The organism is Paenibacillus sp. Y859, assembly GCF_056786405.1.
Genome location: NZ_JBXCIZ010000002.1, coordinates 403,700 through 634,385, shown reverse-complemented (window position 1 = coordinate 634,385; position 230,686 = coordinate 403,700). Strand labels below are relative to the sequence as shown.

The window sequence follows — 230,686 nt, the reverse complement described above, 5'->3', positions numbered from 1 at the left end:
CGACAAGTGGAATTGCGAAATACAATAACTCCGTGTACATATAAAGTGGTAATCCAACACATATTAGGGCAATCACGGCGTATATAACACCCCATTTAATAAATCGTCCACGATTCGATTTTTTCTTCATCGCTTGTAGTAATGGATATGATGCCAAGTATAAAAATAACCAAGCTAAAAAGAGTAGCAGGTGTAACCACTGAGGTCTACCTGCCATCATTCCCATTATAAAAGGAACACTCACCATAGCCCATCCACCATGTTCATGGGGAATTACGATATTTCTCTTCACTACATGATCACTCCATCCTACCTAATTTATTACATCAGATTATACCCTTCATTCATCCTTCCTTCTACCCGTTAGCAGTAGCAACATGAAGGAGAAGAACACCATTGAGCCCGCCCAAGCGAAGGCCATCGTGTTATTCCCACTGTCTACCGCCACATAAATAGCTGTCGGTATAGTCTGAGTCTTACCTGGAATATTGCCGGCTATCATTAATGTAGCTCCGAATTCACCCAATCCACGTGCGAAGCTAAGGATATAAGCTGTGAGAACAGATGGAACCGCTAATGGTAAACAAATATGCCAAAAAAGCTGCCATTCATTAGCCCCTGCCGAACGACCTGCTTCTTTCAAATCTTTGTCTACTGAGGAAAATCCCAGTCTCATCGTTTGATATACAAGCGGAAACGAAACTACAATAGAGGCTATTACAGCTGCCCACCATGAAAAAATAATCGGTGCCGAAAAGATCCACTCCATAATGCGACCGATGATACTTCTTCTCCCCAATGACACTAATAGAAAAAAACCCACTACCGTTGGCGGAAGCACCAGTGGTAGCATAAATGCTGTCTCCAGCAATACTTTTCCTTTAAATGTTGCCCTTGACATCCACCATGCGATCGCTACCCCACTAATCGTTGCTACTATACTTGACAATAACGCTACTTGCATAGACAACCTTATGGGATCCCAATACTGTTGCCAATTCATCACGGCTGTGTCGTTTGCGATGCAGATATTGTAAATCCATACTTTGTAAATACATTCAAGGCTTCCTCAGACTGGAGATAAGACAATAGATTTTCTGCTTCCTTCTGATGCTTCGTCTCTTTTACGATTCCGAAAGGATATTCCGCAGTTGTATACGTTGAAGGATCTACTATATATGCCATTTTCACATTGGAAGTTAATAGTGCATCTGTTTTGTACACGAAACCAATATCTGCATTTCCTGTCTCTACATATTGAAGTACCTGGCGCACATCTTTCGCTTGAACTAACTTCGGCTGTAGCGCTTCCCATACATTATCATGGGCCAAAGCTTCTTTGGCATAGTTCCCAGCAGGAACACTTTCTGGAATTCCAAGCGCAATCTTGCTAATTCCATCTACAGATAGATCTTCCGATTTCTCAATCGTTAATTTACTATCTGTAGGAACGATTACAACGAGTTCATTCATTAGAACATTCATTTGCTGAGCCTCTTCGATGAATTGCTCCTGGACTAGCTCATTCATCACCTTCGTTGATGCGGATAGGAATAAATCTGTTGGAGCTCCTTGCTCAATCTGTTGCTTCAGAGCACCCGATGCACCAAAGTTAAAGTGAAGCTTAATATTCTCATTCTCCAACTCATAAGCTGTTTGTATTTCATTCAAGGCATCCGTCAAACTGGCTGCAGCTGAGATCGTTAATTCTACCTTTTCAGGTGCTACTGTTGCCGTATTACAACCAAACAATGATATTAACATGACAGCTAGCAACATAAATAACATCATATGGTTAATCATTTTTTTCATTATTATAGCCTCCTTATCCGCCAATTTGTGACATTCTTCGAATAGTCGGAGTCTGAGTCGTCTGTTCGTCTAGTAAATGCTTAGACATTTCATGAGTTTCTGGCTTGGTGCCAAGAGCTTCCATAAACAATTGACGAATGGCTTCATCATCGCCAATCACTCGGCGAACTTGGAATTGCTCAGACCATGCCAGACAAGGTTTAATATATCCATCCGCTGTAAGACGGAGTCGATTACATGTTTGGCAGAAATGATTACTAATCGGATGAATGAGACCGAAGCTTCCCTTAGCCCCATGCAGTCTATAATTATCCGAAGGTCCATTACCTTGAAGCGATGATACAGGATCGAATGTCCAATGATTGTCCGTGCACACGTCAAATACTTGTTGTAAAGGCTGGTATAAACTTTTCCACTGTGAATCATGGTGACCAATGGGCATATATTCGATAAAGCGCACGCTAATATCTCGTTCCAATGTCAGCGCAAGAAAGTCCGCGATTTCATCATCGTTGATTCCTTTCATCAGCACGACATTCAATTTAATCGGTGAAAGTCCTACTCTCAAACATTCATCAATGCTCGCTAGTACTTTATTAATATCGCCACCACGTGTAATCGACTTGAAACGATCCGCTTGCAAAGAATCCAGACTGATATTCACACGGGATAATCCTGCTTCCTTCAAGCGCTCTGCTCTTGGAGCTAGAAATATCCCATTCGTAGTTAGTGCGATATCCTCAATACCTGGTATTTGGGCAAGCATTCCTATAAGGACGTCTAATTCTTTACGAACAAGCGGCTCTCCACCTGTCAAACGTAATTTGCGTACTCCCATTCCTGCTAGCACTCTGACTACTTCGGTAATTTCTTCATAAGTTAAGAGATGTCCTGCTGGCTCAAATTCCATTCCTTCTTCTGGCATACAATAGATACAACGTAAATTACAACGGTCTGTGACCGATATGCGCAAGTAATCATGTTTCCGTCCGAATGGATCGATTAATGATGAAACCTCCATATGCTTATTCCCCTTTCGAAAGCGTGACAATGACGTCGCATTATGATCATTCATTCCCTGCTTCTATTTGCGGCTGTCCATCTGGATATGCATTGTGTCCTAATTGATCTCCAATCCACTCTGAGCCATCTTCCCACTGTTCTTTCTTCCAGATTGGCACGATCTGTTTGATACGTTCGATGATATATTCATTCGCTTCATAAGCTGTCTTCCGATGTGGAGAGGATACAGCAATAACAACGGCAATATCGGAAATATCCAAATGCCCTACCCGATGAGTAACAGCTGTTTCGCTATCTGGCCATCGTTCGCGCACTTCCTGTCCAATCCGCTCTAATTGAGCGATGGCCATCGAAGGATAGGCTTCATATTCTAGATAAAGCGTTCGTTTACCGTAAGTAATCTCGCGAACCGTACCTAAGAACAGCGTAATGGCTCCCGCTTCCCGTCGCTTGACTTTACTTGTTACTTCTTCCGGAATGATAGGCTGATCGGTAATGACATACCTTGACTCGTTCATCTTACTTTCACCCCTCTCCATGCTAAATGGCATGACGGGCATAGTCGCCACTCTTTCCACCGCTTTTACGCTCTAGATACGTGGGACCGAGAACCATATCTTTATCCACGGCTTTGCACATATCGTAAATCGTTAATCCGACGACTTGGGCAGCCGTGAGCGCCTCCATCTCTACTCCTGTAACACCGGTTGTTTTAACAATTACGCGAAAAGACAAAGTCTCCACATCCACCTCAGCGAAAGTGATGTCAATCCCTGTTAAAGGTAACGGATGACACATCGGAATGATGTCCGCTGTTTTTTTGGCAGCCATAATACCCGCTACTTGCGCCACGGATAGAACATCACCCTTGCCGATCGAACCTTCTCTAATTTTGTTTAACGTCTCCGGACGCATTTGAATTTGGCTTTTGGCGATAGCTATTCTTCGAGTCTCTGTTTTGTCACTGACATCCACCATATGCGCTCGACCCTGATCATTGAAATGGGTGAAATCCGAATCGCTCATCATCGTTATCCTCCACTTACTGGTGGTATAAAAGCTACAATATCATCTGGCTGAATGAGATAATCTCTATCGACGAATTGTTCATTGACCGCAATCATAGACTGACCTATCGATACGTTCGGATAACGTTGTTGAAATTCCACCAGCATGTCTGTCACAGTAATAGGTCCAAGCTCTAACGACAGGCTCGAAGCCCCGCATTCTTCTCTCAAATGAGCAAATAATAACACTTTCATTTCTCCACCTCCATTGCGCTATGAACCAATGTAACGATAGTATAATTCCTTAGCCAACTCTGGATCCGCCGTCCCATGAATCAATGCTCTGCCATCCTTAAATATAACGAGACGATAGCTCTCTTCATGGATCTGAACTAAATACGGATTATGGGTCACCTGATCACTTCGCTTCTGTGCAGCAATAATCAATTGATCCATATTTAATGGTGATACACGGGAAGGGCGAATCCATACCGTTGATCTACCACATAATACTTCTGTTCTCGGCGAATCATCCTCTTGCATATAAGGGTACGTTGGAGAATTGCCACAAGTTAAACATTCTTCTCGCCTTAGACCTGTACTAACCTTGATGGATTGGAACAGATTGGACCATAAATCGAACACCTGATATTGATTGGACATACTCTCTTGATTTCCCGTCAGCCATTTCAAAGCTTCAGCAGATTGCATGGATACGACCATTTGTACTGCAGGTGCAATGATTCCATTCACTTCACAATTCGCCGCTGAGTGAGGCATCCTAGATAATAAACAGTGCAGGCACGGAGTTGGCTGATCAGGTAGGAAACAACACATTACACCATAACTTCCCGAACAAGCACCGTATATCCATGGAATGTTATATTTGTAGGCAACGTCGTTGATCATATAACGAATGGAAAAGTGATCCGTCGCATCTATCATCAAGTCCACCTTAGACGACTCAACGAAACGAGCCAAATCAGCTGCCGTACAATCCAACACATGCGCCTCAATGTTGATGGTAGAATTAATATCTTGAAGTCGCCGAGCTGCCGCCACTGCTTTGGGCAATTGTTCCTCGGCATCCTGCTCGCTATATAGTGACTGTCTCTGTAGATTGCTCCACTCCACATAGTCGCGATCGATAATCGTAATCTTGCCAACGCCTGAACGAGCTAATATTTCTGCGTTACCGGAACCAAGCGCCCCAGCTCCCACAATCAGAACATGTTTATTCTCAAGTTCGATTTGCCCAGAAGAACCAATCGATGGGAAGCTTTGTTGTCTCATATATCTTTCACTGCGCATACCGGTATCCTCCTCATTCAATCTCTCAACATAGCCAAATACTGCTCTGGCGTATCGACATCCTGGGTGAAATCAAGTGGGATACCATGAGCACACCAATCGGATTCTTTAAGTTCCAGCCATTTAATCAATTCCAACAGCGCTGAGAGCCGATACTGCTTCGTTTCGATCAGATGGATGATGGGACATAGCACTGCTTCAGATCGATAGACCCCATGAAGCATTTGATGCTTACCGCCTATGACAGGTATTGCAGCAGCATAATGACTCTGCTGCAATCGATTGACCATCAGTTGCGCTGCATGAGTAGATAGATTAGGGTAATCGCATCCCATCACCCAAGCAAATTCTGTCTGTATTTTCAAACAAGCCGTATGGATCCCTGTCAATGGTCCTTGGCTAGCATAAACATCGGAAAGATACACAATTTCTCCTAGTGAAAGTTTTGTATATACAGCAGGTTCAGGTGTTACGATGATTATTTCTTGGCAAATGGTTCGCATCATTCGTACTTGCCGTTCAATAAGCCGTTCTCCCATAATGGGTAACAACGCCTTATTGTATCCGTTCATTCGCGAATTACGGCCACCCGCCAATATGACGCCAGTCACCATGGGAACACCACCCTTTATTTCCGCTTGCGGTACAGCACATAACTTCGTCTTAAATATTGGATAGGCATACTCAGCATGTGGACAAGTCTAGTAAACGGAAATACTGCGAAGAGAGCTAGACCCAGCATCACATGTATTTTGAAAATAAGCGGAACATCACTCATCAACGTACCATCTGGCGAAAAAGTCAGAACACCACGTATCCACGGTGATATCGTCTCGCGATAATCAAAATCGGTATTGCCTGTTGCATTAAATATCGTTGCAGCCATCCCAACTACAACGATAATCGTTAACAAAATGATAGATAACATATCGCCGAAGCTACTTGTCTTACGTACACGTGGATTAGATAAGCGACGATATAGAAGAATTAGACATCCCGCCAAAGTTAGAACACCTGCAAGACCGCCAGCATAAATTGCCATCGAATGATAGAAATGATCACTGATTCCAATCGCTTCAAGCCAAGCTTTCGGGATGAGAAGCCCACCTATATGCCCGAATAATACAAGCATAATACCGACATGAAATAGAATACTTCCATAGCGCAGCATCTTCTTTTCTAATATTTCACTTGATTTGGCTGTCCAGCCGAATTGGTCGGTCTGGTAGCGATAATACAGTCCAAGGAAGAAAATGATAACAATCATATACGGATAAATAACCCATAGAAACTGGCTGCCCGTCGACATTACGATTGCCCCCGATCTACGCGATTCACCTCTTGATTGCCAAAAGGTGAACCTCCGCCATATCCTGCAGCAGCCCACATCGGACCCGGACCACAACCACCCGATCCCGCATCATTCCCGCTATAAGCGATAGAAGCATCGAAATGGAAAGTACCTTCCTTCACGGACGATTGATCGATCAACATCAATATACCTGCAAGCACATGGCGATATGGACTTTCCGCTGCAGTAAGCGCATCCTGAACCGTTTCTAGCGCTTTACGGAAGGAGATCAGTAAGGAAATACCTTTATCCTCTTCTGCTACGGCTACATACTCCAGCACGAGTGGCAAATAATCAGGGAGTTCTTCACTAGTTAAGAGCATGTCTTCTTCCTCATAAATTTGTTTCAGTTTAAGCAAAGCAGGCCCCCGCTCACGTTCCTCACCGAGCTGACCGTAAGTTAAATATAGATTAGCTTTTTTACTGAAATCGAATGTTCTCACATAATTCTGAGTGATCGTCTCCGAGTCCATACCGACGAACTCGGCAATACAATCACTAGCCAAACTCTTGAGCATCTCTACGCTATTGGCATCATCTTCCTGAAGCAGGTGACACCAATCAACGAACATCTCATCTGCTGACTCCTGCCACTCAATATCTGGATATTGCAACAGAAACGACATCATCATCCAACTCGAACGGAGCGTCATATCCTTCATTTAAGATCATCCTCCGCACGGGCCTGGTCCGCCCGCCATATTTGTAAATCCGCATGCTCCTTGCTCGGTATACAGGTCAGCAATTTCTTCACGATGCGCTGATGGAATAACAAACCGATCTTCATACTTCGCAATGGCTAGTAAACGATACATCTCTTCTACTTCCTTCGCTGTCAAGCCGAAACTTTCCAGTAGTTCAAGATTAGGTTCTTTCTTCAGATTGCGTGAACGCATATGAGTTCGCATGATGGCCATCTTCTTAAGCACAGTCTTGATAATCTCTGTATCACCTGCTGTTAATAGATTCGCTAAATATTGAACAGGAATACGCATATCATCAATCGCTGGGAAAATATCATCCTCTGTCGCTACCGCACCTTTCCCTTCAACCAAATTCGTAATTGGACTAAGCGGTGGAACGTACCACACCATTGGCATCGTTCGGTATTCCGGGTGAAGCGGAAGGGCAATTTTCCATTCTACTGCCATTTTATAAATAGGAGAGCGCTGAGCAGCATCAACCCAATCTTCCGGTATGCCCGCTTCACGCGCTGCTGCGATCACTTCAGGATCAAATGGGTCTAAGAAAATATCAAGTTGCGCTTCGTATAACTTCTGTTCATCCTCTACCGAAGCAGCCTCCTCAACACGATCTGCGTCATAGAACATCACGCCTAGATAACGAATCCGACCAACACATGTTTCAGAACAAACCGTTGGTAGACCTTGCTCTATCCGTGGGAAACAGAGTGTGCACTTCTCAGCCTTATTCGTTTCCCAGTTGAAATACACTTTTTTATAAGGGCAACTCGTTACGCAGAATCTCCATGAACGGCAAGCATCTTGATCCACCAAGACGATACCATCTTCCTCACGTTTATACATCGCACCTGAAGGACAGCTTGAGACGCAAGATGGATTGATGCAATGTTCACAGATTCGTGGGAGATACATCATGAACACCTGTTCGAACTCCATACGAACCGATTCTTCAAGTCCAGCCATATTAGGATCACGCAAGCCTGTTTCGTGAACCCCTGCCAGATCATCCTCCCAGTTCGGCCCCCACTTTATTTCCATATGCTCCCCCGTAATTTGCGATTTCGGGCGTGCTACAGGTTGGTGCTTACGCTCTTTCGTTTGATTTAATTTCTCATATTCATAATCCCAAGGTTCGTAATAATCATCTATCGTAGGTTGATCTGGGTTATGGAAAATATTAATCAACCGTTTGGCACGGCTTCCAGATTTAAGTTCCAGTTTGCCCTTCTTAAGCTCCCAGCCGCCTTTATATTTGTCTTGATTCTCCCATTCTTTCGGGTATCCGATTCCAGGCTTCGTCTCGACGTTATTGAACCACATATATTCGGCACCCTTACGGTTAGTCCAAGTATTCTTACATGTAACGGAACATGTATGGCATCCGATACATTTATCTAAGTTCATGACCATACCAATCTGCGCTTTAATCCTCAAGCCAATTCACCTCCGTAAGTTTACGTATCACAACATTCAAGTCACGTTGGTTACCAGTAGGACCATAATAATTGAAGCCGTAGCTTAGCTGTGCATATCCACCGATCATATGTGTCGGCTTCACGTGAATCCTTGTAGGGCTGTTATGTGTTCCCCCCCGTGTCGATGTTACATCCGTTGCGGGAACGTTGATTGTCCGATCCTGAGCATGATACATGAAGCACATTCCTCGTGGCATCCGGTGCGTCACAACTGCACGAGCAACAACCGCACCATTCTGGTTAAAGCATTCAATCCAATCATTATCCTTAATATCCGTATCCGCTGCGTCATCCTTATTCATCCAAATCGTAGGACCTCCGCGGAACAATGTGAGCATTGGAAGGGAGTCATAATACATACTATGGATCGACCATTTACTGTGCGGAGTCATGAAATTCAATACGATCTCTTTGCCTTTCACACTCGGTCTCTCCTTAGCGGTATGGAATGGTGCATGTTTCAGTGTTGGCTTGAAGATCGCCATATTCTCACCGAATTCCGTTAACATCTCATGATCGACGAAGAAATGTTGCCGTCCTGTCAACGTGCGATATGGAATCATTCGCTCCACATTCGTTGTAAATGGTGAGTATCTCCGACCATGCTGTTCCGTTCCGCTAAATGCAGGGGAAGTTATGACAGTCTTTGGCTGTGCTGTAATCTGGGCAAAAGTAAAGCGCTCGTCCTCACGATCCTCAGCTAAGTCCTTCAGCTTCAGTGCCGTCTTCTTCTCCAGCGATTCCCACGCCTTAACAGCCATCTTCCCATTGCTTGTTGAAGATAACGTCATAATCGCCTCTGCCATATGGAGGTCAGTTACTAACTTCGGACAACCTTCGCTCACACCCGGCTCATCGACTACACCGTTGAGTTTCTTTAACAGCTCATATTCATCATCCGCTGACCAATTCATTCCTTTAATTCCATAAGGTTTGTCCTTCACTTGTCGTCCAAGCGAGATCATCTTCTTATACACTTGTGCATAATCCCGCTCCACGATAACAAACTTCGGCATCGTTTTACCTGGAATGGCTTCGATTTCTTGCCTACTCCAATCGCGTATTTTACCGTATGGTTGCGCCAACTCGTCAGGCGTATCATGCAACAAAGGTACAGAGACGATATCCTGTTGCGGTCCATCAAATTGACCTTCTGCCATTTCAGAGAAACTTTTGGCAATCGTCTTGAACGTTTCCCAATCCGATCGTGATTCCCACAATGGTGGCACTGCTGGGTTGAATGGATGTATAAATGGATGCATATCTGTTGATGACAGATCACTCTTCTCATACCATGTCGCTGCGGGAAGTACGATATCTGAATAGACAGCCGTACCTGACATCCGGAAATCAATATTAACCATCAGATCAAGTTTGCCTTCTGCCGCTTCATCTCTCCACGTAATTTCTTCAGGACGAATGGTATTCGTATCATCATTAAGTAGACCATTGTGCGCACCAAGTAAGTACTTCAAGAAGTATTCATGACCTTTACCTGAACTTGAGATCAGGTTCGCACGCCATACGAACATCACTTTCGGATGATTCACTTCCGCGTCTGGATCTTCCATGGCAAACTTCATTTTTCGATCCTTTAATTGCTGCGCCACATACTGTGATATTTCTTCTGGTGTTGTTGCACCAGTGGCATTGGCTTGACTCACAAGATCAAGTGGGTTCTCATCGAACTGCGGATAAGATGGTAACCAGCCAAGTCTGGATGCGAGCACATTATAATCGGCATAATGCGAATAGCGTGCTTTATCCACAAGCGCTGAGGTATGTCCTTCTACCGGATTCGATTCGAACCGCCATTGATTCGTTGCAAAGTAAAAGAAGGATGTCCCGTTCATTTGACGAGCAGGCATCGTCCAATCTCTTGCAAAGGCAACGGTAGCCCAACCTTCTGCTGGACGTAGCTTCTCCTGTCCAACATAGTGAGCCCAGCCTCCGCCATTAACACCTTGGCATCCTGTCATTAATACCAAGTTCAGAATGCTGCGATAGATCGTATCGGAGTTATACCAGTGGTTGATTCCTGCACCGACGATAATCATCGAACGACCTTGACTTTCAATGGCATTGGTTGCAAATTCACGAGCAATTTGAATGATAGACTCCCGATCAACGCCTGTAATGGCCTCCTGCCATGCTGGCGTATAGGCTGTATCTGCATCATCGTAACTGCCTTCACCAGATGCATTCACACCATATTGCGCTAACATTAGATCAAAGACGGATGTCACTCTAATCGTAGAACCATCCGCACCTGTAACCGTCTTGAACGGAATGCTACGAGTTATAATCGTTTTGCCATCGTCATCAAAGTAAGGCAGGCTAATATCTACATTTCCATTCGCTGTCTGACCTAGGCCAAGCTGAGGACTGATATCTTCACCCGTGATCGTATCGATTGGATTCAGGTTCCATTTCCCATCCTCACCCCAGCGAGATCCAATCGATCCATTTGGAATATGAAGTTCACCTGTATTCTCATCGATAAGTACCGTTTTCCATTCCGCATTATTCGTCTCGATACCTAAATCCTTCGCCGTTAAGAAGCGATCTGCTGTACAGATGCCCTCTTGCTCTTGCAATATAATGAGAAATGGGAAATCTGTATATTTTTTCGAGTAATTCTCGAAATACTCCGTACGTTGTAACACATAGAACTCTTTCAAAATAACATGACCCATCGCCATTGCCAGTGCTCCATCAGTACCTTGCTTCGCTTGAAGCCACTTGTCGGCAAATTTGACGAATTCCGCATAATCCGGACTGATCGATACGACCTTCGTTCCACGATAGCGTGCTTCAGTCATGAAATGAGCATCTGGTGTTCTCGTCATCGGAAGGTTAGAACCCCATACAAGCAAATAGCTTGAATTGTACCAATCGCTGCTCTCAGGTACGTCTGTCTGGTCACCCCAGATTTGTGGTGAAGCTGGCGGTAGATCCGCGTACCAATCGTAGAAGCTAAGCAATGGTGAACCGATCAAAGACAGAAAACGGGAACCAGCTGCATAGCTAATCATCGACATCGCTGGAATGGGCGAGAATCCAAAGATTCGGTCTGGACCATATTGTTTGATCGTATACAGTAAAGACGCAGAAATAATCTCAGTGACCTCTTCCCAAGATGCGCGAACCATCCCACCCTTTCCTCGGGCGGATTTATAGATAAGTTTCTTATCTTCATCCTCAACAATAGAAGCCCAAGCCTTAACAGGATCACTCGAAAACTGACGAGCTTCTCGCCACATATGAAGTAATTTGCCACGAATATAAGGATATTTCACCCGAAGTGGACTATACAGATACCAAGAGAAGCTTGCTCCACGAGGACAGCCACGTGGTTCAAATTCTGGCATGTCAGGACCGGTTGTCGGATAATCCGTCTGTTGTGATTCCCAAGTAACAATGCCGTTCTTGACGAATATTTTCCAGCTACATGATCCTGTGCAATTGACACCATGTGTAGAACGAACGACTTTATCATGCGACCACCGATTACGGTACATGTCTTCCCAAGAACGATCAGCCGTTGATACTTCGCTCCATCCTTCAGCATTCTTTTCTCGCTTGCGGAAAAATGTAAGCTTTTGCAGTAGTGGGTTGTGCTTCTTCATTCATTCATCTCCTTACGCCTTATTCTACTTATCATTGTAGACTTTACAGTTGGCATAAAAGAGAGGGGAAAACCCTCATTCTTTCAAGGGATTTCCCTAGTTTTGATAAAATCCTGACATCAATCTACATTTTTAATGGTTTAATGTTGGAGGGGAGTAAAGATATGGCGAGCGAGCACACGCTGTTCAGGACAGCCTCCTCGTCATGAATGGAGATGATTGGAGTATTGCGGAATTTCTTTGGATTCAACCAACTGACCCACAGACGTACGTCAGTTGTCTCTTGAAGCAGAGCCTCCATTTGCTCCGACTCTCGTATGAGTGCGATTTTGGGGTATGGTGCATTTTTAAATCCTTCTGCAATCAGAATATCAACCCGACCGTTCAACAATTCAGCAATTTCCGGTAACGTCGTCGGCTCCTGGCGCATCCAGCGGGTAGCGGTATTTGAAGTGAGGACTGTTTCCACAGCCCCATGTGTTAGGTGCTTACTACTATCCGTTCCAAGTTCATCTAGTTGGAATCGGTGGGCATCATGCTTCGCCGAACCGACCCTTAACCCAGAAGACGCAAGTGCTGCGATCAGCTTACATGCAAGTGTTGTCTTGCCACTATTTTTGAAGCCTACAATTTGTAGCACTGGTAAGGGTAATGATGGGGATGTATCATCCAAACTTAAATTCACTGACATTAGGTTCTCTCCTCTACAACGGAATGACTTCGATAAGCGTACCCGCCTCGTAGCCCTTAGGTGAACCAGGGAGACAGATAAGACAATTGGCATCGCGTAGAGATACCGTTACGCTTGACATGTCACGGCCTACTGGTGTTGCTTCCAACATTCCTTGCTTACTGGAAATGACACCACGAACGAATCGCGTAGAACGATCAGATTTCAAATAATCGACGGTTAACGTAGCAGTCATACGCTTCTCAGCAATAAGTTCAGCTCCCATCATGCCGCGGATAGCGGGACGAAGAAACAGCCGGCTGCCAACGTAGCATGCTGCTGGATTTCCAGACAGTGCAAAGAGCGGCTTACCATGCCATAGCCCATATGTTGTAGGGCTACCCGGTCGCATCAACACTTTGTTAAACTTCAAATCTCCGTCCCAAGCTTGCATCACGTCATACATAATGTCATGATCCCCAACTGATACTCCGCCCGTCGTTACGACGACATCGTATGCTTTAAGGGCAGCAGTCACCGTCGTTCTAGCTAATTCAGCATCGTCCGGAATACGATCCAACACGATGGGAATCCCACCATAATCCATTACCATTGCCGCAACCATATACCCGTTACTGTTGCGAATTCGACCTGGTTCAAGCGGGTCCCGAATATCTAATAACTCAGCTCCCGTCGTTACAATGGCTACTCGCGGCTGCCGATATACTTCAACAGAAGCAACACCGAACATAGCAAGTAGAGCCATTTCTCCCGGTCCAATACGAACACCCGGTCGAAGAACAGTCTCCCCTTCGCCAATTTCAATTCCTATGGGAGAGACATTGTCACCTGAAGTAACTGTTCCCTTCACACTACATGACTCTTCATCCGGCAAGTCTATGCTACCTTCCTCGGTCATCTCGTACTTAATAACAGCATCTGCTCCATCTGGAACAGCCGCACCCGTCATAATCCGCGCACATTCCCCCGTTCGCAATCTCAATTCCGAGGTTGTCCCTGCTGGAATATTATCCACCACTTTTAATGTTACTGGCGTTTGAATTGTGGCATGAGATGTATCAGCACTCAGAACCGCATAACCATCCATACCCGCACGACGAAAATGCGGGACAGGCTGAGGTGCAACAACTTCTACTGCCAAGTATCTTCCGACACTTTGCAGAATCGTCAGTACCTCTGTATCCATTAAACGAACGGAGTCTAGCACGATATCAGTCGCTGCTTGTACACTAATCCCTTTTCGCATAAAGGTCTGCTGATGCTTTCTACCACTCATAAGATGATCCTCCTCGTGCCCGAACCTTTGTTGTTACTCAGTCCCTCCTGTTTAAATCTTTCAGAGGTTGGCTCAACTTCGCTGAAGACTCCCACGTAGTAACTAGCTTCTCCAACGTCATTGTGCACCGTATTGATGCTAATATGTTGCAAGAAAAGCTCGCCACTTTTCTTCTTGTTCCAGATTTCCCCGCTCCAAGCATGATTCTCCTTCAGTTGCTTCCACATCGTTTCATAGAAAGTCTGATCATGACGACCTGATTTGAGAAAACCTGACTTTTGTCCGATGGCCATCTCTGCTGTATAGCCAGTAACTGCTGTATACGCAGGATTAATATTAATAATCGTTCCTTTTTTATTCGTAACAAGAATAGCCTGTGAGGTGCATTGAATAATCTGTTCCGCTAGTTTCACTTGATCCTGCCAGTACAGATAGAGTACAAGTAACAAGCTGGATAGGGCGACCATAGACAGAGCCATGAAACCAATAGCATAATGACCCGTTATTGCGAGTAATAGTGACAGCATTAGCGGCGGGAAGAATCCTCCGAGACCCCCAAGAGCAGAGATCAGTCCATTAGCGATACCTGCTTGCTTCGAGAAGTATAGCGGAACCAATTTAAATAGCGTACCATTCCCCGTTCCCGCACAGAATCCAATGAGTAAACATCCCACCGAATACAACATAATGGATGGCGAGAATGCGAGCAGGATGCCCCCGATCGTCAATCCACTAAATACATACGCCAATATTTTAAATGGATTAAGCTTATCTCCAAGCCAGCCGCCAATTGGGCGCATTATTGTAGCGAGTAGCACAAAGCCCGCCGTACGTAGTCCAGCATCTATTTTGCTAATTCCAAAGTGTTGGACAAGGTGATTCGGTAGAAATACAGTGAAAGCTACAAAAGAACCAAATGTTATAAAGTAAAAGAAGCACAAAAGCCACAATTTCTCATTTCGATAAATCCCTTTAATCTGCTCCATCAATGGCGTTGTCAATTTACTTTCTTTCCGATCTCCCACGAATAAATTAGCAAGAGCGAATACGATGAGTAGGATCAGATAGAACTGTACCGTCGCCCGCCAACCAAACTGTGTTGCCAAAATAGGTGCGAAAAATGTGCTCAGCGCTGAGCCGATATTTCCAAGTCCGTAAATCCCATTGACGAATCCATGTTTCTCCCTTGGGTAATATTTAGGTAAAGAGGTAACGCCTACAGAGAATGTTGCGCCTGCAATCCCAAGAAATAATCCACCCACGATGAGATCGGCAAAGCTCGTAGCTTTACTGATGTAAAACACCGGAACCAATAGGACGACGAAGCTAATCAGAAACATCAACCGAGCTCCATATTTGTTCGTCCAATAACCAAATGGTATCCGTAAAATGGAACCGAGTACGATCGGTACCGCTGTTACTAACGATAATTGACCTGGTGTTAGCAGTATGCCTTCCTTAATAAAAACAATTAGTGATGATAAGATGCCCCAAACAGCAAAGCCTAGCACAAGACTTAACGTTTGTAGTGGCAGTATTGCTTTGGATGGTTTCATAACCATGCCTCCCCATTAGACGAATCGAACTACTATCCATTATCATGCGAGCATGTTACGAAACAAAGTGGGGAATTCCCTCATTTATGTGTAGGAAATTCCCCATTTGCAATCTTTTTAGTTATGCCAATTCATTTCATCAAGTAAAAAACGAGTAGGAATGGTAAATCGAACGGATTGCTTTTCCTTCTCAATCACGATTTCCAGATCACATTTAAGTGATTTAAGCTGTGGCATGACAGGTAAGAAGAGTTCTTGTGATGCGGGATGAAATAAATAACCCTCAAATTCAATCAATGTCTGTCCGAACTCGTCTTGACCGATAACCAACTTGGCAGGTACGGTTGAAATATCACACTCTTGTATCAAAAATGCTAGAATCTCTAAAATTTCTTCTTGTCGTTGAGAGCTTAATCTTGTTATTCGCTGATCTAACAGTTCACAAGTCATCCCTGCTGCCTGTGCTTGACGAAGTAGCTTGCGAAAAGGTCTAACTGCCCCCTTTGTTGTAGACTCCAAGTCACGATCTAACGTATACATTCCATTCATCTCCCCAGAATCTACACAATCTATCGGTTCTTCATCATACAATAGGGCAAGAACGCTAGCACATGTCTGTACACTCACAATATCTTCCTCCGCAAATTCCCGCCTGCTACGCTGACCAACGAGGAGCACCCCATAGGCTTGCCGATCTATATGTATGGTAGATTTTATTGTAACACCCACGCCTGAGGATAGAGATTCTACGAGAAATATCGGGTATTCTAACACTTCATCCTGCATCCCTTCAGGAAATTCAGTGACAACATGCGGGGTCATCCCTTGCAACACCTTGCCCGCCATTCCCCTGCCCATTCGAACCGCAATCTTTTTGTATCGCTCTGAGTAAGCCCCTAGCGCGAACCGCCAATAAATATCTCGATATTGACCATCCGTCAACGCTACAGCCACGAAATCCAGCTGCATCTTCTTCTTAAGTCTCTCCAACTCCCTTTGAATCCTCCGTTGCAGCGTTGTGCTGTTAATCAATATCCAACAACCCCCTTCTATACGCCAATTTGATCAACTCACGGCGGTTGTCTAACTGCAGTTTTTCCATAATATTGGCTTTATGGTTTTCAACCGTCTTCACACTAATTAAAAGCAATTCCGCAACTTCTTTATTCGTATAGCCTTTTGCAACAAGACTAAGAATTTCCTTCTCACGTTCTGTAAGTGATTCGAAAAGATCCTTCGGATCTCGTGTCTGGCCTTGCAAATATCCTTGAACGACCTTCTTAGTCGCTGATGGGTGCAAATATACAAGTCCCTGGTGAACTTGAGCGATGGCAATGACGAGCTCAGATAAAGGCGCCGATTTCAATATATAACCTGAAGCACCTGCTTTGAGCGCTCGAAATAGGTACTGTTCATCATCATGCATCGTTAGAATAATAACCTTTACCTCAGGCATCGATTGCAAAAGTTCCCTCGTCGTATACAACCCGTCGCGACCGTTCGGAAAACTCAGATCCATCAATACAATATCTGGTTTAAGTTCAAGCGCCTGCTTGATGCAGGATACACTATCCGCCGCTTCACCAATGACTGTAATATTTGTCTGTGCATCAAGCACAGCACGTAGCCCGCTTCGTACGACAGCATGATCGTCTACAATAATAACTTTCACTTTCAATATAAACCCTCCCCAAATTGCTAACTAACAAGGTCTTTAATTGATATTTGTACTTGAATGGTAGTTCCTTCTCCAAGCGTAGATTGAATATCAAATGAGCCTCCCAGAATTTCGACCCGCTCTTCCATACTATATAATCCAACACCTTGTCGTAGCTCAGAGGTGATAACAAAACCGAGTCCGTAATCCCTTACTTTTAACTCCGCAGATGCAGGTTCAAGCTTTAATTGAACATCGATTACATCGGTTTGTGAATATTTAGCGGCATTCGTAAGTGCTTCTTGAACGATGCGATAAAAAGCTGTCTCTATTGCAGCAGGCATTCGCCCACCATCCTCTTCCACTTTGAAATGAACCTGAATACCAAATTTCTGTCCATACATGCGAAAATATTTGCGTAGTGCTGCGATCAACCCGATGTCATCCAGCGCAGACGGTCGCAATTCAGCGGATAAATCACGAATATCCTCGATGGTATTGCGAATGGCATCCTGTAATGTATTCATTTTATCATCAGACATCTCAACATCCATATTCTGTTTCAACACCTCGGATTGAATCAGAATGCTATAGAGTGATTGTCCGATTCCATCGTGTAACTCGCGTGATATAAGCTTTCGTTCATTCTCTTGCGCGAGAAGAATAGAGTGCGTAATCATCTTAGCAATTTGATGCTGCTCTTGCTGACGCTGCTCTTCAACTTCTTGTATACGCAGTATGCTTAAGGGACCATGCATCGAGTCAATGTAATGCGACACACTTACATTGACAGCTCTAGCCCCTCCCTGTGGAGTGACTACCTGTAACATGATCGGCTTGTGAGTGGAATCGAAGACAAAACAATCTTGATAGGAACACAGCTTATTCAAGCCTGGATAATTCGAACACATATTGCAGAAGCTGATCGACATTTCTCCTTCATCCAATTTCAACATTTGTCTTGCAGCAGGATTAATTCGCTTTATATTCATCGAGCTATCCAGCACAAGAACACCATCCGAAATATGCTCAAATACATTGGCAAGTTGCTCCTGCTCTGATCTAAGCTTCCGCCCTTGTGAGTAAATGATGAAGAAGAATACAGTCGTAACAGCTAGTACGAACAAAAATATCATAATAGAGTGTTGCCAATTAGTATCCATATTCCCTAGCATAACTCGAATTGAAAATACTATAACGAGAGTGGTGACAATCGTTAATAATCCATTCCTCACCATAAACCCGGCCAATCCTAGTGATTTCCAGAATGATGACATCTTTAATTCCCCTTCCATACATAAGTAGATCCATTCCGCACAATCGATTCATTAAGGTGACACCTAAGTTGCCATCTATGCCTGATCACTCACCAGCAGTTTTAATTTCTAGTCTACCACTAGGTCACAATGATTGTGAATTTCTTTTTATAATCGTAGTTCAAAATATGTAGAGTTAGTATAGTTTCTACGCCTAGCCCATAAGGGAATTAACTTATTTTAGAAACTAATAGACACTTGATCCGTATATATTCATTAGATTTCGATAACACTTAGTCAAAACTAATCACCTAGAAAGAAGATTAACATCGGAGAGGAGCTGTAATGATGGAATTCTATCGAAGCAGCGTTGAGGAGAGTTTACAAGAAGTAAATAGTGAGGAAACAGGACTTTCTTCTGCGGAAGTTGCAAAACGAATCGAAATGGACGGTTACAATGAGTTAAAAGGTAAGGAAAGGGTTCCCATTTGGAAGTTATTTGTCGAAAACTTTAAAGATCCTATGGTTATTGTCCTAGTGATTGCAGCAGTGGTGCAAATCATTCTGGGTCAGTTCATGGAGTCGCTAATTATATTCACTGTACTCATATTAAATGCTTTGATTAGTGTGATTCAGACTCGTAAAGCCGAGAGTTCACTTGATGCATTAAAGAAGATGTCAGCTCCAGAAGCAAAGGTCATACGTAAAGGGGCAATGAGCTCCATTCCTGCCAGGGAAGTTGTACGAGGAGATATTGTCCTATTAGAAGCTGGTGACTATGTACCTGCTGATGGTCGCTTGATTGAGTCTGGTAGTCTGAGGGTTAATGAGGGAATGTTGACCGGAGAGTCAGAGGCTGTGGAAAAGCATACTCAGACTATCAAGGCTGACTCCCCCCTCGGAGATCGCAAGAATATGGTGTTCAGCGGTTCATTAGTCGTGTATGGACGTGGAAGCCTAGTAGTTACCGGCACAGCTCTAAATAGTGAAATAGGTAAAATTGCCACATTGATAGAAAGTGCTGAAGCGAAGCAAACTCCACTTCAGCGCAAGCTCGAGAGCTTTAGTAAAAAACTTGGTGTCGCTATATTACTTCTATGTGCCCTTATCTTCTTGGTACAATCTGGACGCGTATTTTTCTCAAATGATACCCAAAATATTACAACCGCTATTCTTGATGCTCTAATGTTTTCTGTAGCTGTAGCCGTAGCCGCAATTCCAGAGGCTCTCTCTTCAATCGTAACCATTGTACTTTCCGTAGGTACAAACAAAATGGCAAAACATAATGCCATTATTCGCAGATTGCCTGCGGTGGAAACATTAGGTTCAACTAGTGTCATTTGTACAGATAAAACAGGTACATTAACTCAGAACAAAATGACAGTTATAGACTATTTCCTTCCTCAAGGAACCAAGGCTAGTTTTCCGGATGATCCTGACAACTGGTCCATGGGAGAACGTCGGTTACTACATATTGCCGTTCTATGTAATGATTCAAATATTAATGAAGAAGGAAAGGAATTAGGTGATCCGACAGAAGTAGCTCTAATTTCATTTAGTAATAGTAAGAACAAAGACTATAAAGAAATTCGAGATAACTTCCCTCGTGAAGCTGAAATTCCATTTGATTCAGATCGTAAACTAATGTCAACCTTACACACTTTTGCCGGAAACAGGGTCATACTTGTAAAAGGCGGACCCGACGTTCTCTTCAGCCGTTGTACTAAAGTATTAATGGGTGAAGAAGAGATTCCTTTTACAGATGAAATTCTTGAACAATTAAATCAAGCAAACGAAAACTTTTCCAAAAAGGCGCTTCGTGTACTAGCTTATGGTTATAAGTCAATAGACAATACCAATTTAGATATTGGACCTGAAGATGAACAGGATCTGGTCTTTGTCGGACTAACCGCGATGATAGATCCCCCAAGAGAAGCCGTTTATGCTTCTATTGAAGAATCAAATAAAGCGGGAATCCGGACGATTATGATCACGGGTGACCATAAGACAACAGCACAAGCCATCGGAATTGATATTGGATTAATGAAGAAGGATGATATTGCTTTAACAGGCCAAGAGTTGGATGCACTATCTGACGAGGAACTGGATCAGCAATTAGAAAAGATCAGTGTCTATGCTCGCGTCTCCCCTACTAATAAGATTAGAATTGTACGTGCATGGCAAAGAAAGGGTAAGATCACAGCGATGACAGGAGACGGTGTGAATGATGCCCCCGCACTGAAACAAGCAGATATAGGAGTCGCCATGGGTAGTGGAACCGATGTAGCGAAAGACTCCGCTGCCATGATTCTTACGGATGATAATTTTGTATCCATTGTAAAAGCAGTCGGTGTAGGTAGAACCGTTTTTGATAATATTAAAAAGGCTATTTCTTATTTATTTGCTGGTAATCTAGGTGCTATCATTGCGATCCTATTCGCCTTATTTTTTAATTGGATTAATCCTTTCACCGCAATACAGCTCTTATTCATTAACTTAGTTAATGATTCCATCCCCGCCATCGCTCTCGGAATGGAAAAAGCAGAACCTGGTGTCATGTCACGTCAGCCACGAGATATTAAAGAAGGTATTTTTGCAGGCGGTACGTTGAGAGCTGTCATCACACGAGGTTTGCTAATTGGTATAGCGGTTATTATTTCGCAATACATCGGGTTACAGCATTCACCTGAAATGAGTGTCGCAATGGCATTTACGACGTTGATTCTAGCACGTACACTCCAAACTTTTGCAGCTCGTTCTAATACACAAAATGCATTCCAAGCTGGATTTTTCAGTAATAAATATGTTATTGGTGCAGTATTGATCTGCTTCTGTTTCTATGGCATTACGGTTCTTCCAGGAGTCCGTGGAGTCTTCTCCATACCAGATACATTTGGAATGCAACAATGGTTAATTGCTGCTGGTCTATCGATGGCAGCCGTTATTGCAATGGAAGTTATAAAATGGATACAGAATTTGGGAACTAGCAAGAAATAGGAGGAATGACTTAGGACGCTCAGACTTGTCAAAGAACATGAGCTTAAACAAGCAGCAATGTTAGCGGAGGATGTATTCTGTAAAGATGGCGATCGTTATATGGAATCATCCTTCCCAACACTTTTTCGACCTGGTGTTACTCATTCTTATGGTGCTTTCAATGCCGAGTTATGTTCGCTCTTATTCGATCCTGACTCCACCATCAATCAGCCCGGAGACGCTAAACTAGCCACTCTGCCACTTCCCTACATGTACGGGGTTTACTATATTTAGCTTTTATCTATACAAAGGAAGAAGGCTATCGACCTATGGTCGGTAGCCTTCTGTTATTTAGTATTTCATAATTAACTGCAAAATTTTTAGTTCAAAATATCTAAATCCGTTACTGCCCCTTTGGATGAAGAGGATACTAATGCAGCATACTTCGCCAATACCCCTGATGTATACTTAGATTCAGGCTTAACCCAGTTCTGTTTCCTTGTTTCTAATTGTTCTGGTGTTACATTGAATTTTATTTCTTGTGTTACGCTATCAATAGTGATGATATCATCGTTCTCTAAGAAAGCGATTGGCCCACCGACTTGTGCTTCTGGAGCCACATGCCCAACTACAAATCCATGCGAACCACCGGAGAACCGTCCATCTGTAATGAGCGCTACATCTCCACCCAGTCCTTTACCTACAAGCATAGCTGTAAGAGAGAGCATTTCTGGCATCCCAGGTCCACCCTTCGGGCCCGCATAACGGATAATCACGACATCGCCCTTTTTAATCTCATCATTTACAATAGCTTCTGTCGCTTCATCTTCACTATTGTATACTCGAGCTGGCCCCTCGAAACGAAGATTCTTTAATCCTGACATTTTGGCTACGGCACCATCAGGAGCAAGATTCCCTTTTAGAACGACTAACGGTCCACTTGATTTCAGTGGATTGTCAAAAGAACGAATGACTTGTTGATCTTTTTGCAAAGATGGTAAGGTAGCCAAGTTCTCAGCTATTGTTTTTCCAGTAACCGTCATACAGTCACCATGCAACAATCCCTGTTCCAACAATAATTTCATCACCGCAGGAACGCCACCAACATTGTTAAGATCCTGCATGACGTATTTCCCACTCGGCTTTAGATCGGCCAGATGAGGAACTTTGATCCGAATTCTATCGAAATCTTCCAATGCAAGGTCAACTCCAGCAGAATGGGCAATAGCTAGTAGATGAAGAAATGCGTTCGTTGATCCACCTAGTGCCATAACTACCGTAATGGCATTCTCAAATGCTTCCTTCGTCATAATATCTCTTGGTTTAATATCTTTCTCCAAAAGATTGATTACAGCCTCTCCTGCATTTCTACATTCCACGGATTTACCAGATGAGATAGCAGCCGTAGATGATGAACTCGGCAAAGTCATCCCTAATGCTTCTGCCGCTGAGGCCATCGTATTTGCTGTATACATTCCGCCACATGCGCCCGCACCAGGACATACACTGCATTCGACTTTGTGTAATTGCTCTTCGTTTATTGTACCTTCGTGGTAAGCTCCAACCGCTTCAAAAGCAGTAACAATATCAACATCATTGCCATCTAACTTTCCGGGTTGAATCGTTCCCCCATAAACATAGACAGAAGGTATATTCATTCTACCCATCGCCATCAAACAAGCTGGTGTATTCTTATCACAGCCTCCAATTGCGACCAATCCGTCGAAACGTTCTGCATTGGTAACCACTTCGATGGAGTCAGCAATAACCTCCCGGCTTGGCAAAGAAAATAACATCCCTTCATGACCCATAGCGATACCGTCAGATACGGTAACTGTATTGAATATTAAAGGAGCTCCACCGTGTTCTTTAATACCCTCTTTCGCATCCCGAGATAACACGTCAATATGGACGTTACAAGGCGTAACTTCACTCCATGTACTTGCTACACCGACCATCGGCTTTTTGAAATCTTCATCTGTAAATCCAACCGCTCGAAGCATCGCCCGGTTCGGAGTCCGATTAACACCTTCACTTATATCTTTACTACGTGTCCGTAGATCTTTGTATTCCTTCATCGTTCACTCAGCTCCTTCATATCATTAAATTAATTTATATAGTTCATTCATAGGTCTCAACAAGTTTTGTTTCATAATTGCAGAAGCTGTCGTAGAGTCACGTTGTTCCATGGCTTCGATAATTGCAGTATGTTCCTGAACAGATGAATAGGTAGAAGTCTCATGTTGCTTCAGAAAAACATACTTAAATCGACGAATATGAGTTTGTATCGTCGTACTAAATGAAGATATATACAGGTTATCTGATAATTCTACAATGAGATTATGGAACTGTTCATCCATCTCCATTGCTTGATAAGGTTGTTTATTCTCAATGGACTCTGCAAACTTTGCATTTAACATCTTTAACTGCTCAATTTGCTCAGGAAGGATCAAAGACGTCGTTATTTCTGTTGCCAATGCATGTAACGTTGCAAATACAGGATACAACTTTAGAATATCGTCTTTATCTATATCCTTCACTATTGTAGCCTTGCCAGGGTGAACCTCAACTAACCCTTGAACTTCTAGTAAAAGCAAAGCCTCCCTAATCGGAGTTCTACTAACCCCTAGCGCTTCTGCTAATTCAGCATCAATTAATTGTTCTTTAGGCTGAAGCGTTCCATCAATGATCCATCTTTGAATTTGTGCGTATGCTCGTTCTTTGGCAGACATTCTACTTGGTGATGAGAAATCGCTCGGTATAGGCATGTAATCCCCCTCTCATATATGCAATATATCGCATATATATATTAAAATCAAGTGGGATAAAAAAAGACCACTTTTTTCAAAGTGGTCTTTGCTCAAGACAGAGCAGAATTATTTGGATAGGAGTGGAGAGAAACCATACTGTAAGTTCATTGTAATGTATCCGTTTTCATTTGTCAATAACTTCTTCAAAAGTTAATGTAAACACTTACGTTTGAACGGCAACGACGCCTTTATAAAGGATGGCGCTGCCGTTTCTGCTGAAATATAAGGAATAGAGTTTCAAGCGAAACTCTATTCCTTATATTTTTGATGAATCACATAAATACAATGTACCCTAGCTCTTGCAGTAAATTTCTTGCCCGTTCCATATCCTCTTCCTGGCGGAATGAAAGGCGCATCACACCGGGAACATCTTCTCTGCTCTCGATAATTTGTATGTTGCTTAGATTAATTTGTTTGGAACCTAGCTCCGTAGCAATATTCCCGATGATTCCAGGATGATCTGGTACATTCAAATATAAATCAAGCAATGATGTAATCATTCCTTTTCTTCCTTCTGGAAGTTCGTTGCGGAAGGCATTGGCTTTCTGGAATGCTTCCTCAATCGCTTGTCCATTACTATCCGTAAGCATGTCAATAAAGCTTGATATCCCTTCATTCCAATCTTTAAGTAGACGAAGCATTACTTCATTGTTGTTCAGAAGAATATCACGCCAAATGACAGGATCACTAGATGCAATACGAGTGATGTCTCTAAATCCCCCGGCGGCTAATCTTCGATATAGTATATTAGATTCATTATAGTCACTTATTTGGTTGACCAAGGCTACAGCGATAATATGTGGCAAATGACTGATGGCGCCCACTATTTCATCATGCAACTTGGGATCAACCTTTACAATATGGGCTCTAGTATAGGACAACAACTGTTCTAACGTCTCCACAGCATGCTCTGGTATGTTCGATGATGGACACAGTACATAATAGGCATTCTCAAATAGAAGGATCGATGCAGCCTCTACACCAGATTGTTCCGATCCAGCCATTGGATGCCCACCAATGAAATATACATCTTTAAATCGCAATGCTTCGGCTGCTGCAGATATACTAGCTTTGGTGCTACCCACATCCGTAATAATACAACCTTTCTTCAAAGGCAATTGACTTAATTGAGTCAAATATTGTTCCAATTTACCGACAGGTACACATAGAAATATAAAGTCAGCATCACTAGCCGCTTCTTCTATCGATAACGTCGCTGAGTCCACAACACCTTTGCTCATATACTTATCGATTGATTCTGGGCGGTGGGCATGACCCACGACTGTGATATCAGGTTTATTTTTAAAACATAAAGCCAGTGAACCCCCGATTAATCCTACTCCAAAGATCGCTACTTTTGTCTTGTTCATAATTCCTCACTTCTATTCATCATAGATTATCATAGATTCATTTAATATTATGTTATACCGAAGTTAAAGCTAGTACCTGCTCTAGTGATTGAATAAACATTGTATTCTGTTCTGGCGTACCTACAGACACTCGGATATAGGTTGGATATTTCTGATGTCCGGCACGAATAATAATGCCTTTGCGTAGCAAAGATTGAAATACGTCACCGGATGGTCTACGAACATCTACCATAATGAAATTCCCATGAGCAGGTAAATGGGACAGACCTAGACGGTCAAATTCCCCCTGTAAATAAACCAGTCCTTCAGCATTCAACTGTTTACATTTACCTACAAACTCTTGATCTTGTAACGCTGCAATTGCAGCAGCTTGAGCAACACGTGACGTATTAAAAGGTTCCCTAACTTGATTGATTAATTTGATCACGTTAGCATTACCCACACCATACCCTATACGAAGGGAGGCTAGACCATATATTTTGGAGAATGTACGTAGAACGACTATGTTTGGATATTGATCTAATAAAGTTATACCATCTGGGTAAGAAGAGTCCGTTACAAATTCACAGTATGCTTCATCCAACACAACCATCACATGGGATGGAATCGCGTCTAAGAATGTTGTTAATGCACTTCCTGATACGATCGTTCCTGTCGGATTGTTAGGATTACAGATCCAGAGTATCTTTGTACGCTCATTCACAGCTGCAAGCATAGCGTCAAGATCATGGATTCCGTCTTTCAATGGCACTTCGATACATACAGCACCTTCAATGTCAGCGTTACTCTTGTACACTGAGAAGGTCTGATCTGCCATAATCGTCTCGTCACCTGGCACAAAGAATGCCCGTGTAATCAACGCAATAACCTCATCAGATCCACAACCAAATATAATCTGATCATTATTCACGCCCAAATGTCGGCCAAGTGTCGTCGTTAAATTAACCGCACCACCGTCTGGATACACACTGATATTCTCAAGTTCAGATAGAATAGCATCCTTAACTAGAGGTGATGAGCCATAAGGATTCTCATTAGAAGCTAATTTAATCACTTCATCCAAACCTAGTTCACGTTTCACTTCTTCAATAGGCTTACCCGGTTGATATACAGGTAGATTAACAATATGGGATTTAGGCTTCATAATATCCCCCTCACTCTCTCTAATTTATCCTTTTAATTGTGCCACAAAATCATGTATTTGCAAAAGTCCTTGTTGTCTTGTATTTACATCATTTAATAATGGAATCACGGATTCAATTTCACGAACGATCGCACTACCAACAACTACACCATCACAGATTTGAGAGAAATGAGCCACTTGCTCCTGTGTAGATATCCCGAAACCTACGGCAACAGGAATATCTGTATACTTTCTGACGGTTTGAATAAATTCCTCTACCCCTTGATGAAAGGTTGAACGTTCCCCTGTCACTCCTAAAGAGGATACACAGTATACAAATCCACTCGCATTCCCTACAATTCTCTCAATTCTTTCATGCGATGTCGGTGCTACCAACGGAATAAAACTGACTCCCGCTTCATTCGCACGACGTCGCATATCTTCGGATTCTTCTATAGGAAGATCTGGAATGATCAACCCACTGATTTCATGAGTCTTTACTTCTTCGAAGAAACGGTCCAACCCCATCTGTAACGCTGGATTGTAATATGTGAATAAAACAAACGGCATCTTGACGCCTGCCTTACGCGCTTTCACAGCTGTCTCCATACAAGTACGAATCGTCACACCATGCTTCAATGCACGCCCTGATGCCCGTTGGATGACGGGTCCATCCGCCAATGGATCCGAATAAGGCACACCTAACTCAATAATATTAGCGCCTGCTGCTTCCAGTTGAATAATAATTTCTACCGTCGTCTCCACATCAGGATCGCCTACGGTCAAGAATGGCATGAGCGCAGTTTGATTCTGGCTTTTCAATGCTGCAAATGTCTGTTCCATTAATTTCATGACTGAACCTCCCCTGTATAAGCCATGATGGATTCGACGTCTTTGTCTCCTCGTCCCGATAAACAAATAACTACGATGTCGTCCTTCGTTAGCGTTGGTGCAAGTTTGATCACTTGAGCAACAGCATGTGAAGATTCAAGGGCAGGAATGATTCCTTCGGTGCGGCATAGAAGTTGTAGCGCATCGAGCGCCTCTTGATCTGTGATCGGTACATATTGTACTCGTTCAATATCTTTCAAGTAAGAGTGTTCCGGTCCTACTCCTGGATAATCAAGTCCCGCTGAGATGGAATGAGCTTCCTGTATTTGTCCATGTTCATCTTGTAATAAATAACTCATAGAACCTTGGAACACACCATGTGTTCCGTGCGTCATCGTCGCAGCGTGGAAATCGGTATCCACACCTTTCCCAGCAGCTTCGACTCCAACCATAGCAACGGACTCATCTTCAATAAATGGATAGAACATTCCAATAGCATTACTTCCACCACCAACAGCGGCAACAAGTACATTCGGTAGACGTCCTTCACTTTCAAGAATTTGACGTCTCGTCTCATCCCCAATCACTCTTTGGAAATTCCGTACCATCATAGGGTATGGATGAGGTCCCACTGCAGAACCTAGAATATAGAATGTATCTTCTACATTGCTAACCCAATATCGAAGCGCTTCGTTACACGCATCCTTGAGTGTGCGTGTTCCCGAAATCACTGGAATTACTTCCGCACCTAGCAGTTTCATCCGAAACACATTCAACGCTTGACGCTTCGTATCTTCTTCTCCCATGAATACTTTACATTCCATGCCAAGTAGTGCAGCCACTGTAGCAGCAGCTACACCATGTTGCCCAGCGCCGGTCTCAGCAATGACCTTCTTCTTGCCCATACGTTTAGCAAGAATACCTTGAGCGATGGCATTATTTATTTTGTGAGCACCTGTATGATTTAAGTCCTCGCGCTTCAAGTAAATTTTAGCTTCACCTAAATGTTGACTCAGTCTTTCCGCATAATAGAGCGGAGTCTCACGACCTGAGTACTGTTTCAACAAATAATCAATTTCCTCCTGGAAACTAGCATCTGCTGTATTTTGTTTATAGGCTTCTTCCAATTCTAGAAGTGCGTTCATCAATGTTTCGGGCACAAAGCGCCCCCCAAATTTACCGAAACGACCGTTCTCATCTGGCATTTGCGTCATATTTGTTTCACCCTTTCAACAAAAGCTTTCATTTTTTCTATATCTTTCAAGCCATTACTTTCTACGCCGCTCGAAACATCAACCCCATAAGGACGATATTTCGTAACCAATTCACCCACATTAGAAGGCTGCAGACCCCCTGCTACAAAAAGGGGAATTCCCTGTTCCTCACTCCACGATTGATATTGTGGAATTTGCTCCCAAGAAAAGGTCTGCCCTGAACCTCCACCATAGATAGGGTCGAATGTGTCCAGTAATAACGCATCAATAGCACTAACATATTCCTGTGAAATAACCTGTTGTACGAAAGAGTCCGAAGTATTCTCCATTCCTTTGCCTTGCACTTGTATCACTTTAAACACCTTAACGCCAAATCGGTCTTTCACCGCATGACAGAATTGAGCATCTTCTTGCCCGTGTAACTGGATTACATCGAGCGGTGCTTGAGCCATCACGCTATCTAGAAACTCCATCTCTGGATTCACGAATACCCCTACACTTTCAGGACGCGTCTCATTCTGCCAATCTTTAAGTTGTTTTATAAGTACAGCTGCTTGTTCTGCAGTCACTTGTCTACGACTATTAGCGAATACAAATCCGACATAGTCCAGCGGTAAGTTTAACATCGATTTTAGCACTTCAACGTCCTGAAGTCCACATATTTTTACGACTGTATTCCCCATGCTAGCGGTATTCCATATGTTCATCCAGTGGTCCCATCAACTCATTCACAGCTATCCCAACATCATTTTGACGCATGAAATACTCACCTATCAGCACGCCATTTGTACCTGCTTGTCTTAAGTAATTCATATCTTCAATGCTGGAAATCCCACTCTCGCTGATGTTCGTAATCCCTTTTGGAATCATAGCAATAAGCTTAGCCGTCGTCTCAAGTGAAGTCTCAAACGTCTGAAGATTACGATTGTTAATGCCAATTAATGATGCTTGATCCAAATCTAATACATGTTCCAATTCCTCAGCGCTATGAACTTCTATCAACGCATCCATTCCAAGTGCTGAAGCTTCCTTGATGAATGAAGAAATTTGCTTAGGCTTCAGTATGCTTGCTATAAGTAGAACGGCATCCGCTCCCAACAGACGAGCCTCATAGATTTGACGTTCATCAATAATGAAATCTTTACGTAGCAGGGGCAACTTCACGGCCTCACGAACAGCTCTCAAATATTCACCACTACCTTGGAAATAATCCACATCTGTCAGTACAGATAGACAGTCCGCTCCCGCCTTCTCATAGGCTAACGCAATCTCTACAGGATCGAAATCTGGACGAATTAACCCTTTGGATGGAGATGCTTTCTTCACCTCAGCAATTAACCCCATATCTCTACGATTTCTTTCGGACAATGCCCTTTGAAATCCTCTAGTCTGAGGCATGTTAGCAATTTCTCTTTCGGCAATCGACAAATTAAAAGTTTTCGCTAACTCTTCCACTTCTTTTACCTTAGTAAGTACTATTTTATCAAGATACATGGGACTCTTCTCCTGTCATTTGGATCAATTGATTTAATTTTGCATAAGCACTACCGTTATCTATCGCATCTGCAGCAAGTTTTACACCTTCTACCATACTATCAGCAAGTCCTGATATATAAATACAAGCTCCAGCGTTAGCTAAGACAATATCTCGGTAAGGACTCTTATCACCTTGAAGCACAGATCGAATAATTTCGGCGTTCAGAGCTGCATCACCACCTAATACTTTTTCTAGAGGGTGCATTTCAAGACCTAAATCATGCGGATTAATTTCATAAGTAGTTACAATACCTTTTCTTAATTCAGATATTTGAGTTGGAGCTGAAATGCTAATCTCATCTAATCCATCTAGGCTTGAGACAACCAAAGCACGCTTTAATCCAAGCTCCTTAAGTACATGTGCAATCGTCTCTGTCATGTTCCGATCATAGATTCCTAATAGCTGACGATCCGCACCAGCAGGGTTGGTCAAAGGTCCTAACATGTTAAATACGGTTCGTACACCCAGCTCTTTACGTGGTGCCGCAGCATGTCGCATAGATGGGTGGTAAATTTGCGCGAACAAGAAACATATCCCGATCTCATCCAAACAGCGCTTCGCTTGTTCAGCTGTAATGTTAATGTTCACACCAAGAGCTTCCAACACATCCGCACTTCCTGCACGTCCAGAAGCTGAACGATTGCCATGCTTGGCTACCCGTACAGACACAGAGGATGAAATAATCGCAGATGTCGTCGATATATTGAATTTATGAATCCCTGATCCACCTGTACCGCATGTGTCGAGTAAATGGGCACTTTCTGTCAACATCCTAGCACCCGCTCCCCTCATCGCTTCAGCAAAGCCTGTAATCTCTTCAACAGTCTCCCCTTTGATGCGAAGCGCTGTTAATAACCCACCGATTTGCGCCTGCGTTGCTGCACCATCCATAATACTTTGCATCACTAGACGCGCCTCTTGTCTTGAAAGGCTATTTCCTTGTATCAGGGTCGATAGGTTCGATTGAATCAACGCTGTTTGATCCACTTCAACACGGTCATGTCCAACAACACTCAACTTTTCTGCACTATTCTCCACTATGCTCATCTCCATATTATTTAATTAGTATAAATAATCTTGATTAATCGTATCGTCATCTTTCTTCAGAGGAGGAAACATCAACTCTGCCGTACGAATTGCTTTTAATAATGCTTTAGCTTTATTAACCGTTTCCTCATACTCTTTCTCTGGCACGGAATCCCATACAATTCCTGCACCTGCCTGTATATAAGCTTTGCCTTTACGGAAAATTAATGTGCGTATCGTGATACAAGAATCCATGTTTCCGGAGAAGCCCAAATATCCGATAGCACCAGCATAAGCACCGCGTGCTTCTTTTTCTAACTCAGCAATAATCTCCATGGCTCTTAACTTGGGTGCTCCTGATACCGTTCCCGCGGGTAAGCAAGATAGAAATGCGTCGAAGAAATCTTTATCTTCACGTAGCTGACCTGATACATTCGAAACGATATGCATGACATGTGAGTACTTCTCTATCTCCATAAAAGAGTCACATTTCACGGTTCCGAATTCAGATACTCTTCCCAGGTCATTACGACCAAGATCGACTAGCATTAAATGCTCCGCACGTTCCTTCTCATCTGCCATAAGCTCTTCAGCCAAAGCTCGATCTTCAGCATCCGTCATCCCACGAGGTCTTGTGCCTGCTATAGGACGAGTCTCAACTCGACCTCCATCCACCTTAACAAGTGCTTCAGGTGACGTTCCTACAATAATTTCTTCGTCCATTTTTAAATAATACATATAGGGCGAAGGATTCAATGTTCTAAGGACACGGTATACATGAAGCGGTGATACTTCTGTCTCTATATGAAAACGCTGGGACAATACAACTTGAAATATATCTCCAGCTCGGATATATTCTTTCGCTTGTTCCACATTCGAAATATACTGTTCTTTGGTCATATTCGATTTAATATCACCCAATTCCACATCCTGTGGAATGCTATGACGATTCACATTTTCACGTGGGCCTTGTTCTTGTAGTTGCTCAGCGACGTCTTCTAGCTTACGACTAACCGCTTCGTATGCCTCTGAAATATCAAGATCGGTATCCCCGTCCTTGACATGCACGTTGCCTATTAATAGAATTTGCTGCTTCACGTGATCAAATACAATAATAGAATCACAGAACATGAAGCGAATATCATCCATATGCAGATCATCCACAGCATGCGCTGGTAAATTCTCATAATATTGAAGCAAATCATAACCAAAGAATCCGATGGCTCCACCTGTAAATGGTGGCATCTCCTCAAGCTTCGGGCTTCGATAAGAACGTAACAGCGCTTTGAGCTCTTCCACTGGTTTGCCCTTCATGACCTCTTCGATACCATTCTTTTCTAGAACGATACGACCTTGTTTGCCGGATATCATTAGGAATGGGTCGGTACCGATAAAGGAATATCTTCCCCATTGACTTCCGCCCTCTACACTCTCCAAGAGAAATGCATGATCCCGCTGAGCATATCTTTGAAATATACGAATCGGTGTCTCCATATCAGATAAAAGACGTTTCACCACAGGGATCAAATTATATTGACTTGAAAGTGTAATTACTTGTTCTAAACTAGGGGTCATCATGACCATCCCTCCCTCATTATATTGTTCATGTAAATCGCACTATTGCGATATTTCTTTAAGGGACGAGACCCCTTACTGCGAGAAATATAAGAAAAAACCTCTACAAAAGTAGAGGTTTTTTGGTCATAAAGTATATGAAAGAGTCCGGTCACTAATCCATTCTATAACCCTAGATTCCCATCCCATATAGCTAACGCTAAGGAGTAGGTTCTAGAATCAGAATATGATTCAGTACCGAATTAAATAACATATGGACTCTGCTCGACTATACTCATCTCAACTAAACTCTACTCTACTCAACTAAGAACACTATACATGATACCAATTACTTTTGACAACCCGGTAAACGAATTATTTAATAGATTGTTCAAAAAGTCATCTTTTGAACTCTCAATTTAATTAGTCCCTTGACCCGAAAGGTCTGGGCGAAGCTTACGAGCATCATTTAAATACACATGTTTCATTTCCTTTTGGCTCTTCTCCGTATTTACCTGGATCATAAAGCGAATACAATGGGGTAGACTCCCCTGAACAGGTATCTCTACTGAACACATTAAAGGAACTAAATCCCATCCTTCCAGTTGACGAATGGCTCTTGCAGGGAATGTTGCGTCCAAATCATGTGTCATCGTGATCCACACACTGCAAATATCTTCCGGCTCAATCTCATTGCGAATCACAATTTCTCGCAGAAGCGTCATCGTCTCCTGGAGTATTTCCTGTTCGTCATTCTGAGTAACACTCGTTGCTCCACGAATACCTCGATTATACAAGAGTTTCCCCTCCTTCTCTAAGAGTATCGATCGTATCACGAACAAGCTGTTCCGGTATATCCTTCACAATACTTACGGATCCAATCGACTCAGGTATGATAAAGAGCATATGCCCTTCTCTAAATTTCTTGTCATGCTTCATGGCGTTCATAATATCATCCGTAGATAAATGCGCTGCCATCGTTACGGGAAGACGCAGTGATTGAAGCATACTAACCGTTTCATCATAAATACTAGCATCACGGCCTAGACGAACAGCAAGTAAGGCTGAGCCTGCCATTCCAATCGAAATAGCTTCTCCATGCAAATATTCACCATAACCTGCAACGGCCTCAATCGCATGCCCAATCGTATGTCCCAGGTTAAGGATCGCGCGTAAGTCATTTTCCCTTTCATCACGCGATACGACATCTGCTTTGATTGAACAACCTCGTTCTAATCCATATCCTAATGCTTCGGGATCAAGTGCCAATAGTTCAGTAGAATGCTCCCTGCACCATCTGGCGAAATCTCCATCCAGAATCAGTCCATGTTTCACCATCTCAGACAGCCCTGCAGATACTTCACGTGCTGGTAAAGTCTGCAATGTATCTAAGTCATAGAGCACTAGCTCCGGTTGATGAAAGGCTCCAATCATGTTCTTAGCCAGTGGGTGATTAACTGCCACCTTTCCTCCCACACTACTATCATGAGCGAGAATGGTTGTCGGAATCTGAATGAACTTAACTCCCCGCATATAGCTGGCAGCGACGAATCCAGCTAAATCACCGACAACGCCACCACCTAATGCAATAACCGCCGAGTTACGGTCAAGACCACCCTCAATAGCTGTAGTCATGACTTCTTCAAAGACAACTAAAGATTTAGACGTCTCCCCTGCCTTGACTACTTTGGATACCGTTACATAACCAACTTCCAATAGTAGTTTCTCTACCATAGCTAAATAATGTGGTGCGATATGCTCATCCGTTACGATCATTAATGGGCTTTTTGTAGATATGTTATGGTCCTTGAAATACTGACCTATACGGCTTAACAAACCAGTTCCAATATAGATCGGATACGAACGTTCACCCAAGTCCACATTCACTGTTCTCATATTTAGTAACTCTCCAATTGAGCAAGATAATGGCTATAATTCGCTTTAATCTCGTCCATTGAGTCTCCACCAAATTTCTCCAAGAATGCCTTAGCTATTTCCCAAGCAACGACATGTTCCATCACGACACTTGCAGCCGGTACAGCACATGCATCTGAACGTTCGACTTGAGCAGTAAATGCTTCCTTCGTATCGATATCAACACTTTGTAATGGCTTATACAATGTTGGAATAGGCTTCATGACACCTCGAACAACTACAGGCATTCCATTCGTCATACCACCTTCAAATCCACCTAATCGATTGCTTGCTCGGTGATATCCTTGTTCCTCATTATATAGAATCTCATCATGGACTTGTGAACCTCGTAGAATTCCTGCTTCAAATCCAATCCCAATCTCCACACCTTTAAATGCATTGATAGACATGACGCCTTGAGCAATTCTCGCATCTAGCTTGCGATCATATTGGACGTAGCTACCAAGACCAATCGGTACTCCTTCGACAATACACTCGACAATTCCACCAATAGAATCGCCATCTTCCTTAATCTGATCAATATAGGCTTCCATCTTCTTCTCTGTCTCAGCATCTACTACTCGTACAGAAGAAGCTTCTGTCTGTTCAATCAATTCATCAATAGTTAAGTTATTCGGAGGAGCTTCTATCTCTCCAATTCGAATGACTTGACCTGCAATCTTAATCCCGAACTCTGCTAGAAATTGACGAGCAATCGCTCCACACGCAACACGAACAGTTGTCTCTCTTGCACTGGAACGTTCGAGGACATTTCGTAAATCTTTCAGATTATACTTAAGCCCACCATTCAGATCCGCATGTCCAGGGCGTGGACGGTGTACACGGCGCTTCTCTTCATCTGTACCTTCAACGGGCTCTATATTCATAATATTCCGCCAATGGGTCCAATCATTATTGGCTACAACGAGCGCCACAGGAGCACCTGTCGTATACCCATGCCGAACTCCTCCTACAATTTGAGCGGTATCTTTCTCAATTTGCATACGTCTTCCGCGTCCATAACCCTTTTGACGGCGATGTAGTTGAAAATTTAGTGCTTCGAAATCCAATGTTAAATTACTCGGCAGACCTTCAATAATAGCAGTGAGTTGGGGTCCGTGAGTCTCCCCTGCTGTTAAATAGCGTAAACTCATGTTGTTTTCCCCCTTTATACTTTCATACTGTAAATGGCTAAAATCCGATAATATCTTTGCTTATTATAGTATAGGACATAGACTTTGACAAGAATGGGTATCCTCATTTATAAATACATACAAGTAGAAACGGCTTCGCCGTCCTTTTTTAAGGACGGAACCCGTTTCAGCGGAAATATAAAGATTAGAGTATTAAGAATCAATTTCATAATTACGCAACCCGATTTAGCCGCATCGGCGATTATGAAATTGATTCATGTGAAACTTATACTTACTTATATTTTCAAAAAAAAACGTCGTTCCTCTCGTTCAAAGGATACGACGCTTATGCTAAAAGATTAGTCAACTATTGATCGGTTGAACTGTAATTTCAACATGGTTACGATCATCCACGAAATCAAATATCAATCGTTTGAGTTGAACCTGCTCTAAACCTAGAATTTGTCCACATTCTTGAATCGTAATGAAACCACGCTGATAGGCTGTAATAACCTTTCGTTTATCCATGCTGCGATAATCCCTCCACTTACTCCAATATGTTCTATGGATATTAGTATCGCAATCTGGACAGCATAATATACCTTTTCAGAATACTTTCCGAAATTGAACTTACACTTTCTTACGATAGAAGAATGTTTCTGTTGGCTCAAGGCCGTACTGCGCTGGCGAGAAAATCTGTTCAGTACTACCTACGAACAAATATCCACCTGGACGCAGACTATTAGCGAATTTATGATACAGCATATTCTTGGCCTCTTCTGTAAAGTAGATCATCACATTACGACATACAATGAGATCACAGGAGTCATCAAATGTATCCAATAGCAGATTCTGCTTCTTAAATTGAACAGATTTCTTCAAAGAATCATGAATTGCAAACAGCATACCCTCTTGATTAAAATGTGCCGCAGCTACGTCTTTCGGAACATCCTTCAATGAACGTTCGAGATACTTCCCCTGTCGCGCCTTCTCCAATGCACCCTCATCAAGATCAGTAGCTATAAGTGTTGTATTCGATAGCATCTTCTTGTCTGAAAGAATCATAGCTAATGTATAAGGCTCTTCTCCTGTAGAGCAAGCTGCACTCCATATTTTGAGACGTCCCCTACTACTCAGTACAAGCTCTGGTAGGATAGTATCCCGCAGTACTTCCCAACGATTCGGGTTACGCCAGAACTCCGACACATTGATGGTCATACGATCCAGAAATTCATATAGTAACTTCTTATCTTGCTTCATAGCCTGAAAGAATAATTCGAAAGAATCATACCCATGCTTAACACGGAGCGTCGTTAATCGACGCTTCATTTGTCCTTCTTTATATTGCGAAAGATCGATTCCAGTCGATTTCTTGATCGATTCGATAAAATGAATATAGTCAGGATCGACGGTTGTATTCTCCGGGTTATGACCTGGTTCGAGTAATTGATTCTTCATATCCATGACGCTAGTCCTTTGGAATAATTCACAAGTTCATGAGCTTCAAAGAAATTTCCAATCTCTCTCTTACTGCTCTCCACTGAATCTGAACCATGAATCAAATTATTAGGTGTATGTGCGGCGAAATCTCCACGAATCGTACCTGGCAGTGCTTCTTTCACATTCGTTTTGCCAATGACTATACGAGATAATGCAATGATGTCATCGCCTTCCCATACCATCGCAAAAACAGGTCCTGAAGTAATAAACTTCACCAGATGTGGATAGAAGTCCTTCCCTACATGCTCTGCATAATGGAATTCCGCTTGTTTGGTAGTCATTTGAACAAACTTACATCCCACAAGGGTAAAGCCCTTATCCTCCAACCGACTCACTATACGTCCAATTAATCCACGTTGAACACCATCAGGCTTAATCATTAGAAAGGTTTGTTCCATGATCTCACTCTCCATTTTCAATAAATCAATCCTAGATAACTTTAATATGATCTTCTCGTCACGAAGTGAGCGATGTCTTTCAAATTACGTTTCGTTTTGAGATCGGGAAGCTCATTCAACACATCCAACGCCTTACTGATATAGCGTGTAGCTAATTCTTCCGCTCGACGAATCCCTGAGCTTTCCTTGATAAGTGTAATGGCATTGGCTACATCGCATTGACCATTCAGTTTATGAATGCGAGCTATTTCAACAAGCAGCGCCTGACGCACATCAGGATCCTGTAGTGCATAAATCACAGGTAACGTTATATTACCTTGCCGAATATCACTTCCAGGCGGCTTACCGATTTGCTTCTCCGTCCCACAAAGATCCAATAAATCATCTTGTATTTGAAAAGCCATCCCCACATAATAACCATATCGGTATAAAAGGTTGCTAACTTTAGAATCAGCCTCGGCAGCAACAGCTCCGAGCTGGCAACTTACAGCAATCAACAATGCTGTTTTGCGACGGATCCGTAACATATACCGTCGTACACTTTGTCCAGTATGAAAGAAATCTCGAATCTGCTCCATCTCTCCAATGGACATCTCAACCAATGCTTTGGAGAGTATCTGATGGATCTCAGGATTAGGAAGTTGCGTTACAATTTCCATTGCTCGGGCATAGATAAAGTCCCCTGTATACATGGCGATTTTATTATCCCACTTCGATTTAACTGTTAATTGACCGCGACGGGTATCCGCGTCATCAATGACATCATCATGAACGAGTGAAGCCATGTGAATGAGTTCCAGTGGGACAGCCACACGCATCAGCTTCTCAAGATTGTACTCTCCGAATTTACCACCCAGCAATACAAAGACAGGGCGAAGCCTTTTACCTCCCGCCTTGAGAAGATGAAGCGATGTTTCGTGAAGAAGCTCATCACCACTAATGCTGCGGTAGAGCTCCTGTTCTATGTATTCCATATCTTTTTTCAACAATCCAAACATATCTAATCTCTTCATTCTTTCACCCGAATTCGCTTATTCTCTTCCCACATCTCCATGCGTACTTCATGCTGTATCAGTCCAAGTTCATACGCATAACGGAAATATAGTTCTAACCCCTGCCGTTGCCGTACACCATAATCGTAACATAAATTCTCAAAGTATTTTCGCCAATATTGCAGAGTCCCACCGATCTTTATCGTGGCTTCCAGAATAATTGGAGTCAGATCTGACAAACTACGATTCTTACTTTTCTGCAAAGCTCGTACAATTTCCTGTATTATTTCGGGTTTGTTCTTAGCAGTATCACGATGAACTGCCCATACCGCAAAGGTCATACTATGCCCTGTCCATTGTTTCCAATATTCACTTATATCCGTCACATATAGCCCGTGATCAGTCCAAGACGCCTTAATAGCATGATCTCCTATCAACAGTGCTGCATCTGCAACGTCCATCATAGTCTTAAGGTCAGGATCCATTGCGATATATTTCGGACTCCCCTTAAGTGCTTTTGTCATCAATATCTTTAACAGATTAGTTGAGGTCGCTGATGTATTTGTCACAGCAATAATACTATTAACCATGTACTCTATAGGTTCCTTGGAAAATAATAAGATGGACTGTACGGGCCCATCTGCACTTACAGATAAATCTGGCAGTAGAAGTAACTTATTGGATATTTCTCCGTATGCAAATGAAGATAATGCCCCAATATCAATGGATCCTTCGCTCATACCCTTATTTAAATACGAGGGAACAGCAGTAATCATCTCTACAGGACCTTGCAATGAATCCGGATCAAAATAATGAAAAACAGGCCATGCATTCGTATATTTAATTGTACCAATGATTGTCTTATTATTGTCCGGCGAGGTCACGATCATCCCTCCCATCTTTTAAATAATTGATGATCTATGCGTAGGTTATCAAGCACCTTACCTACAACAAAATTAATAAGATCGTCCATCGTTTCTGGGTGGAAATAAAAAGCCGGCATAGCCGGGATCATTCTCACACCAAGTCTCGAAAGCTTCAACATATTTTCCAAATGAATAGCATGAAGTGGTGTCTCTCGAGGTACTAATACTAATGGTCGTCCTTCTTTTAACATCACATCTGCTGCACGAGCTAGCAAATTGTCTGAGGACCCATTCGCAACAGCAGATAATGTGCCCATTGAACAAGGAACAATAATCATTCCTTCGACCTGAAAAGATCCGCTTGCAATCGACGCTCCAATATCAGCGACTGGATGATAAACATATGATGCTGGATAGCTTCCGAACTTTTCTTTTAGCGTACCTTCACGATCTGTACTACTCCAACCTAACTCTTCATGAAGCACGCGCCAGCCAGCATTAGATATAACAATATGTACATCCATCTCACTAGCTAACAGCGTTTCGATTAATCTAATGCCATATATGGAGCCACTAGCTCCTGTAATCCCAACAACCCATCTCTGCTTCTTCTCAAGTTGATTCAAGCGGTTTGCACCACCAGTTCAATCAAGGTAAAGGTAAAAACAACGATACTTAGAACACTGTTCATCGTAAAGAAAGCCGTTTGTAGCTTACTCATATCATTTGGAGAAAGAATGAAATGTTCATAAATTAAAATTCCGCATGAAATGATTATCCCTACCAAATACCACCAGTGTAGTGATGCTGTAAAGTAGAGAGCTATAAATCCGATTGCAGTAATTACATGAAAAACGCGTGCTATCTTAAGAGATGTATGAATACCGAATCGTGCTGGAATAGAGTATACTCCTTCTTTTTTATCAAATTCCATATCTTGAATCGCATAGATAATATCAAATCCAGCTGTCCAGAATGAAAGAGTAATATAAAATATGAACGCACTGGAATCCACACTATTCGTAACCGCGACCCAACCTCCCAATGCTGCCAGTGATGTAGTCAATCCCAAAACAACGTGACAGAGCCATGTGAAGCGTTTCGTATAGGAATAAATAACAAGCATGAACACTGCGATAGGTAATAACTTCACGGAAAGCGGAGTTAACTCAAATGCAGCCCAGAATAACAAAATGAAGGATACGATCGTAAACACGAACACTTCCATCGTCTTTAATATGCCAGCTGGAATGGCACGATTAGCCGTTCGAGGATTCTTCTTATCAATCACCTGGTCAATGATTCTGTTTAATCCGAACGCTGCACTTCGAGCACCAAATAATGCCATTACAATCCAGCCAATCTGTGCCCATGAAGGTAGTACCCCATGAACTGTTACCGATCCGAGCAAGGCTCCCATGAACGCAAAAGGAAGGGTAAACAACGTATGTTCAATTTTAATCATTTCAAGATAAGCACCAATCTTCTTAAACATTCTAATTCTCCTTAATCCCAATGTGTAACGCTGATATACCGCCAGTTAAGGGATATGCTTCGACATGTTGCAATCCGACTTGCTGAAATTTTTCTACCAATTCATCTCTTCCTGGAAATAAAGCAAGTGAATCGGGCAACCATTTATACTGTTCATATCTGGATGCGAACAATTTACCTAGACTTGGTAATATTTTTTGGAAATAGAAATAGTATATCCCTTTGAAAGGTTGCCAAGTCGGCTTTGATAACTCTAGACAGACCACCATTCCGCCAGGCTTAACCACTCGCTTCATTTCATGAAGCACCTGAACAAGGTCTGGAACATTACGTAATCCGAATCCTATCGTGGCATAATCAAATTTGTTATCTTCGAAAGGTAGGCTCATCGCATTTCCTTCAACCAACGTAATGGAATCCTTTCGTTGATGATTCTTCACTTTTTTACGTCCTACTTCAAGCATGCTTGGGCTGAAATCCAATCCTACGATCTCACCAGATCCACTCGCCTCCGCCAAACTAAGCGTCCAGTCACATGTACCGCAGCATACATCAATAGCCGTCTCTCCCGATTTCATATCCATTCTTGCCATCGCAAATTTACGCCATGATTTATGTCTTCGAAAACTTAAAATATCATTCATTAGGTCATATTTCGTAGCAACACTCTCAAAAACAGATTGTACGAACTGTTCCTTGGGCTTGTCATTCTCAATATTATGATTAGTTTCAACATGTTGACCTGGGCTATTCCGTTCCAATCCCATTACCCCTCTCCTACAACGGCTCTAGAACTATTCAAGTATAACCGGAATGATTCTAATACCTCTCCAATATATAAGGATTGTCCATCCCCTTTGAGGCTATTGCGTATACGTTGTACTCGTTCAACCGATTCATGTAAAGTGTTCAACAAGTGTTCATTTGCAATATATGGATAAGTCCCTGCATTACGGTCGAGTTCAATCATCACGGTCTCACATAGAGTGAATTCACGTAGTAACTTTTCCCATGATTCCTTTAAAGAGTTTTCTATCATGGGTGAAAAAGAAAGAAAAAGCTGCATATTTAGCTGCACCTTTTGTTCCAAATATTGTTCTGATGTCAACTCCCGTGCTTGCATGGAGCTGTAAAAATTCATCTTCATCATATTCAAATCACAAATGGCTCTACTCAATTGAGTAATTACTTCGATCTGTCCTTCATCAGACAATAGTTGATAAAAGCGACTGCTATAATAATCACCTGCCAACACTTTCAATTGACGAGAACGCATGTGAATTTCAGCTTGATTACCTTGTTCTGTATCAATCGTCTCATGTGTATCCAGTCCCATCTGAATCAAGGATGTAACCATAGCATAGAGCTCTATGTGATCAATTGATTTGCGACTACCTATATTCAAAAAGATATATAGTAAATGAACACGAGCATCCGGAAATTTGGGCAATTTCGTATATTGTTCTATCATGTCATACTCGATGTAGCTACTTGCGAGTTGGGGTATGCGGTAAGATTTCATCATTAGCCTCCGAGCTGATAACTTTAAGTGGTTATTCAAAAAGCCATCTTTTGATCTGAAAATCTGACTTTTTGAATACACACTTTAATACTTTTTCTTCGTTAACAATCTCGACTATTATAGCACATGTTAATTCAGCGCGCACTGTGGTTATTCTATCTTTCTCTCATGATTACGGTCTCTGAAACTGATTCTGCCAAAGTTTCGTTTCGGTCATATGGAAAGTTTGTTTCAATTGAACTGGAAGCGGCGTCTCTCCGTTACTTTTTAACACTTCTGTCGACTCCGAACTCCACTGCTCTCGACTCACATCCGCAGCCAATAGTAAATGACGTGAATTCAACCACTTATTCTCCGCAACAAGTCTAAGCATTAATCGATCTACATTAGGCGTATGTTCGAAACAAAAAGAAATCGCTTCTGCCATATTCTCATAGATTTCTGTCGCTGTACTTTCCGATGTCACGACTTTCAAATCTAATGTCAGAGTGGATTCACTCCATTCCACTCGACTTATGGGCACTGTTAAAGGTAATGCACTGAGACGGTCAACCAAGTTCTCGTTGTTTAAAGTTGTGCTTAAGTGAGGATTAAATACGGAAATATTCTCTTTCATTTGTGCAAGTGAGGTTTGGAATGTTAATAATTTGGGCAGGAAGATTACGGCCCCTATACATAGCAACAATGTGCAAGCCAGTACAATCCATCGATTCATCAGACATGCCCCTTTCATCGTTTCACTCTCTTTCGTATGCCATCACGATTAGAGTCCCTAACTCATTGTACAATCAAAAAAAGCAGGCTATGCCTGCTTTTTAACTCTCGCTCTCCACTTTACCATGTTTCGTTAACACTTCTGCTTTCCCACGGATCTTTACTGCTGAAGTATGATTAGTAAATTGAGCTATGAGCACTTCACCCTTATCCAATTTCTCGGTATGATGAAACTTCGTATCCTGTCCACGAGTGAGCCCGATGACCTGCACACCATTTTCTTTTGCTTTGATAACAATATAGTCGTCATCTTTATTGGTTTCCATGAAATCTATCCCTCCCACAAAATGAAATATAGACAAGAAAAAGCCGTGAACATACGTCACGACCTTCCTTTTGATCATTTACACTTGTTCTATGGATTTTGGAGAAATCTTATTTAATTCCGTCTTTAAGCGCTTTTCCTGGTTTGAATGCAGGAATTTTGCTCGCAGCGATTTCGATTTCTTCACCTGTTTGTGGATTGCGTCCTTTACGTGCAGAACGTTCACGCACTTCAAAGTTCCCGAATCCCACGAGTTGCACCTTATCGCCATTTTGCAGCGCTACGGAAATCGCTTCGAATACAGCATCTACTGCTTTAGTAGCATCCTTCTTCGACAATTCTGAAATTTCAGCTACTTGGGAAATCAATTCTGATTTGTTCATTTCTATTCACCTCCCCAGCAAGAAATGAGATCGATTGTTATTCTTTGTTTCCGTTTTCTCGCAAAATATACTTTACAATAGCTATTTACGTACAAATTTACGTACAAGAATCGCCTTTTTTAGTATCTAACTGTGAGTACGGAACAATTTTCATACTAATACAGCGAACCCATAATATCAAGCGTTTTAGGTCTATTCGCTGTATTATTAGATGAATTATGACTATTAGTGCCATCATTAGACTTAATCCAATACCCTTGGATTACCTCAATTTTTATTTATTTTAGAAATAAACAAATTGCATACCCATGAATTAATATACATTCCATTAGTTTATTTAAAATAATTAATCTGATACTTCATTTGATAAAGTCGCTAAATAGATATTTTGTAATATACCCTTCAAAAACTGCTAATTATTGCATTATTGTCTTCCAGTCTCCTCCTAGAGAGCAATCATCCATATCTTACACATGCTTATTCTAAATATGGAATCCGTAGATTCCACACAGAGAAGTCCTTTGTAGGAATTCCAAATAATGCATACATATACATTATAAATATAATGAGCACTACTTACCTTCCGCCTCACCATTCACTATTAATTGCAATAAGTACAACTAAATTTAACCCAATCCCTCTAAAGCTAACTTTAGTTGCATGGAGTACATCTAAATTACTGAAAACTCCACTTTTCAACGTTATCGCCATTTTTAACAGCAGGTTTGCAACTATTTTCTCTTCCTCTCACTTTTCCTACTAATTAGATATACTTTCTGTATCTATTCTAGCCTCATCTTCACTACCTTCATACGCGAAGCATTGTTCGTAACTCTAACATCCCACTCTATGCATATTCCGTTGATTTACATCCAAAATTTGAAATCCTTCATGGAATTTAGTAAGTGTCGTATCGCGCTAAGACACCCGTTTCAGCTGAAATATGAAATATAAGGATTAGAGTATCAAGTGGAACTTCTACTTTCTCACAAAGTAGAAAAGCTGTGTGTAGGAGTTGACTCCTACACACAGCTTTTCTAAATTATCTTAGTTAGTTAGTTAGTTCGTTATAGAATAATCGCAATTAACCCGCCCGATCCTTCGTTAATAATTCTTCCTAACGTTTCTTGAAGTTTATATCGTGCGTTATCTGGCATCATTGCAATTTTACCTTGGATCCCCTCACGAACGATGGAGTGGAGTGAGCGGCCAAAGATGTCTGAATCCCAAATCTTTATCGGATCATTCTCGAAATCTTGGATCAAGTAGCGAACCAGCTCTTCGCTTTGTTTCTCCGTCCCAATGATCGGGGAGAACTCAGATTCCACATCCACGCGAATCATATGAATTGAAGGCGCAGTCGCTTTCAAACGTACTCCGAATCGTGACCCCTGACGTATTAGTTCTGGTTCATCCAGCGTCATTTCTGCAAGCGATGGGGCAGCAATACCATAACCTGTCGTCTTAACCATTTCCAACGCTTCTGCGAAGCGATCATATTCCCGCTTGGCATGAGAGAATTCCTGCATCAATTGCAGCAAATGATCTTTCCCACGTATTTCCACTCCAACGACTTCCATCAGTATTTGATCATACATTTCGTCCGGGGCGAACAAATCGATCTCAGCAACACCTTGACCCATGTTCATTCCGCTGAGGGCAGCTCTGTCAATAAATTCATAATCCATAAACTGAGATACCACTCGGTCTACATCCCGTAATCGGCGGATATCTTTCACCGTATCGCGAACGGAGTTCTCGTAATTACTACGCAACCAATGCTTATCATTCAGAACCATAACCCAACTTGGAAGGTTAACATTTACTTCATGAACTGGAAATTCATATAGAACTTCACGAAGAACACCAGTCACATCTTCCTCAGTCATCGTTGCTGCACTTAAAGATATGACTGGAATATCATATTTCTGGGCTAATTCACTACGTAATTGAAGCACTTCATCGCTGCGAGGTCTTGTTGAGTTAATGACAAGTACAAATGGTTTGCCTACTTCCTTCAGTTCCGCAATAACTCGTTCTTCTGCCTCAACATATGAGCTTCTAGCGATTTCGGCAATAGAACCATCCGTGGTCACAACTACACCCAATGTTGAATGCTCCTGGATCACCTTCCGTGTACCGATCTCAGCCGCTTCCTGAAACGGGATTGGCTCCTCGAACCACGGCGTAGAGATCATACGTGGACCATTCTCATCTTCATAGCCCTTGGCACCTTCCACAGCGTACCCTACACAATCCACAAGCCTAATGTTCACATCCAAGCCTTCAGCTACATTAATTTGCACCGCATTGTTAGGTACAAACTTTGGTTCTGTCGTCATAATCGTTTTTCCTGCTGCACTCTGCGGAAGTTCGTCTACTGCGCGAACTCGCTCGGATTCACTTGAGATGTTCGGGAGTACGATAGTTTCCATAAATCGTTTGATGAATGTTGATTTACCTGTGCGAACCGCACCGACGACACCCAGGTATATATCACCACCTGTTCGCTCGGCAATGTCTTTAAAAATATCTACCTTTTCCAAGAGAGATCCCCTCCTCATATTACTCCGAAGGAAAAATGCTTTATGAGCATCCGCTTCGTGTTCCATCTGAGGCCTCAACCATTGCAACGGATGAGCCGCCTTTTCATGTCGTTAGTAGTCCGCCGCCGGAAGTAATCATTAGGTCAGAACAGCAAAGCGGCGTTACTCGTTCGGGCATTTGGACTAGTATCATATTATGTACCTTAACAAAACAATATGACCGGTTTTCAATAAATATGGACAACTGTATTTACACTTACTTCTCTATCCCACTCAGATATATGCGAAATTTCAGTCCGATATGCCGAAACTACACTTATTTATGTATAAAAAAAAACGTCCTATAGCCTCATTCATTTTGGTTTTGAATCATAAATAAAGGCAAATATCCATTCAGTTTGAATGGATATTTGCCTTTATTGTGTGTCATTATGATAATCTAGCACTGCTATTGTATGCTTGCTACCGGTGCTCCAGCAACCCAAGAATAAGGGAGTGATTTAACGGGAACAAAGTAGGAATTATCAACAAGATAATCTCTCAAATCCTCATCACCCTGCGGTTCTTGACCACTTTTCTCAATTGCCTGCATAATATCAAAAGCATAATCAACATATACCTGGCCATTGGCATCCATCACAAACGCCATTTCCTCGTTAGAATATACACTTTGAATTTTAATTGAAGGGATTTTAGCCTTGGATAAGTCTACAGTATACACACTAGGGTATACTTCTTCTCCCTTAGGTAATTCATTATTATTCCCCCGTTTATATTTATCTACAGCCTGCTGAACATCATTTACTTTCTGAACCGTCGCTATATCCATGACCTTAACTGTAGGATTGGACTCCTCATTAATAATAAGAAAATATCCACTTCCCCCTTTTTCAAATGCTGTATTCGGTATTTCATCTATAAAACCCGTGTTTTTCAACTTTTCCATATCCACTCTAAATTTCTCATAACGTGGAGTATCTTGATCAGCATTCATAATGGGTAACAATTCTAGTTCTTTCTGATAATCATCCACAGCCGATTGTATCCGTTTCACGCTCTCATGGTACGAGGGATTGCTTTCAGTCTTCTCAAATGGAGATAGACATGCCGTAGTAACCAACATAAGTATCATAACAGCCAACATTAATTTGAAAGATGAACTTCGTTTATATTTAATTTGAGGCTTCATCATACATCATCGTCCTTTGCGTTATAAGTTCAAAATATCTTAATTACCATAACTCATCGGGTTCTTTATTCCTTGCAGCCTCAAGTTGTTTACGTACAGCAGCTTTGAGGGGATCCTCTGGAATGTTTACCTCAATATCACCCTGAATTGTCGCCTGACAGGATAGGCGGATTCCTTTACTATACAATGAGCCCAATTTACGACGTTCGACATCTCCTATAGGCGAAAGAGCTGACATATGGTGTTGATTCACTACTATTTTACACATTAAGCAGCCCGCTTTACCTCCACAACGTGTAGAAATATGTACGCCACCTTTACGAGCGGCATTCAGCACACTTGTCCCCTGTCTCACTTTAAGGACTTTTCCCATCGGATGAAACGTTATTTCAGGATCCATAGCCATTCCCTCTCTATACTCAATTAAGACAGATTAGACATATAAGAGAGCACACTCGGAGCCCCTAACAATATAGCGATCTGCTTGATATGGTGATCATCCAAATGATTCGTTCTTATTAATTTCTCTAGAAGGGGTAAATGCCGTGCTCTATCCTCTCTCATCGTTGTAGCTATCGCTTCATACCTGTCTGCACGTTCTCTAAGCAGATTAAATATGAGTTCGTGACTTAGAGGCATCAGACGCATGCGAACGCCTTCAAGCTCAATTTCAGAAGCATCAGACTGGAGTGCTTCTTCTACCTCCACCCTATATTCAAAGGTATTCGAAGCAATCCTGAAATCACCTACTAGCTCGATCTGCGCTTCATTTAACTCATAATGGCTTAGTACGGATGAATATAAACCAGCTGTATTTAAAGCTTGTTCATCCACTGACCAATGTGCAATTGCTTTATGAAGCGTTATAACCGATTCAGAATCTGCATACAAATCAATATCCCGAGGTGGACAAAGAATTTCTACCCCCTGCAAGATCAAGCTGCAGCTCCCCCCTAGCAACCACTTGCAATGGGTTGAATTCAAGCATCTTGCAGCCTGCTTTAATGCTTGCTGCAATTCGAATGTGAAATGATGCACTGATGTCACTTCCTTAAAAATAGGTTTTATTACGCGCTGAAATCTTGCCTATGTTTTTCACAACAGCTTGACAACCCAACCGATAGCCTTCTTCGAACTCTTCAGGATCGAGACGTCGATGTTCTGCTTGGGTCGGCTCCTCCAAGTGTTCAGAACCCTCTTCAATGTAACAACGACACCGAGCACATGTGCCACGAGTACATAGATGTTGCCAGTCAATTTTATGCGCAATCGCGTGCTGGAGAATAGTCTCCCCGAGCTTTGGTTCCACACTTTTAGTAACTGTTCTTCCAATAAGAGTTAAAGATGATTCCATTCAAACCTCACCAATCCTTTAGTATATTAAGTCAGAGAAACCAGTCCACCTAGAAATCCAGTGATCATAAGTAGAAAGGCGATTACGGACAATAATATTCTTATGATCCCTTTCGTTTTACTTCGTGCATATGTAATTAAAAAAACTGAACAGCCCATAATTAATATTGCAATGAGGGATACCCACATTTTTGTCATTGCGTCCATAAAGTTAAATCTCCATTCTGTAAACCATTTTATTTAAGCTATTATAACATGAATCTTGTCCCATTTCGCAAAAACAAGACAAAACACTATGATGCCAAAAGACATCATAGTGTTTTGTCCCTATCTTGAGACTCTATTAAAACGTAAGAAAATCCTTATTTCTTAATCATCATCTTCATCAAGGATTCCATGCTTTGAGGATTCATGCCACTTTTCTTAACTGCACTAACAATATCCTTTATTGTACTTTCACTAACAGGTACATTCGCCATGGCAGAGACTTGTTTAATTAATTGACGTAGCTGTGCCTCATTTTGCATTGTCGTTGGTTTGACAGTGTTAGCAAGCCTCTTAACTTCATTCTCAGAAATGCGTTTACCACTTTTTTTATTGATCGCATTGAGCGCATCCTTGGGTATATTGTTACTCAAATGTAATCCCTCCTCTGGCAATCTTCACAGTATTATATGAGGATTGGCCATAAAAGGTGACTAGCACTTATGTATGCCACTGTTCCCAAGTCTCCTGTCGCATACTCTCCATTTCCGTCTTCGGGTCGCGGCCCATCAGTGCTTCTACCGCTATTCTCGCATCCAGCTCTTTAAACAGCACTTGATAAAGCTGATCCGTAATAGGCATTTGTACACCATGCTTAATCGCTAGCTTATGAGCAGCCTGTGTTGTACGAATACCTTCTACGACCATCCCCATCGATTGTAACACTTCATCGAGATTGTTACCTTTACCAATTAATGATCCAGCTCGCCAATTACGACTGTGTTGACTGGTAGCCGTTACGACAAGATCACCAATTCCAGCAAGTCCGGAGAATGTAAGTGGGTTCGCTCCAAGCTCTACACCAATCCGTGAGATTTCAGCTAGACCTCTGGTCAATAATGCCGCCTTCGCATTATCACCAAATCCTAATCCATCTGACATTCCAGCACCAAGAGCAATAATATTCTTAAGTGCACCTGCCAACTCCACACCAACCATATCGCGATTCGTATAGACACGGAAATAAGAGTTCATGAATAAATCTTGCGCGGCTTCTGCCGCACTTTTATTAAGGGAAGCTACTACTACTGTTGTTGGGCATCTTTTAATAACTTCTTCAGCATGACTTGGGCCTGATAACACAACGATATCCCCCTCATCACATGCCAGTTCTTCAGCGATAACGGATGACATCCTTTTCAGAGTTTCTGTCTCAAATCCTTTGGTAGCATGAACAACCAACATGTCCTTCTTCCAATATTTCTTAAGCTCTGCAGTCACTTCTCTCATCGCTGAGGACGGAGCTACTATCACGACAGCACTGGAGTTCTCAACAGCATCCTTCATACTGATCGTAGCCGTTATATTCGAGGCTAATGTGACACCTGGTAAATACCGACTATTCGTATGGAATTCATTCATTTCGTTAACTTGCTCAGGGTTATGGCTCCATAGAGAAACATCCAAATGATTCGTAGCTAGAACGCTCGCAAGCGCAGTTCCCCAACTTCCTGCGACAAGAACAGTTACTTTGTTAGACAACGCGTTCTCCCCCTTTTTTAGATCCCCCTGATCCAAGTTTATTCTCACGGCGCTGTACAATCTTCACAATATTACTTCTATGACGCCAGAAAACAAATATTGCAATAATGATACTACACCAGAACGCTGACCATGGGTATCCACCTATTATGAGTAGACAGACGGGTGTGAGTGCTACAAAAATTAATGATCCAAGGGATACATATCTTGTTAATACAATCGATATAATGGCAATACTTCCTGCAATAAGAGCAGGCAAGAAACTTAATGTCGCCATGACACCTATTGTTGTAGCAACGCCCTTACCACCACGAAAATTGAAATAGAGCGGCCAGTTATGCCCAATAATAGCAGCAATACCACATAAGGCAGGGATCCATGCTTCGTCCCCACCTAACCATCTGCCGATCCATACTGCGATGATCCCTTTGAGTACATCGAGCAAAAGTACAAATATAGCTGGACCTTTTCCCAATATACGCAAAGTATTCGTTGCCCCTGCATTTCCACTACCGTATTGACGAATATCGATTCCTTTTAGTATCTTAGCCAACAGCACACTAAAACTAATTGATCCCAGTAAATAACTTAAAAAGAGTGAACTTATTTGCATTAACAAACCTTCGTCACCTAGCTTTCATCGGACTTACGCCGTGTGAATATCCGTATCGGCGTCCCTTCAAAATCAAATGCTCCACGAATTTTATTTTCTAAATAGCGTTCATATGAGAAATGCATCAAATCAGGATCATTTGCAAAAATAACGAAAGTTGGTGGCTTGGTGGCTACTTGTGTCGCGTAATTAATACGTAGTCTGCGCCCTTTATCTGTCGGTGGTGCATTTGACGCCACTGCATCTGAAACGACATCATTCAATATATGTGTCTGTACACGTAGTGAGTGCTGCTCTGCAACATGTTGAACGACTGGTAGTAATTTCTGAAGGCGCTGTTTTGTTTTGGCTGATAGAAATACGATAGGAGCATAAGTCATAAATAAGAAATGATCTCTGATCTTCGTCTCAAATGCCTTCATCGTTTTATCATCTTTTTCTACAACATCCCATTTATTCACGACAAAGATAGAAGCCTTACCTGCCTCGAATGCATAACCAGCAATATGCTTATCTTGTTCGATTATACCTTCTTCAATATTCAGAACTACAAGCACCACATCTGCTCTTTCAATAGCTTTCATAGCTCTCATCACGCTATACTTCTCCGTATTCTCATACACTTTTCCACGCTTACGCATACCAGCCGTATCAATAATGACATAGCGTTGTCCGTCTCGCTCAAATGGTGTATCAATAGCATCCCTAGTCGTGCCTGGAACGTTACTTACGATAACCCGTTCTTCTCCTAATATAGCGTTAACTAATGATGACTTCCCAACGTTCGGGCGACCTATTAACGCGACTTTAATGACGTCGTCACCATACTCTTCTTCTTCAAGATCAGGCAGATTATTGACTATCGCATCGAGTAAATCACCAAGACCTGTCCCATGACTTCCTGATATTCCGATAGGGTCACCGAATCCAAGACTATAGAATTCATAGGTGTCTTCCACCTTCTTGATATTATCCACTTTATTCACAGCTAAAACGATAGGCTTTCTAGATCTAAATAGCATTTGAGCAACTTCCTCATCCGCCAAAGTAACACCTGTCTTAGCATCGCACATAAACACAATAACATCTGCTTCTTCTATCGCAAGCTCTGCTTGCATACGGATCGATTTCAACATGTGATCATCACCGTCTAAATCAATTCCTCCAGTGTCAATAACACTGAACCCCTTACCATTCCAATCTGATACGCCATATATCCTATCACGTGTAATCCCTGGCTTATCTTCTACAATAGCCAGACGATCACCAATTAACCTGTTAAATATCGTTGATTTACCTACATTAGGCCTGCCCACGATTGCAACTACCGGTCTTGCCATTATTAACTCCTCCTATCAATTCTTACGATTATTATCATAGCAAAAAACACCAGTCTTGGCTAACCCCAAGAGAAACCGATACCAATATATTGCATATGACGGATTGTCAACACCTACCATACTCGGTTTGACAATCCGTCATATGCAATCATAAAAAAATATCGGCGAACCCGCGGAGGGTTCGCCGATTTCACAAAGGTTCAGATCCTGATCACTTAAATTTATCGAGCTTATCCCCGAATAAATCGCCAAGTGTAAAGCTAAGACCTTCATTTGAAAGAGATACGTTAGGATTATTGAATTCCACTTTTGGTTCTCTGGAAGTTCTAGGTGATCTCGGTCTTTCAGTTCTTGCTTCTTGAGCAGGAGCCTCTTGTGTTTCTTTAATACTTAGGCTAACACGCTTCTCATCAGGGTTCAATTCAAGAATTTTCACTTGAACTTGTTGTCCCTCTTCCAATACTTCTTGTGGTGTAGCAATATGATTATGTGAAATTTGGGAAATATGCACCAAACCTTCCACTCCTGGAGTAAGCTCCACAAATGCTCCGAATGCAACTAGACGTTTCACTTCACCAGTCACAACATCACCAGCATTGAACTGGCTTGCTGCATTTTCCCAAGGTCCTGGTTGAGCAGCTTTAATACTTAGGCTGATCTTACCTTTTTCGGAATCCACTTTAAGAACTTTAACTGTAACTTTCTCGCCTTCAGAAATAACATCAGAAGGTTTCTCAACACGACTCCATGCAATTTCAGATACGTGAACAAGTCCATCTACGCCACCGATATCAACGAATGCTCCGAATTGAGTAAGACGTTGAACAGTACCTTCAATCAATTGACCTTCTTTCAAGTCAGCCATGATCTTCAGCTTATTGCCTTCGAACTCAGCATCAAGAACATCTTTTTGTGACAAGATCACTTTATTGTTCTCACGATCAAGTTCTTTTACTTTCACACGCAATGTACGACCTTTATAATCGCTGAAGTCTTCAACGAAATGGCGTTCAACCATAGAAGCAGGAATAAATCCACGAGCGCCTACATCTACTACTAAACCACCCTTAACAACATCAGAAACAACTACTTCAATAATTTCTTGGCTTGCAAAATACTTCTCTAATTCTTCCCAGCCATTCTCGCTATCAATAGCACGCTTGGATAGAAGCATTCTTTCTTTGTCATCATCAATGCTGACAACTCTACATTCAACTTCTTGACCAATTTCTACGGCGTCAGATGCGTTGTCTACTTGTACAGAAGACAACTCGCGAACCGGAATTACACCGTCATATTTATATCCAATGCTTACATAAGCTTGGTTATCTTCTAGTTTGACGATCGTCCCTCTCACTGTATCCCCTTTTTTCACGGATACCCCTTGGTCCAATTCCTCTTGGTTTGATACTTCTACAACTTCCTCTACTACTACTTCTTCGTTCTTGATTTCCTCTGACATATCAATGCCCTCCTCAGTTCAAAATCCCATTTATTTAAACCTGCTAAGCAGTGTTCAAAACAATTATATTGTAGTATCTTTCCATAAAACTTCACACTTCATGCACTGAAATCTAATGGCTACTTGGCTTACCTGTCTTCTGCATTTCATAAATACGAGACATGATGACTTCCGTTGCGGCTTCTAGATGATCGCCAGAAGAGCTTTCCTCCATAAATTCAGATAAATCTACAGGCGCACCGTATACAACCTTCATTTTACGTAAAAGCTTGTACTCACCAAAGATCGCAACAGGGATAACTGTTGCTTGGCTACGAAGCGCAAAGCTTGCAGCACCTTTCTTGGCAATTCCTGATGTAGAATTACGAGTACCTTCCGGAAAGATCCCCATCATTTCACCTTGTTTCAAGATATTGATGGACATACGAATGGCTTCTTTACTAACTCCACCACGTTTGACAGGGAAAGCTCCTAGTTGAAGAAGCAAAGGTCCAAACACAGGAATGCCAAATAGTTCCGCCTTGGCCATGTATTTAACCTGTCGTTTCAACTTAATTCCGACCGTTATAGGATCCATCATACTGATATGATTTGCACAGAGCAGTACTCCACCTTCAGAAGGTACGTTATCCCTACCAACCGCTTCTAAACGATATAGAAAGGCGAAGATCAATCGTAATAATCCTCTGCAAAAGATATAAATCATATTATCTTCTCTCCATCCTTCTGACTTCTGCATATAGAAACAATCTTGTTCACTACTTGATGAATATCCATCTGAGTGGTATCCAAATGTATTGCATCCTCAGCACGTCGTAGAGGAGAAATCTCCCTCTGTTCATCCAAAGAATCTCGCTTAGCAATATCCTTCTCAAGTTGTTCCAGTGAAGTTCGATCTGCATCATTCAATTCATTGAAGCGACGAAGAGCGCGTTCTTTAACGCTGGCAGTTAAGAAGACTTTCACTTCAGCGTCTGGAAGCACAGTTGTTCCGATATCACGTCCATCCATCACAACACCCTTGTTCAAAGCCATCTGCCGCTGAAGAAATACCAAATGAGAACGTAACCCCTCAATTTGGGCATATTGTGAAACTAGGCTATTCACTTCTGATGTGCGAATGTAAGATGTAACATCTTCTCCATCAACCCATACCTTCTGTCCATCTGTATCGGGTCTTAATTCAATGACCATGTTAAGAGCGTACTCATGCACCTTATCAGGCAACTCTGGTCCTATGCCAAGCCTTGTCATAAACCATGTGACGGCTCTGTACATGGAACCCGTGTCGACATAAATATATGACAATTGATTTGCCACTAAGCGTGCAACTGTACTCTTTCCTGCACCCGCAGGACCATCAATTGCAATATTGATTTTGTCGTTCATTACTGTCCCCTGCCTAATCAATGGAGTATTCCTCCCATAACATAAACTCAAGAAAAAAGCAGGCATTGCCTGCAACGAATAAATTATATCACATATGGTGCATTGTTGCAAAATAGATCTATAAATACGTGTTCAATAGATAACTTTTGAACAACTTCTGTTAGTAATCTCACTACCAGTAGTTAACATTTCGTTCCGTCATCGGTATACCATCCATCTTGTATACGGAAGATACGTATGTACGCAAAGAAGGAATGTGTAGAGTAATCTGAAAACATATCATCAGACAGATGAGTATCCAGAATACATATTTGAACACATGACTACATGCTACAAATAATTCATCAAAAAGCGTTACATAGTGTTCGATTTGTTCTTGATCATCTTTCATCGTCTGATCTCCCGGATTTTTAGGTTAGTATACCAATAATGTATTGGTTACATACAGACCATTACCGATCCCGAAAATCCATTTGTCGTTCGAAACAGTAGCGAATCAGCTTTTGACGCTCTGTATTAATTATTTCTGTAAATCTTAGCATAACGATGTTGCGATTATATTCCCCATCCTTAATCCGAACAATTTCACCCTTTAATGGAATATGCTCAATCAAACCATTTTTATAATGAACTAGAACCCAACAGGATAACACTTCACCTTCTTTAAGCTCATGTTTAGATTCGGCAAAGAATGATATTCCACCTCCGCTTAAATCTTCTGTTCGAGTTATAAACCGTGTAGTATCTTCCTTTTGAACAGCAATCTCAACATTTGCATTTACTCGAAAGTAGGTACGTCGTTGAATTTTTGAAATCTCGTCTAGTTTCGGTTTCTGCACTCTAATCATATGGATAATATCTTCCTTGAAACCGAGGACATATGTATTGAAATAATGTTTGACCCCATCCTCCGTCAAAAAAGATACCGACAACTCATCACCCAAATGTAATCTTTTTAATTGACCATTATCTTCTTGCATCGGTATCTCGATTAGAAAGGACTCTTCTTCAACATCTGTAATTCTAGACTTATAACCTATTTCTGAATTTTTTTCATCTGATGAATTTATGTTCATATATAACACTTCATTTATTTTTAAATACAATCTACTCACCACCATCATTGGATTATCGTCTGTACATAATTATAGCACGGATTATTGCATAGAAAAATGACATTCGAATATGAAGACCATTCGAATGTCATTTAAATGTCTTTTAAAGCTTATTTAATGGGCGTTCTAATCTCTTCTACACTCTCTTCTGAGCCATCATCACCATTAATAAAGACACGGTAACTAGTCCCATTCACTTTCCCACCAAACTCATAACATAAGGCTTCTTTAGAATACTCATCTTTGATAAGGGATTTCCGATTGTAAGTCTCTTCAAATTCGACATTCAACCTCTTTCTTGCTTCTTCCAACGTTAACTTCGCTTTAGGGATGGCTCGGGCATCCTGATGTTCAACGACGAAGTCACTAGATTGAAATCCCGTTACTTCTCCATTATCAAGGCCTACACGGACCGTTATCTTCTCTGGGTAAATGAGAACTTCCTCCTGCTTACGAACATAAGTGAAGTTCCCCATATTCCCATACTCATCAAACATAATGGCCACCATATCTCGATACCCTTTGTTGGCTAGGAATTCACTCGCCTTCTTCATGGATTGCTCCATGCCCACTTGTTTCTCCCCTACTTTCCGATCATCGGAATAGGAAATTAACAATCCACCTTCTCGTGTGAAATCCATAGATATGGAACCATCTTTATTAGCCTTATTTTTTACTTTAGCCGTAAAAGAAGCCCATTCCGTGCCTTTCCCATTCTCGGTGATTTGAACTTCTGAATCAGACGATACATCAGCAAACTTAATTGCTTTACGATGAATGTCTGCCTCTGTCATCGGTATTCCATCTAGCTTCTTTACCCTACGCTTATCGTTCATCGACGCTACAGAAGGACCCCAATCGTGCTCTGGGTATTCTCCTACAACTTTATCAACCGTTTTAAAACCATCAATAATGCTGTTATCCTCCACTTTCGTCTCATTGGCAATAGCTGTTTCAACATCCATCCAACGGAGTCTGTTCTTAATTACTTTGTCTTGTACCGCTTGTAAATCTTTTGCAATTTGACCCGAATCCTTATATAACACCTTTAAGGTATTAAATTCTTGGTCACTTAATGGCTCCTTGTCTAAATCACGTACCGAAGTCTGATACGAAAATTTAGATATTTTAGATAAAAACTCTTCTGTTTTTTTGAATGGTAGCAACGTTAGCGGCAACTGATTGATTTCATTCTGAGCTTCACTTGTCATCCGCCACACATTGATTAGACCTTTACGGTGCATGGATCGTGAGGTCGAATTAACAGCTAACGTATTCCCCAATTCTCCATGTAGTCTATCCATATGAGAAGACAAATCATGAAAAGCTCGTTGGTATTGATTCTCTGCTTTGATGAGAATAGCATTCTTCTCTTGATTCTCTTGATAACCCCAAACCATTGCACCGATCAACAAGACCGTCATCACTGGGAATAATACAGCGCTTAATCGCTTATACATATGTTTTCAAGTCTCCTTCCTTGTAATCCTTACCTTATAGAGGAAGTTCAAAAAGTCATCTTTTGATCACGAAGTATATCAAGAAGCGTATTCGACATCGAAGATTGAATTCAGCCGGTCCTTCCGGTGCTCACGTAGGTACTGCCTACGCTCCGCTCCTCTCTCCCTTGCTTCATCCAATCTTCTCGGTGCTGAAAATCTGACTTTTTGAACATTTACCTATTTACCTATAGTGTGACAAGAAGAAAGGAGTCTTATGCATGAATACGAAGTCTTTCGTAATCAATTGTCAAACTGAGCTCAAAGAGGGCTTCATTATCCAACTTATCCAAAAGGCTGCTCTTCCATTTCAAAGTGCTGTTGGTTATCGCAAACACACTGTTTAAAACCCGTTTCAATTTTGCCTTGTACTTTTCGACCGCTTAGAATAAAGCATTCGCCACACTCTTGGCATACGATTTTTACTTTTACACGCAAAAAAAAGACACCCCCTCTTTGTAAATGACGTCAGTGTCATTTCTTCAGATCAAGTGTGTCCAACATACTCATGTATTAACCTCTTCTTCCCTCTTTTGGAAACGAAAAGGTGAACTATTATTCGCTCGGATCACCTTATTCATTCCCCCATACCATAGAATCACCATCAAAGGAACGATAAGCCAAAGCCAATAATTTGTTACGATTGTTAATATCAGATCATACATTCCATGAAAAAGCCAAGGGATCAAGAGTGAATATAGAAGATAACGCTTAGGATTCCCAACTTTGCTAAAGCGCGCTAATCCGAAATAATAGCCCATAATGACTCCGAACAAAGCATGCGCCGAAACGGGAAGCAGCGCTCTTATAAACATCGTCCCTATAGAAGCTTGACTATACCAGGCATACATGATGTTCTCTACAGTTGCAAAACCAAGAGAAATCGTTACAGCATATACAATGCCATCATAAGGTTCATCAAATTCTACATGATTATAAACCATAAAGTATAGAACAAACCATTTCAACAATTCCTCAACACCTGAAGAAACGATGAATGATTGAACCAAAGAATGATCACCTAATCCCCATGTCAATCCTCTCTGCACAATCAAAACCGGGATCACTATTAGCAACCCCAGCAGAAATATTCGCATGATGAAATGAATTGGTTCGGCATCATATTTATCTTTCAGATAGAAAAAAGTAAGCAAAGCAATACCCGGCGCCACTGCTGACGCAATAACTGAGAACAATAGCAACCTTACTCCTCCATCTCAAACCTTAACTGATATAATATTATTCCTGACGAGCGAAATGGTGGCAAATCACTCGAATCGCATCTTCTGGCATAATTATTTTACCATATTCCTCAAGAACGGCCTCAGTGGTTGATATAGACTCTCCAAACTCAGCTAAGACAGCAATCAATGATGGATGCTTATCCTCGTCCAAATCTCCTGGCTCTAAATACAACACCCATTTATCATTATAGCTATACAGTTTTCCAGCCTCTGTAATATTCCCTCGAAGAACATGAGCAGCTTCAATCAGTATTTCAAAATCGTTAAAAGCATATACAATAGTATCACTTTCTTCAAGTGTAACTTCCATTTCATATACATCTTCTGGAATTTCATCTTCACCGTGATTAGTATATTGATGCTGATCGTATTTCCCTCGAGTCACGATGACAACCATCCCCTGGGCGGGCAAGGCGAACACTTCGACAGCCAAAGGCCCCGTAGCATCGAAACCGACTTCATTATATGCTTGATCCATCATGTCAGTAAATAGTTCATGCACCTTCGGTATTTCTTGCCACATGTCTTCCTTCTGGATGCCGCGCTCGCTAAGATCATCAAACGTTAGGAAAATCCGTATCTTATCTGGACTTAAACGTTCTATTTTCATGACAGGATCCTCCTTTGCAAGCAATGAGATATAACAAAATATGATGTCTCATTTTAATTGTGCTGAAAATAGTTCTTATGTAAGTATCGTATCATTTTCTTTTCATAAATGCACGTTATAAAAAATAAAAAAAAAGAACCATTTAACCTGGACATATCTTGCCCATTAAATGATTCTAAATTCAAGCCACTTTTCCTATAGACCTGGTATAACCGTGTTTGTCTCTTTAAGAATCATATCTACTTCGTATTTGACCTCTGGATTTCCTTTAATGAAATCTTTAAGCATCTTCATATTGGATTCCTTCGAATCGGTCTGTGTCTGTAATCCGGATGTTGCGTTTGTTTCATACGTTGAATTGTGGCTTGTGCCCATCGTGGGGCCTTCACTTTCACGATCACCGCCAAGATTCATGCCCATCATTGTGAAATCCATCATTTTTCCTTTTGCCTTATCTGCCATGTGACTTATGGAACTATTCTGAGCGTTCTTGGACATCATGTTGGTTGCTGCTGCACCAATGACAATACCCGTTAAAAGTGACGAAATTTTCACATGTATAACCTCCTTATATGATAGAATCAACGCTAGTATTTACATAAAGTTAAAGACTCATACGGTTAATTATAGGAAAGTGAGATGACATCATGACGAAACAAATAACGACCCTTTTTCTTATTTGTACCTTCCTAATTAGTGCTTGTAGTAACTCGAACGAAGGATTATCGAATTCTGATACAGATCAAGGTCAATCGTCCCAAGTACAAGATGAAAGTAAAGCTACACAGAACTCAAGTCTAATTACAAAAGAAAAAGTGCCAACACTCATTGAAAAGGAAGATATTACCGGCACCCCCGAAACGGTACAAGAACCAACCATTGAATTGACCTATCATATGAACAAAAATTATGACATTATTCCTAACGATGAAGAAGCACCAAAGAAAGTTGTTTTACTCACTTTCGACGATGGACCAAAAGATGTAGATATGATTAACAGCTTGATTGATACACTAGACAAGCATCAAGCAAAAGCTATCTTCTTCGTGAACGGCTACAAAGTGAAGGAAAATCCAGATTTGCTAAAACTTATTCATGACCGTGAGCAAATTATTGGTAATCATAGTTGGGATCATATTGTCTTGAAGAATAAGCCCGAAGCAGAAGTGAAAAAGCAAATTGAAGATGTTCAAAAAGTAGTTTCAGATATCATTCAAGAAGCTCCTGTATTCTTTCGTGCCCCTCATGGTGCAGGTGGGGATGTCGCTAAGAAAATCGCCAGCGACAACGGAATGTTATATATGAATTGGTCGAATGGTTCATTAGATTGGGAAATGAAATCATCTGATCCAAATCATACAGAAGCCATCATTAAGAACGTTACTGACCAACTTCACTCTGGTAGTAATATTCTTATGCACGAACTCCCATGGACTGTCCAAGCTTTAGAGGCTTTGTTAACAGAACTTGAAGTGAGAGGTTATTCTTTTGTGGATCCTCGAAGCATTGAGCTGCAAATGCGTTAAATCATTGTGGATTGAAATATGTAAAGAGCACATCTTATAAGTTCAGTACTGAACTTATAAGATGTGCTCTTTTATTTAGACCGCAACGTAATCAGGTTCATTTCAGCAGGACAGCGAAATCTCAGAGGAAGGTGTCGATATCCAAACCCTCGACTGATAAATATCGTTGCTGTCTTTATTAGCGCATGTGGTTGTTCCCAATGGAAGAAGCCACTAGGAATATTTCGGTAACATTTATCTAAATGAATGGGACCAAAAAAAGGGAAAATAATTTGCCCTCCATGGGTGTGTCCAGATAATGTCAGATCAGCAGGTTTAGTAGAATAACGATTAATCCATACAGGATCATGCACCAGTACAAGGCGACAAGTATTCACTTCATTTAAAGGGAGTTTCGGCAGAGATGAGTATGACCTTTTACGAATACGAGGATAATCGACTCCGGTTAACCATATATGAGACCCATTCTTTTCTAATTTGACATTTCCATTTATTAACAGACCCACCCCACACTGCGTAAGAATACTATCCAGAGATACGACATCTGCTTTGTAATCATGATTACCATGTACTGCGTACACAGGAGCAATACTCGATAATAGTCGCATATTTCTTTCCACACGTGAGTGAGGGACACCCTTCTCCATCATATCCCCGCCGAGAAATATCCAATCAACCTGACCTTTGAAAGTCACCAATAGATTCTCCGGTAAATTCCTGCGATGGATATCCGTAATAAAGAGAATGACGCTTCCATCAAATGAGCTTGGGAGTCTATTCATCTCTATTTCCACAGGTATAACTTGGTTACGGATAGCTTCATTATACATTTGACAGACAAGAAATAACGTCACTAGAGCAACAAAGCTAGATACCCAGATTAAAACTGTCATCTCCAAATCTCTTCCCATGGCGGTGCATCTTCTAATCCCCACCACAATAAAGCTGCCGTCAACATCACGAACAGAAAAATAAGTGTATTCAGAAAAATCCTACTTATTTTAGCATTGTTGGTGTTATACGTTTCCAAACGGGAAGGAACATGATCATCTTCAGTTAACACAGACTCATCCGTTGTTAAGTCGTGTACTGAATCTCGACGTCCCTCATTTTTACTTGAAACTATCCGAAACCATAGTTTCTTCCACTGTTTCTTCTCCAACTTCCCCTCAAGCCGACGTTTCTTCTGAGTTTCCACCCTACTTAATCCAGTACTCATTCTTCCCTCCGAAAACGAATCATTAATCCTGCAATCAGATCTATTAAGAAATGACATAGTATTGGAGCCCACAGTGTACCTGACTGGATATAAATAAATCCTAAACCATAACTGCTAAGAAATACCCACCCCGTAGGAAGCCAATGTCTCAAGTAGCGAATATGAATGGCTGCGAATATAATACTGGTCCAATAAGGCCCAATCGCATACTGAATCGCTCCACGAAATAACAATTCTTCACAAATAGCTACTATTGCAGCTATACAAATAATATGCCACACAGGACGTTTACCGAATAACATGTCATTGATACCGCCATCATCCATAGCGGATTCCGGCATAATTCTAGATAGAAAAAAGTCGATAATAAGCATGCAACCAGCTAATCCAAAACCCCACGCCATAAAGTTGCCATTTTGTTGCAAAGAAAATAGGTCAAACACACTTCTTTTCTGAAAAAATACCCAGATGATGCCGATAAACAAAGTAAGGGCTTGCGTTATGTAAAGATTGATCAGCAACAACTGATCGGTTAATTGATCCGAGGATACTTGTTTAATTTTTATTTTCGGTACTTTAAATTTAAATTTTTTCATTTCGTCCTGCCTGTCCTATATATTGTCTTATTTTTATGAAAAGGAGAATTTAATTATGAAAAAAGGTTCTTATCGCGTCGAATTGTACTTCAGCTTGACATTCATTCTTGTACTTATTTTGATATCTGCGGCTTTCTTGTCGGGCGTCCAGTTAGGGGCTAGCAAAATAGAATCCAAGTATGAACAGCAAAAAATTGCACCCTCATCACCCGAATTTACCGATTCATATCAGCAACAGGATTTAGTTACATTCTATCATACCGTATTTCTACCCTATCGAGAATTCAAATCTGAATGGGTCCAGCAGATTGACAAAATTAGTCGAACCGAAGATGCAACAAACATCAATAAAATTCTGAAGCAACTCCGTACTCTTGCCGATGAGAAGTACAGCGCCATAACCAAGACAACGATGTATTCCTCTTCACCGTTGCTTCAAGAGGCACAATCGGAATTCCTTAAAAGTATTCGTCTGTTCGGAAATGCTGTAGATAGCACTTCCTTATCTTCAAGTATACATAACAGCGAAGCATTATTGAAGCAGTTGAAACAAGATACTTTGTATAAAAACGGTGTGAATTATGGTCTTCTCGGTCAAAAGAAATACTATACTTCCATGATCAAGTGGAGTATCAAGGTAGATTCATCGCTTTCTAAAGAGTATGACTTCACCAAAGATCCTTCTTTCTCCTTATGGGAAAGCTATCCGTTAATTGTAAAGAACGCAGCTGTATCTTCCATATTAATGAACAAGTCTTTGTATGTAGCATACGATCCACAAGATTTGACCGCGAGAATAGATCATATGATCCAATCAGGTAATGCGGATTCTATGAAACTTACTTCCGTTGAAGCAATTATTAATTTACTTAATAATACTGACGCTGTAAAAGAGAATGATTTCAAGAAATGGAAGGTCAAATACTATAGTCAAGAACTACTTCCTCAATTATCTTTCTTTTATGAATAAATAGGTCTACTAAATTTAATAGTAACGAATCAACAAGACTAGTATTAAGAAGCATATCGAATAATAAGGGGGAATTCAAGTTTCCCCCCTTTATTCAGTAAACAGACTATTAACAGATCATGCTATTGACAATACTTGTGACACCATGATACATTATGAAAAATTAAGTTCAAGAAATCGATGATGGAAAAAAGATATGTTTAACGTCTTCAGAGAGTCGGTGTCTGGTGCAAACCGATGGCAAGAACCTATCTTAGCATTCCTGAGAAATTGCATTGAAGATACGTAGGTGCAATCGGATAAACTCCGTTATCAGTTATGGTCTTTTAGAAGACCATTTGAGGCTGCTATCATATTGGCAGTGAATTAGGGTGGTACCACGAACAACTTTCGTCCCTTACTACGCAAGTAGTATGCGGATTGGAGGTTTTTTTGTTACTTTTACACCTTTATCGAAGCACCGCGTTGCTTCAGTAACACACGGTATTGCGGAATATGTCTAAACTAGACATGTTTCTAATTATATTCATGCTTCAGACATATTAAGGAGGAAAGAAATCATGTATAAAGTACTCGTATCGGATCCAATCAGTGACCTAGGAATTCAGAAATTAATGGATTCAAGTGATGTTACCGTTGTAAAGAATGTTGGTTTAAGTGAAGATGAATTAGTAGCTATCATCGGTGAATATGATGCACTATTAGTTCGTAGCCAGACTACTGTAACTGAACGGATTCTTACAGCAGGCACGAATTTAAAAGCTGTGGGACGCGCAGGAGTTGGTGTAGATAATATCGATCTAGATGCAGCTACAAAACGAGGGGTCGTCGTTATTAATGCACCCGACGGAAATACAATTACGACTTGTGAGCATACCTTTGCGATGATGATGGCGCTAGCCCGTCATATTCCACAGGCTTATGCCAAGACCATTTCTGGCACATGGGATCGTAAGACCTTCATTGGTGTAGAACTTAGTGGTAAAACATTGGGTGTACTTGGTATGGGTCGAATCGGTAGTGAAGTCGCTAAACGTGCTAAAGCATTCGGAATGGAGATTCTCGCATTTGATCCATTCTTAACTGCAGACCGTGCAGAGAAAATGGGAGTTCAATTGGCTTCTGTAAATGATATCATCCTGAACGCAGATTTCATGACCGTTCACACACCATTGACACCAGAGACTCGTAATATGATTTCACGTCCACAATTCGAAGTGATGAAAAAAGGAATGCGAATTATCAACTGTGCCCGCGGTGGTGTAATTGATGAAATGGCCTTAGTTGAAGCTATTGACCAAGGAATTGTTGCAGGCGCGGCCTTCGACGTATTCGAGCATGAACCACCACAAAGTGATCATCCTTTCCTGAGCCATCCTAAGATTATCGTTACACCTCACTTAGGCGCTTCAACCATTGAAGCTCAAGAAAATGTCGCAATTGATGTATCTGAAGAAATTCTGCACATCCTGCGCAATGAACCATTCAAGAATGCCGTTAATATTCCTCCGGTTGCATCTAGTGTCATGAAAAAGCTTCAGCCATACTTCTCTCTTGGTGAGAAACTAGGGCGCTTTGCGGCACAAATTGCCAATGAGGCCATTAGTGAAATTCATATCGACTATGCAGGTGATTTGTCTGATGTGGATACATTGCCATTAACACGATATATTGTGAAAGGTGTTCTATCACATCATTTGGGTAACGAAGTGAACATCGTTAACTGTGCTCACCTTGCCAAATCACGCGATGTGAACATCGTAGTATCCAAAGCACCCAAAACGAAAGGGTTCACTAACCTTATTTCGGTCACTCTAAAAACACAAAACAATCAAGATCGTCTTGTTGCTGGTACGCTACTTCACGGCTACGGAGAACGTATTGTATTGCTCGATAAATACCCAGTTGACATTGCTCCAGCCGGAAATCAAATCTTAATCTCACACAACGATAAACCGGGAATTATTGGACTCGTAGGTACGCTCCTTGGTGAGAACAATGTCAATATTGCCTCCATGCAAGTAGGTCGTACACTTGTTGGCGGTGCTGCCCTTATGATCCTAACTGTAGATAAGGCTGTCTCCAAAGATGTCTTGATCAAACTTGCCGCTCTACAAGAGGTCAATACTGCTCTTGAAATTGTTCTGGATTAAGCTACAAACATTGATGTATGCTACCGCTACGATGACGGATTGTCCTTCAGAGGGCAAAGCATATGCTTACGAAGTAGCTTTCCTACGGAAAGCTTGTAGGCGAACGCTACCGCTTCTCCAGGACTATTCCGTCACCTGCGACTTCATCCAACTCAATTTCTATTATTTTGTGAAATAAATTTATATTAATAAAGGCGACTTCCCATTCCATCGTGAATGAAAAGTCGCCTTTATTTATGTTCTTCTCTAGCTTTAAGTGTTTGACCATTTCGATAAGATCTGATTGTAGTTGTACTCAACTAAACCTTATTCCAGTCTTAATCCGTTATGAAGTATCTTAAGAACCACCTTACTGCCGTTCTATAACGCTAACATCAACTGCCGTTTGGTACAAAGCCTGCAATAGCGCATCCTTTTTCTTCTTGATCTAGATATCTGATCCAAATTCCTACAATAATACATCTATTAACCTATTAAAGCGAGAAACTCCCCCACTTATGATTAAATACCTGCGTAATCGCAGGTATCTTCATACTATCGTTGGTATCGAAAGAAAAGCCTGCGCTTTCGCTGGAATATGACAATCATCTGAACAAGTAGGTTGGACGAATGACTCCTTCAGATGCCGTGATCGTAAAGACAATCGGTCACCGTGACAGCACCTATACTAACGTGTGTGGACTCTTTCAATAGATCATTTGAGACGGCTCCCCGGTCCACAAGCTACCTTTTGAATCAAACACATCGGATTCCTTATCCACCGTGCTAGGACGTAAATAGACCATGTGAGGCCTCGCCCTCTACATGGTCTATTTGTTCCACGAAGAACAAGATTAATCTTTCTTCTTCTACAAAAAAACACCTCAAAAAAGAGGTGTCATCCAATCATATTTCATTATTTCCGATATTCGACAGGAAGCCTTACGATAAAATTAGTACCTGCACCCAACTCGCTTTTAACTTTGATACTGCCATGATGGGCTTCAACAATACTCATGACGATAGAAAGTCCAAGCCCAGTCCCCGCAGATTCTCCACGAACACGAGCCTTATCTGCTTTATAAAATCGTTCAAAAATAAAGGGAATGTCTTCTTTCGGAATGCCAACACCTTCATCTTTAACTTGTATTTGCAAATACGAGGTGTGTTCGCCTTGAACTCGCTCAGCTACAATGTATACACTTTTACCAGTCGGTGTATAACGGAACGCGTTATCAAGTAAATTCGTCATAATCTGCTCTAACTTATCTTCATCCCCCGTTTGTATATTCAAATCATCTGAACGTTTCTCGTAATAGAGGTTCAGATGATAATCCTTTGAACGAACAGTGAACTTGCGATAAATACGTTCAAGCAATTCATCAACGTCCACAACGCCCATCGCTATATCGGCATGTCCAGCTTCCATACGGGCTAGAACTAGCAAGTCTTTAACAATTCTCCCCATACGCAGTGACTCATCATGAATCACTTGGATCAATTCTCGGCTTTCTTCTGGGGAGGTTGCCATTCCGTCCAATAATGCTTCACTATAACCTTGCATCATAGATAACGGAGTTCTAATTTCATGAGACACATTTGCAACAAAATCAGTACGCATTTTCTCCAAGCGAACTTCCTCCGTCACATCACGCATCACAGCCACTGCCCCGCGAATATCATCATCCGAATACAATGGAGTCATTATAACAGACCATACATCCTTCTTAACATGTACCAAAGTACTACAATCTCCACTTCCACTAAGCGTCATATTAAATAACTCATCTAAAGGTTGTGGTACTTCTAACGTCCGTTCCCGATGAATATCCGTAGATTCATAGTCCCAATCAATACTTCGCCAGAGTTCAGTAATACGATGACCTGGCGGATTGGTCAAAATAATTTTACCGGAATTATCAAAGGTGATGACCGCATCACTCATACTCCTTAGGACGCTAGCTAAATGTTCCTTCTCTTGATTTAGGTTACGAATGTTATCTTCGAGTTCTGCAGCCATATGATTAAATGTATTGGCCAACTCCCCAATCTCATCACTCGCTTCAACGGATACTCTTGTTCCATATTCCCCTTTACGAATGGCATCCGCGGCGCGAATTAACTTCTGCATCGGTTGAGTAATTCTAGTAAGGAGGAATAACCCGAAAAATGTCGTCATAGAAAAACCCACAAGTGATGTATACATAAATAAGCGCTTAATATCACCAGAGTTAGCAAAGTTGGTATCAATGTACGGCAACAAAAATAAACCAAGCGTAATAAGCACACAAGCGACTAAGCAAATAATAGTAATCCACAGTTTACCGACAAGAGATCGCCATAAATTCAATTTATTTCGCGACCTCTAACTTGTAACCTACGCCCCACACTGTTGTAATCATAGTCGCTGACTCTGGAGATACTTTATTTAGTTTCTCTCTTAGTCGTTTAACATGAGTATCCACCGTACGGAGATCCCCAAAAAACTCATAATTCCAGACATCCTTTAACAGCTCTTCTCTAGAAAATACTTTATCAGGTGAAACTGCCAAATAATGCAATAATTCATATTCTTTTGGAGTAAGACTTACTTCCTCTCCACCGGCAGTAACACGGTGTGCATCATGCTCAATAACCAAGTATGGAAACACAATGTCATTATTAGATAAACCATCTTTTGTTAAATAGGCCGTAGTGGAGGAGCGTCGTAGAATAGCCTTCACACGGTGAATTACCTCACGTGGACTAAATGGCTTAACGACATAATCATCTGCTCCAACTTCAAATCCTTGCACGCGGTTTATTTCTTCTCCCTTTGCTGTCAACATTAAGACAGGCGTTGATTTCACTTGTCTTAGTCGAGTGCAGACTTCAACTCCATCTATACCTGGAAGCATTAGATCTAGAATAATCAGACCGTAATCTGTTAACATCGCTTTTTGAAGAGCTATTTCTCCATCTTCAGCTTCGTCAATTTCATATCCCTCTTTTTCCAAATACATTTTAAGCAATCGCCGAATTCTTTCTTCATCATCTACAACCAATATTCGAATCAATTCATCTGCCATCATCAACAACCCCTTAATTTTCCTACTGATTCTTCCTTAAAAGACAATTATAACGAAAATCCGTTTCAACATTCAACATCAAATGTGAAACGGATCTCAAAAGGACCATTCAATCTGTGAGAAATGACTCAGTCCGTGCCTGCATAGGAGTGTAAACCGGCGATAATTAGATTAACTCCTACCAGAGTAAACATAACGATAATAAAGCCTAAAACAGCAAGCCAAGCAGACTTACGTCCTTGCCATCCACGTGACAATCTTAAATGTAGATAGGCACTATAGAACAACCATGTGATGAGCGCCCATACTTCCTTCGGATCCCAGCCCCAGAAACGTCCCCATGCAATTTGAGCCCACATCATTGCAAAGATGAGCGCCCCCAGAGTAAAGATTGGAAAACCGATAGCGATTGAACGGTACGTAATCTCATCAAGATCATCTGGATCAAACCCTTTGAGTAAAGGTTGAACAGCCTTTCCAATCGATTTGCGAAGAATAAGTCGGACTAATGCATATAGTATGATACCCGCTAATACTGCCCAAATAACCGTATTCAGCTTTCTACCAGCATTAATTCCATTCATCCACGACGGTGCCTCAAATAAAGGAGCATCCATCCCAAGGAAGGATTGATAACTCTCTACCGAACTATCATGCGGCGATACAATGGGAGGTAACTTATACTCCACACGGGAAATCGTCGTCGTCGCATCTTTACTATTAACAGCTTGTTCTTGTGTAAATACGGATTCATATCCACCTGCCCGGAAAGCAAAAGTAGCAATAATAAAGCCAATAAGGATAATGATAGAAAAGAACGTAAATTCTACACCACGCTGTTGGCGCCGTTCTTTCTTATCATGACTATTGAAGTCAACCGTTCGAAGCAAATACATAAATCCAGCCGCGAAACCAATCGCAAAGAATGATTCACCCAATGCAGCCATCGTTACATGAACTGCCAACCACCAGTGTTGAAGCGATGGAATTAGCGGTTGAACTTCCTGCGGAAATACAGCGGCGTACGCCATAATAAGTATCGCAATAGGAACAGAGAAAAGTCCCAAAACTATTTTTCTATATATGAGATATATAATAGTGTAAGCGATCATAATCATCATAGCTAGAGTAGACATGAACTCAAACATATTACTGACAGGGATGTGCCCTGAACCAGCCCAGCGGAAGAAGAAATAAATCAAATGAGCAGCTAATCCCAAAGAGGACGCCCAGAATGAGATTTTTCCCCATTTCTTCGTATGCAATATCGGATCACGATTTCTCCAATTACGTCCCATAATAGCTATTCCGTACATTATGAATGCTAAAGAATATACCAAGAACGCAATAGTGAAAAATATACTGCTGACATCTAAACGACTCATGCTCGATTTCCTCCATTATCTAGGGACTTTTCATCCACTTCAATATTCATTGTTCGTAAGAGTGCTTCAATTTCCCTCCGGATGCCGAACCAATTCTTGTTCGTGTGCCCCGCTAGAGTTAACGCCCTTTCATCGATACGGATCCAGATCCGACGATGCTGCCAGTAGAACCCGAGAATTAGTCCAAGCATAATGATTGCAGAGCTTACCCAAATAAATGGCATCACTTTATCTATCCGTATGTTTAAATACGTTGTCGACATGGAGAAGTCTACGTTACTCATGCCTTGCACGTCCAATTCGAGTGTATTATATTCTCCAGCTAGTTTCTGATTAATAATATCTTGCTGGAATCGTTGCTTATCCACCTGTTTAGGGAAATAAAAATAGTTAATGCCCTCTTCTGGTAAATTAGGACCCTTCATCACAAATAGAAATGCTGGGGCATTTGCAGTTGGAGATATCGAAATCGGCTCTCCACGTTCATTCATCCCGAAGTCCATATATCTCTCTACTAGTTTAAGATTGTACTTCCCTACTTGATAACTCCGCTCTGGATCACGAATATCCAATTTGAACTGACCTAGTATTTCACCAGTCTTAGTCTCAACTAAAGATGGTGTAACGGATCTTAAAATCGGTGTCATGTCAAAATCGAATTGATACGCCATGAGCCCCTTATAATTCAAAGGATCATTCACTTGAATCGGATGACGGTCTACTTCGACAAGCACAGGTTCCTTAGACGGGTCATTGCAATCCGAGGTACATTCATACAGAATCGCTTGCGTTTCAAATAATTTAGGGAGTATTTTCCCTTTTCCCTTAAATTCATCAGGGAGGTCATCTTCTGTGTAGTACTCTACAGTAAATTTATCATTCTCTAAATAGTAAGATGTGCCTGGAATGGGTACGATCTCTCCTTCAGGAAAAGATAAATGCTCATCCATATTTAAGCCAGGAAGTCCACGAGCAAGTATCGCCAGTAAGAAAATAATTAATCCAATATGAATAACATAGGGTCCCCATCGACTAAAGCGCTGTTTCTCTGCTAGTAAAGCACTTCCATCGGTATGTACACGATAGCCCTTTTTCTTAAGAGGTACCACAATCCTATTAATCCATTCTTCTCCGTTATTGTCCTCTAATTCTGTCTGATACACGACTTGCTGTCGAGTCATAAACTGCATATGCTTGCGAATCTTTCGTTTCGAAAGTGCCTTGTATAAGGGCAACACACGATCTAGACTACAAATGACGAGCGAAGCACCAATCATGACAAGCAGTAAGACAAACCACCATGACTCATACGTATGTGATAAGCCTAACTTATAATAAATCGTTCCAGCCGTTCCATATGTCGCTGGATAATACTTCGCTGGATCAATATTTAAGAACGTACTCTCCTGTGGGAAGATCGTTCCAAGCATCGAACCAAGCAAAGTAAGAATAATCATATATACGGCGATCTTTACCGAACTAAAGAAATTCCAAATGCGATCAATATAATTGGGTCTACTACGTTGGGAACGACGAGCCATCCCATCATATCTCATCTCTAACAATTGTGTAGATTCTTGATCTTCCTTACTTAAGGGCTTACCACAAGCTTCACATAGAACTGTTCCAACAGGGTTTTGATGACCACATTCACACTTCGTATTCTGAAATGATAATAATTCTTGGATCATCGGGTATTCACCAACTGTTCGATTTCATAATCTAGAGTACCTAGATCAAGTTCTCCAGAACGAATATTCCTAACAACCCCAGCCGAAGATACGAAAAACGTTGTGGGTAACGGAGAGATTCCATAGCTCCTAACAGCTTCTCTGTTGGGATCCAGTAGGATCGGAAAGCTAATTTTGGTCTGTTTCACAAAATTCTCCACAGACATGAGATCTTCACCCGCATTAATACCAATCACAACGACATTCTTGTCCTTCCACTTCTCAGATTGCGCTTGTAGTGCAGGCATTTCCTTCACACATGGCTTACACCATGTTCCCCAGAAATTAATGACCATAGCATTCCCTTTATATTCATCAAGGTTGTGAACCTTACCATCCAATCCTAATAGATTAAAGGAGGGGGTACTACTACCTACCTCAGGTTTTCCTTCTGATCCATATACATTGGAGATGATGGCATATCCCCCGAGAATGAGAATCAGAAGCAAAATAACAACCTGAACTTTTTTTCTCGACTTACCCAATTTCAAAACCTCCTCTATGACATTAATCATAACTATTTCATTCCATGTGAACATCCTATGAATAATTATAACTAACTTTGTCATAAATGTGACAGTAGTTTTTGAAATTTATGTGACCTTTATCATTACTTTTTCGGTAATTTAGGGGATTTTGCCAATTTCATTAAATCTTCAATTTCCTTTTTCGTTAAATGGCGGAATAATCCCCGTTTCAGATTCTGTAGTAGCAGATCACCAAAGGCAATTCTCTTCAGCTTAATAACAGGATGCGATATCGCTTCAAACATTCTCCGAACTTGACGATTACGACCTTCATATATCGTAATGGAAATCGTTGATTCTTTCTTTGCAGTATCAATATCCTTGTATTCAACTTCTGCTGGAGCTGTCATTCCATCTTCAAGCATGATCCCTGCCTTTAGCTTGTCCAGATCTGATCCGTGTGGCACCCCTTTCACTGTCGCCATATAAGTTTTTGGCACATGGTGTTTGGGATGTGTAAGCAAATTAGCAAATTCTCCATCATTTGTTAGTATAATCAGACCTTCTGTGTCATAATCTAATCTGCCCACAGGATATACTCTTTCTTTAACATCTCTTAAATAATCCGAAACAATCTTTCGACCCTCAGGATCAGATGCACTAGTGATAACACCTTTCGGTTTGTTCATTACGATGTAGACCTTTTTCTCATTGTGAATAGGTTTTCCACTTACCGTAATGATATCTTGGGCGGGATCCGCCTTTGTTCCCAGTGTAGTTACGACCTCTCCGTTAACTTCCACTTTACCTGCCACGATTAAATCTTCACACTTACGTCTTGATGCGACCCCTGCTTGAGCTAATATTTTCTGTAATCTTTCCATTATCAATAATTCACCTCATGCTAATGATACATATCAGCAGGTAAAATCACAAGTTGATTCCATGGAAAATGTGAACCTGGGCAGACTTGGGAATGTGGTTGAAGATAAAAAGGGGAAATTTGATATAACCTGGAGAGCTCCGTAATGAGTTTACTAGCCGCAAAAAGTTGATGTTTCGCATTCGCCGACATCAACTCATAGCCCTGATTGAAGCGTCCTTCCAAGAAAATATGAATGTACTCTGAATCAGTAACCAAGGGGGTGACTATGACGGAGGCATCCTTTCTAATACAAAAGTCGTACCCGTTTCCTTTAATTGAGGAACATGATGAATCATGAATCATGAATCCTTCATATGACATTTACTCACCTCATTCTACTAGACAGCGCGGAATGCTATAGCGTATGAAGTGTGAGATAAATGGGATTGGACTATTTCACTATCCAAAAAAAACTAGGCACACCGCTATGGCAGCAATAAAGCCTACAGCATCTGAGAACAATCCAACTTTTAGTGCATAACGCCCATTACGAATACCAACGGCCCCCATATATACAGTCAGTACATATAATGTTGTATCTGTACTTCCTTGTATTGTTGAGGCCATTCGTCCAATCATAGAGTCAGGTCCATGAACTCGAATTAAATCCGTTGCGAATGCAAGAGAGCCTGTGCCTGTTAGTGGCCGAAGAATTCCTAATGGAATAATCTCACTCGGAACACCTAGAGCATGAAGGAACGAGCCCGTCCAACCCACAAAGAAGTCTAGTGCTCCCGATGCTCGGAATACGCTGATCGCTACCATCATTCCAACAAGATGCGGAATAATTTGAATAGCTGTCGTGAATCCATCTTTTGCTCCATCAATGAAAGATTCATAGACAGGTACCTTCCGTGTAAAAGCAAATAAAGGAATAAAGGCGATAATTAAGGGTATCGCCCACGAAGATATCAGATTAATAAATGAGAGCACTGACCATCATCCTTTCACGCCCGGCTTTGAATGAGTGCCTTTCAACGGGGGGGTACGATCTTTATGAAGATACCATCTTCTACACCATCTATCCGCCACAACTGCAGCTATTGTAGCAATAGCCGTCGCTACCAAGGTAGTTCCAACAATGTCCGTTGGACTCGCTGAATTATAATTCATTCGAATAGCGATAAGCGTAGTCGGTATGAGTGTAATACTTGCTGTATTTAAAGCTAGTAACGTACACATTGCAGGACTTGCTACATCTTTGTCGGGATTAAGCGATTGGAGCTCTTGCATTGCCTTAATTCCCATAGGTGTAGCCGCATTCCCAAGTCCAAGTAGATTAGCACTCATATTAGAAAGTATATAGCCCAGCGCCGGGTGATCACGTGGTACATCTGGAAACAAGAAACTCACGATGGGACTTAGTATCTTTGCAATTTTGTTCAGAAGCCCCGAGTCTTCAGCAATTCGCATCATACCCATCCAGAATACGAGAACACTTATTAATCCAAAACAGACACTCACGCCTGTCTTAGCCCCGTCAAAAGCCGCTGTTGTAACCACCTCAATATTGCCTGACACAGCCGCGAATCCAAATCCAATTAGAATAAGTGCAAGCCATATTGCATTGATCATCCCATATACCTCCCAGTTCATACCATCTCTAATAGAAGTTGTTTAAAAATCAGCTTTGGATCACATATTAGTAAACAAACAATAACTCCCTAAACACCTTCTCCAAGGAATACAACCAAGTATTTGAATGTCTGCGATTCTCAACATTTTGTAGCATGACATCCTTTGTCGCTTCAACCTTTTCCGGAAGTTGACTTCCCGAAGAATACACGGGTACTTTTCCTACAATCGCATTATCTTTTACGATCTCAATCCTACCTCGTAGTCCAAAAGAAAGATCCACACCTGAATCTCTTTGCTCTGTTAAGACGAGTCGATTGGTTATTGAGCTTTGCTCTCCTTCTGCAGTTGGATATGAGAACGATTGACTAACGACAAGTTCGTGCCCGTCAACTTTCTGCCCACGTTTAAGCATCTCCACAAGCGGATAGTTTGTAAATCCATAATCAAGCATCTTCCGATGGTCGTTCCAGTCATCACCATCATTTATAGTTACTGTAACCAATTGTTGTCCATTTCTCGTAGCAGAACTAACAAGACAGCGAAGTGCCTTTTTGGTATAGCCCGTTTTTACACCATCCGCACCCTCGTAGAAGCGAAGCATCTTATTTTTGTTATCCCACTTATAGTCCCAGGATTCGGTTGGATTTGGAGCTTTTTTTACGGGAGTCTTGACAATTTCCTTGAAAATTGGATTATGCATTGCATACACGGTTAATTTCGCTAAATCATTGGCAGAAGAATAATGCCCCTCAGCATCCAAACCATGAGGATTCATGAAATGAGTATGCTTCAGTTCTAATTCAATCGCTTTTGCGTTCATCAAATATACAAACCCTTCTTCTGACCCACCAACATGTTCTGCAATCGCTGTTGCTGCATCATTACCTGAACGGAGCATCAGTCCATAAAGCATATTCTCAAGCGTCATTTGCTCTCCAAGCTTCAAATATATGGATGATCCTTCTTTACCGTAGGCATTCTTACTAACCTGAACCGGCTTGTTAAACTGCCCCTGTTCAATAGCCACAATAGCTGTCATGATCTTGGTTAAGCTAGCAATTCGAAGCTCATCATCGCCCTGTTTAGAATAGAGTATCCGCCCAGAAGTGACATCGATTAACGCTGCTGCCTGCGCATGAGTTGATAATGCAGGGATCTCCTTCTGCATTGGAGAAGCATTCACATTGTTAAAACCAATTAATGCTACAAATAGGATCGTCCATACTGCTACCATATATTTCAGTTTTTCGTTCATGTTTTACATTCCTCCGACCTAGTTCTAGGGAATCTTGTACAAGTATATGCTTTTCAGTAAATAGGTATGTCCCTGTTTACTTATTTAGAGGCAAACAAATAACCCCCTTCCGTTAAGATCTGGAAGAGGGTCGAAGGATAGTTAAAGAACAGTGTGATCTGATGCGTCCCGAACAGGTACTGTCGTTGTAGATGAACCTACATTGTTGTTATTCTTCGTATCCTTCTTCTGGCATATGGATTGGATCTTCTCCATCACATATGGAATCATGTCGATCACTTTCTCTTGGATATGGGTTTGAGTATCAAGTGGTAAAATATACACACCATCTTTACCTACAACTAGAAATGCGATCGGACGAATGGATACTCCTCCACCCGTACCTCCACCAAAGGGTAGTTTTTTTGATTCTTGATGATCGTTAGCCGAAGTTCCTGAACTTTTCGTACTACCCTCCACATGAAAATCACTACCCCCAGCCGCAAAACCAAACCCAACTCTACTTATAGGCAGAATCACACTACCATCTGGGGTTTGTACTGGGTCCCCAACAATGGTATTTACATCCACCATACTTTTAAGATTTTCCATTGCCGTTTGCATTAATCCTTTGATAGGATGGTCCTCCATTTTTTAACTCCTCCTTTCACCTTCAGCACGCGTAAGATAAGTACCAAGCCTGCATATATAGCGTATCCGCAAGAGATTTGGACTATGCAAGACACCTCACTGGTAAAATGCGGATGATCATCATATGTAGGTACAACAAATAATCGCGGAGATTTCTTCAGTTGCACATGATGTGACAACCACCCCACAATGAATGTCTTAGCACTCCATACCATGCCCGATGCGATTGCAGTATATGCAGCATCTCCGGCACAAAAATGCGTTGACCATTCAAACTTAGAAATAGACAATCGAGACAATGTCACTTCCAACCACACTTTTAGTGACTCCGTCGCCTCTAGAATTTGATGAGAGACGTTCAACCAATGATCTACTTTTCGTTTATCAATTTGGCTATCATTATGCGCCTCTTTTTCTTGACCAATATTCTTGCTCTTATCAACTTCTATCTCAATACCCTTTTCCAAGTTCTCAATCTTTAACATAGGCAATTCATAATGAAGTCGGATTAATCCATATAGCATCTTAATTTTGAATACTACTTCATCATCTTTCCCTGTCTTCCTCACCCATACATCTGCTTTAATCTTGGAGACAAGAATAACTGCGATGAGTAGTAAGATTACAATGACAATTATCGTAACAATCCACACGTATTAACCCCCATGTATCTGCGAAATTGATCTTTGTTCTTAGTATGGCAATTATTCATGGGAATCATTCCGGGAAAGTGAATGCGAAATAGCAGGTCAAGGTTAAACACCTCGACCTGCTATTTCAAGAAAAAAACCGATCGGCGTCCTTCGTTAAGGAATTTATGTAGTAGATCACCTACACGCCAGCCAACTTCCAGTAGTAGTCATCAAGGTTAGTTGCAAATTTGCCCTCTAAATCCACCACTATTCATCTTATTCTATGAATCTTTAACATCATCCAATGTCAATTGACGCCCATCTAGTCGATCAAAGAGCATTTGCGTCTCTTCTTCAAGATTGTCCTTATTCTCAAAAAGAGAGGGTTCTGGCAAGTCCTGTAAGTGCGCCAATCCAAAGTAATCCAGAAATGAGTTCGTTGTACCATATAGGATAGGTCGTCCAACAGCCTCCGCTCGCCCTTTCTCTTCAATCAAATCCTTATTGACGAGTGTATGAATAGCACGTTCAGACTTGACTCCACGAATTTCCTCGATCTCCACACGTGTAATCGGTTGGCGATATGCCACAATCGAGAGCGTCTCAAGCGCAGCTTGTGAAAGTGACACACGAGCAGGAGAATAAGCTAATTTCTCAAAATATTCTGCATGCTCTTGGTGCGTTGCCAGCTGATAGTTACCAGCAATCTGGATCAATTGTAATCCGCGCTGTTGTCGTATGAAATCATCCTTCATTTCTTCCAATGCATCTTTTACTAACTCATTACGTTGCTCAACAATTTCAGCAATTTGCTTTACACTAAGGCCTTCGTCTCCTGCTAGAAAAAGAAGCCCCTCAATAATCGATTTCAATTTCGGGTATTCCATGTAGTTCTTCTTCCCCTCTCCATTCCATGACAATGTCATCGAATAGTCTCTCCTGATAACACAATATTTGCTTCATCTTCATTAATTCTAGAATAGCTAGGAACGTCACCACAATTTCATGACGCACCATATCCTCATGCAGTAGTTTGGAGAATAGTAGTTTACTACCTTTACCCCCATGTTGTAGAGCTTCGACAACATCGCGAATGCGGCCCTTGACCGTAATCTCATCTCTGTGGATTCGAGAATAAGAGTTACGTTTAACTACCTTACGTAAGGCCTTCTGAAAAGCCGCGACTAAATCTGAAGTATGTAATCCCAGAACAGGATTCACAGATACGGTGGGCATCCATGTCGCTAAATCCTCTGGTTCTTTTGAAAACATTAGACTTCTGTCCCACTCACGTTCATGAAGATGCTCGGCAATCCCTTTGTATTTACGATACTCTATAAGCTTCTGTATCAATTCCACCCTCGGATCATAATCATCCTCCTCATAGAAATCGAAATCATCAAATTCTATGATGGGTGGTTTAGGAAGCAACAATTTACTCTTAATTGATAATAACGTTGCTGCCATCACGAGAAACTCGCTCGTAACTTCCAGTTCAAGTTCCTGCATATTCATCAAATAACTCATATACTGCTCTGTAATCTCCGTCACGGGGATATCCTGGATGTCGATTTCCGCTTTATCAATCAAATGTAGAAGTAAATCCAGCGGGCCTTCAAATGTTTCCAGCTTATATAATACAGACACGATATGTTCCTCCAACCAACCATAATCAAAAATATAGTACCCTTAATTTAAGGGTACTATATTAAATAAGCACTATTTAAACAGTTTCGTCAAGTTTGCCATTTCAATAGCCGAGATCGCTGAGTCATATCCTTTGTTACCTACTTTTGTTCCCGCACGTTCGATGGCCTGTTCGATATTCTCAGTAGTTACGACTCCGAATATCGTTGGAATACCACTCTTCAAGTTAATAGCGGCTACCCCTTTTGCTACTTCATTACATACGATGTCATAATGAGATGTTGATCCCCGAATCACAGTACCTAATGTAATAACAGCATCGTATTTCCCACTATCCGCCATTTTTTGAGCAATAAGTGGAATCTCGAATACACCTGGTACCCATGCAACATCAATCTCATTATCTTGTACACCATGTCTCTTCAATGCATCAAGCGCTCCATTAAGTAGCTTACTTGTAATAAATTCATTGAAACGACCTACAACTATACCATATTTCAATCCCTCGGATACTAAATTACCTTCAAAATAATGTGCCATAATAACTCATCTTCCCCTCAATTTATATTATATAGGTTGTTCGAACAGCTGACTTTATGAACTCGAACTTATCGTTTTAAATCTTCATCTTGCTCAATATCATCAAATTTCATTAGATGACCTAGTTTTGCCTGCTTCGTATGCAAATAACGTGTGTTATCCTTATTCTCTTCCATTTGAATAGGAACCCGTTCAACAACTTCGAGTCCGTACCCTTCTAATCCTTTTATTTTACGAGGATTATTGGTAAGCAGTTTAATCTGACGTACACCCAGATCCTTCAGAATCTGTGCTCCAATGCCGTAATCTCGTAGATCAGCTGGGAAACCTAACTTCAGGTTAGCATCGACTGTGTCAAAACCTTCCTCTTGCAATTTATAAGCTTTCAATTTGTTAAGCAGACCAATGCCTCGACCTTCCTGACGCATGTAGAGTAGAACACCACTACCTTCAGCTTCTATTTGGCGAAGCGCTGCCGCAAACTGAGGTCCACAATCGCAACGATGAGAGTGAAATACATCCCCCGTCAAACATTCGGAATGCACACGCACAAGTACGGGCTTACTCGGGTCAATCTCTCCCTTAACCAATGCAAGATGCTCTTTGTCATCCACTTCGTTGGTATATGCAATCGCCTGGAATTCACCGAAATCGGTTGGCATACGTACCGAAACTTCACGATTAACTAATCTTTCCTTATCATTACGATAATGAATCAATTCCTTAATATTAATAAGCTTCAAATCCTGTTCGCGAGCGATCGTAACCAGATCTGGTAATCGAGCCATCGTACCGTCTTCCTTGATAATCTCACAGATGACAGCTGCTGGATATGATCCACACATACGAGCCAAATCTACTGCTGCCTCCGTATGGCCTGAACGACGAAGAACGCCACCCTTTTTAGCAATTAATGGGAACATATGCCCCGGTCTACGGAAGTCTTCTCTAGTTGCATTTGGGTCCATAATAGCCTTCACGGTTAATGAACGCTCATTAGCAGATATTCCCGTTGTAGTATCTTTATGGTCAATAGATACTGTAAAAGCAGTTCCATGATTATCCGTATTGTGTTCAACCATCGGTCTCAAATCTAATTCATCAGCGCGTTCTTGGGTGATCGGCAAGCATACCAATCCACGGCCTTGACTAATCATGAAATTGATTACTTCTGGGGTTGCCTTTTCAGCAAGGGCAATGAAATCCCCTTCGTTCTCTCGGTCTTCATCATCTACGACGATAATGACCTTTCCACGCATCAGATCATAGATGGCTTCTTCAATTGGATCAAAAATAATGTCTTTCTCCATATTCATTTCCTCCTAAAATTACACAAATCCATTTCGAGCTAAGGATTCCATGTTTATTCCTGAGTGTTTACCCTCATCTTGCTTTCCTGAAGATTTATAATGAAGCAAATGATCTACATATTTACCGAGCACATCACATTCAATATTCACCGTATCTCCAGCCCGCTTATAATGTAGAACGGTCTGAGCCAACGTATGCGGAATAATCGATACTTGAAATGTATTTCCACTCGTATGGATAACAGTGAGACTGATGCCATCAAGCGTTATAGAACCCTTTGGAATAATAAATTTGAGAATATTCGAACTTGCTGGTGTAATCTCATATACAACGGCATTCTGATTCTTAGTCACATGATGGATTGTCCCGATGCCATCAACATGCCCCTGAACGATATGCCCGCCAAAGCGTCCATTAGCAATCATCGCACGCTCTAAATTTACCTTACTTCCCATCTGGAGATCTTTCAGGTTGCTATTACGATATGTTTCAGGCATAACGTCAACGGAAAATGATTGACTATCGATTGAGGTTGCTGTAAGACATACCCCATTCACAGACACACTATCTCCAATCTTTAGATCATCCATAATGATGGATGCCGTAAGCTGTAGCACCATTGCTTCTCCACTTCGTGTAATTCCTCGAAGTGTACCTATCTCTTCAACTAACCCTGTAAACATTGTATAACCTCCCTTCCAGCCGATTAGGACCACACAGGTATGCCACTAATACGAAGATTATCTCCCAATTGCTCTACTTCCATAGATTCTAATCTAACAGCATCCTTCATCCATTCGCTTCCCTCAAAAGAAAAACTACTAGGGGAGTTCAAGCCACCTACAATTTTAGGAGCAAAATAAAGTATAATTCGATCAACTAATTTAGCCGCAAGCATGGCACCATTCAAGGTTCCTCCTCCTTCGAGAAGAATTGAGCCTATCTTCATTGCACCAAGCTCTACCATCGCTATGGATAGATCTACTCGAGGACCTTCACCACAAACAAGTACAATGACACCCGCTTGCTTAAGCTGTTCTGCCTTCGCAACATCCATCTGCCCAGTAGTTAATATGATACTTTGCGCTAACCCATCATTCACAATATTAGATTCTAATGGCGTGCGTAACTGTGAATCCACAATAATTCGTATCGGGTTCAACCCTCCCGTTGCTAGGCGTGTTGTCAAATGGGGATTATCCATTATAACTGTCTCCACCCCAACCATAATGCCTTGATGACGATGACGGAGTGTATGTACCTGTTCACGCGCAACTTCGTTGGAAATCCATTTACTATCTCCTGTTTTGGAAGCAATCTTGCCATCTAATGTGCTGGCAGTCTTTAATGTAATGAATGGAATCCCTGTTGTAATATATTTAATGAATTTCTCATTTAGTTTCAGTGCACGATCTTGAAGTAATCCAACTTCAACCTCAATCCCATGATCACGTAGCATAGCGATCCCTTTGCCTGCTACCTGGGCATTAGGGTCTTGAGATGCGATAACGACCCGATGGACACCATCTCGTATCAAACGTTCACTACAAGGCGGTGTTGCTCCATAATGGCTACATGGTTCCAAGGTCACATAGACGGTACTCCCTAATGCCTTCTCGCCAGCCATATTCAATGCATGGACCTCTGCATGTGGGGTTCCAAGCTCTAAATGCGTCCCTATACCTACCATGACCCCGTCCTTTACGACAACGCAACCCACGACTGGATTTATATGAGTCTGTCCTTGAGCTCGTTCTGCCATATCCAGTGCGAGTGTCATGTAAAACTCATCATTCATAATTTCCAATGGTTACTTCACCTCATCCTTCTATACACCATACTCACATCAATACACTGCAAAAAAAATCAAAAATACCCCGCAACAGATGAAATGCATTCATCCGATACAGGGGTTAGTTGTGAGAATTATAAGAGTACACAAAAATAAAGCTATGAAATCAGTCAACAAATATTCCACAGATAACAAAGAAAAACATCATTGTGTATATATTGTGAAATCAGTCACGTACATCGGTGCCTTATTTATTATGTTACGATACGCGATCACTGAAGTGAATTGCGTAAGTTGCTCTCCTTCTCCCATCCAGACTATACTGTCGGTCCTAGATTCTCACTAGGTCAACCATATGCCAACTTCATCAGCATATGGGTCACGGACTAAGCCATATTATATTCATTAGTATGATCTATAAATACGGCAACACCGCCGGTAGGGAATTTCACCCAACCCCGAAGGATAAATCAATATGAAATTATACTTATGTTCGAATTTTACCATCAACAAAATAAAAATACAAGAGTATAACTATATTTAATATAGCAAGTTACAAATCCGCCGGAAAGCGAAGCGTTATCCCAAATTTCGATTGCCCTAGTAAGTACGTGCTTTCGCATAATTCAAAAAAAAAGGCTAATCCCCTAAGAGACTAGCCTTTTTATTTGAATTTAGAAAGTTTAAACTTTTACGCTTCGTCCCAAACTTTTACTTCCTTCATTTTGTCATTAGCTTTGATGTTATCTACATGTTCCATACCACTTGTTACTGTACCAAATACAGTATGAACGCCATCCAAATGCGGTTGTGGTGCGTAAACGATAAAGAATTGGCTACCGCCTGTATCTTTACCCGCGTGTGCCATGGATAATACGCCTTTAGCATGCTTAGTTGTGTTGTTAACAGCTTCACATTTGATTGTATATCCTGGGCCACCAGTACCAGTACCTGTTGGGCATCCACCTTGAGCTACAAAATTAGCAATTACACGGTGAAAAGTTAATCCGTTATAATAACCGCTATTAGCCAACTTTTCAAAGTTAGCTACTGTTCCTGGTGCTTCTTCTGGCAAAAAGTCAATTTCAACCACTCCGCCGTTTTCTAATTCAATTGTTCCTTTTTTCATTATAATTCCAACCCCTTAACATATTGTGTGGATCTTCATAAAATAATTATAGACACCCTATAGTTTACTATGAATGGATACCTGAAAGCAAAGAAACATGGAAAAGAAAACAATGAAATCATTCCTACGTAAATACGTATGGATTGATCCTTCGTCTGAAGCTATTCACCACAGTGCTAGCAAGCTAACCTAACGGGTTATTTCAACACCGCTTGCTTACGAATTCTCTCCGGAACAAGGTCATTCCCTATAATATCTTGGAAGCTTTCACGTTTCACTACAAGATCGCTCTGTCCACCTTTTACAAACACTACGCTAGGTCGACGAATACGATTATAATTGCTCGCCATAGAATAGTTATACGCACCCGTACAAGATACAGCTAACAGATCTCCACTTTGTACTTCAGGAAGCTTCACATCCCAGATTAACATGTCACCACTTTCGCAACATTTTCCAGCAATAGAGACCACTTCCGTCTCTTCATCATTCGCACGATTAGCAAGGAGCGCCTCATATTCAGATTGGTATAGTGCAGGACGCGGGTTGTCCGTCATTCCACCATCAACAGCAACATACTTACGCACACCCGGAATGTCCTTTTGTGTTCCTACAGTATACAGCGTCGTCCCTGCATCTCCCACAATGCTCCGTCCCGGCTCTACCCAAATCTCAGGAAGTTCACCTGAAAGATCCGCGAAATGCTCCTTAACCGCATCCGTAATCGCTTTAACATATTGGACAACTTGTAACGGTGTATCTCCCTCAACATAACGGATTCCAAATCCGCCACCAAGATTTACAACTTTAAAACGTACTCCAAGTTGCTGCTGAACCTCTTTCGCGAAATCAGCTACTTTTTGAACAGCCATCTGGAACCCTTCGACCTCGAAGATTTGCGATCCAATATGCGAATGCACACCAAGTAGCTCTATGTTAGATAAATCCGAAGCGACCTTGACACCTTCGTGAGCAGAACCATTTCCGATATCGAATCCGAATTTGGAATCTGTTTGTCCAGTCGAAATATATTCATGCGTATGTGCTTCAACCCCCGGGGTAACTCGTAAAAGAACATGAACTTGCTTGCCCTTCTCAGTCGCAATAGCCTGCAGCAAATGTAATTCAACCAAATTATCTACTACAAAACATCCAATTCCCGCTTCGATCGCCATGTCAATCTCATCCGGTGTTTTGTTATTACCATGAAAATGAATGCGTTCCGCCGGGAAGCCCGCTTGTAGGGCTGTATATAATTCGCCCTCAGATACGACATCCAAAGACATGCCTTCTTGTTCCACGACCGTGCACATTGCCATTACACAGAATGCCTTACTAGCATAAGCCACTTGAAAATTGAGCCCTGACGACTTAAATGCTTCAACATATTCTTTACAACGTTCACGGATCAATTGTTCATCCATGATATAGAGTGGTGTGCCGAATTGTGCTTTAAGATCAACAACATCGCAACCACCGATTTCTAAGTGTCCACTTGTATTTATTGTACTTGTACCATGTAAAAACATCTCTACAGTCCTCCACTTTTGATGGAATTGATATTCCACTTCTATTTACCTTAGTATATCAGAATCCTAAAATAAGAGTAAATGGATTTATGTGCAGAACATTTGTGTTATTCGACGCAATCGCTTCTCAAACTACTTTAGTGGCATTCGTGTATTATCTCGTGGTTTATTGAAAGAAGGCCGTTTCTTATTCGACAACACCGGCATACGGAACAGTATCTCAGCCATCGCCTTTGCATTAAAGGGGATAAATGGCCATAGATATGAAGAGTTATACGATCTATGGAGCGTCAACAAGAGAACAAGCAGTGTCGTGCCGATCACAAATCCCGGGACGTGAAAGATGGATACAGCTATAAGTAACACTAAGCGTACAATCCGATTAGCCAGACCCAATTCATAACTTGGTGTAGCGAACATCCCGATCGCAGCAATCGCCATATAAAGCACGACTTCATTGATAAACAGACCTGTCTTGACAGCAACATCCCCTACAAGAATAGCTGCAATTAAGCCCATGGCTGATGCGATTGAAGTTGGCGTATGAACAGCAGCAAGACGAAGTAAATCCACACCCAATTCCACCATAATAAACTGAGCTATGAGGGGGATCTTTCCCGTCTCCTGTGGGCCAATAAATTCCAAAGCAGCCGGCTTCAATTCTGGATTCAGAACAAGTAGCATCCAGAGCGGAAGTATAAACATCGAGAACAATATTCCCAGAAATCTAACCCAACGCAAATATGTGCCAATAAAAGGCGTCTGACGATTCTCTTCTGCATGCTGACACAAATCAAAGAACGTTGTAGGCATAATCATAACGCTTGGCGAGGTGTCTACGAACACAACAACTCTACCTTCAAGTAAATGTGACGCTACCACATCAGGCCGCTCTGAGTACCTTACTAACGGATATGGATGCCAACCCTTATTGATGATAGCTTCCTCAAGCTGTTTATCACCAAGGGGTATGCCATCTATCTTGACTGCTTTGATCTTCTCTCGAATGCTATCAATTTGTACCTTATCCACAATATCATCTATATAAGCAATACATACATCCGTCCTTGTCCGCCGACCAACCTGAACGACTTCATACATCAATCCAGGGTCTCTGATTCTACGTCGAACCAATGACACGTTCGTGAGCAATGTCTCTGTGAATCCATCTCTTGAACCCCTAACCACCCGTTCTATGGATGATTCATCTGGGTTACGAGAGGGATAAGTACGCGTATCTACCAAGAGCACCGTACTGTCACCTTCCATGAAGAATGCACTCATACCCGTAAGTACCTTGTTAATAACCTGACTTAATAAGTCCACTTTCTCCACTTGAATATGAGGTATGTATTTATCAAAGAAAGACTTCATAGCGTCTGAGCAAACTTCTCCTTGCCCAATATAGGTCAATCTTGTGAGGATCTCCGTCATATTATCGCTGTCTGTAAATCCACTTATAAATAATATTCCTGTTTCAATTCCACCAAAGTTCATTTTACGAAAATCAACATCAAATGAAGATTCGAGCCCCATTACCTCATTCAACACCTTTTCAACTTGATTCAGATCCCCAGAGAACTCATCACGCTCCTGCCAATAAATAATGGATTCCTCAATGGTATCTGACATTTCTTCGTCTCGCTTATCCTGACGTTTCTGTTTGCTTGAATCGCTCTTCTTTTCATTCTCGCTATGGTTTAATTCTTCATCTGACATGCTGTCTCACTCCCTTGATGTTAGCTAATTTCGATATACAAACCAATCAAACAGCGAACCCAACACCTTGCCAGCAACCATAGCCATCAACAAACCCACCAAGTAACTTTTCATATGAAGGCGTTTCGCTAGAATGGGAAGTACATTCAATACTTCTGTAAGTGCTGCTGCTAATAGTCCAACAAATATTCCAAAGAATGCTCCTATAATTAACGCAACTACGGGATTAAATGCTCCTTTCCACTGCCAAAAGTCACTTATTGTTCCAACGAGAGATCCTGTAATCAAGGCTCCTTCATACCAGTGGACTTTATGATAAGTGAAAGTTAATTGCGCAAGTCTTGGAACGATATCTAGAACTAGAATAAAGGCAATTACTCCGCTACCAACAGCGATTCCTCCCGCAATCCCTAATAATATTTCCACAACACCTATCATCATACTCATAATGAGCTCTCATCCTGCTTCCGTTGATTAGCCCCTTCTTTCTTATATTCTTCAGCCACTACGAATTGATCGATATTCTCTTGATAAAGATACATTTCAACTTCAAGCGGTGTCGGCTCCTCGTTCCACTTCTTCTTAAAGAGATGATTAAAGAACACAACCATTCCGAAGCCAATTCCTAAGGAGTACGCACTCTGAAAAAGATAAGGATGCTCATTCCGTTTTCCAGTGACCATCTCTACAACCCTAATGTGTACCTCCATCATATTGACGTCTGCATGAAAATTCATAATCGTTAGTGCTGACCCAAAGAACAACAATAACCACACAAGTACGAACAAGGATTTAGATGGCTTCTTTGGTTTTTGAACAATTTCAATGATGACTTGCTGCATCCCAATGGATTCGATATATACATTCGGTATGACAGTCTTAATTCGCGAGATAATCTTCATTAGATCCATCACAAGTAAGTTTCCATCTACCTGTTGCGGGAAAGATAATTCAAGGTTGTACAACTTCTGTTCCCATTCCGGTTCACTCAGAATTTGAGCGACTTCACCAAGAGTCACTATCTTCCCTCGAGGGATTAGAACACGTTTCTTAAGTTGGAGATACACCGTCGGAGTGGAGGTATATTCCATAACAGATCACTCCTTTACTGTTAAATTATCGTTAGTATGTGATTGAATAGTGTTTTTTAGTCAAAAGAAAAGAACCTGAGCACTTATGTCTCAGGTTCTCTCCATTCATATTCACCTATGCTGATCATTCTATTGCGCAATCTGCTCACGAATAAGCTGAAGAATCTTTTTCTCTAAACGAGATACCTGCACTTGAGAAATTCCAAGTCTACTTGCGACTTCGGATTGGGTCTGATCCCGATAATATCGGAGATAGACGATAAGCCGTTCGCGTTCGGATAACCCCTCTATTGCTTCATTCAGAGCTAGTTTCTCAAACCATTTATCTTGAGACTCATCTGCAATCTGATCCATTAGCGTAATAGGATCCCCATCATTCTCATAAACTGTCTCATGTATAGATGTTGGCGGCTTGTTGGCCTCCTGCGCGAACACTACTTCTTCCGGGGTGACTCCAAGATCCTCTGCCACTTCCTTAATTGTCGGCAGACGATTCAACACCTTCGAGAGTTCATCCTTCTTCTTCCGAACCTTATTGGCCATTTCTTTCAATGAGCGGCTAACTTTGAGTGTACCGTCATCTCGTAAGAAACGCTGGATTTCCCCTATGATCATAGGAACCGCATAGGTCGAAAATTTGACATCATAACTTAGATCAAATTTATCAACGGATTTCAACAGTCCAATGCAACCAATTTGAAACAAGTCCTCTGGATCATACCCTCTGTTCATAAACCTTTGAACAACGGACCAGACAAGACGAATGTTACAGTTAACTAGTGTATCTCGGGCAACGGTATCCCCCGTTTGACTAAGTGCAATAAGACGTTTGACTTCTGAATCTTCCAAGTAGGTTTGCGAGACTTTCTTCACTTCAGCATCCATTACTCCAACCCCTAATTATATAAAGCTTTCTTGGATTCAATCCTCTTCTTCATCCTAATCGACGTACCCGATCCCAATTCGCTAGACACTTCAAATTCATCCATGAAATTTTCCATAATGGTAAATCCCATGCCCGATCTTTCTAATTCTGGCTTAGAAGTATATAAAGGTTGCTTCGCAAGATCCAGATCTTCTATCCCATGTCCACGATCTTCCACGGTCATCGTGACCGTATCTCCCTTGATCTCAGCCGTAATGGTGACCATTCCAGTGGAATCAGAATTATACCCATGAATAATGCTATTGGTTACCGCTTCAGATATGACGGTCTTTAGGTCACTTAACTCATTCATCGTCGGATCCAGTTGCGAGACAAAAGCAGCAACTGTGAATCGAGCAAATGATTCATTCACTGATTTCGCGGCAAACTGTAACGTCATGAAATTATGTGATTGGGCTTGTTCTTCACTCATGACACGACCTCCAACCCCGAAAGCGCATCGCTCTCGTTTTCATAGATATTCATTATCTTGAACATACCTGACATCTCCAGCAGACGAAAAACTGGTGCATTCACATCACACACTGCCATTTTTCCACCTTTGCTCTTGATTAGCTTGTACCTTCCAAGAATAACACCTATTCCTGAGCTATCCATGAACTGTAAATCCTTCAGACTTAGAACAATATGTTCAGTCTGCCTAGTATGAATTGCTTCATCCAGCTTCATCCGAACATGATCTGCCGTATGATGATCAAGCTCTCCAGAGAAGCGGACGACAAGTACTTGACGGTGATGTTCCATTTCCATTTGAAGATTCATATTCTATTCACTCTCCTCCCTATCATGAACAAAGAGTTCTAGAAATGAAATTCAAATTCCTGCATCCCGACAAAACTAGAAGAAAACTGCTATCAATCTACAAAAAACAACTTAGCTGTTGTACGTTTGAACATCGTCCACCAGCCCGCCTTGTCAATCGTAGCAGGTGACTTTAATTCGAATTTCTTGATCACCTGGTTTCCTTGATACACCACCAGATTGCCTAGCACCTGACCCTCTTCAATCGGAGCTTTTAAATTGGGTTCTATTTGCATTTCATGTCTTATGTCTTTCTCTTTACCCACTTTTTTCATCAGAACACTGTAGGGTTGTCCCGCGATTAGCTGGAGTTCCTTGCTCTTCCCCTTATTAATCTCAACAGTACCCATCACATCTCCCTCTTTATATAGGGAATGGTTCGTATATTGCGAGAACATATAATCGAACATCGAAGACACTTCGCTATTACGAGTCTTTGTATTCGGTTCCCCCATGACGACAGATATAGCCCTTAATCCATCCCGAACGGCCGTAGCAGATAAGCAAAATTTCGCCTCTGACGTATACCCGGTCTTCAGACCATCTGCTCCAGTGTAGAATCTCACTAATTTATTCGTATTAACTAGCCAAAATGGTTTATCCGAATCTTTACGTAAATGATCCTGGTACACTCCTGTATATTTTGTAATCTCCGGATACTTTAGCAACTCACGACTGATGACCGCAATATCATGGGATGATGAATAGTGGTTCTGTGCCGGAAGTCCATTGCAATTGACGAAATGGGTATCCTTTAGTCCAAGTTCTGCGACCCGTGCATTCATCATTTCTACAAAAGCTTGTTCTGTTCCAGCAATTTTCTCAGCCATAGCTACGGAAGCATCATTACCAGATGCCATGGCTATCCCTTTCAGCATCTCATCCACAGTCATCTCCTCTCCCGGCTCAAGAAATATTTGTGAACCACCCATCGAAGCAGCATATTCACTCGTTCTCACTTTATCCGTAAGCTTAAGCGTTCCTTCATCAATCGCTTCCATGATTAACAACAGCGTCATAACCTTGGTTATACTCGCCGGTGGAAGTTTAGCATGACTGTTCTTTTCATAAATGATCGTACCGGTATCCGCATCCATCAATACTGCTGACAACGCATTTGGCGCTAGGTCTTGAGTGGCTGGTTTCTTCTCCTCAGCGGCGTATCCCGTTACTGGACTACTTAGAGCAATGAGGCATAACAACGTTACAATAATTCGTAGCATCTTTTTCAACATTAGTCCCCTCCTTACATGTAATTGGCGAATGGTTATTAAGATAAACGGGTCATTGTGAAAATGTACCTTTCTTTCAGTGTCGTCAGGTTGGATGAAATATATTCCATCCAATCTATATTTCGATATAAGTTATTTTCTGCAAACAAAAAAAGACGCCTTTCGGCGTCCTTGGTGAAAAAGTTCATATTGGAATCAAAAACGCTGTACACCATCACGAGTAACAATGGCATAGATTAGGGGAGGGACTGAAACTTTTGTCTCCGAAATTCGGTAAGATTCCAACACTTTATTCTCTATTTCCTGTAATTTAGTAGAATCATCCATATTGACATGGAGTACAGCTAGCGTCTCCCCAAGTTGTACAGCATCACCAATTTTCTTGGATAATCGGATCCCTACTGCTAAATCAATGACGGAATCTTTTGTCTCACGACCCGCTCCAAGTAGCATGGCCGCAATGCCGATCGACTCTGCCTGAATAGCCGAGACGTACCCAGCTTGTACTGCTTTCACTTTAATGAGTCGTTTGGCCGTTGGAAGCTTCTCTGGATGAACAATCTGATCAACATCACCATTCTGTGCATGGACAAGCTCTTTCAGCTTCTCAAGCGCAGAACCATCTTCTAGATGACCCTTAAGAATAGCACGCGCTTCCACTTCATCTTGCGCTTTACCACCAAGCACTAACATATGGGAGCCAAGAATAAGACAGACCTCATGAAGATCCTTCGGACCATGCCCATTCAATATTTCAATAGCTTCCTTAACCTCCAGTGCATTTCCTATGCCGAATCCAAGCGGCTGATCCATATCACTAATAACTGCAACCGTCTGCCGACCGACATGGCTGCCGATATCGACCATAGCCTGCGCAAGTTTAATAGAGTCATCCAGTGTCTTCATAAACGCTCCGCTACCTGTTTTCACATCCAGTACGATAGCATCCGCTCCTGCAGCAATTTTCTTACTCATAACAGAACTTGCAATGAGTGGAATGGAATCCACAGTTGCAGTAACGTCACGAAGAGCATATAACTTTTTATCCGCAGGAGTAATGTTGCCACTCTGACCGATCACAGCGGCACCCACTTCATTCACTTGTCTGAAAAATTGCTCACGATCTAGTTCTACAGAAAAGCCTGTAATCGACTCAAGCTTATCTATCGTTCCACCAGTATGACCTAGACCACGTCCTGACATTTTGGCAACAGGTACGCCTGCAGCAGCTACCAAGGGAGCGAGCACTATCGTCGTCTTGTCACCTACACCCCCTGTAGAATGCTTATCAACCTTGATTCCGAGAATAGGACTTAGATCCATTTGGTCACCCGATCGAGCCATTTCTAACGTTAAATCGCCCGTCTCACCAGCGGTCATTCCTTTTAAAAAAACAGTCATTGCCCATGCAGACATCTGATAATCCGGAATCTCTCCACTCACATAACCTCTCACCAGAAATGCTATTTCTTCACTGCTTAGTTCATGACCATCTCTTTTTCTCTGAATAATATCGACTGCTCTCATCGTATTGCCCCTCCCATACGCAATTCTACCTTAAGCCTTCATAGAGAAAGTCCAAAAAATCACCTGCTGAAAACCTGACTTTTTGAACTCTCATTCATACTCTACATTTGCGGAATAAGATCTACTACCAATCCTAAGAACTTCTCACGAACACGTTGCGCTGTCTCCATCACTTCATCATGGGATAAAGGTTGATCTAGAATACCTGACGCCATATTAGTAATGCATGTTATTCCCAGAACTTCTATTCCTGCATGCCGAGCAACAATGACTTCAGATACCGTAGACATGCCCACCGCATCAGCTCCCAGTGTACGCAACATCACTATTTCAGCTGGAGTCTCATAGGAAGGACCTAGAAGTCCGGCATAAACGCCTTTCTTCAATTTGAATCCTCTTGATTTCGCTGTATTCTTTGCAATTTTACGCAGACGTTGACTATAAGCTTCAGACATATCAGGGAAACGCACACCCAGTGCCTCATTATTGCGTCCAATTAGCGGATTAGTACCTGTCAAATTTAAATGATCGGTGATGAGCATAAGATCTCCTGGTTGAAATTCTTTGTTCACTCCCCCTGCCGCATTCGTTACAAGTAGGCTCTTCACACCCAACTCTTTCATCACGCGTACAGGAAAAGCAGTGACCTCTGGTCCATACCCTTCATACATATGAAATCGTCCCTTCATCATCACAACCGGACGTCCCTTAATCAATCCCAACAACAGTTCTCCCTCATGTCCCTCTACAGTGGATACAGGAAAGTGGGGAATGTCCTCATAAGGAATAGATATACCTTCTTCTATCAATTCTGCTAATACACCAAGCCCTGAGCCAAGAATAAGTCCTACCTCAGGAAGAATACTACTCTTGCTAGAAATGTATGCCGCCGCTTCTTGAATCATTTGGTCATTTAATTGTTCCATCGTCTTTGTCTCCTTAGGGCATAATAACTCTTGTAAAAAGCTTGTACCATACTTAGGTGCTTGTGCCCCGAAATTATCAGCAATCGTTGCCGCTACGTCCGAGAACGTTCCGCGAATTCCTAAGCTCGATGTTCCTTTTAATGAGGGACTATACACTAATAAAGGTACATATTCCCGCGTATGATCTGTTCCACCATGAGTCGGATCATTTCCATGATCTGCAGATATAATGAATAGATCATCATCATTTAACTTTGAGATAAGTTCAGGAAGTGACTGATCGAATACCTCGAGTGCTCTTCCGTATCCTTCTGGATCGCGACGATGACCATATAATGAATCGAAATCAACAAGGTTAACAAACAGAAAGCCATTGAAATCTTTAGATAACTGTTCCATCGTCACTTGAATTCCATGTTCATTGCTCTTCGTTGGATAGGATTCCGTTATCCCTTCTCCTGTGAAAATATCATGAATCTTCCCTACCGAAATGACATCCTTGCCCATCGCTTGCACCGCATCCAACACAGTCGGCTCTGGAGGCTTCACTGCATAGTCATGACGATTAGATGTACGTGTAAAGCTCCCAGGCTCACCTACATAAGGACGAGCGATAACCCTGCCTACAGAGAACTCAGGTGCCATAGTCAACCTACGGGCAACTTCGCAGCCTTTATAAAGCTCTTCCAGAGGTATAACCTCTTCATGTGCTGCAATCTGAAATACACTATCCGCAGATGTATAGACAATCCAAGCACCTGTCTTCATCTGTTCTTCACCATACTCCACTAGGATATCCGTACCTGAGGCTGGCTTATTCCCTATCACCTTACGTCCTGTTTCTTCCTCGAATTGCTTAATCAATTCTTCAGGGAATCCTTCTGGATAAGTATTGAATGGGGTCTGAATCTTAAGACCCATGAGCTCCCAATGACCTGTCATCGTATCCTTTCCGTTAGATACTTCTTGCATCTTTCCATAAAATGCTGTCGGCTTCTCTACGGGACTCAGGGGTGGAATCGGTGTAATATTGCCAAGTCCCATCTGTTGTAGATTAGGAAGCTTTAGATCCTTTACTCGCTCCAAAATATGTCCAAGCGTATGGGATCCTTCATCTCCAAATTTAGCAGCATCTGGTGCTTCACCAATACCCACACTATCCAATACGATGAAGCAAATTCTTTTGAAACCTTGATTAGAAGTAGCCATTGTATTTCACTCCCTCATAGACGACCGCGGATGGTGATCATCATATTGTTCTTTCATATTTTTCTTGAGCATTGAACTATACATTTGCGTTGTAGAAAGGTCAGCATGTCCTAGCATTTCCTGAACTGATCTTATATCTGCACCATTATCTAATAAATGCGTAGCAAAAGAATGGCGCAATGTATGTGGAGTAATATCCATCTGTATCCCTGTTTCATTAGCATATTTCTTAAGTATTTTCCAGAATCCTTGCCGCGTTAACCGACTTCCCAAAGTATTAAGAAATAGGGCCTCTTCTTCCTTATTACCTTTCAGAAGGTTGTCTCGGCATTCCTTTATATAGTTGTCCAAATAATGAGCAGACACACTATTCATGGGTAGAATTCTTTCTTTACCAGATGTACCAATACAATGTAAGTATCGAAGATCCGTGTGTACGTTCTGTATGTCCAGTGAGACAATTTCAGAAACCTTCATTCCAGTCGCATACAAAAGCTCAAGCATTGCCTTGTCCCTAATCCCTTGTAATCCAGAAGTTGCTGGCGCTGATAACAATAGATCTATCTCTTCAACGGTAAGTACATGAGGCGCTTTCTTCACAAGCTTGGGTGTTTCCATTTGTAGAGAAGGGTCTTGATCCACTATAGATTCTCTCAGTAAATATTGAAAAAAGGAACGAATTGAAACCGTCTTACGTGTCACAGTAGCTGCGGCACGACCTTTTTGTTTCAGATCCCTTAAATATAAAAGGATATGACTTCTATTAATTTGTTTGAGAGAACTAATCTCTCTAGCATCTACAAACTCTAGAAACTGAGTCAAATCTTGCTCATAGCTTTCCAATGTATTCCGACTAAGCCCCTTCTCTTCATCCATGAATCGAATAAAGGGTGCCATATGCTGTTTCATGGGCCATTGCGCTCCTTTGTCAATGCGTTATAGAGGTTGTTCAAAAAAACTATTCGACAACGTTCTTTATTTTCCTGCACCATTCCAATTATTCACCATACCAATAAAAAATGCGGAGACGCTCACTCATACTCATATCTACATTAGTTCCTCCACTTTCTAACTGGAATGCTTTAACAGCATAGCCTTGAGGAGTTCTATAAGGATCTACTGGACTTATCAGTTCCGAAAGCGCACTTAACATCCGGAATAGCAAGTAAGTCAACGCTAAGAAGATAATAGCAAATCGAATAAAAGCAAAGCATTTCCGCAATGAAATAACCATAGGAATCCCCCCATCATTTCTATGAACATATGATACGATATCCAACAATATGATGGGTGGATAGAGAATTAAGTATACAGCAAAAAGCCCCCCAAACAAACTTATGTTGGCGAGAGCTCGATCTAACATCTAACTATTCATATAGTTACAATTACGTAAATTATTTATCGTTGTTATGATTATTATTCTTCTCGTTGCAACGATGACAAATACCATGGAAATCCAGTCGATGATCAGACACCGTGAAGTTATATTCCTGTTCCAAACGCTCTTCCAAAGGACCAAGCCAGTCTTCACGAATCTCATCCATACGTCCACATTGGACACATATAAGATGATGATGATGATGCTTCGCAGTATCTGTACGTAAGTCGTACCGAGCTACTCCGTCACCAAAGTTAATCTTCTCAACGACATGTAATTCACTCAGAAGTTCAAGAGTACGATACACAGTCGCCAGGCCAATCTCAGGTGCTATTTCCTTCACTAACATAAAAACATCTTCCGCACTAAGGTGGTCTTCTTCATTCTCTAGCAATATTCTGACGGTGGCTTCCCGCTGGGGTGTCAGCTTATAGCCCTGGGATTGTAATTGTTGTTTGATTTTATCGATACGAGCTTGCATACTCTCCCCCCTAGGAAATACTGCCTAATTTAATCACTTCCTTCATTATAGGGGGAGATTATAAATAAAGTCAAACGCATTTCTAATATACAAAAGAGAGATTTGCAGGATCAATCAGCATTGGTGTTACCCATTTCATCATTCGTCACCATTCAGCTCTATTCACCTGCATTCATTACCCTAGGGATGATATTGTATTATGGAATATCTCCAATTATAAGTATCGTGCATATTCAGGATTGAACGCAGAGAATGTGATTTTTCAGTGATCTTTTTCAGATTGGATCGCGCCAATATAATCTATAGAGCTTCTGATCTTCTACACCATCATTATATACTTACTTCTATTATACGCTGTCATTTTAATAACTACTCCAGTATTCCGCACCCCGTGAAGGCGTTGCATGATGACTACTCTCTTGTTCCCAGGCTTTCAAAGCTACAATGCTATCTAATGTACTCTTATCTTCCCAACTAATGTACTCTTTCTTCTCTAACTCTGTAAGGACGTATTTAATGCGTCCTTCTTTTTTTCCTGTTTTTATTTGTAGCTCTTTAATGGTAGGAAATATTTTATGCATCGAATAATAGTTATAAAGTATCCTCAATATCTTACGTTCTAGATCCTCAAGCATTCCCTCACCTCTAAGCTGTTTTATTAGTAGGCTGCCATGCCAGCACGTTGTCCAGGCTAAATGTCCGTGGTGATCCAGTCTTAAGACAGGTCGCTTTAATCAAGCCATTGCGGATAGCGTTGACCTGGATCCTACGCTGTGTGACTTTTCCCTTTTGATCCACATAGATAATCTCAACAATCTTCCCGATGTACTTAGCTGGCACAGCACTCACTCCATTCAGAACGTTTGTTCTTATTATATGCGAACATTCGTTCTTTATTCAAGTGAAATGTTTTTCCAAAGCAAGAAGAATATGATCATGGAATGCCTCATTACTCATTGCCGAAACTTGCAACATATTGTACTATAGTGTTGCGAAGATACATATTATGCCATTGGAGGGAAAATGAACTTGAAAATCAAAATGAAGAAGACGGCACTTATTGGATCGGCACTTGTTTTGTTATTAACATTTTCAGCAGGAGCATCAGCAGCATCGACACTCGAGCGTATCCAGGCAAACTTGAACAACGGAATATCTTTCTTGTTAGATGGTGAGGCTTGGACTCCAAAGGATCCAGAAGGAAATAAGCTAACTCCTATCAGTTACCAAGGCACTACATACGTACCCCTTAAATCCGTAGCTGAAGCTGCAGGAGTCGATGTTGGTTGGGATGCTGCAAAACAACAGATTTCATTAACTACTAAATCCTCTAACGTTACAAACACAGGGGTACGAGAACCTTTCAACGTAGATAATATATCTCACTTTCAATCGAAGTATGGTAACAGTGGTATAACTCGAAATAAGGCAGAACTATTATTTGGCGAAACTCAGTACGAGGCAGCATTTACAGTAAGTAAAGTAAATGTGTCTAGTAAGGAATTTGGATTCAAAGTAAAAAAAGGAACAAAGCGAATAGGGGTTTTAATAGGATATAAGGCAAACGAAGATGACCTGGATTTTAAAAGAACGGCAACATACACTATTGTCGATTCGAAAGGGCAGTCATTAGCATCAGGAAAAGTAACAGATGGCACAGTAGTATCAAACGAAATTGTGATCCCAGGTGATGAAACGGAGTTTGTTGTGAATTTTGAATCTGGTAGCACAATCTCTACTGGTATGGGGTACTTAGTATGGGATGAAAGCTGGTTAGAAAATTAACTAAAGCATCTGGAGGTATGTATGAATATTAGAAGGGAACTAGAAAAGGCTATAGCTAACAAAGAATCTGTTGCTATCAGGACAGGTAAGCACGAGGTTATAACAGGAGTCGCGGAAGTATCTACGGATCCTGAACGTGTAAAGGTACGCACTGCAGATGGTCCTGTCTGGGTTCCATACACTGAAGTTGAACATGTTTCGAGGGTTATGAATATGTTTCATTAAATTAATGGCCACATGGGTGTTCGAAGCTCTGTGGTCATTACTTTTCTCGCTCTAATCATTAAGTTACTAATTACCGCCTGATGAGTCTACAGGAATAGACGAAACCTACCGGACATCCCGGGATGGTCGCGGAAGTCCGCCCCACGGTCGCAGTGCACGGTGCCCGTATTACATAGATATTTGATCTTGGGAGCTGTTCGATTTGGATATAATCCGAAAAATTGAAGAACTCCGGTTGGAATTGAATAAACTATCTATGATTAAACAACTGGCTGACCGGGAAATCATAGATACAAGCCAGCGGCTAGATGAAGCACTGAATCAATACAACATGCTTAAACAGAAATCTGTAAAATGATATAAGGGAGTCGCGCAAGCGGCTCCTTCCTGGATTTAGTTCAAGAAACTATACCCACCAAAAAATAAGCCAGTCCAACATTTAAGTTGACCTGGCTTATACTCATTTCTTATGGGTTACAGGAAATTATTTCATGTAATATAAATTGCGAATTAATTCAAATAGAAAGCCTTAGATGGTACTACTTCCTTATACATATAATCGCTATCAGACCATGAAAGCTGGGCACGACCAAAGGTCGGACCATTGAAATACTCCATCTTTATATCGTACTTCTTACCAGCTTCTAGCCAAATTCCACCTGTCAACTCTCCATCTCCCTGGAGCTCCCAGTGATCAATAATTAATTCATTATTGATCCACAGTCTAGCACCATCATCTGAATAAATATGAAAGTTATGAGTACCTGTACGTTCTGATTGAATTTTCCCTGTCCAGCGTACAGAATATGTTTCTGGATCGATCAAAGGATCTGGAGAACCTAAATCCCAGTCGAAATCAATATTAGAATCTACTCGATCTAACTTTTTGTCTGATAAGTCGTCGTTATTAAAGTATTCAGCGTTTAATCCGGTTCCTTCACTAGGCTCTGAAGGTAGCTCAATATCTCCGCCAACTGCATAAACTGCGTTTTTGTTTCCTGAGTTTGTAAAGTAAAGAGTTCCATCTTCACCAATAGTAATGTTATGAGAAGAATCACCAGCGAGACCCTTATCATAAGTAGTTATCAGTACTCCATCTTTCGAATACACTTTTAACAAATTCACTTCATTGACGTATATTTCTCCTTTATTATCTACTATTGGGGCTGTTGCTATTGATGTTGAAGGAGTTTTCCATTTGATTGTTCCATCCAAATTAATCGCATATAAATAAGATTTACTTCCACTATTTCCAATATAGAGGACCTTTTCTTTCTCATCGTATGCAGGGTTTGTATAAAGATAGCTTTCCAAATTTATTTTCCAATTAAGTGAACCATCATTTGAACTTATGCTATATAACTCATTAGTGTGTCTACCAGCAATATAAACGTTCCCCTTATCGTCAAGAAGAGGACTTCTGTAATGTAGTGGTGTACTATTGGAAGAAGTTCCATAAGTTTTGGACCACCTAACACTACCATTACTGCTTAGTGATGAAAGTATTACACCTGTGTTATTAATACTTTGTACATATATATTACCTTTCTTATCGATGGAAGGTTGTCCCATATAATGGTTTAATGTAGTGCTCCACTTTATCTTCGGTAAGGATGTATCAACAGCAATTATTTTCACACCACTCCCTATATACAGAGTTCCATCATTACTAATTGCAATTTCTCCAAGGGTCGAATTATTTAAACTTATGCCATCAAGGTTCCATTTAGATAATCCTGTACTGCTGTCAATAGCGTAGAGTAGGCTCCCCGATGTAACGTAAACGAAACCATCATTAGCAATTACAGGCGAAGAGTTTGCATAATATTTGAGAGAGTATTCCCATTTGATTGTTCCATCAGAATTTATTGCAATCAGTTTAGAGTTATATTGAGTCCTCGATTCTGTCGCTATGTATACCGTTCCATCTGAACCAACAACAGGGGTGAATTTAAACCCTGATGATGATACTGGTACTATCCACTTAGTTGTCAAATTACTATTAACCCCGTTAAATCTTGAATGTCTAGTCCAGTTAAAGTCTGTTGGTTGTTGGGCATCAGTGTCATATGCCCCTTGTTGATAACCCTCCCCTTGATTAAATGGAACAGATGACGCATTTGTAACCGTTGGTTGCAGAAATGCTGATGCGATTAATGCCGAACCTAGTACTAAACTAAGTCCTTTTTTAATAACTGATTTCAATTAAATTATCCCCTTTCCAGAATAAGTATTCTAATATTATATCGGTTTTTTTTGGAAATATATGATAGCTCATTGAAATCCCATTTATTGCAAGATTGATGATTCATAATTGTTAAACAAAAACCTTAAACGAAAAGTAAGACCCTACCAGTTTATATACCGGTAGAGCCTTTTGTATGTTGTTAAAGTTAGAGAGTGAACCTTAAATAGAGATAGGCTCTACTAACATTTGTCGTTTGTACCCACTTCACTCAATTCCTGGGATTACATTTTCGAAAGGTGTCTATTTTATATAATTATACTTATTTGTTGATAGGAAACAATATCCAATGTATATTTAACTAATTAAACACTTTATTTAGGAGGGATACAATGTTCAAACTAAAAGATATACATATTGAAGCAATCGGAGGGATTGAAGAATTAACATTCTCTTTTAATCCGCACATGAATATAATCTGCGGGCCAAACGGAATAGGAAAAACCACCATATTAGAATGCATCGCTCAATCATTCACATATAACCCGAGTACCTTTTTAAGAAAAAAGGCCGATCATGATAAGGGATTTTGGGAAATCACTAATCTAGATGGTCTAAAATATAGACTCGAAAAAACAAACTTTCATCCAAACGATAATATGAATTTTACCGGAAACGGTAACCCGGCGCATGAATTTTCTTCAGAGGTAATTTCAATAAGAACTCATAGAACTTTTGAATATACCCCGTTAAATTACATTTCTAGAGATCAGAGAAATGATGATAGCCAGTCACTAGTACAAGGAATGCGTGCTGATGATGGAAAGAATTGGTTCGTCAATCGTTTCATATGGTCAATGCACTTAGATTCAATTACAGTAGCGCAGAGACATAATTTGGAGGTCGCAAAAACAATATTCAACAAGACAGACCCTAACATTACATTTTCTAAAGTTAGAGGTGATACATTTGATATTTTGGTTACCCAGGATGGTAAATCTGAAATTTATTTCGAATATTTATCATCAGGTTACAAATCTGTGATTTTCATACTACTGGGACTAATCAAAGAAATTGAGTTAAGATTTTCAAGTATAAATTTATTTGTGGAAGATTTTAGCGGAATAATACTAATTGATGAGTTAGACCTACACTTACACCCTCAATGGCAAGCTAATCTTTTATATGTCCTTAAGGACATATTTCCAAAGGCACAGTTCATAGCCTCTACTCACAGCGCACATATAATACAGGCCACGAATCCTGACGAGGTCATTCCCTTAGGACATGATGAGAACGGTGAAGTAATTATTAGGGATGTTATATCAAATAGTTATGGATTTCAAGGCTGGTCTGTTGAAGAGATTCTGATAGATGTAATGGGCCTAGAAGAGACTAAATCCCCTTTGTTTATCGAATACATTAATAGATTCGAATCCTCATTGGAAACCGAGGATGTTACAGGTGCAAAAGAATCATTTGAAGTATTGGATAGAATGCTCCATCCAAGTAATCATTTAAGAAAACTACTTAAATTGCAATTAGCCTCCCTAGGATGTGATTTAAATAATTAGATTAAACAAGTTACCTAGACCAATAGAACTAACTGATGAAATAGTCATAAATTTAACTAATGAATTTAAGTTAACAGGGAAATCCGTCTGGATACAACCATATATAAAACGTGATCTATTAGAAAGTTCTCACTCTAAATGTGCTTATTGTGAATGCAAGCTGGATGTTGAGTCAAAATATATGGAAGTTGAGCATTATCATGATAAGTCTACTTACGCTGACTTAGTGGTGGAATGGGATAATCTTTTGCCAAGCTGCAAGAGATGTAATGGAAAAAAGTCAGGACATGATACCATGTTAGAACCAATTATTAACCCAGCAAATATGAACCCTAAAGATCATTTGAAAGTAAGGGGATATCGTTTTATAGGCATTACTGCTGAGGGCACGGAAACAGTAGAACTACTATTATTAAATGATATTCGCAGACTTGTTACACCAAGATTCGAAATTTCACAAGCAGTCAATGAACAGGTTGAAACTCTTCTAAAGAAGTGCCGTGATTATCAAAATAAGAATACCACAAGGGCGAGAAATTCAATTATTCAAATAACTACAAACATTTTATTTGGAGGGACCCCAACTGAAGAATACGCAGCAACTGTTGCCACAGAACTCTGCAACAATGAGTTCTTCATGGAAGTGATAGACTTTTTAAAATCTGACTCATTGTGGAGTGAAGAACACGAGAATCTTTGGGGCACCGTCCAAAGCATCTCATTCTCAGTTGCTACTCCATTAACTGCTTGATTTTTTTTTGTATTTATTTTCTGATATTAGTTCAAACTCTTCTTCAAACACTTTTTTAAGTATCACGATTTTATTTTCAGTGTTATCAACAGAATTTAGCATAATATATTTTTCATTGGGCGACTCAGATATAAATATAAAAATTTCATTTGGTTTATTATCCATATATTCTTCACCTCACTTATATCTATGATTTAATTTCACAACTCAACACCATAAAACTGAAGATACCCTTAGGGAATGATTTATTCCGCAGGGGGTATCTTCATCCTCTATTTATAACATTTCCTCTTCAAGCACTTGCGAATTCACTCTTTGGCAGTCCCTTCTCGCTTGTTAAACGCTAACTCGAACAACCCAGTAGCACTAAGCCCGGCCAATCCCCCCGCCCACAATCTAAGCGTCAGGTCGAGATCCGTGAATGGCACAGATACGACACCAATCACTAAGCCGATCGCAAGCCCTACAAGAGGTAAGATATTCTTTGGTACATTTACCGTTTGCTTTACTAGCTGAACACCCGCCAACACAAAAACGGCCAACACCGAAGCGAAGGCCAATACATCTGTTAAATTTTGATTTTCCATTACTTAATTTCCTCCTTTTATTCTATTGGAATCCCAGCAGCCCGACGTAATGAATTGGCCATGTTATTAAAGTCTTTAGCTTGGTTCGTATTTCCTTTTGCTTTAGCTTTGAACCACCCTGGAGAAAGCCACCGGAAGATAATCTCCTGTGCGTTTGACTTAGGTAACTTCTCCACCGGCACAGCAGCGGATCCGACTAGTGGAATGCCTGCAGCTAGTCGTAAGTTGTTAGCTAAGTTATGAAAGTGAGTCATACCAACCCGATCTCCTGCCCCCCTAGAAACGAACCATGCAGGTGACACGTAATCATCAATCAAGGTTTGTGCAATGTCGCTAGGTAATGACACAAAGTCCGGAATAGCAATTGTAGTAATGAGTTCTTTGGCCACATCTGTAATCAGATCCTTGAGTGTTTTCCCGCCAAACTTAAGCGCCTGATCACAATCGCTCTTGCGGGATGGATCCAGTTGCTTGTGGGTCGGAATGTGCGTTGAGGGATTCTTCCCCCATCTATCACAACAGTAAGCCAAGTACCAGACATATCGCTTATATGCCTCAGTAAAGTTAATCTTGCCACCATAGCAGAGCTCCACGCCCAGAGCGGCATCGTTGCTGTCGTAGCCAAACCTATCGTTATCAGTTGTCACGTTATACAGCACATGCCAGGCTTTCTCCCCCGGATCCGTACTTGTACCCGTAGGGATTATCTCAAGAATCTTTTTGTCATCAATAAAGACTTGAGCTGATGCCGATCGATCCTTAAGATTATTAAAATAAGTAAAATGGTTATCCGCAGTTGCCCCTGGATTACCTGTATCATGGGCAACAAAAAAGGCCGGGGACACGGTTGTGAGCCGAGTGCCAGGCCTAACGTTTTGACGCTTATCAATATAACGCCGTTCGATCTTATATTTGTTTTTATTCATAATAATTATCCTCTCCCTTCCGTACTCTCCAAACGATCGACACGTTTGTGGATCGATTTGTACGATTCCTCCAGCCTTGTTATCCGCTCGGAATGAGCTTCAACTTTCTGCCCCTGAGCTCGCAAGTCTGCCCGTATATCATCGATTCCTCGCTTAATGTAAGTCACATCAGTCTGTAGGACTCCATCTGCTTCAGCTTCATGAGCAACTTCTTGCTTTATCGTTTTTGTTCTGCCTGTCCAACCTAAAACAATTCCACTAACAATCCCAATAAGAGCTATGACTCCTGCCCACTCCATCCGATCTCCTCCATTCCAAATAAAATAGCCCCCATAGTTATGAGGGCAAAATAAAAACGCCTTATTGGGCGCTGTCGGTGTTACTTATCTGTTATATCTGCATCTAACAAGGCTTGTGTATTAGCTCGCCAAGTCATTGGTACATTGCCAATCTCCCATAACCCTACGTTAATTAGATTATAATATATCTTCGCCATTACGATACACCTCCGATCATGCTAGCTAATTCAGCGATTGCCAATTGTGTTTCTAGCTTGTCCATTTCGTTGGTTCCTGCCAACTCTGCCACAGCCAACATTAACTCTGTGTTCTGTGTTTCGAGTTCCGTGATTCGTTGCGATAATGGTGCTTGAAATACAGGAACTTCCGGTTCGGGATCGCTCGGATCGGGATATGAAAACTCTAATTCTAATGTATCGGGATTAACTCGATATCCGTCACACTCTAAAAAGTCTTGCGCGTACTGACCGTATTCTAATTTGATAACGCCAACGGTCTCTTTCGTCCGCTCCGCTAATTCGATATACCCTGTAAAATCTTCCTCTTCTGTTGTTTCCCTTTGTTCGATTCTGTCTCCCGTGTTAACTATCACAGCGCCTGTTCTATTATCATAGTAAATTTTCATCCCTATTTGCACGTCGAACCTCCTATTCTATGGCGACCCATTCAATCGTGGCTATAGCAGGGGTACTTGCATTATTGTTATAACCATTCTGCCAATACGCGCCACTTATCGAAAAACCATTATCATTAATTACCAAACCTTCTATGTTGTGCGTCCCCTGATTTGAGTTATAATGAAGACCCCAAAAAACACCATCAACATAAGCATAAGTATACACGGCAGGATACGCTGTCCCGTATATCGTGCCCGTTATTTTTATTATCAACTTAGATAAACGGAAATTCAAAGTTGATACGACAAACGCATTCCGAAAAACAAAATCCCTATCAACGCCACTATTAATCATGTCAACTGTTCCGGTACCTTTCAAGACCCTTTTACCCTCTACCAACGTCCCTACCAATTGCCCACCAAAGGCCGTTTTTCCTGCCCTGAAATTCTCGGGCAATATATCCCCTACCGGCAATCTCGCCCAACTAACATTACTGTTATATTTCCCTACCATGCCTTGAGTATCGAAATATATATATCGTGCTGAATCTCCGGCTGAATACGGACCATATGACGCCGTCGCTGACAAAAAATGTGACGTTGGCTCATTGATAGACGGCATAGTCCCGATTACTTTGGCGCCTGTCTTATAGGCTATTGCCCCCGCTAGCATTTGATCGGCATTAACTGTGGCATCGCTTGTAAATGTGCCGACCAATTGCTTTGTGGGATCGGTCGGGTGTCCTATCTTTGCCCCTGCTTTTATGTTATCAAGAGTGAGTCCGAGAATATGGGCATTGATTGCAACGTGATAACCCGCGGGAATGGAAATGTCAATTCGTCCGACTGCGGCATTAGAAGCTACGCTTAAAACATCTGTGCCCGTTTGAGCGTTTGTATACCCTGCTGAATAGTTCGCCATCGTACCAACCAATCCACTACCCGTCGCATTACTAAACACCGCACCCGCCAATACTTGCGCCGCTGTTGCTCCTCCTGTTGCTCGTATCACTGCCGCAATCTTGGGGATGAGTTGCGCCCATGTCTCACTTGTGGTTGCTGGGATACCAATGGCAACAAGCGCGGCGACTACTTCCGCTTTTCGCTCATTGCCAAGTTGCTTTCCCGCGGCCGCTTCTGCCATTACAAGCCCTACCGCCTTTTCAGTTGCGGCTTTAGTCTCGTTCGTGCCGTTAGTGGCATTGGAGAGCATGGCTTTACCTGCAACTGTTAAACTGGCATCGGGGATATCTACGTCAATGTTTTCAAAGGCTTTATCGATCTTGACCCAGTTTTCATTCAGCATTGTTTCGACATTAAACGTGTCGTTACCGTCAGCGATCGGATTTTTCATTAGTAAATCCAAATTAGGTGTATTACTAGACAATAGGCTCACCTCCTGCAAAATTTGATAGTTTAATTGTCTCTAGTTGACTAAGCGTCATGACGTTGTGTATCTCTCGGATTAGTAAGTATCTGAATTTATATTTAAGCGCAATATGTGCGGGTTTAATATCCTCTAATGCCTGTTTAAGATCATCAAGGTTTGGAGGGATGCCGACAGTATCAATAAAAGTAATAATTATTGTGTAATGCGGCACATCAACCCCGACATCCACCGTCCCGCCATCATAGGCTTGGGCTACGTTTTTAATCATGGAACCCGACACCTTGCCACTACCACGCATCTTAGAAATGATCACAGATCGTCTTTGATCGACTGGTTTTGTCTTATCAACTATGATTTGCAGGTCCTTCTCATAGCGATCTAGGAAAATAGTAGATGTCTCAGGATAGGACTCATTCAACAGGGTTTCAATGTCTGAATACAACCTATCAAACTCCACACCTTCTGTAGCTGTCAGGTTGTCCATCTCTACGATCTCGTCATAGTAATCAGGCAAGTATCCTCTTAATCTCTCAACGGCTGTCATGAGACACTCACCGTGCCTAAGACCGCGACAGAGTCCATTGTTATTTCAATATTTTGCGCCCCCCCATTAACAAGTAAATCGGAATAGTCGATAACAGGTGGAATCCCTAAAATGATACTTTGAATCCGTGTATACCTTACCAACGGATCGTTAAAGGCTAGGTCTTTCAAATATTCCTTTGTTCCGTTCTCTAGCTGTTCTTTCACCTCTTGGATAGTGGCACCTGTTGCAAGCGCGACAGTTACAGATATGTTAATGGGTATCTCTTGGGCACCTACAACTGTCGCTTTAGCTCCGATCGGCGCCATACCTTCACCCATGCCGTCCTGAGTAGGATCAATATATATTTGCACGGCATTAACTATTGCCGTTGCAGGAGTGCGCATATCACCATCTAGCAGAGCCACTTTAACGGTACCTTCACCATCCCAAAGAGGGAATGCCCTAGCCCTGCCTACTCCCACGATCTCTCTCGCCCATGATTCGTACTGATACCTGTTGCCACTCGTAATAGGTCGGGATACCTCTTCTTGGTATCTATCGTAAAGGGATTCATCGGTTTCTGTATCCTGCCCTGCCACAAGTAACTCTGTGATTTCTCCACGCCCAAGGTTGTTAATATAATCAATTGGTATAACTGGTCCGAAATGACGATTACCTTCTGATCCTGCAGTTTCGCATTCCACTTTATAGTTACCTAACGATATCTTCTCGATAACTTTATAATTTAGCTCGCCTAAAGAAAACCGACTTCCTAATGGTATAGCCATTAGAACGTTACTGCCATTGTAAAAGACACCTCTTAACTGTGCCTTACTAGCAAGCTTACGGGTAACGCCTGACCAAGCGATAGCGCGATCCAAATACTCATTTGTAGCCGTATCAGGAAATCGCAAGTTGCTGTTAATTTCTAAATCGATGTAGGTTTGTGCAAGTTCTGCAGCCGCTGGAGCCAAAGCGTCATAAATAATACTGCCTTCGCGCTTATCTATGCCACCAGGTACTCTATCTAACATTCGTTCTAGTATGTTTTCATAGGTTTGATCCTCATACAATGTTGCTCACCTCCCTCGTTTCCTGATATCTTCCAAACTCCGATTCGACCGTGAAATGAATCAAGGCATTATCCTGTTCATAGGCAAATTTAAAGCCTGTTACAGCTACGATACGATCATCTTGGGTTAATGCTTCCTTCACCCACCGTTCGACCTCAGATTCGAACACTGAGCGCCCGCGACTGGCTGATAGATCCACCTCGCTACCAAAGTCATTGCTGTAAATAAGATGTTCGAATCGAGTAGTGGAGAGAATCTTAAATACAACCTGCTTAATTGATTCGAGTCCATCAATCGTTTGGCTACTGATTCTTTTGTTAACAAGATCAAGGCGATAGGTTCGACTCGGTAAGGCAACTGGTTCCAATTCTTCATCTGACATTTCAAAATCACTTTGCGGTATCACTCGCTCTCCACCTTGTCCATCACTACGAATTGTTGACCGCCTTGTACACGTAACAAGATCACTTTGTCACCAACCTCTAAGCCTTTTCTAATCACTATCTTTTCTAGTAAAGATTCATTAGTAGCGGATACCCCCGGGACTGCGTGATCATGCTTTAAATTGATTTCGAAGCGTGTCATCGACTCAGGGACAATTAAAAAAGCCCCTGTAAGGATTAGACGTTGATCCACGTTAATCTCTAATGGGCTTATAGATGATACAGTTCCAATCTGTATGGCTGTTGGGTCACTATTCTTGATCACCTCTAATGCTGCTTGCTTGATAATATCTAGCATTATACTAACCTCAATTCCAACGTCATTGTGTGATTCGTTCCGCTCTTTTTATGTGTGCATTCATCGACTAGAAAGAATTTATTAATGCCAAAACGTTCAATGTAGATATTCACATACATGCCAGCTCGCAGTCTAAAGTCACCGATGGCTTCAATCTTCATTGATCTTGTTTCGCGATTCTTGGCAGTTATCAACCTTGTCAAAAGGTCATTAATTTGAGCAGTATTTAAACTCTCATCAACGCTTTGGGTCAGTTGCAACAATCCCCACTTTTCAATACGGCTACTGTCCTTTATTTTGTACGTTTCACGCTTGCCTGACTTTTCATTATCTTTGTATAAAATAACCTGATTGTATGTGTCGTCATCAATGGATTTGGAATAGGAATAATTCGTCATTAAACTACCCTCGCCAATGACAAATCCGTATTTCATATTCGTGATATTCTTAAGAGTGAGCTTTCCGAAATCATCAAAAAACACGAAGTTAGTCGCGTTAGCTATTAGTGATTTATCTAGAGACTCACATATCATGTCAAACAATGATTTATCATCAAACAACTGAGCGGGTATCTTATATGACGTATCATCCATTGTTCCAACAGTCAACTCAAAATCCGTGGCAATCTTTTTGATAATCTGAGTCGCGCTCATGTTTTGAAATGAATAGGTGTGGTTTACATTTAGATAACGCATCTGATCATAAGCTAGAATCTTTGCTTCTCCGTTTCTTCCTGTCTCAAATCGGAAAATGTAACCTAGAAAAACTTTGTTGGCACCGTCTGTGAATCTCACGATATCACCGTTTTGATACTTGAATTTCTTGTCTTGGTAGATACCTTCATCAATAAGCGTGAACTCCATTGAAGAAGCCTTACCAATCCTGCTTGTTCGATAACTGATATCCTTTACAACATCTGTTACATCCCAGACATTCCCGTCTTTATTATCGATCAGAATTTCCATGTGATCATCACCCCGGGAGTTTGATTACGGTACCGATTTTAAGCTTCTTAACTTGAGCATCCGTAATGTTATTCAAGTTCTGAATCTCTTTATACTTAGATCCATCGCCTAGGTTCTTCTTTGCAATGATGAATAGCGTGTCTCCACTCTTAATGGTGACCGTCTTAGGTTTGGTTCGTTCATCAGCTCGCTCCGGTTCTGTTTTGACTGCAACAGTCTTTGTGCCAGTAGCGGTTTCCGTCTTGGCAAAAACAACTTTCTTAGCAGCGTAGAAGACATATTCTTTTAAAGAGATATCATATTCCCAATCACCAACAGCGCCACCTGATTCTTTATAATTAAAATCCTCAATAGATACCGGAATGTTTATCTTTAAGCTATCACTCACATAAATAAAGCGGATCGGGCGCTTCTTATTCATCCAATCCTCTATACGCATAATAAAATCCGCTGGCTGTTCAAACCCTGCTGACTGTATTGTAGATGTCATATCAGCAGGGAAAACGCCACTAAAACTGATTTCTTTAAGTGATGGAGCTTTGATAACGTTAATCTCGCCCAAACCTGCAACGTCATGTGTTTCTCCATTTCCTGAGCCATCTATGCTGATATCCTCAGGCAAAACAGGGATTTGAAAAAACACTTCATGATTGTTAAAGCTAAGCTCAATACTATATTCAGCCAACTGGGATCACCCCTTTGACGCTTGATGCGAACTCGTCCTGCAAGCCTGTCTTTATTTTAGCTACGATAGAGTCCAGGTTATCTCCATTCGTGATTGGGCCTGTTTTAACTTGTACAGTAGGTGTAAGAGTAACAAAGTTCTGAATGTTCTTCATCTCCGCAAGATCACGCATTACCTTTAGATCCTCACTAGAGATATCAACTTTACCTTTTATCTTATCTACTGTGCCTATGTTCTTTTTCTTTTTGTCCTCAGTAGCGTTCCAAGCATTTAGATCGGCACCACCCATGCTTGGTAATGATAAATCGACACCCTTAGCAAAGTCGGACCCCGTTTTAAAACCTGAGTCAAATTGCGTTTTGAGATTCTTTTCTTCCATGCGTCCAAAGCTAACGACATTCTTTGTGCTAGTAGGCTTTTCCCATTGATCCATCATTCCCTGCATTTTATCAGACACAGAATTAATGTTTTCAACATCAAACATATCGGCAGTCCCTAGATCTACGCCTGTCATGTCGGATATCTTTTTACTCAGCCAGTTAAAACCTTTAAGCACGCCATTTATGCCACCTAAGATAGTCTTCATAAACCCACCTGCGAAGTCCTCAGCGCTACGGAGCATGTTGATCATTTGACCGCCAAAGGTAACGGCTAAGTCATAAATAAGCTTTTGTATCGCGTATATAGGATCTATAAACAGGTTGTTCAGGAACTCTGCAAGACTCGCAAATATATTCCATATTAACGCTACTTTGTTATATATATAACCATACAACATCATGAACCAACCCATCATAAACCCAACAACATCAGCAACGGATACGCCCATTTTTTGTAGTATTAGTATGAGTCCCATTACAGCAAGACCGATTAAGAGGATGGGCCAGTGAATAGCCATCCAAGCCGCAGCTTGCGCCAACACTGGGGTTACCGCTTTCCATAATATTGGTATCATTGCCCACAACTTAGGTATAACTAGTAAAGCTATCACCGTGCCAATGCCAGCTAATATAGCACTCACCGTTGCTCCGTTATCACTTATGACGTTGAATAACCACATCGCGCCGTTCGCAAATCCTACAACAAGATTTGTGGTCCAAGCTAATCCTGTGCTTAATGCATCGAAAAACGGTTGGAATGTCCCACTCTTAAATGCTTCGTTAATCATCGTTATCAGGGGCAAGAGCGCCTGTGTTGCTGACCCGCCCGCATCCGCAAACATTGATTTTACGTTGTTCCCTAGTGTTTCCAACTGCTTAGCAGGGCTCGCCATCATGATGTCAAATGCAGCTTGTCCCATCTTTTGCTTTTCAAGCAGTTTGTCGAAGGCTTTAATAAATCCGTCCATGTCTCCTGCTTTACCCAGATCGTCAATACCAAAGGCTCTAATGTCAGTTTTGGACATGTTAAATCGCTCTGCCAGTGAGACGATATCCCCCGACATAGCTTCCTTTAGTGCGAATGTAGCACCCTCTATACCGTTCCCGGCACTATCAAAGGCGTTCATCCGTTGTGCCAAGTTATTCAACTGCTTCAAATGATCCGTGTTTTGAGTAGTGGAGAAGAATGATAGTGTACCAACAAGTGATTTATTAACATCTTGCCCGGCTGCTAGTGCATCCTTTTTAAACTGATCAAACATGGCTGTGCCTATCCTTGCGTCACCTGTACGGGCAATAAGCATATCTTGCATTTTTTGTTGCTCCATAGAACCGCCTATAGTAGACCCAAAAAGACTCTTTGCACCTGCTATGGTTAGATATGTTGCCGCCATGGCTTTGATGTTGCTAAGCAGTCCAGATCCGTGACCCTTGCCATCTTTAAGTGATTTATTAAACTTGTTTTGGCTATTCGTTGCTTGATCGATAGATGACTTTATCGCCGCTTCCGCTGCCACTATTTGTTTCTTGGCCGCGATCAGACCCTTGTCAACGTTTACGTTTCTGTCGGTCGCCTTTTGCATCTGTTGCATGGTAGTTATCACCATGTTCATACTTGATGTAATACCTTTTAAAGGGCCACTCATGGAGTCAAACAACTTAAGGCTAGATGATACAGTCGCCATTGCGCACCTCCTTTAAGACAATAAAAAAACACCCTGTGGAGTAGGGTGTTAGAACATGGTTGTCATTAATATTTTGTATAGCTTGTCGTCTAGTTCAAATAGGCTCTTCTTGCCGTCTTTAAACTGCACCGCGACAACGTGTGTGCCTTTATTTTTAGCGCTTAACCCTGCAAGCAAACCCACAGGCCCAAGAATAAGCGAGCCTACTAGTCCCCTACCGATAGCGCTTGCGGCACTCTTGGTATGCTCCTCACTCACTTCTTCCCACGATTCAACAGTATCTTTCGATATTGTTACATTACCTTTCCAACCGATACCGATAATCAATTTTCCTTTTGACACAAGAAATTTTCTTTGTTCATAGTCCCCAGCAATAACTGCGTTTTTCGCTCCCATAGTCAAACCCCCTGTATAGGTCATATTTACCAATAACCTTATCAAACTAAAGAGGTTTGGTCTATCATTTTTTACGACTCTTACTTTTAGATTTCGCTTGTTCTTTCTTTTCCTTTTCAATCTTTACAGATATCATCGCATAGATTGCGGCTTGTTCTTCCGCTCTCATACTCATCAGATCGTGAGGTAGTATGTGTAACTCATGGAGGGCATAGTAAGCTAGATTAGCCTCACCATCGCCCTCCTCTATTAGTTTTTTACTTCTTCTACCAACTCGTTCATGTCCTGGTCAAATCCATTAATAGCTGTGATCTTTTCCGTTAGTCCGCTAAACTCACCCGGGAGTAACATTTTGCGAAGAAGATTTTCAGCTCCAATTACTCCGTAAGATTTTTGAATCTCTGCATTCTTTAAATCTGGATAGACCACGCAAGTGACAACAAGTTTGGAAAGGTATTCGTTTTGATCAACCTCAGACGTATAAGTTCCACCCTTACCTTTAACCTTCTTTGTCGCCGATTTTCTCAACTCTTGGTTAACATCCTCAGTGATTGATCGTAATTTCCACTTACCAACTTTACCTTCCTTATCCTTAAAGCGTGGAGAAACTTCAAACTCTTCTGCCACCTCAACTGCTGCATTCTGTGCAAAAAACATACTCAAGTCACTCATATATAATTCCTCCTATTATTAACCCAACGTTGGGGCTACGAATTGGTCTAAAATATCAACATCGTCAAATGTGAAATCAGCATCTTCTTCAAGTATTTCGCTTTCTGTATCAATCTTTGCCATAATCACACTGTCTAAGTTAACTCCTCGTAGTACAGTGGTTTGCTTGCCGATTGTGGAACCTTCATCTTCATTTATGATAGTGATATCAAAGTACGTATCTTTACCAGTCTTGATATATTCAAGCATCAATTGTCTGAAGCGAGATGTAACATAATAGATTGTCATGCTACCAGTGCCTGTCCAGCCGTTAGCTTTATGTTGTGTTCCGCGCTTCCCTAGTGTCTTTCCTTCAGTTTTATTCTTCTCAACAGTAGCTTCTAGGGACTTGACGTAGAACATTTCTTCTACTTGCCCACCGATTGTCGCATACGCCCGACCTTCTTGACCGGATATCGTATCCCCTATATTTAGGAATGACATACCACATCACCTACTCTTTCATATTTTTAAAAAACAAAAGAGAGCCCCTCTCAGCTCTCCCGTGTCCTACTTAACTTTTAAGCGGAAATAGATTTTCTCGATGCTATCCACTGGCTGTATGAAGCTCTCCGCAAATACCGCGTCAGATTCAACCCCTTGAATGAATGAAATATCATTTTGTGCATCGAAGTTCTGTATGGCGTTGATATTTTGCAATGTAGTAAAGTAACTGATCGCTTCACTTCTTAGCAAATTACGACCGTCCGCATTGTTATCTACTTTTCCGATATAGAATTTCTCGAATATGCTTTTTAGATCATTCGCTATGCCGTCCAATACTCGGATAACACGATTCTTTCTGAACTCTTTACCCTTCTTAACTGTGAAGCTATGAAGAGTATTAATATCCTGCTCGACAATCGCCCTACCATCGTTAGCTGTGAATACGAACTCTCCCGCAGTTAATGCAGCAATGATCTGAGTATTGGTATAACGTGGTGAAACGTCTACAGCGTCGTCATAGGCGCTGTATGTTAGAGCTTCATTAACGTTAGCCCCTGCCGTAGCACCTGCCACCCATGCGACTGCCTGAGCATTCGTGAGTGTTGTACCATCAGATAGCACCACACCGTTTTTAACGCTTATTACACCTTCGTAATCAGCAATAGGGTAATCAGGCATTATTGCTTGTACCTTTTTGCCCTCATCCTCTCTAAGGCGCTTTACAAAGGCTGTGTAGACTGATTTCAGTTGCGCTTCATCGGTAGTCAATCCAACAGTGTTGAAGTCTTGCAATTCAAGCGCTTCGAGGAATGCGGTATGATCGGCATTTGTTACAACGCCATTGGTGCCATTGATAAGCGGTAGCCCTGCCGTGACAGTTAAAGCGCCTGTGCCGCTAAACACTACCCAGTCATTATCTGTAAGCCCTGCAATGCTTGAGACAATCTGCATATCCACTACAGCCCCTGATACCAGTGTATTAACATCAAACTTAGCAGGATCATCTATATTAGTTTGTATGATGATTGAAATATCGTTACCACGCACACCGCCGTATTTAGCCTTTACCGTTAAATCAGTTAGTGTTGCTGTAGCTTTGACACCTTCATTGAGACGATACAACAGTAATGTCTTAGCCCGTTTAAGTGACTCTTTGACTAATAGTAATGAAGCATCTGTAATATCGTACCCGAGAGCATCGAATGTATCTGCTCCCGCCTCTACAGCGATAAGTTGTTTAGATGGTCCCCATGGCAATGTGAGAGCTAATGCAGTTATGCCACGCTCCCCTAAGGTTCCGAGTGGTTTCGGTTCAGAAACTATATCAAAATACACGCCAGGTCTTTTTCTGTTTTGGGTTGTAAACGATCCTCCAGCCATGTTACTTCACTTCCTTTCCTAAAAATGTTTTTGTAATCTTTTCGACCTCTTCGATCGTGTATGTCTTGCCATCTTCCAAGAGTCCATTCAGGATATCCTTTTGTCCTGTGAACCTCTTGGATTCAGTGATTTGTGATTTGGTATACCCTTGGGTAACTACCGGCTTGTCATCAACTTTAGCCATTTTTAATAAATCCCTCCTTGGTGAGAGTTTTCATCTTCGGATAATCTTGTTTTGGTCGCATAACGTGAAAATCGTATGAAACAAAGAAGTGAAGTACACCGTCAATGATTTCATGATTCATCTTAGAGCCATGGTGTGAACCTGTTATCCATTCCAATACGTCATATAGCATCTCAGCTACGTTGTGCATCTCTACATTTGCGTCCACTTTGGATAGTGGGAAGTAATGCACATCAAAATTGTGATAGCGTTTATAGCGTCTGCCAAACTCTTTATCTTGCGCAACGGGAAAAAGCTTAACAAAAAAGCAAGGCTCAACTAAGCCCTGCTTGATCTCTTCTTCATATATGGTTGCGACTGGAAAGGCTTGGCTTAGCTTCATTATCACGCCATCCACAACATCTTTAACTGTTACCACGGCTTCACCCCTTACGGCCGTTCATTAACTGATTGAGTAATTCCATTTGTTTCTTTTCTAAATAGCGCGGCAACTCACGTTCCATCTCCTGCATGGATATTGTCATCATGAATCTACCTTCTACCCATTTGGTTAAGTCCTTACCTGTGCGGTGACCAAATTCTACAAAGGGGGCGTATTCAGTGTTATTGAATATCTCAACAACATAGGCACCACCACGTTTCTCGACTTTGCCTACTTGCCAATTACGTCTCAACTCTCCTGTATCACCTACAGGTGTGCGCTTTTTAATCTTGCGATCAGCTCGATAGGCCATCTCCAAAAGGAACTCTCTGATCCACCGTTCAATTACGCGCTGGTCCATTGCTGTTTTAAACCTCTTCGCCATCTGTTCCATCTGCCCGAAATCAAAGCTTCCCCATTTAGCCATCAGATCACCTTTTCTTACAAATGAAGCAATCATTGTGTGCATCTTCATGAATGCAATCTCGTTGTATTTCTGTTAGTCCAAGCGCTTCAAGGTAGGTGTAAGTATCATAGACCGTGAGAGATGTTCCATCTTTCATGAGCAGTGTAACGACAAATTGATCAATGCTATGAAAGTTTTCCTCTATATAATTAATCAATCCTGTTTTGCTTTCAGGATAAATCCTCTTCGCTGTTCCACTCATGCCTTCACACTCCTTTGAATGCTTAGTTCTTGATGCGTTGAGTAGGGAAAAGGCTCCCCCGCCGTATACAAGCGTTCAAGCGTCCCACGCGTTACATTGATAGTGTCGCCCTGCTTGATCTCTATATCAGGAGAGATAAAGAGTTTTGTCTCGTATGCAATATTGTTAACCGATTCGGTTTGCCCGTTGCTACCTAATGCTTTACGAGAGATTCGGCAAGCTACATCAGTATGAACGGCATACAATTCATTCTTAGTGCTTCCGTTTGGCTGGTTGACTGGTCCATATCGGCTTATTGTACATTTGTCCTCATATAGCTTTTCAATCGCTTTACGGTGTCTTCTAAGATTCATTACCACACCACCAAGCCCGGTCTGCGGTAACGATTCAAATCGGCAGCGTAGTTTAATATCAAACCGTCAATTACATCCTGTCTAGACGCTGTTCCTATACCGTTGACAGGTGAAACAGAGGTGTCACCAATCTTTATGTTTTCACCAGTCGCTATCGTATCGTCAATGGCATCTAAAGTTGATTGCTCGGCCTGCAACGCACCAGTGACCATTGAGGCCCATGTATACCTGAGCCCCTCCGGTACTTCGCTAACACGGCAATAGTTTTTAATACGCCAACCAATCTCTTCGATGTAAGATTCAGCAAGTGACTTAAGTTCATCATCTAGCCGCATACGTGCCTTTACTATGGTCCATATCTCTTCTGTCGTGATCACGTAATCACTCCTCAGACGTAAGAATTACTCCTGCCCCAGTCAACACAGCTACATCCTCGGGACCAAATTCCGCTTTGTCGCCTTTTTTATATCGCTTGTCATTGTGTTTGACATTAACAGAGAATGTTACAAGTTTCGTTTCCTGTGGTGTTACTACCGTTTCAGTTGTTCCGGCACCTTCTTTTGACACATCATTATCAGCACTAGTCACTACTTCACCAGAAACTTTCGGATTGTTCTTAATCCTTGGTTCACTCATTTACAAACACTCCTTCATATTCATAGATTTAATAATAAAAAGAGAGGTTGCCCTCTCTCATTTACACTACTTTTGCAATAAAGATATTATCAATTGTTTCGAAAGAAGGTAGCACGATCTCAGAAACAATGGTTTCTACGTTGACTGGATGTGGCTCTTTAATAGTTGTAACTGCCACACCTGTGTTAATAATCGATACATCAGCAGCTACACTACCAGTCATCAGATCTGATTCCTCTGGGGTTGTGCCGTAGTACGTATTACCAAGGTTTCCGGAAGGAATGAGCGTGAAGTGATCGTCTGGGTAGAATTGTTTTTGTGCCCCTGTTTCATCCGTGTATTTTTTGTTATACACAGCAACCGAAAGTCCCAACTTAGACTGTAGGTATTGTCTTAACAGGTCATCAGTAAGAATGACGTTTTGACCACCTAGAGGGTTCATATCAAGTCGGATGCTTTTACTAGCAAGTAAGTCGTTCCACGTTTTACGAGTGGTTACAGCACCTTCTGGTCGTGTTCCTGTGTCATCTTCAATGGTATCCATCCACGCACGAATATCTTGAACATGCGTTGCTGTCTCCTTGTCCCACGTTGCCGTACCTGTTAACGTTTCACGATGACCAGCTGGCATCTTGTAATCATAGTCATAGTCTTGCCGATTAGCGGTAATTCTGATTTTACCAGTGGATAACAATTGCATGATCATGCGTTCAGGCTGCACGTCTGCACCTCTAACCAACCCATCTATATCATCATAAATAGCATTAACAACAGGGTTGATCAATGCGTTGTTATTGGTTTGAAGAACGGTATTTAATTGTTGTCTCTCCTTTTCTCCAATACGCATCCCCTCACGGAAGAATGGCATTTCAGTTTCAATCTTTTTAACTCCTATACGATCACGCAACGTTGCCTTCGCGTCAAACTCGGATGGCATAAGTGCGACCGGTAGACCTTTAGATCCTTTAATCCAACTCAGATCGAGTCCCAATTGCTTCTTAGGCGGGAACAACGTAGCCCCCAAATACGGTACGGTATTCGATGGGTTGGTTTGGTGATACGCGGTTACGTTGGCAGCTGTTACTAATTCAAAAATTGTAGGCATAATTTATTTCCTCCTTATTTAATAAATGTGATTTGTTTTAGCGCTGTTATTTCCGCTGCAGTAGGTGCCAGTGGAATTTTATCAATGGCTATAAAACCATGGATAGTCATCGCTCCTGGTGCGGGTCCGTAAGTTACATCCGTATCATTAAACAAAACGCCCTCTGCATTAGATACATCTGTTGTCGTTACTGCTTTCTTAGCTAGTTTGGTTTGATCCGTAAGGATACCGTTTCCAATGATCGTCCCTGCCGGAACAATCTTCTTACCATCGGCATTAGCTGTGATTCCTGTATCATCCACTGTTACCGCTAAATTGACGTAGTGGTCAGGAAACTTTAAAATCTCGTTTCTGTTTGTATACGTTGATTCAACAAATTTACTCATTTTTCATCCTCCGTCCTTTTATTTGAAGTAGCTTTCTTTTGCTTTTTCCAATCCTTCATTTCCCTTACCCAACTGCTCGCCTAACTGTCTGCCGAAATCTCCCGGCTTTGCCCCTGCTGCACTTCCGGCACCTGGAGGTTTACCCTTCAAACGATCCGTAACGCCAATCTCAACAGCTTCCCTGAACGCCTTGTCTACAGCTTCGATACTAGCGTTAGTGGCATCTGCGTCAGTATAAGAAAGGATTTCAGCCAATTGACGCGGTAAGCCTTTTTCGGCCAATGTCTCCAGTGCTGTTGCTCGCAACTCTCTACGAGTGATATCACCTTCACGCTTTGCGAGATCATCATCACGCTTGGTACGTTCGTACTCAGCCTTTTGCTCGGCATTCATCGTAGCTAACTTTTCAGCTTCGGTCTTGGCTGCTTCCACGTCTTTGTCGCGTTTAGCGCGTTCCTTGGCTATCGTCTTAGCGAGCAAAGCATCGATCTTCGCTTGTTGTTCAGGGGTAAAAGCGGCTTCTTTATCCTTATCCTTTTCGCCATCCTTGTCACTCTCATCGCTTGTGTCTTGCTCCTCTCCACCATCGTCATCATCATCAGCAAAGAGTTGCAGATTTAAAGGAAAGCGATATTTAGATTTAACGAATTTCTTCATAGAGTGTATTCCTCCCGTTTTACGCCCGACGGCTAGTCTCGTGCGGCTTTTATAGCGTCATCAGCACGTTTTGGACAAAATAAAAACACCATCAGATTCGAAGGTGTTTAGGTATAAGGTGTCTTTTTATAGCAGGAGCATGAAAAAAGCACCATCTCCCAGTTAAGGTTGAAAGTGCTTAATTGAAAAACTGTTCTAATCCTATTTCGGATTTCACGTAGACGGTATTCAAGTAAAAATCATTATGGACAGTAACAGAGGATTCACCGAGCTTGTAATATTGGATTTTACTATCATCAACATCGTGTAATAGTTCCTTTTTAATTAGGCCTGGAATCTTCTTTTCGAGAGCCAAACATTGTTTTTCAAAGATAGCTTCATCTGCTTGATTACATATGTTGTATTCAATCATGGCTATTCCTCCAATCCTAGTGATTTGTTCACTTTTTTGTTAGTAGTCTGCGAGCTCCTGATTATATCCTTGTATGCATCTATTCCATCCAAACCATATTTCTTTTTCTTATGAGCCAGCAATTCTTCTAAGGTTTGATTTGGAAACTCCTTATTTAGTCTTTCTGCTTCGCCTCTATTACTCATCATCAATCGGGCTTCTGTTCTATATTTATTCCTCAAAGAATGCGCTTTGGAAGCTTGCTTTTCAATACTATTACTTTCATTCAGCTTATTCGGAATATTCTTATCATGATACTTATACCATTCTCTTACTTCCTTATCACCAAATATACCATTAAATGATTTCCGATACTCTTTCGAGTTCAAAACCACTTGTTTCCGACTCTTTAATTGATCCCACTTCTCACTATTAGTATACTTCAAATCTTGGAACTCGACAAAGCTTTTCGCTTCTAAATCCTTCCCAAAAATACACTTGTATTTCTCGTATTCTTTTTTGTCATTCAACACATTGGCATCTTTCTTTTTCATGATGTCTATTTCTTCTTGGCTGTATTTATCTACCACATGTTTTTGATACCACTCATTGTAATTCATGTCTGCTGGAACATGATAGGTACTGCCGTCAGGATCTCTCGCTATCCGTTCGCCCACATCCTCAAAATCATCGTCATCAAAGTACGTTGTGGTCGTTGTACGGCATCTTGGATGCAGTGGTGGGTAATTAACTCCAACTTCCATCTCAGATAACTTAAATGTCTTGTTGTCCAAGTCCCTACATATAAGACTAGTTTTGCTATCCAATGTCGCTAAGATCTGATATTGCTCAACAATGCTACTTTCTTTATATCCATCCATCGTTGCTTGACCAACAAAAAAAGCACTCTCGGTTTGCACCAGGCGCTCTGCATTGGATTTTGATACATTCATACGGTCAACAACATCTTTAATCGTGCGGTCGATGTTGTCCCCGCGAATGAAGGACTGTGAAAGCTTTGTCTGCAATTCCTGTCTTATCTTAGTAAGATCATCCCATATCCGCTGTGACCAGTTGCGACCATCCAGTTTGGCTCCTAATACTGTGTCCATTCCTTTTTGATCCACTTTAGCAAAAGATGCACCAATTCCGCTGCCTGATTGAATTTCGAATAGTGTGTGATGATAGGAGTCTGTGTATATATCAGATAGAAGCTTCTCTGTGCCCTCTTGGCGACTCCCTGCTAGTATCTCAGTGTGTTGATTGATCTGAGTCTGTAACGCCTCTAAACGAGTTACACGAGTCCTGTAATATTCGTTATTTAACTCTTGCGTCCAACGACCACCCGCGTTATCTCTTGCCTTTTCAGTGAACTCTTCAAGAGTCATCTTGAACTCTTTCAATTCACCCTTAGTTAGCTGTTTACGGGCCTCTGCATAGGTCACCTCATTGTTGATGGCGTACCGTTGATAAAAGACCTCGATGTCTTTCTTGATGCTTTGAATGGCTCGATCATACTCTTTACGCTGGACAACCTCATAAGCATCAGCCTTGTCATATTGACGCTTGGCTATCTGTTCACTGCGCTTCTTCCAGTAGTCCAAAGATTTCATTCATTATCAACTTCTTTTGTCCCTAAGGTGGGGTATTCATTCATGACCGCATCTCTCTCATCCTGTTTACGCTCTATCTCCGAATCCACGTCATCAACAAACGGCAACAACGTAAACTGAGTCCGTTCACTAAGAAGTCCAGATAGATCAGAGATCATCTTAGCCAGCTCTACTAGGTTCTGAGGGACGTTACGATTAAATGTTAAGTTGATATCGTTGTAGTCATAATCAGCACCTTTTGTATTTAAAAAGTTAGTGATTAGTTGCAGCCGTTTAATTAATCCAGTTTGAAACTTCCGCTCTTTAATAGATGCTATTTGTTCAACTCCCCAAAGCTTGTACTTCAGCGCCACACCGGATAGGTTCCCCGCAAACTCTTCATCAGTTAGATTGGGAGTTTGACTGAAACGATGTATATCCTTTTGTAAGCGCGACTTGTAATTCTCTGTGGCTGCATCATTCGTTTCTTTGATGAGCCATTCAGCCTTGGACCCCTCACCATCTAAGAGCATGACACGATCCTTTTTAAACTTATTAATGTCCGATCCTTGTGTCCCACCAAGACCACTCAACACCAAGTATGCATTCGTGAAGTATTCAAAATCATTTGCCGTATCCGATTGTGCTTTGTTATACGCATCTATCAGTGTTAGGACAACTTCAAAATCACCCATACGCTCCTCATTGTTGACATACTCAATGATCGGCACATCTCCAAAGTAATGTTCTCGTTCATCCGTAAAAGTACAGACACCATTGATATACTCGCATTCGATTATCTTAGTCGCTGTGTATATCTCTGCTTTTTCTTTCTTTTCGTTTGTAACAAAGTCATGGGTGGTATAGTATCTAATCGCAAATATCAAATCCTCTTCGATGTCATCCGAATAAACAGGTATCACCGTTTTATAGTCCAGGTATTTGAATTTAACATTAGCGTCAGCATCGGCATATACAACCTCATAGGCCACTCCACTAATAGAGTTGTCTTTAGCAAGCTCATAATTGATATCCTCTTCAAAGTTACCGTCAAGAACATCAAACACTTCCACCATTTGCACTTTCTTCTCTTTGTCCGCGTTGTATGTGACCGCCTGCCCCATAAAGTAACCAGTTGTGATATCTGTTATATACTTGGCGTAGTTGTTGACCAGCTTATTATTTAGCTTGTCACCGTCTTGTTGCCGATTAATAATATCGTGTTCGCCCTTATAGTACCTCTCAAGCTTCTCATATCGCGGTACACGCCTTTTGCCCTCGGTTATGATATTAGCTACCAATTGTGGCGTAGGCTCTGTATCGCGCCCTACCTTGATCTTTGATATATTTATCGTTATTGCATCCATCCGATTGTCTCACCTCCTACAATCCTAAATCACTTGCATTGATCGTCCGTATCGAATTACCTTTCAGGTCCGATACCTCATATTCATCCAGCCCATACCACACTGCACTAAATGAGTGAGGATCGATTTTAAACTCATCCGGTATGATCTGGCCGCTCTTGTCGACCTTATAAGTTAAATATTTCAACTCTCTGATAACGTCCGGACAATTCGATGAGCATATGATTTTTTTGAATCTCTTTATCTTCTTGGTGTTGGCTAATCTTGAGCCTTGAAACTTTTTAGCGCCTTTCATACGAAATCCATTTTGCTTGAAGTATTGAATCGTTTTTGGCTCTGCGCTATCAGCAATGATCAGCTCTTCCGATTGTTTAAACTCAGCAATTGCTATCGCCGTGTGATCATCAGTCATTTTGTTTTTGTAATATTGCCAGTAAATATAGAGGATCTTTTCTTTATGATCAACAGCCATGCGAACAATAGCGTTATATGAATCTTCGAAACCAAAGTCCATACCCACTCGTTTAATGGGCTCTCTAATGGCTCCTATAGCTTCCATAATCTTCTCATGTGACCACTCCTCAAACTGTGGCAATACACGCGTTCCGTTCACGCCAAAATGACCTTTACGCGCAATGCGATGAAGGTCTGGGTCATACTCTTTCATTTCATCCAGCTGCTTAATGTAGCTTTCAGGCAAAAATAAATTATCATCCGCTGTTGAGTGGTGATAATAGGTGTCTTTCAATATGATTGATCGTTTTTCATACAACTCATTGTCATCTAAAACAAAGCGTTTAATAAGATCGTCTTTGAAGAAGTGGGTAAAGGACCAATTATCCTCTCCTACCGGATTCGTGGACAGTATCATATGAAGGTCTAAGGTTGGATGCCGTAGCCGTCCTAGCAACTCTTTATAACCCTCATACTTGATCTCTGAACATTCTTCCAACCATACAATTGAGATGTTATTGATAGACTTTAGCTTCTGCGGTTTATCCATCCCTTTGAATATGATCTTACTTCCATTAGGAAAGCGTAGCTGCATAGGCGACGTTAGACACTTGATTTTGTGATCTAACCCTAAATCAATTACGATCTCTTCTAATAAGGAGAATGTTGAGTCCCTATGAGTGTCGTATACCTCACGAACAACCAAAGCTGTACGTTTTTCGCTCAATAACTTTAGGATAAGCTTCAGGGCTACATGATAACTCTTAGACGACCCATACCCACCAACAAGGAACTGAAACTTTGTAGACCACTCAAACAGGAAGTCTTCAAAATGTGGGTTTACCTCTTTTTCAATCATCAGGTATCACCCTTACGCCTAATCATGATCTCGATTGGCTTATCATCATCGTTCGTTGCCTTTTGCACAAGTAACGCGACCTCGGCCTTCAGTTTGTTAATTTTAAGTTGTAGTTCTTCATCGTGAATCATCATCCTGCTTTTCAACTCTATCGCCTTTATCTTCTGATTCTGAACACGAGTCAAAGCTTCCTCTAGCTTAATGATGTCGTCAATGGTCCTGAACTCCGTCTCTTCGACTTGTGTCTCTACCATCTCAGTCCTGGTAACCGGTACCGACTTCGTTACACCCGTCTTTTCATCGTGAACTGCCATAACATCCTTGATCGCCTTGAGCTCATTTAATACCCGGCGTTGTTTCTCGGTTAGTCCATTCATGAGCCGTTGGATCCTCTGCAGCATACGACGTTCCCTAATGGTTAGTAAATAGATCATGTCGTCAGCTTGCTGGATCGGATCGGTATCGATAAGCCTGATCAGATCCTGTTCGTCGTCTTCCAGGGCATCCATCCAGATCGTTTCATACTCTCCAGTGCTAACGGCCTTCTTATTTCCAAAAGGGCCACCATCACCGCCTTTATTACCAATGGCTCGTTTATTGCCAGGTGGAGCACCGCCACGATTACCTACGGCGTTCTTGTTCCCCTTAGGAGCACCTCGTTTAGTAACGTTACCTTTCGATTCATTGGTAACGTTACTATTCAGATCAGCAGCCCACTTGTCTAGTGACTTCCATTTGCGGACCTGTGTCTCACCAATAGAAAGAGCAGCGGCGATGTCTTTAAGCTTCATCGTCCCGCCGCTCTCTAGCCATATTTGTTTCGCTTTGTTACGTTCAGGACTACGTACTCTGGCCATATTACATGTCACCACCCCCAAAAAATATAAACTACTAGCTTTATACATTATCCATAAATCTAAAAAAACCACCCTCTAGGATGGTTTTTTTAGATTTATGGAATCGCTTTGAACTGAATTGGTTCCAAATTTAATTGCTCAGACAAGTCACCTCTATAAACACAAAAATTTCGCTTAGAATCAACATCAAAAATTCTATAAAGATAATAACTCTCTGGATTTTGTTGAGAAAATAAAAGCTCTCTTAAGGAAATAAATATTGGAGAACTAACATCTCCAACTGTAGTTTTCACCTCTATATATTTTATGTCTCCTTCCGGAGTATAAGATTTAATATCATAGCCTGTTCCATCGCCTATTAGAACTGAAATATGCTCTACATCGTCAGCTAAATCCTGTCGACCCGCTTCAATAAGAAGACTCCTTTCATGTTGAAGAACTAATAATTCTCCCTTATCACCAATCTTCTTATTAACTATGCTATTTTTAATATGATTTATCTTTTTACCTTTAAAACTTTGTTTTCCTTTCTTAGTTTTCATATCTTCATGCTTCGGAGCAGGTACTTCCGTAAGAATATTATTAACGAGATTCTCTATAGGTATCTCATTGGAACTATTTACTAACTCTAATCCAAAGTGCGTTGCTTCTTCTTGGGATAACTCCCAATCGAGGATCTGCCACTTAAAGTATACTGGTTGTTCTTTGTTTATATCGTGCTCCAGATACGCTAACTTACCTAAATAATTGTATTTAGGGTTGTATCCGTCTGTTCTTAAAAATAAATAAACATTATTTATTTCGTGGTCATGATTTATTAAGATCTTAATCATATCACTATTGAGTTTTTGCTTAGGTTGTGATTGCCAATTAATGATTCCATCAACTGTAATCTCCTCATCAAATTTATGATGTTTTTCTGTTCTACCGTACGTAACAAAAAAAACAAAATCATTTAGATCTCCTGGTAATTTAACTATACCTTTAAATCCCCAAGTTCCTCGTTGAGAGATAAATTTACTAGTTGGATCAAATATATCGTGAACTTCTTTTCGCGTAAAACCTTCATATTTCTTCAGGGGCTTTTTACTTATATCATATAGCTGGTCGTTCATATCGCTATTAACACTATTTGAGAAATACTTGTACCTTTCAAGGACAGTTATACTTGTCTCTGGATCAATAACAGTAAATTTCTGAATTGGATTGTTAATAGAATAACCTATGTAAAAATTAATTTCTTTCTTTGAAATATCATGATTTACAATCTTATCAAGAAAATATATATACTCGAATGGTTGTTCATTATCAGGCCAAAGTTCATTAGCAAGATCAATATTGTGAATTTTGAATGTAACAACACCTGAAGCATAGATCTTTTTTCCAGCGAACAATGCGATATCATCCTCACGAATTTTTTCCCATTGTTTTTTGTTACTTAGATCTTCTGATTTGATTACTCCCCATACTGGTACATCATTTTCTTGATAAATCTCCTTAATCCGATTCATCTCATCTTCCGTTAAAAATCCCTTTAATTTCAATTGTGAAACTCTGTTTTTTATCGTTTCATTAAAATGTTTTAACGGCTTAGAACTTGCAGCAGGTTGCAGCAGTATTTGTCTCATATTTCCTCCTGAAATTCAGTATATTTTTTATTACTCCCATATGCCTTTTCGATAGGATACTTCTTTTTATTCTTTTCTAATTTTTCTAACAGTGCTTCTTTCAGATCTATACCTAGATCATGTGACATCAATAATACATAGTATGCTATATCTGCTAGCTCATCTTGAATCTCAGTTTTATTTTTCTCTATCGCTTCTTCACTATCTTTCCATTGAAACAACTCGAGAAGTTCGCTTGCTTCAAGATTCAATGAGATAGCAAGGTCTTTAGGATTGTGGAATTGTCCCCAATTTCGTTCATCCCTAAATGCGACAATTTTTTCGATGGTTTTCTCCAATTCATTCACCCCTTTCCATTATCCATACATAATTCGACAAGAGGGAGTCTTTTCCTCCTAATGATTAGGACCGACGGTCATCACTCAGATTTTTTGTGAAGATAAGTCATAGCTCATCCTTCTGCAGTTCGATACCTATTTCAATCAGTTTCTGCAGGTTGTCTTGTGCTGAGTTGGTTTTGTGGATACAGGTAAGGCATCAACGTAAGCACTGGACAACGCTACGGCACCGCCCTGCTGTTTTCAGTCCTTGATCTGGCATTAACCCGGTAAGAACATACGATCCTCAACTCAGCTCACAAGGGCTTTTATATGCATGAAAAAGGCACCTTCATTACAGGCGCCATTATAAAACTATTCACTCTCTTTTATTGCTTTAATGAGTCCTAACAAAAATTCATACTCTCCATACCCAACATCGCCTTTTGTCAGCTCAATGGCCTTCTTAGTAAGCGAACTATCGGATTTATGTTCTTCTAGATAAAGTATTACTCGTGCCGTCCATTTTTGTAGATCTCCACCAGAAAGAACCTTACCAATATTATACATACCCGGTTCCGATTGTGCTTCCAGTTTTTCTCCTGCTTCAATAAGTTTATCAAGCAAATTATCCACCTCCCTCGACATCACAATTCGACATCAAAAGAGATTTACCTTTAATAAGACTAAAGAAAAAGCACCCTAAGGTGCTACTCTGCATACTTCTGGAGTGCAATTATCTCATTTCCCAAACTTGTGAACACATCGATATAATCTGCTGGATCGAATTTTACTGAATTAATGTCGATACTAATATCAGTAATTCCATAGTCCATTGGACTAACTAACATATTAGATTTTAATAAGTTATCAACTACAAATATATGATTCATTATTTCTGGAGGAATGATGGCCGCGTATCTATTCAAGTAAATTGTTATTTCATGTTCAATTATCTTTTTGAAATCTGTGCAGAAGGTGAAATAGTCAATCTCCATTTCCTTATTCTCGAATATGCTACTTGCATTGAATTGCACAACTTTAATTTTCTTTCTTAAAAACTCTTCATCGATATACATATTTAAATCTTTCACCAGTTCTTCTATATCTGTTTCTTTAGGTTCCTTTGTAATAATTTGAACGAATTGCCGTTTCAATTTATTCACGAATATATTATGTGTTAATTCCAATGTTGATAGATAGTCATTTAACCTCCTTTTATTCTCATGTTTCTGAACCAAATTATCAATAATGAAGACTGTCGTAAGTATTGATAAAACACTTACCATTATATTAATATTAAGGCTCTTCATATCATTAAACTCGAATCCATGCAAAAGGAAAAATTGAATACTGATTGTTGTTAACAAAACTAAGCCGAATATTATCATAACGTTCTTTTTCAAAGTATCCCCCCTCCCTTGTCGTAATTCGACATCAAGAGGACATTCCCTTCTACACCCTTCGCCACCACTTAACACAACGTGGCATCATACACACTTGCTTCATACCATCCCAACGACCCCAATCACATCCCTTGCACTTAGCTGGCTGCTTATACACCGGTGGATCCTTAACCCTCTTTAACTTCATCACAATTCCACTTAAAACCCTAAATTATAAAATAGAAAAAGCCGCTGAATAAATCAGCGACTCAGCTTTCCTAATATTCATTAACTTCGAAAGTAATGATTTTGTCATAAACAATGTAATCCTGTCTTTGCTTAAACGGACCTTTATTATTATCGTGTTTATTAATTGCAAATGTAATTGGTCCATTACCATTCGCTTTTGCTTCATACCAATTAATAAATTTCTGAACCTCTAGCATTGAAAGATCATACTCTTTTTCCGTTCCGTTACTTAACGTTAGGACAAAAATAGCGCGTTCTCCAGCGGGATTGATTGGTGGTTCCGGATCAATCGGTGGTTCAGTAGGATTCTCGATGCCCTCCACGTTGCCCCCAACTGCATATACATACCCAGAAGTATCAGCTATATAAATAGTACCATCCTCAGCTATTGCGGCAGTAGTAAGAAAATTAGAAGCATTTAGCTCTAAAGTCCATTGTGCTACACCTTCGGAATTCAAAGCAACTAAATTCCCACCTGCACCTAAATAGACAATGCCATTTTTGTCGATTATCGGGGATGAAAAAATTGCTTTTGAATTATATACCCATTTTAAAGTTCCATCCTGATTAATTGCGTAAAACTTAGTTCCACTACCTGCATATATAGTTCCGTCAGAACCAACAATAGGATCAATTGTTTCCGTTTCGGAGACACTTCTATCCACACTAAACTTCCATTTTAAAGTTCCATCTGGATTAACCGCATAAACAAAACCTTCGTGACCGGTGGCATATACTGTCCCATCTTTTGCAATAGCTGGGGACGATCTAGTTGAACTAGAAGCTATACCCGAAAATTCCCACTTCTTTTCACCAGTATTAGAATCAAATGCATAAAGGCTACCAGCGCTCCCTACGCCTGCTTTAAATATCAAACTTCCACTATTTGTAAGAGAAGGATAGCCAGCATGATAGTTTGATCCAAAGGAGCTTGTCCATTTTTGTGTACCATCAGGATTATAAGCGACCAACCTTCCTGCTATACCAGATAAATAATAGGTTCCATCGTTTCCTACTACCACTTCATTAGAATAACTAGATGGAAGCGTCTTTTCAGTCAAAGATCCGTCATCCATGCTTAATGAGAGTAGCTTTTGTCCTGCTGTTACAATCAACTTCTTGTCTCTACTAATAATGGGTGTACCATACATTAAATCATCATTAATAGTACGCTCCCATTTTAATGTTCCATCTGGATTAATTGCATGTATCTTAAATATGCGATTTAATCCAGATGATTCATAACTTTTTGTGAATAGGGTACCTTCTTCATTAATAATGATAGAAGATCTCCCTCCATTTAGCATTTTATATTTCCATTTTAAATGGATGTTAGAATTAACCGCTGCATATCTGGAATTTCGCGTCCAGTTCGATCCTGTTGGTTGCATTGCTTCAGAATCATATGCTCCTTGTTGATATGCATCACCTTGAGTAAAGGGTATATTTGCTGCACCTACATCTGGACCGACGAAAGAAAATATAATTACGAAAATAATTAATGCAGTGAAACTTCTCTTAAAATACAATTACTCCTCATCCCTTCATAATCAATTATCAAAATTATCTTTAAAGTTTTACCCAATCTCTTACTTCTTTGATTCCTTTGTATGTTTTGGCTAATGGTCTGTTATCTTCTAAAAATTCAATACCCTTCATTGTTAATGAAGTGGCGTTTAGCCAAACTATTGTTGAGGCGACTGCAACGTTTCTTAGGTAACCTTCCTCTTTGATCAAAAGAGCTATCTTTAAAAATTCACTCTGTGTCTACCCATAATCTGAAGCTGTGAGCTCATTGCCTTTTTCTACTTATTTCTAGTACACTATGAATATTTTTTCATATTCACAATATCCTTCCTTAACTGTAATATTTCTACAGTGAAATGAATTCACCTTTTTCATACATTCATTATGGATAAAAACTTAAACGTATGTATTATTGTGAAACACTCTATTGTATTTGTATTCCAAAATCATCAACCCCATATTTCAAAAATAAATACAGTCCTACTACCCCAACAGGGTCATCAATATTTTAAAACCTTTCCATTGAAGATTCTTGAGAATTACTGCTACAACCACTAGCGGGATTGCAATACATAATCCAATTGATGTTGTAACTAACGAAGCCACTTACTTTATAGATCCTCTTAAGAAATCGTCAACAACATTCATAAAACACCTCCTGATATTAAATTTCGACATCAGGAAGGATTTTCCTCTATATTCTATGCCACCACTTAACACAACGTGGCATCATACATACTTGCTTCATACCATCCCAACGACCCCAATCACATCCCTTACACTTGATCGGCTGCTTATACACCGGTGGATCCTTAACCCTCTTTAACTTCATCACTATTCCTCCTAAAATCCTAAATTATAAAATAGAAAAAGCCGCCCCATAAGGAACGACTTCGTCTGAATATGTACGTTATTTCATGAATTTATTACGATATTCGATAATTCTGTTACAGATCTAAAGAATGGCGTCCGTAACGTCCGCAGCAAAAACGCTATGCTCTTTGCTTAAAAAGCATACGTACTTTGTTACAAAGGAGAACAAGACCATTTTAACAAGCTGCTGAAATAGGTGTCAAATGTAGCAACTTCAGTCATTCTTACCTGTAACGATGTTTACTGTAGAATACTACTATATACTAACCTTTTTGAATTACGTGGGGAAAATCAGTATTTGAGCAATGCCTTGAATTATGAATCCACTAAGCAATATCCCAACCCCCCATCTGGATAACTTATAGCGCTTGTTCATTCCTTTCATACTCTTTTCAAATTGAACCTTTGTTACGTAAGTTTCAGATAAAGTGATGTGCCCTGTTGAATCAAGAGGAGTCCCTTTAAATATCAATACCGTACCAAAAATTGATACAGCCAATCCCAACATATTAATCCACCAACTTATTTGCATCTTATTTCACCTCCTTACATACTTGAATTCGACCACAGGAGGGCTTTCCCTTTATCTTGTCGAAATCTAATTTATGAGGAGGTGACACGATGAATTTAGAGGAGAAGTTACTTGGGTATAAGCCAACACATATTTATAAACAAAATGATATTTCAGTTGCCATTGGCCATAACAATCTTCTTGTTGCAGAATGGAATGAACACGAAATAAAAGTCTTTGACTATACGAACGTTCTTATTATCGCTAGTAGTGATGCTTCATTTATTGACCCATCAAGACCATTAGAACAATCTTATACCTTGGTGACTATACGAGTAGGTGGAAATGAATACGCATTGGTCGCTGACGAAAAACAGAATTTAGATCAGTTTCATCAAGATTTGATTAGTAAAATAGGTCAAATTAAGAAGAACTAGAATAATAAGAGGAAATGGCGAGAATAGTTACGCCGCAGTTTAATGCCGCATTCGTGCAGCTGTGCGTGTCATTCTCTCCATTCCCACAATTTCATAGTAACACGATCAAATGCTAATGAACGGCCATTGTGCGGTCAAAAAGTAGTCAAAAATCGGTCAGTCACTGATCCACCTTTCTCCGGCAAGTATCTTACCAAAATCATCTGTGTGTTGCATAAACTTAGTATTAATAAAATCCAACCTTTTTTTTGAATAGAGTTGTTTCAACGCAAAATCATGAAATGATGTTAGTGGTGCCAATTTTGTTTTATTGTCAAGTATTCTGAATATAGGTCTAGAATCTTTCTTGGCAATAATCGCAAGTAACCATTCATATTCTTCTATATCCAAATGATAATATGATTTAATTGGAAGTTCAAAGGATTTATCTAAACTTTCATTGATTTCAAGCATAAATGGGGGGAGTGTCGCTATCGAACCTTGTGTAACTACAATCAGATAGATTTCTTCCACTCCATCAAGAATCGGATGGCTCCGATCCGACAATTTTTTCATACAATTGTGAAGCTGAATAATAGGTTCTTTAATCATTTTTGTTAAATCAAAATGTATTGTTTCCGGTTTACTGTTGATAAGCGAGTCTAATTTCAATCTTCTATTTTTTGCTTCAATAGCTACTAATTTATTACCTAACTTTATCATACAATCTGGAGATCTATTCCCCAAAAAGTTAAATTCAGAGATAATTTCATACGGAATTGATGAAACTTCACCAGCTTTAGTAGTTATTATATCTATATAATTTTCAAAGCATCTTCCAATGAAGCTTATTATTTGTTCACTGTCCTTAGAGAAGCAATCTCTAATCTTAAAAAAGAGTTGATTAAATACTTTTTCAAAAAGGAACTCATGATTAATTGATAGATATAAACCATTCTCAATTCTAATTAATGGTCTTTCTCTAAACAACTGATAATTCCAGCTATTATTGATATTTGTGTGTGACCATTCTCGAGCATCTTCTATACTTACTGAAAGTTCCTCTAGTATTACTTCAAATTTATCTTTATGTAGAAAATTAGAAAAGCTATCTAAGTTTTGTGCCCCCGAAGGCTTTATTATTCCGTCATTCACAATAAAAGAAGTGTGTATTGCAAAGATGATAGCTAAATATTCCTTTATTGTATAACCATATTTATTAAGAAACTCAAAATTTATATCAATGTACTCTTTTTTATTGAACAATTGACTTTTCCTCGCAATTTCATCATACATAATACAGGCTCTAGTTAATTTCGCTCCGGCATCTTTTTTTGAATTGAAGTTAATATTAGTGAAAAAATCGTACAATACATCGCTATCTTTTCCTTCAACCAAATAATCAGAAACTATTAAATTCAAGTACAATATCATAAAAGTCCCATTTTCTAAGTCTATATCCTTATTAATCTTTTCAATATCTCCATACGTTAGAATCCATTTCCACACTGATAGTAACCCTTGCGGTGTATATAACAACCTGTCCTTTAACTTGTTTCTTATATATAATGCTTCTGATGCTTCTGGGATCTCCCTTTCTAAAAATTCATAAAAACCTTCTATGATGCTATTGTTTTCAATTTGTAATGAATTCAATTGCGATAAAATTGTAATCACCCCTCCAAAGGGCAGTTCTCTAATTAAGCTAATTAGTTTCTCTTTGCCATACTTATTCCCAAAGATCTCACTATAAGTAGCGTAAACACCAACGGAATTAAACGTGTTTTTCATCATTTTCCATCCTCCTAATTCAACCTCTTATTAATATTCTATCATTAAATACAAAAACTGGCTTTCGCCAGTTAAATAATTAATGAATAGTTTCTTTCAACTAATACTTCTAATCCCAAAGCACAAGCCAATATATAGATTGCACTGGACTTTTCTCTTCGAAAAGTACTCTCGCTTATCGCCATCTCCCCACAACTGATATAATCAAACTCACCTTCATCATCCAAGTAACTCCGCTCAATGACTTCCCGCTGAACACTCGACAACCTGCTCATTGCCAAATCTAGTAATCGATCTTTCTCCTTTAATTCTGCTTCTTTATCTACATTCCATATCGCAATATTTTCAGTAGGTTTACTGGTCTCATTGGTTGCTCCGTGGTACCTCGGAGCATAAGATGGCGTCAGTACTACTTCTCTACGGACAAGACCGATTTGTCTATACTGTCGGACCTCTTCCAAACGTTCCTCCACAGCAGCGCGCGTAGCAGCTTCATCGATCGGAAGAATGTTGAATGCCATTTGAAGTGGATTCTTACGTCTTTTCCCCATCCTTATCCCCTCACTCATGTTATAATCAATGAGAGGTAACATTTTGACCCCCGCGCCCGGCCAGGTATTGGGGGTCATTACTATACCTATATAAATATTCCGTATTTTAATCAGGGTGATTAATTATCTACTCGACATGCTCCATTTGTAACCATTTCCCCTTATTTCACGTATTAAAATATGAGGGGGGGTGAATTTCATAGCAACCATAATTTGGCGTTGGGTTAAAATAGTATATATGCTATTAATAATTATTGCAGTTTTACTGTTTGCTAGCACTTTAGGATTTTTAATGTTTACAGCTCTTTTTGATAAAGAAATCATAATAAATACTGTAGTAATGAACACTATTGCTCTTGGATTAGGCCTTGCTTCGTTACCAGGAACAATAGTTCAATTGATTTCTTTAGTGAGTATAAAAGACAAAAAGAAATACATATCAACATCAAAATGCCCCAATTGTAAACACCTTGTTGAAATTAGAATGAGAGAAGAATAGAGTTTAATTAAGTTGGACGGAGGAACACCTTCGTCCTTTCTCTGTTTATCCAAAGCAATATCTAATGAAAGAATAAATTCATCTTCACCGGTAAAGAAGAAGCAGCCTAAGCTGCTCCTTCATCCTTTATCAACCCTTTAACACGATCCTTATACTTCTTCCACTGCGCGCTTAACTGTCCACTAGTAATGCCAACAGTAGTAGCAATCTTCATCCAGGTCTCTCCCTTCTCCCTACGTTGCTTAAGCAAGTTTGGAAAGTCTAGATTAATATCCGGGAAGGTCGGACGTTTCTCAAGAATGTAATCCTCAATCACTTCGTTATCAATTTCAACCACTGCTGATGAATCTGCATTAGAACCGGTATTTTCACTAGGTTCGCCATTATCACGACTTTGAGCACCTTCATTGTACTTATCCTCGCCACCTGTGCCTATTGGATCCTCAAAGTCCATTTCCTGATCACCAGTCGGGTTATTTCCCTCCTGCATCCATTCGGGAAGATCGGTGGTTAGCCCCTCTTTGCTCTCACCATCAGAAATTTCTTCTGCAGGAGCATCAGGATCCTTTCTTTCACCAACGCTACCATCAACTTCCGGATCGCTTCCTTCCTCCTGAATTTCCGTGAGTAGATCCCCCTGATTTGGATCTTCGCCTTGAGCTTCCACATGTGTGACAATGCCAGATGCATCAGCCGTCACACGTCGTCCAGTGTAGACTCTATACATATCCTCATTATCTTCATCGAAAGCCATGGAAGCCTGCGGATCACCAAAGATTACATTGATCTTTTCTCCTTGGTTTGTACTCAGAAACATAAAATTCTCCTGGACAACTTTTAATGGTAGCATAAGCTTAATTTCAACATCCGCATCTCCAACTTTGATCCCCTTGCCCATTGTTGCTGTAAACTTCGCATGATTTTTAATAAACATTATCATCACTCTCCAATTTATAATTTAGATAAGTCCTTGATCTTGACCTCAATGCGCGGTCTAGCGCTGTATCTCTTCCGAGCAAACACTTCCACGACTTGACTATCATCCTTCCAGATCACACCTTTGAGAGCATCCTTTACCCCCTTGAGATAGTTATCCGTATCGGGCTTAGATGTGGGTAAAATCTCCCCTCGCTCAGCAGCTGCAGCTTTATTGGGAGACTTACTTAAATACTTTGGCATCGATCGGTAAACAGTGAGCATCATGCCTAGTGGTCCCTCAAGGAGAGCTGATGGAGCATACTCAGCAGCTGCCAATCGCACATAGTCCTTATAATCCCTAGACTTGGCTGGGTCATAGAGTTTAATAAATCCGCCTTGTTGGGTTGCCCTGGGTCTCCCTTGAGCGACTGGTTCGCCGTATACCGTGAATTGAATCATATGACTTCCCCTCCTCTTTCCGCCCTGGACGCATCCACGGGTGGATCATGTACACTGCACCGATCTGCTGTCCTTTATCGTCATATATCAAATCCCACGGGATGTCTTGGAAAAACGGATCAACCAACATTACGAGCACCACCCTTAACAGAGATCACTGAATTGAACTCTTCAATTCCCTCAGTTAGTTCTGAAGGAGCGATCCCTTCAAATTCAATTTCCAATTCAGTCCGATCAGGGGCTTGTCCCGTAGTCATGAACATCCGCTTCATGTACTCGTACACCGACCAACGACTCCATGGACCGCTCATGCTCCCCACCGGAGCTTGCGCACCTGCCCCTTCTCCCTGCTGACCGCAACCATTACTTTTCCATCATCACGTTCGACAAACCAGTTGTTTGGAACTAACTTTTGCCTAGTTATCTCAACCTTTTGCCGTCTTGTCGGCTTTTTTAGCTGATTCATATTCATACCCTCCTAGTTCGCCCACCGGCGTTTATTCGCATCCTTCGTATCAGGTTGCTTTGGCTGGATATCATGCGATCTATCGTAATTAGCAAATTTATTGAAGTTCTTCAGGAAGACTAGCTCAACAGTTCCGACTGGACCATTACGCTGCTTGGCAATGATGATCTCGATGATGTTCTTCTTCTCTGAATCCTTGTCGTAATAATCATCTCGATACAAGAAGGCTACGATATCTGCATCCTGCTCAATTGACCCCGACTCCCGAAGGTCAGACATCATCGGACGCTTGTCCTGGCGCTGCTCTACTCCCCGGCTAAGCTGTGACAGAGCAATGACCGGAACTTCTAACTCACGGGCAATCTGTTTGAGGGTACGAGAGATTTCAGACACTTCCTGTTGTCTGTTTTCCCCACGCTTACCTGACCCGGCGATCAGCTGCAGGTAATCGATCACGATCAATCCCAGTCCATGCTTCTTCTTCAGTCGGCGACATTTGTTGCGAATTTCATGGACCGTAATCGTTGGAGAGTCATCGATAAAAATATTGGTTTCACCGAGCACGCTAACTGCATTCGCTGTCCGTTCCCAATCCCCGTCCTCATATTTCCCTGTTTTTATCTTACTAGCGTCCAGGTTACCCTCTGTGCTAATCATGCGATCACCCAGTTGTTCAGCTGACATTTCTAAACTGAATAACGCTACAGTTTCACTTGTTTTGATTGCAACATTCTGGGATATATTAAGTGCCAATGCCGTTTTACCGACCGAAGGCCTGGCAGCAACAATGATTAATTCACCGTCATGGAACCCGGCCGTCATAGCATCCAAATCACTAAATCCACTTGGTATCCCGGTGACGCTGCCATTGTCCTTATTAGCAAACCGTTGTTCGATCCCGTCATAGGAGTTCATCATCACTTCACGTATTGGCTTGAACTCCTGCTGAGGCGCTGCCTGGTCGGATAACTTAGCCGCTGCCACCTGCATGTTGGCGATAACTTGCTGAGCATCACCGCTCTCAACAGCATCGATAAACTGCTTCCTTGCTGCACTGATAAGCTGACGTAATATGTACTTATCCTGCAGGATCCCGATATACTCGTCGATGTTAGCAGCAGTAGGAACCGAGTGAGCTACTCTAGCTAAATAACTCACACCGCCGATCGTCTCAAGTTGGCCATGATTGTCTAGGTTAGTTGATAGAGTCACCACGTCGATCGACTCGCCTGCTTCGGATAATTCGAGCATAGATTCAAAAATAATCCGATGTGTCTTGTTGTAAAATGACTTGGGTTCTAATGCGGACACCACTTCCATGGCTTCTCCGGTGGCATCGATTAGGACTGCACCTAATGCGGATATCTCAGCGTCCTGACTATTCGGTGGATCGATCTGTTCTAATTCCGCTAAGCTGCGCATGTAGTGCCTCCCTCATTCCGTCCGGTGGTGGAACAGCTGTCCTCTTCCACAGTTCAAGTTGTGCAAAATAGGACTGTGTTTCCTCACGCATCCGTTGTCGTTCCAGTTGTTCGCCGAGTCTGCCACGGATCTGTGAGATCTTCGGTGGAAAGTCATTGGTCATGATGTGCTGTCTGACGTTAGCCCTAGCAATCTCGTAAGGAATGTCTTTCAACATCCCAAGATCTTCACCGACGGCTTCAAGGCTTGCATCAAAGTTTGCATAACGCTTCTTGATCTCTTTGTAGAGCTTAGCCACTTCCACTTTGTTCACGTCGTTCCTCCTCCTCGATGAATCGCTGAAGATCGTCAATCTCTTGTTGCTGTTCACGTTGTTGTTTACTCATCTTTTTCGGCTTATCTGACATTCCCGGGGCGACTCCAACGATCGGGACGTTGGTAGTTTGGGAATTGTACCAGGCTTCTTCGATGCCATCCACGTAGTATAAAAAGCTGGTTGGCATTTTGAATCTATCACCTTCACGTTCGCGCTTTGCCTCAAGTAGGCTCTCCATAGTTTGGATGGTAAAAGGGTTAGGCGTACCTCCGGCGACCATCTTACCCATGGCTTCACGCTCTCGTGGTTTTACGTGGTGATCAAACTTACCGTGCATTTTGGAATAAGCATTTAAGAGTTCAATCATTCCGTCAAATTTTGAATCTGTTATTTCATCTTCGAAATCCATAGTAGTAATAGGAGTAGTAGTACTAAGATCTTTAATATCTTTTAGATCGGACATATTTGTCTGATCACTCGGTATTTTTGGACTGTGATCGGACATTTCTGTCTGATCACTATTGCCATGATCGGACATATTTGTCTTATCACTATGTTGTGATCGGACACTTTTGTCCGTCCACTTTTTAGAGTTTTTAACGGAAAGAATCAATCCTCGGGGCGCCCTGGTTACTCTTATGTAATGGTGCTGTTCCAAAGTATCCAACCAGCGGCTGACCGTCTTATCATTCACTCCAAATCTTTCAGATATTTCTGATAGTTTGATAGGCTTATTCCCAAGGACAATGCCCCATGTTACCCCTTCTTCATCTTCCTTATCTTTGGTTACGGAGCTGATGCACCAAAGGAAAAGCCATATCGCTGTGCCTATTTTATTGTAGTGTCCTGGCTCTAATAAACCGGAGTAGATTGGAAAAGGGTAACTGCCTTCGGGCATACGCTTCATCCCCTGCCTTTACTGCATTGATCTTGGTTATAAGTTAATCTCTTCGTACGCTGTGAACCTCGACGTGTAAACGACCCTTGAGACCATGGGCAGTCTGTAATCCGGCTTGCAAACCACGACCTAACTCAGACACCACTACATTAATAGAGTCTGGTATATGCTCCGGCTTACCTACAACAGCCATCTGAGTACCAAGCCCATAAGCAACTGCCTTAAAGTGCTCACTAACAGCCTCATCACCTTGTTCAGTGGCCGCATTAAGCAATGCTTCCAACTGATCAAATACAGAAGTACTTATCTTTTCTTTAATCGTGGTCATATAGCACGCTCCCTCATGGTTTCTTCCTTCCAATCCTTATCACCTAAGCAACGACTTGGAGTAACTTCAAAGTACCGACGACCTAGCACGTAAGATACGAATCTATTAGTGCTTTGCTCGTAGTACATGCCGTTCAGTACAGGCGCTGAATCAATTGGCGCAAACAGATCAAGCTGCTCAACAATCATCGTCCTAGCCCCCTATCGTTTCTCAAAAATACCAATGGATACTTGACCCGGACAACCGACCAACCAGGATACCCTCGGGCAAAGTACGCCCTGGTCTCCCGTTTAAACTCTTCTGGGTCCGTCTGCATTAACCGCCAAATCCGATCACCCATCATGCTTTGCATCAATGTATCGTCACCTACCTGTCAGCAACATAGACCAACTTGCCTGTCGTCTCCTGGATCTCACTCTTAAATCTAGCAGCATCGCTATTGCCATCAGATAAATGCAAGAGCCATATCTCCTCAACTTTGCGGATATCATTGGCCCGAAGGAATCCCTTTACGTGTTCAAGTCCAAAGTGCGAACGTAGCAGACGCTTCTTTTGTGCTGGATGCAGATCACCTGCAGCCACACGTTGATTAACGATATCTAGAGAATAGTTACATTCGACCATCACATGAGTTAGCCCAGAAAATCGATACCTGCAGTAATAAGTGTCTGTAAGGAATACCAGCTTGTCCCCTGCCGTATTAGCCAGGACGAACCCCAACGGCTCCTCTGCATCGTGCTCAATCTCAAACGCCTTAATAGTCCACGTACCAATAACGAACTGCTCATGTGCCTTTATGGGCTTAAGTCGATGCCCTGAAAGCTTCAATGCATCTGCTGTCCCTTGACTGGTGTAGATGTTAATACCAGCCTTCATGATGTCTTTAGCAGCCTTACTGTGATCGCCATGCTCATGTGAAATGAGACAACCTGAAATCTCTGACATGCGAAACTCCAACGCTCGTTGGAGTGATTTGTATGGGAACCCGGCTTCCAGTAGCAGATGAGTATGACCATCGCTAATGCGATAGGCATTACCAGCACTACTGGATCCAAGACAAGTGATATCAATCATTAGAAATCAGGTCCTTCACCGGTATTTTTCATAGGTGGCACATCATCGGAAAAGTCCATCTCATCCTGATTAGATCCCTTTTGTTGTGGATCCGGATCTTGATTCTGTGAAGAGTTAGTTGCTGTTACTGGATCCGGAGTGATGTCGATGATATCGCCGTTGGCATTGGCTACAATTTCTTGTGCAACCTCAGCTTCGGTCAAATCACTCTCCATCTGCTTTAAGCGTAGGTAGTCATCATCGATCTTCTGTGAGTCGATCGTGATATCGTTGTATGCTGCACGATGTACTGTCTTCAAGCACATCTTTTCACGCCAGCCTTCGACCTGTTCTTTACCGACCTTCTTACCGTTCTCCCACTTGTCTTTCTCGCCACCCCAAAACTCCGGGCTAGCATGATCAGGTTTACGCTTTTCGATGTCCTTAATCGTCATGATGACGAGCTTATTTTTTTCAGGTGCCTTCGAAAATAGATGATAGTAAAATCCACCGACGATCTCTCCTCGATCAAAAGCATTTACAATTTCAAACTCATACCCTTCGTACTTGTTGTTCATGTCCTTCTTGATCGGATTGAATTTATCGGTCGAGTAAACAAGTTCAACGGCGACGTGATCAGGTACATCCATGCCATACTTTGTCGCCTTAAGCTCTATACCGCGATAGCCCTCAATAAAGGCAATGTCATATCTATTAGAGTTGTTATTTTTAAAAGGGATAAGGTTAATATGGTTAGCTTGAGAAGGGTCAAATCCTACTCTAGCCATAGCCACTACATCACGAGCAAGCTTGTCCATATTGACGCTAGCCCAGGTAACAGGAAGTACATCACGGTACTTTTCTGACTTCTTCAGCCGTTTCTCTTCGGTAGTTTTCAAGACAGAATCCAAAGCGATAAAATAGTTCTGAGCTAAACGCTTTTGGAAATCTGTCAATGCAACCTCTCCGACACTAGAACCAAATTCACTAATAACCTTTGTCATGAAGCGTTCGGATTGCGTAGGTTCTTTTTTTGCAACTGCTTGTTGATTTTCTGTAGTCAATTAGATCGCCTCCTGTATGTCATTGCTCTTAGTATCGATGCGAAGCTTCTTATCCTTCTCAGAAACGATTAAACGGATCACTTGAGCGTCCGTATTGATCAGTTTCGTTACTGATTCGGCATTATCAAAAAAGATCGGAGCTGATAAGCCGTAGTGCTCACTGAGTGTGTTAATAATATCCAAGCCAACGTTGTTCTCAGCGGCATTATTCAAACCGCCGCCGTAAGGAACACCGTTGAATAGTGTGTCGCAGGCTTCCTTTAATCCACCATTAATCTGTTCTTCGAATAACCGAAACCGCGCATACTTGAATTTCGAGTTAATCTTCGAGTCAAGAAGGGATACTTTCGTGCGGGTAAATTCTTCTATCAGGAACAACTCTTCCTGCAGGCGCTCATATTCGACAGCCAATCCCCTCTCTTGTTGCTCCAGTACAGCGATCCGTTCCTCAGTTTTACGGACCTGAGCGAATTTAGCATTATCTTCTTCTAGCTTCCGAAGGTCTGTGCTTAAGGATGTGATACTAGCCTGTACTTTAGAAATTGTTTCTTTTGCAGAATCCCGTAGTAATGTGATCTCCTGCTTAATCCTTGCTGACTCTTTAGTTAACTTTTGATAATCCGGATCAGCTCCTGGGTCCTGAATTCCAGACCGTAGATCGGTAAGTCGAGCTTCGGCTGCTGTTAGATCAATTTGTAAAACATCTAACTTATCAGTCAAAGCGCTAATTTCAGCGAGTAAACGGCTATTCATCTCCTTGAGGTGACGAACTTCCTCAGTTGCCGCCTTCCCCTTAGTGCTTATCTCTTCTAATTGAGAAGATTTGAGTTTGTTAAATGACAACTCCGCTTTTTTATGTGCCGCCTCAATCTGATCTGAAGGAAGGGCTTGTAAACACGTAGGACAGTTCTCATCGTGATCATGTCCTGTGAACTCACGCGCGTTTTCTTCCGTCCACTCAGTTCTAAGCCTTGCAGATTCCTGATTGCGTGAATCAACAGTCCGTTCATTCATCTTGATCCGGTGCTGCTTATCTTCGACCTGCCGGCGTAATGCATCGACCTCAGATTGAAGTTGGCCAACCTCATTTCGCTTTACAGATACCTTATCCAGGACTGTCGACTGCAAGCGATTCTTAATGGAGATCAGCTCACCCTCGATCTCACGAAGCCTCTTTTCCTTAACTGCTGACTCTCCACCATTCTGGATACGAAGAATCTCAGCTTCCTTGGCTTTGATCTGACTACGAATATGGTCAATATCATCCTGCAGTAGTTCCTGGTCCAGATCGGTAACCTCCGGCTGACTCCGTTGTGCTTCACTAATACGGATTGGAATATCCTTAATCTCGTCATTGATTGCTTTGCATCGAGCTGCCACAACCTTGCGATGAGCATCAACATCCCTATCTCCCAAAATAGATGGTAAGCGTTCCAAAACTTTGTTCGAATGAATAACTTCGGCATCTGTTATGTCCCCACAGATCTCCAACAAAACCTTCCGACGCTCTTCTTTCTTCAACTGCTCATTAAAGAATGTTGGTGATGTAAGGAGCTTGAACAGATCCTCTTTGACGATTGCGTCCACTTCTGCTTTATACTCACCTGCTGGGAGTGATACACCATCGATGTGATAACTCGTTGTATGTCCTGTGAATTCTGAGGTTAATGCTCCACGCTTCTTGGTCCATTGCTCTGAAAATACCCTGCGAAAGGTTTTACGACGACCGTTGATCAATAAGTCACCTTCTACCTCATGATCCAACTTGTGCTGCCTTACCTTACCTGCAGCATCAAGCTCCTTAATCTCGAAATCAGCCTTGTTCGTGCTGTCCTTACCAAACAACAACCAGATGAATCCATCGAACAATGTCGTCTTACCTGTTCCGTTATCCCCTAGTGCATCGGTATTTCCACCTTTAGTATCCAGGACGAACTCACGAAACCCCTTGAAATTACGAAACGTCAAACGCTCCAGGATAATCTTTTTCATGACGCTTCCTCCTCTATCGCTTTATTGATTTCAGCGTTCAGAATTAGCTGCTGATCTGGTGTTTCCGGATAACGAATGCCCTCTAAGTGTTGACGTAGAGCGTATTCGATCTCTGCCAGTTGCTCGTTAATTGCGTGAAGCTGAATGGATCCGAATGATCCCCGAATTGTAAGCACTGGTGGAACGTACAGCGTTGCTGGCTCAATGATCGTTTCAATGTTTGCGTTACTGATATCCAGCGAATAAGCCGAAAGTGCTTTATTCAAATCAATCACTCCCTCTTGTGTAGTGAGCCCCCAATCTGTTATAGTGGGGGCAAGTAAATTATTAATGCCGATGACCCTTTGCCGAGGGTCATTTTTCGTTTTCACAATCCTCGTCATGCTCTGCGATCTGTTTGTAATCCACAATGACTGGGCAATTCTCAATACTTGAGATCAAATCCCCATTTTCGTCCTGGATAACATATTCCGAATGCACATGATCCTCAAACTCGGATCCAACCTGTTTAATCTCAATTACTTCGCGACCATCAATCTCAGAACCGACTTCAAACACTCTTGTGGGATTACTTACAACTGTCAGCTTTTGAATGACTTGCATGGCATGTCCTCCTTTCAAATGTGTTGATGCAATTTAGCTGCATCTTCCGATATCGCACAGGAGTTGGTTATGAAACCGTTCGATACCGGAAGACAAAGCCGAAGCTCTGTCATTTTGCTCTCTCAAGATTAATTGCTGAGTAGATCCTCTTTTGAATCGGACTAGGCATCGTAAGCAAAACATCTGAAAATAAGTTCAGTTCCTTCTCTAACTGCACATACCGTACAGCAAACGCTGAAGAAAATTGCTCAACATCTTTTTCCTTCACGCCGTTTCCCCCTTGCCCTTCCGACTTTCCTCGGTTAAAATAGACGTAACGAGATTCTTTAAACGGGTTCTCAACTGTGTCCGTCCTAGCCGACGGGCATTTTTAATTTCTGCTTCTGCGAACCGAATCATCATGTTCAGGTAGGCTTCTGCATTCTCGATTTTACCTGGCAACATCTTTGTTGGGTTATTCTTAATCACCTGCAGGTTATGCTCCGAATTCTTCGCCACACGCAATGCCTCTGCCGCTAACAACTCTCTTTTCATTACAGTCAACCTCCCACTAAAGTTAAAATATTTTGCATAATACCAAGCCCATCCATCCCACAAAGGAATGCAACTGCAACCTCTTTAGATCCCGTGGTCTCTATCCAACTCAGAAATGTTTGCATATCAGGAACCTTGTGATCCTTTTCATATTTGCTTATGCAGCTCTGCGATCTATGTAGGCGATCAGCCATTTCTTCCTGACTGAACCCCGCACGCTCTCTGCACGCTTGCATGATTGCTCCAAATTTCAATTTGTATCACCTCCCAGATATTCCGATTTGGAATAGGTAAGTGGGATCTAGTATATTAATATGTAGTTAAGAGATTCCCTCACCCCCTTATCCCCTTCGCCGCTGCAGCCGGTACAGCTCCAGCGGCTTCTTCTATGCACCCTTCTTGTTCCTCAACCATGTTTCACCAGCGTTTTCTCTAACCCATTCTGTATGTTCATCGATCCAAGCCATTAATGAATGCGTAGGCACTCTCGGATGACCAAACTCTCTTATGACTGGAAAGTCTTGACGATTCAATAGCTCAGAAGCTTTTGTACTTCCAATATCAAAGAGCTCCATCAATTGAGTCTTGTTAAGAAGCGTTGGTAGGCTCGATTTAAGAGAATGACGTTCTAACGCTTCGTCCACCGCCGTACTAATAGCTTCCTGTAACTTGCTTAGGTCAATATCCACTTTGAACATCGAAATACCGGGTTCCATATAAGATCCCTCCTTTACTGTTGTTCCTCCTAATTTCTGCTAGAATGAGATTGTCTAGATCACATTGCAGAAAGGAGGATGTTGAAACATGCAATTGAAGCAAGAATGCGTAAGACAAGTACTACTCGCCATCGAAGACTCTGACTTTAAAAAAGACATGAGACTTAATCACTTTAAAGAGTCATCGTACTTAACTGATTTTTCTGATGAAGACATTGTTTATACTATTGAAAGACTTCTTGATGCTGGCTTAGTAGACGCTATCATCAAGTATGGAATTCAAAATCGGCTAATGGTTTTCAGAGTCACCAACCTGACTTGGGATGGTCATCAGTTCCTCGATAATATCCGAGACGACGGAATTTGGAAGGAAACCAAGAAGGTCACATCCAAGGTTGCTGGTGTTTCAGTGCAGATACTGTCCGATGTAGCATCAAGTATTCTTAAGAAGACTTTAGGATTGGATTAAATCAATTGAGTATCCCGACTTCTTCAAGAATCCTTCAAACTCACTAATGAATTTGGCGTAGTTAGCACAGTCACCTCTTGGATTATCAAAAAACAAATGTAGAGAAACTTTTCCAATGTTCTTTGTCTGATGGATTTCATAAGCTTCTACGCCAACTTTAGGTTTGTTCTCGCTCATCCCCTCTTCCACCTACCCCACCTCCTTCCGCTCGGCTGTTGCTGACTGTTCTCTAATTGCCAATTTGGCAACTCCATCATCAAAAAAAAGTGACTCTATCGGAACCTTGAATTCATCCGCAACTTTTGCTAATGCTTCGGCTGTAAACTTCCCGCGACCAATCTCAAGGTAGTAATACCCGTTCAAACTTTCATATCCCAGCAAATTAGCCATATATTCTAAAGAATGACCTTTATCTTTTCTGAGTTTTTTTATTTCATCCAAGTCAACTCGCTTCATCCGTATCACCTCCGTGTATTACCGTTTCGGTAACTCATGACTTGATTATATATTGCCAATTCGGTAATGTCAACATATTTTATTACCTTTTTGGCAAATATGTTTTATTACCATATTGGTAATGCTATTATTAACTTATTAAACTGTTAATGAGGAGTGCCCTATGCAAAACTTGGGAGATCGTATTAAGTATCTTAGAGAAAAAAAGAACCTCGTACAGAAAGATCTTGCTGAGAAAACCGGATTGACAATAGTACAACTCTCTCGCTACGAGACTAACGACCGAAAGCCGGATCCTGATTCTTTAAAAAGGCTTGCTGATGCTTTGGATACGAGTGGAGATTATTTACTAGGACGAACAAACGACTCTTCTCCTATTAGAAAGTCAAACTTGGAAGATAAAGAACAAGCCGAATTCGAAGCTTTTGTAAATAATCCTCAACACGGCATATTTTTTAAGGATTATCTAAGTGCCCCAGAAGAACGTCGCGAAGAAATGCGTCAGATATTTAAAATCCTTCAGGAGAAAGAAAAAGGACGTAAGCCTGGGGATCGACAAGGGGAGTAAAGCAAATTACCTCAACCGATGAGGACACAGAGAGGTATAACATGTTCATAGTTATTGTTCTATTATTTTTCATATTGCTTGTATTACTTAGGAAACCTATCAAAGCCCTACTGACTGTCGGATTGATTTATATAATTTTTATAGCACTTTGGGAAGCTGATGGATGGTGGGGTAAGCCATTGGCTGTCCTTATGATTATTCTTGTGGTATTAGGTTCTATCGGAAGTTCTGTTGATAGATCCAAGAAATAAAGTTTATCTATTAAATGTTTTTTAATCCAAGCCAGAAATGGCTTTTCTTTTCACAACAAAATAGAACATACATTCGCAAATCGGAGGTTTTCACCATGTTCCGGCATTATCAAATAACAAAAACTGAACAATTTGTAGAGACCCTGTACAGAGAAATAGGGATTACCGAAATATATCAGTTGTCGATCGATGAATTGTCAAATCACCTGGATATTTGGATCCATTACGCAAGCATACCGAGTAGAGCTATGGAATCTGAGGACGGTTTGTCCACTATGTTTATAGATGATCGAAATCCCTCGGTCAAACAATGGCTCGAATTTCTACACGAGCTCTGTCATCTGCTACGTCACTCAGGAAACCAAACCATGATGCCAGAACAGTTTACTGATGCCCAGGAAAGAGAAGCTGAATGGTTCGTGCTTTACGCAGCTATCCCAATGCCCATCCTCAGTAAACTAACTCTACCATCACAAAAAAAAGATGCCATTGCTTTTGTAGCACATGAGTTTCGGGTACCACTAGAACTTGCGGAAAGACGAATTGAACAGATTGACCATTACAACTATCAATCAAAGCTTCATATGGGGAGTGTCTCTGTGATTAATGAATCCCCTTCAGCCATGGACGAGTACGTTAATAGCGTGATCCCGTCAGGCATTCAAATTCGTGCCTATTACGACTATCATGGCGATTGGTCACGTCCGCACATCTTAGTGGTAGAACAGCCGTTAGGGTTCAATTGGGATAGTTATCTGTCCATCCAGGTAGACAAGCCTTATAAGCAGTGTGACATCCCACCGTACCTACCCAAAAATTCTGCACCAGTGCTATCTGAAGATATCCAGTTAAGTAATGATAATCCCGGACACATATCTATTAATTTATCTAAAATAGCGTGGAGACATGGAAAAGCTATAAACCAACTTTTTCTACCAATAGATGCAATCGAGGATGCACAGAACTTCTAAGGAGTGATCAAAGTGGCTAGCTACACTAAAATCCCCGCTAACAACAAGCAGGGGTATAAATGGATCTGTACAATAGAGGGTCCCCCCGATCCTGCAACGGGCAAGCGCAAACAGATACCACGCCGAGGGGACAGCAAGAAGGAGGCTCTGCAGCGGGCAGAAGATGCCTTGAACAAACTGAATAGTGGTCTTAATATAAGGAAGGCAAAGAAAACAATGTTTGAAGATGCTGCGTGGGAATGGCTGGATACTTATTCTAAAGGTCCGGTTAAAAAAAGTTCTATTCGGGTTCGTTATTATTCAATAAAGTTGCTGAATCGCTTCATCTCTCAAGTGCCTATCGATTCTGTCGACCATGGTCAATACCAAAAAATCTTATTCACATTATTCGAAGATGAGTATTCACTCTCAGCTATAACTAGCGCGCATATCGCGGCAAATATGATTTTTAAATGGGCTATAAAAGAGAAGTTAAGAAAAGATAATCCTTGTGTTGGGGCAATAATACCGCGTCGCCAACAAACCGTAGAAGAGATTGAAAGGGATGTAATTCTCGAAAAGTACTTAGAGAGGAACGAAATAGAAGAGATTTTGATTGCAGCACGAGAGCGAGGCTTACACAATGACTTAGAGTCTTTTTATTTATTGACCTTTTCTGGAATTAGACCTGGGGAACTCTGTGCATTAAAATGGACTGACATTAACTTTAATACATGTAAAATCCGTATCACCAAAACACTGTACAATCCAAGAAGTAGTATGTTTGACTTTGAAATCACACCACCTAAAACAGATGGATCGGTCCGAACATTCGATTTAGACGAAAGCATTATCGATATGTTGAAAACACTTAAGAAAAATCAAGAAGCACGCAATAAGCGATATAAAAAGAATTATGAAGATTACTTTGATGGAAACTTTGTATTTTGCCGGGACAATGGAACTCCTATTAACCAAAAAGGATTACTCAATAGAATGGATCGGTTACTTAAGCGTACAACTATAACAAAACATGCAACTCCACATATTTTCAGACACACTCATGTTAGTATGTTAGCCGAGGCGGGAGTAGACCTTGTAACAATAATGCAAAGAGTTGGGCACGATGATCCTAAAACTACTTTAAAAGTCTATACACATGTTACTAATCGAATGAAGAAAAATGCCACCGAGAAAGTAAAAATACACTTCGGTAACATCCTTGATTTTGAATAATTGCAGAGAATGTGATTTTCATGTGATTTTTCACGATGGGTAACAACAAGGAAAACCTTAAACACCAATGATTTCGGCGTTATTGAATCAGCATTGGTGTTACCCATTTCATCATCACCGGACTCACCCAAGCTTCAAACGAAGATATGCCAAGCATAAGTAGTGCCATAACCATGGTCAGCATGACATAATTAACGAATGGGCGGGCGAAATTGCCTTGACGATGCATCAACATCCTATTTTTAATAATATGTAGAGAGAACGTAATTGCAGCAACGCTACATAATACCAAAACCGGAATGACTAATAGATTATGTGGAGCAACAGACACCAAAGCAAATAGAAACCCTTTCCACGAAAATTGTCCCACTAGATAGCCCACTGTAAACCCGATCAGTACCCCTTTTAGAAAATCAAGGATCAATATGCCTGGCAGACCGATAACAGAAAGCCCACAAATCCAGATCAGACCTACCCACTTCAAATTCAATATAGCTATATTCCAAAAAGCAGCCTGTTCTGATCCGATTCCACCTTGATCAAGCGTTACAAAATAATCACCTAGGTATGTTGCCAGATCCTGCTGTTGCTCTAAAGAAAGTGCGTTAACCATCAATGCACCAAATACGACTCCAACGAGAAATAACACCGCTACAAATATAAAAAGCGTTGTTTGCTCTCTTAAAGAATTTCGAATATATTGCATAGCATAAGAGTCTCCCTTCATCTCACATACAGTTAAGTTTATGAGAGACCTCACCAAACTATGACTTGTCCAGTATTAGGGGCGAATCACTTTACCGTAAATACCGCCGCCACCCGATGTGAGATTAAGACTCCCACTACGCGCCTTGACGATTTGTTGCGCCATTTCCGAACCTACGACAGTTGCTATACTCGCTTCCTGTGCTTGATGAAGAATGTTCATTTCCGTTCCGAAAGCAGTGAGTAAAGAGTTCATTTTCGCTTTACCTAGTCCGGGAATGAACTCCAGCGGAACTTGATAATGATAGGGCGGGCGATGTGCTGGTATAAAAGGCTCTTTCCGATCAGCAATGCTATTAATTCGATCCAGAACTCCTTGTACAACCTTAGTACTCCCACAGTGCGTACAAATTTGTGACGTCACCGTATCCATATGATCTTCAATAATAAGATGACAGCTATTGCAGTATGTTCGATGATATTTCCCTAGGCGAGGATTCAATCCATAATTAGCTATTATTCGCCGTCCATCTTCTCGATTCAAAGCTTTACGAAATTCAGTAAAGGAAGGATGAGCCAAGCGCATGACATTATATTCACGGGCTATTTTTCCAAGAGAATGCGCATCAGAATTACTTAAGAAAGGTACATCATCCATCTCACTCAGCATTCCCGCCATCATGGAATCAGCGCTCAAACCTAGCTCAATACCACTGATCAAGTTAACATCCAGTACGTCTGTCATCGTGCTTGTTATATTCCCATATATCCCTTTGTGAGGCGTAAATACATGTGCTGGAATAAATATGCCCCCACGCTGAACTACTTCTTCTTGCAAAGTTCGTACAGGCACGTAGATCCGTTGTGTGCTCAGATTAATGTTGGTCATATGCTGGGTCATCCATGCACTAAATTTCTGCATCACGTCTAAATCCGGGAAATATGTCAACACATGTGCTGCACCTTTTCCCGGTTCATTGAATTCAATTTCACACCCAAGCAGGATTGTCGTTCCACGATAGTTAATCCCGCCTCCTTCAACCTCACTCATTTCCCCAGAATGCAAACATGAAAGAATGTCATTCTGCACAGATGGAGAGTGACAATCAATAATACCTATCAACTCAATCCCCTTACGCTCTGCTGCTTCCTTAGCGATATTAGCAAACGTTAGATTGCGACTTCCCGTAATTTTTACCGCTTGACCATCGGTTGCTCTACCAATATGAATATGCAAATCAGCATAATATTCATGTAGCTTCTCTTGTGATGGATTTAACGGATTCATGGTCATTCACCCGAACTTTCCTGTCATTGTAGATAGATGCCAAGCATACACCGCCATGATCGTCTTGGCATCACTTATTCGCCCTTCCCGTATGTAGCCATAAGCTTCTTCAAGCGTAATTTCTGACAATTCCAGAAACTCATCTTCATCTGGAGACATTTCACCAGATTCCAAATCCTCCGTCACATACAAATGAATGATCTCATCGGCAAATCCAGGTGATGTATAAAATGATTGTAGAAGCTTAATCTCGCCACAGCGATATCCCGTTTCTTCCTGTAATTCTCGGACTGCTGCTTCTTTGGGATCTTCTCCTGGCTCAAGCTTCCCTGCAGGAATCTCTATTTCACATCGTCCCATCGGTTGACGAAATTGGTCAACGACAAGCATTTTTCCATTATGTATCGCAAGTACTGCAACAGCTCCTGGATGTCTCACAACTTCACGTGTAGCTGTATTCCCGTCGGGTAGTCGCACAGTGTCGACCTGTAAAGTAATAATTTTACCTTCAAATATAGGTTGCGTCGATAAAGTAACTTCATCCAATGTAGATGTCAATCGATTAGATATATTCTCTTTCACAATAATTCCCCCTTATTCATATAAATATGCATGAAATGTCAAGCTGGTACATATGGTGTAATTATAACAAACTTCATTTGAAAGAAGGAGAAACGATGAAGAGCTACCAATCAAACGACTCATTTCATATCGTAGGACAAGCTTGGCAGGTTAGAATCATGCTTAAGCAGTGGCAGAATCAATGGGGTCCGCATACGACCATTAAGGAAATGTTGCAAAAATTAAATACATAAATCATATGAGATTCAACATAAACGCATGTCCAATACTGTTCGTCTATTTTGCTCTTATAAGGGAACGCAATCGTCATAGAGAACATAGTTTACCTTAAAGAGGTTATTATCTTTCAATATCAGCAAAGGAGTGTCGTATTGTGAAACCCGCAAAAACCCGGAGCAATTACACACCCCGTCCCACCCAAAATCAGAAAATGAAGCAGTTGGCATTCTTCGCTGCATTTTTATTTCTGATTGCCGCTATTATTTCGATATATGTAGCTTGGAACGACCTAAGAGAAGCAGGTGCCGCTGAATTGATTGTATAAAACAGTGAATTTCCAAATTGTAAATAGGCCCTGCTATTTTCATAGCAGGGCCCTTTTTTGTGTAATTTGTGTGATTTGTGTAAAGGGATTTACTTCACCTTACTTGCTACCTCTTTACCTGTTTCCTGAATAATAGCAACGACCATTTCTGCTGCCTTCGCCATATCGGCTGCTTTGATTCTTTCTTTGGTCGTATGAATATTCTCATAGCCAAGTGCGAGGTTTACCGTAGGTATTCCGAATCCATTAAATATATTCGCATCGCTACCTCCACCAGAATGGAACACACGGCTAGACAAGCCCATATTACGAATAGCACGTTGGGCGAGCTGCACGACAGCATCATTTTCCGTGAAATTAAAGGCAGGATATACAATTTCGCTACGAAATTCGCATTCTGCATTAAATTCTCGTGCTGTTACCTCAAGCACTTCTCTCATTTGGGCAATTTGTTTATCTACTTTTTCTTGAACGATACTTCTAGCTTCAGCATCCAATTGCACATGATCACATACAATATTCGTCGGACCACCACCTGAGAACTTACCGATATTCGCAGTAGTCTCATGATCAATCCGGCCGAGTTTCATACGTGAGATTGCTTTAGAAGCTACTTGTATAGCACTGATCCCATCTTCAGGATTTACTCCAGCATGTGCCGATTTGCCGATAATCGTCATTGTGACTTTAGCCTGCGTAGGTGCAGCAACAGCAATAGCCCCAATCTCTCCATTCGAATCCAAAGCGTAACCGAACTCAGCGTCCATGAGCTTAGGATCGAATGCCCGAGCTCCTAGCAGTCCAGATTCCTCACCGACAGTAATGATGAATTGGACTTGTCCATGAGGGATCTTCTGCTCCTGAATAACACGAGTCGCCTCAAGTAGTGCCGCAATTCCCGCCTTATCATCAGAACCGAGAATCGTCGTTCCATCACTCGTAATCCAACCATCTGCGCCAAGCTTGGGCTTAATACCAACGCCAGGTGTAACGGTATCCATATGACATGTAAAGAAAATAGGAGGAGCATCTACTAGCTGATCTGCCTCCCAAGTTATAATCAAATTTCCCGCGCCATGACCTGTTCGTTCCTTACTATCATCTTCAACAACCTTTAACCCAAGCTCACTGAATTTTTTCTTAAGTACAATAGAGATCTCTTCTTCATGACCCGTTTCACTATCAATCTGTACCAATTCCATAAATTCCTGTACAATACGCTCTTGTAATATCATTGGACTTCCCTCACTCTCGCGGATGCGTTACAATAAGTAAATAGTAATATATCTAAAATTAAATCAAAGGAGTTTCCCATGCAACGAAAAAAAGTATTCCGCATTTTCATTTATCTCATGCTCGCTGCCATGCTTGGATCTACACTTCTAATGGTCGTAGAACCTTTCGTAGCCCGCTAAATTCAGCGGGCTTCTTTTATTTCTTCCATTCGTATTCCCTCATAATTAAATACTTGCGTGAACAAAGGAATGATTTCTTCTGCTACTTGCCACATATCGAATTTCCTCTTCGTGCAATCCTCTAGCGAAGTAACCCCGAAATCCTGAATTCCACAAGGAATGATTCCTCGAAATCCCTCATTCTGAATGCCTGCTGTAACATTAAAAGCGAATCCATGACTCGTCACAAACCCACGACTATGCCGACATCTATTAAATTTCACGCCAATCGCACAGATCTTATGCTCCCCGACCCATACGCCTGTATATTCCGGTTTACGAGTTCCCTCAACATCATACTTAGCCAAGTAATCAATGATCACTTGTTCAAGATCACGTAAATAACCATGCAAATCCAGACCTTCTTGCCCGCTAAGCAAAAGTAGAGGATATCCAACAAGTTGACCAGGCCCATGATAAGTAATATCTCCGCCACGGTCAATTTCAAACAATGAAATTCCTTGTTCCTCTAATTGCTCTTTACTAAGAAGGAGATTTTCTGGATGCTTCTGCACTCCCATCGTATACGTTGGTGGATGCTGTAAAAGTAACAGACTTTCACGTTGCTCTCCGAGATCGATTTGCTGAACGAGTTTCTTTTGTAGATCCCATGCCTCACCATAGTCCATCAGTGGTGTATATGAAATATCAAGTGTTTTACGCAAAGTTAATCCCACCTTCGTCCATCACGTTTGCGTTTCTTAATACAACTTCGTATCCAAGGTGTAGCCCTCTAGATTCTCCTTCACCCGTTGAAGGAATCTTCCACAAATAACCCCATCTAGAATCCGATGATCTAGCGACAAGCATAGATTCGCCATCGAGCGAACTGCGATCATGTCGTTAATAACGACTGGTCTTTTGACAATCGACTCAAATGTAAGAATAGCCGCCTGTGGATAATTAATAATCGGATAGGACAATACGGAGCCGAATGAGCCCGTGTTATTCACTGTAAAAGTACCACCCTGCATATCATCAAGCTTCAGTTTACCTTGTCGTGTTTTGGTTGCAAGTTCTTCAATTTCTTTAGCTAGACCGGCAATATTCTTCTGATCTGCCCTCTGAATAACAGGTGTCATCACCGTGTCTTCTGTTCCTACTGCCAGCGAGATATTGATATCGCGTTTAACAACAATTTTATCAACACCCCAGACAGAGTTCATAATAGGGTAATCTTTGATTGCGTTCACGACAGCTTTAAGAAGGAATGCTAGGTAGGTCAGATTATAACCTTCATTCCGCTTGAATTCATCCTTCAGCTTATTGCGTAAGATGACTAAATTCGTAACATCGACTTCAATCATCGTCCATGCATGAGGGATCTCCGACACACTTTGTCGCATACGAGTAGCAATCGTATTTCGAACAGGCGTTATATCAATAAGCGTGTCTGTTCTTCTCTGCTGATCTTGAATGACATTGTTCGGTATTTGCGGAGCTTCATTTAGATGAAGTCCTGAGTTCCGAGGAGATGCCTTCATATTCTCTACGTATTGAGAAGGTGTCACGGCAGGATCCGTATATGGAAATCCTTGGAACGGCGAAGTTGCTCCTACATGCTGAACCGTTGACGAGGAAGCGATAGCATTCCCTTGTACCGATGGACCCTTCTCTACATAAGCTAGAACGTCTTTACGAGTAATTCTGCCACCCATACCCGTCCCTTTAATATCACTTAGATTTAGCTGATGTTCCGCTGCAAGGCTTTGAACGGCTGGTGAATAGCGTCCACTCATAGATAGATCCCCTGACGCTGAACTTGAAGAGACTTGTGATGCCACAGTTTGCTGAGCACTCTCAGCAACAGATCCATTCGCAGAATCCACAGCTATCCTACAAATAACCTCGCCTACAGCAACCGTTTGGCCTTCTAACGCTACATGTTCTCCCATAATGCCATCCAACGTAGACGGAATTTCTGCATTTACTTTGTCTGTGATCACTTCACAGATCGGTTCATACTGCTCTATTCTTTCTCCAGGTTGTTTAAGCCATTTGCCAATCGTTGCAGAGACGAGTGATTCGGCAAGCTGTGGCATAAACACATCGGTTAATTGTTTGTTATCGGACATATTCTCACTCCTATGCTTCCTAATAGTTCGCTAATTGTAGCATGGCTTCTTTCACTTTTTCCTTGTCGAGCAAGAAGAATCTCTCCATTGGCGGACTAATGGGCATCGCTGGAACGTCAGGACCACATAATCTCATAATCGGTGCGTCTAAATCATACAGACATTCTTCTGAGATAATGGCAGATACTTCAGCACCCACGCCACCTGTTTTGTTATCTTCATGTACGATAAGCACTTTACCGGTCTTGCGAGCTGCTTCAATAATCGCATCACGATCAAGCGGTTGTAACGTACGTAGATCCAGAATGTGCGCTGTAATTCCCAATTCCTTCTCTAATTCTTCAGCAGCTTGCATACAGAAATGAAGGGGCATACTATACCCAATAACCGTAATATCATCACCTTCACGAAGGAGATTAGCTACGCCTAGAGGCACAACATAATCATCCAAAGGTACATCCCCTTTAATGAGCTTATAACATTTCTTATTCTCAAAAAAGAGAACCGGATCCGGGTCACGAATAGCCGCTTTTAATAATCCTTTGGCATCATATGCTGAGAAAGGTGCAACAATCTTCAAGCCTGGTGTACCAAAAAAGATCGATTCTGGACACTGAGAATGGTACAATCCACCGAGGACACCTCCACCAATAGGTGCACGAACGACAATGGGGCAATTCCAATCATTATTTGAACGGTAGCGAATTTTGGCCGCTTCACTAATAATCTGATTCGTTGCTGGTAACATAAAATCAGAGTACTGCATTTCAGCAATCGGCTTCATGCCGTACATCGCCGCACCAATAGCTACACCAGCAATAGCTGATTCAGCCAATGGCGTGTCCATGACACGCATTTCTCCGAACTGATCTATTAAGCCTTTGGTCGTTGTAAATACGCCACCCTTAACTCCGACATCTTCACCGAGAATGAATACATCCTCATCGCGTTCCATTTCTTCCTTCATTGCAAGACGAATCGCGTCAATATATTCCATTACTGCCATGACTTCTCCTCCTCAGCGCTTGCATAGACATGCAGAAGCGTATCCTCTGGTTTCGGGAACGGTGCACGATCAGCATATTCCGTCGCTTCTTTAATTTCCATATTTAACTGTGCTACTAAGTCTGCATCCTTAGCTTCATCCCAAATTCCTAGATTAACGAGGTAGGATTTCATACGTGCTACGCCGTCCTTCTTCCAATTCTCATCTACTTCTTCCTGCGTACGATACACCATGTCGTTATCTGAAGTTGCGTGAGGCTCAAGACGATACATCATCGCTTCGATTAGCGTTGGACCTTCCCCGCGAATCGCGCGTTCCCTTGCTTCCTTGACAACGCGATACACTTCTAATGCATCATTACCATCCACTCGGATTCCTGGAAAGCCATAGCCAAGAGCGCGATCGCTAATTTTCCCGCTTACTTGCTTATGCAAAGGGACCGAAATGGCATACTGATTATTCTCACACATCAAGATAACAGGTAGCTTGTGTACACCCGCAAAGTTACAACCTTCATGGAAATCTCCTTGATTACTTGATCCATCTCCAAAGGTAACAAAAGAAACAAAATCCTGTTTCTTCATTTTGGCAGCAAGTGCAAACCCAACAGCATGAGGAACTTGCGTAGTAACCGGACTGGATCCCGTAACAATTCGCAGTCGCTTGCTACCGAAGTGTCCTGGCATCTGGCGTCCCCCACTATTAGGGTCTTCTGCCTTGGCAAAAGCCGAGAGCATTAATTCTCTTGGCGTCATTCCTACCGCTAACACAAATCCGTAATCCCTATAATACGGCAGGAAGTAATCCTTCTCCCGATCAAGCGCAAACGCTGCTGCGACCTGAGCCGCCTCTTGACCGATACCTGAAACGTGAAAGGTAATTTTCCCTGCCCGCTGTAGCAATAAATTACGCTCATCAAATTTACGCGCTAGCAACATATATCTGTACATGTCGATCACCTGACCATCACTCAGTCCAAGCTGCTCATGCTGATTATCCACGTTAATATTTTCTTCATTATTCATAGAGTTACCTCCTTGTTCATAAAGCTCATTCGGCTTCTTTGATCTGATCTTAAAACCAGGTACTAAGACTAGGCTATACCTATTATAATCCTTTTACCACTAAAAAGAAAAGAACCATTAATCACATTACATTCCTATCGCCTTTCCATCTACGGCGAGCATTGCTTCTCCAAGAACTTCAGACAATGTAGGATGCGGGTGAATCGTCTGACTTACCTCCCAAGGTGTTGCATTTAATACTTGTGCCAATGCCGCCTCGCTGATTAAATCCGTCACATGAACCCCAATCATTTGTACACCAAGAATATCATTACTCTTGCGGTCAGCAACCACTTTGACAAACCCATCCTTACTTCCATGTACTAATGATTTTCCAATGGCCTGAAAAGGAAACTTCCCAACCTTAACGTCAAATCCTCGTTCCTTAGATTCTTTCTCTGTGTAACCAACGCTAGCTACTTCCGGTCGGGTGTATACGCAACGTGGAATGAGCTGTGATTCATAAGGATACACTGTTTCTCCAACCATGTGATTGACAGCTGCAATTCCCTCATGACTAGCTGCATGAGCTAATTGAACCCCACCAATGACATCTCCAATGGCATAGATGTGTGATTCACTACTCTGCATGAACGAATTTACAGCAATACAACCCTTTTCAATACGTACACCTGTACTTTCAATTCCTATATTCTCTATATTCGCTTGCCGTCCAATGGATACAAGTAGTTTCTCAGCAGTAAGACTCTTGGTTGAGTCCCCTTGTTGAATATTCAAAGTTATGATGCCATCTTCGATTTGATATGTATCTGCTAGCACCATACTGCCTGTTAGCACCTTAATTCCGCGCCGGCTAAAGATCTTCGTTAATTCTTTCGAAATATCCTCATCTTCTTGTGGAAGTAGTTGATTCGCTGCTTCGACAATCGTGACCTCAACTCCGAAATCATTCAGCATCGATGCCCATTCCACACCAATCGCACCACCTCCGACAATGATCATAGATTGTGGCAATTGTTCCATCAAGAGGGCTTCATCACTGCTAACAATATGAATACCATCCGATTCAAGACCAGGCAGAACCCGCGGGCGGGAACCCGTAGCGATAATTAAATGAGTTGGAACGACATTCTCCATTTCACCATCCGCTAATTCAACAGCTACCGCCCCACTCTGAGGTGAGAAAATAGAGGGCCCAATCACACGACCTTTACCATGTAGTACTCTTATTTTATTTTTACGCATTAAATATTGGACGCCTTGATACAGCTGTTCAACGATGTCACTCTTACGTTGCTGCACTTTAGGGAATACTACTTTGGCTCCGCTCGTCTCAATACCGTAGCTCTCACTTTCTTTTATATCTGCATAGACTTCTGCACTACGTAGCAACGATTTACTAGGAATACAGCCCCTATGCAGGCATGTCCCACCAAGCTTGTCTTCTTCTATGATGACGACATCTTTACCTAATTGAGCAGCACGGATTGCGGCGACGTAGCCACCGGTTCCCCCTCCAAGTATTGCGATATCACATGTAATAGTCATAACCAACCTCCACCTATTTCGTTTTCACTCTTATATTCTACTCCTTTTCGGCCCTTTTACAAAGCTTTGCATGTCTTCTCAAATAGACAAGCCTGCGTGAACACGGTATTATACATGAAGATAAACAATCCAAAGTATAGGAAGGATCCAAACATGAAATTACTCATTACCCGCTTCATCGCCATTATCATTTTGGTTATTCCAGGCTTAATGGCTATGAAAGGATTTCTATTGATGAAAGACTCTCTATTCAATTATCTTTCAGTACATGGAGATGATTCAGTCATAGACCCAACCTTCCAGTGGTTTCATTTTGGGGGAGGTCTTCTATTATTTGCTGCAGGCATGACCTTTCTAGGTGGCTGGATACTAACAAGAGATCGCAAACGTAATTATGTCGGACCACGATTCAAAGAGAAACGAAAACCTAAAGCACCTACTCAACCTTAAATTTGATTGATTATAATACAGATTGGTACGCCAAACTTCATCTTACTTATCGAATCAACAAAAGACTCTGTTCGCCTGTCGCTAACGGAGTCTTTTTAGAGTTTATAATACGAATTTACCTGCATTATTAATCACATCGATATCAATCGAATCTTGAATATCTGTTTCCTGTTCACCTAGTATGGGGAGCTCTGTTAACCTAGCCGTGGTTAGAATAACCTGCAACACATTATCACGACTATATATCACGGATTGTATATCAAAAAAGCCAGCCAAGAGCGCAGCAATTACAGCTATCTGTTGTGTCGATAAATTAGGGGCAGATCCTTTTACGTTTTTCCTCTTGCTGGAGATTTGAAGTTTTTTTCTACGTTGTGATTTTTTAGAAGAAAGACTCATCCTTAACCCACCCTTCACCAGAACTTCTCCTTCCTAATAACATATAGCGAGAATTTACAATTGGTGTGATGGATAAGCACATTTTTGAACTAAAAATTTTATTCGTACAGAGCATCACGAAGTTTACTCGACATTCTCGATTCTTTAGAATTTGATTTCACAACGGCTTTTCTTAAGGAGAGATTCTGCTGTAAACAAATCTCTAGATCCTCAATAAGATGATTCAAGAGGATTCGCATTTCCGAATGAAGTGAACCTTCACTTTCCAAAGCTGCTATCTGTTCCTTATATCGTTCTAACGTTTCATTCATTTTATTTCCTCCGTTTAGATACTATTTAAGTGTTTCGTGATTTGTTAATATGAATAAATGACACGTCGAAAGGAAGTTATTAGATTGGCACAGTTTTTTTTTAAATATGGAGCAATGAACAGTGGCAAATCCATTGAAATCCTTAAAGTAGCTCATAATTATGAAGAACAAAATAAACATGTATTAATCTTTACATCAGGGATTGACGACAGAGACGAAGTTGGTTACGTATCTTCACGAATTGGACTACGCAAACAAGCTATCCCTATATATGAGGATACTAATCTTTTTCAGATCGTTCAAGAACGTCAACCTAAACCATCTTGCATTCTCATCGATGAGTGTCAGTTCATGAGCAAAGAAGGGATTCTTCAGCTAGTCCAGATTGTGGATGAACTCCATATTCCGGTCATGGCATTCGGTCTTAAGAACGACTTCCAGAACAATCTCTTTGAGGGTAGTAAATATTTGTTGATTTATGCGGATAAAATTGAAGAGTTAAAAACAATTTGCTGGTTCTGTGAGCGTAAAGCAACGATGACATTACGAATGGAGGACGGAAAGCCTATCTACACGGGAGAACAAATCCAGATTGGTGGAAACGAAACCTATTATCCGGTATGTCGTAAATGTCATGCTAACCCACCTCAATGAAAAGTTCATAAACAAAAAGGAGTTTATCTATGCAAGAAGCTATCATTGGCAGCTTCATTTCAGCTATGGCTACCGTATTAGGAGCTATCCCTTTATTCTTTGTCAAGAATCTTTCTGAGAAATGGAAAGATATTCTCATAGCATTCACAGCGGGAATTATGGTGTCAGCATCTACGTTTGGGCTAATGCTTCAGGCAGTGAATGAATCAGGCATTATCGCATTGACGATTGGATTATTGTTAGGAATTATCGTACTTGATCTGATTGAGAAGAATATCCCGCATATTGATGTTGAGAATGATTCTGGCGTTAGCAGATTCGATTCTAAATCTCTATTAGTCATTATCGCACTCTTCATTCATAACATCCCTGAAGGGCTTAGCACAGGCTTTAGCTTTGCAAGTCAGAATGAGGCCTTGGGACCAATGGTCGCCATCTCTATCGGTGCTCAGAACATGCCCGAGGGGCTAATCCTTGGCATATTCCTGCTCAATTCCAAAGTAACAAAGTTAAATACTTTCCTTCTTGTCACAGTTACAGGCTTGATGGAAGTCATCTCTGCAATCGTTGGATATATCACCGCAAGTTATATTGAATCATTAATCGGATATGGATTAGCCTTCGCTGCAGGGGCCATGATGTTTATTGTATATAAGGAACTCATTCCTGAAAGCCATGGGCACGGGTATGAGAGACCCTCCACATACTCATTTATCATCGGTCTGCTAGCTATGATCTATATTAGTTACTTTTTCGGCTAAATCCAAATGGGAACTCGGGCTAATTTTCGAATTTCGAAAAGATAGCCTCTCCCGCTACATAAACGCCGTTCACATAAGCATATTCGATCTTTAGCTCCCCAATAAACTCACTAGGTGATATTTGTACAGCCGCTGATGCCTTTAATATGTCGTTCTCAACATAATAACGTAGAATAGAACCGATCCCGGGCTGCTCAAACCAGTAATCTCTGTCTTCATTCAACATTGAATTAGGAAGAAGCGTTAATTGATCATTGATATGCATTTCGATTCCCTTACCGCTAATATTCCCTGTCCATTGTTTCTTGAAAGCAATTAACGCATCCTCTACTGGAATATTAAATCCTGTATCCCCTTCTCTTAAGTGAAGTTCATTTATATGAACACCCGTTCCATATCCTGTTGTCAGAATAACAGCGATTTCATTATTTCCATCGCCATTTAAATCCGCGGAAATAATCTCTGGAGCATACGATGGATTCGTTACATTGTAACCAACAAGAGATCGATTGAATTGATCAGTGACCATTTGCAAATGCTCATAAATCCCATTGGCACCTTCCCGACCCGTGATCTTAATATGACCCAATTCAGAGATCACCTTATCCTGTGCATCTTTTATTTCAACTTCCTTTGTATTCGCATTGTAAGACACTATTTTATTGAACGTATCTGAGATGGTCGTAAGAGGTACCATCACTTCTCCATCGATGATTTGTGGAGGTGATTCTGTATAATGTTCATTGCCATTTATAATTAATTTAATTGGATTCGAAGCTAGAACGATAACAGAAGTTCCAAATAATACACATACAGCTGTGGTTGCAACAACCCATTTCTTAGTTTTCAAGGATAATCCACCTTCCGAGGCTTTAATAGTAAATAATCTCTCATATCTATATCGTATACTTTTATTAGGAATACTACTAGAAAAAAGATTGTAACTATTTGAAAAAGCCCACGCTAGCGCGTTGGCCTACAGAATAAAGCTCATGTATTTACTTCTTTTAATTGTCTTTGTTCAAAGAATCTGGTTTATCCACCCACACGGTTACATCCTGAAAAGGTGTGCGTTTACTTTGCTGTATGCGATCTCCAACTGGAATTCCTAAATAAATAAATCCAAGAACCTTGTCCTTTGAACTGAGTCCGAAATGCTCATTCATTTGGGCCTGGTATGTAGGTTCACCAGTTCTCCATATGGCTCCTAGACCAAGAGCATGAGCTTCAAGTAGCATATTCTGAATAGCGGAGAATACAGCCCCGTACTCTTCCAGTTCAATAATGTTATCTTGTTCCTTCGGTGTCACGGCAACGGTAATAATGACTGGTGCACGCATCGGTTTCTTCCTTGCTGATTCTGCAGCCTTTTGCACTTCTGGAGATGCGGGATCACCAATCGCTGTCACAGCAATTTCCGCAAGTGCATGACCTAATAGTTCCCTACCCTCACCTCTAAGCACAAAGAAACGCCACGGCTCCGTCAATCGGTGATTGGGCGCCCACGTTCCTGCTTCCAGAATCTGTTCAATGGCAGAGACAGGCACATCCTCCTCTGTCACCTTTCCGATACTGCGTCTTGTACGTATAGCCTCAGATATATTCATATTTATAATTCCTCGCTCTCCATTAGCAGTTGTTCAAAAAGTCATCTTTTGAACTCGCACTATTAAGAATGTTTCTCAATCATATGTATTCATTGTAACAAACATTCAGACGCATGCCCAACTGAGAATGTTTATCCCACTGATTTGCTGGTAACTTAGCCGACACAAGCTATCTTTTCCTCTCATACAATGCCTCAAGACATGAAAGGAGGCTGACAAACAACTATGGAAGCATATCATAATTGTGTACAATGTATGAATCGTAGAGTGCGTATTTTTACTAATGATGGAAAAGTACATGAAGGTGTTATTACGGGTGTAGATAGACATCATGTATATTTAAGAACCGAATGCCCAAGAAACCAAGTGCACACATCTGCCTTTTTCAACCCTTTTATAGGTGGTCCAATTTTAACATTAAGTTTGTTTACACTATTAGCAATCGCTTTAATTTGATTTAACCCCCTACAACATGCTTGACCCAAAAGATGGACGCTTGATTAAAGTGTCTATCTTTTGGGTCATTAACCTTTTACACTACCCATAACTAAACCCTTCATAAAGTACTTTTGCAGAAATGGATAGACGATTAATACTGGGAATGACGCTAAAAATACTTGAGCAGCTTTAAACGTTCGATCAGATACTTGCTGCGTATTGATTAGCTCTGTTGCCGATACAATGGAAGGATCTACAGCTATAATAATGGTCTGCAAGTAACTCTGCAGGGGATAATTGGCTGGTGAGTTCATATATATTAATCCATCAAACCATGAGTTCCAATGTGCAACTAGTGTAAATAAAGTAATTGTCGCAAGCGATGGCTTAGAAAGTGGTAAGTAAATACTCCATAGCACTCGCCAATGACTAGCGCCATCCATATAAGCTGCTTCTTCAATTTCTTTAGGTGAATCAATTTCATAAATCAAAAGGCTTGCTACAACTAGGTTTTTAGGGCATAGAAAAAGGAGTATCTCGCCAAAGTCTTTCTGGATAGATTCTTACTTGAACAGTAAAGCATGAAATTGTCTAACTGAAAATCTAAATCAGTCATAAAAACACCGTCTATTTATTGGATTTTTCGAACCCAATAAATAGACGGTATAAGTCGGTTTAACGAACAGTAGTTTATTGGTATGAGTTCACCTAAATACGATATTTATACGCAAAATGGTTTTATGTATAAACATCCCAAAATCTTCACCCTATATACGTTTAAGACACCTTGTGCTCAATTCTAAGCTTATCAGCGACCATCGCAATGAACTCTGAGTTAGTAGGCTTAGACTTGCTTATATTGATCGTGTAGCCGAACAGGTGGCTAATAGAGTCGATGTTGCCGCGGGTCCAGGCTACTTCAATGGCGTGGCGGATGGCACGTTCCACTCTGGAAGGCGTTGTTTTGAATTTTTCGGCAACCGCTGGATAGAGGGTCTTCGTGATGGCACCTAGAATTTCTATGTTGTTATACACCATGGTGATGGCTTCGCGCAAATACTGATATCCTTTAATATGTGCAGGAACGCCAATTTCATGAATGATCGATGTAATGTTAGCGTCTAAATTTCTTCCTTTACTTAATGGAAGCACGTTAGATCTGTTGTTCGACATAGACATACTTGGTGAATTCACATTAGGTTGACCAACCAATTGGCGAACGCGATTCACAAGAACTTCCATATCAAATGGTTTTAGAATGTAATAGGAAGCTCCAAGTTGCACAGCTCTTTGGGTGATATTCTCTTGGCCGAATGCCGTCAACATAACGACTTTGGGCTGTGGTGAAAGATTCATTTCACGTAGACGTTCAAGCACCCCAAGACCATCTAAATGAGGCATGATAATATCCAAGATCAGCACATCAGGTGCTTTTCTTGATTCATTAATCATATTGAGCACTTCCTCGCCGTTATAGGCGATTCCGGTAACAACCATATCTTCTTGTTCCGTCAGGTATTCGGCAAGTAAATTTGTAAATTCTCGGTTGTCATCCGCTAATAAGACCTCAATTTTTTGCAATTTTGGTTCCTCCTCGGTTTCCCTTAATAATTAGTTAACTGTGATTTTTTTCCTCTCCAAACATAGTTTCGACATTGAAATCCAAATCCCTTCTGTCGAAAATTATTTTTGTTTATATTTTTATCATCTTCCTATATAATTAATTTATTTTTTACAGCATATGATCTTATTCAACGATTTATGACAAAAAAACCTTAAAGCTAACTCGCTTTAAGGTTTTTTTGTTGATTTGAAGTTTTAGGTATAGCTCCGGAATCTTGAAGCATCCATTCGATGAAACATCCATAACCTGATTTAGGATCATTCACAAACACATGAGTTACAGCACCAATTAATTTTCCATTTTGTATAATCGGACTACCGCTCATCCCTTGAACAATACCACCTGTTTTGCTAATCAGTTTCGGATCCGTAATTTTTATGACGAGCCCCTTCGTTGATGGAGCCTCTTGCTTTGCCACATGAACAATCTCAATTTTGAACCTTTCAACCTGCTGACCATCCACAACAGTCAATATTTCTGCAGGTCCTTCCTTAACTTCTTCTGCAAAAGCAATTGGAATCGGTTCTTTATATACACTGTGCTCAGGGTTCTTTGTCATTTTACCAAAAATACCAAAGTGAGTATTACTTACAATATTACCAATGATGTTACTTTCCTTCAGAAAATGAGCTCTTTTCTCACCTGGTTCACCATCTTGACTTTTAGAAATGGAAGTTACGTTGGATTCAACAATTTGTCCGCTACCGACTACGATTGGGGTTTGCGTGTTCATATCGGTGATGACGTGTCCAAGTGCGCCATATACTCCCTGATTAGGTGCATAGAAGGTTAGAGTACCCACACCCGCTGCTGAATCACGAATATAAAGACCAAGCCTCCAAGCTTTGTCTTCCTCATCATAAGCAGGAGTCAGCTTTGTTGTTAATACCTTATCTCCTCTTTTGAAGGAAATATCAAGCTTCTTCTTCTTTAGTCCAGCGTCGTCAACCATGCTTCCTACTTTACTTATGTCCGTGAGCGGAACGCCATTCATATGTGTCATTAAATCACCTAATTGAATACCAGCATTCTCCCCTGGAGATATTCGACTATCGTGACTTACGTTCACTAAATGATGCCCTACAACGAGAATACCCGCTGATTTCACTTTCACTCCAATGGTTTGTCCTCCAGGGTACACCTTTAATTCTGGGACAACCTGAACTCTCATCGTCTTAATAGGAATGGTGCCGAATGCTTTCAGGGTAAGGCGAGCATTGCCACTACGCTTGGAACTAAGCTGCAAAGGATGACTGGGGGACACTTGGAGCGTTGGTTGTGCCATTCCATTCATTTGTAGGACATCAGGTCTATCTACAGATGCTTGGGCATTAACAGGAACCGCCAACTGAAGTGTAGATAAATCGCCCGTAAATAACCTTACGTCGCTAGGCAAAGAAGCAAAACTTTGTACAGGTTCACTTGTACCGATGAAACACAGAACGCAGGCAGATAATAGGCCAAATAATTTCTTCCTGAGGTTGGAGCTCAATGGCTGTCACACTCCCTTTTACTTCTTTCGCTTGACGAAAGGTGGTCGCCAATTGCGTACCTTTAAGATAACCCCGCCCTCAGGCTTTTATTACTGTCAATCATTACTCCGATGCCTTACCTGCCAGCTTTTCTCGCTTCAGCCAACTTCAGCATTTCTTGAGCATGATGACGCGTTTTTGTCGTTATCTCAACACCACCGAGCATCCGAGCAAGTTCCTCAATCCGCCCCTCTTCAGACAAATTATCTACACTTGTCATCGTTCGTCCATCTATAATGTTCTTCTCAATTAAATACTGGTTATCAGCCATACAAGCCACTTGTGGTAAATGCGTAATGGAGAACACTTGGCAACTCTCCGATAGCTTAAAGAGCTTCTCAGCAATCGATTGAGCTGCTCTTCCACTAACTCCTGTATCCACTTCATCAAATATAAGAACCGGGATCCGATCATGACGCGCAAATATTGTCTTCATGGCGAGCATAATCCTCGAAAGTTCTCCACCTGATGCAATTTTACCAAGAGGTCTTAACGGTTCACCTGGGTTAGGCGATATCATAAATTCGACGTTATCCATTCCTTGTTTCGTTAATCGAACCTTATGACCTTCCACTTCATATCCACGTGGGTCCTCAAGCAGTTCATGCTTCACTTGCAGTGAAGTACGTTCCATTTGAAGATCCTTAAGTTCTCCTTCAACTTGTATCCCCAAATCGGCTGAGCATTGTCTTCTGGCCTGACTTAATTCAAATGCAGATTGTAGCAAGTCACCAAGTAGCTCATCGCGTTGTTGACGAAGTTTCTCAACATGCTCATCCTTATTTTCAATCAAATCACTTTCCAGTTTTATCTTCGTGTAATATTCTAGAATTTGCTCAACACTATCCCCATACTTCCTACGTAACGTGATGATCTTATCTATACGCTGTTCAACCTCTTCTAATCGCTCAGGATTGAACTCGATATTCTCACGGTAATCTCTTAACTGAAATGTTACATCTTCAAGCTGAAAGTAAGCAGATTGCAGCTGCTCAAGCATAGGCTTTAATCCACTCTCGTCATAAGCAACAATGTCTTTGAGTAGTGTAACCGCAGAACTAATGGAACTTACACCATGTTGTCCGTACAGAATATCATACGCACCTGAGACTGAATCCATCATTTTCTCACTATGGGATAGCTTGACCCTTTCATCGGCTAACCATTCATCTTCCCCAGATTTTAAATTCGCCGCAGTAATTTCCTCCAATTGGAATCGATATAAATCCAGCATTTGGAACGACTTTTGGCTAGTATTTTGCAACTCACGGAGTTCCTTCTCAACTTTAATAAATATGGAATATTTCTCTTGATATCTTTCTTTTAACGGTCCAATGACTTCTTCACCATATGTATCCAAAAGAAATAAGTGTCTTTCCGGACGCAGTAAACTTTGATGCTCGTGCTGACCGTGGATATTCACCAAATGATCACCCACTTCGCGTAGCATCGTAAGATTTACAAGTTGTCCATTAATTCTAGATGTACTCTTACCTTGAGACGTTAATTCACGTCTAATAACTAAATGCTCTTCGTGATTACCATCTATCCCGATCTTGAGAAGTGCATCCCATATGGGATGTCCTTCCTGTAGCTCAAACAACGCTTCAATCTCCGCCTTATTACAACCATAACGGATAAGATCAGCAGACCCTCTGCCACCAGCTATAAGACCAAGCGCATCAATTATGATTGATTTACCTGCTCCTGTCTCGCCTGTAAGTACGTGGAATCCCTGATAAAAATGTACATCAATTGCTTCAATCACGGCTAAATTCCGAATGGATAACGTTACTAGCATGAATCAATCCCACCTTTGGCTCTTTCTTACTACGTTCCATTATTAAGAAATAAAACTCATAATTTGAGTCATGACGTAAACACTATCTTCCTCAACCCGACAGATCATAAGAATCGTATCGTCTCCACAAATCGTTCCCATAATCTGATTCCACTCCATATTATCTAATAATACAGCTACTGAGTTGGCTGTTCCTGGTAAGCACTTCATAACGACAAGATTGCCTGTATGATCGATATGAACGAAATTATCTACAAGTGCTCGCTTCAGTTTAACAACAGGGTTATAGCGCTGATCCGTAGGCATGGAGTACTTATACTTACCCTCATCCGTCGGTACTTTGATGAGTACTAATTCTTTAATATCTCTAGATACTGTCGCTTGTGTAACCTGAAATCCAGATTCTCTTAACGCCTCAACCAATTCATCTTGTGTTTCAATATCCCGATGTGTAATAATTTCACGAATTTTAATATGTCGTTGTCCCTTCATAAATGCCTCCTGAGGTAAGGTGATTTTTTACTCATTCTCACCAATATATTCTTCTTCATCCCATTCAAAGTAAACTTCTCGTACCTCTTCTTGGGATAGATCAACATAAAGTAATCCCGCACTGTCTGGATATAATAAGAAATAAGGTAATAGTCGATCTCTAAGCGAGCTTCCAGTCCACTCTAAGGGCAGTCGCTTACGTGCTGTCTTGACCAGGTATACAGCCCCTTCTTCATTCGTTGCTACATAATCTATAAACAATCTGCTAAAGTATTCCTCTTGATCCACTTCAAAATAAAGGGGGATTTTGACTCGGCCGCCGATCACTTCATATCCTTTACTCCGCATTAAATCTACCGCAGGATGTTCCGGTATATACTCATTAAATGGGATCTTCAATCTATGGTCTACCGTCGGATCCTGAATCCAATTTCTAACTAAGATGACTACACCCATTATGAGGACAATCCCAATGATGACCATAACAAACAAATCAGTTTTATCTCCCATATGAATCACCTCTTTAGAAGTATTCGCGAATGTCAGAAAAAAAACCTTTTTTCAGCAAAGAAACCCATCTACTTAGATGAGTTCCCCTTAAACGTATATGTCGCTTCTTGTATTACTTGATCTATGAGAAGTTTGATCTTGTCTTTATCCATAGGGAATTCATCAAGTGTTGGAGCCCCCAATTTCCAGTGGGCCAGAAATTCTATATTACCTTCCCCACCTGTAATGGGGGAGAACGTAAGACCTTGCAATGTATAACCTAATTCTTCAGCAAACGTTAGAATCGTCGATAGCACATCACGATGGACCGCAGAATCTCGAATAATACCAGATTTCCCTACCTTATCTCGACCTGCCTCGAATTGTGGCTTGATCAAAGCGACAATACTTGAGGGCTGATCCAATAATGCCATTAAAGGGGGTAATATGATCCTAAGTGAAATAAAGGAGACGTCAATACTTGCAAAATTGGGTATAGGTCCTTTTAAATCATCAGGTGTCATATATCGAAAATTTGTTTTTTCCATCACACATACTCGATCATCACTGCGAAGAGACCAATCTAATTGGTTCGTTCCCACATCGATAGCGTACACGTAATTCGCTCCATGCTTAAGTGCACAGTCTGTAAATCCACCTGTTGAAGAACCGATATCAAGCATGGTAGCATCTTGCAATTCAATTTCAAATTGATTGATAGCCTTCGCAAGTTTCAGCCCACCTCGACTTACGTACGGATGAACAGCGCCTTTTACCCTGATTACAGCATCTCTAGGAATCTTCATCCCTGGTTTCTCAATCCGTTCTTCAGCAGCAAAGACCAATCCAGCCATAATTGCAGCTTTAGCTTTCTCACGACTATCATACAAACCCTGCTCTACAAGCAGAATATCAATGCGTTCTTTTTCCATATATTCTATTCACCTAATTTTCGCCTTCACGCCTTAAGACGGAAAGTTTCTTTGACTATATTCATAAGGATGAAGAGCTACAAGTTTTCGTATCTCCTCACATACTGCAGCGGCAGTTAAATCCGTTTCGCCACGTTGTTCATTGATACTTCCGTGTTCAATGAATCGATCAGGAATGCCCATAATAGATACGGTTGTGTCAAACATATGTTGACTTGCATAGAACTCAAGGACTGCACTACCTAGACTTCCAGCCTCACAAGCTTCTTCTAATACGAGCATTTTTGTTTTTGTTTCCGCCAAGGTACGTAGCATATTGTCATCCACTGGTTTTAAGAAACGAGCATTTACAACCTGCAACTGAATTCCATCACGCTTAAGTTGTTCGGCTGCTTCTAATGCTACTTGCACCATAGGTCCGACGGCAAGAACTGCATATCCTTCTCCCTCACGAACCGTTTCCCACGTTCCAATTGGAATGGACACTAGTTCCTCATCCATAGCAATACCAAGACCATTAATACGTGGGTATCGATACGCTATCGGCCCATCATTGTATTCTAATGCTGTCAACATCATATGACGAAGCTCATTCTCGTCTTTCGGCATCATGAGAACCATATTCGGGATATGACGCATGAAAGCAATATCGTACACCCCTTGATGGGTTTCTCCATCTGCACCGACGAATCCAGCTCGGTCAATAGCAAATATCACGTTTGCGTTATGTCTGCAAATATCATGTACAATCTGATCGTATGCTCGTTGCATAAAGGTAGAGTACACTGCAAATACAGGCTTCATACCTTCCATTGCTAATGCAGCACACATCGTTGCAGCATGCTGTTCCGCAATACCAACATCAATCATTCGGTCTGGGAATCTCTTGCCGAATGGAACGAGTCCTGATCCGCCAGGCATTGCTGGAGTTACAGCAATCAACCTTGAATCTCGTTCACCTAGCTCGATTAATGTCTGTGCGAATACATCCGTATACATCGGGTTTCCGACAGATTTCAATACCTGACCAGATTCCATCTTATAAGGTGAAATGCCATGCCATTTAAAAGAATCAGCTTCGGCAGGTGTATATCCTTTGCCCTTTGTTGTAAGGACATGAACAAACACAGGGCCATCTACATTATCTGCTTGGCGGAATGCCTCGATTAATTTCTGAAGGTCATGTCCATCAACCGGACCGAGATACGTAAAGCCTAATTCTTCAAATAGAATACCCGGTACAACCATATATTTAAGGCTATCCTTTAATTTCTCTGCAGTCTTAGCTAACTTACCGCCAATTGCTGGAATTTTCTTCAACAACACTTCAACTTCGTCTTTTGCACGTAAGTAATGTCGATCCGAACGGATCTTACTTAAATAATTGTGCATCGCACCTACGTTTGGAGCAATTGACATCTCGTTATCATTAAGAATGACCATTAGCTTTTTCTTCTCATGACCGATATGATTCAGCGCCTCAAACGCCATACCACCTGTAAGAGCACCGTCACCAATGACCGCAACAACTTTGTTGTCCTCACCTTTTAAATCTCTAGCAAGCGCCATTCCCATGGCAGCAGAAAGAGAAGTACTACTGTGTCCCGCTTCCCACACATCGTGTTCACTTTCCGATCTCTTCACGAACCCACATAACCCATTATATTTACGTAATGTATCGAAACGATCCATCCGACCCGTAAGTATTTTATGGACGTACGCTTGATGTCCTACATCAAATATGAATTTATCCGTAGGACTGTTATAACAGTAATGAAGAGCAATCGTAAGCTCCACCACGCCTAAATTTGAAGCGAGGTGTCCACCTGTTACTGACAACTTCTCGATAAGAAACTGACGAATTTCTGCCGCAAGAGAAGCTAATTCATCCACCGATAGAGACTTTAATTGTTCTGGTTGATCTATTTGTGGAAGCTGCACTTTAATCTCCCCACTTTTCTTCATTAGGATTTGTTTATTGTTTCAGTTGGAAACTTTCCGCTAATTATATCACAGATGATGCTTCATGTAACAATATGACAGTATTAGTGGTCTCTACTGACTAAATAATCTGCAATTTCTAGCAGAACTTCTGGATGAGGAATTCGTGCATCTAGCACAATCTTCTTTGCTTCTTCTGTAAGTCTTGCGACTTCCATCTGTGACTTTTCTAGTCCAATAAAGTAGGGATAAGTCACCTTGTCTTGTTTGATATCACTTTGTGTCTTTTTGCCAAGCTTCGCCTCATCACCAATGAGATCTAGAATATCATCTTGAATCTGAAAAGCAAGCCCCAAACGACGCCCAAATGAGCGAAGCGCTTCGATACTATCTTCATCTGCTCCAGCAATTCGTCCTCCCGCAACAAGAGAGAATATGATCAAATCACTCGTTTTATGAAGATGTATGTACTCCAGTTGCGATAGATCAGTTAATCCTTGTTCCCCTTCCATATCAGCAACCTGACCCCCAACCATTCCCCTAGGACCAGCCATTTCTGATAAGTCTGAGATGATCGCAAGAACTTGATCTGCCGGAATACCGTGCTTTCTTGATATTTGAGCCAAATGGTAGAAGGCATGTGTGAGTAAACCGTCTCCAGCTAGAATGGCCATAGCTTCACCATATACTTTATGATTCGTCAACTTACCTCGACGATAATCATCATTATCCATCGCTGGAAGGTCATCATGAATGAGTGAATATGTATGGACCATTTCAACAGAACATGCGGCATCTAGCGCTGCATCACGATTGCCCCCCATTGCTTCACATGCGGCAATCACTAACAGTGGCCGCAAGCGTTTCCCTCCAGCTAGAAGGGAATAAGTCATCGATTCCTTCAAATGAACCGGCACTTCCCACTCGGATGGAATAATATCTAGCAAGGAAGATGTGATCATATCAGTCACATCTCCAATATAATCTTGCAAGGAGGGACGGTTAGCCATTGGAATCCCCGCTTTCTGACTCCAGTGAAGCGCCAAAGGGCTTCTTTCGAATCTCTCCATCTTCCTGCACAATCATTTCGATCTTCTGCTCTACCTGCTCTAGCTTTTGGCTACATAACTGTGATAGCCCCATCCCTTTTTGAAATAGCTCAATCGCTTTTTCTAAAGGAACATCCCCATGCTCCAACTCGTCTACAATGGCTTCTAATTGGCTCATTGCTTGTTCAAATTTTAATTCAGTAACCTTTGCCATTATCTAGCTTATCCTCCTTCATTGCCCATACCTGAGCGTCGAATTGACCATCATTCACCCTTATTTTCACCAAATCACCTAGTTTAACATCATCAAGTGATTTAATTAAATGTTGCTCCTGTTCATCATAGACAAGGCTATAACCTCTCGACATGACCTTCAAAGGACTAAGTGCATCCAGCTGTTTCATAGCAGTGCCTAATTGATTCTTATTCACTTTAAGAATGGATGCCATAGCCATGCGAAGCTGATGCTCATTCTTCTCTGTTTGTTTCTTCACAGCAGCTACCTGATCCTTAGGATTAAACCGTAATAGACTTTGATGAACACGTAATTTCTGCTCTTTACTCAATTTCACTCCAGATCGCATGGACCGAGTAAGCTGTTGTTGTAGCTTGTCCAACCGCTCTGTATGCTGATGTAATGTTCTTCGAGGATTCACCAATACAGGCGAACGCTGCAAAGCTCCAAGGCGCTCACGATAATATGATACTCGTTGTCGCAGTGACTGGCGTAACTGCCTTTCCATGTGCGTTAGAGAAGCTTGTACATCTGCCATATTGGGAACAGCCAATTCTGCGGCTGCAGTTGGTGTGGCCGCCCTAAGATCCGCAACAAAATCGGCAATCGTAAAGTCCGTTTCATGACCAACAGCTGAAATAATTGGGATTGTAGATTGATAGATGGCTCGCGCGACGATCTCCTCATTAAATGCCCACAATTCCTCTAGAGAACCACCGCCTCGACCAACAATGATCACATCCACCTCAGCCAACTTGTTCATGACCTTGATTGCTTTCACAACAGATGGTGCTGCATCTTTACCTTGGACGAGTACTGGGTACAAAGTAATATGTACTTGAGGATAACGACGCTGCAATGTAATCATAATATCCTTCACGGCTGCCCCAGTTGGCGAAGTAATCACACCAATGGATCGCGGGTAAGTAGGTAAAGTCTGTTTATGTTCTGTAGCAAACAACCCTTCTGTTTCCAGCTTCTTCTTCAACTGTTCAAAGGCAAGATATAGACTACCAATACCATCTGGCTGCATATGCGTAGCATAGAACTGATACTGACCATCCCGTTCGTACACGGTCACATTGCCTCGCGCAATAACACGTGCCCCTTCCTTGGGTAGAAAGGGTAACTTCTGATTATGAGATGCAAACATGATGGCACGAATCCGACTGCTCTCGTCTTTCAGCGTGAAATACATATGCCCGCTAGAATGATGAGTGAAATTAGATATTTCTCCACGAATCCATACATCAGACAACAATGAATCCGAATCCAACTTCATACGGATGTACCGGCTCAGATCTTTAATGGATAATACCTTTTGTTGGTCCATGATAGGCCCCTTTAAGACAATCCGTGATGCCGTTTAGCAGCAACCAGTGTATTCTTCATTAACATCGTAATCGTCATCGGCCCAACGCCACCTGGAACAGGTGTGATAGGACCACTTACTTCTTTAACACTCTCGAAATCAACATCCCCAGCGAGTTTACCATTATCTAAGCGATTCATTCCAACATCGATCACGACAGCACCAGGTTTCACATAGCTTGCATCAATAAAATTAGCTCGCCCAATAGCTACTACCAGGATATCAGCCTGACGTGCAATTTCAGCCATATTGGCTGTACGCGAATGACACATCGTAACCGTTGCATTCTCGCGTTGAAGCAAGAGCGATACTGGCTTCCCAACGATATTGCTACGCCCAATGACAACGGCATGCTTTCCTGACATCTCTATTCCAGCACGCTTAATAAGTTCTATCACACCCGCTGGTGTACAAGGTAAGAGGCTCTCATCGCCAATAACTAAGTTCCCTACATTGATAGGATGGAATCCATCCACATCTTTCTCCACCGAGATGGCATTAATGACTGCCTTCTCTTCGATATGTCCAGGTAATGGCAACTGTACAAGTATCCCATTGATATTCTCTTGATGGTTAAGCTTATTTACTAAGGTCAATAAGTCCTCTTGTGAAGTTTGTCCAGATAGACGATGTACTTCAGAATAGAAGCCTACATCATGGCACGCCTTCTCTTTATTACGGACATATACTTGTGAAGCAGCATCTTCCCCTACCAATACAACAGCAAGTCCTGGAACAACTCCTTTACTTGAAAGTTCCTTTACTTCTTCTGTCAATGAACTACGGATTTCATCTGATACTTGTTTACCACTAATAATCGTTGCTGCCATCATAATCTCCCCTAACTTTATGTTATGATTTCATTCGAATTTCTATTGACGTTTCTCTTTAAGTTCAATCAAGTCGCCAATCATTTTACCTAGAACGCCATTTACGAATTTACCAGAATCCTCTGTACCGAAATGCTTAGCAAGGTCAATAGCCTCATTGACAACCACTTTAGCTGGAACATCTTCTTCGTAGACCATCTCATAAGTAGCTAGACGTAATATTTGACGATCCACACGGGATAAACGACTGATTTGCCATCCAACTAAATAATGACCAAGTAATTCATCAATTGCGACTTTATTACTCCATGTCCCATTGACTAACTCCAGAACATATTCCTTCAGCTTGATCTCATCTTTGATGACTCTTTCTGTCTCATTCTCTTCAGAAGCCTCCAGCAACAAGGTGGATACAGCCTCATCACTTTCAACCAAGTTCATTTCCATTTGATACAAGCTTTGTACCACAATCTCTCTAGCTACACGTCTTTTCATTATTATATCGTTCCTCCTGGACTTCACTTTATCTCACAATTTCAGACTTTCATATTCTTCTTAATATTCACAAAAAAAACCCAAAGAAATCTTCCTCCAAAAAATAGGCCTGGTTAAGCTGCAGCTCTTTTTCCGGAGAAAGCATATCTTAGGGTTCATTTAAATGGACGCCACTTTTCCGATAACCATTGCACAGTTTCCTTCCATTGAGACAAGGAACCTTGTTGCAAATCTTTTCTTCTACCGAAAATATATCCTATGAACACAACTAATGCAAAGAACAACATATCCCAAAAACCCGATACTAAATATACAATACCGAATACAACTCCACCCGTTACGCCGACAATTCGCCCTCTGTGACTCTCCCACATCTCTTTCCAAAGCATCGGGAAATCCACCTCTATTCCACTCTACTCTTAAAACTTGGTGACTGTGCAACATTAGCAATAAATACCGCTACATTGGCTACTGGAATTCCAGTCGTTTCTTGCAAATAATCATGAACCTGTTTCTGTATATCTGATGACAAAGTAGGAATTGAATATTCTCCATCCACAACTGCACGGATCTCAATATCTATACCCGCTTGATCGACTTTAATTCGAGATTTCAAATCTCTAACGCCCCGCACTCTAGATGCCGCTTTAAGACATAAATTCTCAATCGTTTCTATCGATATTTGAATATCACCAAACTCAGTCCGTTGATCAATGGAAGGAGTACGATTACGATCTTTTCGAATAGAAATATAAAAGAAACGCAGACTAAGAAGAAACAGTATCACCAATACAATTATTGCTGTAATGAACACGCCATAACTCGGATCATTAATCCAATTCGAAGGTAACATGCCACTTAGATGAAGGATTGCAGCTATAGAAAGAATAGCGATACTCAAGCTATAAACAAACAGCAAAAGTCTATCAAGTATTTTAGCCACGAGACAATCCAACCTCCTAAAATTATAGTAAACCCGCGACATGAACTGTCGGGGGTTTAGATGACTACCGAAATCCGTTATTTAACACGTTGGCTAAATTCAACATCCTCGGTATTCTTCTCCACTTGTTTAAAAATAACATCATGAATATGAACATTCACTTCAATCACAGTCAGACCTGTCATGTTCTCAATGGAACGTTTGACATTATTCTGAATTTGAGAAGCCACTTCAGGTAGGCGATAGCCGTATTCTATAATGACAGATACATCGATCGCTGCTTCCTTTTGCCCCACTTCCACTTTTACACCTTTGGATTGATTCTTACGGCCTAAAAGTTCGGCAATACCACCCGCAAATCCTCCACTCATTCCTGCTACACCACTAATCTCAACTGTAGCCAGTCCAGCGATCACTTCAATCACTTCAGGAGCAATCTGGATTTCACCGATATCCGTACGTTCAAACTCAGTCGGTAAAGTACTCATAATATATTCGTCACACCCTCCAAGTAAATTTTCTGACATTAATTACGATTGCATAACTCAGGCTCGGCATGCAAAATTAGATATTCATACTATATCATTTAGGCTTCCTTAAAACAATTAAAGCTTCTACGAAGGAGGTTCAAAAAGTTATGTTTTGAACTCTTATTTTATTAAATTTCGTTCTCTTCAAGAAATTTAATATCGAAATCGCCCTCGATAAATGTAGGGTGATTCAACAGTTTTTGATGAAAAGGAATCGTTGTATGAATTCCACCTATTGTAAACTCAGACAGAGCACGTTTCATTTTGGCGATGGCTTCGCGTCGTGTTGGCGCCCATACGATTAGCTTCGCAATCATAGAATCATAGTACGGTGGAATCGAGTAGCCTTGATATGCTGCACTATCGATACGTACACCTGGACCACCAGGAGGCAAATAAAATGTAATCTCGCCTGGATTTGGCATAAAGTTTCTTTCAGGGTCCTCTGCGTTGATACGACATTCGATAGACCAACCATTAATCGTAATCTCTTCTTGGCTAAAAGATAATGCATGCCCTTCTGCTACTGAGATCATTTCCTTAATGATGTCGACACCTGTCACCATTTCAGTCACTGGATGCTCAACCTGAATGCGAGTATTCATCTCCATGAAATAAAACTGACCATCTTGACCAAGCAGAAATTCAAGTGTTCCTGCTCCTGAATATTGAACTGACTTGGCAGCCCGAACGGCCGCTTCACCCATTTGTTCACGAACTTTTGGTGAAAGTACAGGACATGGAGCTTCTTCAAGTAGTTTCTGTCTACGACGTTGTATCGAACAATCCCGCTCACCGAGATGCACGACATGACCATATTTATCAGCAATAATCTGAATCTCTACATGCTTCATACCAGTCAAGTACTTCTCTAAATATACCCCTGCATTGCCAAAAGCTTTCTGTGCTTCTTGCTGAGCAGCCGTTATTTGCTTGACTAATGATTCCTCGTCTTCAGCAATGCGAATTCCTTTTCCCCCACCACCAGCAGTTGCTTTGATGATTAATGGGTAACCAATTTCACGAGCAATAACAATCGCTTCAACTAAATTCTCCACGATTCCATCAGAACCAGGTATAACAGGTACACCCGCTTCCTTCATCGTCAGCTTAGCAACAGATTTATCACCCATTCTAGAAATAGCCTCTGCTGAAGGACCGATAAAAGTAATATTACATGATTCACAAATTTCTGCGAAATCTGCATTTTCAGCCAAAAATCCATATCCAGGGTGAATTGCATCACACTCTGTTAGTGTAGCAACACTCATAATATTAGTGACATTCAGATAACTGTCCTTAGATGAGACTGGACCAATACAATAAGCTTCATCCGCTAGTCGAACATGCAGAGAATCCTTGTCTGCCTCTGAATAAACCGCTACCGTAGATATATCAAGTTCCCGACAAGCTCGGATAATACGAACCGCAATCTCTCCGCGATTCGCAATGAGCACTTTATGAAATTTCATTGCTGGTATCATCCTCCTAAAAGTTTTCCGAAGGAAAACTCACTTCGTAAGCATACACTTAGTTTTCAGAAGAAAAACTCTCTTCATATGCATCTTCTTATGTTCGAATTCTTCTTACTCTGCTCTTACCAGGAATAGAGGTTGGCCAAATTCCACCAATTGACCGTTATCAACCAATACCTCTACAATTTCTCCCTTTACTTCCGCTTCCAATTCATTCATTAGCTTCATCGCTTCTATGATACATACCGTTGATTTCGAATGCACTTTGTCTCCACAGCCCACAAGAGGAGCTCCATCAGGTGATGCGGCTCTGTAGAATGTTCCCACCATTGGAGAAACAATTTTATGTAATGATGATTTCGTATCTGCAACTATAGACTGTTCAACTCCAGTCACACCTTGATCAGATACTTGATTTGTTTGCTGAAACTGTACCGGTGCCATCGGATACGCCTGTGGAGCGGAATGTTGAACATTCACTACTTCCATTTGCCCAGGCTTACGAATGGCCAATCGGTTACCTTCCACTTCAATCTCAAGCTCTTGAAGAGATGATTCATCAAGTAACTTGATCAATTCCTTAATTTCATTCAACTTAAACATTATCAATTCACTCCTTCAACTATCGGAACCGTATACAAACTACATATACATACGCATTATAGATATGTATTATATCATATTCGCAAGAAATGGAAAGAGTCCAGACTTACCTGGACTCTTTCATTATTTTATCGAATTAAGTCTAACTTTAGCTAATATTAAGGTTTTACATTTCTTACACTAATTTTATTCTGAGATACATTCAACTCTTTCATGACTAGTTCTACGATATCCACCGCTTGATTCACATCCAATTTATCTGCCAGAACAAGCACTTCATACGCATCATTCTCTTCCTTTACAACGACTTCACCGAATTGCTCATGAAGTTCCTCTTCAATACCTGTAAGAATTGACTCCTTTTCTTCTAGACGTTTCAACTCATTATCCGCTTTAGCTAATTCTTCCGGGGTACTCTTCTGATTGTCTAATTTTACATATAAATCACTTTCTTTTTTGATATTACTTTCTTTGCGGTCCCATTGAACAGAATCCAAAATATTTCTGCCAGACACCGCTTGAGATGCAACCTCTTTCAGGATCTCGTCATCACTTTCATTTGATTTTGCTGTTTCTTCTGTTGCCTTCTCACTCATCTTTTCCTCTTCTTCTAATTCTGTATCAGATCCAATAGCTACATCTGGCATTTCTGTTGTCGCGGTGAGATCATTACCAACCTGCCCATCCGTTATCACTTCCGTAATTACAACTTCTTTATTATCAACGGACTGCAGTTCTATCACCTGTTGACTATCTGCAACTGGAATTTTCGATGTTCCCGAGTCTTCTGTAAAAAGATAATAAGCCGATAATATCACCATCAAACTGAGCATAGAAACCAACCATATCGTTTGTCTTTTATTATTCATTCCTAACTTCCTCCTTCGTCTTCTCAAAGATTAGATGACATATTACTCCTGTTTACGTGGAACGACTGAGATCCTAAAGCTGGGTACATTTAGTCCTTTGGATACAGCATCTACAACAAGATTGCGTACCACTTGATTCTCTGCCCCTTTAGCAACGACTAGCACACCCCTGATTTGCGGCTTGACTCTTTTAGTAATGATAGGTGTCACACTTCCAGATGACTCATAGGTGACAATTTCACCATCACGGGTATATTGAGTAGTATTCCGTTTACCCCCATTTGAATCATTCTCCTCAGATGTCTGTTGGGAATCTCGCACATTGCTTTTAATAACAATTTCTTCCGTTGAATCTACAGTCACTAACACATCGACCGTACCTACACCCACGACTTTTTCCAGAATCTCTTTAATGTTACTCTCGAACACCTCTTCAATACTGCCAAAGGAATCCACTTGTGAGCCTGTATTTTGAAACGTTTCCTGTATAGGAGTTGAACTCGGCGGCTCCCTTCCTATATTCTCATTCTCAATTTTTTTCACATTGACAAAGGAACTGAACAATACAATAGCTACTCCTACTAAACCAAGAATAATGAGCCAACGGAATGCAGATATTTTTTTAGCTCCGCCTGCCCCGCCACCGATCCATTGCTCGACCCTCTTATACCAGTTCCGCAATACCAACCACCCCCCTTTAGACTTTGACATCTTCTTCATTCAATAGAACACGAATTTGTTCTGCCCTTAAATTCCATTCGCTGCTAAGGAGCTTTTGAATATCTGCTGCCCCATTTATAACTTGAACAGTATCCTCATCGGATTGACTCGTATCTTCGCTACGACCATCAGATTGACCGCTACTCGTATTCACCGGCTCCACATGAACTTCCACTTTAACCGGAGCAATGGGGGCTATAGCAATTTGTTGTGCGTGATCTCGGTCCGGCTGTCCTTGAAGTTCTTCTGTATCTAACTGCAAAATAACATCCACTGAGGTAATCGATGGTGATTGTTGTTCATCCTTTGCTTTCAATGGAGGCAATGACAGCAACACCTTTACTTCTTGCACTTGTTTGCCTGTCTCGTTCTCGATTTGTTGCTTCATTTGTCTTGCAACCTCTTCACCAGCCCACTGAAGACTTTGGATTAGCTGTTGGCTTTTTATTGTCTCTGCTTGAGATAAAATCTGTTGTAATGTACTCTCTTTTCCATTGGTGAAATAGGCTGTATTCGCATCTTGATTCTGAAATGCTGCACTCAACTTCACTTCCGGCGAATCCGTTAGAAGGTTGATGATAGGCTGCATGAGAGTGAGCAGAATAAGTAAGCTGAGAACCAGCTTGACGTAGCGCTCCATAGAGCGGCTGGGTAGAATAAGATCGATAAAAGTAGCTAGAAGCACAACCATGATGACTTCTCTCATCCATTCGTTTAACCAAGTCATAGCCGCCCTCCTTCTTCACCTCATCATCACGGTTACATTCCCGGCCATTAGCAGGATTGTAATAGCCAGAAAGAACATTAATCCAACAACCGCCATGGCAGCAAATGCGTAAATCATACTTTTACCAATCGTCTGCAAGCAGGTCACAATCGGAGTATCTCCTAGTGGCTGCAATACAGCTGCTGCCATTTGATAAATAAGAGCAAGTGTTAATATTTTAATAGCGGGAAAGGCACATAGGAAGAGAAGGATAATGACGCCAGCCAGCCCGATCGAGTTCTTAACTAATAACGAAGCGGATATTACCGTATCTGTCGCATCCGCGAACATCTTTCCTACGACGGGGATGAAGTTACCAGACACATATTTTGCCGTCCGAATCGTTACCCCATCTGTTACAGAACTTGTAATCCCCTGAACGGATATGACTCCAAGAAATATAGTTAGTAATACTCCAAGTAGCCCAACACTTATTTTTTGCAATAAATTCGCCATTTGTGTCAATTTATATTTGTCAGACAGAGAACTTACAATGTGTAATAGTGCTGAGAAGAAAAGAAGTGGAAATACGGTCGTATGGACAACTGTCCCTACCGTGTGAATCATGAATACGATCAAAGGATGCGTAACAGATACCGTAACGATATTCCCCATAGATGCTAGTAGCGAGAATAGAAGTGGAATCATCGCCATCATGAATTCAATCATTTGATTAATAGCTGCCTTGGCGTAACCTATAGCGACGGAGAAGCTATTAATCGCAATAACCATAATGACCATGTAGCATAATGAATACGCGACTTTGCTCACATTATTTCTTTCAAATGCGGTCTGTAGCGTCTCTAGAATTAAACTCATAATACTTAGCATCACAATCGTAACTAAGAGCTTTCCATTGTAGAGCACTTCGTGCCAGAAGAAGGATGTCAGACCTGACATCACGTTCTTGATACCAAATCCTTCTCCACCGGGGAGTAACATATCCATAAAGGAAGGTGTCTTCTGATCAGGAAAGAATCCACCGTAATCTTTCATCAGTTGATCCCAATAACTTTCCACCTGATCATTGGGTAAGTTATTCGCTTGCTGTTGAATAAGTTGTTCACTCGGAGATTCAGCGTAAACACTGCCTCCCCACATCAGCATAATGAGCACCATCCATACAAATATATGTTTAACGTCTGGAGAACGTCGGCTTCCTAACATAGTAAGATCCTACTTTCTAGTGAGGCAGTAGCTTCATGACGGTTTCAATAATGATTCCTATGATGGGTATAGCTAGCACCATAATTAGCACTTTCCCTGCTAGTTCGATCTTAGTTGCAATACTTTCCTGGCCTGAATCCCTTACAATCTGGGACCCAAATTCAGCAATATAAGCAATGCCAATGATTTTGAGAATCGTTTTTAAGTAAATCATCTGAACTCCTGCTGATTCTGCCATTCGTTCTAGTTCACTAATGACGGAGTCGATTTTGCCGATCAAGAACAGAAAGATCAGAATACTTGTAGATGCGGTTAGCAGAAACGCAAACATCGGCTTTTGCTCTTTAATGATTAGAATTAGAATCGTAGATATTAGCCCGAGCCCAACAACTTGTATGATTTCCATAATGGCTCTCCTACTGGAACAGAAAGATGGATTTGATCTCTTGTAGCAGGTCATCGAGCATTCGAACAACCATGAACAGCACCACGATAAAACCGATAAGCGTCACCCAATGTGCCATATCCTCTTTTCCCATCTGTTTGAGCACCGTATGAATCATGGCGATGATGATACCGATTCCCGCAATCTGAAAGATGGCGTTCACGTCAATATTCATGTTCTGCACCTCACTAAAAGATCAAAATGACGACCAATATTCCAACTAAAAGCCCTAGGTTTTTGCTCAATTTACCGTATTTATCTAATTCCTCCCTCGCAGTCAACTCTTCATGTTTCAACTGCTCTGCAGCTAACGCAAGATGTTTCATCTGATCTTGACGATCACTTGTACCTAGAGTAAAACTAAGTTGATGGAGCACGTCCTTCTCCGTGGATTTCATAGAAGTATTCCTCCAATGATTGGCTAATGCCTGTTGGATACTTTCTTGAGCTGTCAATCCGTGTGGAGGATTCATGAACCTAGCTGCACTCTGAAAGAAAGATTTCAATGGTTCTCGTACCTGTTCTCCCATTTTGTGAAGCGCCTCTGGTAATGGTGTATATCCATAGGATATTTCTGTCTCTAGTCGCTGCATAGCTAGAATGAGCTCACGAATCTGCCGTGGCCGACTTTCAAACTGTCTAGCCTTAGTGATACCTGCTAGTGCACCGGCGACCACTATAATCAGCATTCCAATCAATTTAACCATAGGCATCAACTCCTTTTTGATTCGGCAAGGAAAGTTGGATGGATCGTTGTTGCCTATCGAGGATGCGAAAGTTCAACCGTCCCTCGACTCGATTGAGAATAACGTATACTTCAAACATCTGGTTCTCAATAAGGGTGGCCAAGGCGGGACGTTGTGATAGTTCGTCCACAGATGAGCCATGTGCTGTTGCAATGACGGATATTCCCGCATGAAGGGCTTCTGTAATAGCCTCCGCATCTTCAGCGCGACCAATCTCATCTACAAGCAATACTTCAGGCGACATAGATCGAATCATCATCATCATTCCTTCAGCCTTTGGACAACCGTCCATAACATCTGTCCTAGATCCTACATCGAAGCTAGGTACACCACGTATACTTCCGGCAATCTCCGATCGTTCATCTATGATTCCAACCTTCATCCCTGGCCATTTCACCGTTGTATGACCATAACTTCCATTACTAATTTGTCTGGCCATGTCCCTAATTAGTGTCGTTTTACCATGCTGAGGAGGAGAGAGAATGAGAGTATGCTTCATTCTTTTCTCCTTCCTATCTAGCAAGTGCGGAAGAATTTCATCAGACGCTCCATGAATCTCCTTTGCAATCCGGACGTTAAATCCACTAATATCTCGTAAGTGTTCCACCTTGCCACCGCTTAGAACGGTTCTCCCTGCTAATCCGATGCGGTGGCCTCCAGGTATCGTTATAAACCCTTTACGCAACTCCTCTTCCATGGTGTAAAGGGAATGGTTGCTAATCCTATCTAAGAGCCGATGACTATCCTCTCTTGCTGGCTTGTACGAATCCTCGACACGATATGTCAATTTACCACCCGCCGTGACGAAATGATGATCTCCAGCAGCATTAATCTCAAGGGGTCGCCCTTCTCTTATTCGAACCTCTTCCAATCGATCCAGCATGGAGGATGGTAATTGTTCAAGGAGCGACTTGATCGGTTCAGGAAATAGCTCCAACCAATTCATTTTCATGAATAAACCCTCCTAAAATTGTAGAGTTACTCGTTGTTTTCATACCTCATATGTATGCCTGTACTCCACTTTTATGACTATTAAGTCTATCATTTTTTCAAAATACCAATTAAGAGACAGGTCACTCCAAGCAGAATCCAACTCATTTTCGCCCATGATAACTTATCCGCCACCCCTATCAACCCGATGCTAGTCGTAATGATCAACACGGTCGGTCCAACAAAGGCCAACATCGTATTGATCGTAAGTGCTTTATCCACTTGTCCTACCTTTAACATAAACAGTGCTGCTGCAATTTCAATACTTCCTGAGATTAGACGCAGGGTCGCCATGCTGACTACGAACTTGTCCACAATCATTAACCTCCTTTATTTCACTCCTCCCCTCTAAGATATGCTCAAATCTCTTTTTTTAGATGTAGAGTTTCGCAGAATCTTTCATTTAGTTAGAATACGTGATCAAAAGTCGACTTTTCAGCACCGAGAAGATTGGATGAAGATAGGGAGTGAGGAGCGGAGCGTAGGCAGTACCTACGTGAGCACCGGAAGGACCGGCTGAATTCAATCTTCGAAGCCGAGTAAGCTTCTTGATATACTTCGTGATCAAAAGTCGAATTTTTGAATAACCTCTTAGAAGGAAACGCAAAAATAGACGCCCTGCGGCGTCCTTAGTGGGGGAGTTGATGTAGTAGTTTAAGAAGGTCATGTACTCTGGAGAACGAGCTATCTAAGGATGCTGTAAAAGCTACTAGCGTGAGTGGAAAGGGACTGGCTATGGGCTTCATCCGCTCTTAAAGTCATGTTCCTTGAATTATTCTCAATGGATGTAACACAACTTCAAAGGCGGAACGTAAACTTTCGCTCCATATCCATTCCCTTCTCTTGTTCTACTTTCTAGAGTTCTGCTAATTTAAGTGTAGTTTAGACTCTTATTCGCCGGCGGTAAATTTTCTAACCTTTCTAACGGAAACCACAGACCTTATTCTACGAAAAAACATCAACATGACATTCTAACGGAAATACAGACCTCTATATGCACATTAACAGCTCAAATTCGAAGAAAAAGACCAAATAAGGTCACTCACTTCCGCTAGAATTCCAAAAGTGACGATTTAGGTAAATTAGAGGCTGCTATTTCCGTTAGAAAATGTACGTGGTTACACTCCATGATGCCACTACACGCGGTGTCTCCATAGAAACTTCTACAACATAAAAATTCGCACTAGCTAACTCTACGTCATAAGTTCCCTGGCTAACTGTATTAATTGTTCCTTGCTTAATCTGTTATCTCCGTAAGTAGTCACCGTATAATATGCATCCTCTTCTTCGTTGTACCAGTTCAAATAGTGGTAACTTACGTGCTCTTTATTCACATGGTTATACACTACTTCTTGGCCTGCCACTATCATTTTATCCGCCTTATTCTCCGATTCCTGCTCCACAATCATTTTTCTACCATGCATCATCGTGGCTGAAATCCCTATATAACCTTCGCCATACGAATATACTCCACTTATTGATCCCGACTCCGACCACGGTATAGCTTTCATGTACAGATTCCCACTACCATTAGCTTTGTTAGTCTGAGCCATAAGATCATATAGCGTTTCCTTGTAAAGAATACTATTCTTCTCTAGTTCAGTAGTCGGAAATGTGGGGCTAACGGTGCCGTAGACAAAAGAATACTTGACAGGTGCTTCAGGAAGTACTGGCGCCTTCGTCCGCTCTATCTCTCTTAAAAAATCGGAATAAGCAGTGATCCGCCTCTCTTTATACTTAAATTGTAATTCTGACGATAGATCACTTGAACCCACATTATCCTTTACATAATAAGCGATCAGTTCTCCCGGCTTGGCAAACGCTTCTGCCTGCTGCTCATATTTATTATAAGTGGCTACCGGGATCTCCGTCCTTGGAATATGCTGCACCTTGACCGTTCCTGCTCCATTACGGATTTGAATATATTCTGAAGCCGCATAGGCCGTCACAGAGATCAGCAGAAGTAGCGTCAACATGCCTGCTGCCGCCATCGTTCTACTCATAAGCCTTTGTCGAAGTGGACGACGGCTGGCTACTGACGGCATTATTCGCCCCATCACCCGTTCAACTACGTCTATCTTAGGCAATTGTTCTTTATCGGCTGAAGCAAGTATTATATCTTCGTATTCATTGCTGTCTGTAGCTCGTTCCAAACGATCTCCTCCTCCGATTTCATAGCTTCTTGCACCTTCAACTTAATCCTACTCATTCTCTTACTCAGGGCATTGGGACTACTGCCCAGTATTTCTCCCATCTCCGCAAATGTTGTCTCCTCAAACACCCGCAGAATCAGTATGTTCCGCTCCTCCAGCGATAACTGCGACAATGCTGCAGCCAATGAAGGCTTGTACAATCTGTCATCCAGCTCTTGCTCTAAACTAGCAGATGCTATCTCCCATCGTGAAATACTCAGAACACGCTTATGCAGACGACGCCTTCGCAATAAATTCATGCAATGATTGTAAGCGATACGATAGAGCCATGAAGAGAATTGTACCATTGGTTTGTACCGGCGTATCGACTGATAGGCCTTAACCAAAATATCCTGTACTGCGTCCTCCGCATCCTGTCTGTTTTCTAACAAACGGTAGCAATAGCGGTAAATAGGCTGTTGAAATTGTTTGACGATCAAGGCATACTGCTCGGTATCTCCCTTTTGAATACTAACAATTAACGTTTCCAGCTCCTTTGAATCTAGCGAATCCTGTAGCGATGCCAACACCTCCTCAACCTTTATATTCTTTATAACACCTAACTAACGTAAAAAGTGCCCTGATAACTCATTTCGAACACATACTTTATAGTTATAAAAAGGACCTAACGGAAAACTCTCCGTCAGGCCCTACATATTACTTCCTTATTGCGTGTATGATTAACGACGGTCCTCAGGACCTCCAATAAATACTTGACTATCATTATCTAAATTATAAGCGGTATGAAGAGCTTTAATCACTTCATTTAAGTTATTCCCGTCAATAACACATGAGGTTTTGATCTCAGATGTGCTAACCATCTTGATACTTACGCCTTGTTTAGAAATAACATCGAACATCTGAGCAGCGACTCCAGGGTGGCTGATCATTCCTGCACCCACAATAGATACTTTAACTAATTGGTCTTCAGACGTAACTTCTCGATATGGAAGATCGGCTTTGAGACTTTCTATGACAGACAATGCATTGTCACACTCAGACAGCGAAACTGTAAATGAGAAGTCTGCCTCGCCATCCTGAACGCCACTCTGTACGATAATATCAACGTTAATACCTGCTCGTGCCAATGCACCGAATACTTCCGCAAGTACTCCTGGAGTATCGGACACACCCAAAATACTAATACGAGCCACATTCTTATCATAGGCAATGCCACTTACTACGACCCCTTGTTCCATGCTTGCTTCCTCCTTAACAACGGTACCTTCATTATTATTAAAACTGGACCGCACCACGAGGGTGACTTTATTATGCTTCGCATACTCCACTGCACGAGGGTGTAATACAGCTGCACCTAAACTAGCAAGTTCCAACATTTCATCATAAGATATTTCTTTAAGTTTGGTAGCACATTTCACAATACGCGGGTCAGTAGAGTAAATGCCATCCACATCGGTATAAATCTCACATACATCTGCATTAATCGCAGCTGCCAATGACACTGCCGTTGTATCAGAACCACCACGTCCGAATGTCGTAATCTCTCCATCTTCCGTCATTCCTTGGAATCCGGCAACTACAACAATTTTCCCCTGTTCCAGTGCGGCTTGAACACGTTCTGGCTTAATGTCTATAATTGTTGCTTTACCATGTACTGACTCCGTACGGAATCCAGCTTGCCACCCTGTAAAAGAAACAGCCTCACGACCTAGATGATGAATAGCCATCGATAACATCGCCATCGATATTTGCTCACCCGTTGTCATTAACATATCCATTTCCCGTGCTGGTGGCTCCGGATTCAATAATTTGGCTTGGTCAATTAACTCATCTGTCGTATCTCCCATAGCTGAGACTACGACGACACATTGATGACCTTCATCTTGCTTCTCAACGATGCGTCTTGCTACACGCTGCATCCGTTCCGTATTTCCAACGGAACTACCTCCGAATTTCATGACGTACAGTGACAACTTCGATTCACTCCCCACTCATAATAAACACGATCACTCTATTGCGATTCTCTATTACCCAATTCCTAGCACCTATTAGGCACGAGAAATATATTTACCATCGCGTGTATCGATTAATAACACATCATCCTCGTTAATGAAAAGAGGAACGTGAACCGTATGACCTGTTTCTAATTTAGCATTCTTAGTAGCCCCTTGAGCTGTGTTACCTTTAACTCCTGGCTCTGTTTCTGTTACTTTAAGCTCAACACTGTGCGGTAAGTTAATACCTAGAATTTCTCCTTGGTAACTAACGATATTTACAACCATATTTTCTCTGATGAAATTGAGTTCCCATTTAAGTTGATCACTAGTTAATGTAAATTGATCATACGTCTCATTGTCCATGAAAGCATGTTCTTGTCCACTAGCATATAAATACTGTACAGGACGGTTCTCAATAACTGCACGTCCAATCGTCTCACCTGCGCGGAAAGTACGCTCAACAGTGTTACCATTACGTAAGTTTTTCAATTTTGAACGAACGAATGCCGCACCTTTACCTGGTTTAACATGTTGAAATTCGATTACCGTATAAATATCCCCTTCAACTTCCACCGTTAGTCCTGTTTTAAAATCGTTTACTGATATCATAAAATAATAACCTCCTAAAAGTTTTTTAAAGCGTTACTTCCTGAATATACTTCGTAAAAAACTAGCATCGAAAGCATAAACTTAGTTTTTCGTGAAATATATTAACTACTCAACACAGTGTAATCTTTACTACAATGCGTCAATATAACAATACCCGTCTCTGTAATAAGTATATCGTCCTCAATACGAACTCCACCGATACCTGGCAAATAAATACCTGGTTCAACCGTAACAACCATTCCCGGTTGTAGAATATCATCACTTAGCTTAGATAGTCGAGGAGATTCATGCACTTCCATACCTAACCCATGCCCAGTACTATGACCGAACTGATCCCCATATCCATGTTTCTTTATGATATCACGGGCAAGTGCATCTGCTTCACGCCCTGTCATTCCTGACTTAATATGTGCCAGTGTATGCAGCTGCGCTTCCAATACAATATCATAGATTTCTTTCAATATGGGTTTCGGTTTCCCCAAGGCAATGGTTCGTGTTAAGTCCGAACAATACCCATCTAGTAATGCACCGAAATCAAAGGTAATGAATTCATCCCCTTCGATCATACGCTCACTTGCAACACCATGAGGTAAAGCGGATCGTTCACCTGATGCAACAATCGTATCGAATGATGATGATGTTGCCCCATGACTACGCATATAGAATTCCATCGCTAGATCAACTTCACGCTCCGTCATACCCGGCTTTACGACACCCAATATATAATTGAATGTTTCATCCGCAAGGTTGGCTGCTCGCTGCATGATCTTCATTTCATCCTCATCCTTAAATATGCGCAGTTGTTCTACTAATCCCTTAACAGGGATAAGCTTGATCGCGGGCTCTAACTGTTCCTTATAGGTGATATACGAGCTGTAAGAAACATCATCCTGTTCGAAGCCAAGTTGATCAATCTTACTGCTAACAAGCAACTCTCTAACAAGATCCATCACTAGAGTTCCATGTTCCACAACAGTGAAGCCTTTCGCTTGTTGCGGCGCTTGGGTCATGTAACGGAAATCTGTTAGCAAATATGCATCCGACAGAGTCACTAGAACATAACCTGATGATCCAGTGAATCCCGTTAAATAACGACGGTTAATTGGACTCGTAATGAATACCGCTTCCACATTCTTCTTTTGCATAGCTTCACGTAACTTAAGTACTCTTGAATTTCCCATCATGCTATCTCCCTTTCTACACTTTAAAAGGTTGTTCAAAAAGTCATCTTTTGATCACGAAGTATATCAAGAGGAGGATTCGACATCGAATATTTAATTCAGCCGGTCCTAGCATATGCTTTCGAAGTATGTTTCCTCCGGAAACATTTCAGGTGCTCACGTAGGGACTGCCTACGCTCCGCTCCTCACTCCCTATCTTCATTCAATCTTCTCGGTGCTGAAAAGCCGACTTTTTGAACATGCACTTTAAGGAAGGCAATACTACCGTCCCTGATCTTCCAAATGGCGCACCAATGCAATCAATCCAAGTTCATAACTTAATGCACCGAATCCAGCAATCTGTCCGATGGCAACTGGAGCAATGACAGAAGTATGTCGAAAAGACTCCCTAGAGTGAATATTAGACAAGTGTACCTCTACTGTTGGAATGCGTACAGAGCTAATTGCATCACGTAATGCATAGCTATAATGGGTTAATGCCCCAGGGTTAATAATAATCCCATCGGCGTTGTCCATTGCTTCGTGAATCCAATCGATCATAACTCCTTCATGATTTGATTGATAGAAGGAAATATCAACACCTAGATCGCTCGCATGTTTCCGAATATTATCTTCAATAGATTGTAAGTTTTGTGATCCGTAGATTCCCGGCTCCCTTACTCCTAGGAGATTGAGGTTCGGTCCATTGATTACCCATATAGTTGTCAAAATGATATTACCACCTTTTTAGAGGGTGTTCAAAAAGTCATCTTTTGATCACGAAGCTTACCAAAGAAGCTTACTCGACATCGAAGATTGGATTCAGCCGGTCCAAGCATATGCTTTCGAAGTATGTTTCCTTCGGAAACATTTCAGGTGCTCACGTAGGTACTGCAAGCGTATGCTTCCGAAGTCGTTTTCTACGAAAACGTGTAGCTCCGCTCCTCACTCCCTACCTTCATCCAATCTTCTGAGGCGTTTCAAAGAAACGCAGCGTCGTAAGCATAAACTTTAGTGCTGAAAACCTGACTTTTTGAACTCTAACTTTTATCAAATAACCATCTGCTATTTTACCATAGGTGATGCATTCTTGAGAAGTTATTTCGAGTTCAGCCTTCTACTTCCTTCGGTTCCCTTACCCTCTCATCTGTGAATTCCATAGCAATGGTGTATCCAATAAACAATCCCCACAAGAGATATAAGCAGAATTCACTGATTATCGTTGTTGCTGTCAATGCTGACAATGGCTTGACCATATCGAATTTTGGACCCAGCACCACAAAGATCACCAACCACCAAAACACTCCATATAGTATTCCAGGCCAGGGTCCCTTTACCTTTCGAAACAATAACACATAGATCAAGGAGACCGCTATAGAAAAAGCGATAAAGACCAGCAAGCCTACTAAATGACCTGCCCCACTCTTTAAAAATTCATGTTTAAAGAATGGTTCCGCTAAATAAGCTGGAATGACTTTTGTAAATTTGAAAATATAAAATATCCAATGAATCGTGCCCCAGAACAGACCTGCAAAAAAGCCAAGTTCCAAGGCAAAAGCATACTTATTCGTATATGTAGTAATTGTTTGTTGATGTTGATTCATTAATTGATCCTCCTACTCATATGACTATTTAACCAATTTCCTCTCTGCTAGTATGTTCATTTCATGTGCGGGCAAACCACAACTTCGATATCAAAACTAGATATTGATGAGAAAATTCGATACAATAGAGAGAATAAATATGATGGATTGTCAAGACGCTTACGATATGGCTTTACAATTCAATATTCACAAAAAATAAACCAACTTAGGGAAGGTGAAATGGTTGCCTCAAGAGTCTAAATCTGTCAGCTATGGTGGCCAAGCCGTCATTGAAGGCGTTATGTTTGGCGGAAAAAATATCAATGTCACTGCCGTGAGACGAAAGAACAATGAAATAACATTTCTGGAAGTGCCACGCCAAGACAAATCATGGGTGAAAAAGTTACGTAAAATCCCCCTTATTCGCGGCATTGTCGGTATTATAGATTCCAGTGCGAAAGGATCCAAGCATTTGAATTACTCAGCGGACGCCTACGCGGATGATGAGATTGAACCAGAAGAACGGACCAAACAGAAAGAAAAGGAAGAATCAGGATTAAGTTTAACGATGATGATTGGCGTTGCAGCAGTAGGTGTGCTTTCTTTCATCGTAAGTAAGCTAATCTTCACACTCGTACCCGTATTTCTTGAAGATTTCATATTTGGTGGGTTGTTTGATCACTACATCTTGCATAACTTAGTAGAAGGTGTCATCAAATTAGCACTACTACTTGTATATCTTTGGGCCATTACTTTAACACCAGTTGTCAAACGATTATTTCAATATCATGGTGCAGAACACAAGGTCATCTCTACCTACGAGGCAGGAGATGAATTAACTGTAGCGAATGTTCAGAAGCATAGTCGACTTCATTATCGCTGTGGTAGTAGCTTTATGATGCTAACCATCGTGTTGGGTGTTATCATTTATTCAGTTGTTCCGTGGGATAATATGTTGGATCGTGTGTTGCAACGTCTTATTTTATTGCCTGTCGTTATAGCTGTCTCCTTTGAGTTTCTGAAGCTTACGAATGCTATGAGAGAAACTCCGGTCTTACGTTATCTAGGCTATCCAGGGCTTTGGTTACAGTTGTTGACTACGAAGGAACCACTGGACGAACAAGTAGAAGTTTCGATCGCTTCTTTTAACCGAATGAGGGAGTTGGACGCTGAACTTGAGAACTCCAAAGCAAGTTCCTCCATCAGAACAGGAGCATTAGATGCTGTGAAAGGGTGAGAATGAGATGAAGAGTCAATCTATTTCCACATGGACAGTGATCGTATTGGCAGGAATCGGTTTGCTAAGCGACATCTTCTTCAACCAATTCATTCTATTGAAAAATCTTCTTATCCCAGTCATTGTGTTCATTGTTATATTTCTATTATTTAGACATTATCAGCCTAGTCGATTCAAGAGACATCCTAAGGTGAAACCATCTCGTAGAACGATGGACAAAGCTGCTGGAATGAGAAAAGGAACCTCCGGTTCGTCTTCCAAAAAGAATAAAGAATATCCTTTTCAACTCATCGAAGGGCAAAAAGGAAAAGACGATGATCAAATGCCAAAATATCATTAGATAGGTGGAAATGGATCTGTCATCCTTTTTAGGATAGATCCATTCTCCGCATCGAAAAAGGTAACCCCTGAGATCCTTACGGATTCTAGGGGTTACCTTTTTGAAATCTATAGTAATATTACTGTTTATAATATGTTGTAAGTGCAGGAATCAAACCAAGTGGATTATTCAGAATATGTCTTGCACTGAAAAAGATACTTCCGCCCACTTCTGGATCATTAGCATTATATTTCAGTTGGTTAATGATCTCTTGAGCATTCTGCCAGCCAACCTCAGTAGTTCCCAACTTATAAGGTGCATGACCTATATACAACTCCACGCCCGTCCTCTTCACTTCATTTACCCACCAATTCACCAACGTATCATACTGTACATTCTTATTGGATAGACTCCAGTATAGTTGGGGAGCCACGTAATCGATCCAGTCATTTTTAATCCAGGTCCGCACATCTGCGTAGTAATCATCATAAGAAGTAATACTTGCCTTAGTATCTGATCCTGTATGATCAGAGGCCTTATTGCGCCATACTCCGAATGGACTCACTCCGAAGGCTATATGTGGTTTTACTGATTGAATAGATGAATTTAATTGCTCAACAAATTGATTTACATTATCGCGACGCCAGTTAGCTTTTGTAGTTATTTTATTCGAATTATATGTCTTAAACGTGCTATCATCGTTAAAGGTCACTCCCGTTGGATAGAAATAATCATCGAGATGAACACCATCAATATTATAATTTCTAACCACTTCCATAATCACATCGATCACGTGAGCCCGCGCCTCTGGTATACCAGGGTTTATGATGAGCTGATTCTTAGTATTCACGATCCATTCAGGATGTTGGATCGCTACATGATTACTTGCCAATGTCACCGTATTGGTATCCGTATTCGCACGGAATGGATTAAACCATGCATGAAATGCCATCCCTCTCGCATGCGTCTCATCAATCATAAATTGAAGGGGATCATACCCAGGATTATTCCCTTGTTTCCCTGTCAACGTCTTAGACCATGGAACTAATGCCGATGGATAGAGTGCATCCCCCGCTGGACGAATTTGCACGAATACTGAATTTAAACCTGTCGCTTGTAGATTTTCAATTAAATAAATATACTCTTCCTTTTGCTTTTGCATATCCTCATAGGAGGCTACTGATGGCCAATCCAAATTATATACAGTGGATACCCATACGCCCCGAAGCGCAGCATTATTTATAACTTCATCTTCATCCCCGAAATCTGGTAACACCGCTTCACTAATTAACGTCACGGTCTGCTCTGCTTGATTCCAGTTAACTTGTAGCCCAAGTGCCTCTCCCACGAAGCGAAGCGGTACCATAGTACGGCCATTTTTAATCTGCACAGAAGCATCAAGCGGTACGATAGAACCATTTATCAGTGCCGAAGTTTTACCATTCGTAAGTTCAATCACTGCAATATTACTCTCTATCGTTACTGTTTTTGTACTTTGTGACCATGTAACGGTCGCTCCCAAGCCTTCACTAATAACCCGTAGAGGAACCATCGTAATATTTAATTTAGGAAGGATATAAGGCACGGTATCAGTTGTTAGTTGTACATCATCTAATAAAATACTTATACTTTTAGTTGTTTGTGCTTCAGCAGTACGATTTAATCCCGGAAATAAGATAATCATCATGAGTACTAACAAGAACCATTTTCTTAATTTCATCACTCTTTACCTCCACAATAATAATTTACATAAATAATGAGTGTTCAAAAGGTGACTTTTTGAACTACCTTTAATTAAAAAAGCACCTGTCTCTGAGGGCATGACAGATGCTAAGCTTGCGAATCACTAACTAATTCCTTGTGTACGTCACGTAATTGTTGTAATCTCTGTTCGTCCCGACGAAAATATTCTAATAGCATCTCAATCTGTGTAATGGAATCCCAACTTAAATGGTGCTCTATCCCTTCGACATCTGCATATATATTCTCTTCTTGGACACCTAACACCGTCAAGAACTCCTCTAGAAGTTGATGACGATCCACAAGACGTTTGCCGATCTTCTTGCCTTTTGGCGTCAATATAAGACCACGATATTTCTCATAGATAAGATATTCATCTTTGTCCAATTTCTGAATCATCTTAGTAACGGATGAAGGATGAACTTCTAAGCCTTCGGCAATGTCCGAAACACGCGCATAACCTTTCTCGTCAATCAGCTTGTAGATGCGCTCTAAGTAATCCTCCATACTAGGCGTTGGCATCTTCTTCCCTCTTTTCTCTTGAAGGATTATCAAGCCCTCTCGTACTTAGCTTAACAATCCCTCGCTATTAAACATGAACCCTAAATCCGAATACCCGCTTATGTAATGATACATGTTTCACAAGACACTTGGCAAGTCCCATCAGTGTAGAGCAACAACAATAACGACCAGATAACCTCTCATCATCTCACTTAAAACTTCAGCCACTCAGGTGTTATTTGTTGTAGCCAAATCGTAATTCTAAACATTTGGTCTGTAAATAAGAGGATTCCCATCAACAACATCAGTCCGCCCCCAATTTTCATCATCAGGTTAGAGTATTTCAGTATCCATTTGGTTGAACCAATAAAAAACGCAAGAATAAAGAATGGGATCGCAAATCCAACTGTATACGCTGTAATAAGTGGAAACCATGCTCCTGGCTCACTAACAGCCATAGCGATAATAGCAGCAAGAATGGGTCCAATACATGGTGACCAGCCTGCTGAGAAGCCTATTCCGAATATAAAAGAACCAATATAACCCGCAGGCTTAAATTTCAAATCCATCTTACGTTCTTTCATCAAAAACCTCGGTTGGAATATCCCTAATAAGAAAAGTCCCATCAATATAATCAAAATAGCTGACAATTGTCTAATCAAATCTCTATTATCTGAGAAAAACTGTCCAAAAAAACCCGCCCCGAACCCAAGTGTATAGAAAACGGCAGAGAACCCAAGAATGAAGGCCAGTGTATGAGTTAGCGTCCGGAAACGTACTTCTTTCTTATTCTGTTCGGTCTTAAGTTGTTGCACTGACATCCCTGTGATATAAGACAGATATGATGGATAAAGCGGCAAACAACATGGTGAAATAAATGAGGCTAGACCTGCGATAAATGCAAGTGATATGCTGATATCCGACATATTTCCACCTCCTAAATAGATAGTCCCTTCTTACCGATCATCGTCATCACAAGCATAGATATAAGCAATAATACGATAGTCGCACCTGGGGCAAGATTCCAAATCCCAGCCACCACCAGACCAACGACCACAGCTATCTCAGAAATAACGACGGACCATATAACGGACGCTTTGAAACTCCGAGCGATCAATAAACTAATAGCTACAGGAATCGTCAATAGGGCCGATACCAATAGGGCTCCAACGATTTTGATAGCGGTACTGACCACCAGTGCGGTAAGGACCGTAATCAACATATTAAGCAACTTAACTGGTAATCCACTTACGCTAGCTGCATCCTCTTCAAAGCTTAGTAGAAAGAACTCCTTGAAGAATAAAGTCACAACCAACACAACAATTACAGTAACCCCACCAACAACATATAGATCCGTCGTATCCAGTGTATAGATGCTACCGAATAAATAACTCATTACATCTGTATTATAACCCATCCCTAAAGTAAAAAAGAGCGAGGCCAAAGCCACACCACCAGACATAATAATCGCGATGGAAAGTTCTGCGTAGCTTTTATATGCTTTACGTAACCTCTCAATAGCAAAAGATGCTAGGATGGCGAAGACCAAACCTACTCCTAATGGGTACACTTCAATTAGAAATCCTAAGGCTACACCAGCAATGGTCACATGGGCAATCGTATCTCCAATCATGGAGAGTCTGCGCAGCACGAGAAATATTCCAATAAGAGGGGCTGTTAATCCAATCAATATCCCTCCGGCAAGAGCTCTTTGAAAAAAATCACTAAACATTATTTCAAGTGGCAATAATAACGACTCCTTAAACTGATTCCATCAATTAGATAGTGAATGTTCTAAATTATGCTCTTCACAGTTTTGAATATCATGAGAATGTCTAACAAATAAATTAATATTGCCGTTCTTCTGCACAGGTGTGGTTCCTAAGTATCCTTCAATCATATCCAAGTCATGAGACACCATTAAAAAAGTCATATGATGATGCGCATGCATATGGGTTATCAATTCAAAAAAACTTGCTTGTGTCTCCGCATCAATGCCCACTGTAGGCTCATCCAATACGAGTAAATCCGGATGGTTAATGAGCGCACGAGCTAGAAAAACACGTTGCTGCTGCCCACCTGATAGCTCCCCTACACGTTTGCCCGCAATATCCTGAATACGCATCACTTCTAATGCATCATCGCACTGTTGGTGCATAGAACGACTAACACGTCGAAAGAGAGATTTATTATTGTACATCCCTGAAAGCACTACTTCGCGAACCGTCGCAGGAAATAATGGATTGAAGTTATTCTTCTGCGGAACGTATCCTATACGCTCCCAATCCTTAAAGGAATGAATCGGTGTACCGAATAAGTTAATATTCCCTTTATCCATAGGTAAAAGACCCACGATCAATTTCATTAAAGTTGTTTTCCCAGCTCCATTCGAGCCAATAATACCAACGAAATCTCGCTCTCTCACAGAGAAATTCACATCAGATAATACCTTTTGATTTCTATATGAGAAAGATACGTTTTCAATTTCAATAATATGCTGATGACAATCCTGGGCCGCCAGTGACTTCATAAGTACTCCGCCCTTCTAAAATAAGTTCTAACCTTTATTTTAAGGCTATAATTAAATTTTGCAAATTTTTCTCCATTAGCGTAAAGTAATCTTCTTTATTCTTTTCCTGCTCTTTCGTTAAACCCTCTACTGGATTGAGCACCATCGTCTCTACCTTTGCTTCACCAGCTAAGGTCTTCGCAATTCGATCAGATACCAGTTCCTCGAAAAAGATATATCGGATACCCTTTTCTTTCACCAAATTAGCTAAATTCATAATATCTTGCGCACGAGGTTCTGCATCAGGAGAAAGTCCCATAATCGCATATTGCGTTAATCCATAATCACGCGTCAAGTACCCGAAAGCTTGATGGGAAACAACAATTTCCTTCTTCGCTAGTTTCGCTAATTCTGATTCGAATTTATGATCTAATTCTAGCAATTGATCCTTCAATCCTTGATACCTTTGTTCGTATTGAGTTTGATTACTTGGATCAGCTTCGATGAAGCTATTCCTGATATTCTCAGCCATGATGAGTGCAGACTTTGGACTCACCCACGTATGTGGGTCGATATGATGCTGTGCTACCCCTTCTGCATCCTCTGCTTCGTCATGGTCGCCATGGTCATGCCCATCGTCCTCAGAGGATTCTATAAGCTTTATACCTTTGCTCACTTCCACCGACTTTACTTTACTATCTTTATTAAGTCCTTTTAGAAAGTCGGGAACCCATCCTTCTAATCCAGCACCATTATACATAAACAATTGAGCTTTCGACGTATTGATAATTTCTTGACTTCTCGGTGTCCAATCATGAGGTTCCACACCAAATGGAATTAAATTAACGACGTGAGCATCCTCTCCACCAATAGCTTGAGCAAATACATAGATTGGATAAAATGTAGTCACGACATTCACTTTACCTTCTTCCATAGTCCCGTTGGAGCTACTCCCACATCCAGTTACCATCATCGTAAGAATTAAACCTACAATGAATGTGATCATCCTAATACTATTCTTCTTCAAGTTAAGTTTCAGCTCCGCTTTTATTAATCGTAATCATTACTGTCTGATTATAAAGGTAGTAAGATTCAATTGTCAACAGAAGAAACATGACATAAAACGGTATCCCCACGAGAGGATACCGTTCACTTATGACATAAACAATAAACATCTAACCTATTTATTTCACAATGGCTCCATTTGGCATTTCATCTGGAACGGTTGCTAAGGTCAACTGATCTCCATGCGATGCCGCTAGAATCATACCTTGCGACAATTCTCCTCGTAATTTGACAGGCTTCAAATTAATAACACAAATCACTTTGCGACCTACTAATTGTTCAGGAGTGTAGAATTTAGCTATACCAGATACGACCTGACGTTGCTCAAATCCAAGATCGAGTTGAAGTTTCAATAGTTTATCAGCCTTTTTCACCGGTTCTGCCGCAATCACTTGGGCAACACGAAGCTCAACTTTGGCAAAGTCCTCTATCCCGATTTCTTCACTATGCTCGATCGGTGCTTCATCCGTTACTCGCTCAGCCACAGCTGCTTCTGCCGCCTTCACTCCTCCAGACATCGCCTCTGCAATATAGGCAACTTCTTGCTCTACATCTAAACGTGGGAATATTGGATCTCCTTTGACTAACTTCGTTCCACTTGGGAATAATCCGAAGATTTTACCACTATCCCAAGTCGTTAGTTCTCCTTGCTGTAATCCAAGTTGCTCCCATATTTTATGCGGCGCTTGGGTTAAGAAGGGCTGTAACAAAATGGATGCAATCCGTAAACTTTCGACAAGATGTGTCATCACCGATGCTAATTCATTTAATTTAGAATCATCTTTGGCAAGAACCCATGGCTGCGTTTCATCAATATATTTGTTACTCCGACTTACAAATTGTCCAATGACAGTTAATGCAACGGAGAACTCCATGTTTTCCATAGACTCTTCCACTTTATCATAAGTTTCCTTTGCAGCTTCTTCCACCGCTTGATCGAATGGTGTCACGCCTGCTTGATATGTCGGTACAATCCCATCAAAGTATTTATCTACCATAGCGACCGTACGATTTAGGAGGTTCCCCAAATCATTTGCCAGGTCCGAATTGACTCGTTCCACGAAGCTCTCAGGTGTGAATGTTCCGTCTGAACCGAAAGGCACTTCACGCAATAAATAGTAACGTAGAGGATCCAATCCATATCGACTGATCAACGTCACAGGGTCTACAACGTTTCCTTTCGATTTGGACATTTTACCATCTTTCATCAATAACCAGCCGTGAGCGAACACCTGCTTAGGTAACGGTAGATCCAATGCCATTAGAATAATTGGCCAATAAATCGTATGGAAACGAACAATTTCTTTACTCATAAGGTGTACATTTGCCGGCCAATACTTGTCAAACAACTCTGTATTATCTGAGCCATATCCTAGGGCAGTGATGTAGTTAAGTAAGGCATCAATCCAGACATAGATAACATGTTTAGGATCACTTTTAACTTTGATCCCCCAGTCGTAAGTCGTACGTGATACAGCTAAATCTTCAAGACCAGGCTTGATAAAGTTATTAATCATCTCATTCTTACGTGATACAGGCTGAATAAAATCAGGATGGTCCTCATAATGCTTCAATAGCCGATCAACGTATTTACTCATCTTGAAGAAATAGCTCTCTTCCTTCACACGTTCCACAGCTCTACCGCAGTCAGGACAATTCCCATTGACAAGCTGACGTTCTAGGAAAAAGGATTCATCTGGCGTACAATACCACCCTTCATACTCCCCCTTATAAATATCACCTTGTTGCAGTAGACGTTCAAATACATCCTGTACGATCTTCTTATGCCGTTCTTCTGTCGTACGAATGAAATCATCATTTGAAATATCTAGCGTTCCCCATAATTCCTTAATTCCAGCTACGATATCATCTACGAATTGTTGAGGTGTTTTGCCTGCTTCTGCCGCTTTACGCTCGATCTTCTGCCCGTGCTCGTCTGTACCAGTCAAATAACGAACATCATAGCCACGAAGCTTCTTATAGCGAACCAATGCATCCCCCGCTACAGTAGTATATGCGTGCCCAATATGTAGCTTATCGCTCGGATAATAAATAGGAGTCGTTAAATAAAATGTTTTCTTCTCAGTCATTTACGATCATTCCCTTCAGATTAGTCGTTCATGGATCTTGATTCGTAGAACCTAAAATCACCAAAAAACTCCCATCCCTATATGGGACGAGAGTTATCTCACGTGTTACCACCCAAATTCCCTATACCTTTACAGGTAGTAGGCTTCATCAGTCCCGTTATATAGAAACGAGAACTGTCCATTAACGCTGGAACACGTCATCCCCTTACGTAACATATCCTCAGATACCTTACTGCTCGAAGATAATTCCTCCCGGACCATATTCTGAGATTCACTTATACTGGTTTGCAGCTTATTCCCCAGCTCTCTGTGTTAAGTGTACTTCTCATACTTATCCGTTCCTCAGAAATCAACATATATTGTCTAATATACTTAAGTGCATCGTTATTTGTCAAGTTGTCCCTTCCCCAGCCTTATCTTTCCGCTGGGGTACTAGGTCAACGCCACCAGGATGAAAAGGATGACATCTTGCTATCCTCTTCATCGCAAGCCAAGTTCCCTTAGCCGCACCATGTACCTCTATAGCTTCAAGAGCGTATGCAGAACATGTTGGATAGAACCGACATGTCGCTGGTTTCAAAGGTGAGATCACTTTACGATAAACGACTATAGGTCCCTTCATCACTTTACGAGCAAGAGTCATTGATATCAATCTCCATTCATACCCGCAGAAGCCACCTTACCATCCTCTTCCATCAACTGCTGGCAATCCTTACAATATACTACTTCTAATAATGCTACATTATGATGTCAGCGTCAATTCTGTAGCAAATAACAACCAGATTGATTCCGCTATAGCCATTAGAATCGCCTCTTGATTCTCAAGAGATTTTTTTGAGATCAATGGCTAGCTACGACCGTTTTCCGTCTTCACGAAAAAATAAAGAGACCTCATACTTCTACGAGGCCCCTTATGATTACTACAAATATATTATTACTTTCGTTCAGGCATTTGTGAAAACACTAGATTCACTGGCAAATTACTACCTGGAGCAGCTGTGAACCAAATCTCAACGCGTTGCTCTTGTGCACCTGTGCGATAAACGACACTATTGTCATAAGGAGTCATGAGTGATCCTGCGACCCCACTGCCATCAGGAACAGATACGATATTCCCATTCACCAAGATCATTCCCGAATATTCTCCCCCACGTGGATTAAACGTGATCAGTGTATTCGGAGCTACTCGGTTCATATTAATCTTATACATAACCCCAAAGTTACCCCGATTGGACTCTACCTCACCTGTCATAGGGTCCACACCAACCAGATTGGGATCTCCGTTATTATCGCCCAAAGAAATACGGGCAGGAGTTAAACCAACTACATCATCGTACTCAATAATACGTGTTGAATCAGAATATGTCCCACGAGTATGAACATCTCTTTCAAGATCCATTAAGTACGGAAGACTCACAAAAGGATCTTTATTCGCTTCAAGCATGATGACTGTATATTCAATAGGTGAATCACTAGCCACATCAGCTAATAATGAAATTACTTGCGTCGGAGTCATTTTAAGTGCATTTAGTTCGTTCAGAATAATTTTGCTTTCACCCGGAGCAATCGAAACGGACTCTTTCACTAAAGGATTTTGCATGGATTGGAAATAACGTTGTACCGACAACTTACCTACTAGTGCTGCATATATATTCGGACCAGCAAATCCAGAATCCAGAATATCAATCGTTGCTGGTAATTCATTCTTATTCGTAGCTATGACATACATTTTCACATCAACGGCCAAAGCATTAACGTGATGAATCATAAAGCGCGCTTTTCCTTCTGACGTCTCACGGTAAACCACACCTTCGGAATAGACTGTTTCAGGGCTGTTACTACGTAGCAACGTTACCGGTTCTGAAGACACTCTATACGGCACCTGATTCATCGCAGGTATATTGGCACCATCAAATCTGTATTGACCTCCGATAGGTATAAATAATTGATTGAAATCTGGCTCACTGTATAAGCTTTCATTCGTAATATTAATTGTTTTCTCGTAATGTCCTTCTGCACCATATCCATCTGTTACCTTCAGTTGAATCTTGACTGGACCCGCTTTAAAGAAGGCCATCTGTTTGTTCATCCAGTCTCTTTTTACAATATTATTCTCATCATCCGTACTTTGATCTTTTATTGTAATGAGTTCACCCATTTTATACTCATCTTTATCTGTCGTAAACATAGCCACAGGTGGTAAATTAGGGGCTTTGACTACGATTGTCAATGAATATGGATCGCTCCATTCTCCGTTACTATCACGCACAGAATAAGTTACCTCGTGAGTTCCAATCTCCTGAAAGATATCTTCCCGCCCTTCCCAACGTTCCTCAACGATAGGCAGTCCTTTAGGCGATGATGCGTAAGTTACATAAGTCACCGTTGTCTCTCCTGCAACAACCACCTTTTGCTGGATCGTAAACGAAGCAGCCGGCTTTGTTACAAGACTAAGAACAACCCTCTTTTGTACGCCATCATAGATATAAGGAATATTGAGTGCTTGTGTAATAGACGTTAATGGAACCATAAATATATTATTGTCCTGATATGCCGCTCCTTTCATTTCTTTCGAAACACCATTCACGGTATACTTATTACTGTCGGTTTTGAATCGTAATTCATTATCACCACTTATAATAATAGTTTCTTTAGTCGTACTGTTATACGTAAGATTAAGACCAATACGATCTACCATTGAACGAAGAGCAACATAAGAAACACCCTTCTTCACCGTCATAGGCCGACTCGCTGTATATGTCTTGCCATCTTGAAACATTTCAGCACTGTTTATCATCATGATTAATTCATTTGAATGAACTGAAGCACTTTGTGTTTCATCTGTTTCGATTTCCGAGGAAATATTCGAAGGTGTAGTCTCATCAGTATCTGTTCCATATACCGCTTGAGTAACTGCTTCGCTTTGCTCTACTGGAGTGGTACTTTCTGCATTTACTGGACTAACTAACATAATTTGCGTTACTGTAAAAATTGCTAAAAAGGTAATCTTCTTGAAATTCATTAGTATGCTCCCCTATTCCCTATTTCTGACTAATTCTAATTCTTATCTCACATTAGTAATAGACGCAATCTAACACAAAAGGTTGCTAATAAGCAACAATGTAAATACAACTATTTAATACCTCGCACATTCCAAACCTCTTCAAAAGATTATCTACCCTGCTGCACAAGTAGAAACGGCAATACCGTCCTTTTTCAAAGACGGCACCCGTTTCAGCGGAAATATACGGAATAGAGTATCAAGAATCAATTTCATAATTACGCAACCCGATATAACTGCATCGGCGATTATGAAATTGATTCAAGTGAAACTTATACTTTCTTATATTTCAAGAAAAAGAGGATGCCCCTCAACCCTGTTTCAAGGTTTCTGGGACACCCCCACTATTAAACTAATTTACGACATATAGTTGCTTACGACCTTCTTCAATAAGACGATAGGCACGCTGAACTTCTTCTTCCGTAGGAGAAGGAACACCCTGTAGTGGATATTCTTTACCCATGGCTTCCCACTTGTAGACACCCATCTGATGATACGGTAGAATCTCAAATTTATCTACTCCATTTAGCGTTCCAATAAACTGACCTAGATGGAGAAGATCCTCTTCTTGCTCATGAATACCTGGAACATACACATGGCGTATCCACATCTTATGACCATGTTCTGATAACCACTGTGCCGTTTTGAGCGTCTTCTCATTACTTCTAGCAGTTAACTTGATATGTTTCTCATTATCCATGTGTTTGATATCTAACAGTACCAAATCAGTAACATCCAGTAAATCTTTAATTTTATCCGGATCATTAAATCCGTTACTATCTAAAGTCGTATGAAGATTCCAACGTCTCTTAACTTCCTTAAATAATTCAGCAACGAAACGGGATTGTAAGCTAGGCTCGCCTCCCGATACCGTAAGACCGCCTCCAGACGAACGATAGTAGCTGATATACGGCTCAATCTCTGATAAAGCTTCTTCAACAGTCATTTCTTTGCCCTCATTCATCCCCCATGTATCGGGGTTATGACAGTATTGACATTTCATCAGGCAACCCTGCATAAATAGGACAAAGCGGATACCTGGTCCGTCAACCGTCCCGAAGGTCTCCAGAGAGTGTACATGTCCTTTAATCATATGAAGTCACCCCTCCCGCATCCGCTGTCTTAAAAGTATATTACTAATTACATCGCACCGTGGAATGTGCGATTGATAACATCCAATTGTTGTTCACGAGATAATTTAATGAAGTTAACTGCATATCCTGAGACGCGAATCGTCAATTGCGGATATTCCTCTGGATGTTCCATCGCATCCATCAATTGTTCACGATTAAATACGTTGACATTAAGATGGTGCCCACCGCTGCCAAAGTAACCGTCCATCATTGCAACAAGATTGGATTTGCGTGTGTCTTCTTCTTTACCCAATGCTTTCGGTACGATAGAGAATGTGTTAGAAATACCATCCAAGCTATCTTCATATGGAAGCTTAGCAACAGAGCTTAGCGAAGCCAAAGCACCTTTCTTATCGCGTCCGTGCATAGGGTTAGCACCTGGTGCGAATGGTTCTCCTGCTTTACGTCCATCTGGTGTAGTACCTGTTTTCTTACCATAGACTACATTAGAAGTAATCGTCAAGACTGATTGTGTTGGCAACGCGTCACGGTAAGCTTTGTTCTGACGAATCATACCCATGAACGTCTCAACTAATTCAACAGCAATGTTATCTACATTATCGTCATTATTACCATAGCAAGGATATTCACCTTCAATGATAAAGTCAACAGCGATCCCTTGCTCATTACGAATTGGTTTGACTGTAGCAAATTTGATCGCACTAAGTGAATCCGCTGTAACAGATAGTCCCGCAATACCACAAGCCATTGTACGAAGAATATCACGATCATGCAGAGCCATTTCAATTCTTTCGTAAGCATATTTATCATGCATAAAGTGAATAACGTTTAGAGAGTTCATATATAGCTTAGCTAACCATTGCATCATAGGCTTGAAACGTTTCATTACTTCATCATAAGTGAGAACGTCGCCAGTAATTGCTGGGAATTCCGGTCCAACTTGCGCTCCAGATTTCTCATCTACACCGCCGTTGATTGCATACAACAAACATTTAGCAAGGTTGGCGCGAGCACCAAAGAATTGCATTTGTTTACCGATGCGCATTGCGGATACACAACAAGCAATACCGTAGTCATCGCCATAGATTGGACGCATAAGATCATCGTTCTCATATTGAATGGCACTCGTCTCAATAGATACTTTAGCACAATATTTCTTAAATGCTTCTGGAAGTTGTTCTGACCATAACACTGTTAAGTTAGGTTCAGGAGCTGCTCCTAAGTTGTACAATGTGTGCAGGAAGCGGAAACTGCTCTTCGTTACACGAGTCTGTCCATTGACAGACATTCCTCCGATGGATTCTGTGACCCATGTTGGATCTCCACTGAACAATTCATTATAGTCTGGTGTGCGAAGGAATTTAACGATACGCAACTTCATAACGAAATGATCGACCAATTCTTGTGCTAGTTCTTCCGTCAAAGTACCTTCTGCTATATCACGCTGTACATATATATCAAGGAATGAGGATACGCGTCCGAGGGACATCGCAGCACCATTTTGTTCTTTAATTGCAGCCAAGTATCCAAAATATACCCATTGGAATGCTTCTTTAGCTGTCTTAGCAGGTTCAGAAATATCAAACCCATGCATATCGGCCATCTTCTTCAATTCAGCAAGGGCACGAATTTGTTCTGAAAGCTCTTCACGTTGGCGAATAACAACTTCATCAATTACATCAACTTCTAATTCATTCAGTTCACGCTTCTTGTCTTGAACCAAGAAGTTAATACCATACAGTGCTACGCGACGATAATCACCAATGATCCGTCCACGGCCGTAAGCATCAGGAAGTCCTGTAATAATACCGGCTTTACGAGCCGCTCTCATGTCTGATGTATAAGCATCAAATACACCTTGGTTGTGAGTTTTACGGATATCAGTAAATGTTTTAATAATATCTTCGGAAAGTTTGAATCCATAAGCTTCACAAGCGTCAATCATCATGCGAATGCCGCCTTGCGGTTGAATAGAGCGTTTGAACGGAGCATCTGTTTGTACACCAACAATTCGCTCCTTATCTTTGTCTAAATAGCCTGGTTGGTGCGAGACAATCGTAGCCGCTGTATTGACATCAACATCTAATACACCACCGTTATCTCTCTCTTGCTTCGTTAAGTCCGATACAATTTTCCACAGTTCTGTTGTATTCTGCGTTGCTCCAACTAAGAAGGTTTCATCACCAGCATAAGGTGTAATGTTTTTGAATATAAAGTCATTCACATCGACCTTTCTAGACCATTTCCCCTCTTTGTAACTTCTCCAACCTGACTGTACCTTCTTCATTTCTTTTTCAATAACCGACATAATAATCCCTCCATCTATATATTTATATTTCTGTTAGAGATCATGAGTTTGAAGGTATCTCAGGTCTCTTGGATCCTAGAACGTAATTTTTTTCACAACCAATATAAGTAATATTATTCTAGAATCTTTATCTATCATTAGCTTACTTTAAATACTAGTAAATAACTGTGACAAACATCACTTTTGAGGTGATATTTGTCACGTTAAATTAAAACTTATTCAATTATACTTATTAGCTATTCTTTTGCTATTGATGCTGCTTTATTCGAATCTTCCGTAGAACGCATCTCTATACACATCTGCAAGTTCTGTAACTAATGGCATCTTAGGATTGGCTGTTGTACATTGGTCTTCAAAGGCACGATCTGCCAAGTATTCAACACCAGCTTCAAATTCCTTAGGATCGAACCCTAATTGTTGGAACGATTCCTCGATACCCAGCGTTTTGTTCATTTTACGAATAGCATTAATTAAGCTATTAATACCTTCTTCAGTCGTACGTGCAGGCAATCCGAGGATGCGTGCAATTTCAGCATAACGTTCGTCAGCTACAAAGTGTGAATATTTCGGGAATGCTGCGAACTTCGTTGGTTTCTTGGCATTGTAACGAATGACGTGTGGCAACAGGATTGCATTCGTACGACCGTGAGCTGTGTGGTATTTACCACCCCATTTATGCGCTAAGCTGTGGTTAATTCCTAAGAATGCATTGGCGAATGCCATCCCCGCAAGGGTTGATGCATTATGCATTTTCTCACGAGCCAGCTTATCACCTTCCAATGCCGACTTCTCAAGATATTGGAACACCAATTGGATCGCTTTAATCGCAAGCCCATCTGTGTAGTCGCTAGCCATAACGGATACATAAGCTTCGATGGCATGTGTTAATACGTCCATACCCGTATCAGCTACCGCTACCCGTGGTAACGAGTACACAAACTCTGGGTCAATAATGGCTACGTCTGGTGTTAATTCATAATCCGCAAGTGGATATTTAGTATTGCCTTGATTCTTATCTGTAATAACTGCGAATGAAGTCACTTCTGAACCCGTACCCGACGTTGTTGGTATAGCTACAAACTTAGCCTTTTGACCAAGACGTGGATATTTGTAAATCCGTTTGCGAATATCCATGAATTTTAGTTTCAAGCCATCGAAATCAGCTTCTGGATGTTCGTAGAATAACCACATTGCTTTGGCAGCATCCATAGGAGATCCACCACCGAGTGCAATAATACAGTCAGGTTGGAATCTATTCATCATTGCAGTACCACGATCTACTGTATCTGTCGATGGATCTGGCTCTACTTCAGAGAACACTTCAATAGCAACAGGCGTTTGACGTTGGCGAAGATAATGTTCAACCTTCTCAACATATCCCAGTTTCACCATCATAGGGTCTGTAATAATGGCTACACGAGTAATTTCAGGCATTTTAGCAAGGTATTGTGTTGCACCTTTTTCGAAATAAATCTTGTTAGGAACTTTGAACCATTGCATATTCACGGTACGACGTGCCACCCTCTTTATATTAATTAAGTTAGCTGCCCCTACGTTAGTAGAAACGGAGTTACGACCATAAGATCCACAACCAAGTGTTAATGATGGTAAATTGGTATTATAGAGGTCACCAATGGCACCGTGGGTCGAAGGAGAGTTCACAATAATCCGACCTGTTTGCAGACGATCCGAGAACTTCATGATAACTTCTTCATTATTCGAGTGAATAACAGATGAGTGACCCATACCACCAAATTCAACAACTTCAGCTGCGCGAGTAATACCTTGTTCGGCATTTTTCACTTTATAACAAGCTAACACAGGACTTAATTTCTCAGCAGACAATGGATACTTCGTACCGACGCCTTCAATTTCTGCTACCAAGATCTTCGTTCCAGCTGGAACTTGAATACCAGACAGTTCTGCAATCTTAACTGCAGATTGACCTACAATAACAGGGTTGACTGCACATTTGTCTACGTTCATAGCGCCGACTGTCAGCTTAGCAACCTCTTCTTTATTTAGGAAGTAACAGCCATTTGCGATCATCTTTTTCTTTACTTGATCGAAGATAGGTTCTTCTATAATAACAGCTTGTTCAGACGCACAGATCATACCATTATCGAATGATTTCGAAAGAATTAAGTCTGTAACTGCTTGATCAATATCGGCACTCTTCTCGATGAAGCAAGGAACGTTACCAGGTCCTACACCAAGCGCCGGCTTACCACAGCTATAAGCTGCCTTAACCATTGCAGAACCACCTGTTGCTAGAATAAGAGCAATACCTGGGTGATTCATAAGGATATTTGTTTTATCCATCGTTGGCTCTTCAATCCATTGGATACAGTCGGCAGGCGCACCTTGTTTCACGGCTGCTTCTAGTAATATTCTTGCTGCTTCACTACTGCACTTTTGTGCGGATGGGTGGAAGCCGAATATAATTGGATTACGAGTCTTAATGGATATAAGCGCTTTAAACATCGTTGTTGCAGTTGGGTTCGTCACAGGAGTGATTCCCATTATTGTACCGACAGGCTCAGCGATTTTTTGGAAGCTGTCATATTGGTTATCTTCGATCACGCCTACTGTCTTATCATTCTTTATGCTGTTATAAATGTACTCTGTTGAGAACATATTCTTAATGATCTTATCTTCATAAATACCTCTGCCTGTTTCTTCCACTGCTAATTTGGCTAAGTACATATGTTGGTCTGAACCAGCGAGTGCCATTGCTTTAACAATTCCATCAATTTGTTCTTGATCCATCTTCATAAACGCTGCTTGTGCTTTATCTGCCTTGTCAATTAGAGATTGAATATATCCCTCTGCCGTCCCTTGTATCTTCTCTTGGATAACTTCATTTTTAACTGCCATTTCATCTCATCCTCCCAGTAAATATATGGTTATCTCTTTCTTGATTTCATCATATCATAGCTCTTTGAAAATTAGTAGTGAAATATTTCACAATCATATAATTATTTTTCATAGCGCTTACATTTCTATTATGTCCGTTTTTACCCATTTTGCAGACTTTATCAATATTTCTCCTTATTAACCTCACTTAAAAGTGAAATTTATCACAAAGTTTTATAATTCGCCACTATTAAGGGTATTTATTCCCCCACAAATGTGATTTTTAAGGGTATAATTAGTTTAAATTTAACAGAAAATTTAGGATAAGGGGTTAAGACTATGACTGCATATATCAATGTTATCGAAGCCCGTGGAAATACAAGCTGTTTTTCTGAATCCAATTTTAATCATCTACTAGTCGCTATGAAGGATCGCATTATTCCTGAGGGATCACATCTTTTTTGGGAGGGTGACTTGTCAGATAAACTTTATTACATCAAGCGTGGTCGGATTAAGTTGACCAAATCTACAGACGAAGGTAAAGAACTTATACTATATATGTATCAGACAGGAGATTTGGTAGGTCAAGCCGATCTATTCTTCAGCACCAAACATAGCTTTAATGCTGAAGTGCTCGAAGAAAGTGAAGTTGGTGTCATTGAACATAAAGATTTGGAAATGTTGATCTGTCAGCATTCTGAATTCTCTATTGATTTCATGAAATGGATGGGCATCCATCATCGTCTAACACAGACTAAATTTCGTGATTTGATGTTGTATGGTAAGCCAGGTGCCCTTTGCTCCACTTTAATTCGACTTGGTAACACGTATGGTGAGAAGCAAGGAAACAATATACTCATTAACAAAAAAGTGACCCATACCGATTTATCCAACATGATCGGCGCCACTCGTGAAAGTGTCAATCGGATGCTTAGCGATTTACGTAAAAAAGATGCTGTAGAATATGATGGCGGACTGATCGTTATTAAGAATCTTACTATGCTACAAGAGATCTGCCACTGTGAGCTTTGCCCGGCTGAAATTTGCCGGATATAGGAATACAATACGATTTCAAGGACGCCTAACGGCGTCCTTCTTCATGACAAAAAGACGACAAGCCAGTTCTCGATGGCTGTCGTCTTTTTGTCAAAAAACCTTATTTCTTTTTACTCCGTACAGGTGAAATAAACCAGTATGCCGTACCTACGAACAGACCTCCACCTACAATATTCCCTAATGTAACAGGGATCATATTATGCAACCAGCCCGCAATTGAAATAGTCTCTGGGTGATTGGGTAGTAAAGTCGCCAGACTGAGCAGCGTCATATTAGCGACACTATGCTCAAATCCACTCGCAATAAAGGCAAATAGGCACCACCAGATGAGTATTAATTTCGCAACTTCTTCTTTTGCACGCATTGCCATCCAGATCGCCAAGCATACTAACCAGTTACAAAGAATCCCCCTAAAGAACAATTCCATAACAGGCAGATTCATCTTTTTTGCGGTTGCCGCAAAGAGTAAGTGCTCCGCAGGGATGTCCTTGAATAACCCTGCACCTAGAACTAGTAAACTCAGCACAATAGCACCTAATAAATTCCCTATAAATACGATAGTCCAGTTCTTAAGCGTATCCCTAATAGTAGTCTTACCTGCCAGTGTACTTACCACAAAGAACATATTATTTCCCGTAAATAACTCTGCACCAGCAAATATAACTAATGTAAGTGCAATCCCGAAAGCAGCTCCCATAACGAGCGGTTGAAAGGCAGAGTTGATTGCAGCTAAGGGTGCACCTAGTGAGAAGATTAGAATAATCCCAATCCCTATATAGGCACCTGCTAATACAGCAGCTATCATGTATCGTATTAGACTTTCATTCATTTTTTCTTTTCTCTTAACAGCTGCCTCTACGATGGTTTCTACACTTTGTGTATACAGGTGGATCACCTCTTCAATGAGTATAAGCGACATCAATGTGATGGATTACTATACCTTGTCTATTTGGATTTGTAATCCATCATCATTATAATCCGATTTGAATTTCTCCATTCTTCACAATAACAGGATACGTCGCAACTTGTCCTGTATCTGGCGCTTGCACCTTACCGGTAATCAAATCAATTTTCCAGTCATACAAAGGATCATAAATATAATGTCCGGATACAATCCCCTCGGCCAATGGGCCTCCCTTTGGGTGTGGTGACTTGTTCGCTACAGCATATACATTCCCGTCCGTTGTACGGAATATAGCGATCTCCTGATCTTCAATAATAACAACTCGGCCTAGTTGCACCAAGCACTCATCAAGCGAACCTACAGAATAATAATTCGTTGTCATTTCCATTCGAGTAATCTCCTCTCTAAATAACACTTACAGTGCGAGTTTTGCACAACCTCTGGTCACATCATTATTTAACAGCTGTTGCCGTTGTATGATCTTCAAATAATGCTGTACGTGTTTTGTCATCATTAAGCATCTTTTTCCATGGATCTTCCACTTGTTGTAGAGCAATTTCAATTCGTTTAACAAGTTCCTTACGATTATCCTCATTGTCCAATATAACAGATTGAATCTGCTCAAGACCGATCCGCTCTACCCATTCGGAAGTTCTTTCTAGATAATTACCCGTTTCCCGATAGTATTGCATAATAGCTCCACAAATTTCAATCAGTTCTGCATCTGTCTTCACTTTACAGAAGCTGTCGGCAATCCGCGGCTTGATCCCGCCATTACCTCCGATAAAGACTTCCCATCCTCCATCATTACCTACAATACCGATGTCTTTCGTACAAGCTTCCGCACAGTTTCGCGGACAACCATTCACAGCGTATTTAAATTTCGCAGGTAAATCCAGGCGTTCGAATTTACGTTCTAATAGTTCTCCCATAGCCATAGAATCTTGTGTTCCAAATCGACAGAATTGGGAACCGACACATGTTTTGACCGTACGTAACGATTTAGCATATGCATAACCGGAAGGCATATCAAGTTCTTCCCATACTTTTGGCAGGTCTTCCTTCTTTACGCCAATGAGATCCAGCCGCTGCCCACCCGTAACTTTAACAACCTTAACATCATACTTCAAAGAAACATCCGCAATTTTCTTGAGTGCCTCTGGTGTCGTTACACCACCATACATCCGAGGAACGACCGTATACGTTCCATCTTTTTGAATATTCGCATTCATTCGTTCGTTAACAAAGCGCGATTCTTTCTCATCTTCATGAGTCTCAGGATTTAACATGTTCAAGTAGTAATTGATTGCTGGGCGGCACTTGGAACATCCCTCTTGATTACTCCAACCAAGTACATTCATGACCTCACGAGTTGTGGATAATCCTTTAGTGGTAATCTCTGCAACTATTTCATCCCTATTGAGTGTCGTACAATCACAAATACCTTCTTTCGTAGCTGTCTTGAATCCGTCCCCTAGAACATACTGTAAAATTTGTTCAACAACGGGCTTACATCCTCCGCATGAACGAGTAGCTCCCGTACAAGCTTTAATTTCATCTACCGTCGTTAAGCCTTGATCTGTAATTACATCGACAATCGCCTTTTTAGTAACGCCATTACATCCGCACACAATCTCATCATCTGCCATTGTCTCTATCGATGATTGCTTATTAGCGCCGCCCCCACTGCATCCAGTTCCCATGATCGTACTATAAATATCATCCGTCATTTCAGATTGTTGCTTAATCAATTTTTGTAAATTTGCAGACTCTGTTACATCACCGAACAGCACAGCTCCGACAATGACATTGTCACGCAGAAGGATTTTCTTATAGGTTCTTTTCCACTCATCTTTAGTAGAAATCACGGTATGTTCAGGTCCTTCAACAAACTCACCTGCAGAGAACACATCGACACCAGATATTTTAAGCTTCGTCGCGACAATAGAACCTTCATAAGGAGATGTGGCAACTCCACATATATGCTTAGCCAATACATGTCCTTGTTCAAATAAAGGCGCTACGAGTCCGTAACACACTCCCCGATGTTCCGTACACTCACCGACGGAATACACATCTTCTAATGAAGTACGCATGTAGTCATCTACAACAATACCTCGTCCTACTTCCATATCACTAGCTATGGCAAGCGCTATGTTCGGTTTAATACCTACCGCCATCACAACAAGATCAGCATCCAAAATACTTCCATCACTGAAACGCAATCCACTTACTCGTTCTTCTCCAATTAGCTCTGAGGTTTGTTTGCCCATAGCAAATTTTATCCCTTGACGTTCCAATTCTGCCTGCAACATTGAAGAGGCACTACGATCTAATTGGCGCTCCATAATATCTTCCATTAAATGGACAACCGTTACATCCATCCCTAGATTCACTAGCCCTTTTGCCGCCTCTAGACCTAAAAGCCCGCCACCGATGACAGCGGCCTTCTTATACTTCTGAGCAGCATCCATCATTTGGTTACAGTCATTAATATCTCTGAAACCGATAACTCCATCTTTATCACTCCCAGGAATCGGTAATATAAAAGGATTCGATCCTGTCGCGATGATGATCTTATCATACGTCTCCGTCATACCATTGTCCGTAGTCACTAGCTTATTTGTCGGATCAATATGTGTCACCGTCGTTGTCGTGTGCAGTGTAATTTGATTATCTGAATACCAGTTCCAATCATTCAATACAATATCATCGACCGTCTTGCTACCTTCCAGTACGTAGGACAGCATGATTCGGTTATAGTTAGGATGTGGTTCACTACCAAATACCGTAATATCAAATGAATCACTAAGTTTTAATATTTGTTCAACTGTACTTATGCCTGCCATTCCATTCCCAATCACCAATAGTTTGTCTTTTTTCTTTTGTTGCATGTTTGGAAACCCTCCTTCTGTTCCTTACCTTATAATATAAGTTTAACATCTTAATAAATATAGATTGTGATTTGATTCACATATAATGTGAATATTATCACATATATGTTCACATTTTTAACTATATCCATCTGTTTTTAACGTCAATTTCATTGACATCAACAGAAACAGCGAAAAAGGATAGATTTGGATTCTCAATCTCTATCCTTTTTCACTATCCATTAAGCTTGAAAACGTGGAAATAAAATATTGTTCTCCAAATGCACATGTTCAAATGTCATACGCTCTAGCTCTGCTAGTCTTTCATACGTGATACGATATGTAGTACACGCGTGAGCTGGAGGTATGAAATCATTCGTGATTTCCCTGATCTCTTTTAAAATATCGCCAGCTTGGTCATGCTCATCTTCTAATTGCGCAATTGAATCTTGAAGTTCTTTACTTGTAGACTCTTCAAATTGTTGTTCTAGAGCAACCATTCGTGGGAAGAATCGTTCTTCTTCATCCGCTGTATGCTCAAGCAACTCATCTTTTAATCTTGTATACAGAACGTATAATTGTTCCAAATGTAGATCATGATTGCCATGAACTCGGTTAACTCTCGTAACATTCTTATATATTTCAGGAAGTTCTTCACGTAAGTAATCATGATGTTTTCTTACAATGTAATCAATCAATGATGGAGAGTCCATTTCTACGAAATTCTTCATACCATCCTTATCACCGTCTAGACCTGGGTGCTTAGCAACTAATTGATTTAACTCCTCTACTACTTGATCAATGTCCAGACCTCTTTCCTGAACGGCATCCATAAGTGGGCGCTTACCACCACAACAGAAGTCAATTTTATGAGCGCGGAAATAATCACTAGCCTTTGGAAACTTTATAACAATATCACTTACGATATGATCAGCGCTGAAAACAAGAGCTTCAACCGACATGATTCATTCCTCCTAGGTATCTTTTCAAGTCTTACCTATTCAGGCTATACCTAGGAGGACAGCAGGGTTGTGATTGTAATCACGAGGGAAATTAAAAAAAACCTCATTTCAATTAATGAATGAGGTTTCAAAGTCGATACTTCTACTCGATTTTTCGTTTCGCTTAATCGATCCAACTCTCTGCCCAAGATTGGATCTGATCCATAACAGGCTTTAACCCTCTGCCTTTATCCGTTAATTCATACTCAATACGCACCGGCGTTTCCGGATACACATGACGAATAAGTATTCCTTCTAATTCCAAGTCCTTCATTCGTTCTGATAACATTTTATCACTCATGGAAGGAATTAAATTAGAAATATCTTTAAATCTCTTCGGTCCACTCATCAGTCCCTGAATGATTAACCCATTCCAACGCTTGCCCAAAAAAGAGAAAGCCGTTTCAAATCGCGGACACATCTGTATATGATCAATCTCCATGACCCCTTCACCTCTTTGTAAATATACTTTAATATCTGGTAAATAACTTAATCATATCATCAGAAAGCTTTCGTTTAGTAAGTATATTTCATTTTACCACATTCATCATTTTTTTAAAACATTCAATTGGAATTTTCACAGTATACTCCGTCTATTTTCAACTTTATTTCTCTAGTTCTTATATAAAAAACGACTACCTTTCGGTAGCCGTTCTCCATTTACTCTCAGAGTGCAAAGTATTTCTATACCCACCACATATCGCCAAGCGGCTCTTCAATGAGAACTTGTTGAAGATTCTGAACTGCCTTAGAGAAGCCTTCCTCAACGGACATCAGACCATCTTCATGTTCAATACTTACGACATAATCATAACCAACTAAACGCAACGCGCTCATGATATCAGCCCATGTTTTGATGTCATGACCATAACCTACGCTACGGAACTGCCAAGCACGATCAAGCATTTTCTCATAGGATTGCATATCCGTAAGACCATGTTTATTCACATTAATTGGATCAATCACCGTATCCTTCGCATGGAAATGATGAATCGCTCCTTCACGACCTAGAATGTGTATAGCCTGTACTGGATCAATACCTTGCCACCACATATGACTTGGATCTAGGTTAGCACCAATCGTCTCACCCGCTGCTTCACGCAGACGAAGAAGAGTAGCTGGTGTATGCACGGAGAATCCTCCATGAAGCTCAAGTCCGATTTTTACATGATGATCTTTAGCAAATTTAGCTTGTTCAGTCCAATAAGGAATAACCTTATTCTCCCATTGCCATTTCAATATCTCTTGAAAATCATTCGGCCAAGGCGCAACCGGCCAGTTCGGATATTTAGCATCCTCGTGGTCACCAGGGCATCCAGAGAAAGTATTCACTACAGGTATTTCAAGCTTCTCAGCAAGTAGAACCGAATTCACGAAATCATCGTGATCCGCCTTCGCTAGATGCTTCTGTGGATGAAGCGGATTACCATGACAGCTAAGCGCACTGATCGTAAGTCCACGTGATTCTACTGCTCTTTTGAAATTCTTAAGTTCTGTCTCATTGTTCAGAAGATCCGCTGGGTTACAATGTGTCTTCCCTGGATTTCCACCCGTTCCAATTTCAACAGCCTTCAGACCCTTTGAAGCTACATAGTCTAACGCATCCTCTAACTTACGACCACCGAACAACACCATAAATACTCCTAATTTCATTGTTACTCCCCCTTATTCTCATTCATACTTCCTAATAGTATAGACTTTTTAGAATTTATTCAAAATATACAGCTTTACCTGTCTTAGCAGATTCGTAGATCGCTTCTAAAATTTCAGTTACGACCAGTGCTTGTTCAGGTGTAACGACAGGTTCTGTATCATCAATAACCGCTTGCAACCATAATCTTGCTTCACGATCTGAATCAGATTCCGTTTCTCCAGAGTAGAACGCAACGCCACCAGCGCCCAAATCTACTTTTGTCTCATATAGACGACTTAAGTTCTCACCATTAATAGTCAGACCATCCTTCATATCTGCTCCGCCTTCAGTACCCGCAAGTATCGTCTTCGCTTCGCTGAAATCACGTACATTCAGAGCCCAGCTGGATTCAAGTACGATAGTAGCTCCATTCTCCATCGTAATGAAACCGAAGGCAGAATCTTCTACTTTGAATTCTTTAGGATCCCATGGTCCAAAAGCATTCGCTGCATTCTCACGATGTCCAAGCTTGTGGAAAGTCGATCCCATAACACTTTTCGGTTTGTAATTATCCATCAACCATAATGTCAAATCAAGTGCATGCGTACCGATATCGATAAGCGGACCCCCACCTTGCTTCTCTTCATCAAGGAATACACCCCAAGTTGGAACAGCACGACGGCGAGTTGCCAATGCCTTACCATAGTATACTTCACCTAGCTCACCATTCTCACACAATTGCTTCAAATGTTGACTATCATCACGGAATCTATTCTGATATCCAATCGTAAGCTTTTTACCTGTACGCTTTGCAGCTTCTAGCATTTCTCTTGCTTGTGCGGCTGTTTTGGCCATTGGCTTTTCACACATAACATGTTTGCCAGATTCAAGAGATTCAACCGTGATCTCAGCATGAGAATCGTTCGGTGTACATACGTGAATAACATCGATACTTTCATCCTTAAGTAACTCACGGAAATCAGTATACACTTTGGCACCCTCAACACCGTATTTCTCTGCCGCTTTGTCTGCACGTTCTTGAACGATGTCACAAAAAGCTACCAATTCTGCATTGGATTGTTTCGCAAGACTCGGTAAATGTTTACCTGTAGCAATTCCTCCACAACCGATAATTCCAATCTTCAATGTTTTAGACATGTAAGATTCCTCCATCTTTCATGTTGTGTTTTATCCAATTCATACTTGTAGCAATACACTCAAGAGGTGGATTCAGACAGAAATCTTGTTCTACTATAATCCATTCTGCTCCTACTTGATCAGCAGCTTCAGCAATGGCAGCTAGATTGACTTCACCTTGTCCAAATTCAACGGTTAGTGGAGAGCCATCCTCTTGTCTCTTTACATCTTTCCAGTGGACAAGCGGTAATCTATCCGCATATTTATGAATATACTCTATAGCATCAAATCCTGCAAAGTGCACCCAGCATGTATCCATTTCAACTTGAAGCAAAGTTGCTGGCACTGCTTCATACATTGCATCAAATACAGTCTTCTCACCATAAGACTCCGTGAATTCGAAATCATGATTATGATACAGAAGAACCATATCTTGTTCTTTACACTTCTCACCAATAATCTTAAGTTTTGCGAATACATCATCCCATTGGCGTTCTTCTTCAGATAAATAAGGAACGATAATGTACTTATTACCAATTTCTTTATTATACGTAATAATCGAATCCAAATCATCCAGCATACTTGCGTATTGCGTATGTGTTCCAATAGCTACAAGACCATTCTCGTCCAGCAACCTTTTAACTTCAGAACTGCTACGTCCAAAGAAAGTATGAAATTCTACACCTTTGTAACCAAGTTCAGCTATTTTTTTTAGCGTACCTTCAAAATCTTGTTCCATTTGGTCGCGAACGGTATAGAGTTGTAATCCCACGTTCAGCATGACTGATCCACTCCTGTATTAAATAGTATTGTATCTAAACTTCATTTGTACTATCTAATTACATAGTAATATGAATTGCTTTATTTTAAAATGAATAATATGATTGAAACATGAACAATCTGGTCATAATTTTCTATTCATCTGAAAGGAGACTTCATAATGACTCTCGAAGATTCTTGTCAAGTGCATGTAGCAGGATATTCCTTCCATACAAAACCCTACTATACCTCGCAATTAGATGGCGTAAAAACATACTTAATGCGTTTCCAAACGGATGGACGTTGTCGTGCGCGATATGACGGTAAATTGGGCATGATTGAGACAGGTGATTTATTACTTTATTCGCCAGGTGAACCCTATGAATTAAAAGTGGATCACGAAATCAATTCACTCGGTGAATTGATGATTGACAGTGCTGATTACCATGTTTTCTTCGGAGGAGAATGGATAGACCGATGGTGGAAATCCGAAACTCGACCTACTCGTATGAATTTCCCTCTCCATGAGAGCTTCTTAAGCTTATTCCGACAAATTGCACTCGAACAACGCCGCATCGTAAATCCATTTCCTGAGATTTCAGGATACTATATGAGAATTCTATGCTTAGAAGTGGATCGTTTGCTTAAAGAACAGCCCAACACTACCCCAAAGACCCATTTAGCCTATCAGATCAAACATTATATTGAGGAAAATGCTTCATATATGTTTAAACTAGAAGATGTCGCTGCTTATGTAGGAATTAGCATCTCTCGAGCTGTCCACTTATTTAAACAAACATTCGATACCAGCATTATGCAATACACGCTCGACGTAAAACTCGATATGGCAAAAGAACGCATTATATTCAGCCCTCAGTCTCTTGAAAATGTCGCAGAGACTTGCGGATTTGCGAATTACACATATTTCCATCGTGTGTTCAAAGCAAGATTTGGAATGTCTCCCAGACAATTTCGTACCGCTAATCGCGAACAACTGAAATAACGGTTATCAAGTAGAAACGGCAATGCCGTCCTTTTTCAAAGACGGCATCCGTTTCAGCGGAAATATAAGGGATAGAGTATCAAGAATCAATTTCATAATTACGCAACCCGATTTGACTGCATCAGCGATTATGAAATTGATTCAAGTGAAACTTATACTTTCTTATATTTTTAAAAAGTGGTATGCCTTTTTTAGTTTCAGGTATACCACAACCCCTTAAACCCTTTTTGAGATCGCTTCGGTAACAACAAAGCCAAGATCATCATTTCCAAAAAGCGACAGCATCCCTAGCACTGTTTCATCTGGAATGTCGCCTGCCTCTTCTTTAGATACCGTCAACTCCATCACTTTTATTAATTGTTCATTATGAACTTGATGTGGATAGGCTTCATTATATAATTCCAATGGATCTAGATTATTATTAATGCACCACTGAGCAAAGACCAGTATCATCATATCCTCATCTTCGCGATAACTCTTCTTAACCTGTTCTTCTAAGGATAATTTCATCGATCTGTTGTATTCCTCGTCCATTCGTTTCAACCTCTTCCCTACCCAATTTTTAGCCTTTGTACTTTTCTACATTATAGCAAAGTTTGATATAATATCGAAAATCCATGTTAACGAAAGGATCATCTCTCATGAAAAAGTTGCTGCCGCTGTTACTCTATGTACTCATATTGGGAGTAGCCTTTATATACAAATCGAATATTTGGAGCTGGTTCAACGATAATAACTCTCTAACCGTCTTGATTCTAATCGCTACTCTGTTAGCCATCTTCCCCATTCTCCCGTATAAAGTAGTCATTGCTACTCTGGGATATGCTTACGGAACGGTATTTGCATCGCTCATTGCTTGGCTGGGAACCATGCTCGCCGGAATTGTTGTGTATGGGATCGTCAGGTATGCCTTTCGTGAACAAGGGAGGCGCTATCTAAGCAAGCAACGATCTGTTCATTCGTTTACGACATTAACCGAGACTCATCCCTTTTTAGCGATCACCATCGCTCGTCTATTGCCTATTTTGCCACAGATGGGTGTGAATATCTTCGCCGGTGTCGCATCTATTTCTTTGTGGACCTACACCCTTGCCTCAGGTCTCGGGAAAATTCCGGGCATCATTCTTTACGCCTATTTAGGAGGGAATCTCATGAGTCATCCCTTTACCTCCTTCATCGTGCTGTCGATTTACCTGCTATTGATCATCTTGGTTCTTATTGTATATAGAAGAATTTCTCGTAGGGCAGAAGTCTGAATCAGTTCGATGAACAACGAAATTCTCTTCCTCCTTGGTTCTAACTACTAATTGAATTATAATAGAAGTGACTTAAATTATTCACAGTCAAAGAAACGGAGTGAAATCGTGAGCAATTTGCAATCAATTACACATGAGAAGGCTACTTTTGCAGGTGGATGCTTCTGGTGCATGGTAAGTCCGTTTGAAGAGCTTCCAGGAATTATTAAAGTGGTCTCTGGATATACAGGTGGACATACGGTCAATCCAACTTATGAAGAAGTATGCACGCATACTACAGGACATGTCGAAGCCGTTGAAATAACTTACAATCCGAATATTTTCCCATACGACAAATTGCTGGAGCTTTTCTGGCAACAGATTGATCCTACCGATGCAGGCGGGCAGTTCCATGACAGAGGCGACTCTTATGCTACAGCCATCTTCTATCATAATGAAGAGCAACGTGAGAAGGCAGAACGATCGAAACAAACATTGGAGAAAAGTCATCGTTTCGATAAACCTATTGTCACTCCGATTGTGCCAGCTAAACCTTTCTATGATGCGGAAGAACATCACCAAGGCTATCACAAGAAAAATCCAGGACATTATTATCGCTACCGCAAAGGATCTGGACGTGAGGACTATATCCAAGCCCATTGGTCAACTCCAGTGGATAAAGAAGAATTGAAGCAACGTCTAACTCCTATTCAATACGCGGTAACACAGAACAACGGAACAGAGCCCGCATTCCAGAACGAGTTCTGGGCCCATGAGGGTACCGGAATTTATGTTGATGTTGTATCGGGAGAGGCCTTATTCAGTTCACTTGATAAATTCGATGCCGGTTGCGGCTGGCCAAGCTTTACACGCCCGCTTCGTGACTATGTGGTTAAAGAGAAGACCGATTCAAGCCATTTTATGATTCGCACAGAAGTACGTAGTAAAGAAGCGGACTCCCATCTAGGCCACGTGTTCAACGATGGACCTGATCCTACGGGTCTGAGATATTGCATTAACTCTGCTGCACTTCGATTCATCCCCCTAGAGGATCTCGAGGAAGAAGGTTATCCAGAGTACCGTACATTGTTTGAATAAAATATAAAAGGCACTACAAGACAAGCCAGCGATTTCCTCGCTGGCTTGTTAGCTTTTGAATGTATCGTCGAATCGGCCTAGCACAACAAGTCATACACTCACCAATTATCGAGTACCCTACTCATCCAATCATAAGAGCGTCTCCCACTAACCTCATGACCTCCCGGAAATAGATCACTTTCTAATCTTTCCTCTACTCCTTCAAGAGTGTAAATCTCTTTCAATTGTTGGACTGTCTGCTCAAAACCTGCAGCTGGAAAAATATGATCTTTATTGCCTGATTCCACAAAGAGATGTCTAGGTGCAATCAAGCCAATCCATTCAGGACGCTCCGCATAGTTCATAATTCCTGGCGTATAGTTATCAATGCAATGACGTACATGCAATATGCTGTCTCTAAAAGTATTAGGGAACCCCATAAGTACCGTCGCCTTAACCCGATCATCCAACGCAGCTACAACGGATGCGATCAACGATCCACCTGAGAATCCCATGACACCAATTGCCTCAGGATTCACCTCAGGACGATCCATAATATACTGAAGTGCAGCCTGTGCTTCACTTACGCGAAGTCCGGTCAACGTCTTGCCCACCATCAAAAGACCTACGGAAATTCTGTGACATGAATTCTCGATATTCGGATCTTTCTTCAGATCTGACAATAACCTCCGCTCTGCGAATCCTACAACGTCGGGTGCTATAACTACCATTCCCCGTTTCACAAGCTCTACTGCAAAATGTTGATGATTACTCGCTCCACTTTCTTTAGGAGTACCGTCTGGGTTCAAACCAACAATTTCTCGGCTGCCGCCATAGCCGTGTCCATGGATAGCAAGCACTGCTGGCATATTGGCATGAGCCCCCTCTGGAATAAGTACATATGCTCCGAAGGTCAATCCAGGTGTCGCTGATAACTCAACGCGTTCTCTCACATAGCCATCGCATATCGTCCGTTCTAATAGTACTGGAACATGCTCTTTATTTGGTTCGAAAGAGCCGTTTAATTGCTGCAATAGCTGTTTGAGCCTTATTTTCCGTTCCATTGACGTCTCTGACTCAGTCCCTGCCTTATGCTGATTCACAGCCTCATCGTATAGACTTTCTAATAACAAATCCGCATTCCACATGATCCACCATCGCCTGCTCTCTGTTCAGAATTATGAAGTATACCTTCTTATCTACACTCTAGAGAGGTTCGACTACTTTCTTCTTTTCCCTCTATAAATACAAAAAAACCACAAAGTTCATATTAAGAACTTCGTGGTTATCTTGGATTAGACACGATGACCCTGTACTTCATTAACCTGCGTATCAGAGTATTCCATCGTGTCTTACTATTAACGTGCATTATGCATAACAGGTACAGTCTTCGATTTTAGCGATTTAGGTAAAGTTCCCTTCGTCTTAGCTTTAAACAAGGAGCGTTTGGTTACTGGTTTCTTTCTACCGGAAGTCACAGTCAATGTAATCACTCTCCCCGCGATACTTACAGCGAGAATCGTATACAAAGTCTCTCTTAGCGGCATATAGAATAGAGAAAGCAATAAAACGATAGCATCAAATATAAAAAACACGGTGCCTAGCTTCAATCCAGTCCAACGACTAACAAGAAGTGATAATATATCATCCCCACCACTTGCCCCACCAAAACGTAGTACAAGACCTGTAGCAAATCCCGTCAATAAACCTGATAAGAGTGCAGCAACGAATAAACTATTCTGCAAATCAATAACGATGAATGAATAACGTTCAAACAAAGCATAGAAAATTGAAAAGGATGTTGTAGCGATTATCGTATTCACTAAAAATTTACGACCCTTAATGAATAACGCAAGCAGCAGCACAGGGATATCCAATGCGAGCATACTTAGTGCTGGTGGTAGGCCTAATACGTATTTACCCAATAATGCAAGACCAACAAATCCACCCTCGGTTAAATGATTCTGAAAATTAATGTGATAATAAGCAAAAGCCATTAAAAGTGTTCCTAATAACATTACAGCGACTTGCAACAACATAGAAATTGGTTGTTCTCTTTTCCTCATACAAGTTTCCCTCTTTATCGTAGATTGTGGTCATAAGTGAGACAACCTACTACAAGGAGAAAACTTTGAGGACTTTGTCCTTCGCATACTTAGCTTCCTTCTTTCGCAGAGGTTGTCATTAATACCCGACTTTGTCTCTACGAAGCAAGCTAAGTGTATGAGAGATCATAACGTTTCCAGACCGTCCTTTGGGGAATGTTCCTTCGGGGACACATGGTATCCTGATCCTTTCTCTTTTTGGATATGTTCTATACCATTATATCACCATTTCGAGCATTTCTGAACCTCTAATTTTAAAAAAATTCCTTTTTTCTCATTTTCTTGTCCATCAGAGTAGTTAATTTACAATTAATTTCCCAATCATTTTCTTATGCCCCGCACCACAGTGAGCAGCACATTTATATTCAAATTCTCCCTTTTCAGTGGCTACGAATGAAATGGAACGATTCGGACGAACTTCCTTCTTATATCCGTCTAATTTAAGCCCATGATAACCCTTTTTGTTTTTCAACGTTATTTTGACCGTATCCCCCTGCTTCACCTTTATTTCTGTCACATCAAATTCAAACGACGTCGCTTCAATAGTGAATTCCTTCGTATCTCCAGTTGCACTTGATTCTGAACTTTCCATTTCCTCTTTGCCACACGCAGCTAAGAACAATACACAAATGCTTATAAGAACAGTTAACTTTATCCACTTATTCATTAAGTATCCTCCTCATAATCATGACCTTTATATCAAGTCTTCTGTCATATTCCAATCGTAGATCAATCTCATTTTCACAATCGTGATTATAATCACAATGCTGACTTTCACATCTCTTATAATGGGGTTTGTAATGATAATAGTTCTCAGGAGGAATACAATAATGGATAATTTCACTTTCATTGTCAACGCTACCGAGTACCCACCTCAATTAAAACATAAGGTCATTTTCCAAACATTCAACCAACTTCAACCTTCAGAGGCGATGTTGTTAGTGAACGATCATGATCCGGTTCCACTTCGTTTCCAATTCGAATCTATGCATTCCGGTCGATTCACTTGGGAATACCTCGAACAAGGTCCCGATATGTTCCGTGTCAAAATCAGTAAACTAGAGGAGTGATACCGTATGGCTGAAGTTACAATTATAGATGAACAAACAATCAAAATTA

The 230,686-nt window shown here is 41.2% G+C and carries 266 protein-coding genes, 3 pseudogenes, 1 riboswitch and 1 other annotated feature (2 of these 271 cut by a window edge); of the genes and pseudogenes, 32 read left to right on the top strand and 237 right to left on the bottom strand.

Going from position 1 to position 230,686, the window contains the following annotated elements; genetic code table 11:
* From AC1TO8_RS08045 to AC1TO8_RS07955, 19 genes are all read right to left on the bottom strand, one after another.
* Positions 1 to 292 carry the beginning of a YwiC-like family protein gene (locus tag AC1TO8_RS08045; RefSeq protein ID WP_482055054.1) on the bottom strand. Its footprint begins 431 nt before the window's first position, so 292 of the gene's 723 nt are visible here — the first part of the coding sequence; it begins with the start codon at positions 290 to 292; its stop codon lies off the left edge, out of view.
* Between the two features lie 48 nt (positions 293 to 340).
* Positions 341 to 964 (bottom strand): molybdate ABC transporter permease subunit, encoded by a 624-nt coding sequence (gene modB / locus AC1TO8_RS08040; protein ID WP_482055053.1) that lies wholly within the window; start codon positions 962 to 964, stop codon positions 341 to 343.
* A 38-nt stretch (positions 965 to 1,002) separates the two neighbouring features.
* Positions 1,003 to 1,812: a molybdate ABC transporter substrate-binding protein gene (gene modA, locus AC1TO8_RS08035; protein WP_482055052.1), complete on the bottom strand. Its 810-nt coding sequence runs from the start codon at positions 1,810 to 1,812 to the stop codon at positions 1,003 to 1,005.
* A gap of 13 nt (positions 1,813 to 1,825) precedes the next feature.
* Positions 1,826 to 2,833, bottom strand: coding sequence for a GTP 3',8-cyclase MoaA (gene moaA, locus AC1TO8_RS08030; RefSeq protein WP_482055051.1), 1,008 nt, complete (start codon positions 2,831 to 2,833; stop codon positions 1,826 to 1,828).
* Between the two features lie 46 nt (positions 2,834 to 2,879).
* A complete protein-coding gene (locus tag AC1TO8_RS08025) occupies positions 2,880 to 3,353 on the bottom strand; it encodes a molybdenum cofactor biosynthesis protein MoaE (protein ID WP_482055050.1) in 474 nt (157 codons plus the stop codon).
* A 22-nt stretch (positions 3,354 to 3,375) separates the two neighbouring features.
* Positions 3,376 to 3,861 (bottom strand): cyclic pyranopterin monophosphate synthase MoaC, encoded by a 486-nt coding sequence (gene moaC, locus AC1TO8_RS08020; protein ID WP_482055263.1) that lies wholly within the window; start codon positions 3,859 to 3,861, stop codon positions 3,376 to 3,378.
* Between the two features lie 5 nt (positions 3,862 to 3,866).
* On the bottom strand, positions 3,867 to 4,097 hold the full coding sequence (locus AC1TO8_RS08015; protein WP_482055049.1) for a MoaD/ThiS family protein: 231 nt from the start codon (positions 4,095 to 4,097) through the stop codon (positions 3,867 to 3,869).
* An 18-nt stretch (positions 4,098 to 4,115) separates the two neighbouring features.
* Positions 4,116 to 5,153, bottom strand: coding sequence for a ThiF family adenylyltransferase (locus tag AC1TO8_RS08010; protein WP_482055048.1), 1,038 nt, complete (start codon positions 5,151 to 5,153; stop codon positions 4,116 to 4,118).
* Between the two features lie 17 nt (positions 5,154 to 5,170).
* Positions 5,171 to 5,767: a molybdenum cofactor guanylyltransferase gene (gene mobA / locus AC1TO8_RS08005; RefSeq protein WP_482055047.1), complete on the bottom strand. Its 597-nt coding sequence runs from the start codon at positions 5,765 to 5,767 to the stop codon at positions 5,171 to 5,173.
* Between the two features lie 14 nt (positions 5,768 to 5,781).
* Positions 5,782 to 6,462: a respiratory nitrate reductase subunit gamma gene (narI, locus tag AC1TO8_RS08000; RefSeq protein WP_482055046.1), complete on the bottom strand. Its 681-nt coding sequence runs from the start codon at positions 6,460 to 6,462 to the stop codon at positions 5,782 to 5,784.
* A complete protein-coding gene (gene narJ / locus AC1TO8_RS07995) occupies positions 6,462 to 7,166 on the bottom strand; it encodes a nitrate reductase molybdenum cofactor assembly chaperone (RefSeq protein WP_482055045.1) in 705 nt (234 codons plus the stop codon). Before narJ ends, narI begins: the two co-directional genes overlap by 1 nt.
* 6 nt (positions 7,167 to 7,172) lie before the next feature.
* Positions 7,173 to 8,642, bottom strand: a complete 1,470-nt coding sequence (narH, locus tag AC1TO8_RS07990; RefSeq protein WP_482055044.1) for a nitrate reductase subunit beta — start codon at positions 8,640 to 8,642, stop codon at positions 7,173 to 7,175.
* Complete coding sequence (locus tag AC1TO8_RS07985; RefSeq protein ID WP_482055043.1) at positions 8,632 to 12,312, bottom strand: nitrate reductase subunit alpha; 3,681 nt, start codon at positions 12,310 to 12,312, stop codon at positions 8,632 to 8,634. The genes narH and AC1TO8_RS07985 overlap by 11 nt, the downstream gene beginning before the upstream one ends.
* 124 nt (positions 12,313 to 12,436) lie before the next feature.
* The gene (gene mobB, locus AC1TO8_RS07980; protein ID WP_482055042.1) at positions 12,437 to 13,003 is read right to left on the bottom strand and encodes a molybdopterin-guanine dinucleotide biosynthesis protein B; all 567 of its coding nucleotides are present in this window, start codon (positions 13,001 to 13,003) and stop codon (positions 12,437 to 12,439) included.
* Positions 13,004 to 13,016: 13 nt separating this feature from the next.
* The gene (locus AC1TO8_RS07975) at positions 13,017 to 14,279 is read right to left on the bottom strand and encodes a molybdopterin molybdotransferase MoeA (RefSeq protein ID WP_482055041.1); all 1,263 of its coding nucleotides are present in this window, start codon (positions 14,277 to 14,279) and stop codon (positions 13,017 to 13,019) included.
* Positions 14,276 to 15,835 (bottom strand): nitrate/nitrite transporter, encoded by a 1,560-nt coding sequence (locus AC1TO8_RS07970; RefSeq protein ID WP_482055040.1) that lies wholly within the window; start codon positions 15,833 to 15,835, stop codon positions 14,276 to 14,278. Before AC1TO8_RS07970 ends, AC1TO8_RS07975 begins: the two co-directional genes overlap by 4 nt.
* A gap of 117 nt (positions 15,836 to 15,952) precedes the next feature.
* The gene (locus AC1TO8_RS07965; RefSeq protein WP_482055039.1) at positions 15,953 to 16,867 is read right to left on the bottom strand and encodes a hypothetical protein; all 915 of its coding nucleotides are present in this window, start codon (positions 16,865 to 16,867) and stop codon (positions 15,953 to 15,955) included.
* Positions 16,860 to 17,513 (bottom strand): response regulator, encoded by a 654-nt coding sequence (locus AC1TO8_RS07960; protein ID WP_482055038.1) that lies wholly within the window; start codon positions 17,511 to 17,513, stop codon positions 16,860 to 16,862. Before AC1TO8_RS07960 ends, AC1TO8_RS07965 begins: the two co-directional genes overlap by 8 nt.
* A gap of 20 nt (positions 17,514 to 17,533) precedes the next feature.
* The gene (locus AC1TO8_RS07955) at positions 17,534 to 18,769 is read right to left on the bottom strand and encodes a sensor histidine kinase (protein WP_482055037.1); all 1,236 of its coding nucleotides are present in this window, start codon (positions 18,767 to 18,769) and stop codon (positions 17,534 to 17,536) included.
* 327 nt (positions 18,770 to 19,096) lie between these two features.
* On the opposite strand from AC1TO8_RS07955, the gene AC1TO8_RS07950 reads away from it, so the two are divergent.
* A complete protein-coding gene (locus tag AC1TO8_RS07950; protein WP_482055262.1) occupies positions 19,097 to 21,745 on the top strand; it encodes a cation-translocating P-type ATPase in 2,649 nt (882 codons plus the stop codon).
* Positions 21,746 to 22,104: 359 nt separating this feature from the next.
* On the opposite strand, the gene ilvD is transcribed toward AC1TO8_RS07950, so the two are convergent.
* The 42 genes from ilvD to ypeB form a co-directional block, all read right to left on the bottom strand.
* Positions 22,105 to 23,802, bottom strand: a complete 1,698-nt coding sequence (ilvD, locus tag AC1TO8_RS07945) for a dihydroxy-acid dehydratase (protein WP_482055036.1) — start codon at positions 23,800 to 23,802, stop codon at positions 22,105 to 22,107.
* 24 nt (positions 23,803 to 23,826) lie between these two features.
* Entirely contained in the window at positions 23,827 to 24,492 is a 666-nt protein-coding gene (locus AC1TO8_RS07940) for a GntR family transcriptional regulator (protein ID WP_482055035.1), read from the bottom strand.
* 314 nt (positions 24,493 to 24,806) lie between these two features.
* Positions 24,807 to 25,904: a prephenate dehydrogenase gene (locus AC1TO8_RS07935; protein ID WP_482055034.1), complete on the bottom strand. Its 1,098-nt coding sequence runs from the start codon at positions 25,902 to 25,904 to the stop codon at positions 24,807 to 24,809.
* A gap of 52 nt (positions 25,905 to 25,956) precedes the next feature.
* Positions 25,957 to 27,048, bottom strand: coding sequence for a histidinol-phosphate transaminase (gene hisC, locus AC1TO8_RS07930; protein WP_482055033.1), 1,092 nt, complete (start codon positions 27,046 to 27,048; stop codon positions 25,957 to 25,959).
* A gap of 24 nt (positions 27,049 to 27,072) precedes the next feature.
* Complete coding sequence (trpA, locus tag AC1TO8_RS07925) at positions 27,073 to 27,879, bottom strand: tryptophan synthase subunit alpha (RefSeq protein WP_482055032.1); 807 nt, start codon at positions 27,877 to 27,879, stop codon at positions 27,073 to 27,075.
* On the bottom strand, positions 27,876 to 29,072 hold the full coding sequence (gene trpB / locus AC1TO8_RS07920; RefSeq protein WP_482055031.1) for a tryptophan synthase subunit beta: 1,197 nt from the start codon (positions 29,070 to 29,072) through the stop codon (positions 27,876 to 27,878). The genes trpA and trpB overlap by 4 nt, the downstream gene beginning before the upstream one ends.
* Positions 29,069 to 29,755, bottom strand: a complete 687-nt coding sequence (locus AC1TO8_RS07915) for a phosphoribosylanthranilate isomerase (RefSeq protein ID WP_482055261.1) — start codon at positions 29,753 to 29,755, stop codon at positions 29,069 to 29,071. The genes trpB and AC1TO8_RS07915 overlap by 4 nt, the downstream gene beginning before the upstream one ends.
* Before the next feature lies 1 nt (position 29,756).
* Positions 29,757 to 30,566, bottom strand: a complete 810-nt coding sequence (trpC, locus tag AC1TO8_RS07910) for an indole-3-glycerol phosphate synthase TrpC (RefSeq protein ID WP_482055030.1) — start codon at positions 30,564 to 30,566, stop codon at positions 29,757 to 29,759.
* Positions 30,556 to 31,596 (bottom strand): anthranilate phosphoribosyltransferase, encoded by a 1,041-nt coding sequence (trpD, locus tag AC1TO8_RS07905; RefSeq protein WP_482055260.1) that lies wholly within the window; start codon positions 31,594 to 31,596, stop codon positions 30,556 to 30,558. Before trpD ends, trpC begins: the two co-directional genes overlap by 11 nt.
* Before the next feature lie 75 nt (positions 31,597 to 31,671).
* Entirely contained in the window at positions 31,672 to 33,213 is a 1,542-nt protein-coding gene (gene trpE / locus AC1TO8_RS07900; RefSeq protein WP_482055029.1) for an anthranilate synthase component I, read from the bottom strand.
* Positions 33,214 to 33,608: 395 nt separating this feature from the next.
* On the bottom strand, positions 33,609 to 33,986 hold the full coding sequence (gene aroH / locus AC1TO8_RS07895; protein WP_482055028.1) for a chorismate mutase: 378 nt from the start codon (positions 33,984 to 33,986) through the stop codon (positions 33,609 to 33,611).
* Positions 33,979 to 35,085, bottom strand: coding sequence for a 3-dehydroquinate synthase (aroB, locus tag AC1TO8_RS07890; RefSeq protein ID WP_482055027.1), 1,107 nt, complete (start codon positions 35,083 to 35,085; stop codon positions 33,979 to 33,981). Before aroB ends, aroH begins: the two co-directional genes overlap by 8 nt.
* Positions 35,086 to 35,087: 2 nt before the next feature.
* The gene (gene aroC / locus AC1TO8_RS07885; protein ID WP_482055026.1) at positions 35,088 to 36,257 is read right to left on the bottom strand and encodes a chorismate synthase; all 1,170 of its coding nucleotides are present in this window, start codon (positions 36,255 to 36,257) and stop codon (positions 35,088 to 35,090) included.
* Positions 36,258 to 36,599: 342 nt separating this feature from the next.
* Positions 36,600 to 36,764 (bottom strand): hypothetical protein, encoded by a 165-nt coding sequence (locus tag AC1TO8_RS07880; RefSeq protein WP_482055025.1) that lies wholly within the window; start codon positions 36,762 to 36,764, stop codon positions 36,600 to 36,602.
* A gap of 102 nt (positions 36,765 to 36,866) precedes the next feature.
* The gene (locus tag AC1TO8_RS07875) at positions 36,867 to 37,700 is read right to left on the bottom strand and encodes a CheR family methyltransferase (protein WP_482055024.1); all 834 of its coding nucleotides are present in this window, start codon (positions 37,698 to 37,700) and stop codon (positions 36,867 to 36,869) included.
* Entirely contained in the window at positions 37,691 to 38,134 is a 444-nt protein-coding gene (ndk, locus tag AC1TO8_RS07870) for a nucleoside-diphosphate kinase (RefSeq protein WP_482055259.1), read from the bottom strand. Before ndk ends, AC1TO8_RS07875 begins: the two co-directional genes overlap by 10 nt.
* A gap of 41 nt (positions 38,135 to 38,175) precedes the next feature.
* Positions 38,176 to 39,147, bottom strand: coding sequence for a polyprenyl synthetase family protein (locus AC1TO8_RS07865; RefSeq protein ID WP_482055023.1), 972 nt, complete (start codon positions 39,145 to 39,147; stop codon positions 38,176 to 38,178).
* Positions 39,144 to 40,010, bottom strand: a complete 867-nt coding sequence (locus AC1TO8_RS07860) for a menaquinone biosynthesis protein (RefSeq protein WP_482055022.1) — start codon at positions 40,008 to 40,010, stop codon at positions 39,144 to 39,146. The genes AC1TO8_RS07865 and AC1TO8_RS07860 overlap by 4 nt, the downstream gene beginning before the upstream one ends.
* A 2-nt stretch (positions 40,011 to 40,012) precedes the next feature.
* On the bottom strand, positions 40,013 to 40,618 hold the full coding sequence (locus AC1TO8_RS07855) for a UbiX family flavin prenyltransferase (RefSeq protein WP_482055021.1): 606 nt from the start codon (positions 40,616 to 40,618) through the stop codon (positions 40,013 to 40,015).
* Positions 40,615 to 41,487 (bottom strand): UbiA-like polyprenyltransferase, encoded by an 873-nt coding sequence (locus tag AC1TO8_RS07850; protein WP_482055020.1) that lies wholly within the window; start codon positions 41,485 to 41,487, stop codon positions 40,615 to 40,617. The genes AC1TO8_RS07855 and AC1TO8_RS07850 overlap by 4 nt, the downstream gene beginning before the upstream one ends.
* A gap of 1 nt (position 41,488) precedes the next feature.
* Positions 41,489 to 42,253, bottom strand: coding sequence for a demethylmenaquinone methyltransferase (locus AC1TO8_RS07845; protein ID WP_482055019.1), 765 nt, complete (start codon positions 42,251 to 42,253; stop codon positions 41,489 to 41,491).
* Positions 42,253 to 43,011: a heptaprenyl diphosphate synthase component 1 gene (locus AC1TO8_RS07840; RefSeq protein ID WP_482055018.1), complete on the bottom strand. Its 759-nt coding sequence runs from the start codon at positions 43,009 to 43,011 to the stop codon at positions 42,253 to 42,255. Before AC1TO8_RS07840 ends, AC1TO8_RS07845 begins: the two co-directional genes overlap by 1 nt.
* Before the next feature lie 169 nt (positions 43,012 to 43,180).
* Positions 43,181 to 43,723, bottom strand: coding sequence for a hypothetical protein (locus AC1TO8_RS07835; protein WP_482055017.1), 543 nt, complete (start codon positions 43,721 to 43,723; stop codon positions 43,181 to 43,183).
* 100 nt (positions 43,724 to 43,823) lie between these two features.
* Positions 43,824 to 44,048, bottom strand: a complete 225-nt coding sequence (gene mtrB / locus AC1TO8_RS07830; protein ID WP_438351277.1) for a trp RNA-binding attenuation protein MtrB — start codon at positions 44,046 to 44,048, stop codon at positions 43,824 to 43,826.
* Positions 44,049 to 44,157: 109 nt separating this feature from the next.
* Complete coding sequence (locus AC1TO8_RS07825; RefSeq protein ID WP_438351278.1) at positions 44,158 to 44,430, bottom strand: HU family DNA-binding protein; 273 nt, start codon at positions 44,428 to 44,430, stop codon at positions 44,158 to 44,160.
* A gap of 588 nt (positions 44,431 to 45,018) precedes the next feature.
* On the bottom strand, positions 45,019 to 45,141 hold the full coding sequence (locus tag AC1TO8_RS07820) for a hypothetical protein (RefSeq protein WP_482055016.1): 123 nt from the start codon (positions 45,139 to 45,141) through the stop codon (positions 45,019 to 45,021).
* Between the two features lie 356 nt (positions 45,142 to 45,497).
* Positions 45,498 to 46,976, bottom strand: a complete 1,479-nt coding sequence (gene spoIVA, locus AC1TO8_RS07815; protein ID WP_482055015.1) for a stage IV sporulation protein A — start codon at positions 46,974 to 46,976, stop codon at positions 45,498 to 45,500.
* Positions 46,977 to 47,424: 448 nt separating this feature from the next.
* Positions 47,425 to 48,168 carry a hypothetical protein gene (locus AC1TO8_RS07810; protein ID WP_482055014.1) on the bottom strand — a complete coding sequence of 248 codons (744 nt, stop codon included), beginning with the start codon at positions 48,166 to 48,168 and terminating at the stop codon, positions 47,425 to 47,427.
* 40 nt (positions 48,169 to 48,208) lie between these two features.
* On the bottom strand, positions 48,209 to 48,565 hold the full coding sequence (locus tag AC1TO8_RS07805) for a 2Fe-2S iron-sulfur cluster-binding protein (RefSeq protein WP_482055013.1): 357 nt from the start codon (positions 48,563 to 48,565) through the stop codon (positions 48,209 to 48,211).
* A 23-nt stretch (positions 48,566 to 48,588) separates the two neighbouring features.
* A complete protein-coding gene (locus tag AC1TO8_RS07800) occupies positions 48,589 to 49,203 on the bottom strand; it encodes a hypothetical protein (RefSeq protein WP_482055012.1) in 615 nt (204 codons plus the stop codon).
* 13 nt (positions 49,204 to 49,216) lie between these two features.
* Positions 49,217 to 49,519, bottom strand: a complete 303-nt coding sequence (locus tag AC1TO8_RS07795; protein ID WP_482055011.1) for a 2Fe-2S iron-sulfur cluster-binding protein — start codon at positions 49,517 to 49,519, stop codon at positions 49,217 to 49,219.
* 26 nt (positions 49,520 to 49,545) lie between these two features.
* Positions 49,546 to 49,707 (bottom strand): DUF2768 family protein, encoded by a 162-nt coding sequence (locus AC1TO8_RS07790; protein ID WP_482055258.1) that lies wholly within the window; start codon positions 49,705 to 49,707, stop codon positions 49,546 to 49,548.
* A 173-nt stretch (positions 49,708 to 49,880) separates the two neighbouring features.
* Positions 49,881 to 50,156 carry a stage VI sporulation protein F gene (locus tag AC1TO8_RS07785; RefSeq protein ID WP_482055010.1) on the bottom strand — a complete coding sequence of 92 codons (276 nt, stop codon included), beginning with the start codon at positions 50,154 to 50,156 and terminating at the stop codon, positions 49,881 to 49,883.
* A 67-nt stretch (positions 50,157 to 50,223) separates the two neighbouring features.
* The gene (locus tag AC1TO8_RS07780) at positions 50,224 to 51,264 is read right to left on the bottom strand and encodes an NAD(P)H-dependent glycerol-3-phosphate dehydrogenase (RefSeq protein WP_482055009.1); all 1,041 of its coding nucleotides are present in this window, start codon (positions 51,262 to 51,264) and stop codon (positions 50,224 to 50,226) included.
* The gene (plsY, locus tag AC1TO8_RS07775; RefSeq protein ID WP_482055008.1) at positions 51,257 to 51,883 is read right to left on the bottom strand and encodes a glycerol-3-phosphate 1-O-acyltransferase PlsY; all 627 of its coding nucleotides are present in this window, start codon (positions 51,881 to 51,883) and stop codon (positions 51,257 to 51,259) included. Before plsY ends, AC1TO8_RS07780 begins: the two co-directional genes overlap by 8 nt.
* Before the next feature lie 11 nt (positions 51,884 to 51,894).
* A complete protein-coding gene (gene der / locus AC1TO8_RS07770; RefSeq protein WP_482055007.1) occupies positions 51,895 to 53,217 on the bottom strand; it encodes a ribosome biogenesis GTPase Der in 1,323 nt (440 codons plus the stop codon).
* A gap of 211 nt (positions 53,218 to 53,428) precedes the next feature.
* A complete protein-coding gene (gene rpsA / locus AC1TO8_RS07765) occupies positions 53,429 to 54,679 on the bottom strand; it encodes a 30S ribosomal protein S1 (RefSeq protein WP_482055006.1) in 1,251 nt (416 codons plus the stop codon).
* Positions 54,680 to 54,791: 112 nt separating this feature from the next.
* Complete coding sequence (locus AC1TO8_RS07760) at positions 54,792 to 55,385, bottom strand: lysophospholipid acyltransferase family protein (RefSeq protein WP_482055257.1); 594 nt, start codon at positions 55,383 to 55,385, stop codon at positions 54,792 to 54,794.
* Entirely contained in the window at positions 55,382 to 56,089 is a 708-nt protein-coding gene (gene cmk, locus AC1TO8_RS07755) for a (d)CMP kinase (protein WP_482055005.1), read from the bottom strand. The genes AC1TO8_RS07760 and cmk overlap by 4 nt, the downstream gene beginning before the upstream one ends.
* A gap of 151 nt (positions 56,090 to 56,240) precedes the next feature.
* The gene (locus AC1TO8_RS07750) at positions 56,241 to 56,459 is read right to left on the bottom strand and encodes a hypothetical protein (protein ID WP_482055004.1); all 219 of its coding nucleotides are present in this window, start codon (positions 56,457 to 56,459) and stop codon (positions 56,241 to 56,243) included.
* Positions 56,460 to 56,520: 61 nt separating this feature from the next.
* Positions 56,521 to 57,174: a flagellar brake protein gene (locus AC1TO8_RS07745; protein ID WP_482055003.1), complete on the bottom strand. Its 654-nt coding sequence runs from the start codon at positions 57,172 to 57,174 to the stop codon at positions 56,521 to 56,523.
* A 119-nt stretch (positions 57,175 to 57,293) separates the two neighbouring features.
* Positions 57,294 to 58,643, bottom strand: coding sequence for a germination protein YpeB (gene ypeB / locus AC1TO8_RS07740; RefSeq protein WP_482055002.1), 1,350 nt, complete (start codon positions 58,641 to 58,643; stop codon positions 57,294 to 57,296).
* Between the two features lie 260 nt (positions 58,644 to 58,903).
* Between ypeB and AC1TO8_RS07735 the strand changes: the two genes are divergently transcribed.
* Entirely contained in the window at positions 58,904 to 59,029 is a 126-nt protein-coding gene (locus AC1TO8_RS07735; RefSeq protein WP_482055279.1) for a hypothetical protein, read from the top strand.
* A gap of 159 nt (positions 59,030 to 59,188) precedes the next feature.
* Here AC1TO8_RS07735 and prsW read toward each other — a convergent pair whose 3' ends face one another.
* The 3 genes from prsW to AC1TO8_RS07720 form a co-directional block, all read right to left on the bottom strand.
* Positions 59,189 to 59,884, bottom strand: coding sequence for a glutamic-type intramembrane protease PrsW (prsW, locus tag AC1TO8_RS07730; RefSeq protein ID WP_482055001.1), 696 nt, complete (start codon positions 59,882 to 59,884; stop codon positions 59,189 to 59,191).
* A 37-nt stretch (positions 59,885 to 59,921) separates the two neighbouring features.
* Positions 59,922 to 60,536 carry a genetic competence negative regulator gene (locus tag AC1TO8_RS07725; protein ID WP_482055000.1) on the bottom strand — a complete coding sequence of 205 codons (615 nt, stop codon included), beginning with the start codon at positions 60,534 to 60,536 and terminating at the stop codon, positions 59,922 to 59,924.
* Positions 60,537 to 60,731: 195 nt separating this feature from the next.
* A complete protein-coding gene (locus tag AC1TO8_RS07720) occupies positions 60,732 to 61,091 on the bottom strand; it encodes a hypothetical protein (RefSeq protein ID WP_482054999.1) in 360 nt (119 codons plus the stop codon).
* Between the two features lie 92 nt (positions 61,092 to 61,183).
* On the opposite strand from AC1TO8_RS07720, the gene AC1TO8_RS07715 reads away from it, so the two are divergent.
* Complete coding sequence (locus tag AC1TO8_RS07715; protein ID WP_482054998.1) at positions 61,184 to 62,062, top strand: polysaccharide deacetylase family protein; 879 nt, start codon at positions 61,184 to 61,186, stop codon at positions 62,060 to 62,062.
* Positions 62,063 to 62,133: 71 nt separating this feature from the next.
* On the opposite strand, the gene AC1TO8_RS07710 is transcribed toward AC1TO8_RS07715, so the two are convergent.
* The 3 genes from AC1TO8_RS07710 to AC1TO8_RS07700 are packed head-to-tail and all read right to left on the bottom strand — an operon-like array spanning position 62,134 to position 63,877.
* Complete coding sequence (locus AC1TO8_RS07710) at positions 62,134 to 62,955, bottom strand: metallophosphoesterase (RefSeq protein ID WP_482054997.1); 822 nt, start codon at positions 62,953 to 62,955, stop codon at positions 62,134 to 62,136.
* Entirely contained in the window at positions 62,952 to 63,281 is a 330-nt protein-coding gene (locus tag AC1TO8_RS07705) for a hypothetical protein (protein ID WP_482054996.1), read from the bottom strand. The genes AC1TO8_RS07710 and AC1TO8_RS07705 overlap by 4 nt, the downstream gene beginning before the upstream one ends.
* The gene (locus AC1TO8_RS07700; protein ID WP_482054995.1) at positions 63,278 to 63,877 is read right to left on the bottom strand and encodes a CPBP family intramembrane glutamic endopeptidase; all 600 of its coding nucleotides are present in this window, start codon (positions 63,875 to 63,877) and stop codon (positions 63,278 to 63,280) included. Before AC1TO8_RS07700 ends, AC1TO8_RS07705 begins: the two co-directional genes overlap by 4 nt.
* A 55-nt stretch (positions 63,878 to 63,932) precedes the next feature.
* Here AC1TO8_RS07700 and AC1TO8_RS07695 point away from each other — a divergent pair, with 55 nt between their 5' ends.
* Together AC1TO8_RS07695 and serA are read left to right on the top strand one after the other, a co-directional pair.
* Entirely contained in the window at positions 63,933 to 64,847 is a 915-nt protein-coding gene (locus tag AC1TO8_RS07695) for a hypothetical protein (protein WP_482054994.1), read from the top strand.
* Positions 64,848 to 65,018: 171 nt separating this feature from the next.
* Positions 65,019 to 65,248 (top strand) — a binding site (T-box leader).
* Between the two features lie 159 nt (positions 65,249 to 65,407).
* Complete coding sequence (gene serA, locus AC1TO8_RS07690) at positions 65,408 to 67,000, top strand: phosphoglycerate dehydrogenase (RefSeq protein WP_482054993.1); 1,593 nt, start codon at positions 65,408 to 65,410, stop codon at positions 66,998 to 67,000.
* A 106-nt stretch (positions 67,001 to 67,106) separates the two neighbouring features.
* On the opposite strand, the gene AC1TO8_RS07685 is transcribed toward serA, so the two are convergent.
* The 35 genes and pseudogenes from AC1TO8_RS07685 to AC1TO8_RS07515 form a co-directional block, all read right to left on the bottom strand.
* On the bottom strand, positions 67,107 to 67,268 hold the full coding sequence (locus AC1TO8_RS07685; RefSeq protein ID WP_482054992.1) for a hypothetical protein: 162 nt from the start codon (positions 67,266 to 67,268) through the stop codon (positions 67,107 to 67,109).
* Between the two features lie 627 nt (positions 67,269 to 67,895).
* On the bottom strand, positions 67,896 to 69,329 hold the full coding sequence (locus AC1TO8_RS07680) for an ATP-binding protein (RefSeq protein ID WP_482054991.1): 1,434 nt from the start codon (positions 69,327 to 69,329) through the stop codon (positions 67,896 to 67,898).
* Position 69,330: 1 nt separating this feature from the next.
* The gene (locus AC1TO8_RS07675; protein ID WP_482055256.1) at positions 69,331 to 70,047 is read right to left on the bottom strand and encodes a response regulator transcription factor; all 717 of its coding nucleotides are present in this window, start codon (positions 70,045 to 70,047) and stop codon (positions 69,331 to 69,333) included.
* Between the two features lie 128 nt (positions 70,048 to 70,175).
* Positions 70,176 to 71,432 (bottom strand): cytochrome c biogenesis protein CcsA, encoded by a 1,257-nt coding sequence (gene ccsA / locus AC1TO8_RS07670; protein ID WP_482054990.1) that lies wholly within the window; start codon positions 71,430 to 71,432, stop codon positions 70,176 to 70,178.
* Complete coding sequence (gene resB, locus AC1TO8_RS07665) at positions 71,429 to 73,123, bottom strand: cytochrome c biogenesis protein ResB (RefSeq protein WP_482054989.1); 1,695 nt, start codon at positions 73,121 to 73,123, stop codon at positions 71,429 to 71,431. Before resB ends, ccsA begins: the two co-directional genes overlap by 4 nt.
* Positions 73,120 to 73,647: a redoxin domain-containing protein gene (locus AC1TO8_RS07660; RefSeq protein WP_482054988.1), complete on the bottom strand. Its 528-nt coding sequence runs from the start codon at positions 73,645 to 73,647 to the stop codon at positions 73,120 to 73,122. Before AC1TO8_RS07660 ends, resB begins: the two co-directional genes overlap by 4 nt.
* A 125-nt stretch (positions 73,648 to 73,772) precedes the next feature.
* Complete coding sequence (locus AC1TO8_RS07655) at positions 73,773 to 74,513, bottom strand: pseudouridine synthase (RefSeq protein ID WP_482054987.1); 741 nt, start codon at positions 74,511 to 74,513, stop codon at positions 73,773 to 73,775.
* Positions 74,514 to 74,953: 440 nt separating this feature from the next.
* A complete protein-coding gene (locus AC1TO8_RS07650) occupies positions 74,954 to 75,487 on the bottom strand; it encodes a spore maturation protein (RefSeq protein WP_482054986.1) in 534 nt (177 codons plus the stop codon).
* A gap of 6 nt (positions 75,488 to 75,493) precedes the next feature.
* Positions 75,494 to 76,129, bottom strand: coding sequence for a nucleoside recognition domain-containing protein (locus tag AC1TO8_RS07645; RefSeq protein ID WP_482054985.1), 636 nt, complete (start codon positions 76,127 to 76,129; stop codon positions 75,494 to 75,496).
* A 67-nt stretch (positions 76,130 to 76,196) separates the two neighbouring features.
* Positions 76,197 to 77,300, bottom strand: coding sequence for a D-alanyl-D-alanine carboxypeptidase family protein (locus tag AC1TO8_RS07640; protein ID WP_482055255.1), 1,104 nt, complete (start codon positions 77,298 to 77,300; stop codon positions 76,197 to 76,199).
* A gap of 228 nt (positions 77,301 to 77,528) precedes the next feature.
* Positions 77,529 to 78,017, bottom strand: a complete 489-nt coding sequence (gene ytfJ / locus AC1TO8_RS07635; RefSeq protein WP_482054984.1) for a GerW family sporulation protein — start codon at positions 78,015 to 78,017, stop codon at positions 77,529 to 77,531.
* Positions 77,990 to 78,670 (bottom strand): DUF2953 domain-containing protein, encoded by a 681-nt coding sequence (locus AC1TO8_RS07630; RefSeq protein ID WP_482054983.1) that lies wholly within the window; start codon positions 78,668 to 78,670, stop codon positions 77,990 to 77,992. Before AC1TO8_RS07630 ends, ytfJ begins: the two co-directional genes overlap by 28 nt.
* A gap of 260 nt (positions 78,671 to 78,930) precedes the next feature.
* The gene (scpB, locus tag AC1TO8_RS07625) at positions 78,931 to 79,536 is read right to left on the bottom strand and encodes an SMC-Scp complex subunit ScpB (protein ID WP_482054982.1); all 606 of its coding nucleotides are present in this window, start codon (positions 79,534 to 79,536) and stop codon (positions 78,931 to 78,933) included.
* Positions 79,505 to 80,299, bottom strand: a complete 795-nt coding sequence (locus AC1TO8_RS07620) for a segregation and condensation protein A (protein ID WP_482055254.1) — start codon at positions 80,297 to 80,299, stop codon at positions 79,505 to 79,507. The genes scpB and AC1TO8_RS07620 overlap by 32 nt, the downstream gene beginning before the upstream one ends.
* 69 nt (positions 80,300 to 80,368) lie before the next feature.
* A complete protein-coding gene (gene ribH / locus AC1TO8_RS07615) occupies positions 80,369 to 80,836 on the bottom strand; it encodes a 6,7-dimethyl-8-ribityllumazine synthase (RefSeq protein ID WP_482054981.1) in 468 nt (155 codons plus the stop codon).
* Positions 80,837 to 80,904: 68 nt separating this feature from the next.
* Positions 80,905 to 82,146, bottom strand: coding sequence for a bifunctional 3,4-dihydroxy-2-butanone-4-phosphate synthase/GTP cyclohydrolase II (locus tag AC1TO8_RS07610; protein ID WP_482054980.1), 1,242 nt, complete (start codon positions 82,144 to 82,146; stop codon positions 80,905 to 80,907).
* Positions 82,147 to 82,164: 18 nt separating this feature from the next.
* Positions 82,165 to 82,830, bottom strand: coding sequence for a riboflavin synthase (locus AC1TO8_RS07605; RefSeq protein WP_482054979.1), 666 nt, complete (start codon positions 82,828 to 82,830; stop codon positions 82,165 to 82,167).
* A 23-nt stretch (positions 82,831 to 82,853) separates the two neighbouring features.
* Positions 82,854 to 83,954 (bottom strand): bifunctional diaminohydroxyphosphoribosylaminopyrimidine deaminase/5-amino-6-(5-phosphoribosylamino)uracil reductase RibD, encoded by a 1,101-nt coding sequence (gene ribD / locus AC1TO8_RS07600; protein ID WP_482054978.1) that lies wholly within the window; start codon positions 83,952 to 83,954, stop codon positions 82,854 to 82,856.
* 281 nt (positions 83,955 to 84,235) lie between these two features.
* Positions 84,236 to 84,409, bottom strand: a riboswitch (FMN riboswitch).
* 221 nt (positions 84,410 to 84,630) lie between these two features.
* Positions 84,631 to 85,068 carry a peptidylprolyl isomerase gene (locus AC1TO8_RS07595; protein WP_482054977.1) on the bottom strand — a complete coding sequence of 146 codons (438 nt, stop codon included), beginning with the start codon at positions 85,066 to 85,068 and terminating at the stop codon, positions 84,631 to 84,633.
* A 197-nt stretch (positions 85,069 to 85,265) separates the two neighbouring features.
* Positions 85,266 to 86,597, bottom strand: a complete 1,332-nt coding sequence (lysA, locus tag AC1TO8_RS07590; RefSeq protein ID WP_482054976.1) for a diaminopimelate decarboxylase — start codon at positions 86,595 to 86,597, stop codon at positions 85,266 to 85,268.
* A 132-nt stretch (positions 86,598 to 86,729) separates the two neighbouring features.
* Positions 86,730 to 88,316 carry a spore germination protein gene (locus tag AC1TO8_RS07585; protein WP_482054975.1) on the bottom strand — a complete coding sequence of 529 codons (1,587 nt, stop codon included), beginning with the start codon at positions 88,314 to 88,316 and terminating at the stop codon, positions 86,730 to 86,732.
* 24 nt (positions 88,317 to 88,340) lie between these two features.
* Complete coding sequence (locus AC1TO8_RS07580; RefSeq protein ID WP_482054974.1) at positions 88,341 to 88,763, bottom strand: stage V sporulation protein AB; 423 nt, start codon at positions 88,761 to 88,763, stop codon at positions 88,341 to 88,343.
* Positions 88,760 to 89,407: a stage V sporulation protein AA gene (locus tag AC1TO8_RS07575; RefSeq protein ID WP_482054973.1), complete on the bottom strand. Its 648-nt coding sequence runs from the start codon at positions 89,405 to 89,407 to the stop codon at positions 88,760 to 88,762. The genes AC1TO8_RS07580 and AC1TO8_RS07575 overlap by 4 nt, the downstream gene beginning before the upstream one ends.
* Positions 89,408 to 89,536: 129 nt before the next feature.
* The gene (gene sigF, locus AC1TO8_RS07570) at positions 89,537 to 90,292 is read right to left on the bottom strand and encodes an RNA polymerase sporulation sigma factor SigF (RefSeq protein ID WP_482054972.1); all 756 of its coding nucleotides are present in this window, start codon (positions 90,290 to 90,292) and stop codon (positions 89,537 to 89,539) included.
* Between the two features lie 11 nt (positions 90,293 to 90,303).
* Positions 90,304 to 90,765 carry an anti-sigma F factor gene (gene spoIIAB / locus AC1TO8_RS07565; protein ID WP_482054971.1) on the bottom strand — a complete coding sequence of 154 codons (462 nt, stop codon included), beginning with the start codon at positions 90,763 to 90,765 and terminating at the stop codon, positions 90,304 to 90,306.
* Entirely contained in the window at positions 90,762 to 91,115 is a 354-nt protein-coding gene (gene spoIIAA, locus AC1TO8_RS07560) for an anti-sigma F factor antagonist (RefSeq protein ID WP_482054970.1), read from the bottom strand. The genes spoIIAB and spoIIAA overlap by 4 nt, the downstream gene beginning before the upstream one ends.
* Before the next feature lie 92 nt (positions 91,116 to 91,207).
* The gene (locus tag AC1TO8_RS07555) at positions 91,208 to 92,389 is read right to left on the bottom strand and encodes a D-alanyl-D-alanine carboxypeptidase family protein (RefSeq protein WP_482054969.1); all 1,182 of its coding nucleotides are present in this window, start codon (positions 92,387 to 92,389) and stop codon (positions 91,208 to 91,210) included.
* Positions 92,390 to 92,581: 192 nt separating this feature from the next.
* Positions 92,582 to 93,913 (bottom strand): pyrimidine-nucleoside phosphorylase, encoded by a 1,332-nt coding sequence (locus AC1TO8_RS07550; protein WP_482054968.1) that lies wholly within the window; start codon positions 93,911 to 93,913, stop codon positions 92,582 to 92,584.
* A 101-nt stretch (positions 93,914 to 94,014) separates the two neighbouring features.
* Positions 94,015 to 94,818 (bottom strand): purine-nucleoside phosphorylase, encoded by an 804-nt coding sequence (locus AC1TO8_RS07545; protein WP_482055253.1) that lies wholly within the window; start codon positions 94,816 to 94,818, stop codon positions 94,015 to 94,017.
* 45 nt (positions 94,819 to 94,863) lie between these two features.
* Positions 94,864 to 96,048, bottom strand: a pseudogene (gene deoB / locus AC1TO8_RS07540) (phosphopentomutase); the annotation flags it as partial.
* A gap of 6 nt (positions 96,049 to 96,054) precedes the next feature.
* Positions 96,055 to 96,957: a site-specific tyrosine recombinase XerD gene (gene xerD / locus AC1TO8_RS07535; protein ID WP_482054967.1), complete on the bottom strand. Its 903-nt coding sequence runs from the start codon at positions 96,955 to 96,957 to the stop codon at positions 96,055 to 96,057.
* Positions 96,958 to 97,045: 88 nt separating this feature from the next.
* The gene (locus AC1TO8_RS07530) at positions 97,046 to 97,282 is read right to left on the bottom strand and encodes a DUF4227 family protein (protein WP_482054966.1); all 237 of its coding nucleotides are present in this window, start codon (positions 97,280 to 97,282) and stop codon (positions 97,046 to 97,048) included.
* Between the two features lie 160 nt (positions 97,283 to 97,442).
* Positions 97,443 to 97,907: a ferric iron uptake transcriptional regulator gene (gene fur, locus AC1TO8_RS07525; RefSeq protein WP_482054965.1), complete on the bottom strand. Its 465-nt coding sequence runs from the start codon at positions 97,905 to 97,907 to the stop codon at positions 97,443 to 97,445.
* 362 nt (positions 97,908 to 98,269) lie between these two features.
* Positions 98,270 to 98,542, bottom strand: coding sequence for a hypothetical protein (locus AC1TO8_RS07520; RefSeq protein ID WP_482054964.1), 273 nt, complete (start codon positions 98,540 to 98,542; stop codon positions 98,270 to 98,272).
* A 10-nt stretch (positions 98,543 to 98,552) separates the two neighbouring features.
* Positions 98,553 to 98,747 carry a hypothetical protein gene (locus AC1TO8_RS07515; protein WP_482054963.1) on the bottom strand — a complete coding sequence of 65 codons (195 nt, stop codon included), beginning with the start codon at positions 98,745 to 98,747 and terminating at the stop codon, positions 98,553 to 98,555.
* A 189-nt stretch (positions 98,748 to 98,936) separates the two neighbouring features.
* Here AC1TO8_RS07515 and AC1TO8_RS07510 point away from each other — a divergent pair, with 189 nt between their 5' ends.
* From AC1TO8_RS07510 to AC1TO8_RS07500, 3 genes are all read left to right on the top strand, one after another.
* A complete protein-coding gene (locus tag AC1TO8_RS07510) occupies positions 98,937 to 99,692 on the top strand; it encodes a stalk domain-containing protein (RefSeq protein ID WP_482054962.1) in 756 nt (251 codons plus the stop codon).
* Positions 99,693 to 99,713: 21 nt separating this feature from the next.
* Positions 99,714 to 99,917 carry a hypothetical protein gene (locus AC1TO8_RS07505; RefSeq protein WP_482054961.1) on the top strand — a complete coding sequence of 68 codons (204 nt, stop codon included), beginning with the start codon at positions 99,714 to 99,716 and terminating at the stop codon, positions 99,915 to 99,917.
* A gap of 202 nt (positions 99,918 to 100,119) precedes the next feature.
* Complete coding sequence (locus tag AC1TO8_RS07500) at positions 100,120 to 100,275, top strand: Spo0E family sporulation regulatory protein-aspartic acid phosphatase (protein WP_482054960.1); 156 nt, start codon at positions 100,120 to 100,122, stop codon at positions 100,273 to 100,275.
* Positions 100,276 to 100,427: 152 nt separating this feature from the next.
* Here AC1TO8_RS07500 and AC1TO8_RS07495 read toward each other — a convergent pair whose 3' ends face one another.
* A complete protein-coding gene (locus tag AC1TO8_RS07495) occupies positions 100,428 to 102,122 on the bottom strand; it encodes a PA14 domain-containing protein (protein ID WP_482054959.1) in 1,695 nt (564 codons plus the stop codon).
* 372 nt (positions 102,123 to 102,494) lie between these two features.
* On the opposite strand from AC1TO8_RS07495, the gene AC1TO8_RS07490 reads away from it, so the two are divergent.
* Positions 102,495 to 103,676 carry an AAA family ATPase gene (locus tag AC1TO8_RS07490; protein ID WP_482054958.1) on the top strand — a complete coding sequence of 394 codons (1,182 nt, stop codon included), beginning with the start codon at positions 102,495 to 102,497 and terminating at the stop codon, positions 103,674 to 103,676.
* The gene (locus AC1TO8_RS07485) at positions 103,669 to 104,427 is read left to right on the top strand and encodes an HNH endonuclease (RefSeq protein ID WP_482055252.1); all 759 of its coding nucleotides are present in this window, start codon (positions 103,669 to 103,671) and stop codon (positions 104,425 to 104,427) included. The genes AC1TO8_RS07490 and AC1TO8_RS07485 overlap by 8 nt, the downstream gene beginning before the upstream one ends.
* On the opposite strand, the gene AC1TO8_RS07480 is transcribed toward AC1TO8_RS07485, so the two are convergent.
* The 41 genes and pseudogenes from AC1TO8_RS07480 to AC1TO8_RS07280 form a co-directional block, all read right to left on the bottom strand.
* Entirely contained in the window at positions 104,416 to 104,592 is a 177-nt protein-coding gene (locus AC1TO8_RS07480; RefSeq protein ID WP_482054957.1) for a hypothetical protein, read from the bottom strand. The genes AC1TO8_RS07485 and AC1TO8_RS07480 overlap by 12 nt on opposite strands.
* A 143-nt stretch (positions 104,593 to 104,735) precedes the next feature.
* Positions 104,736 to 105,014: a holin gene (locus tag AC1TO8_RS07475; protein WP_482054956.1), complete on the bottom strand. Its 279-nt coding sequence runs from the start codon at positions 105,012 to 105,014 to the stop codon at positions 104,736 to 104,738.
* A 17-nt stretch (positions 105,015 to 105,031) separates the two neighbouring features.
* The gene (locus AC1TO8_RS07470; RefSeq protein WP_482054955.1) at positions 105,032 to 105,859 is read right to left on the bottom strand and encodes a peptidoglycan recognition protein family protein; all 828 of its coding nucleotides are present in this window, start codon (positions 105,857 to 105,859) and stop codon (positions 105,032 to 105,034) included.
* Positions 105,860 to 105,945: 86 nt separating this feature from the next.
* Positions 105,946 to 106,239, bottom strand: coding sequence for a hypothetical protein (locus AC1TO8_RS07465; protein ID WP_482054954.1), 294 nt, complete (start codon positions 106,237 to 106,239; stop codon positions 105,946 to 105,948).
* An 80-nt stretch (positions 106,240 to 106,319) separates the two neighbouring features.
* Positions 106,320 to 106,436 (bottom strand): CD1375 family protein, encoded by a 117-nt coding sequence (locus AC1TO8_RS07460; protein ID WP_482054953.1) that lies wholly within the window; start codon positions 106,434 to 106,436, stop codon positions 106,320 to 106,322.
* Complete coding sequence (locus tag AC1TO8_RS07455; RefSeq protein WP_482054952.1) at positions 106,436 to 106,876, bottom strand: hypothetical protein; 441 nt, start codon at positions 106,874 to 106,876, stop codon at positions 106,436 to 106,438. The genes AC1TO8_RS07460 and AC1TO8_RS07455 overlap by 1 nt, the downstream gene beginning before the upstream one ends.
* A gap of 10 nt (positions 106,877 to 106,886) precedes the next feature.
* Complete coding sequence (locus AC1TO8_RS07450) at positions 106,887 to 108,242, bottom strand: tail fiber protein (protein ID WP_482054951.1); 1,356 nt, start codon at positions 108,240 to 108,242, stop codon at positions 106,887 to 106,889.
* Entirely contained in the window at positions 108,235 to 108,789 is a 555-nt protein-coding gene (locus tag AC1TO8_RS07445) for a putative phage tail protein (RefSeq protein WP_482054950.1), read from the bottom strand. The genes AC1TO8_RS07450 and AC1TO8_RS07445 overlap by 8 nt, the downstream gene beginning before the upstream one ends.
* Positions 108,786 to 109,844 (bottom strand): baseplate J/gp47 family protein, encoded by a 1,059-nt coding sequence (locus AC1TO8_RS07440; protein WP_482054949.1) that lies wholly within the window; start codon positions 109,842 to 109,844, stop codon positions 108,786 to 108,788. Before AC1TO8_RS07440 ends, AC1TO8_RS07445 begins: the two co-directional genes overlap by 4 nt.
* The gene (locus AC1TO8_RS07435; RefSeq protein ID WP_482054948.1) at positions 109,837 to 110,250 is read right to left on the bottom strand and encodes a DUF2634 domain-containing protein; all 414 of its coding nucleotides are present in this window, start codon (positions 110,248 to 110,250) and stop codon (positions 109,837 to 109,839) included. The genes AC1TO8_RS07440 and AC1TO8_RS07435 overlap by 8 nt, the downstream gene beginning before the upstream one ends.
* Entirely contained in the window at positions 110,247 to 110,585 is a 339-nt protein-coding gene (locus AC1TO8_RS07430; RefSeq protein WP_482054947.1) for a DUF2577 domain-containing protein, read from the bottom strand. The genes AC1TO8_RS07435 and AC1TO8_RS07430 overlap by 4 nt, the downstream gene beginning before the upstream one ends.
* The gene (locus tag AC1TO8_RS07425; RefSeq protein WP_482054946.1) at positions 110,585 to 111,550 is read right to left on the bottom strand and encodes an XkdQ/YqbQ family protein; all 966 of its coding nucleotides are present in this window, start codon (positions 111,548 to 111,550) and stop codon (positions 110,585 to 110,587) included. Before AC1TO8_RS07425 ends, AC1TO8_RS07430 begins: the two co-directional genes overlap by 1 nt.
* A 7-nt stretch (positions 111,551 to 111,557) precedes the next feature.
* Positions 111,558 to 112,235 (bottom strand): LysM peptidoglycan-binding domain-containing protein, encoded by a 678-nt coding sequence (locus AC1TO8_RS07420; protein WP_482054945.1) that lies wholly within the window; start codon positions 112,233 to 112,235, stop codon positions 111,558 to 111,560.
* Positions 112,228 to 114,300, bottom strand: a complete 2,073-nt coding sequence (locus AC1TO8_RS07415) for a hypothetical protein (protein WP_482054944.1) — start codon at positions 114,298 to 114,300, stop codon at positions 112,228 to 112,230. The genes AC1TO8_RS07420 and AC1TO8_RS07415 overlap by 8 nt, the downstream gene beginning before the upstream one ends.
* A 48-nt stretch (positions 114,301 to 114,348) precedes the next feature.
* Entirely contained in the window at positions 114,349 to 114,696 is a 348-nt protein-coding gene (locus AC1TO8_RS07410) for a hypothetical protein (RefSeq protein WP_482054943.1), read from the bottom strand.
* A gap of 249 nt (positions 114,697 to 114,945) precedes the next feature.
* Entirely contained in the window at positions 114,946 to 115,368 is a 423-nt protein-coding gene (locus tag AC1TO8_RS07405; protein WP_482054942.1) for a phage tail assembly chaperone, read from the bottom strand.
* An 18-nt stretch (positions 115,369 to 115,386) separates the two neighbouring features.
* The gene (locus AC1TO8_RS07400; protein WP_482054941.1) at positions 115,387 to 115,851 is read right to left on the bottom strand and encodes a phage tail tube protein; all 465 of its coding nucleotides are present in this window, start codon (positions 115,849 to 115,851) and stop codon (positions 115,387 to 115,389) included.
* A 66-nt stretch (positions 115,852 to 115,917) separates the two neighbouring features.
* Positions 115,918 to 117,234, bottom strand: coding sequence for a phage tail sheath family protein (locus AC1TO8_RS07395; RefSeq protein ID WP_482054940.1), 1,317 nt, complete (start codon positions 117,232 to 117,234; stop codon positions 115,918 to 115,920).
* Position 117,235: 1 nt separating this feature from the next.
* Positions 117,236 to 117,418 (bottom strand): hypothetical protein, encoded by a 183-nt coding sequence (locus AC1TO8_RS07390; RefSeq protein WP_482054939.1) that lies wholly within the window; start codon positions 117,416 to 117,418, stop codon positions 117,236 to 117,238.
* The gene (locus AC1TO8_RS07385) at positions 117,411 to 117,836 is read right to left on the bottom strand and encodes a phage tail terminator family protein (RefSeq protein ID WP_482054938.1); all 426 of its coding nucleotides are present in this window, start codon (positions 117,834 to 117,836) and stop codon (positions 117,411 to 117,413) included. Before AC1TO8_RS07385 ends, AC1TO8_RS07390 begins: the two co-directional genes overlap by 8 nt.
* Positions 117,837 to 117,840: 4 nt before the next feature.
* Positions 117,841 to 118,314, bottom strand: a complete 474-nt coding sequence (locus AC1TO8_RS07380; RefSeq protein WP_482054937.1) for an HK97 gp10 family phage protein — start codon at positions 118,312 to 118,314, stop codon at positions 117,841 to 117,843.
* Complete coding sequence (locus tag AC1TO8_RS07375) at positions 118,271 to 118,507, bottom strand: hypothetical protein (RefSeq protein WP_482054936.1); 237 nt, start codon at positions 118,505 to 118,507, stop codon at positions 118,271 to 118,273. Before AC1TO8_RS07375 ends, AC1TO8_RS07380 begins: the two co-directional genes overlap by 44 nt.
* On the bottom strand, positions 118,504 to 118,860 hold the full coding sequence (locus AC1TO8_RS07370; protein WP_482054935.1) for an ABC transporter ATP-binding protein: 357 nt from the start codon (positions 118,858 to 118,860) through the stop codon (positions 118,504 to 118,506). Before AC1TO8_RS07370 ends, AC1TO8_RS07375 begins: the two co-directional genes overlap by 4 nt.
* Positions 118,860 to 119,237, bottom strand: coding sequence for a head-tail connector protein (locus AC1TO8_RS07365; RefSeq protein WP_482054934.1), 378 nt, complete (start codon positions 119,235 to 119,237; stop codon positions 118,860 to 118,862). The genes AC1TO8_RS07370 and AC1TO8_RS07365 overlap by 1 nt, the downstream gene beginning before the upstream one ends.
* A 4-nt stretch (positions 119,238 to 119,241) precedes the next feature.
* Positions 119,242 to 119,496 (bottom strand): hypothetical protein, encoded by a 255-nt coding sequence (locus AC1TO8_RS07360; protein WP_482054933.1) that lies wholly within the window; start codon positions 119,494 to 119,496, stop codon positions 119,242 to 119,244.
* Between the two features lie 61 nt (positions 119,497 to 119,557).
* Positions 119,558 to 120,601: a major capsid protein gene (locus tag AC1TO8_RS07355; RefSeq protein WP_482054932.1), complete on the bottom strand. Its 1,044-nt coding sequence runs from the start codon at positions 120,599 to 120,601 to the stop codon at positions 119,558 to 119,560.
* Between the two features lie 14 nt (positions 120,602 to 120,615).
* Positions 120,616 to 120,987 (bottom strand): hypothetical protein, encoded by a 372-nt coding sequence (locus AC1TO8_RS07350; RefSeq protein ID WP_482054931.1) that lies wholly within the window; start codon positions 120,985 to 120,987, stop codon positions 120,616 to 120,618.
* 18 nt (positions 120,988 to 121,005) lie between these two features.
* Positions 121,006 to 121,644, bottom strand: coding sequence for a DUF4355 domain-containing protein (locus AC1TO8_RS07345; protein WP_482054930.1), 639 nt, complete (start codon positions 121,642 to 121,644; stop codon positions 121,006 to 121,008).
* 178 nt (positions 121,645 to 121,822) lie between these two features.
* Positions 121,823 to 122,056 carry a hypothetical protein gene (locus AC1TO8_RS07340; protein ID WP_482054929.1) on the bottom strand — a complete coding sequence of 78 codons (234 nt, stop codon included), beginning with the start codon at positions 122,054 to 122,056 and terminating at the stop codon, positions 121,823 to 121,825.
* A gap of 2 nt (positions 122,057 to 122,058) precedes the next feature.
* A complete protein-coding gene (locus AC1TO8_RS07335) occupies positions 122,059 to 123,648 on the bottom strand; it encodes a minor capsid protein (protein WP_482054928.1) in 1,590 nt (529 codons plus the stop codon).
* Positions 123,645 to 124,994, bottom strand: coding sequence for a phage portal protein (locus AC1TO8_RS07330; RefSeq protein WP_482054927.1), 1,350 nt, complete (start codon positions 124,992 to 124,994; stop codon positions 123,645 to 123,647). The genes AC1TO8_RS07335 and AC1TO8_RS07330 overlap by 4 nt, the downstream gene beginning before the upstream one ends.
* A 16-nt stretch (positions 124,995 to 125,010) precedes the next feature.
* Positions 125,011 to 126,306, bottom strand: coding sequence for a PBSX family phage terminase large subunit (locus AC1TO8_RS07325; RefSeq protein ID WP_482054926.1), 1,296 nt, complete (start codon positions 126,304 to 126,306; stop codon positions 125,011 to 125,013).
* On the bottom strand, positions 126,306 to 127,163 hold the full coding sequence (gene terS / locus AC1TO8_RS07320; protein WP_482054925.1) for a phage terminase small subunit: 858 nt from the start codon (positions 127,161 to 127,163) through the stop codon (positions 126,306 to 126,308). Before terS ends, AC1TO8_RS07325 begins: the two co-directional genes overlap by 1 nt.
* A gap of 95 nt (positions 127,164 to 127,258) precedes the next feature.
* Positions 127,259 to 128,791, bottom strand: coding sequence for a DUF3427 domain-containing protein (locus AC1TO8_RS07315; protein ID WP_482054924.1), 1,533 nt, complete (start codon positions 128,789 to 128,791; stop codon positions 127,259 to 127,261).
* Positions 128,788 to 129,129, bottom strand: a complete 342-nt coding sequence (locus tag AC1TO8_RS07310) for a nucleotide pyrophosphohydrolase (RefSeq protein WP_482054923.1) — start codon at positions 129,127 to 129,129, stop codon at positions 128,788 to 128,790. The genes AC1TO8_RS07315 and AC1TO8_RS07310 overlap by 4 nt, the downstream gene beginning before the upstream one ends.
* Positions 129,130 to 129,483: 354 nt before the next feature.
* Complete coding sequence (locus AC1TO8_RS07305) at positions 129,484 to 129,735, bottom strand: hypothetical protein (protein ID WP_482054922.1); 252 nt, start codon at positions 129,733 to 129,735, stop codon at positions 129,484 to 129,486.
* An 83-nt stretch (positions 129,736 to 129,818) separates the two neighbouring features.
* Positions 129,819 to 130,514 (bottom strand): hypothetical protein, encoded by a 696-nt coding sequence (locus tag AC1TO8_RS07300; RefSeq protein WP_482054921.1) that lies wholly within the window; start codon positions 130,512 to 130,514, stop codon positions 129,819 to 129,821.
* Positions 130,515 to 130,771: 257 nt separating this feature from the next.
* Positions 130,772 to 132,271 carry an outer membrane protein assembly factor BamB family protein gene (locus tag AC1TO8_RS07295; protein ID WP_482054920.1) on the bottom strand — a complete coding sequence of 500 codons (1,500 nt, stop codon included), beginning with the start codon at positions 132,269 to 132,271 and terminating at the stop codon, positions 130,772 to 130,774.
* A gap of 40 nt (positions 132,272 to 132,311) precedes the next feature.
* A pseudogene (locus tag AC1TO8_RS07290) lies at positions 132,312 to 132,494 on the bottom strand (YjcQ family protein); the annotation flags it as partial.
* Positions 132,495 to 132,963: 469 nt separating this feature from the next.
* Positions 132,964 to 133,101, bottom strand: coding sequence for a hypothetical protein (locus AC1TO8_RS07285; protein WP_482054919.1), 138 nt, complete (start codon positions 133,099 to 133,101; stop codon positions 132,964 to 132,966).
* Between the two features lie 318 nt (positions 133,102 to 133,419).
* Positions 133,420 to 133,674: a hypothetical protein gene (locus AC1TO8_RS07280; protein ID WP_482054918.1), complete on the bottom strand. Its 255-nt coding sequence runs from the start codon at positions 133,672 to 133,674 to the stop codon at positions 133,420 to 133,422.
* Between the two features lie 89 nt (positions 133,675 to 133,763).
* On the opposite strand from AC1TO8_RS07280, the gene AC1TO8_RS07275 reads away from it, so the two are divergent.
* Positions 133,764 to 134,090 (top strand): hypothetical protein, encoded by a 327-nt coding sequence (locus tag AC1TO8_RS07275; protein WP_482054917.1) that lies wholly within the window; start codon positions 133,764 to 133,766, stop codon positions 134,088 to 134,090.
* Between the two features lie 156 nt (positions 134,091 to 134,246).
* Here the strand turns inward: AC1TO8_RS07275 and AC1TO8_RS07270 are convergent, their stop codons facing one another.
* A complete protein-coding gene (locus AC1TO8_RS07270) occupies positions 134,247 to 135,863 on the bottom strand; it encodes a hypothetical protein (protein ID WP_482054916.1) in 1,617 nt (538 codons plus the stop codon).
* 68 nt (positions 135,864 to 135,931) lie between these two features.
* Positions 135,932 to 136,411 carry an ArpU family phage packaging/lysis transcriptional regulator gene (locus AC1TO8_RS07265; protein WP_482054915.1) on the bottom strand — a complete coding sequence of 160 codons (480 nt, stop codon included), beginning with the start codon at positions 136,409 to 136,411 and terminating at the stop codon, positions 135,932 to 135,934.
* A 190-nt stretch (positions 136,412 to 136,601) separates the two neighbouring features.
* On the opposite strand from AC1TO8_RS07265, the gene AC1TO8_RS07260 reads away from it, so the two are divergent.
* Positions 136,602 to 136,910 (top strand): hypothetical protein, encoded by a 309-nt coding sequence (locus tag AC1TO8_RS07260; RefSeq protein ID WP_482054914.1) that lies wholly within the window; start codon positions 136,602 to 136,604, stop codon positions 136,908 to 136,910.
* Positions 136,911 to 137,016: 106 nt separating this feature from the next.
* On the opposite strand, the gene AC1TO8_RS07255 is transcribed toward AC1TO8_RS07260, so the two are convergent.
* The 18 genes from AC1TO8_RS07255 to AC1TO8_RS07170 form a co-directional block, all read right to left on the bottom strand.
* Complete coding sequence (locus tag AC1TO8_RS07255) at positions 137,017 to 137,844, bottom strand: ICP22 family protein (protein WP_482054913.1); 828 nt, start codon at positions 137,842 to 137,844, stop codon at positions 137,017 to 137,019.
* A gap of 17 nt (positions 137,845 to 137,861) precedes the next feature.
* The gene (locus tag AC1TO8_RS07250; protein ID WP_482054912.1) at positions 137,862 to 138,287 is read right to left on the bottom strand and encodes a RusA family crossover junction endodeoxyribonuclease; all 426 of its coding nucleotides are present in this window, start codon (positions 138,285 to 138,287) and stop codon (positions 137,862 to 137,864) included.
* Between the two features lie 119 nt (positions 138,288 to 138,406).
* Entirely contained in the window at positions 138,407 to 138,598 is a 192-nt protein-coding gene (locus AC1TO8_RS07245; RefSeq protein ID WP_482054911.1) for a hypothetical protein, read from the bottom strand.
* Entirely contained in the window at positions 138,595 to 138,753 is a 159-nt protein-coding gene (locus AC1TO8_RS07240; protein WP_482054910.1) for a DUF6906 family protein, read from the bottom strand. The genes AC1TO8_RS07245 and AC1TO8_RS07240 overlap by 4 nt, the downstream gene beginning before the upstream one ends.
* 12 nt (positions 138,754 to 138,765) lie before the next feature.
* Entirely contained in the window at positions 138,766 to 140,175 is a 1,410-nt protein-coding gene (dnaB, locus tag AC1TO8_RS07235; protein WP_482054909.1) for a replicative DNA helicase, read from the bottom strand.
* On the bottom strand, positions 140,132 to 140,488 hold the full coding sequence (locus tag AC1TO8_RS07230; protein WP_482054908.1) for a hypothetical protein: 357 nt from the start codon (positions 140,486 to 140,488) through the stop codon (positions 140,132 to 140,134). Before AC1TO8_RS07230 ends, dnaB begins: the two co-directional genes overlap by 44 nt.
* Positions 140,466 to 141,389 (bottom strand): MarR family transcriptional regulator, encoded by a 924-nt coding sequence (locus AC1TO8_RS07225; RefSeq protein WP_482054907.1) that lies wholly within the window; start codon positions 141,387 to 141,389, stop codon positions 140,466 to 140,468. Before AC1TO8_RS07225 ends, AC1TO8_RS07230 begins: the two co-directional genes overlap by 23 nt.
* A gap of 43 nt (positions 141,390 to 141,432) precedes the next feature.
* Positions 141,433 to 141,717, bottom strand: coding sequence for a hypothetical protein (locus AC1TO8_RS07220; RefSeq protein WP_482054906.1), 285 nt, complete (start codon positions 141,715 to 141,717; stop codon positions 141,433 to 141,435).
* Entirely contained in the window at positions 141,714 to 141,905 is a 192-nt protein-coding gene (locus tag AC1TO8_RS07215; RefSeq protein ID WP_482054905.1) for a hypothetical protein, read from the bottom strand. Before AC1TO8_RS07215 ends, AC1TO8_RS07220 begins: the two co-directional genes overlap by 4 nt.
* Before the next feature lie 178 nt (positions 141,906 to 142,083).
* Positions 142,084 to 142,791, bottom strand: a complete 708-nt coding sequence (locus AC1TO8_RS07210; RefSeq protein WP_482054904.1) for an MBL fold metallo-hydrolase — start codon at positions 142,789 to 142,791, stop codon at positions 142,084 to 142,086.
* Positions 142,791 to 143,834 carry a recombinase family protein gene (locus AC1TO8_RS07205; RefSeq protein ID WP_482054903.1) on the bottom strand — a complete coding sequence of 348 codons (1,044 nt, stop codon included), beginning with the start codon at positions 143,832 to 143,834 and terminating at the stop codon, positions 142,791 to 142,793. Before AC1TO8_RS07205 ends, AC1TO8_RS07210 begins: the two co-directional genes overlap by 1 nt.
* A complete protein-coding gene (locus AC1TO8_RS07200) occupies positions 143,835 to 145,826 on the bottom strand; it encodes an ATP-binding protein (protein ID WP_482054902.1) in 1,992 nt (663 codons plus the stop codon).
* The gene (locus AC1TO8_RS07195) at positions 145,823 to 146,197 is read right to left on the bottom strand and encodes a hypothetical protein (RefSeq protein ID WP_482054901.1); all 375 of its coding nucleotides are present in this window, start codon (positions 146,195 to 146,197) and stop codon (positions 145,823 to 145,825) included. The genes AC1TO8_RS07200 and AC1TO8_RS07195 overlap by 4 nt, the downstream gene beginning before the upstream one ends.
* The gene (locus AC1TO8_RS07190; protein WP_482054900.1) at positions 146,181 to 146,429 is read right to left on the bottom strand and encodes a hypothetical protein; all 249 of its coding nucleotides are present in this window, start codon (positions 146,427 to 146,429) and stop codon (positions 146,181 to 146,183) included. Before AC1TO8_RS07190 ends, AC1TO8_RS07195 begins: the two co-directional genes overlap by 17 nt.
* Before the next feature lie 109 nt (positions 146,430 to 146,538).
* A complete protein-coding gene (locus tag AC1TO8_RS07185; protein ID WP_482054899.1) occupies positions 146,539 to 146,697 on the bottom strand; it encodes a hypothetical protein in 159 nt (52 codons plus the stop codon).
* Positions 146,694 to 146,963 carry a hypothetical protein gene (locus AC1TO8_RS07180; RefSeq protein ID WP_482054898.1) on the bottom strand — a complete coding sequence of 90 codons (270 nt, stop codon included), beginning with the start codon at positions 146,961 to 146,963 and terminating at the stop codon, positions 146,694 to 146,696. Before AC1TO8_RS07180 ends, AC1TO8_RS07185 begins: the two co-directional genes overlap by 4 nt.
* Positions 146,964 to 146,968: 5 nt before the next feature.
* Complete coding sequence (locus tag AC1TO8_RS07175; RefSeq protein WP_482054897.1) at positions 146,969 to 147,217, bottom strand: helix-turn-helix domain-containing protein; 249 nt, start codon at positions 147,215 to 147,217, stop codon at positions 146,969 to 146,971.
* Positions 147,218 to 147,349: 132 nt separating this feature from the next.
* Positions 147,350 to 147,679, bottom strand: a complete 330-nt coding sequence (locus tag AC1TO8_RS07170) for a DNA-binding protein (RefSeq protein WP_482054896.1) — start codon at positions 147,677 to 147,679, stop codon at positions 147,350 to 147,352.
* Between the two features lie 88 nt (positions 147,680 to 147,767).
* Here AC1TO8_RS07170 and AC1TO8_RS07165 point away from each other — a divergent pair, with 88 nt between their 5' ends.
* A complete protein-coding gene (locus tag AC1TO8_RS07165; RefSeq protein ID WP_482054895.1) occupies positions 147,768 to 148,148 on the top strand; it encodes a DUF2513 domain-containing protein in 381 nt (126 codons plus the stop codon).
* Here AC1TO8_RS07165 and AC1TO8_RS07160 read toward each other — a convergent pair.
* Both AC1TO8_RS07160 and AC1TO8_RS07155 read right to left on the bottom strand, forming a co-directional pair.
* The gene (locus AC1TO8_RS07160; protein WP_482054894.1) at positions 148,134 to 148,325 is read right to left on the bottom strand and encodes a hypothetical protein; all 192 of its coding nucleotides are present in this window, start codon (positions 148,323 to 148,325) and stop codon (positions 148,134 to 148,136) included. The two genes, AC1TO8_RS07165 and AC1TO8_RS07160, sit on opposite strands and share 15 nt — an antisense overlap.
* Before the next feature lie 12 nt (positions 148,326 to 148,337).
* Complete coding sequence (locus AC1TO8_RS07155) at positions 148,338 to 148,604, bottom strand: helix-turn-helix transcriptional regulator (RefSeq protein WP_482054893.1); 267 nt, start codon at positions 148,602 to 148,604, stop codon at positions 148,338 to 148,340.
* 163 nt (positions 148,605 to 148,767) lie between these two features.
* On the opposite strand from AC1TO8_RS07155, the gene AC1TO8_RS07150 reads away from it, so the two are divergent.
* From AC1TO8_RS07150 to AC1TO8_RS07135, 4 genes are all read left to right on the top strand, one after another.
* A complete protein-coding gene (locus AC1TO8_RS07150; protein WP_482054892.1) occupies positions 148,768 to 149,172 on the top strand; it encodes a helix-turn-helix domain-containing protein in 405 nt (134 codons plus the stop codon).
* Positions 149,173 to 149,213: 41 nt separating this feature from the next.
* Entirely contained in the window at positions 149,214 to 149,423 is a 210-nt protein-coding gene (locus AC1TO8_RS07145) for a hypothetical protein (protein ID WP_482054891.1), read from the top strand.
* A gap of 95 nt (positions 149,424 to 149,518) precedes the next feature.
* On the top strand, positions 149,519 to 150,394 hold the full coding sequence (locus tag AC1TO8_RS07140; RefSeq protein ID WP_482054890.1) for an ImmA/IrrE family metallo-endopeptidase: 876 nt from the start codon (positions 149,519 to 149,521) through the stop codon (positions 150,392 to 150,394).
* Positions 150,395 to 150,406: 12 nt separating this feature from the next.
* Entirely contained in the window at positions 150,407 to 151,609 is a 1,203-nt protein-coding gene (locus AC1TO8_RS07135) for a tyrosine-type recombinase/integrase (RefSeq protein WP_482054889.1), read from the top strand.
* A 79-nt stretch (positions 151,610 to 151,688) separates the two neighbouring features.
* Here AC1TO8_RS07135 and spoIIM read toward each other — a convergent pair whose 3' ends face one another.
* The 3 genes from spoIIM to AC1TO8_RS07120 all read right to left on the bottom strand — a co-directional run bounded on the left by spoIIM (position 151,689) and on the right by AC1TO8_RS07120 (position 154,184).
* The gene (spoIIM, locus tag AC1TO8_RS07130) at positions 151,689 to 152,315 is read right to left on the bottom strand and encodes a stage II sporulation protein M (protein ID WP_482054888.1); all 627 of its coding nucleotides are present in this window, start codon (positions 152,313 to 152,315) and stop codon (positions 151,689 to 151,691) included.
* Between the two features lie 75 nt (positions 152,316 to 152,390).
* The gene (locus AC1TO8_RS07125) at positions 152,391 to 153,602 is read right to left on the bottom strand and encodes an endonuclease Q family protein (RefSeq protein WP_482054887.1); all 1,212 of its coding nucleotides are present in this window, start codon (positions 153,600 to 153,602) and stop codon (positions 152,391 to 152,393) included.
* A 6-nt stretch (positions 153,603 to 153,608) separates the two neighbouring features.
* Positions 153,609 to 154,184, bottom strand: coding sequence for an NUDIX hydrolase (locus tag AC1TO8_RS07120; RefSeq protein ID WP_482054886.1), 576 nt, complete (start codon positions 154,182 to 154,184; stop codon positions 153,609 to 153,611).
* Between the two features lie 95 nt (positions 154,185 to 154,279).
* Here AC1TO8_RS07120 and mciZ point away from each other — a divergent pair, with 95 nt between their 5' ends.
* Positions 154,280 to 154,417, top strand: coding sequence for a Z-ring formation inhibitor MciZ (gene mciZ, locus AC1TO8_RS07115; RefSeq protein ID WP_482054885.1), 138 nt, complete (start codon positions 154,280 to 154,282; stop codon positions 154,415 to 154,417).
* A 140-nt stretch (positions 154,418 to 154,557) separates the two neighbouring features.
* Positions 154,558 to 154,728, top strand: a complete 171-nt coding sequence (locus tag AC1TO8_RS07110; RefSeq protein ID WP_482054884.1) for a hypothetical protein — start codon at positions 154,558 to 154,560, stop codon at positions 154,726 to 154,728.
* An 89-nt stretch (positions 154,729 to 154,817) separates the two neighbouring features.
* On the opposite strand, the gene AC1TO8_RS07105 is transcribed toward AC1TO8_RS07110, so the two are convergent.
* Positions 154,818 to 155,963, bottom strand: a complete 1,146-nt coding sequence (locus AC1TO8_RS07105) for a tripeptidase T (RefSeq protein ID WP_482054883.1) — start codon at positions 155,961 to 155,963, stop codon at positions 154,818 to 154,820.
* Between the two features lie 78 nt (positions 155,964 to 156,041).
* Between AC1TO8_RS07105 and prli42 the strand changes: the two genes are divergently transcribed.
* Positions 156,042 to 156,143 (top strand): stressosome-associated protein Prli42, encoded by a 102-nt coding sequence (gene prli42, locus AC1TO8_RS07100; RefSeq protein WP_482054882.1) that lies wholly within the window; start codon positions 156,042 to 156,044, stop codon positions 156,141 to 156,143.
* 2 nt (positions 156,144 to 156,145) lie between these two features.
* On the opposite strand, the gene lipB is transcribed toward prli42, so the two are convergent.
* The 5 genes from lipB to lpdA all read right to left on the bottom strand — a co-directional run bounded on the left by lipB (position 156,146) and on the right by lpdA (position 161,836).
* On the bottom strand, positions 156,146 to 156,847 hold the full coding sequence (gene lipB / locus AC1TO8_RS07095; protein WP_482054881.1) for a lipoyl(octanoyl) transferase LipB: 702 nt from the start codon (positions 156,845 to 156,847) through the stop codon (positions 156,146 to 156,148).
* Between the two features lie 36 nt (positions 156,848 to 156,883).
* The gene (locus AC1TO8_RS07090; protein ID WP_482054880.1) at positions 156,884 to 158,257 is read right to left on the bottom strand and encodes a dihydrolipoamide acetyltransferase family protein; all 1,374 of its coding nucleotides are present in this window, start codon (positions 158,255 to 158,257) and stop codon (positions 156,884 to 156,886) included.
* A 19-nt stretch (positions 158,258 to 158,276) separates the two neighbouring features.
* Positions 158,277 to 159,263, bottom strand: coding sequence for an alpha-ketoacid dehydrogenase subunit beta (locus tag AC1TO8_RS07085; RefSeq protein ID WP_482054879.1), 987 nt, complete (start codon positions 159,261 to 159,263; stop codon positions 158,277 to 158,279).
* Positions 159,254 to 160,288: a thiamine pyrophosphate-dependent dehydrogenase E1 component subunit alpha gene (locus AC1TO8_RS07080; RefSeq protein WP_482054878.1), complete on the bottom strand. Its 1,035-nt coding sequence runs from the start codon at positions 160,286 to 160,288 to the stop codon at positions 159,254 to 159,256. The genes AC1TO8_RS07085 and AC1TO8_RS07080 overlap by 10 nt, the downstream gene beginning before the upstream one ends.
* Before the next feature lie 126 nt (positions 160,289 to 160,414).
* Complete coding sequence (gene lpdA / locus AC1TO8_RS07075) at positions 160,415 to 161,836, bottom strand: dihydrolipoyl dehydrogenase (RefSeq protein WP_482054877.1); 1,422 nt, start codon at positions 161,834 to 161,836, stop codon at positions 160,415 to 160,417.
* 153 nt (positions 161,837 to 161,989) lie between these two features.
* Between lpdA and AC1TO8_RS07070 the strand changes: the two genes are divergently transcribed.
* A complete protein-coding gene (locus AC1TO8_RS07070; protein ID WP_482054876.1) occupies positions 161,990 to 162,286 on the top strand; it encodes a DUF2627 domain-containing protein in 297 nt (98 codons plus the stop codon).
* 102 nt (positions 162,287 to 162,388) lie between these two features.
* Here AC1TO8_RS07070 and AC1TO8_RS07065 read toward each other — a convergent pair whose 3' ends face one another.
* Entirely contained in the window at positions 162,389 to 162,685 is a 297-nt protein-coding gene (locus tag AC1TO8_RS07065; RefSeq protein ID WP_482054875.1) for a hypothetical protein, read from the bottom strand.
* A 98-nt stretch (positions 162,686 to 162,783) separates the two neighbouring features.
* Positions 162,784 to 162,996 (bottom strand): hypothetical protein, encoded by a 213-nt coding sequence (locus tag AC1TO8_RS07060; RefSeq protein WP_482054874.1) that lies wholly within the window; start codon positions 162,994 to 162,996, stop codon positions 162,784 to 162,786.
* A gap of 84 nt (positions 162,997 to 163,080) precedes the next feature.
* Here AC1TO8_RS07060 and AC1TO8_RS07055 point away from each other — a divergent pair, with 84 nt between their 5' ends.
* Entirely contained in the window at positions 163,081 to 163,650 is a 570-nt protein-coding gene (locus AC1TO8_RS07055) for a thymidine kinase (protein WP_482054873.1), read from the top strand.
* A 29-nt stretch (positions 163,651 to 163,679) separates the two neighbouring features.
* Positions 163,680 to 164,411: a ZIP family metal transporter gene (locus AC1TO8_RS07050; RefSeq protein WP_482054872.1), complete on the top strand. Its 732-nt coding sequence runs from the start codon at positions 163,680 to 163,682 to the stop codon at positions 164,409 to 164,411.
* Positions 164,412 to 164,430: 19 nt separating this feature from the next.
* Here the strand turns inward: AC1TO8_RS07050 and AC1TO8_RS07045 are convergent, their stop codons facing one another.
* Both AC1TO8_RS07045 and AC1TO8_RS07040 read right to left on the bottom strand, forming a co-directional pair.
* Positions 164,431 to 165,261 (bottom strand): stalk domain-containing protein, encoded by an 831-nt coding sequence (locus AC1TO8_RS07045; RefSeq protein WP_482054871.1) that lies wholly within the window; start codon positions 165,259 to 165,261, stop codon positions 164,431 to 164,433.
* Positions 165,262 to 165,418: 157 nt separating this feature from the next.
* Positions 165,419 to 166,018 (bottom strand): nitroreductase family protein, encoded by a 600-nt coding sequence (locus AC1TO8_RS07040; RefSeq protein ID WP_482054870.1) that lies wholly within the window; start codon positions 166,016 to 166,018, stop codon positions 165,419 to 165,421.
* A 225-nt stretch (positions 166,019 to 166,243) separates the two neighbouring features.
* Here AC1TO8_RS07040 and AC1TO8_RS07035 point away from each other — a divergent pair, with 225 nt between their 5' ends.
* Positions 166,244 to 166,474: a hypothetical protein gene (locus AC1TO8_RS07035; protein WP_482054869.1), complete on the top strand. Its 231-nt coding sequence runs from the start codon at positions 166,244 to 166,246 to the stop codon at positions 166,472 to 166,474.
* A gap of 68 nt (positions 166,475 to 166,542) precedes the next feature.
* Here AC1TO8_RS07035 and AC1TO8_RS07030 read toward each other — a convergent pair.
* From AC1TO8_RS07030 to AC1TO8_RS06865, 34 genes and pseudogenes are all read right to left on the bottom strand, one after another.
* A pseudogene (locus AC1TO8_RS07030) lies at positions 166,543 to 166,926 on the bottom strand (carbohydrate ABC transporter permease); the annotation flags it as partial.
* 307 nt (positions 166,927 to 167,233) lie between these two features.
* Positions 167,234 to 168,037: a sporulation transcription factor Spo0A gene (gene spo0A / locus AC1TO8_RS07025; RefSeq protein WP_482054868.1), complete on the bottom strand. Its 804-nt coding sequence runs from the start codon at positions 168,035 to 168,037 to the stop codon at positions 167,234 to 167,236.
* A gap of 200 nt (positions 168,038 to 168,237) precedes the next feature.
* A complete protein-coding gene (gene spoIVB, locus AC1TO8_RS07020; RefSeq protein ID WP_482054867.1) occupies positions 168,238 to 169,572 on the bottom strand; it encodes a SpoIVB peptidase in 1,335 nt (444 codons plus the stop codon).
* Positions 169,573 to 169,688: 116 nt separating this feature from the next.
* Positions 169,689 to 171,413 carry a DNA repair protein RecN gene (gene recN, locus AC1TO8_RS07015; RefSeq protein WP_482054866.1) on the bottom strand — a complete coding sequence of 575 codons (1,725 nt, stop codon included), beginning with the start codon at positions 171,411 to 171,413 and terminating at the stop codon, positions 169,689 to 169,691.
* Between the two features lie 42 nt (positions 171,414 to 171,455).
* Positions 171,456 to 171,905 (bottom strand): transcriptional regulator AhrC/ArgR, encoded by a 450-nt coding sequence (gene ahrC / locus AC1TO8_RS07010; protein WP_482054865.1) that lies wholly within the window; start codon positions 171,903 to 171,905, stop codon positions 171,456 to 171,458.
* 27 nt (positions 171,906 to 171,932) lie between these two features.
* Positions 171,933 to 172,415, bottom strand: a complete 483-nt coding sequence (locus AC1TO8_RS07005) for a hypothetical protein (protein WP_482054864.1) — start codon at positions 172,413 to 172,415, stop codon at positions 171,933 to 171,935.
* 68 nt (positions 172,416 to 172,483) lie between these two features.
* The gene (locus AC1TO8_RS07000) at positions 172,484 to 173,326 is read right to left on the bottom strand and encodes a TlyA family RNA methyltransferase (RefSeq protein WP_482054863.1); all 843 of its coding nucleotides are present in this window, start codon (positions 173,324 to 173,326) and stop codon (positions 172,484 to 172,486) included.
* A gap of 33 nt (positions 173,327 to 173,359) precedes the next feature.
* The gene (gene dxs / locus AC1TO8_RS06995) at positions 173,360 to 175,291 is read right to left on the bottom strand and encodes a 1-deoxy-D-xylulose-5-phosphate synthase (RefSeq protein ID WP_482054862.1); all 1,932 of its coding nucleotides are present in this window, start codon (positions 175,289 to 175,291) and stop codon (positions 173,360 to 173,362) included.
* A gap of 80 nt (positions 175,292 to 175,371) precedes the next feature.
* A complete protein-coding gene (locus AC1TO8_RS06990; protein ID WP_482055251.1) occupies positions 175,372 to 176,277 on the bottom strand; it encodes a polyprenyl synthetase family protein in 906 nt (301 codons plus the stop codon).
* A complete protein-coding gene (gene xseB / locus AC1TO8_RS06985; RefSeq protein WP_438351402.1) occupies positions 176,270 to 176,530 on the bottom strand; it encodes an exodeoxyribonuclease VII small subunit in 261 nt (86 codons plus the stop codon). Before xseB ends, AC1TO8_RS06990 begins: the two co-directional genes overlap by 8 nt.
* Entirely contained in the window at positions 176,514 to 177,884 is a 1,371-nt protein-coding gene (gene xseA, locus AC1TO8_RS06980; RefSeq protein WP_482054861.1) for an exodeoxyribonuclease VII large subunit, read from the bottom strand. Before xseA ends, xseB begins: the two co-directional genes overlap by 17 nt.
* An 11-nt stretch (positions 177,885 to 177,895) precedes the next feature.
* Entirely contained in the window at positions 177,896 to 178,753 is an 858-nt protein-coding gene (folD, locus tag AC1TO8_RS06975; protein ID WP_482055250.1) for a bifunctional methylenetetrahydrofolate dehydrogenase/methenyltetrahydrofolate cyclohydrolase FolD, read from the bottom strand.
* Between the two features lie 42 nt (positions 178,754 to 178,795).
* Positions 178,796 to 179,248 carry a transcription antitermination factor NusB gene (nusB, locus tag AC1TO8_RS06970; protein ID WP_482054860.1) on the bottom strand — a complete coding sequence of 151 codons (453 nt, stop codon included), beginning with the start codon at positions 179,246 to 179,248 and terminating at the stop codon, positions 178,796 to 178,798.
* Positions 179,249 to 179,403: 155 nt separating this feature from the next.
* Positions 179,404 to 179,637, bottom strand: coding sequence for a DUF2273 domain-containing protein (locus tag AC1TO8_RS06965; RefSeq protein WP_482054859.1), 234 nt, complete (start codon positions 179,635 to 179,637; stop codon positions 179,404 to 179,406).
* A 14-nt stretch (positions 179,638 to 179,651) separates the two neighbouring features.
* Positions 179,652 to 180,191 (bottom strand): alkaline shock response membrane anchor protein AmaP, encoded by a 540-nt coding sequence (gene amaP, locus AC1TO8_RS06960; RefSeq protein ID WP_482054858.1) that lies wholly within the window; start codon positions 180,189 to 180,191, stop codon positions 179,652 to 179,654.
* Between the two features lie 77 nt (positions 180,192 to 180,268).
* Positions 180,269 to 180,679 (bottom strand): Asp23/Gls24 family envelope stress response protein, encoded by a 411-nt coding sequence (locus AC1TO8_RS06955; RefSeq protein ID WP_482054857.1) that lies wholly within the window; start codon positions 180,677 to 180,679, stop codon positions 180,269 to 180,271.
* 170 nt (positions 180,680 to 180,849) lie between these two features.
* Positions 180,850 to 182,193, bottom strand: a complete 1,344-nt coding sequence (gene accC / locus AC1TO8_RS06950) for an acetyl-CoA carboxylase biotin carboxylase subunit (RefSeq protein ID WP_482054856.1) — start codon at positions 182,191 to 182,193, stop codon at positions 180,850 to 180,852.
* A gap of 114 nt (positions 182,194 to 182,307) precedes the next feature.
* Positions 182,308 to 182,799 (bottom strand): acetyl-CoA carboxylase biotin carboxyl carrier protein, encoded by a 492-nt coding sequence (accB, locus tag AC1TO8_RS06945; protein ID WP_482054855.1) that lies wholly within the window; start codon positions 182,797 to 182,799, stop codon positions 182,308 to 182,310.
* Between the two features lie 158 nt (positions 182,800 to 182,957).
* Positions 182,958 to 183,668, bottom strand: coding sequence for a SpoIIIAH-like family protein (locus AC1TO8_RS06940; protein WP_482054854.1), 711 nt, complete (start codon positions 183,666 to 183,668; stop codon positions 182,958 to 182,960).
* A 42-nt stretch (positions 183,669 to 183,710) separates the two neighbouring features.
* Positions 183,711 to 184,349 (bottom strand): stage III sporulation protein AG, encoded by a 639-nt coding sequence (gene spoIIIAG, locus AC1TO8_RS06935; protein ID WP_482054853.1) that lies wholly within the window; start codon positions 184,347 to 184,349, stop codon positions 183,711 to 183,713.
* Between the two features lie 16 nt (positions 184,350 to 184,365).
* The gene (gene spoIIIAF / locus AC1TO8_RS06930) at positions 184,366 to 185,115 is read right to left on the bottom strand and encodes a stage III sporulation protein AF (protein WP_482054852.1); all 750 of its coding nucleotides are present in this window, start codon (positions 185,113 to 185,115) and stop codon (positions 184,366 to 184,368) included.
* A 15-nt stretch (positions 185,116 to 185,130) separates the two neighbouring features.
* Entirely contained in the window at positions 185,131 to 186,321 is a 1,191-nt protein-coding gene (gene spoIIIAE, locus AC1TO8_RS06925) for a stage III sporulation protein AE (protein WP_482054851.1), read from the bottom strand.
* Positions 186,322 to 186,337: 16 nt separating this feature from the next.
* Positions 186,338 to 186,727 (bottom strand): stage III sporulation protein AD, encoded by a 390-nt coding sequence (gene spoIIIAD / locus AC1TO8_RS06920; protein WP_482054850.1) that lies wholly within the window; start codon positions 186,725 to 186,727, stop codon positions 186,338 to 186,340.
* A gap of 10 nt (positions 186,728 to 186,737) precedes the next feature.
* Positions 186,738 to 186,941, bottom strand: coding sequence for a stage III sporulation protein AC (gene spoIIIAC / locus AC1TO8_RS06915; protein WP_438351414.1), 204 nt, complete (start codon positions 186,939 to 186,941; stop codon positions 186,738 to 186,740).
* 13 nt (positions 186,942 to 186,954) lie between these two features.
* A complete protein-coding gene (gene spoIIIAB / locus AC1TO8_RS06910) occupies positions 186,955 to 187,473 on the bottom strand; it encodes a stage III sporulation protein SpoIIIAB (RefSeq protein WP_482054849.1) in 519 nt (172 codons plus the stop codon).
* Positions 187,466 to 188,464 carry a stage III sporulation protein AA gene (gene spoIIIAA, locus AC1TO8_RS06905; protein ID WP_482054848.1) on the bottom strand — a complete coding sequence of 333 codons (999 nt, stop codon included), beginning with the start codon at positions 188,462 to 188,464 and terminating at the stop codon, positions 187,466 to 187,468. The genes spoIIIAB and spoIIIAA overlap by 8 nt, the downstream gene beginning before the upstream one ends.
* 89 nt (positions 188,465 to 188,553) lie before the next feature.
* A complete protein-coding gene (locus tag AC1TO8_RS06900) occupies positions 188,554 to 188,820 on the bottom strand; it encodes a YqhV family protein (protein WP_482055249.1) in 267 nt (88 codons plus the stop codon).
* Between the two features lie 875 nt (positions 188,821 to 189,695).
* On the bottom strand, positions 189,696 to 190,655 hold the full coding sequence (locus AC1TO8_RS06895; RefSeq protein WP_482054847.1) for a hypothetical protein: 960 nt from the start codon (positions 190,653 to 190,655) through the stop codon (positions 189,696 to 189,698).
* Positions 190,616 to 191,224, bottom strand: a complete 609-nt coding sequence (locus AC1TO8_RS06890; protein WP_482054846.1) for an RNA polymerase sigma factor — start codon at positions 191,222 to 191,224, stop codon at positions 190,616 to 190,618. The genes AC1TO8_RS06895 and AC1TO8_RS06890 overlap by 40 nt, the downstream gene beginning before the upstream one ends.
* Before the next feature lie 150 nt (positions 191,225 to 191,374).
* Positions 191,375 to 192,628 (bottom strand): aspartate kinase, encoded by a 1,254-nt coding sequence (locus AC1TO8_RS06885; protein WP_482054845.1) that lies wholly within the window; start codon positions 192,626 to 192,628, stop codon positions 191,375 to 191,377.
* Between the two features lie 75 nt (positions 192,629 to 192,703).
* The gene (efp, locus tag AC1TO8_RS06880; protein WP_482054844.1) at positions 192,704 to 193,261 is read right to left on the bottom strand and encodes an elongation factor P; all 558 of its coding nucleotides are present in this window, start codon (positions 193,259 to 193,261) and stop codon (positions 192,704 to 192,706) included.
* Between the two features lie 101 nt (positions 193,262 to 193,362).
* A complete protein-coding gene (locus AC1TO8_RS06875) occupies positions 193,363 to 194,442 on the bottom strand; it encodes a M24 family metallopeptidase (RefSeq protein WP_482054843.1) in 1,080 nt (359 codons plus the stop codon).
* 261 nt (positions 194,443 to 194,703) lie between these two features.
* A complete protein-coding gene (gene aroQ / locus AC1TO8_RS06870; RefSeq protein ID WP_482054842.1) occupies positions 194,704 to 195,150 on the bottom strand; it encodes a type II 3-dehydroquinate dehydratase in 447 nt (148 codons plus the stop codon).
* A 380-nt stretch (positions 195,151 to 195,530) separates the two neighbouring features.
* Positions 195,531 to 196,025 carry a YqhR family membrane protein gene (locus tag AC1TO8_RS06865; RefSeq protein WP_482054841.1) on the bottom strand — a complete coding sequence of 165 codons (495 nt, stop codon included), beginning with the start codon at positions 196,023 to 196,025 and terminating at the stop codon, positions 195,531 to 195,533.
* Positions 196,026 to 196,248: 223 nt separating this feature from the next.
* Between AC1TO8_RS06865 and AC1TO8_RS06860 the strand changes: the two genes are divergently transcribed.
* Together AC1TO8_RS06860 and AC1TO8_RS06855 are read left to right on the top strand one after the other, a co-directional pair.
* Positions 196,249 to 197,241: a DUF1385 domain-containing protein gene (locus AC1TO8_RS06860; RefSeq protein WP_482055248.1), complete on the top strand. Its 993-nt coding sequence runs from the start codon at positions 196,249 to 196,251 to the stop codon at positions 197,239 to 197,241.
* Between the two features lie 7 nt (positions 197,242 to 197,248).
* Positions 197,249 to 197,581 carry a hypothetical protein gene (locus AC1TO8_RS06855; RefSeq protein ID WP_482054840.1) on the top strand — a complete coding sequence of 111 codons (333 nt, stop codon included), beginning with the start codon at positions 197,249 to 197,251 and terminating at the stop codon, positions 197,579 to 197,581.
* A 118-nt stretch (positions 197,582 to 197,699) separates the two neighbouring features.
* Here AC1TO8_RS06855 and AC1TO8_RS06850 read toward each other — a convergent pair whose 3' ends face one another.
* The 12 genes from AC1TO8_RS06850 to adhE all read right to left on the bottom strand — a co-directional run bounded on the left by AC1TO8_RS06850 (position 197,700) and on the right by adhE (position 214,805).
* Positions 197,700 to 199,280 carry a family 10 glycosylhydrolase gene (locus tag AC1TO8_RS06850; protein ID WP_482054839.1) on the bottom strand — a complete coding sequence of 527 codons (1,581 nt, stop codon included), beginning with the start codon at positions 199,278 to 199,280 and terminating at the stop codon, positions 197,700 to 197,702.
* A 110-nt stretch (positions 199,281 to 199,390) separates the two neighbouring features.
* The gene (gene mntR / locus AC1TO8_RS06845; RefSeq protein WP_482055247.1) at positions 199,391 to 199,822 is read right to left on the bottom strand and encodes a transcriptional regulator MntR; all 432 of its coding nucleotides are present in this window, start codon (positions 199,820 to 199,822) and stop codon (positions 199,391 to 199,393) included.
* A 191-nt stretch (positions 199,823 to 200,013) separates the two neighbouring features.
* Complete coding sequence (locus tag AC1TO8_RS06840; RefSeq protein ID WP_482054838.1) at positions 200,014 to 200,727, bottom strand: cytochrome c biogenesis CcdA family protein; 714 nt, start codon at positions 200,725 to 200,727, stop codon at positions 200,014 to 200,016.
* Between the two features lie 11 nt (positions 200,728 to 200,738).
* A complete protein-coding gene (locus AC1TO8_RS06835; protein ID WP_482055246.1) occupies positions 200,739 to 201,533 on the bottom strand; it encodes a metal ABC transporter permease in 795 nt (264 codons plus the stop codon).
* A gap of 42 nt (positions 201,534 to 201,575) precedes the next feature.
* Positions 201,576 to 202,331, bottom strand: coding sequence for a metal ABC transporter ATP-binding protein (locus AC1TO8_RS06830; RefSeq protein ID WP_482054837.1), 756 nt, complete (start codon positions 202,329 to 202,331; stop codon positions 201,576 to 201,578).
* A gap of 34 nt (positions 202,332 to 202,365) precedes the next feature.
* The gene (locus AC1TO8_RS06825; protein ID WP_482054836.1) at positions 202,366 to 203,316 is read right to left on the bottom strand and encodes a metal ABC transporter solute-binding protein, Zn/Mn family; all 951 of its coding nucleotides are present in this window, start codon (positions 203,314 to 203,316) and stop codon (positions 202,366 to 202,368) included.
* Between the two features lie 178 nt (positions 203,317 to 203,494).
* The gene (gene metG, locus AC1TO8_RS06820; RefSeq protein WP_482054835.1) at positions 203,495 to 205,465 is read right to left on the bottom strand and encodes a methionine--tRNA ligase; all 1,971 of its coding nucleotides are present in this window, start codon (positions 205,463 to 205,465) and stop codon (positions 203,495 to 203,497) included.
* Between the two features lie 391 nt (positions 205,466 to 205,856).
* Positions 205,857 to 206,108, bottom strand: a complete 252-nt coding sequence (gene yidD, locus AC1TO8_RS06815) for a membrane protein insertion efficiency factor YidD (protein WP_482054834.1) — start codon at positions 206,106 to 206,108, stop codon at positions 205,857 to 205,859.
* A 291-nt stretch (positions 206,109 to 206,399) separates the two neighbouring features.
* A complete protein-coding gene (locus tag AC1TO8_RS06810) occupies positions 206,400 to 208,487 on the bottom strand; it encodes a stalk domain-containing protein (protein WP_482054833.1) in 2,088 nt (695 codons plus the stop codon).
* Between the two features lie 391 nt (positions 208,488 to 208,878).
* A complete protein-coding gene (gene pflA / locus AC1TO8_RS06805; RefSeq protein ID WP_482054832.1) occupies positions 208,879 to 209,619 on the bottom strand; it encodes a pyruvate formate-lyase-activating protein in 741 nt (246 codons plus the stop codon).
* 47 nt (positions 209,620 to 209,666) lie between these two features.
* Positions 209,667 to 211,928: a formate C-acetyltransferase gene (gene pflB / locus AC1TO8_RS06800; RefSeq protein WP_482054831.1), complete on the bottom strand. Its 2,262-nt coding sequence runs from the start codon at positions 211,926 to 211,928 to the stop codon at positions 209,667 to 209,669.
* Positions 211,929 to 212,189: 261 nt separating this feature from the next.
* Complete coding sequence (gene adhE / locus AC1TO8_RS06795; RefSeq protein WP_482054830.1) at positions 212,190 to 214,805, bottom strand: bifunctional acetaldehyde-CoA/alcohol dehydrogenase; 2,616 nt, start codon at positions 214,803 to 214,805, stop codon at positions 212,190 to 212,192.
* A 318-nt stretch (positions 214,806 to 215,123) separates the two neighbouring features.
* On the opposite strand from adhE, the gene AC1TO8_RS06790 reads away from it, so the two are divergent.
* Complete coding sequence (locus AC1TO8_RS06790) at positions 215,124 to 215,840, top strand: Crp/Fnr family transcriptional regulator (RefSeq protein WP_482054829.1); 717 nt, start codon at positions 215,124 to 215,126, stop codon at positions 215,838 to 215,840.
* A 100-nt stretch (positions 215,841 to 215,940) separates the two neighbouring features.
* On the opposite strand, the gene AC1TO8_RS06785 is transcribed toward AC1TO8_RS06790, so the two are convergent.
* From AC1TO8_RS06785 to AC1TO8_RS06750, 8 genes are all read right to left on the bottom strand, one after another.
* Positions 215,941 to 216,726, bottom strand: coding sequence for a formate/nitrite transporter family protein (locus AC1TO8_RS06785; RefSeq protein WP_482055245.1), 786 nt, complete (start codon positions 216,724 to 216,726; stop codon positions 215,941 to 215,943).
* Positions 216,727 to 216,811: 85 nt separating this feature from the next.
* Positions 216,812 to 217,132, bottom strand: coding sequence for a nitrite reductase small subunit NirD (nirD, locus tag AC1TO8_RS06780; protein WP_482054828.1), 321 nt, complete (start codon positions 217,130 to 217,132; stop codon positions 216,812 to 216,814).
* 64 nt (positions 217,133 to 217,196) lie between these two features.
* A complete protein-coding gene (gene nirB, locus AC1TO8_RS06775; RefSeq protein ID WP_482054827.1) occupies positions 217,197 to 219,638 on the bottom strand; it encodes a nitrite reductase large subunit NirB in 2,442 nt (813 codons plus the stop codon).
* A 221-nt stretch (positions 219,639 to 219,859) separates the two neighbouring features.
* A complete protein-coding gene (ric, locus tag AC1TO8_RS06770; protein WP_482054826.1) occupies positions 219,860 to 220,579 on the bottom strand; it encodes an iron-sulfur cluster repair di-iron protein in 720 nt (239 codons plus the stop codon).
* A 163-nt stretch (positions 220,580 to 220,742) separates the two neighbouring features.
* The gene (locus tag AC1TO8_RS06765; protein ID WP_482054825.1) at positions 220,743 to 221,060 is read right to left on the bottom strand and encodes a winged helix-turn-helix transcriptional regulator; all 318 of its coding nucleotides are present in this window, start codon (positions 221,058 to 221,060) and stop codon (positions 220,743 to 220,745) included.
* Positions 221,061 to 221,302: 242 nt separating this feature from the next.
* Positions 221,303 to 222,271, bottom strand: a complete 969-nt coding sequence (locus AC1TO8_RS06760; protein ID WP_482054824.1) for a sugar phosphate isomerase/epimerase family protein — start codon at positions 222,269 to 222,271, stop codon at positions 221,303 to 221,305.
* A gap of 55 nt (positions 222,272 to 222,326) precedes the next feature.
* Positions 222,327 to 223,409, bottom strand: a complete 1,083-nt coding sequence (locus tag AC1TO8_RS06755; protein ID WP_482054823.1) for a Gfo/Idh/MocA family protein — start codon at positions 223,407 to 223,409, stop codon at positions 222,327 to 222,329.
* The gene (locus AC1TO8_RS06750; RefSeq protein ID WP_482054822.1) at positions 223,402 to 224,169 is read right to left on the bottom strand and encodes a sugar phosphate isomerase/epimerase family protein; all 768 of its coding nucleotides are present in this window, start codon (positions 224,167 to 224,169) and stop codon (positions 223,402 to 223,404) included. Before AC1TO8_RS06750 ends, AC1TO8_RS06755 begins: the two co-directional genes overlap by 8 nt.
* A 159-nt stretch (positions 224,170 to 224,328) precedes the next feature.
* Here AC1TO8_RS06750 and AC1TO8_RS06745 point away from each other — a divergent pair, with 159 nt between their 5' ends.
* Positions 224,329 to 225,150 carry an AraC family transcriptional regulator gene (locus AC1TO8_RS06745; protein WP_482054821.1) on the top strand — a complete coding sequence of 274 codons (822 nt, stop codon included), beginning with the start codon at positions 224,329 to 224,331 and terminating at the stop codon, positions 225,148 to 225,150.
* Between the two features lie 216 nt (positions 225,151 to 225,366).
* Here AC1TO8_RS06745 and AC1TO8_RS06740 read toward each other — a convergent pair whose 3' ends face one another.
* The gene (locus tag AC1TO8_RS06740; RefSeq protein WP_482054820.1) at positions 225,367 to 225,684 is read right to left on the bottom strand and encodes a hypothetical protein; all 318 of its coding nucleotides are present in this window, start codon (positions 225,682 to 225,684) and stop codon (positions 225,367 to 225,369) included.
* Positions 225,685 to 225,791: 107 nt separating this feature from the next.
* On the opposite strand from AC1TO8_RS06740, the gene AC1TO8_RS06735 reads away from it, so the two are divergent.
* Both AC1TO8_RS06735 and msrB read left to right on the top strand, forming a co-directional pair.
* A complete protein-coding gene (locus AC1TO8_RS06735; RefSeq protein WP_482054819.1) occupies positions 225,792 to 226,406 on the top strand; it encodes a TVP38/TMEM64 family protein in 615 nt (204 codons plus the stop codon).
* Between the two features lie 108 nt (positions 226,407 to 226,514).
* Complete coding sequence (gene msrB / locus AC1TO8_RS06730) at positions 226,515 to 227,483, top strand: peptide-methionine (R)-S-oxide reductase MsrB (RefSeq protein ID WP_482054818.1); 969 nt, start codon at positions 226,515 to 226,517, stop codon at positions 227,481 to 227,483.
* Positions 227,484 to 227,581: 98 nt separating this feature from the next.
* Here the strand turns inward: msrB and AC1TO8_RS06725 are convergent, their stop codons facing one another.
* The 3 genes from AC1TO8_RS06725 to AC1TO8_RS06715 all read right to left on the bottom strand — a co-directional run bounded on the left by AC1TO8_RS06725 (position 227,582) and on the right by AC1TO8_RS06715 (position 230,234).
* On the bottom strand, positions 227,582 to 228,610 hold the full coding sequence (locus AC1TO8_RS06725) for a dienelactone hydrolase family protein (protein WP_482054817.1): 1,029 nt from the start codon (positions 228,608 to 228,610) through the stop codon (positions 227,582 to 227,584).
* A 210-nt stretch (positions 228,611 to 228,820) separates the two neighbouring features.
* A complete protein-coding gene (locus tag AC1TO8_RS06720; protein ID WP_482054816.1) occupies positions 228,821 to 229,528 on the bottom strand; it encodes a YitT family protein in 708 nt (235 codons plus the stop codon).
* Between the two features lie 337 nt (positions 229,529 to 229,865).
* Positions 229,866 to 230,234: a cupredoxin domain-containing protein gene (locus AC1TO8_RS06715; protein WP_482054815.1), complete on the bottom strand. Its 369-nt coding sequence runs from the start codon at positions 230,232 to 230,234 to the stop codon at positions 229,866 to 229,868.
* 163 nt (positions 230,235 to 230,397) lie between these two features.
* On the opposite strand from AC1TO8_RS06715, the gene AC1TO8_RS06710 reads away from it, so the two are divergent.
* Positions 230,398 to 230,637: a DUF2249 domain-containing protein gene (locus tag AC1TO8_RS06710; protein ID WP_482054814.1), complete on the top strand. Its 240-nt coding sequence runs from the start codon at positions 230,398 to 230,400 to the stop codon at positions 230,635 to 230,637.
* A gap of 6 nt (positions 230,638 to 230,643) precedes the next feature.
* Positions 230,644 to 230,686, top strand: the 5' portion of a protein-coding gene (locus AC1TO8_RS06705) for a hypothetical protein (protein ID WP_482054813.1). Its footprint extends 290 nt past the window's final position; 43 of the gene's 333 nt are visible here — the first part of the coding sequence; it begins with the start codon at positions 230,644 to 230,646; the stop codon falls past the right edge of the window.

Bases quoted from the DNA above. Each gene is read 5' to 3' on its own strand.
- modB (WP_482055053.1), bottom strand. From the start codon at position 964: ATGCAAGTAGCGTTATTGTCAAGTATAGTAGCAACGATTAGTGGGGTA.
- modA (WP_482055052.1), bottom strand. From the start codon at position 1,812: ATGAAAAAAATGATTAACCATATGATGTTATTTATGTTGCTAGCTGTC.
- moaA (WP_482055051.1), bottom strand. From the start codon at position 2,833: ATGGAGGTTTCATCATTAATCGATCCATTCGGACGGAAACATGATTAC.
- AC1TO8_RS08025 (WP_482055050.1), bottom strand. From the start codon at position 3,353: ATGAACGAGTCAAGGTATGTCATTACCGATCAGCCTATCATTCCGGAA.
- moaC (WP_482055263.1), bottom strand. From the start codon at position 3,861: ATGAGCGATTCGGATTTCACCCATTTCAATGATCAGGGTCGAGCGCAT.
- AC1TO8_RS08015 (WP_482055049.1), bottom strand. From the start codon at position 4,097: ATGAAAGTGTTATTATTTGCTCATTTGAGAGAAGAATGCGGGGCTTCG.
- AC1TO8_RS08010 (WP_482055048.1), bottom strand. From the start codon at position 5,153: ATGCGCAGTGAAAGATATATGAGACAACAAAGCTTCCCATCGATTGGT.
- mobA (WP_482055047.1), bottom strand. From the start codon at position 5,767: ATGGTGACTGGCGTCATATTGGCGGGTGGCCGTAATTCGCGAATGAAC.
- narI (WP_482055046.1), bottom strand. From the start codon at position 6,462: ATGTCGACGGGCAGCCAGTTTCTATGGGTTATTTATCCGTATATGATT.
- narJ (WP_482055045.1), bottom strand. From the start codon at position 7,166: ATGAAGGATATGACGCTCCGTTCGAGTTGGATGATGATGTCGTTTCTG.
- AC1TO8_RS07985 (WP_482055043.1), bottom strand. From the start codon at position 12,312: ATGAAGAAGCACAACCCACTACTGCAAAAGCTTACATTTTTCCGCAAG.
- mobB (WP_482055042.1), bottom strand. From the start codon at position 13,003: ATGTCAGTGAATTTAAGTTTGGATGATACATCCCCATCATTACCCTTA.
- AC1TO8_RS07975 (WP_482055041.1), bottom strand. From the start codon at position 14,279: ATGAGTGGTAGAAAGCATCAGCAGACCTTTATGCGAAAAGGGATTAGT.
- AC1TO8_RS07970 (WP_482055040.1), bottom strand. From the start codon at position 15,835: ATGAAACCATCCAAAGCAATACTGCCACTACAAACGTTAAGTCTTGTG.
- AC1TO8_RS07955 (WP_482055037.1), bottom strand. From the start codon at position 18,769: ATGTCATCATTCTGGAAATCACTAGGATTGGCCGGGTTTATGGTGAGG.
- AC1TO8_RS07950 (WP_482055262.1), top strand. From the start codon at position 19,097: ATGGAATTCTATCGAAGCAGCGTTGAGGAGAGTTTACAAGAAGTAAAT.
- ilvD (WP_482055036.1), bottom strand. From the start codon at position 23,802: ATGAAGGAATACAAAGATCTACGGACACGTAGTAAAGATATAAGTGAA.
- AC1TO8_RS07940 (WP_482055035.1), bottom strand. From the start codon at position 24,492: ATGCCTATACCGAGCGATTTCTCATCACCAAGTAGAATGTCTGCCAAA.
- AC1TO8_RS07935 (WP_482055034.1), bottom strand. From the start codon at position 25,904: ATGAACAAGACAAAAGTAGCGATCTTTGGAGTAGGATTAATCGGGGGT.
- hisC (WP_482055033.1), bottom strand. From the start codon at position 27,048: ATGAAGCCTAAATCCCATATTGTTAATCTACCTGTATATCAACCGGGT.
- trpA (WP_482055032.1), bottom strand. From the start codon at position 27,879: ATGAAATTAATGGAACAGACATTTGCAGCATTGAAAAGCCAGAATCAA.
- trpB (WP_482055031.1), bottom strand. From the start codon at position 29,072: ATGACGCAAATGCCAGATGAGAACGGTCGTTTCGGTAAATTTGGGGGG.
- AC1TO8_RS07915 (WP_482055261.1), bottom strand. From the start codon at position 29,755: ATGGGGAATACAGTCGTAAAAATATGTGGACTTCAGGACGTTGAAGTG.
- trpC (WP_482055030.1), bottom strand. From the start codon at position 30,566: ATGTATCTTGATAAAATAGTACTTACTAAGGTAAAAGAAGTGGAAGAG.
- trpE (WP_482055029.1), bottom strand. From the start codon at position 33,213: ATGATGACCCCTAGTTTAGAACAAGTAATTACACTTTCAAGTCAATAT.
- aroB (WP_482055027.1), bottom strand. From the start codon at position 35,085: ATGAGAACAGTGAATGTGGACTTGGGTGAACGTTCGTATCCGATCTAT.
- aroC (WP_482055026.1), bottom strand. From the start codon at position 36,257: ATGAGTTTACGCTATTTAACAGCAGGGGAGACTCACGGACCCCAACTC.
- AC1TO8_RS07880 (WP_482055025.1), bottom strand. From the start codon at position 36,764: ATGGATAAACGAAAGGTTATTACAGCCTATCAGCGTGGTTTCATTACG.
- AC1TO8_RS07875 (WP_482055024.1), bottom strand. From the start codon at position 37,700: ATGGATATGAAGAATCAATTACTCGAACCAGGTCATAACCCGGAGAAT.
- ndk (WP_482055259.1), bottom strand. From the start codon at position 38,134: ATGGAACAAACCTTTCTAATGATTAAGCCTGATGGTGTTCAACGTGGA.
- AC1TO8_RS07865 (WP_482055023.1), bottom strand. From the start codon at position 39,147: ATGAAGAGATTAGATATGTTTGGATTGTTGAAAAAAGATATGGAATAC.
- AC1TO8_RS07850 (WP_482055020.1), bottom strand. From the start codon at position 41,487: ATGTTTAAGAAGATTGGTGCTTATCTTGAAATGATTAAAATTGAACAT.
- AC1TO8_RS07845 (WP_482055019.1), bottom strand. From the start codon at position 42,253: ATGGGATTGGAACGGAATAGCCCAGGTCAACATGTTGAAACTAATCAT.
- AC1TO8_RS07840 (WP_482055018.1), bottom strand. From the start codon at position 43,011: ATGATGAAATCTTACCGCATACCCCAACTCGCAAGTAGCTACATCGAG.
- AC1TO8_RS07835 (WP_482055017.1), bottom strand. From the start codon at position 43,723: ATGAATCGATGGATTGTACTGGCTTGCACATTGTTGCTATGTATAGGG.
- mtrB (WP_438351277.1), bottom strand. From the start codon at position 44,048: ATGGAAACCAATAAAGATGACGACTATATTGTTATCAAAGCAAAAGAA.
- AC1TO8_RS07825 (WP_438351278.1), bottom strand. From the start codon at position 44,430: ATGAACAAATCAGAATTGATTTCCCAAGTAGCTGAAATTTCAGAATTG.
- AC1TO8_RS07820 (WP_482055016.1), bottom strand. From the start codon at position 45,141: ATGGCGATAACGTTGAAAAGTGGAGTTTTCAGTAATTTAGATGTACTC.
- AC1TO8_RS07810 (WP_482055014.1), bottom strand. From the start codon at position 48,168: ATGATGAAGCCTCAAATTAAATATAAACGAAGTTCATCTTTCAAATTA.
- AC1TO8_RS07805 (WP_482055013.1), bottom strand. From the start codon at position 48,565: ATGGATCCTGAAATAACGTTTCATCCGATGGGAAAAGTCCTTAAAGTG.
- AC1TO8_RS07795 (WP_482055011.1), bottom strand. From the start codon at position 49,519: ATGGAATCATCTTTAACTCTTATTGGAAGAACAGTTACTAAAAGTGTG.
- AC1TO8_RS07790 (WP_482055258.1), bottom strand. From the start codon at position 49,707: ATGTGGGTATCCCTCATTGCAATATTAATTATGGGCTGTTCAGTTTTT.
- der (WP_482055007.1), bottom strand. From the start codon at position 53,217: ATGGCAAGACCGGTAGTTGCAATCGTGGGCAGGCCTAATGTAGGTAAA.
- rpsA (WP_482055006.1), bottom strand. From the start codon at position 54,679: ATGTCAGAGGAAATCAAGAACGAAGAAGTAGTAGTAGAGGAAGTTGTA.
- AC1TO8_RS07760 (WP_482055257.1), bottom strand. From the start codon at position 55,385: ATGATTTATATCTTTTGCAGAGGATTATTACGATTGATCTTCGCCTTT.
- AC1TO8_RS07750 (WP_482055004.1), bottom strand. From the start codon at position 56,459: ATGAAAGATGATCAAGAACAAATCGAACACTATGTAACGCTTTTTGAT.
- ypeB (WP_482055002.1), bottom strand. From the start codon at position 58,643: ATGTATAAGCGATTAAGCGCTGTATTATTCCCAGTGATGACGGTCTTG.
- AC1TO8_RS07735 (WP_482055279.1), top strand. From the start codon at position 58,904: ATGAATACGAAGTCTTTCGTAATCAATTGTCAAACTGAGCTCAAAGAG.
- AC1TO8_RS07725 (WP_482055000.1), bottom strand. From the start codon at position 60,536: ATGAAAATAGAACGTTTAAGTCCAGATAAGATACGGATTTTCCTAACG.
- AC1TO8_RS07715 (WP_482054998.1), top strand. From the start codon at position 61,184: ATGACGAAACAAATAACGACCCTTTTTCTTATTTGTACCTTCCTAATT.
- AC1TO8_RS07710 (WP_482054997.1), bottom strand. From the start codon at position 62,955: ATGACAGTTTTAATCTGGGTATCTAGCTTTGTTGCTCTAGTGACGTTA.
- AC1TO8_RS07705 (WP_482054996.1), bottom strand. From the start codon at position 63,281: ATGAGTACTGGATTAAGTAGGGTGGAAACTCAGAAGAAACGTCGGCTT.
- AC1TO8_RS07700 (WP_482054995.1), bottom strand. From the start codon at position 63,877: ATGAAAAAATTTAAATTTAAAGTACCGAAAATAAAAATTAAACAAGTA.
- AC1TO8_RS07695 (WP_482054994.1), top strand. From the start codon at position 63,933: ATGAAAAAAGGTTCTTATCGCGTCGAATTGTACTTCAGCTTGACATTC.
- serA (WP_482054993.1), top strand. From the start codon at position 65,408: ATGTATAAAGTACTCGTATCGGATCCAATCAGTGACCTAGGAATTCAG.
- AC1TO8_RS07685 (WP_482054992.1), bottom strand. From the start codon at position 67,268: ATGGTCAAACACTTAAAGCTAGAGAAGAACATAAATAAAGGCGACTTT.
- AC1TO8_RS07675 (WP_482055256.1), bottom strand. From the start codon at position 70,047: ATGGCAGATGAATTGATTCGAATATTGGTTGTAGATGATGAAGAAAGA.
- ccsA (WP_482054990.1), bottom strand. From the start codon at position 71,432: ATGAGTCGTTTAGATGTCAGCAGTATATTTTTCACTATTGCGTTCTTG.
- resB (WP_482054989.1), bottom strand. From the start codon at position 73,123: ATGATCCAAGAATTATTATCATTTCAGAATACGAAGTGTGAATGTGGT.
- AC1TO8_RS07655 (WP_482054987.1), bottom strand. From the start codon at position 74,513: ATGGAAAGATTACAGAAAATATTAGCTCAAGCAGGGGTCGCATCAAGA.
- AC1TO8_RS07645 (WP_482054985.1), bottom strand. From the start codon at position 76,129: ATGATCAATGCAATATGGCTTGCACTTATTCTAATTGGATTTGGATTC.
- AC1TO8_RS07640 (WP_482055255.1), bottom strand. From the start codon at position 77,300: ATGCAGAAGGAGATCCCTGCATTATCAACTCATGCGCAGGCAGCAGCG.
- ytfJ (WP_482054984.1), bottom strand. From the start codon at position 78,017: ATGGAGGACCATCCTATCAAAGGATTAATGCAAACGGCAATGGAAAAT.
- scpB (WP_482054982.1), bottom strand. From the start codon at position 79,536: ATGGAATACCCGAAATTGAAATCGATTATTGAGGGGCTTCTTTTTCTA.
- ribH (WP_482054981.1), bottom strand. From the start codon at position 80,836: ATGGCACATTATTTTGAAGGTAATTTAGTATCCGAGGGATTGAAATAT.
- AC1TO8_RS07610 (WP_482054980.1), bottom strand. From the start codon at position 82,146: ATGGAGAAAGACATTATTTTTGATCCAATTGAAGAAGCCATCTATGAT.
- AC1TO8_RS07605 (WP_482054979.1), bottom strand. From the start codon at position 82,830: ATGTTTACAGGGTTAGTTGAAGAGATAGGTACACTTCGAGGAATTACA.
- AC1TO8_RS07595 (WP_482054977.1), bottom strand. From the start codon at position 85,068: ATGAAAAAAGGAACAATTGAATTAGAAAACGGCGGAGTGGTTGAAATT.
- lysA (WP_482054976.1), bottom strand. From the start codon at position 86,597: ATGTTTTTACATGGTACAAGTACAATAAATACAAGTGGACACTTAGAA.
- AC1TO8_RS07585 (WP_482054975.1), bottom strand. From the start codon at position 88,316: ATGTCAGATGAAGAATTAAACCATAGCGAGAATGAAAAGAAGAGCGAT.
- AC1TO8_RS07580 (WP_482054974.1), bottom strand. From the start codon at position 88,763: ATGAGTATGATGATAGGTGTTGTGGAAATATTATTAGGGATTGCGGGA.
- AC1TO8_RS07575 (WP_482054973.1), bottom strand. From the start codon at position 89,407: ATGGAATATACCTCCACTCCGACGGTGTATCTCCAACTTAAGAAACGT.
- sigF (WP_482054972.1), bottom strand. From the start codon at position 90,292: ATGGATGCTGAAGTGAAGAAAGTCTCGCAAACCTACTTGGAAGATTCA.
- spoIIAB (WP_482054971.1), bottom strand. From the start codon at position 90,765: ATGAGTGAAGAACAAGCCCAATCACATAATTTCATGACGTTACAGTTT.
- spoIIAA (WP_482054970.1), bottom strand. From the start codon at position 91,115: ATGAATCTTCAAATGGAAATGGAACATCACCGTCAAGTACTTGTCGTC.
- AC1TO8_RS07555 (WP_482054969.1), bottom strand. From the start codon at position 92,389: ATGTTGAAAAAGATGCTACGAATTATTGTAACGTTGTTATGCCTCATT.
- AC1TO8_RS07550 (WP_482054968.1), bottom strand. From the start codon at position 93,913: ATGAGAGCAGTCGATATTATTCAGAGAAAAAGAGATGGTCATGAACTA.
- AC1TO8_RS07545 (WP_482055253.1), bottom strand. From the start codon at position 94,818: ATGATTCAAGAAGCGGCGGCATACATTTCTAGCAAGAGTAGTATTCTT.
- xerD (WP_482054967.1), bottom strand. From the start codon at position 96,957: ATGAAACAGCATATGGCACCCTTTATTCGATTCATGGATGAAGAGAAG.
- AC1TO8_RS07530 (WP_482054966.1), bottom strand. From the start codon at position 97,282: ATGGTTATTTCATTGCGGAAATGCTTTGCTTTTATTCGATTTGCTATT.
- fur (WP_482054965.1), bottom strand. From the start codon at position 97,907: ATGCAAGCTCGTATCGATAAAATCAAACAACAATTACAATCCCAGGGC.
- AC1TO8_RS07520 (WP_482054964.1), bottom strand. From the start codon at position 98,542: ATGCTTGAGGATCTAGAACGTAAGATATTGAGGATACTTTATAACTAT.
- AC1TO8_RS07505 (WP_482054961.1), top strand. From the start codon at position 99,714: ATGAATATTAGAAGGGAACTAGAAAAGGCTATAGCTAACAAAGAATCT.
- AC1TO8_RS07490 (WP_482054958.1), top strand. From the start codon at position 102,495: ATGTTCAAACTAAAAGATATACATATTGAAGCAATCGGAGGGATTGAA.
- AC1TO8_RS07480 (WP_482054957.1), bottom strand. From the start codon at position 104,592: ATGGATAATAAACCAAATGAAATTTTTATATTTATATCTGAGTCGCCC.
- AC1TO8_RS07475 (WP_482054956.1), bottom strand. From the start codon at position 105,014: ATGGAAAATCAAAATTTAACAGATGTATTGGCCTTCGCTTCGGTGTTG.
- AC1TO8_RS07465 (WP_482054954.1), bottom strand. From the start codon at position 106,239: ATGGAGTGGGCAGGAGTCATAGCTCTTATTGGGATTGTTAGTGGAATT.
- AC1TO8_RS07460 (WP_482054953.1), bottom strand. From the start codon at position 106,436: ATGGCGAAGATATATTATAATCTAATTAACGTAGGGTTATGGGAGATT.
- AC1TO8_RS07445 (WP_482054950.1), bottom strand. From the start codon at position 108,789: ATGACAGCCGTTGAGAGATTAAGAGGATACTTGCCTGATTACTATGAC.
- AC1TO8_RS07430 (WP_482054947.1), bottom strand. From the start codon at position 110,585: ATGCTAGATATTATCAAGCAAGCAGCATTAGAGGTGATCAAGAATAGT.
- AC1TO8_RS07425 (WP_482054946.1), bottom strand. From the start codon at position 111,550: ATGGAAATTCTGATCGATAATAAAGACGGGAATGTCTGGGATGTAACA.
- AC1TO8_RS07415 (WP_482054944.1), bottom strand. From the start codon at position 114,300: ATGGCGACTGTATCATCTAGCCTTAAGTTGTTTGACTCCATGAGTGGC.
- AC1TO8_RS07410 (WP_482054943.1), bottom strand. From the start codon at position 114,696: ATGGGAGCGAAAAACGCAGTTATTGCTGGGGACTATGAACAAAGAAAA.
- AC1TO8_RS07405 (WP_482054942.1), bottom strand. From the start codon at position 115,368: ATGAGTGACTTGAGTATGTTTTTTGCACAGAATGCAGCAGTTGAGGTG.
- AC1TO8_RS07400 (WP_482054941.1), bottom strand. From the start codon at position 115,851: ATGTCATTCCTAAATATAGGGGATACGATATCCGGTCAAGAAGGTCGG.
- AC1TO8_RS07395 (WP_482054940.1), bottom strand. From the start codon at position 117,234: ATGGCTGGAGGATCGTTTACAACCCAAAACAGAAAAAGACCTGGCGTG.
- AC1TO8_RS07390 (WP_482054939.1), bottom strand. From the start codon at position 117,418: ATGGCTAAAGTTGATGACAAGCCGGTAGTTACCCAAGGGTATACCAAA.
- AC1TO8_RS07380 (WP_482054937.1), bottom strand. From the start codon at position 118,314: ATGAAGATGCACACAATGATTGCTTCATTTGTAAGAAAAGGTGATCTG.
- AC1TO8_RS07375 (WP_482054936.1), bottom strand. From the start codon at position 118,507: ATGAGTGGAACAGCGAAGAGGATTTATCCTGAAAGCAAAACAGGATTG.
- AC1TO8_RS07370 (WP_482054935.1), bottom strand. From the start codon at position 118,860: ATGAATCTTAGAAGACACCGTAAAGCGATTGAAAAGCTATATGAGGAC.
- AC1TO8_RS07360 (WP_482054933.1), bottom strand. From the start codon at position 119,496: ATGAGTGAACCAAGGATTAAGAACAATCCGAAAGTTTCTGGTGAAGTA.
- AC1TO8_RS07355 (WP_482054932.1), bottom strand. From the start codon at position 120,601: ATGCCTACAATTTTTGAATTAGTAACAGCTGCCAACGTAACCGCGTAT.
- AC1TO8_RS07350 (WP_482054931.1), bottom strand. From the start codon at position 120,987: ATGAGTAAATTTGTTGAATCAACGTATACAAACAGAAACGAGATTTTA.
- AC1TO8_RS07345 (WP_482054930.1), bottom strand. From the start codon at position 121,644: ATGAAGAAATTCGTTAAATCTAAATATCGCTTTCCTTTAAATCTGCAA.
- AC1TO8_RS07340 (WP_482054929.1), bottom strand. From the start codon at position 122,056: ATGATTGAATACAACATATGTAATCAAGCAGATGAAGCTATCTTTGAA.
- AC1TO8_RS07335 (WP_482054928.1), bottom strand. From the start codon at position 123,648: ATGAAATCTTTGGACTACTGGAAGAAGCGCAGTGAACAGATAGCCAAG.
- AC1TO8_RS07330 (WP_482054927.1), bottom strand. From the start codon at position 124,994: ATGGATGCAATAACGATAAATATATCAAAGATCAAGGTAGGGCGCGAT.
- AC1TO8_RS07325 (WP_482054926.1), bottom strand. From the start codon at position 126,306: ATGATTGAAAAAGAGGTAAACCCACATTTTGAAGACTTCCTGTTTGAG.
- terS (WP_482054925.1), bottom strand. From the start codon at position 127,163: ATGGCCAGAGTACGTAGTCCTGAACGTAACAAAGCGAAACAAATATGG.
- AC1TO8_RS07315 (WP_482054924.1), bottom strand. From the start codon at position 128,791: ATGAGACAAATACTGCTGCAACCTGCTGCAAGTTCTAAGCCGTTAAAA.
- AC1TO8_RS07285 (WP_482054919.1), bottom strand. From the start codon at position 133,101: ATGAAGTTAAAGAGGGTTAAGGATCCACCGGTGTATAAGCAGCCGATC.
- AC1TO8_RS07280 (WP_482054918.1), bottom strand. From the start codon at position 133,674: ATGCAAATAAGTTGGTGGATTAATATGTTGGGATTGGCTGTATCAATT.
- AC1TO8_RS07275 (WP_482054917.1), top strand. From the start codon at position 133,764: ATGAATTTAGAGGAGAAGTTACTTGGGTATAAGCCAACACATATTTAT.
- AC1TO8_RS07270 (WP_482054916.1), bottom strand. From the start codon at position 135,863: ATGATGAAAAACACGTTTAATTCCGTTGGTGTTTACGCTACTTATAGT.
- AC1TO8_RS07265 (WP_482054915.1), bottom strand. From the start codon at position 136,411: ATGGGGAAAAGACGTAAGAATCCACTTCAAATGGCATTCAACATTCTT.
- AC1TO8_RS07255 (WP_482054913.1), bottom strand. From the start codon at position 137,844: ATGTTTATTAAAAATCATGCGAAGTTTACAGCAACAATGGGCAAGGGG.
- AC1TO8_RS07250 (WP_482054912.1), bottom strand. From the start codon at position 138,287: ATGATTCAATTCACGGTATACGGCGAACCAGTCGCTCAAGGGAGACCC.
- AC1TO8_RS07245 (WP_482054911.1), bottom strand. From the start codon at position 138,598: ATGAGCGGTCCATGGAGTCGTTGGTCGGTGTACGAGTACATGAAGCGG.
- AC1TO8_RS07240 (WP_482054910.1), bottom strand. From the start codon at position 138,753: ATGAATCAGCTAAAAAAGCCGACAAGACGGCAAAAGGTTGAGATAACT.
- dnaB (WP_482054909.1), bottom strand. From the start codon at position 140,175: ATGCGCAGCTTAGCGGAATTAGAACAGATCGATCCACCGAATAGTCAG.
- AC1TO8_RS07225 (WP_482054907.1), bottom strand. From the start codon at position 141,389: ATGCCCGAAGGCAGTTACCCTTTTCCAATCTACTCCGGTTTATTAGAG.
- AC1TO8_RS07220 (WP_482054906.1), bottom strand. From the start codon at position 141,717: ATGACCACGATTAAAGAAAAGATAAGTACTTCTGTATTTGATCAGTTG.
- AC1TO8_RS07215 (WP_482054905.1), bottom strand. From the start codon at position 141,905: ATGATTGTTGAGCAGCTTGATCTGTTTGCGCCAATTGATTCAGCGCCT.
- AC1TO8_RS07210 (WP_482054904.1), bottom strand. From the start codon at position 142,791: ATGATTGATATCACTTGTCTTGGATCCAGTAGTGCTGGTAATGCCTAT.
- AC1TO8_RS07200 (WP_482054902.1), bottom strand. From the start codon at position 145,826: ATGAAAAAGATTATCCTGGAGCGTTTGACGTTTCGTAATTTCAAGGGG.
- AC1TO8_RS07190 (WP_482054900.1), bottom strand. From the start codon at position 146,429: ATGCAAGTCATTCAAAAGCTGACAGTTGTAAGTAATCCCACAAGAGTG.
- AC1TO8_RS07180 (WP_482054898.1), bottom strand. From the start codon at position 146,963: ATGAAAAGAGAGTTGTTAGCGGCAGAGGCATTGCGTGTGGCGAAGAAT.
- AC1TO8_RS07170 (WP_482054896.1), bottom strand. From the start codon at position 147,679: ATGGAACCCGGTATTTCGATGTTCAAAGTGGATATTGACCTAAGCAAG.
- AC1TO8_RS07165 (WP_482054895.1), top strand. From the start codon at position 147,768: ATGCAATTGAAGCAAGAATGCGTAAGACAAGTACTACTCGCCATCGAA.
- AC1TO8_RS07160 (WP_482054894.1), bottom strand. From the start codon at position 148,325: ATGAGCGAGAACAAACCTAAAGTTGGCGTAGAAGCTTATGAAATCCAT.
- AC1TO8_RS07155 (WP_482054893.1), bottom strand. From the start codon at position 148,604: ATGAAGCGAGTTGACTTGGATGAAATAAAAAAACTCAGAAAAGATAAA.
- AC1TO8_RS07150 (WP_482054892.1), top strand. From the start codon at position 148,768: ATGCAAAACTTGGGAGATCGTATTAAGTATCTTAGAGAAAAAAAGAAC.
- AC1TO8_RS07145 (WP_482054891.1), top strand. From the start codon at position 149,214: ATGTTCATAGTTATTGTTCTATTATTTTTCATATTGCTTGTATTACTT.
- AC1TO8_RS07140 (WP_482054890.1), top strand. From the start codon at position 149,519: ATGTTCCGGCATTATCAAATAACAAAAACTGAACAATTTGTAGAGACC.
- spoIIM (WP_482054888.1), bottom strand. From the start codon at position 152,315: ATGCAATATATTCGAAATTCTTTAAGAGAGCAAACAACGCTTTTTATA.
- AC1TO8_RS07125 (WP_482054887.1), bottom strand. From the start codon at position 153,602: ATGAATCCGTTAAATCCATCACAAGAGAAGCTACATGAATATTATGCT.
- mciZ (WP_482054885.1), top strand. From the start codon at position 154,280: ATGAAGAGCTACCAATCAAACGACTCATTTCATATCGTAGGACAAGCT.
- AC1TO8_RS07105 (WP_482054883.1), bottom strand. From the start codon at position 155,963: ATGATATTACAAGAGCGTATTGTACAGGAATTTATGGAATTGGTACAG.
- prli42 (WP_482054882.1), top strand. From the start codon at position 156,042: ATGCAACGAAAAAAAGTATTCCGCATTTTCATTTATCTCATGCTCGCT.
- AC1TO8_RS07090 (WP_482054880.1), bottom strand. From the start codon at position 158,257: ATGTCCGATAACAAACAATTAACCGATGTGTTTATGCCACAGCTTGCC.
- AC1TO8_RS07085 (WP_482054879.1), bottom strand. From the start codon at position 159,263: ATGGCAGTAATGGAATATATTGACGCGATTCGTCTTGCAATGAAGGAA.
- AC1TO8_RS07080 (WP_482054878.1), bottom strand. From the start codon at position 160,288: ATGAATAATGAAGAAAATATTAACGTGGATAATCAGCATGAGCAGCTT.
- lpdA (WP_482054877.1), bottom strand. From the start codon at position 161,836: ATGACTATTACATGTGATATCGCAATACTTGGAGGGGGAACCGGTGGC.
- AC1TO8_RS07070 (WP_482054876.1), top strand. From the start codon at position 161,990: ATGAAATTACTCATTACCCGCTTCATCGCCATTATCATTTTGGTTATT.
- AC1TO8_RS07065 (WP_482054875.1), bottom strand. From the start codon at position 162,685: ATGAGTCTTTCTTCTAAAAAATCACAACGTAGAAAAAAACTTCAAATC.
- AC1TO8_RS07060 (WP_482054874.1), bottom strand. From the start codon at position 162,996: ATGAATGAAACGTTAGAACGATATAAGGAACAGATAGCAGCTTTGGAA.
- AC1TO8_RS07050 (WP_482054872.1), top strand. From the start codon at position 163,680: ATGCAAGAAGCTATCATTGGCAGCTTCATTTCAGCTATGGCTACCGTA.
- AC1TO8_RS07040 (WP_482054870.1), bottom strand. From the start codon at position 166,018: ATGAATATATCTGAGGCTATACGTACAAGACGCAGTATCGGAAAGGTG.
- AC1TO8_RS07035 (WP_482054869.1), top strand. From the start codon at position 166,244: ATGGAAGCATATCATAATTGTGTACAATGTATGAATCGTAGAGTGCGT.
- recN (WP_482054866.1), bottom strand. From the start codon at position 171,413: ATGCTAGTAACGTTATCCATTCGGAATTTAGCCGTGATTGAAGCAATT.
- ahrC (WP_482054865.1), bottom strand. From the start codon at position 171,905: ATGAAGGGACAACGACATATTAAAATTCGTGAAATTATTACACATCGG.
- AC1TO8_RS07005 (WP_482054864.1), bottom strand. From the start codon at position 172,415: ATGGGAGATAAAACTGATTTGTTTGTTATGGTCATCATTGGGATTGTC.
- AC1TO8_RS07000 (WP_482054863.1), bottom strand. From the start codon at position 173,326: ATGGAAAAAGAACGCATTGATATTCTGCTTGTAGAGCAGGGTTTGTAT.
- dxs (WP_482054862.1), bottom strand. From the start codon at position 175,291: ATGAAGAAAAGTGGGGAGATTAAAGTGCAGCTTCCACAAATAGATCAA.
- AC1TO8_RS06990 (WP_482055251.1), bottom strand. From the start codon at position 176,277: ATGGCTAACCGTCCCTCCTTGCAAGATTATATTGGAGATGTGACTGAT.
- xseB (WP_438351402.1), bottom strand. From the start codon at position 176,530: ATGGCAAAGGTTACTGAATTAAAATTTGAACAAGCAATGAGCCAATTA.
- xseA (WP_482054861.1), bottom strand. From the start codon at position 177,884: ATGGACCAACAAAAGGTATTATCCATTAAAGATCTGAGCCGGTACATC.
- folD (WP_482055250.1), bottom strand. From the start codon at position 178,753: ATGGCAGCAACGATTATTAGTGGTAAACAAGTATCAGATGAAATCCGT.
- nusB (WP_482054860.1), bottom strand. From the start codon at position 179,248: ATGAAAAGACGTGTAGCTAGAGAGATTGTGGTACAAAGCTTGTATCAA.
- AC1TO8_RS06965 (WP_482054859.1), bottom strand. From the start codon at position 179,637: ATGCTTTGGAAAGAGATGTGGGAGAGTCACAGAGGGCGAATTGTCGGC.
- AC1TO8_RS06955 (WP_482054857.1), bottom strand. From the start codon at position 180,679: ATGAGTACTTTACCGACTGAGTTTGAACGTACGGATATCGGTGAAATC.
- accC (WP_482054856.1), bottom strand. From the start codon at position 182,193: ATGAAATTTCATAAAGTGCTCATTGCGAATCGCGGAGAGATTGCGGTT.
- accB (WP_482054855.1), bottom strand. From the start codon at position 182,799: ATGTTTAAGTTGAATGAAATTAAGGAATTGATCAAGTTACTTGATGAA.
- AC1TO8_RS06940 (WP_482054854.1), bottom strand. From the start codon at position 183,668: ATGAATAATAAAAGACAAACGATATGGTTGGTTTCTATGCTCAGTTTG.
- spoIIIAF (WP_482054852.1), bottom strand. From the start codon at position 185,115: ATGACTTGGTTAAACGAATGGATGAGAGAAGTCATCATGGTTGTGCTT.
- spoIIIAE (WP_482054851.1), bottom strand. From the start codon at position 186,321: ATGTTAGGAAGCCGACGTTCTCCAGACGTTAAACATATATTTGTATGG.
- spoIIIAD (WP_482054850.1), bottom strand. From the start codon at position 186,727: ATGGAAATCATACAAGTTGTTGGGCTCGGGCTAATATCTACGATTCTA.
- spoIIIAC (WP_438351414.1), bottom strand. From the start codon at position 186,941: ATGAATATTGACGTGAACGCCATCTTTCAGATTGCGGGAATCGGTATC.
- spoIIIAB (WP_482054849.1), bottom strand. From the start codon at position 187,473: ATGGTTAAATTGATTGGAATGCTGATTATAGTGGTCGCCGGTGCACTA.
- spoIIIAA (WP_482054848.1), bottom strand. From the start codon at position 188,464: ATGAAAATGAATTGGTTGGAGCTATTTCCTGAACCGATCAAGTCGCTC.
- efp (WP_482054844.1), bottom strand. From the start codon at position 193,261: ATGATATCAGTAAACGATTTTAAAACAGGACTAACGGTGGAAGTTGAA.
- AC1TO8_RS06875 (WP_482054843.1), bottom strand. From the start codon at position 194,442: ATGGGAAATTCAAGAGTACTTAAGTTACGTGAAGCTATGCAAAAGAAG.
- AC1TO8_RS06865 (WP_482054841.1), bottom strand. From the start codon at position 196,025: ATGAATCAACATCAACAAACAATTACTACATATACGAATAAGTATGCT.
- AC1TO8_RS06855 (WP_482054840.1), top strand. From the start codon at position 197,249: ATGAAGAGTCAATCTATTTCCACATGGACAGTGATCGTATTGGCAGGA.
- AC1TO8_RS06850 (WP_482054839.1), bottom strand. From the start codon at position 199,280: ATGAAATTAAGAAAATGGTTCTTGTTAGTACTCATGATGATTATCTTA.
- mntR (WP_482055247.1), bottom strand. From the start codon at position 199,822: ATGCCAACGCCTAGTATGGAGGATTACTTAGAGCGCATCTACAAGCTG.
- AC1TO8_RS06840 (WP_482054838.1), bottom strand. From the start codon at position 200,727: ATGTCGGATATCAGCATATCACTTGCATTTATCGCAGGTCTAGCCTCA.
- AC1TO8_RS06835 (WP_482055246.1), bottom strand. From the start codon at position 201,533: ATGTTTAGTGATTTTTTTCAAAGAGCTCTTGCCGGAGGGATATTGATT.
- AC1TO8_RS06830 (WP_482054837.1), bottom strand. From the start codon at position 202,331: ATGAAGTCACTGGCGGCCCAGGATTGTCATCAGCATATTATTGAAATT.
- AC1TO8_RS06825 (WP_482054836.1), bottom strand. From the start codon at position 203,316: ATGATCACATTCATTGTAGGTTTAATTCTTACGATGATGGTAACTGGA.
- metG (WP_482054835.1), bottom strand. From the start codon at position 205,465: ATGACTGAGAAGAAAACATTTTATTTAACGACTCCTATTTATTATCCG.
- yidD (WP_482054834.1), bottom strand. From the start codon at position 206,108: ATGACTCTTGCTCGTAAAGTGATGAAGGGACCTATAGTCGTTTATCGT.
- AC1TO8_RS06810 (WP_482054833.1), bottom strand. From the start codon at position 208,487: ATGAATTTCAAGAAGATTACCTTTTTAGCAATTTTTACAGTAACGCAA.
- pflA (WP_482054832.1), bottom strand. From the start codon at position 209,619: ATGATTAAAGGACATGTACACTCTCTGGAGACCTTCGGGACGGTTGAC.
- pflB (WP_482054831.1), bottom strand. From the start codon at position 211,928: ATGTCGGTTATTGAAAAAGAAATGAAGAAGGTACAGTCAGGTTGGAGA.
- adhE (WP_482054830.1), bottom strand. From the start codon at position 214,805: ATGGCAGTTAAAAATGAAGTTATCCAAGAGAAGATACAAGGGACGGCA.
- AC1TO8_RS06790 (WP_482054829.1), top strand. From the start codon at position 215,124: ATGACTGCATATATCAATGTTATCGAAGCCCGTGGAAATACAAGCTGT.
- nirD (WP_482054828.1), bottom strand. From the start codon at position 217,132: ATGGAAATGACAACGAATTATTATTCTGTAGGTTCGCTTGATGAGTGC.
- nirB (WP_482054827.1), bottom strand. From the start codon at position 219,638: ATGCAACAAAAGAAAAAAGACAAACTATTGGTGATTGGGAATGGAATG.
- ric (WP_482054826.1), bottom strand. From the start codon at position 220,579: ATGTCGGTTGAAGCTCTTGTTTTCAGCGCTGATCATATCGTAAGTGAT.
- AC1TO8_RS06765 (WP_482054825.1), bottom strand. From the start codon at position 221,060: ATGGAGATTGATCATATACAGATGTGTCCGCGATTTGAAACGGCTTTC.
- AC1TO8_RS06760 (WP_482054824.1), bottom strand. From the start codon at position 222,271: ATGAAATTAGGAGTATTTATGGTGTTGTTCGGTGGTCGTAAGTTAGAG.
- AC1TO8_RS06755 (WP_482054823.1), bottom strand. From the start codon at position 223,409: ATGTCTAAAACATTGAAGATTGGAATTATCGGTTGTGGAGGAATTGCT.
- AC1TO8_RS06750 (WP_482054822.1), bottom strand. From the start codon at position 224,169: ATGCTGAACGTGGGATTACAACTCTATACCGTTCGCGACCAAATGGAA.
- AC1TO8_RS06745 (WP_482054821.1), top strand. From the start codon at position 224,329: ATGACTCTCGAAGATTCTTGTCAAGTGCATGTAGCAGGATATTCCTTC.
- AC1TO8_RS06740 (WP_482054820.1), bottom strand. From the start codon at position 225,684: ATGGACGAGGAATACAACAGATCGATGAAATTATCCTTAGAAGAACAG.
- AC1TO8_RS06735 (WP_482054819.1), top strand. From the start codon at position 225,792: ATGAAAAAGTTGCTGCCGCTGTTACTCTATGTACTCATATTGGGAGTA.
- AC1TO8_RS06725 (WP_482054817.1), bottom strand. From the start codon at position 228,610: ATGTGGAATGCGGATTTGTTATTAGAAAGTCTATACGATGAGGCTGTG.
- AC1TO8_RS06720 (WP_482054816.1), bottom strand. From the start codon at position 229,528: ATGAGGAAAAGAGAACAACCAATTTCTATGTTGTTGCAAGTCGCTGTA.
- AC1TO8_RS06715 (WP_482054815.1), bottom strand. From the start codon at position 230,234: ATGAATAAGTGGATAAAGTTAACTGTTCTTATAAGCATTTGTGTATTG.
- AC1TO8_RS06710 (WP_482054814.1), top strand. From the start codon at position 230,398: ATGGATAATTTCACTTTCATTGTCAACGCTACCGAGTACCCACCTCAA.